At 69.1% G+C, this 189049-nt stretch carries 166 protein-coding genes, 1 tRNA gene and 4 pseudogenes (1 of these 171 running past the window's edge); 97 read left to right on the top strand and 74 right to left on the bottom strand.

From position 1 onward, the window contains the following. Positions 1-148: 148 nt before the first annotated feature. The gene (locus tag V6U86_RS14890) at positions 149-481 is read right to left on the bottom strand and encodes a hypothetical protein (protein ID WP_334503380.1); all 333 of its coding nucleotides are present in this window, start codon (positions 479-481) and stop codon (positions 149-151) included. Next, positions 481-912, bottom strand: coding sequence for a YbaB/EbfC family nucleoid-associated protein (locus tag V6U86_RS14885; protein WP_334503378.1), 432 nt, complete (start codon positions 910-912; stop codon positions 481-483). The genes V6U86_RS14890 and V6U86_RS14885 overlap by 1 nt, the downstream gene beginning before the upstream one ends. Before the next feature lie 730 nt (positions 913-1642). Between V6U86_RS14885 and V6U86_RS33390 the strand changes: the two genes are divergently transcribed. Continuing rightward, positions 1643-2509 carry a DUF6470 family protein gene (locus V6U86_RS33390; RefSeq protein ID WP_442934943.1) on the top strand — a complete coding sequence of 289 codons (867 nt, stop codon included), beginning with the start codon at positions 1643-1645 and terminating at the stop codon, positions 2507-2509. 664 nt (positions 2510-3173) lie between these two features. Here V6U86_RS33390 and V6U86_RS14875 read toward each other — a convergent pair. From V6U86_RS14875 to eccD, 5 genes are all read right to left on the bottom strand, one after another. Continuing rightward, positions 3174-3602: a hypothetical protein gene (locus V6U86_RS14875; RefSeq protein ID WP_334503373.1), complete on the bottom strand. Its 429-nt coding sequence runs from the start codon at positions 3600-3602 to the stop codon at positions 3174-3176. Positions 3603-3715: 113 nt separating this feature from the next. Then, entirely contained in the window at positions 3716-3997 is a 282-nt protein-coding gene (locus tag V6U86_RS14870; RefSeq protein WP_334503371.1) for a WXG100 family type VII secretion target, read from the bottom strand. Between the two features lie 62 nt (positions 3998-4059). Then, positions 4060-4392 (bottom strand): hypothetical protein, encoded by a 333-nt coding sequence (locus tag V6U86_RS14865; protein WP_334503369.1) that lies wholly within the window; start codon positions 4390-4392, stop codon positions 4060-4062. A 143-nt stretch (positions 4393-4535) separates the two neighbouring features. Next, positions 4536-5936 (bottom strand): type VII secretion protein EccB, encoded by a 1401-nt coding sequence (eccB, locus tag V6U86_RS14860; RefSeq protein WP_334503367.1) that lies wholly within the window; start codon positions 5934-5936, stop codon positions 4536-4538. Positions 5937-5939: 3 nt separating this feature from the next. Further along, positions 5940-7334 carry a type VII secretion integral membrane protein EccD gene (gene eccD, locus V6U86_RS14855; RefSeq protein ID WP_334503365.1) on the bottom strand — a complete coding sequence of 465 codons (1395 nt, stop codon included), beginning with the start codon at positions 7332-7334 and terminating at the stop codon, positions 5940-5942. 234 nt (positions 7335-7568) lie between these two features. Here eccD and eccCa point away from each other — a divergent pair, with 234 nt between their 5' ends. Beyond that, a complete protein-coding gene (eccCa, locus tag V6U86_RS14850; RefSeq protein WP_334503392.1) occupies positions 7569-11519 on the top strand; it encodes a type VII secretion protein EccCa in 3951 nt (1316 codons plus the stop codon). A 61-nt stretch (positions 11520-11580) separates the two neighbouring features. On the opposite strand, the gene V6U86_RS14845 is transcribed toward eccCa, so the two are convergent. The 3 genes from V6U86_RS14845 to V6U86_RS14835 all read right to left on the bottom strand — a co-directional run bounded on the left by V6U86_RS14845 (position 11581) and on the right by V6U86_RS14835 (position 16145). Continuing rightward, entirely contained in the window at positions 11581-12777 is a 1197-nt protein-coding gene (locus V6U86_RS14845; RefSeq protein ID WP_334503362.1) for a S8 family serine peptidase, read from the bottom strand. Positions 12778-12815: 38 nt separating this feature from the next. Next, positions 12816-14600: a S8 family serine peptidase gene (locus V6U86_RS14840; protein ID WP_334503360.1), complete on the bottom strand. Its 1785-nt coding sequence runs from the start codon at positions 14598-14600 to the stop codon at positions 12816-12818. Positions 14601-14762: 162 nt separating this feature from the next. Beyond that, the gene (locus V6U86_RS14835) at positions 14763-16145 is read right to left on the bottom strand and encodes a hypothetical protein (RefSeq protein ID WP_334503358.1); all 1383 of its coding nucleotides are present in this window, start codon (positions 16143-16145) and stop codon (positions 14763-14765) included. A 257-nt stretch (positions 16146-16402) separates the two neighbouring features. Here V6U86_RS14835 and V6U86_RS14830 point away from each other — a divergent pair, with 257 nt between their 5' ends. Continuing rightward, positions 16403-18292: a ricin-type beta-trefoil lectin domain protein gene (locus V6U86_RS14830; protein WP_334503356.1), complete on the top strand. Its 1890-nt coding sequence runs from the start codon at positions 16403-16405 to the stop codon at positions 18290-18292. A gap of 62 nt (positions 18293-18354) precedes the next feature. On the opposite strand, the gene V6U86_RS14825 is transcribed toward V6U86_RS14830, so the two are convergent. The 6 genes from V6U86_RS14825 to V6U86_RS14800 form a co-directional block, all read right to left on the bottom strand. Continuing rightward, complete coding sequence (locus V6U86_RS14825) at positions 18355-18687, bottom strand: zf-HC2 domain-containing protein (protein WP_334503354.1); 333 nt, start codon at positions 18685-18687, stop codon at positions 18355-18357. A 135-nt stretch (positions 18688-18822) separates the two neighbouring features. After that, positions 18823-19311: a sigma-70 family RNA polymerase sigma factor gene (locus V6U86_RS14820; protein ID WP_334503352.1), complete on the bottom strand. Its 489-nt coding sequence runs from the start codon at positions 19309-19311 to the stop codon at positions 18823-18825. A 459-nt stretch (positions 19312-19770) separates the two neighbouring features. Continuing rightward, positions 19771-20538, bottom strand: a complete 768-nt coding sequence (locus V6U86_RS14815; RefSeq protein ID WP_334503350.1) for an oxygenase MpaB family protein — start codon at positions 20536-20538, stop codon at positions 19771-19773. A 230-nt stretch (positions 20539-20768) separates the two neighbouring features. After that, positions 20769-25148: a S8 family serine peptidase gene (locus V6U86_RS14810; protein ID WP_442934942.1), complete on the bottom strand. Its 4380-nt coding sequence runs from the start codon at positions 25146-25148 to the stop codon at positions 20769-20771. A gap of 237 nt (positions 25149-25385) precedes the next feature. Continuing rightward, complete coding sequence (locus tag V6U86_RS14805) at positions 25386-28760, bottom strand: S8 family serine peptidase (protein ID WP_334503346.1); 3375 nt, start codon at positions 28758-28760, stop codon at positions 25386-25388. A gap of 244 nt (positions 28761-29004) precedes the next feature. Next, positions 29005-29262 carry a hypothetical protein gene (locus V6U86_RS14800; protein WP_334503343.1) on the bottom strand — a complete coding sequence of 86 codons (258 nt, stop codon included), beginning with the start codon at positions 29260-29262 and terminating at the stop codon, positions 29005-29007. A gap of 132 nt (positions 29263-29394) precedes the next feature. Between V6U86_RS14800 and V6U86_RS14795 the strand changes: the two genes are divergently transcribed. The 3 genes from V6U86_RS14795 (at position 29395) to V6U86_RS14785 (ending at position 35369) form a co-directional block, all read left to right on the top strand. Further along, complete coding sequence (locus V6U86_RS14795; protein WP_334503341.1) at positions 29395-30849, top strand: hypothetical protein; 1455 nt, start codon at positions 29395-29397, stop codon at positions 30847-30849. Beyond that, positions 30846-31790 (top strand): RICIN domain-containing protein, encoded by a 945-nt coding sequence (locus V6U86_RS14790; protein ID WP_334503339.1) that lies wholly within the window; start codon positions 30846-30848, stop codon positions 31788-31790. Before V6U86_RS14795 ends, V6U86_RS14790 begins: the two co-directional genes overlap by 4 nt. 96 nt (positions 31791-31886) lie before the next feature. Beyond that, entirely contained in the window at positions 31887-35369 is a 3483-nt protein-coding gene (locus tag V6U86_RS14785) for a right-handed parallel beta-helix repeat-containing protein (RefSeq protein WP_334503337.1), read from the top strand. Between the two features lie 42 nt (positions 35370-35411). Here V6U86_RS14785 and V6U86_RS14780 read toward each other — a convergent pair whose 3' ends face one another. Further along, positions 35412-38201 (bottom strand): AAA family ATPase, encoded by a 2790-nt coding sequence (locus V6U86_RS14780; protein WP_334503335.1) that lies wholly within the window; start codon positions 38199-38201, stop codon positions 35412-35414. A 233-nt stretch (positions 38202-38434) separates the two neighbouring features. On the opposite strand from V6U86_RS14780, the gene V6U86_RS14775 reads away from it, so the two are divergent. Further along, positions 38435-38578, top strand: coding sequence for a hypothetical protein (locus V6U86_RS14775; protein ID WP_334503333.1), 144 nt, complete (start codon positions 38435-38437; stop codon positions 38576-38578). Between the two features lie 226 nt (positions 38579-38804). On the opposite strand, the gene V6U86_RS14770 is transcribed toward V6U86_RS14775, so the two are convergent. Both V6U86_RS14770 and V6U86_RS14765 read right to left on the bottom strand, forming a co-directional pair. After that, a complete protein-coding gene (locus V6U86_RS14770; RefSeq protein ID WP_334503331.1) occupies positions 38805-39023 on the bottom strand; it encodes a hypothetical protein in 219 nt (72 codons plus the stop codon). A 471-nt stretch (positions 39024-39494) separates the two neighbouring features. Beyond that, positions 39495-40409 carry an SDR family NAD(P)-dependent oxidoreductase gene (locus V6U86_RS14765; protein ID WP_334503329.1) on the bottom strand — a complete coding sequence of 305 codons (915 nt, stop codon included), beginning with the start codon at positions 40407-40409 and terminating at the stop codon, positions 39495-39497. Between the two features lie 373 nt (positions 40410-40782). On the opposite strand from V6U86_RS14765, the gene V6U86_RS14760 reads away from it, so the two are divergent. From V6U86_RS14760 to V6U86_RS14725, 8 genes are all read left to right on the top strand, one after another. Continuing rightward, the gene (locus V6U86_RS14760; RefSeq protein ID WP_334503325.1) at positions 40783-41580 is read left to right on the top strand and encodes an acetoacetate decarboxylase family protein; all 798 of its coding nucleotides are present in this window, start codon (positions 40783-40785) and stop codon (positions 41578-41580) included. Between the two features lie 78 nt (positions 41581-41658). Further along, positions 41659-42741, top strand: a complete 1083-nt coding sequence (locus V6U86_RS14755; protein ID WP_334503323.1) for a hypothetical protein — start codon at positions 41659-41661, stop codon at positions 42739-42741. Between the two features lie 75 nt (positions 42742-42816). Further along, positions 42817-44553 carry a ubiquinone-dependent pyruvate dehydrogenase gene (gene poxB, locus V6U86_RS14750; RefSeq protein WP_334503320.1) on the top strand — a complete coding sequence of 579 codons (1737 nt, stop codon included), beginning with the start codon at positions 42817-42819 and terminating at the stop codon, positions 44551-44553. A 134-nt stretch (positions 44554-44687) separates the two neighbouring features. Continuing rightward, positions 44688-46835 (top strand): DUF5010 domain-containing protein, encoded by a 2148-nt coding sequence (locus V6U86_RS14745; RefSeq protein WP_334503317.1) that lies wholly within the window; start codon positions 44688-44690, stop codon positions 46833-46835. A gap of 79 nt (positions 46836-46914) precedes the next feature. Next, on the top strand, positions 46915-50115 hold the full coding sequence (locus V6U86_RS14740; RefSeq protein ID WP_334503315.1) for a glycosyl hydrolase family 95 catalytic domain-containing protein: 3201 nt from the start codon (positions 46915-46917) through the stop codon (positions 50113-50115). Positions 50116-50278: 163 nt separating this feature from the next. Next, a complete protein-coding gene (locus tag V6U86_RS14735) occupies positions 50279-51571 on the top strand; it encodes a serpin family protein (protein ID WP_334503313.1) in 1293 nt (430 codons plus the stop codon). A 140-nt stretch (positions 51572-51711) separates the two neighbouring features. Next, positions 51712-52551 carry an AraC family transcriptional regulator gene (locus V6U86_RS14730; RefSeq protein ID WP_334503311.1) on the top strand — a complete coding sequence of 280 codons (840 nt, stop codon included), beginning with the start codon at positions 51712-51714 and terminating at the stop codon, positions 52549-52551. Between the two features lie 67 nt (positions 52552-52618). Next, positions 52619-53200 carry a dihydrofolate reductase family protein gene (locus V6U86_RS14725; RefSeq protein WP_334503309.1) on the top strand — a complete coding sequence of 194 codons (582 nt, stop codon included), beginning with the start codon at positions 52619-52621 and terminating at the stop codon, positions 53198-53200. A gap of 16 nt (positions 53201-53216) precedes the next feature. Here the strand turns inward: V6U86_RS14725 and V6U86_RS14720 are convergent, their stop codons facing one another. The 4 genes from V6U86_RS14720 to V6U86_RS14705 all read right to left on the bottom strand — a co-directional run bounded on the left by V6U86_RS14720 (position 53217) and on the right by V6U86_RS14705 (position 57850). Next, positions 53217-53990, bottom strand: coding sequence for a hypothetical protein (locus V6U86_RS14720; protein WP_334503306.1), 774 nt, complete (start codon positions 53988-53990; stop codon positions 53217-53219). Between the two features lie 530 nt (positions 53991-54520). After that, positions 54521-56680 carry a hypothetical protein gene (locus V6U86_RS14715; protein WP_334503304.1) on the bottom strand — a complete coding sequence of 720 codons (2160 nt, stop codon included), beginning with the start codon at positions 56678-56680 and terminating at the stop codon, positions 54521-54523. Between the two features lie 52 nt (positions 56681-56732). Further along, positions 56733-56864 (bottom strand) — tRNA-OTHER (locus tag V6U86_RS14710). A gap of 44 nt (positions 56865-56908) precedes the next feature. Continuing rightward, complete coding sequence (locus V6U86_RS14705) at positions 56909-57850, bottom strand: helix-turn-helix domain-containing protein (RefSeq protein WP_334503301.1); 942 nt, start codon at positions 57848-57850, stop codon at positions 56909-56911. A 159-nt stretch (positions 57851-58009) separates the two neighbouring features. Between V6U86_RS14705 and V6U86_RS14700 the strand changes: the two genes are divergently transcribed. From V6U86_RS14700 to V6U86_RS14690, 3 genes are all read left to right on the top strand, one after another. Next, entirely contained in the window at positions 58010-58774 is a 765-nt protein-coding gene (locus V6U86_RS14700) for an alpha/beta fold hydrolase (RefSeq protein ID WP_334503298.1), read from the top strand. Positions 58775-58891: 117 nt separating this feature from the next. Beyond that, positions 58892-59338 carry a hypothetical protein gene (locus tag V6U86_RS14695; RefSeq protein WP_334503296.1) on the top strand — a complete coding sequence of 149 codons (447 nt, stop codon included), beginning with the start codon at positions 58892-58894 and terminating at the stop codon, positions 59336-59338. A gap of 12 nt (positions 59339-59350) precedes the next feature. Then, a complete protein-coding gene (locus tag V6U86_RS14690; RefSeq protein ID WP_334503293.1) occupies positions 59351-60130 on the top strand; it encodes an SDR family NAD(P)-dependent oxidoreductase in 780 nt (259 codons plus the stop codon). Positions 60131-60244: 114 nt separating this feature from the next. Here V6U86_RS14690 and V6U86_RS14685 read toward each other — a convergent pair whose 3' ends face one another. From V6U86_RS14685 to V6U86_RS14675, 3 genes are all read right to left on the bottom strand, one after another. After that, positions 60245-60370 carry a hypothetical protein gene (locus V6U86_RS14685; RefSeq protein WP_334503291.1) on the bottom strand — a complete coding sequence of 42 codons (126 nt, stop codon included), beginning with the start codon at positions 60368-60370 and terminating at the stop codon, positions 60245-60247. A gap of 77 nt (positions 60371-60447) precedes the next feature. After that, positions 60448-61023 carry a dienelactone hydrolase family protein gene (locus V6U86_RS14680; RefSeq protein ID WP_442934939.1) on the bottom strand — a complete coding sequence of 192 codons (576 nt, stop codon included), beginning with the start codon at positions 61021-61023 and terminating at the stop codon, positions 60448-60450. 40 nt (positions 61024-61063) lie between these two features. Beyond that, positions 61064-61948, bottom strand: coding sequence for a helix-turn-helix transcriptional regulator (locus V6U86_RS14675; RefSeq protein WP_334503286.1), 885 nt, complete (start codon positions 61946-61948; stop codon positions 61064-61066). A 131-nt stretch (positions 61949-62079) separates the two neighbouring features. Between V6U86_RS14675 and V6U86_RS14670 the strand changes: the two genes are divergently transcribed. Further along, positions 62080-62985, top strand: coding sequence for an oxidoreductase (locus tag V6U86_RS14670; RefSeq protein ID WP_334503284.1), 906 nt, complete (start codon positions 62080-62082; stop codon positions 62983-62985). A gap of 39 nt (positions 62986-63024) precedes the next feature. On the opposite strand, the gene V6U86_RS14665 is transcribed toward V6U86_RS14670, so the two are convergent. The 3 genes from V6U86_RS14665 to V6U86_RS14655 all read right to left on the bottom strand — a co-directional run bounded on the left by V6U86_RS14665 (position 63025) and on the right by V6U86_RS14655 (position 65277). After that, positions 63025-63768 (bottom strand): alpha/beta fold hydrolase, encoded by a 744-nt coding sequence (locus tag V6U86_RS14665; RefSeq protein ID WP_334503390.1) that lies wholly within the window; start codon positions 63766-63768, stop codon positions 63025-63027. A gap of 97 nt (positions 63769-63865) precedes the next feature. Next, complete coding sequence (locus V6U86_RS14660; RefSeq protein WP_334503281.1) at positions 63866-64435, bottom strand: DJ-1/PfpI family protein; 570 nt, start codon at positions 64433-64435, stop codon at positions 63866-63868. 98 nt (positions 64436-64533) lie between these two features. Further along, the gene (locus tag V6U86_RS14655; protein WP_334503279.1) at positions 64534-65277 is read right to left on the bottom strand and encodes a GntR family transcriptional regulator; all 744 of its coding nucleotides are present in this window, start codon (positions 65275-65277) and stop codon (positions 64534-64536) included. Positions 65278-65599: 322 nt separating this feature from the next. On the opposite strand from V6U86_RS14655, the gene V6U86_RS14650 reads away from it, so the two are divergent. The 10 genes from V6U86_RS14650 to V6U86_RS14605 all read left to right on the top strand — a co-directional run bounded on the left by V6U86_RS14650 (position 65600) and on the right by V6U86_RS14605 (position 76348). Then, positions 65600-66985, top strand: a complete 1386-nt coding sequence (locus V6U86_RS14650; RefSeq protein ID WP_334503277.1) for an extracellular solute-binding protein — start codon at positions 65600-65602, stop codon at positions 66983-66985. Positions 66986-67065: 80 nt separating this feature from the next. Further along, a complete protein-coding gene (locus tag V6U86_RS14645) occupies positions 67066-67932 on the top strand; it encodes a carbohydrate ABC transporter permease (protein ID WP_334503275.1) in 867 nt (288 codons plus the stop codon). Then, positions 67932-68843: a carbohydrate ABC transporter permease gene (locus V6U86_RS14640; RefSeq protein ID WP_334503272.1), complete on the top strand. Its 912-nt coding sequence runs from the start codon at positions 67932-67934 to the stop codon at positions 68841-68843. The genes V6U86_RS14645 and V6U86_RS14640 overlap by 1 nt, the downstream gene beginning before the upstream one ends. Next, the gene (locus tag V6U86_RS14635) at positions 68843-69910 is read left to right on the top strand and encodes an ABC transporter ATP-binding protein (RefSeq protein WP_334503270.1); all 1068 of its coding nucleotides are present in this window, start codon (positions 68843-68845) and stop codon (positions 69908-69910) included. Before V6U86_RS14640 ends, V6U86_RS14635 begins: the two co-directional genes overlap by 1 nt. Further along, positions 69910-70986 carry an ABC transporter ATP-binding protein gene (locus tag V6U86_RS14630; protein WP_334503267.1) on the top strand — a complete coding sequence of 359 codons (1077 nt, stop codon included), beginning with the start codon at positions 69910-69912 and terminating at the stop codon, positions 70984-70986. Before V6U86_RS14635 ends, V6U86_RS14630 begins: the two co-directional genes overlap by 1 nt. Positions 70987-71020: 34 nt before the next feature. Beyond that, a complete protein-coding gene (locus V6U86_RS14625; RefSeq protein WP_334503265.1) occupies positions 71021-71185 on the top strand; it encodes a hypothetical protein in 165 nt (54 codons plus the stop codon). A 77-nt stretch (positions 71186-71262) separates the two neighbouring features. Next, the gene (locus V6U86_RS14620; RefSeq protein ID WP_334503262.1) at positions 71263-72723 is read left to right on the top strand and encodes an NAD-dependent succinate-semialdehyde dehydrogenase; all 1461 of its coding nucleotides are present in this window, start codon (positions 71263-71265) and stop codon (positions 72721-72723) included. 177 nt (positions 72724-72900) lie between these two features. Continuing rightward, on the top strand, positions 72901-74154 hold the full coding sequence (locus V6U86_RS14615) for an iron-containing alcohol dehydrogenase (RefSeq protein WP_334503260.1): 1254 nt from the start codon (positions 72901-72903) through the stop codon (positions 74152-74154). 209 nt (positions 74155-74363) lie between these two features. Then, on the top strand, positions 74364-75227 hold the full coding sequence (locus V6U86_RS14610; protein WP_334503257.1) for an alpha/beta fold hydrolase: 864 nt from the start codon (positions 74364-74366) through the stop codon (positions 75225-75227). A gap of 305 nt (positions 75228-75532) precedes the next feature. Continuing rightward, positions 75533-76348, top strand: a complete 816-nt coding sequence (locus V6U86_RS14605) for an Ig domain-containing protein (protein ID WP_334503255.1) — start codon at positions 75533-75535, stop codon at positions 76346-76348. A 377-nt stretch (positions 76349-76725) separates the two neighbouring features. On the opposite strand, the gene V6U86_RS14600 is transcribed toward V6U86_RS14605, so the two are convergent. Beyond that, on the bottom strand, positions 76726-77109 hold the full coding sequence (locus V6U86_RS14600) for a VOC family protein (RefSeq protein ID WP_334503253.1): 384 nt from the start codon (positions 77107-77109) through the stop codon (positions 76726-76728). 1051 nt (positions 77110-78160) lie between these two features. Here V6U86_RS14600 and V6U86_RS14595 point away from each other — a divergent pair. From V6U86_RS14595 to V6U86_RS14565, 7 genes are read left to right on the top strand one after another with little or no spacing between them, the layout of a single operon-like run. Further along, positions 78161-79306, top strand: coding sequence for an aminotransferase class I/II-fold pyridoxal phosphate-dependent enzyme (locus V6U86_RS14595; RefSeq protein WP_334503251.1), 1146 nt, complete (start codon positions 78161-78163; stop codon positions 79304-79306). Next, complete coding sequence (locus tag V6U86_RS14590) at positions 79303-80289, top strand: UbiA prenyltransferase family protein (protein ID WP_334503249.1); 987 nt, start codon at positions 79303-79305, stop codon at positions 80287-80289. The genes V6U86_RS14595 and V6U86_RS14590 overlap by 4 nt, the downstream gene beginning before the upstream one ends. 1 nt (position 80290) lies before the next feature. Continuing rightward, entirely contained in the window at positions 80291-81340 is a 1050-nt protein-coding gene (locus V6U86_RS14585) for a thiamine-phosphate kinase (RefSeq protein ID WP_334503247.1), read from the top strand. Then, the gene (locus tag V6U86_RS14580) at positions 81340-82335 is read left to right on the top strand and encodes an NAD-dependent epimerase/dehydratase family protein (protein WP_334503244.1); all 996 of its coding nucleotides are present in this window, start codon (positions 81340-81342) and stop codon (positions 82333-82335) included. The genes V6U86_RS14585 and V6U86_RS14580 overlap by 1 nt, the downstream gene beginning before the upstream one ends. Then, positions 82322-83242 (top strand): diacylglycerol/lipid kinase family protein, encoded by a 921-nt coding sequence (locus V6U86_RS14575; RefSeq protein WP_334503242.1) that lies wholly within the window; start codon positions 82322-82324, stop codon positions 83240-83242. The genes V6U86_RS14580 and V6U86_RS14575 overlap by 14 nt, the downstream gene beginning before the upstream one ends. Positions 83243-83262: 20 nt before the next feature. Continuing rightward, complete coding sequence (locus V6U86_RS14570; protein ID WP_334503240.1) at positions 83263-84579, top strand: glycosyltransferase; 1317 nt, start codon at positions 83263-83265, stop codon at positions 84577-84579. Beyond that, positions 84576-85766 (top strand): acyltransferase family protein, encoded by a 1191-nt coding sequence (locus V6U86_RS14565; protein WP_334503238.1) that lies wholly within the window; start codon positions 84576-84578, stop codon positions 85764-85766. The genes V6U86_RS14570 and V6U86_RS14565 overlap by 4 nt, the downstream gene beginning before the upstream one ends. A 55-nt stretch (positions 85767-85821) precedes the next feature. On the opposite strand, the gene V6U86_RS14560 is transcribed toward V6U86_RS14565, so the two are convergent. Then, the gene (locus tag V6U86_RS14560) at positions 85822-87159 is read right to left on the bottom strand and encodes a cytochrome P450 (RefSeq protein WP_334503236.1); all 1338 of its coding nucleotides are present in this window, start codon (positions 87157-87159) and stop codon (positions 85822-85824) included. Positions 87160-87410: 251 nt separating this feature from the next. Beyond that, positions 87411-89066, bottom strand: coding sequence for a glycoside hydrolase family 43 protein (locus V6U86_RS14555; protein ID WP_334503234.1), 1656 nt, complete (start codon positions 89064-89066; stop codon positions 87411-87413). Positions 89067-89932: 866 nt separating this feature from the next. On the opposite strand from V6U86_RS14555, the gene V6U86_RS14550 reads away from it, so the two are divergent. Both V6U86_RS14550 and V6U86_RS14545 read left to right on the top strand, forming a co-directional pair. After that, a complete protein-coding gene (locus V6U86_RS14550; RefSeq protein WP_334503231.1) occupies positions 89933-90409 on the top strand; it encodes a hypothetical protein in 477 nt (158 codons plus the stop codon). Between the two features lie 110 nt (positions 90410-90519). After that, entirely contained in the window at positions 90520-91776 is a 1257-nt protein-coding gene (locus V6U86_RS14545; protein ID WP_334503229.1) for a PP2C family protein-serine/threonine phosphatase, read from the top strand. Here V6U86_RS14545 and V6U86_RS14540 read toward each other — a convergent pair whose 3' ends face one another. Next, positions 91777-92139, bottom strand: a complete 363-nt coding sequence (locus tag V6U86_RS14540; protein ID WP_334503226.1) for an STAS domain-containing protein — start codon at positions 92137-92139, stop codon at positions 91777-91779. Positions 92140-92357: 218 nt separating this feature from the next. Here V6U86_RS14540 and V6U86_RS14535 point away from each other — a divergent pair, with 218 nt between their 5' ends. Continuing rightward, entirely contained in the window at positions 92358-92777 is a 420-nt protein-coding gene (locus tag V6U86_RS14535) for an ATP-binding protein (RefSeq protein ID WP_334503224.1), read from the top strand. A 93-nt stretch (positions 92778-92870) separates the two neighbouring features. Next, positions 92871-93347, top strand: a complete 477-nt coding sequence (locus V6U86_RS14530) for a response regulator (protein ID WP_334503222.1) — start codon at positions 92871-92873, stop codon at positions 93345-93347. Between the two features lie 213 nt (positions 93348-93560). Here the strand turns inward: V6U86_RS14530 and V6U86_RS14525 are convergent, their stop codons facing one another. Both V6U86_RS14525 and V6U86_RS14520 read right to left on the bottom strand, forming a co-directional pair. Next, on the bottom strand, positions 93561-94295 hold the full coding sequence (locus tag V6U86_RS14525) for a class I SAM-dependent methyltransferase (RefSeq protein WP_334503219.1): 735 nt from the start codon (positions 94293-94295) through the stop codon (positions 93561-93563). Between the two features lie 95 nt (positions 94296-94390). Then, positions 94391-95356, bottom strand: a complete 966-nt coding sequence (locus tag V6U86_RS14520) for an aldo/keto reductase (protein WP_442934941.1) — start codon at positions 95354-95356, stop codon at positions 94391-94393. A 4-nt stretch (positions 95357-95360) separates the two neighbouring features. Here V6U86_RS14520 and V6U86_RS14515 point away from each other — a divergent pair, with 4 nt between their 5' ends. From V6U86_RS14515 to V6U86_RS14505, 3 genes are all read left to right on the top strand, one after another. Then, on the top strand, positions 95361-96197 hold the full coding sequence (locus V6U86_RS14515; protein WP_334503212.1) for a helix-turn-helix domain-containing protein: 837 nt from the start codon (positions 95361-95363) through the stop codon (positions 96195-96197). 312 nt (positions 96198-96509) lie between these two features. Next, the gene (locus V6U86_RS14510; protein WP_334503210.1) at positions 96510-98399 is read left to right on the top strand and encodes a carboxylesterase/lipase family protein; all 1890 of its coding nucleotides are present in this window, start codon (positions 96510-96512) and stop codon (positions 98397-98399) included. A 73-nt stretch (positions 98400-98472) separates the two neighbouring features. After that, entirely contained in the window at positions 98473-98781 is a 309-nt protein-coding gene (locus tag V6U86_RS14505; RefSeq protein ID WP_334503208.1) for a GNAT family N-acetyltransferase, read from the top strand. Positions 98782-98985: 204 nt separating this feature from the next. Here V6U86_RS14505 and V6U86_RS14500 read toward each other — a convergent pair whose 3' ends face one another. Next, the gene (locus V6U86_RS14500; RefSeq protein ID WP_334503206.1) at positions 98986-99588 is read right to left on the bottom strand and encodes a response regulator transcription factor; all 603 of its coding nucleotides are present in this window, start codon (positions 99586-99588) and stop codon (positions 98986-98988) included. After that, complete coding sequence (locus V6U86_RS14495) at positions 99585-100727, bottom strand: sensor histidine kinase (RefSeq protein ID WP_334503203.1); 1143 nt, start codon at positions 100725-100727, stop codon at positions 99585-99587. The genes V6U86_RS14500 and V6U86_RS14495 overlap by 4 nt, the downstream gene beginning before the upstream one ends. A 107-nt stretch (positions 100728-100834) precedes the next feature. Between V6U86_RS14495 and V6U86_RS14490 the strand changes: the two genes are divergently transcribed. The 7 genes from V6U86_RS14490 (at position 100835) to V6U86_RS14460 (ending at position 106451) form a co-directional block, all read left to right on the top strand. After that, a complete protein-coding gene (locus V6U86_RS14490) occupies positions 100835-101716 on the top strand; it encodes an ABC transporter ATP-binding protein (RefSeq protein ID WP_334503201.1) in 882 nt (293 codons plus the stop codon). Positions 101717-101742: 26 nt separating this feature from the next. Continuing rightward, a complete protein-coding gene (locus V6U86_RS14485) occupies positions 101743-102462 on the top strand; it encodes an ABC transporter permease (RefSeq protein ID WP_334503199.1) in 720 nt (239 codons plus the stop codon). After that, complete coding sequence (locus V6U86_RS14480) at positions 102459-103139, top strand: GOLPH3/VPS74 family protein (protein WP_334503197.1); 681 nt, start codon at positions 102459-102461, stop codon at positions 103137-103139. Before V6U86_RS14485 ends, V6U86_RS14480 begins: the two co-directional genes overlap by 4 nt. A 282-nt stretch (positions 103140-103421) precedes the next feature. Next, complete coding sequence (locus V6U86_RS14475) at positions 103422-103967, top strand: GNAT family N-acetyltransferase (protein ID WP_334503195.1); 546 nt, start codon at positions 103422-103424, stop codon at positions 103965-103967. 505 nt (positions 103968-104472) lie between these two features. After that, positions 104473-104634 carry a hypothetical protein gene (locus V6U86_RS14470; protein WP_334503193.1) on the top strand — a complete coding sequence of 54 codons (162 nt, stop codon included), beginning with the start codon at positions 104473-104475 and terminating at the stop codon, positions 104632-104634. Between the two features lie 7 nt (positions 104635-104641). Continuing rightward, positions 104642-105565, top strand: a complete 924-nt coding sequence (locus V6U86_RS14465; protein WP_334503191.1) for an AEC family transporter — start codon at positions 104642-104644, stop codon at positions 105563-105565. 295 nt (positions 105566-105860) lie between these two features. Continuing rightward, positions 105861-106451, top strand: a complete 591-nt coding sequence (locus tag V6U86_RS14460) for an RNA polymerase sigma factor (protein WP_334503189.1) — start codon at positions 105861-105863, stop codon at positions 106449-106451. Between the two features lie 668 nt (positions 106452-107119). Here the strand turns inward: V6U86_RS14460 and V6U86_RS14455 are convergent. The 4 genes from V6U86_RS14455 to V6U86_RS14440 all read right to left on the bottom strand — a co-directional run bounded on the left by V6U86_RS14455 (position 107120) and on the right by V6U86_RS14440 (position 110901). Next, a complete protein-coding gene (locus V6U86_RS14455; RefSeq protein WP_334503187.1) occupies positions 107120-107779 on the bottom strand; it encodes a response regulator transcription factor in 660 nt (219 codons plus the stop codon). Next, positions 107776-108945: a sensor histidine kinase gene (locus V6U86_RS14450; protein ID WP_334503185.1), complete on the bottom strand. Its 1170-nt coding sequence runs from the start codon at positions 108943-108945 to the stop codon at positions 107776-107778. Before V6U86_RS14450 ends, V6U86_RS14455 begins: the two co-directional genes overlap by 4 nt. Next, a complete protein-coding gene (locus tag V6U86_RS14445; protein ID WP_334503183.1) occupies positions 108942-109775 on the bottom strand; it encodes a CPBP family intramembrane glutamic endopeptidase in 834 nt (277 codons plus the stop codon). Before V6U86_RS14445 ends, V6U86_RS14450 begins: the two co-directional genes overlap by 4 nt. Before the next feature lie 214 nt (positions 109776-109989). Next, positions 109990-110901 (bottom strand): LysR family transcriptional regulator, encoded by a 912-nt coding sequence (locus V6U86_RS14440; RefSeq protein ID WP_334503181.1) that lies wholly within the window; start codon positions 110899-110901, stop codon positions 109990-109992. Positions 110902-111191: 290 nt separating this feature from the next. Here V6U86_RS14440 and V6U86_RS14435 point away from each other — a divergent pair, with 290 nt between their 5' ends. The 3 genes from V6U86_RS14435 to V6U86_RS14425 are packed head-to-tail and all read left to right on the top strand — an operon-like array spanning position 111192 to position 113037. Then, on the top strand, positions 111192-111815 hold the full coding sequence (locus V6U86_RS14435; RefSeq protein ID WP_334503179.1) for an NADPH-dependent F420 reductase: 624 nt from the start codon (positions 111192-111194) through the stop codon (positions 111813-111815). A 54-nt stretch (positions 111816-111869) separates the two neighbouring features. Then, entirely contained in the window at positions 111870-112811 is a 942-nt protein-coding gene (locus V6U86_RS14430) for an SDR family oxidoreductase (RefSeq protein WP_334503177.1), read from the top strand. Positions 112812-112866: 55 nt separating this feature from the next. Continuing rightward, positions 112867-113037, top strand: coding sequence for an NAD(P)-binding domain-containing protein (locus tag V6U86_RS14425; protein ID WP_334503175.1), 171 nt, complete (start codon positions 112867-112869; stop codon positions 113035-113037). Between the two features lie 101 nt (positions 113038-113138). On the opposite strand, the gene V6U86_RS14420 is transcribed toward V6U86_RS14425, so the two are convergent. Further along, the gene (locus tag V6U86_RS14420; protein ID WP_334503172.1) at positions 113139-113780 is read right to left on the bottom strand and encodes a TetR/AcrR family transcriptional regulator; all 642 of its coding nucleotides are present in this window, start codon (positions 113778-113780) and stop codon (positions 113139-113141) included. A 144-nt stretch (positions 113781-113924) separates the two neighbouring features. On the opposite strand from V6U86_RS14420, the gene V6U86_RS14415 reads away from it, so the two are divergent. Both V6U86_RS14415 and V6U86_RS14410 read left to right on the top strand, forming a co-directional pair. Next, positions 113925-114659, top strand: a complete 735-nt coding sequence (locus tag V6U86_RS14415) for an SDR family NAD(P)-dependent oxidoreductase (protein ID WP_334503169.1) — start codon at positions 113925-113927, stop codon at positions 114657-114659. Between the two features lie 45 nt (positions 114660-114704). Beyond that, on the top strand, positions 114705-115328 hold the full coding sequence (locus tag V6U86_RS14410; protein ID WP_334503167.1) for an NADPH-dependent F420 reductase: 624 nt from the start codon (positions 114705-114707) through the stop codon (positions 115326-115328). A gap of 205 nt (positions 115329-115533) precedes the next feature. Here the strand turns inward: V6U86_RS14410 and V6U86_RS14405 are convergent, their stop codons facing one another. Continuing rightward, a complete protein-coding gene (locus V6U86_RS14405) occupies positions 115534-116493 on the bottom strand; it encodes a helix-turn-helix transcriptional regulator (RefSeq protein WP_334503164.1) in 960 nt (319 codons plus the stop codon). 62 nt (positions 116494-116555) lie between these two features. Here V6U86_RS14405 and V6U86_RS14400 point away from each other — a divergent pair, with 62 nt between their 5' ends. Together V6U86_RS14400 and V6U86_RS14395 are read left to right on the top strand one after the other, a co-directional pair. Further along, positions 116556-116945 carry a hypothetical protein gene (locus V6U86_RS14400; RefSeq protein WP_334503162.1) on the top strand — a complete coding sequence of 130 codons (390 nt, stop codon included), beginning with the start codon at positions 116556-116558 and terminating at the stop codon, positions 116943-116945. Beyond that, positions 116837-118378: a winged helix DNA-binding domain-containing protein gene (locus V6U86_RS14395; protein ID WP_334503160.1), complete on the top strand. Its 1542-nt coding sequence runs from the start codon at positions 116837-116839 to the stop codon at positions 118376-118378. Before V6U86_RS14400 ends, V6U86_RS14395 begins: the two co-directional genes overlap by 109 nt. A 75-nt stretch (positions 118379-118453) precedes the next feature. Here V6U86_RS14395 and V6U86_RS33385 read toward each other — a convergent pair whose 3' ends face one another. Both V6U86_RS33385 and V6U86_RS14390 read right to left on the bottom strand, forming a co-directional pair. Beyond that, complete coding sequence (locus V6U86_RS33385; RefSeq protein ID WP_442934940.1) at positions 118454-118675, bottom strand: nSTAND1 domain-containing NTPase; 222 nt, start codon at positions 118673-118675, stop codon at positions 118454-118456. 49 nt (positions 118676-118724) lie between these two features. Next, entirely contained in the window at positions 118725-121832 is a 3108-nt protein-coding gene (locus tag V6U86_RS14390; RefSeq protein WP_334503158.1) for an AfsR/SARP family transcriptional regulator, read from the bottom strand. 240 nt (positions 121833-122072) lie between these two features. Here V6U86_RS14390 and V6U86_RS14385 point away from each other — a divergent pair, with 240 nt between their 5' ends. Together V6U86_RS14385 and V6U86_RS14380 are read left to right on the top strand one after the other, a co-directional pair. Further along, complete coding sequence (locus tag V6U86_RS14385; RefSeq protein ID WP_334503155.1) at positions 122073-122675, top strand: hypothetical protein; 603 nt, start codon at positions 122073-122075, stop codon at positions 122673-122675. Between the two features lie 16 nt (positions 122676-122691). After that, entirely contained in the window at positions 122692-123264 is a 573-nt protein-coding gene (locus V6U86_RS14380) for an OmpA family protein (RefSeq protein ID WP_334503153.1), read from the top strand. A 381-nt stretch (positions 123265-123645) separates the two neighbouring features. Here V6U86_RS14380 and V6U86_RS14375 read toward each other — a convergent pair whose 3' ends face one another. Further along, complete coding sequence (locus V6U86_RS14375) at positions 123646-124257, bottom strand: hypothetical protein (protein WP_334503151.1); 612 nt, start codon at positions 124255-124257, stop codon at positions 123646-123648. Positions 124258-124691: 434 nt separating this feature from the next. On the opposite strand from V6U86_RS14375, the gene V6U86_RS14370 reads away from it, so the two are divergent. Beyond that, complete coding sequence (locus V6U86_RS14370; RefSeq protein ID WP_334503149.1) at positions 124692-125825, top strand: DUF1996 domain-containing protein; 1134 nt, start codon at positions 124692-124694, stop codon at positions 125823-125825. 177 nt (positions 125826-126002) lie between these two features. Here the strand turns inward: V6U86_RS14370 and V6U86_RS14365 are convergent, their stop codons facing one another. The 6 genes from V6U86_RS14365 to V6U86_RS14340 form a co-directional block, all read right to left on the bottom strand. Further along, positions 126003-126398, bottom strand: a complete 396-nt coding sequence (locus V6U86_RS14365; protein ID WP_334503146.1) for an AtzH-like domain-containing protein — start codon at positions 126396-126398, stop codon at positions 126003-126005. Positions 126399-126480: 82 nt separating this feature from the next. Beyond that, complete coding sequence (locus V6U86_RS14360) at positions 126481-128109, bottom strand: regulator (protein WP_334503144.1); 1629 nt, start codon at positions 128107-128109, stop codon at positions 126481-126483. Positions 128110-128121: 12 nt separating this feature from the next. Next, positions 128122-128814 carry a cysteine hydrolase family protein gene (locus V6U86_RS14355; RefSeq protein ID WP_334503141.1) on the bottom strand — a complete coding sequence of 231 codons (693 nt, stop codon included), beginning with the start codon at positions 128812-128814 and terminating at the stop codon, positions 128122-128124. 9 nt (positions 128815-128823) lie between these two features. Beyond that, a complete protein-coding gene (biuH, locus tag V6U86_RS14350; RefSeq protein WP_334503138.1) occupies positions 128824-129513 on the bottom strand; it encodes a biuret amidohydrolase in 690 nt (229 codons plus the stop codon). A 39-nt stretch (positions 129514-129552) separates the two neighbouring features. After that, positions 129553-131343 carry an allophanate hydrolase gene (gene atzF, locus V6U86_RS14345; RefSeq protein ID WP_334503136.1) on the bottom strand — a complete coding sequence of 597 codons (1791 nt, stop codon included), beginning with the start codon at positions 131341-131343 and terminating at the stop codon, positions 129553-129555. 104 nt (positions 131344-131447) lie between these two features. Then, positions 131448-132113: a GntR family transcriptional regulator gene (locus tag V6U86_RS14340; protein WP_334503134.1), complete on the bottom strand. Its 666-nt coding sequence runs from the start codon at positions 132111-132113 to the stop codon at positions 131448-131450. 1214 nt (positions 132114-133327) lie between these two features. On the opposite strand from V6U86_RS14340, the gene V6U86_RS14335 reads away from it, so the two are divergent. Further along, positions 133328-134260 carry a hypothetical protein gene (locus V6U86_RS14335; RefSeq protein ID WP_334503132.1) on the top strand — a complete coding sequence of 311 codons (933 nt, stop codon included), beginning with the start codon at positions 133328-133330 and terminating at the stop codon, positions 134258-134260. Between the two features lie 104 nt (positions 134261-134364). On the opposite strand, the gene V6U86_RS14330 is transcribed toward V6U86_RS14335, so the two are convergent. The 3 genes and pseudogenes from V6U86_RS14330 to V6U86_RS14320 all read right to left on the bottom strand — a co-directional run. Then, positions 134365-134967 (bottom strand): hypothetical protein, encoded by a 603-nt coding sequence (locus V6U86_RS14330; protein WP_334503130.1) that lies wholly within the window; start codon positions 134965-134967, stop codon positions 134365-134367. A gap of 334 nt (positions 134968-135301) precedes the next feature. Next, on the bottom strand, positions 135302-136339 hold the full coding sequence (locus V6U86_RS14325; protein WP_334503128.1) for a DUF808 domain-containing protein: 1038 nt from the start codon (positions 136337-136339) through the stop codon (positions 135302-135304). 193 nt (positions 136340-136532) lie between these two features. Next, positions 136533-136701: pseudogene (locus V6U86_RS14320) on the bottom strand (transposase); the annotation flags it as partial. Between the two features lie 239 nt (positions 136702-136940). Between V6U86_RS14320 and V6U86_RS14315 the strand changes: the two are divergent. From V6U86_RS14315 to V6U86_RS14295, 5 genes are all read left to right on the top strand, one after another. Continuing rightward, positions 136941-137735 (top strand): MBL fold metallo-hydrolase, encoded by a 795-nt coding sequence (locus V6U86_RS14315; RefSeq protein ID WP_334503126.1) that lies wholly within the window; start codon positions 136941-136943, stop codon positions 137733-137735. A 2-nt stretch (positions 137736-137737) separates the two neighbouring features. After that, a complete protein-coding gene (locus V6U86_RS14310; protein WP_334503388.1) occupies positions 137738-138250 on the top strand; it encodes a MarR family winged helix-turn-helix transcriptional regulator in 513 nt (170 codons plus the stop codon). A gap of 374 nt (positions 138251-138624) precedes the next feature. Beyond that, positions 138625-140184 carry a carboxypeptidase-like regulatory domain-containing protein gene (locus V6U86_RS14305; RefSeq protein ID WP_334503124.1) on the top strand — a complete coding sequence of 520 codons (1560 nt, stop codon included), beginning with the start codon at positions 138625-138627 and terminating at the stop codon, positions 140182-140184. A 572-nt stretch (positions 140185-140756) separates the two neighbouring features. Next, the gene (locus tag V6U86_RS14300) at positions 140757-141782 is read left to right on the top strand and encodes a restriction endonuclease (RefSeq protein WP_334503121.1); all 1026 of its coding nucleotides are present in this window, start codon (positions 140757-140759) and stop codon (positions 141780-141782) included. Positions 141783-141987: 205 nt separating this feature from the next. Next, positions 141988-143307, top strand: coding sequence for a hypothetical protein (locus V6U86_RS14295; RefSeq protein ID WP_334503118.1), 1320 nt, complete (start codon positions 141988-141990; stop codon positions 143305-143307). 899 nt (positions 143308-144206) lie between these two features. On the opposite strand, the gene V6U86_RS14290 is transcribed toward V6U86_RS14295, so the two are convergent. Beyond that, complete coding sequence (locus V6U86_RS14290) at positions 144207-145178, bottom strand: aldo/keto reductase (protein WP_334503114.1); 972 nt, start codon at positions 145176-145178, stop codon at positions 144207-144209. 166 nt (positions 145179-145344) lie between these two features. Between V6U86_RS14290 and V6U86_RS14285 the strand changes: the two genes are divergently transcribed. From V6U86_RS14285 to V6U86_RS14270, 5 genes and pseudogenes are all read left to right on the top strand, one after another. Then, positions 145345-145950, top strand: coding sequence for a TetR/AcrR family transcriptional regulator (locus V6U86_RS14285; RefSeq protein WP_334503112.1), 606 nt, complete (start codon positions 145345-145347; stop codon positions 145948-145950). A gap of 80 nt (positions 145951-146030) precedes the next feature. Then, positions 146031-146471, top strand: a pseudogene (locus V6U86_RS33380) (Gfo/Idh/MocA family oxidoreductase); the annotation flags it as partial. Then, positions 146423-147220 carry a Gfo/Idh/MocA family oxidoreductase gene (locus V6U86_RS14280; RefSeq protein ID WP_442934938.1) on the top strand — a complete coding sequence of 266 codons (798 nt, stop codon included), beginning with the start codon at positions 146423-146425 and terminating at the stop codon, positions 147218-147220. The pseudogene V6U86_RS33380 and the gene V6U86_RS14280, both read left to right, overlap by 49 nt. 108 nt (positions 147221-147328) lie before the next feature. Next, positions 147329-147721, top strand: a complete 393-nt coding sequence (locus V6U86_RS14275) for an ester cyclase (protein ID WP_334503107.1) — start codon at positions 147329-147331, stop codon at positions 147719-147721. Between the two features lie 184 nt (positions 147722-147905). After that, positions 147906-148148, top strand: coding sequence for a hypothetical protein (locus tag V6U86_RS14270; RefSeq protein ID WP_334503105.1), 243 nt, complete (start codon positions 147906-147908; stop codon positions 148146-148148). Between the two features lie 18 nt (positions 148149-148166). Here the strand turns inward: V6U86_RS14270 and V6U86_RS14265 are convergent. From V6U86_RS14265 to V6U86_RS14255, 3 genes and pseudogenes are all read right to left on the bottom strand, one after another. Beyond that, positions 148167-148340 (bottom strand): annotated as a pseudogene (locus tag V6U86_RS14265) (IS5/IS1182 family transposase); the annotation flags it as partial. Positions 148341-149201: 861 nt separating this feature from the next. Next, positions 149202-150347, bottom strand: a complete 1146-nt coding sequence (locus V6U86_RS14260) for a hypothetical protein (protein ID WP_334503103.1) — start codon at positions 150345-150347, stop codon at positions 149202-149204. After that, on the bottom strand, positions 150344-150916 hold the full coding sequence (locus V6U86_RS14255) for an RNA polymerase sigma factor (protein ID WP_145780037.1): 573 nt from the start codon (positions 150914-150916) through the stop codon (positions 150344-150346). Before V6U86_RS14255 ends, V6U86_RS14260 begins: the two co-directional genes overlap by 4 nt. A gap of 243 nt (positions 150917-151159) precedes the next feature. Here V6U86_RS14255 and V6U86_RS14250 point away from each other — a divergent pair, with 243 nt between their 5' ends. The 7 genes from V6U86_RS14250 to V6U86_RS14220 all read left to right on the top strand — a co-directional run bounded on the left by V6U86_RS14250 (position 151160) and on the right by V6U86_RS14220 (position 157881). Further along, positions 151160-151351, top strand: coding sequence for a hypothetical protein (locus V6U86_RS14250; protein WP_334503098.1), 192 nt, complete (start codon positions 151160-151162; stop codon positions 151349-151351). Between the two features lie 162 nt (positions 151352-151513). Continuing rightward, on the top strand, positions 151514-154432 hold the full coding sequence (locus tag V6U86_RS14245; RefSeq protein ID WP_334503096.1) for an AfsR/SARP family transcriptional regulator: 2919 nt from the start codon (positions 151514-151516) through the stop codon (positions 154430-154432). A gap of 65 nt (positions 154433-154497) precedes the next feature. Beyond that, positions 154498-154734 carry a hypothetical protein gene (locus V6U86_RS14240; protein ID WP_130402191.1) on the top strand — a complete coding sequence of 79 codons (237 nt, stop codon included), beginning with the start codon at positions 154498-154500 and terminating at the stop codon, positions 154732-154734. Positions 154735-154804: 70 nt separating this feature from the next. After that, positions 154805-155287: a hypothetical protein gene (locus V6U86_RS14235; RefSeq protein ID WP_130402193.1), complete on the top strand. Its 483-nt coding sequence runs from the start codon at positions 154805-154807 to the stop codon at positions 155285-155287. Positions 155288-155290: 3 nt separating this feature from the next. After that, positions 155291-157069: an ABC transporter ATP-binding protein gene (locus V6U86_RS14230; RefSeq protein WP_334503092.1), complete on the top strand. Its 1779-nt coding sequence runs from the start codon at positions 155291-155293 to the stop codon at positions 157067-157069. After that, on the top strand, positions 157066-157377 hold the full coding sequence (locus V6U86_RS14225) for a S24/S26 family peptidase (RefSeq protein WP_334503089.1): 312 nt from the start codon (positions 157066-157068) through the stop codon (positions 157375-157377). The genes V6U86_RS14230 and V6U86_RS14225 overlap by 4 nt, the downstream gene beginning before the upstream one ends. 3 nt (positions 157378-157380) lie before the next feature. After that, positions 157381-157881: a MauE/DoxX family redox-associated membrane protein gene (locus V6U86_RS14220; RefSeq protein ID WP_130402200.1), complete on the top strand. Its 501-nt coding sequence runs from the start codon at positions 157381-157383 to the stop codon at positions 157879-157881. Between the two features lie 112 nt (positions 157882-157993). Here the strand turns inward: V6U86_RS14220 and V6U86_RS14215 are convergent, their stop codons facing one another. Further along, positions 157994-158125 carry a hypothetical protein gene (locus V6U86_RS14215; RefSeq protein ID WP_279636471.1) on the bottom strand — a complete coding sequence of 44 codons (132 nt, stop codon included), beginning with the start codon at positions 158123-158125 and terminating at the stop codon, positions 157994-157996. Positions 158126-158313: 188 nt separating this feature from the next. On the opposite strand from V6U86_RS14215, the gene V6U86_RS14210 reads away from it, so the two are divergent. Then, positions 158314-160275, top strand: a complete 1962-nt coding sequence (locus tag V6U86_RS14210; protein WP_334503081.1) for a hypothetical protein — start codon at positions 158314-158316, stop codon at positions 160273-160275. A 19-nt stretch (positions 160276-160294) separates the two neighbouring features. On the opposite strand, the pseudogene V6U86_RS33375 reads toward V6U86_RS14210, so the two are convergent. Both V6U86_RS33375 and V6U86_RS14205 read right to left on the bottom strand, forming a co-directional pair. Continuing rightward, positions 160295-160399 (bottom strand): annotated as a pseudogene (locus V6U86_RS33375) (hypothetical protein); the annotation flags it as partial. Positions 160400-161340: 941 nt separating this feature from the next. After that, positions 161341-162102, bottom strand: a complete 762-nt coding sequence (locus tag V6U86_RS14205; protein ID WP_334503386.1) for a tyrosine-type recombinase/integrase — start codon at positions 162100-162102, stop codon at positions 161341-161343. A 1236-nt stretch (positions 162103-163338) separates the two neighbouring features. Here V6U86_RS14205 and V6U86_RS14200 point away from each other — a divergent pair. The 5 genes from V6U86_RS14200 (at position 163339) to V6U86_RS14180 (ending at position 168092) form a co-directional block, all read left to right on the top strand. Beyond that, entirely contained in the window at positions 163339-163836 is a 498-nt protein-coding gene (locus tag V6U86_RS14200) for a hypothetical protein (RefSeq protein ID WP_334503079.1), read from the top strand. Between the two features lie 11 nt (positions 163837-163847). Next, positions 163848-165194, top strand: coding sequence for a hypothetical protein (locus V6U86_RS14195; RefSeq protein WP_334503077.1), 1347 nt, complete (start codon positions 163848-163850; stop codon positions 165192-165194). A 201-nt stretch (positions 165195-165395) separates the two neighbouring features. Then, on the top strand, positions 165396-166331 hold the full coding sequence (locus tag V6U86_RS14190) for a Shedu anti-phage system protein SduA domain-containing protein (protein ID WP_334503075.1): 936 nt from the start codon (positions 165396-165398) through the stop codon (positions 166329-166331). A 20-nt stretch (positions 166332-166351) separates the two neighbouring features. Continuing rightward, positions 166352-167455 carry a hypothetical protein gene (locus tag V6U86_RS14185; protein ID WP_334503073.1) on the top strand — a complete coding sequence of 368 codons (1104 nt, stop codon included), beginning with the start codon at positions 166352-166354 and terminating at the stop codon, positions 167453-167455. 40 nt (positions 167456-167495) lie between these two features. Further along, entirely contained in the window at positions 167496-168092 is a 597-nt protein-coding gene (locus V6U86_RS14180; protein ID WP_334503071.1) for a hypothetical protein, read from the top strand. A 122-nt stretch (positions 168093-168214) separates the two neighbouring features. Here V6U86_RS14180 and V6U86_RS14175 read toward each other — a convergent pair whose 3' ends face one another. The 4 genes from V6U86_RS14175 to V6U86_RS14160 are packed head-to-tail and all read right to left on the bottom strand — an operon-like array spanning position 168215 to position 173007. Then, positions 168215-168967: a TatD family hydrolase gene (locus tag V6U86_RS14175; protein WP_334503069.1), complete on the bottom strand. Its 753-nt coding sequence runs from the start codon at positions 168965-168967 to the stop codon at positions 168215-168217. Then, positions 168964-170304: a Qat anti-phage system QueC-like protein QatC gene (gene qatC, locus V6U86_RS14170; protein ID WP_334503067.1), complete on the bottom strand. Its 1341-nt coding sequence runs from the start codon at positions 170302-170304 to the stop codon at positions 168964-168966. Before qatC ends, V6U86_RS14175 begins: the two co-directional genes overlap by 4 nt. 1 nt (position 170305) lies before the next feature. Next, positions 170306-171022, bottom strand: coding sequence for a hypothetical protein (locus tag V6U86_RS14165; protein ID WP_334503065.1), 717 nt, complete (start codon positions 171020-171022; stop codon positions 170306-170308). Further along, complete coding sequence (locus V6U86_RS14160) at positions 171022-173007, bottom strand: KAP family P-loop NTPase fold protein (RefSeq protein WP_334503062.1); 1986 nt, start codon at positions 173005-173007, stop codon at positions 171022-171024. The genes V6U86_RS14165 and V6U86_RS14160 overlap by 1 nt, the downstream gene beginning before the upstream one ends. A gap of 687 nt (positions 173008-173694) precedes the next feature. Here V6U86_RS14160 and V6U86_RS14155 point away from each other — a divergent pair. Next, a complete protein-coding gene (locus V6U86_RS14155; protein ID WP_334503060.1) occupies positions 173695-174738 on the top strand; it encodes an ArsO family NAD(P)H-dependent flavin-containing monooxygenase in 1044 nt (347 codons plus the stop codon). Positions 174739-174790: 52 nt separating this feature from the next. On the opposite strand, the gene trxB is transcribed toward V6U86_RS14155, so the two are convergent. From trxB to V6U86_RS14125, 6 genes are all read right to left on the bottom strand, one after another. Beyond that, complete coding sequence (gene trxB, locus V6U86_RS14150; RefSeq protein ID WP_334503058.1) at positions 174791-175720, bottom strand: thioredoxin-disulfide reductase; 930 nt, start codon at positions 175718-175720, stop codon at positions 174791-174793. 69 nt (positions 175721-175789) lie between these two features. Next, positions 175790-176197 carry an arsenate reductase ArsC gene (locus tag V6U86_RS14145; protein WP_282258197.1) on the bottom strand — a complete coding sequence of 136 codons (408 nt, stop codon included), beginning with the start codon at positions 176195-176197 and terminating at the stop codon, positions 175790-175792. Continuing rightward, positions 176197-176382 carry a hypothetical protein gene (locus tag V6U86_RS14140; protein WP_334503050.1) on the bottom strand — a complete coding sequence of 62 codons (186 nt, stop codon included), beginning with the start codon at positions 176380-176382 and terminating at the stop codon, positions 176197-176199. The genes V6U86_RS14145 and V6U86_RS14140 overlap by 1 nt, the downstream gene beginning before the upstream one ends. Continuing rightward, positions 176379-177125, bottom strand: coding sequence for an MIP/aquaporin family protein (locus V6U86_RS14135; RefSeq protein ID WP_334503047.1), 747 nt, complete (start codon positions 177123-177125; stop codon positions 176379-176381). The genes V6U86_RS14140 and V6U86_RS14135 overlap by 4 nt, the downstream gene beginning before the upstream one ends. A gap of 55 nt (positions 177126-177180) precedes the next feature. Beyond that, entirely contained in the window at positions 177181-177843 is a 663-nt protein-coding gene (locus tag V6U86_RS14130; protein ID WP_334503045.1) for an arsenate reductase ArsC, read from the bottom strand. Continuing rightward, a complete protein-coding gene (locus tag V6U86_RS14125) occupies positions 177836-178537 on the bottom strand; it encodes an arsenate reductase/protein-tyrosine-phosphatase family protein (protein ID WP_334503043.1) in 702 nt (233 codons plus the stop codon). The genes V6U86_RS14130 and V6U86_RS14125 overlap by 8 nt, the downstream gene beginning before the upstream one ends. 263 nt (positions 178538-178800) lie before the next feature. Here V6U86_RS14125 and V6U86_RS14120 point away from each other — a divergent pair, with 263 nt between their 5' ends. After that, complete coding sequence (locus V6U86_RS14120) at positions 178801-179583, top strand: sulfite exporter TauE/SafE family protein (protein WP_334503041.1); 783 nt, start codon at positions 178801-178803, stop codon at positions 179581-179583. Between the two features lie 102 nt (positions 179584-179685). Here V6U86_RS14120 and V6U86_RS14115 read toward each other — a convergent pair whose 3' ends face one another. Beyond that, a complete protein-coding gene (locus tag V6U86_RS14115; RefSeq protein ID WP_334503039.1) occupies positions 179686-180030 on the bottom strand; it encodes an ArsR/SmtB family transcription factor in 345 nt (114 codons plus the stop codon). A gap of 63 nt (positions 180031-180093) precedes the next feature. Between V6U86_RS14115 and V6U86_RS14110 the strand changes: the two genes are divergently transcribed. Beyond that, complete coding sequence (locus V6U86_RS14110; protein ID WP_334503037.1) at positions 180094-181203, top strand: flavin-containing monooxygenase; 1110 nt, start codon at positions 180094-180096, stop codon at positions 181201-181203. On the opposite strand, the gene V6U86_RS14105 is transcribed toward V6U86_RS14110, so the two are convergent. Then, positions 181175-181552: an ArsR/SmtB family transcription factor gene (locus tag V6U86_RS14105; protein ID WP_334503035.1), complete on the bottom strand. Its 378-nt coding sequence runs from the start codon at positions 181550-181552 to the stop codon at positions 181175-181177. The two genes, V6U86_RS14110 and V6U86_RS14105, sit on opposite strands and share 29 nt — an antisense overlap. An 84-nt stretch (positions 181553-181636) precedes the next feature. On the opposite strand from V6U86_RS14105, the gene V6U86_RS14100 reads away from it, so the two are divergent. From V6U86_RS14100 to V6U86_RS14055, 10 genes are all read left to right on the top strand, one after another. Beyond that, positions 181637-181786: a hypothetical protein gene (locus tag V6U86_RS14100; protein ID WP_334503033.1), complete on the top strand. Its 150-nt coding sequence runs from the start codon at positions 181637-181639 to the stop codon at positions 181784-181786. A gap of 22 nt (positions 181787-181808) precedes the next feature. Next, positions 181809-182069, top strand: coding sequence for a hypothetical protein (locus tag V6U86_RS14095; protein WP_334503031.1), 261 nt, complete (start codon positions 181809-181811; stop codon positions 182067-182069). After that, positions 182066-183322, top strand: coding sequence for a M28 family metallopeptidase (locus V6U86_RS14090; protein WP_334503028.1), 1257 nt, complete (start codon positions 182066-182068; stop codon positions 183320-183322). The genes V6U86_RS14095 and V6U86_RS14090 overlap by 4 nt, the downstream gene beginning before the upstream one ends. A gap of 12 nt (positions 183323-183334) precedes the next feature. Beyond that, positions 183335-183661, top strand: a complete 327-nt coding sequence (locus V6U86_RS14085; RefSeq protein WP_334503026.1) for an ArsR/SmtB family transcription factor — start codon at positions 183335-183337, stop codon at positions 183659-183661. Then, positions 183661-184158, top strand: a complete 498-nt coding sequence (locus V6U86_RS14080) for a GNAT family N-acetyltransferase (protein WP_334503023.1) — start codon at positions 183661-183663, stop codon at positions 184156-184158. The genes V6U86_RS14085 and V6U86_RS14080 overlap by 1 nt, the downstream gene beginning before the upstream one ends. 77 nt (positions 184159-184235) lie before the next feature. Beyond that, positions 184236-185654: an FAD-dependent oxidoreductase gene (locus V6U86_RS14075; protein ID WP_334503020.1), complete on the top strand. Its 1419-nt coding sequence runs from the start codon at positions 184236-184238 to the stop codon at positions 185652-185654. Beyond that, the gene (locus V6U86_RS14070; RefSeq protein ID WP_334503017.1) at positions 185654-186901 is read left to right on the top strand and encodes an MFS transporter; all 1248 of its coding nucleotides are present in this window, start codon (positions 185654-185656) and stop codon (positions 186899-186901) included. The genes V6U86_RS14075 and V6U86_RS14070 overlap by 1 nt, the downstream gene beginning before the upstream one ends. A 147-nt stretch (positions 186902-187048) precedes the next feature. Beyond that, positions 187049-187231 carry a hypothetical protein gene (locus tag V6U86_RS14065; protein ID WP_334503014.1) on the top strand — a complete coding sequence of 61 codons (183 nt, stop codon included), beginning with the start codon at positions 187049-187051 and terminating at the stop codon, positions 187229-187231. A 145-nt stretch (positions 187232-187376) separates the two neighbouring features. Further along, positions 187377-187823 carry a MerR family transcriptional regulator gene (locus tag V6U86_RS14060; protein ID WP_334503011.1) on the top strand — a complete coding sequence of 149 codons (447 nt, stop codon included), beginning with the start codon at positions 187377-187379 and terminating at the stop codon, positions 187821-187823. Positions 187824-187843: 20 nt separating this feature from the next. Then, on the top strand, positions 187844-189049 hold the 5' portion of the coding sequence (locus V6U86_RS14055) for a pentapeptide repeat-containing protein (protein ID WP_334503008.1). 36 nt of this gene lie beyond the right edge of the window; 1206 of the gene's 1242 nt are visible here — the first part of the coding sequence; the start codon lies at positions 187844-187846; its stop codon lies off the right edge, out of view.

Below are 189049 nucleotides of genomic sequence, written 5' to 3'. Positions count from 1 at the left end.
CGGAAGCTCCTCACCATAAAACCACTTGAAGAACTCCGCCAGATCCTCAGAACTCTGAAAAGCAGGCACCGCGTCAATCCTCACCCTGCGGCGATGGGGCTACGCCACCTGGCGGCGCAGCCCCATCGCTCATTGAATAGTTAGTCGTTTATGTCCGATGCGGGACGTTTTTGAGGTCGACACTCCTAGCAAGCTTCTCGGTCATGTCATCTGCGTCCCGAAGAACCTTCTGCAGGTTGTCGACGCTTTTGCGGTCTTCAACCGACAGCGAACCGAAGGCGTTCACGAGGATGCGCAGCAACGCGATAGGCCTCTCCATTTCTTTGACAACCTCGCGGTCCATGCTGCAGTGCTGTTCACCGGGAGGCCAGTTCGTCCGGAGGGCATTTTCCAATTTCGTGTTAGCCTGCTCGACTCTGGACCTGGAGGCGTGCAGCTCCGCGCTCCTGACCAAATCGGCGTCCGCGCCGACCTTGGGCATTACGACTCCTCTCGTCGCGTGCTACTCGACGGCATGTTCGAGAACATGCGGTCGGCGGTGCGCAGCGCCTCGGACATGATCTCGTCGAATTCGACGGAGCTGTTCAACAGGTCGAAGGCGGGCATACCACCGGGCAGAAACGTCTGCAGCAGCTCCGTCGTACCTGCGCGTGCCTGCGTCCGTGCCGCATCGATGGTCTCCACCAGGAGAGCGCCCAGTTCGGCGGGGGCCATCTTCCGGTAGGCCACGGTCGGGAAGTTGATCTCAACGACGTCGCCCTGACCGTCGACAGTGACGCTGACCGCCCGGTTCTTGGCGGTCAACGTCGATGCCTTCTCCGCCAGCCGCCGCTCGAATTCGGCGATGGCGGTCTTCTGCTCCTCGAACTCGGCGTACGCCTGCTCGAACCGGTTGTTCAACGGACTGGACACAAGAGCTCCCTTCAGTTCAATAACCACGGCTTTGCCGGCCTGTGCCGCGCGCTGGTGCGTACGGCGTCCCGGGCGTCTGCGGGACGACGGGTCGAGTGGAATCCACGCCGGGTCCGTCGAAGTCGTCGTCTCGGCCGATCACACCGACGAGCACATCTGGTTCGGTGCCCCAGACCTCTTCCTCCTCGGCCAACCAGGTCTTCCGCTCGCGGTCCTTCTCCTCACCGCCGCCGCCCATCCCGCCGCCGCCCATGGGACCCATCGGGCCCATGGGACCCATCGGCGACCCGACGCCGTACGGACTTCCGCTAGCCAGGCTCGCGGCGCTACCAGCACCAGGCCCCGGCGTCGCCAGCGGTGCGGGCCCGAGTGGACCGACCTGCATCCCACCCGTCGCCGCACCCGCGGTCGCGTGCTCGCCTGGCAGCCCACCGAAACGGTCACCGCCGATCTCACCGCCCGTGCCGCCGAACATCCCCGGCAGCGGCTTCCCACCCGGCAGGTCATCCGTGTCGATCGTGGTGGGCCCCTCCTCGAAATCGCCGGCAGGGCCGCCAATCACACCAGAGCCAGGCTTGTCGTCACTCGTCGACGGACGTCCGCTGCCACCCGTCGGTGACCCAACGGAACCCAACCCGCCACCGGCGAACCCTCCAGGCGGCAGTGCACCCAGTCCACCAGTGGATCCGCCCACCGCGCCGAGACCGGAGCCGGGAGTCGCACCGGGCAGATCACCCAACCCCAGATCACCACCAGTGAGACCACCCGGCGAACCCAACCCAGGCGTTCCCGTACCCGAACCAGTCCCGGGCTTACCGAGATCCGGGATATTGGACTCGAGTCCTCTCGGCGGCGGCAGATCACCGAGGTCCGGGCCTCCGCCAGTACCGGGACCGCCGGTGCCACCCTTGATATCGGGGCCATCGGCGCCACCCTTGATATCAGGGCCATCGGCGCCACCCTTGATATCAGGACCACCAGCGCCACCCTTGATATCCGGACCACCAGCGCCACCCTTGATATCCGGACCACCAGCGCCACCCTTGATATCCGGACCACCAGCGCCACCCTTGATATCCGGACCACCAGCGCCACCCTTGATATCCGGACCACCAGCGCCACCCTTGATATCCGGACCACCAGCGCCGGAGCCGGTGTTCGGCAACTGAGCCGGGGTCAACATGTTCGCGACAGTCTCGTCGAGGCTGTCGCGAAGCGCTGCGTAGATTTCACGCATCTGTTGATCCAGATAATCGAGACCCTGCTTAAAGATCGCATGCAGATCATCATTGAGCCGGGTGAACTCACTAGCGAAGGCAAAGTTGTACGGTCTGGCAACCCCGTCCCCAAGGTCCAGGTTAAATATCGCGTTCTCGGCACCATTGCCCGCCTGAGCCCGGAGCTGATCCAGCATCCGAGAGATCATCTCGTTCGGCTGATGACTCCAGAAGCCCGACCATGCCGTCCAGAGGTTCCGGGTACCAGTCCAGAACGCCTCCGCCGCATGTCCGTTGCCATGCAGCATCTCCGTCCAGTTCCTGCTCGACTGAAGATCATCGCGGAGAACCTGCATCTCGTTCCGCAAATTCTCCAATGACTGACGGTACGCAGTTGCCGCCGCCCCCGACAACCCCGACTGACCACCCGCCAGATCGTTTACTTCCTTCTGCAGCTCCGCAACTGCATGATTCAGCCAAACCTCCGCGTTGTACATGCTTTCCGCCGCGGTATGAAACGACTGCGGATCCAACGGCAACGGGGAAGTGGGCGTAAACAGGGTATCCCGAGAACGATTCCAAAACTCTTTGTAGAAGTGGTCGTGCGGAGATTCGCCCTCCCCACCGGTGAACCAGTCGACCCGCGCCCTGATGGTCAGGTACCAGTAGTCCAGGATAGGCCCACCCGAAGTCCCCAACCTTCGAAACAGGTAGAGCTCGTTACTCTTCAGCGAGTGATCGTTGTCCCCCAGATCGGGTGCACCTTCCCGGATTTTGATCTCATGGCTGATCAAGCTGATCCAGGGGGGGTTGAAGAATTTGGTGCGGTCAGTCGCCGGCATTCCCAAGACCTGCAGCAGCCCGTCTTCCCACTTGAGACTGTCCAGGCCCACGGCCGGCGTCGGCTGCGTCATCGATACTCCTAAATCACCACAAGATCGAAGATGGGCGGACCCGTTCGGTGCGGCTCGCGCCACGGGACGGTGCGTACGGCGTGCCGGGCTTCTGCGGAACCGCAGGTTCAGCAGAATGCCAAAGATCGAGTCAGCTCGCCTTGCTGGTGTTCGTACTGGCGTTCGTGGTATTGGTGTTGGTCGTTGTGTTCGTGTTCGTGGTTGTGTTGGGAAGGCCTACCGTGTTCGCAGTGTTGAGGTTATTGAACTCGGTCTCCTCACCAATCCGCAGGTTGACGGTCAGGGCCCGACTGACGCCCGCCAGACGAACCTCGTGAGTCGAGAGAACCTTGTCGACGGCGTTGCCGTTTTCCCGCAGCTTTGCCTTGAAATTCACGCCGCTCGGAAATGCCTCTCCACCGGCAGCGACGGTCAGGTTGTTAAACGGAAACCCGTGCGGATGACCGACGTCGGCCGGGTTGTAGCCTGATCGAACAGAATTAATCTGGCTGCGCAGGAGGTTGATCCTGCTTCGTGCCGTCTCGAGCCTCTGCTCATCGTGGCGGATAGTGGGAGGCATGTGAAACTCCTTCTATGAACTAAGCAACGAAACACGCCAGAGAAGACATGCTCCGACCCAAGGCCCGGAGGGGCGGCACCGAACAATGCCCGGACCACCCCTCCGGAGACACTTCAGAACTGGCTTGCGCCCTGCCGGTCGGCGGTCCGCATGGTTTCCGCGATCTGTCGGAGGGCGTTGCTCGCCTGGACGCCGGCTTCACGGATCCGGCCGTGATTGTTGCCCCACTGGAGCTGCGCGGCTTCGTAGGCCTCGACCGTCGCACCGTTGTTTGCCGACTGATAGATCGACACCGCGCGCTGCAAGGAAGCGTAGGCCTCCTCGAGGTTCTGCGGGACCCGTGCAATCTGGTCCGCAGTAGCCTCCATCCGTTCGGGAGTACCGGTGTAACTCATCCTTGTGCCCTTCTCGTCAACACTGTTGGGATTTGCCAGCGGTGGCCGACATTGCGCTCACATCAGGTCCAGCTGGCGCCGCCCGCCAGACCGGCAGCCACCACCTGAGCGGCGCTGAAGTTCGATTCCTCAGCAGAGCTGGAGATCTTTCCGGTGAAAGCAACCTTCTGTTCGATCTCGCTCCGCGCGTTCTCCAGGGAAGTGGTCGCGTCGTTCAACGTGGTCAGCCCGTTGTTGTACACGATGGCGGACTGACCGGTGTAGTCACCCGCGAGATCGGACTTTGCGTTCTCGATGGCGTTCCTCGCGGTCATCAGGGCACTACCCATTTCGGCCAGGGCGTTACCCAAGGCCTCCCGGGTGGAGTCATCTACACTAATTCCAGGCTGCGTCACTCTGGTTCCTTCCTTTCCTGTTTGTGTAAGGAACGGCTCCGTCGGAACCGCCCAACCTTTGGGTTACCGACCCGCACCCAATCGGGGAGAAGACGATGAAAGGCATCTTCGGCCGGCCACCAATAGCATTTCCGGAGTGCAACTCACCGCCCCTGGTGAACCGACTCGAGCAGCGGTCCGGTCGGCAACAGCTCCAGCAGCCGGCGTGGCACCGGTCGCGCTCCGGTCGCGGGGTATCCGAGCTGCGCAGCCACCTGGGCGGAGGCCAGCGGATACTTCACTCCGACATCGGTAACCAGGTAGAAGCCGGAGCCAACCGCCTGGTCCTGCCGGCCGGCCAGCACCAGCCCGCCGACCCCCGACTGGACGCTGATCCGGGCGGCGGTCAGCGACGTACGGGTCACGCCGGCGCTGTCGGAGACCGCGGCCGAGACGGGGGCCGGCTGACCGGCGGTCACCTCGACCCCGCCGTCGGCCATCGTGTGCCGGACACACCAGGTGCCGTCCGTCGGCAGCGGCGGCAACCGTGGCGGAGACTCGGGCACTCCGGCCGGCAGCACCGCGCGGTGGGAGACCGACAGCCGGGCCAACGCCGCGGGGCTCAGCTCCGACGGGGTCACCGCCCGACCCCCGTACAGCTTCGTCGTCTCCTCATCGGCGGCGACGATCGTGTACGCGACCTCGTTCAGCTCCGCCAGGCCGTCGCTCAACAGCAGGTAGCGGCGCTCCTGTGAGCCGGAGCCGCGGGCTACGAAGAGCTCACCGATCCGCGACTGCCGCCCATCGATCATCGGCCCCGGCGAGCCTCGCCCGGCGACCGGCACCGGTGTCAGGTCCGGTCCGACCGGCACCAGGTCCAGCCAGCTCGGCTCGACCTGTACCGCACGCTTGTCGTAGCCGAACAGCCGCGCCAGCCACGGCTGCGTGACCCGCAGCCGGCGGCCCTGCCAGATCAGAAACGTATCCCCACCCGCGGTGGCCACGGCCGCCTCACCGGGGCCGAGCGGGGCATCCCCGGCCCCCGCCGGCCCGTCCACGGTGAGTGTGGTTCCGGTGGACAGGGCACCGGCCTGGTCCCGTAGGGCGAGCGCGCAGACCGTCCAGACCTGATCCCCTACTTTACCGGGGGCCGGCAGGGCGTCCGGAGCGCCGACGATGCCCAACGGCTGGCCATGCGGCACCCCCTTCAACGAGTTGCGGGAGACCGAGACGACCCCAGGCTCCCCGCCGAAGAGCAACCGGGTCGACGCGTGGTTGAGCACCGGATGCAATGCCCCGCCGGCGTAGACGTAACGGGTGCCGGTCTCCTTCTCCAGGACCAGGACACCGGGGGTCCGCCACCTCGTGGCCCCACCGGGAACGAAGTAGCCGTAGACGGCGAACCCGACGATGACCAGGGCCGAGACCAGCAGGCCGCAGATCGTTCCGACTGTTGTCCGCCGGTGTGGGCTCTCCAATCCGTCCGGCTCAGCCGCCACCAGCGCACCAGACAACCGTCCGAGCACATAGGACTGCGCCTGGACCTGATCACGACGGGCCTGCACGGCTCAGCCCGCCAGCGCGCGGGCTGCGCCGTACGCACCCAGCAAGGCGAGCAGGATGGGCAGCGTGGCAACGGTGCTGAGCAGCTGCGCGATATCGCCGATCCGGCCCCAGTACGGCATGATCCGGCGGTTCGGTAGCTTGCTGCCGAGGGCGAACAGTGCCAGCCCGGCGATCGGTAGGAAGCCGGCCGCTACCGCGAGCCTCGACAGTGGTGCTGCGTCGGCGAGCGTGCACAGCGCCAGCAACGCCAGGCCGAGCACGGCGGGCACGGCTGACGCCAGCCGGTGCCAAGCGCTGGTCATCGGGCGCAACGCCAGCAGCCGGACCAGTGCGACCAGCCCGGCGAGCGTCCACGCCGCCCACCCGTCGCTGAGTACCAACAGGAGCATCGCGATTGCGGTGGCGAACCCGTTTCCCAGGTGCAGGCCGGTCATGAACCGGTCGGCGTGGGCTGTCTGCACGAGCAGCACGTCGCTCGGTTCCGGGTCGATCTCCTCCTGCAGATGTTCCGGCTCGGTGGGCAGCGGGGCGAGCCGGATCTTGGCGAGCCGGAACGCGATCAGCGGAATCGGCACGGTGAGCACGGTCGCAAGCACCACGACGACCGCGGCCGCGCTGCCCGTGGGCAGGTTGAGGAACGCGGCCAGTCCGGCGCCGACGGCCCCGTACAGAGCAGCGCTGAATACTCCGACGACGAGCGGGCCGGCCCAGCCGAGGAGGAGCCCGGCGAGCAGCGCGACCACGCCACCGGCGACCGTGCCGGCGAAGAGGTGCGCTGAGCCGAATCTGAGCGCCGCGTCATCCTGTACGGCGTCCGGTGCGATCAGGCCCGCCAGGAACGCGTACGCGATCCCACCCAGCGCGGCGACCAGCCCGAAGCCGCGGTCGCCTGCGGCCCGGGTGCAGCTGAACGCACCGCCCAGGCAGATCAGCGCGATCAGGCTGGCGGCGAACGCCCGGGCAAGCGGCGGGCCGGGTAGCGCCACGACAACGAGTCCGAGCAGGAGGAGCAGCACCAGCACGCTCAGCGCGGACCAGCGGATCATCTCCGGGCGCCAGAGGCCGGAGCGGTTGCGCACTCCGGTAGCGAGACCGTCGGCAAGGTCGTCGAAGTGCACCGGTGGAATCTGGTCGGAGCGGGGGCGTAGGTAGACCTGCTCGCCATCGTTCAGGCCGAGGGACGCGACGCTGCTCTCCTCGGCCAGGGGCGGTTCGCCCAGCCGTTGCAGCACCCAGCCCCCGTGGGCCAGCCCCGCGTCTGCCAACCCGTCTCCGAGATGGCTCAGCAGGACGGGCAGCAGGTCGGCAACCGGCACATCAGCTGGTACGGCGACCTCCAGTTGCCGCTGTGGTCCGTGGACCACAAGGCGGCACATCTCGGAGGCGGCATTAGTCATGACCACCACGACGTGGTCGTCGGCCGGCGGGTTCAAAAGGAGCTGAACGAAATTTGCCTCGCATCACTCCGGCGCGACGTTGACCCGATAGTGGGCGGCGTCCGTCGTAGTGGTCGGACTCGGCACGGCCACCTCGGCACCGGTCCAGGAGGCGGGTGTTCTCCCGCGGAGCGGAAGGCTGTCCCTTTGAGTACGTTGCTGTTCCGACGTCCAGCACGCCGTGTCGGGCCGGAGATGCCGTCCGGTGACATCACGCTGCAAGAGCCGCCGGAGCTGCCCCAGACCCAGAGCAACGGCATGCGTCACGCGCTGATGGTGCTGCCGATGGCGTTGATGTCCGGCGTGATGATGCTCATGTACATCACCATGTCGCGCGGGCCGCTCACCTTCGTGATGTTGGGTCTGATGGCGGTGGCCATGGTCGGCATGCTGCTCGGCCAGGTTCTGGCCGGCGGCATCGAGCGCAAGAGACGCCTGGGTGGTGACCGCCGGGAGTACCTGCGCTACCTGGCCCAGAACCGTAAACGGGTCCGCAAGGAAGTGGCCCGCCAGCGCGAGGCCAGCGACTGGCAGCACCCCGACCCGCATTCGCTGTGGTCGCTGGTGATGACCACCCGACGGTGGGAGCGCCGCCCCACCCACCCGGATTTCCTGGAGCTGCGGGTCGGCACCGGTGAGCAGCGGCTGGCGATGCGGATCACACCGATGCAGACCAAGCCGATCGAAGACCTGGAACCGCTGTCGGCGAAGTCGCTGCGCCGCTTCATCCGCGCCTACACCACCCTGGCGGACCAGCCCATCGCGCTGTTCCTGCGGGGATTCGGCCAGGTGCGGATCGCCGGGGAGCAGCAGGAGCGACGGGCGTTCGTCCGCGCGCTGCTGGGCCAGGTGGTCACGTTCCACGCTCCGGAGGAGGTCTGGTTGGGGCTCTGTGTGGCCGACGACGGGGTGGCCGCCTGGGAGTGGGCCAAGTGGTTGCCGCACCTGCAGCACCAGAGCGAGCATGACGCCGCCGGGGCGCTCCGCGTGGTCGGCGACAGCATTGAGGCGGTGGAACGGCTCTTCGGCGAGTCGTTCGCCGCGCGGCCCCGGTGGGAGTCGGGAGCCGCCCCGAGCCGCGACGAGCCGTTCGTGGTGGTGATCCGCGACGGTGGCCGACTCGCGAGCAACACCAGGTTCGCGACCGCCGGCTACCGCAACGCGGTCCTGATCGACCTCGACGACCCGACCCCGTCCAGTGGCAAGGGCGCGATCTGCCTGGCGGTGGATGGCGACGACCTGCTGATGGTCCGGCGGGACCGGGTTGGGAACGAGGTACGCACCCGGCTGGCCCGGCCGGACCGGCTGAGCGTGGCCCGCGCGACGGCGATCGCCCGGCTGCTGTCGCCGTACCGGATCGGTGTCGTGACCGAAACCGCGGCGGACACCCTCGCCTCCGACTTCGACCTCGGCACGATGCTGAACATCCCGGACGTCAAGCGGTTGGACCTGGCGAAGCTGTGGGCACCTCGGTCGATCTCGGAGCGGCTCCGGGTGCCGATCGGCATCGACGCCGCCGGCCACTCCGTCGAGCTGGACATCAAGGAGTCGGCGCTGGGTGGCATGGGCCCGCACGGGATGCTGATCGGTGCGACCGGTTCGGGCAAGAGTGAGCTGCTGCGCACCCTGGTGCTGGCGCTCGCGGCGACCCACTCCTCCGAGACGTTGAACTTCGTCCTGGTCGACTTCAAGGGTGGTGCCACCTTCCTCGGTCTGGATCGACTCCCGCACACCTCGGCGGTCATCACCAACCTCGCCGACGAAGCCGCGCTGGTCGGCCGGATGCAGGACGCGATCCATGGTGAGCTGGTCCGTCGACAGGAGCTGCTGCGCCAGGCGGGCGGGTTCAGCTCGGTGCTCGACTACGAACGCGCACGGGCCCAGGGCGCACCTCTCGACCCGCTGCCCACGCTCTTCGTCGTGGTCGACGAGTTCAGTGAGCTGCTCGCCACGCACCGGGACTTCATGGACCTGTTCGTGATGATCGGGCGGCTCGGCCGGTCGCTCGGGGTGCACCTCCTGCTGGCCAGCCAACGCGTCGACGACGGTCGGATCGGGCAGCTCGAATCACACCTGTCGTACCGGATCGGCCTGCGGACGTTCTCGGCCATGGAATCCCGCTCGGTGATCGGTGTGCCGGACGCGTACGAGTTGCCCCCGGTGCCGGGCAGCGGCTACCTCCGCACCGATGTGTCGACGCTGATCCGCTTCAAGGCCGGGTATGTCTCCGGCGCCTACAAGGAGGCCGTCACCCGGGTGCGGCAGGAGGTTCTGCAGCAACAGGTCGTGCCGTACCGGTTGGAGCCGGTGACGGCGACGGAGGTCGACGCCGTTGAGGAGGCGACCGAGGAGCACAACCCCACCGACGCCCTGGCCGGGCTCTCCGCAATGGAGACGGCGCAGGAGCGCAGCGTGCTCTCCATGGTGGTGGCCCAGCTGGTCGACAACGGGCCACCGGCGCACCAGGTGTGGCTGCCACCGCTGAGCGACTCACCGACGCTCGACCAGCTGCTGCCGACGCTGGCACCGGATCCGGACCTCGGTCTCACCGCACTCGACTGGCCCGGTAACGGCCGTCTGGTCGCACCGGTGGGCTTCATCGACAAACCATTCGAGCAGCTACGCGATCTGCTGGTGGTGAACCTGGCCGGCATCGGCGGGCACGTCGGCATCGCGGGCGGGCCGCGCAGCGGCAAAAGCACCCTGCTGCGGACGCTGATCAGCGCCTTGGCGCTCACCCACAGCCCCCGCGAGGTGCAGTTCTACTGTCTCGACTTCGGCGGCGGCACGCTCAGCGCGCTGGCCGAGCTGCCCCACGTCGGCAGTGTCGCCGGCCGGCTCGACACCGAACGGGTGAACCGCACCATCGCCGAGATCACCGGCCTGGTCAGTGAACGGGAACGGCGCTTCGCCGAGCTGGGTGTCGACAGCATGGAGACCTATCGGCAGTGGCGTGCGGAGGGCCGGATCACCGACGACCCGCTGGGTGACGTCTTCCTCGTCGTGGACGGCTGGTTCACTCTGCGCCAGGATTTCGAGCAACTGGAGATGTCGGTCCGGCAGATCGCCGCGCAGGGGCTGAACTTCGGCTTCCATCTGCTGTTGACCGCGTCGCGCTGGTCCGAGGTGCACCACGCGATGCGCGACCAGATCGGCACCCGGCTGGAGCTGCGCCTCGGCGACCCGGTCGACTCGACTGTCGACCTACGTATGGCGGCCACCGTGCCGCAACTCCCCGGACGCGGCCTCACCGCGGACAAGCTGCACTTCCTCGCCGCGCTTCCCCGGATCGACGGCAAAGCCGACCCGGACAACCTCGCCGAGGGCGTACGGACGCTGGTATCCATGGTCAGCGAGTTCTGGACGGGCGATTCGGCCCCGCCGGTGCGTACCCTGCCGGCGGTGCTGCCGGTCGAGTCGTTGCCCGCGCCACACGGTGATCTGCAGGTGACGTTGGGCCTGGACGAGGCCACGATGCAGCCGATCTGGCACGACTTCGCCGAACTGCCGCACCTGACCTCACTCGGCGACAGCCAGAGCGGCAAGACCAACCTGCTACGCCACCTCGCCCGTGCGGTGACGACCCGGTACACCCCGGAAGAGGCCCGGATCCTGATCGTCGACTACCGTCGGCAGCTCTTCGAGTCGGTGCCCGAGGAGTACCGGTTGGGTTACTCCGTCTCCACCGATTCGACCAAGGCGACGGTGGCGGACGCGGTAGCTGGTCTGGCACCCCGAATGCCGGGCAGTGACATCACACCGGAGCAGCTGCGCCGCCGGGACTGGTGGACCGGACCACGTCTGTTCATCCTGGTCGACGACTACGACCTGCTCGCCGGACACGAGAGCCCGCTGCTGCCCTTGGTGCCGTTCCTGTCCCAGGGAGCGGACATCGGTTTCCACCTGGTGTTGACCCGGGGCGCGTCGAACGTGATCCGCATGTCGATGGACCCGCTGATCCGGCGGTTGCAGGAGACGAACAGCCCGGACCTGGCGCTCTCCTGCCCTCCGAACGAGGGTCCACTGCTCGGCAACACCAAGGCCCGGCACCTTCCGCCCGGCCGAGCGTTGCTCTGCACGCGGCGCGGCGCACGCCTGATCCAGACCCCGTGGATTCCGCCGCAGGAGCAACCGGCGACCGCCTGAGCCCAGCCCGCGGTGCCCGCCGAACCCGGCGGGCACCGCGCTGGCGTGAGCCCACCCGCCGTCACGCTCGCCAGCGGCGGCGGCGACCCCAGCGGACGGTGACCATCGACAGGTACGCGATTCCGGCCAGCCCGATCGCACCGACGGCCACCACAGCGGCGATCACGTTCCGCGAATCGATCGGGGGGACGGCCGGCAGCACCGGGGCAACCGGCGCCCGGGTGGGCAGGGTTGCCTCCCGCAGTTCCACAGCGGTGATGGCCTTGTACAGATCGAGGGTGCCGTACCCGACCGGCGAGACGGGCCAGGCGCCGATCGGGTGCTCGGCTGCCAACTCCAGCCGGTGCCGAACCTCAGCCTGGGACAGGTTCGGATAGTAGGCGCGCACCAGAGCCGCCGCCCCGGCCGCGTGCGCCGCCGCGACCGCCGGCCCCGTCACCGAGTAGTGGCCCGGGCCCTTTGGTGCGAGGCTGACCGCTCCGGCTCCCGGGGCAAGCAGATCGACACCGGCGCCCGGTGAAGCCTGCTCGGTCGGTACGCCGCTGATGTCGAACCCACCCACCGCGAGGACATCGGGGTCGGAGGCCGGATACCAGGGTGCGGGGCTCTGGGTGTCGGTCGCCTTCTCGGCGGAGATCGAGGCGACCAGGACGATGTCGCGGCTGATCGCCTCCCGTACCGCACGGCGCAGCTCCGCGGTCGGGGTTTCGGTACCGAACCCGATCAGGATGACGTCGACCTTGGCCGCCGTCGCCGCCCGGATGCCGGCGGCCAGCGCCCCGTCGGGCACCTCGCCCTTGCCGTTCACCACCCGGATCGGCACGATCGTCGCGCCGGGGGCGACCCCGACGAAGCCGCTGCCGGTGATCGGTCGCGCCGCCACGATCCCCGCCAGTGCGGTTCCCCGACCGACGCAGTCGCGGTCGGCGGGACCGGAGCGCGTGACGTCGGTGCCGCTGCGCAACGCGCCGCTCAGCCCGGTGGCCCCGGCGCTCACCCCGCTGTCGACCACCGCCACCACCACGCCGTCGCCTTTGGTCAACGGCCAGACCGCCGACGGAACCATCCGACGTACCGCCCACGGCGCGGTTTCGGCCACCGTCGGTGATGGGCCGACGCAGCCTTTGGTCACCTTGGGTAACGGCGGCGGTTCGGCGGTCACCCGGGCCGACAGCACCTGTTCCTCGACCGCCCCGGCGGTGGCAGCGTGTGCCGGGACCGGCAGCACGGTGGCGGTGACGCCGGGCAGCAGCAGCACCGCCAGGAGCGCACGCGCAAGCGCGCGGCCAGGCCGGATCACCTGCGGGCGGCGGAGCCGGTCGGGCGTGACCCGGGCGTACCGGTGGCAGCCGCCCGGGCCTGCGCATCATGCCCGGCCGAGGCTCCGCCGGCGATGACGCCGTCGTCGACAGGGCCCGGCTGAGCGAGGTCGGGTAGCGCATCCACGTGGTACACACCGCGCACCCGATCGGCAGTGCGGCCCAGGTCCGCATCGATTCCGCCCGGTTTCGTGGCCGAAACCACCGGCCCGGCGGGTGGGGTGGTGGCCTCCGTGTCGCCGGTCGCTTCCTGCCGGGATGGACGCCGGAACAGCAGCGCCGCCCCGGCGAGCCCGGACACCACCAGCAGGGCGACGCTGAGGATCCGCCCCGTCGGCGCGGCACCGCCGTCGCGCGGTGCGGGCTTCGCCTCCGCGGCGAGCGCCGTGGTGACCGCCGCGTTCGCGTTGACCATCCCCCAGCCGGTGACCGGATCGGGGTCGGTACGTCCGGCGTGGTCGGCGGTCGCCTTGATGCGGTTGACGACCTGCGCGGCCTTCAGATCGGGGTAGGCGGAGCGGACCAGAGCCGCCGCGCCGGCGACGAACGCGACCGCGTACTGGGAGCCGCTGCCGGAGCGCATCCCCGAGCCGTTGGCCCCGACGGCAGCCACGTCGATCCCCGGTGCGGCCACATCCACCCCGCCGGGCTGATAGCTCGCCGCGGGCTGGCCCTCGGGGCCGAACCCACCGACGCGCAACACCGCGTCCGGTCCGGCGGGGGCGCTCGACGCGTCGGAGGCCGCCGGGGCTGGAGCCACCAGAACGACGTCGTGTTCAGACGCTTGCCGGATCGCCGCCACCACCGCGGCGTCGGAGAGGTCCACGAAGGAGCCGAGCGCGATCACCCGGGCGCCCGCGGACACCGCGACCTGAATCGCGGTGGCGGCGTCGGTCGGGCTCGACTGGGGCGTCTCCCCCACCACCCGCAGCGGCAGGATCATCGCCTCCGGCGCGATGCCGACCACCGGGGTGCCCCGGGCCGCACCCGGTGCATCGGTTGCGGGCGCACGGGCGCCGATGATGCTCGCCATCGCGGTGCCCGAGCCGAGACAGTCGATGTCACCGCGACCGCTGCCCGCCGGGATGTCCGCCCCCACCGCGACGCGCCCGCCAAGTGCCTTGGTGGTCCCGTCCACGCCCGAGTCGACCACCGCGACCAGCACACCGTCGCCCCGGGTACGGCCCCATGCCTGATCGGGCGTCATTCGATCCTGGGCCCACCCCGCGTCCGTCCGCGTCGGCAGGGAGTTGGCGCACGGCCCCGACTTCGGCCCGCTGCGCCCAGGGGCCGGGGGCGGCGGGGGCGGCGACGGGGGCGTGCCACCGGCGGGCGCTCCGGTGGGAACCTGACCGATGCGTACGCCGTCCCCGACCGCGTCCCACGGCAGGATCAGCGACCAGCCGGCACTCAGCTGCCTCGACTCGGTGAGCGCCTGACCGTCCGGTTGTGCTCGGCCGACGTTGAGCTGGTAGATCTCCTCGGCCCGGCTGGCGGTGCCGAGGAGCCGTTTGGCGATCGCGACCAGGGTCTCCGGCCCGTCCTGACCGGAGGCCACCGCGTAGTACTTGACGAACACGTCGTTCTGCGCCGGAGCGCCGGTCGTGGGCGGTGTGGGGGTCAGCAACACCACAACGGGCATCGAGCCGGATGCCGACACTGTCACACCCGGCAGCTCGTCCGCTCCGCCTGCCTGTGTCAGGGCAGCTACCAGGGCGACACAGCCCAGCACGCTGGACAAGGCCCGTACCTTCGCCGTCACAGACGGTCTCCTTCGCCTCGCGGTGTGCTCGCAAGGCGACGCTGTGGGTCACGCCGCAGAGTCGCCCTCCCCGACGACGCTGCGGTACGCCCATTGGTTCAATTCTCACCTCAACCGACCCTCACCCCGACGATCGGCCCGACGCCGTCCGGGTGGCTGGTGTCAGGGTTGCGGCTCAGTGACCCGCACTGACCAGCGGGTCCGCACCACCTCGCCGACCAGCACCGGTACCACCCGGTGGCCGGTGCGTGCCGCCAGGGCCCGCGCGGTGGTCAACTCCACGCCGCTCAGGCCTGCGCTGACGATGACGCCCGGCCCGGCCAGTCGCGCGATGTCGGGCTCAGCGGTCGGAAAGGCGGCAACCCGCCGGCAGCCCTGCGGAAGGTCCGCACCGAAGACGTCGCCGACGACAGTCACCATCAACCCGGCCGCGCGAAGCTGCTCGGCCATCGCGCGTGCCTGCCGGTGCGCGGCCGACGGCGTGCCGGTGATGGTGAGGATGTCGGGTGTGGCGGCGAGATCGGCCACGAACCGCCGCCCGCCGTGGCGGCCGAGGACGAACGGCAGCGTCGCTGCCGGAAGCGGTTCGTCGCGAAGCCACGCGCAGGGTACGCCGGCGGCGAAGCCGGTGGCGACGCCGATCAGGCGTACGTCGAGCCGGTCCGGTGGGGCACCCGTCAACGACTCGAGGTTGACGATGGCGCGCCTCGACTCCCCCATCGCCGACACCGGTTGGGCGGGCACAACGGCTGGGGTGTCAACCCGCCTCACCACGACATCGAGCTGGTTCGGCACCGTGTCGGCCTGGCTCGTCGCGGCATCGCCCCGGTTCGGCACCGTGTCGGCCTGGCTCGTCGCGGCATTGCCCCGGTTCGGCACCGTGTCGGCCTGGCTCGTCGCGGCGTCGGCCGGAGCGGTGTCAGCCGTCGGGGACGTGACCGGAGCCGGGGCGGTGGTCGGTCGGGGCGTACGGGCCCGGCGGCGGCTGTGGAGCAGCCACAGCCCCCCGGCGAACAGGACCGCCACCACCAGCACCGCGGCGCCGACGAGATACGGCGTTGCGCTCGTTCCGGCGCTGCCGGCGGTCGGCTCGGCCGACCGGGTCACCGACGGTGTCGGGAGCGGGCCGACCTGCACCGAGGCGCCGTCAGCGTCGGCCGGCAACTCGAGGATCCAGCCGGGTTGCAGCGCCGCCAGCGGGTCCGTGAGGCGGGCGCCGTCCGGCTGCGGGCGGCCCTGATTGAGCTCGAAGATCTCCCGGTAGCGGTTACCGTCGCCGAGCGTCTGCACCGCGATCTGGTACAGATACTCGCGCTGGCCGCCCTGGGGCGCTCCGACCACGTAGTACCGGGAGGTCCCCGGGCTCGCCTCGGCGCTGGCGGTGGCAGCGACACTGGCGACCTGCCCGGACACCCCGGGGCTGGGCGGCGCAGCGGCCGACACCGTCGTCGCCGCGGGCAGTGGCCCCAGCAGCGCGACGACGCCGAGCAGCGGCAGCAGCAGGCCAGCGCGTAGCCGACTGACGGCGGCGCCGACCGGGAGCAACCGCGCGGCTCCGTGTCGACCACGTCGGTTCCCGACTCGCCTGCCCATCCGCGCACCATCCCTCGCCGAACGTCCACCCGCCGGAACGGCCAAGACCGTACGCGATCCGCCCTGGCCCGACGAACCGCGTCACCGCCCGGTCCCACGGCGACGAATGCCGGGAAGCAATTCGTCAGGCCGATGAACCGTCCGGCTCTGCGGGCCGTCGTGCATGCGGAGACTGCACGCCCGCAGGGAGGAACACCAGGATGCGATCGATGCCCGGCGCTGGTAGCGGGTCGAAGCTGCGCAGGCTGTTCGTCGACGTGCCCCTGCGCGTTCGACGCCGCTCGGCCCTGCTGTCGTCGGGCGGGCGCGGGTTGGCGTGGCTCGACGCCCCCGGGCGGCGGATCGCCACGGCCACCGTGCTGCTGTCGCTTGCCGCCGCGTCCGGGGTGGCGGCGATCTCCGGCTTCAGTTTCGGTTTCGGTGACGACGGGATCCGCACCGGCCGGACGGTCCCGGCGAGCCAGGTGCAAGCGATCTCCGCAGCCGCGCTCGCCTGCCCGACGCTCTCCCCGGCCCGACTCGCCGGGCAGTTGATGGCCGAGTCCGGGTTCGATCCGACCGCGCGTTCCGAGCGCGGGGGCAAGGGTGTCGCCGGTTTGAGCGACGCCGTGTGGACCGATTGGAAGCCCGGTGCCGAGGCGCGACGGGAGGACCCGACGGCGAACATCGTGGCGCTCGCCCACTACATGTGTGACCTCTCCGGCCAGGTCCGTCAGACGGCGAAGGGTGAGCAGTGGCGGGTGACGCTGGCCGCGTACCACTCGGGGGTGCCGGCCGTACGCAATGCCGACGGGGTACCGGATCACGCTGAGAAGTACGTCAGCACCGTGGCCGGCTACGCCGCCTGGTACGCCCGTCAGCCGGAGTTCCGTCGAAGCGGCACCAACCGGTCGCCGGGGCCGGTGGGCGGTGTCGCGCCGACCGCTGACACGCCGGCGGTCCCGGTGCCGGACGCGTACCTGCCGGCGATTCTGGCTGCTGGCAAGACCTGCGCGGCGGTGCCCCCGACGCGGATCGCCGCCCAGTTGATGGCTTCCTCGGCGTTCAACCCGAATTTGTTCGGCGCCGACGGGACGCAGGGCATCGCGCAGTTCAACCCCGCCGTGTGGGCTGAGTACGCTCCGAATGCCGCGATCACCTCCCCGTGGTACCCCCAGCAGGCCATCGCCGCGCTCGGCTCGGTGATGTGCCGCCTGGTTGAGGAGTTGGGTCAGGTGGGCGAGGGCGACCCGTACCGCAAGGCGCTCGCGGCGTTCCAGTGGGGACCCGAGGCGGTGCAGCGTGCCGGCGGCGTGCCGGACTCCCCCGCGGTACGCGATTTCATCGCCATGACCGAGGCCTACCTCGCCGACTATCAGCGTGACTCCCGGCTGCCGGGCCCCCGACCCACCACTCCCGCGGGCGATCCGTCACGTACGCCGGGCGGGGCTGGTTCCCCGTCGCACCGGTCGCCCGTGGATGGGTTGGCTCAGGGTGGGACGACCTCCGGCGGCGGCACGACCTCCGGCGGTGGAACGACCTCCGGTGGCGGGACGACATCGGGTGGCGGCACCACCTCAGGCGGCGGAACGACCTCCGGGGGCGGCACCACCTCCGGGGGCGGAACGACCTCGGGTGGCGGCACCACCTCCGGCGGCGGCAGCACCTCCGGCGGAACCCAGCAGCCGGCAAAGCCGCCGGTCACCAGCACGACGCCGGCGGGTCCGACGCCGCTGACCGGGGCCGTTCAGATCTACAGCCATGACAGCGGCAAGTGCATCGACGTGACCGACGGCGCGTACACGAGCAACCCCCAGTTGCAGATCTGGACCTGCAACGGCGGTCCGAACCAGGCGTGGACGGCCTACAGCGACGGAACGCTGCGGGCGTTCGGCCGGTGTATGACCGTGTCGGGGGGCTCGACCGCGAGCGGCGCCAAAATCATCTTGAGCACCTGCAACGGGAGCGGCTCTCAGTTGATCGCCTTGAACAAGGCGCACGACATCGTCAACAAGAAGGCCGACAAATGCGTGGACGTGAAGGACAAGAACACCGGTGACGGGACCCGGCTGCAGTTGTGGACGTGCATGGGTACCGACAACCAGAAGTGGAGCCGGTGAGGACCACAGGCACGGCGACGCGACCGCCTGGACCAGGCCACTTCACCCAGCCGGTGCCCCGATCACGTATCTGGATGACCCAACCAGCGAGACTGCGGGCCGTTGCCGGGCCCGGGGCAGAACCGACCCAGACGGCGGAACACGCCGGGCTTCGGCGATTTGCCCGGGTAACGACGGCGGTCGACGGGCGGCGGGACGACCGTCGCCTCGGTGACGTCGTCGGGCCCCAGCCCGAGCATGACGCTGATCAGCGGGCCGAGATCCTCGCACTCCCGCTGGCAGCGGAGGCAGCCCAACAGGTGCGCCTCGAAGGCCACGACGACGTCCGGGGGCAGCTCACCCAGCAGGTATGGCCCGCAGCTGTCACACGTGACCTCAAGGCCGTCGTCCGTCATTGGCGTGCCTGATCTGCTTCGTTGACCCAGCCGGTGTAGGCGGCGCAGGTCCGGGCGAGTTGCTGAATAGCGACACTCTACGTGTTGGGGGTGGGTCAGGTAAGCAGCGGTGTGGGGAAAGTCAGTTACAGACGGTCAATCGGCGGCGGTCCGGCCGATTGCGGCACGCAGTGCCCGCAAGGCGTAGTACGCCCGTGATTTCACCGTTCCCTCCGGTATGCCAAGCCGCCGTGCCGCCTCGCCGGTGGTGCGCCCGCGGTGATACAGCTCGATCAGCACCGCGCGGTGTGCCGGGGTCAACTTCGGCATCGCCCGACGGATCGTCTGTGCGGCCACCACCGCCTCGGTGATGTCGTCCTTGGCGGGCAGGTCCCCGATATCCTGCAAGCCGACCTCGATCGGGCGTGCCTGACGGGCGCGGGCGGCGTCGATGGCGATCCGGCGGGCAACGATGAACAGCCAACGGCGGGTCGACTCCCAGGAAGCGGGCAGGCGATCCAGGTGCCGCCAGGCCTGCAGCATCGTCTCCTGTAGGAGGTCTTCCGCCAACTGCTGCTCGCCCCAGCTCAGGCGAAGCAGGAAACGGAAGAGCGCTTCGGAGTGCTCCGCGTAGACCTTGCGCATCCGGGCCGCCGCCAGCACTGACTCGTCTGGCTGACCGTCGCCACGAACGTCGCTGTACGAAGCCCGGTCGGCGTCGCTGAGTTCCAGCAACAACGAACCGCCTCCCCAATTGCCATCATCCGTCGCTCCCGCGACCGACCCTGACGGGGTCGCCGGAAGCTTCGATGCAGCATACGGTCGGGGCACGGCCGGGAGAAGAAAAGTTTACACAACCAACACAAACTCGGGCGGACGCGGAGGAACTTCGAACGACATCCACCCAGGGGTCACGCCCTCATCGGGGAGTGTTCGCGACATGTTCAGAATGGAATCCGGAGCAGATCCTGGCCCGACCGGCCTGGCGCAGGAGCAGACGGTGGCGCGCACCTTTCCCCTCTGGACACCAGAGGCGGCCTGATCGCCACACGATCGGACCGCCTATCTGGCCGGGATGCGGGCGCTGAAGCCCGTCACCCGTCGTCAGAACCTCGCGTCGGACCGTCCGGCGGCCGCCGTCGTCCGCATCGGGTCGCCCGGGATATCGGCCAGGTCGAGCACATTCACAAAGCCCGGCGGAAGCGCCCGGGCGGCCAAAGGGGAAAGATCCCGGATCGGCGTGCCAGCGAGGTCCCGGTCGCGGGACTTCTCGTACAGTTCGGTGAACCGGCGGTCGAAGTTCAGTTGCCGTTCAACGATCAGACTGTAGTGGAATCGCAGTTCGTCATAGCTTTGCGGGACCCGCCCGCGAGGAGCCAGCACCGCGCCGATGCCCTGCGCAGCATCGCGGCAATAGTCCTCCCGCTCACGGTCGGTGAGCCGTCGACAGAACAGCCCTTGCACTCGCAGAAGGCTGTACACGGTGATGGTGTACACGGCCGTCGAATGCAGCGGATCCTGCTGTTGGAATGTTGAGGCGGTGCGCCGTTTCCCCCACCCGAGCTTTCGTTGGGACTCGTGGTTCCGGGTAAGCCGCTGCCACTGATCGTCATCACCGAACACGCCGGCCACGGCCAGTCCGAGCAACTCTTCGACAGGGTTGGCATGGCGATCGCCACGGGCCACGCGCGCGATCGACGCGGCAACGGGCTCGTACGCGAAAAGCGTTATGGCGGCCGTCCAGATTCCACCCAGAACCGGCAGTCGCAAGGAGTTCAGTTCCTTGATCGCCGATGACCCGGCCCGGTGGGCACCGACAGGTGATTCATCCGGATACGGCAACACGGGCTGCGACTGGCTGCGCAATTTCATCCTCCGGTAGGGGAGACACGACTCCCTCTCGACGCGACGGACCTGCGGATAGTTCACAACGGCCGCGTGTCGGGAACATCACAAGGCAGGTCAACAGCCTGCGCGACGACGAAGACGCGCCGCAGGAAGCGGCTGCCGTCGATGCGCTACCGGTCCAACGACAAGAAGGGCGATGGCCGCCGACCCGTGGGGCCGGCGGCCATCGCCGTCAGATCACCGGGGGCGTGGCGTCAGATCCCACCCAACCGGCTGCCGCACGCCGTGGCGGGCTCCACGGCGACGTCGTAGGTCAGAGTGATCCCGGCCTCGACCGTCCGCCGCTTGGCGACGGACGTCCAGCCGTCCCTGCTGACCACCACCTGGTACGTCCCGGCCGGCAGCCAGTAGACGTAGCGTCCCTGGCTGTCCGCCAGCACCGTGTAACCGGTTTTGCCGCCCGTTCCGGCGAGGTTGAGGCGGACGCTGGCCGCCAGCGGTAGCCGTTGCCCGGCACAGCTCTGACCGGTGACGGTGCCCTGGATCTTCCCCCAGTCGGCCGGAGCGGTGACACCGACGGTGACGTCGACGTTGGGCACCGGGTACGGCGTGTCCGTCAGGAGACCGAACTCGGCCCGGTAGGTGCCGGGTTGGCTGACGCCGGCCTCGGGGGCGGCCGTCACGGTGACCGTGATCTTCTTCGACTCCCCCGCCGCCAGGGTGAAGGCCGCCGGCGTCGTCGCGAGCCACGGGGCGTCCGCCGTGTCGCAGCCGCCGAATCCGCTCAGGTGCTCGGCCTCGCTGAGCCTCCCGGCGGGCCGGACACCACCAATCTTGTACAGCCCGCACGCCATGGCTCCCCGGAACGCGGCGACCTGCGCGTTTGCTAGCTGCCGCCAGGTGCGGGTGCCCGGGTCGTAGGCCACGGTCCGGTTGGTGACGCTGGTCGAGTCGCTGGTGAGCCCACCGGACAGGATCAGTGACCCGCCGGCCACGGCGGTCTGCGAGCCCCACAGCTCGACAGGCAGGTCCGGCAGCTGCGTCCAGGCCGCCGCGGTCGGGTCGTACCCGTAGGTGCTGCGCAGGACCTGCCCGTTGGTGCCACCGGCGCAGTAGACGCCGTTGCCGATGCCACCACACGCGACGAACGACACGTCCACCGGGTAATCGGCCCAGGTGTTGAACGTGCGGCTGGTCGGGTCGAAGACGACCACGTTGTCCGACTCGGCGCAGTCACTGTCGACGCAGCCGCCGACCAGGACGATCCTGCCGGCGACGACAGCCGTTCCGGCTGCCGCTCGGGGTGCCGGGTTCATCACGCCGACCAGGGTGCTCCACGTGCCCGCCTTCGGGTCGTAGACGTCAACGGCCGGGGTCGGGGCCCCCGTCGTGGACCAGCCACCGAGCACGTAGATCTTGCCGTTCACCACCGCCGCGGAGGGCTGGATCCGCCCCCTGGGCATCTCCGCCAACGCACTCCAGACGTTCGTGTCGGGGTCGTAGCGCCAGAGCGAACGCTCGGCGCCTTGTCCGCCCAGGGAGTAGACCTTGCCGCCGATGGTGACGGCGGCGTTGTCATAGATCGGGGCCGGCGTGTTGGCGATCCTGCTCCACGCCGAGTCACCGCCCGAGGCCTGGCTGACCGGAGTCGAGGCCTTCGCCCCGGCAGCGGAGACGCCGTTGCGGGCGTTGGTCACGCCGGCGACCCGCTGCTCGATCAGCGGCGCCCCCTTCTGTGCGGCGAGCGCGTCGAGTTGACCGGCCCGCTTCAGCACCTCGACAGTGGCCGGGGCGCTGCCCGTGTTCTTCACCGTCACGGTGGTGGACCGCGTGCCGCCGTACGGCTGGTTCATCTCGATGCTGCTCTGGTTGACGGTGACGCGTCCCGCCGTCAGGGCGATGTTCGCCTTGGTCGTCTTGTCGGCAACGACCTCGACGTCCCTGCCCACCGCCTGGTAGGGACGCTTGGTGGCCTCGAACGAGTGGGTTCCGGTGAGGCTGGAGGTGAGCCGGTAGAACCCGTCACCGATGTTCGGATCCTCCGGCGTCGCCTCGGTGACGGCCCGCTGCCCCGGGGCGTCCGAGCTGGCCACGGTCACGCCGGTGAGTCCGCCACCGGTGTTCTTGTCCGTGACGAAACCCGCGACCAGCCCGGCCGGTGTCGGCACGCAGACCCGGTCGACGAGCTCGACGTTGTCCACCCCCCACCACCAGCCGTAGTAGCCCTGGTAGCGGAACCGCAGCGTGACGTTCGCCGCGCCCGCCGCCGCCTCCAGCGGGACCACCTCCTGCCTCGGACCCGCCAGGTAGTCGTCGCCGTGCCAGACGTTCTGCCAGCTGGTGCCGCCGTCGAGGGAGAGGTCGACATCGCCCATGTCTTCCGGGCTGGTGGCCAGCAGGTCGCTGTTGAATCGCAGGTAGGGCGCGCGGGTGCCACGGAGGTCGTACGTCCGGGAGACGAGATCGGAGTCCTGCGGCTCGCTGCCCTGCCGGGCGCTGTCGGCGACGGCGAAGTTGCCGCTGCCGCCGGTGTTGTTGCCCCGGTGGCCAGGGTCGTCGAAGGACCAGGCCGGGGACGTGGTGCGGTCGTGCACCGACCAGCCCGCCGGGACGGTGTCCGCGTCGAACGTCTCGGTGCCCGCCAACGGCGCGGAGAAGCTGCCGGAGTAGCCCCCGGCGGTGCAGCCGTGGTCGACGGGGACCTTGATGTTGAGCGTCCTGGCCGCATCGGTCACCCGCAGGGTGCTGACGACCTTCTGGTAACCGGAGTAGCGCACGGTCGCGCCGACCGCGTACGTGGTGTCGGCCGGCACGGTGAACGAGTACTTGCCGGTGATCGGGTCGGTGAAGACCGGCCCGCCGGGACGACCACCGACCTCGATGGTGGCGTAGAGCGGCCAGCCGTGGCCGGAGCCGTCGGTGACCTTTCCGGAGACCGTGACCATCGGCCGGGGCGCCAACGCGAAGTTCTCGGTGTACGAGCGGCCGGCGACGGCCGACACCGTCGCGGTCCGGCTCCCGTAGCCGTACCTGGTGGCGGTCACCGGGTACGTGCCCGGCGGCAGCGCGAGCGCGTAGCCGCCGTCGGCGCCGGTCGTCGCGTGCAGTTCGCCGGCCGTGACGGCGACGCCGGCCAGGGGCTCACCGGTGGCGGCGTCGGTGACGGTGCCGCTGACTCGCCCGACGGCGCCCCGGGGCGCCTTCAGCACCGCCTGGTACGCGTTCAGCCGCCCCTCGCCGAAGACGTTGTTGTTGGCGGCCGTGCCGCCACACTCGGTCGCGTCGACGTCCGTCGCGGTCTCGTTGAGCAGCTTCTCGGTCGCGGCGACGTCACGGCGCAGGCTTGGCGCCGCCGACCAGATCAGCGCCACCGTTCCGGAGACGTGCGGCGTGGCCATCGAGGTGCCGCTGATCGTCTCGTATCCGCTACCGGGCCAGGTGGACCGGACGTTCTCTCCAGGCGCGGAGATGTTCGGCTTGATGCCACCGTCGGCCCCGGAGGTGCCCCGGCTGGAATACTCGTACACCTCGTTGGCCGCGTTGAACCCGCCGACGGCGTACGAGGACGGGTAGTCACCCGGTGAACTGGCCGTGTCGCAGTCCGGGCCCTCGTTGCCCGCGGCGAACGCCGCGAAGATGCCGGCCGCGCGCCAGGCGTCGACGACCTGCTGATACCAGAGGTCGCCCTGGCCGCCGCCCCACGAGTTGTTCACGATGTCCGGCCGCAGGTCGGGCCGCGGGTTCTGACCGTTGCGGTCGGTCGGTGCGAGCATCCACTGACCGGCGAGCATCAGGGAACTGTTCGAGCAGAAGGAACGTTCGCAGGCCTTCGCCGCGATCCACGTCGCGCCCGGCGCGACGCCGACCTGGTTGCCCGCACCGCCGTCGCCGACCATCGTTCCCATGGTGTGGGTGCCGTGGCCGGCGGTGTCGCAGGGCGCGTCGCCGCCGCAGACCCCGGACGGGTCGAACCAGTTGTAGTCGTGGGTGAACGTGCCGTCGCCGTTGTTGCCCCGGTACGTGTCGACCAGCGCCGGGTGGTCGTACTGGACCCCGCCGTCGATGTTGGCGACGACGACGCCCTCGCCCCGGTCACCGAACTCGTCCCAGACCCGGTCCGCCCCGATGGTGGTGACGCCCCATTCGGCAACGGCCGAGGCGACCCGTGCGGCATCCGTACCGGGCTTCGGCTTGACCACCGGGTACTGGCGTACCGGCTCGATCCTCGCCACCTCGGAACGGGCCGCGATCGCGTCGAGCAGCGCACGGTCGCCGGTCACCTGGATGGCGTTCGCGATCCAGTACGCGGTGTACGCGGCCCGCTTCGTGCGCAGCAGGTCGCGCAGGCCCGCCTGGCTGCGGTCGGCGGTGTCGGTGAGCTGGTGGTGCACCTCGCTCGCCCGGGCGTCGGCACCGCGTACCTTCGCCGCCTGGTCCAGGTGCGCCCGTTCCTTGAGGTAGACCAGGAAGGTGGTGCTGCCCTTGGTCGCCGCCTCCGTGGTCACCTGGGGGTCCACAGTGGCTGTCGATGACGCGGCGTGCGTGGCCACCGGCTGCGCGACCAGGCCGAGCATGGCGACAGTCGCGAGAACGAGCGCGCGCCGTGTCCTTCGTCTACCGGCCGTCCACCGCATGTGTCGTGCTGACAAGCGTTCCTCCAGTTCGACCGACGTCCCATCTTGTGGGGTGCCGGTATCCGCGCCATGGCGCTCCCGGTGGTGCGGGAGCGCCATGGAGCACGCGAGTTGCCATCTCCACGTCGAGCGCCGGACGTTCTCGGTTCATCCGGCGTCCAAATCGTGATCTTCTGGCGGGAGGAGCGCTCGGCCCGGTGCGGCCGGCTGTCGGGTCGGCCGCACCGGGCGCGACGGTCAGCCGGCCTGGTACGCCCGGATGATCGTCTGATCGATGCCGCTACCGGCGTTGCCCTCGGCCTTGACCCGCAGCGACACGGCCTTGCCGGTCTTCACCTTGGGCAGCTCGATCCGGTAGGTATCCGCGCTGCGGGTGACCTGGGCCGTCCGCCACGTGCCACCGTCGTCGGTGGAGGTCCACACCTGGAAGGTGGTCACCTTCTGCACGGGCAGGACGCGGGACTGCCGGACGGTGAACTCCGCCGTGCCGCCCGAGGGGTGGTTGGCGAGGTCCAACGGCAGCGCGTAGTCGAGCGCGAGCAGCGGCAGTGGCACGCTTCCGGTTCCCTCCGGGCCGGCGGACCGGAACGTCCAGGTGGTGCTGGTCCGGGAGGAGACGGGCAGCAGCAGGCTCGCGTCGACGTCATAGGTCAGCCGGTAGTCGGCCGCCTGCTGCGGCACACCGAGGTCGGCGTACGGGCCGCTGCCCTTGGCGACCAGCTTGCCGTCGCGGTAGAGGGCCAGGTCGCGAGTCACCCCGATCTGCTTGCCCCGGAGGCAGTCGACGCGGTCGTGCTGGTCGATGAACGTGACGAGGTCGACGTGCAGGTTGCCGCGGGTCCGCGACGGTGCGGTCGGGTTGCTCGCGCATCCGTAGCCGGCGCCGGCCGGGTTGTCGGACCAGCCGGGGTGCAGTGGCTGACGCGCCCAGATCTTGGTCTGCTGGCTGCCCGGCAGGTAGGTGCGCGGCGGCTCGTGGGCCGGCGTGCCGCCGTACGTGCCGTAGTCGCGCCAGACGAGGTCAGGCGACAGGTAGTCGGTGCGGTTCCCCGTCAGGCCGCTCTCGGAGGTCTGCGCCACCGGGATCCCGTCCTTGGTGTACCCGCCGCGCATGAGCTGGGTCTCCATCGACTCCAGGTCGACCTGGTGGAACCGCTCGTCGATCCGGGCCAGCTTGGCCCGCTCGGTCGCGGTGACCCGGAACGCCGGGTCGGCCGGCACGCCCTTCGGGTACTCGTGCACGAGGTAGTAGTGGTACGGGGTGGTGACCGCGGCCGGTGACTCCAGGCTGACAGCGGACCAGGCACGCTGGGAGCCGATGCCGGGCTGCGGCAGCTCCCCCACCGACACCTTCGCCATGGGGCCGACGCCGTTGACCTGACTCAGCCACGAGGAACCGTTGGCGGCGGTCCGGAGCATGGTGTAGTCGACCTGGAAGGGGTTGGCGGAGACGCCGTCGACCTTCGCGATCACGGGCCGGGCCCGTGCCGGGTCGAGGGTCAGGCTACGGGCGCCCGTCACCGTGACGTCGGTGCTGCCGACGACCGTCGCCTGCTGCTCGGTGGTCCAGCCGCCGTAGAACGAGATGTACGCGCCGATGAACGCGTACCGCCCGGCCGGCACCCGCACCGTGAGGGTCTCGCCCGGCGTGCCGCCAACCATGCCGGCGTAGATCAGCGGGTCCTTCAGGTTGGTCACCTCGACGAAGACCGCGTTCTCCGCGTCCTCCCGCACCGCGGGTATGGGCTTGGTGTGGATCGTCACGTCGTAGCTGGGGGGCTCGACGTAGAAGCTCACCGGCGTGGTCGAGACCAGCTTGTGGCCGGGGCCGCGAGCGGTGACGGTGGCCACGTAGTAGCCGGGGTGGTCGGCCAGGGCCGGGCGGTTGAGCCGGAGCGTCACGCCGGCCGGGCCGCCGCGCTTGAGCGCCAGCCGTGCCGACGACAGCGACGCCGCGCCGCGCTGCACCGGTGCGCCGTCGTGGGCGGTGACCGTCACGTCGAGATCGAGGTTGACGGTCGCCGGCGTCTTGTCGCCCGTCCAGGTCAGCGTCGTCTCGCTGACGCCGGACTGCGGGTAGGCGAAGGTGCCGAGGTTGACCACCGGCTGGTTGCTGACCGGGCCGTCGAGGGCCCGGACGGCGTTGAGCCGTCCCGCGCCGACCGCGTACGGGTCGTTGCCGGCCAGCGGGTCGGCGGCGCCGACGAGGGCTGCCTTGAGCTGCTCACCCGTCCAGTCCGGGTGCCGCTGCGCGAGCAGGGCGGCGGCGCCGGCCACGTGCGGGGCTGCCATCGAGGTGCCGGTCGAGCCCTCGTAGTACTGGTCGATCGGGTCCTGCAGGTTCGTGCCGGCGGCGCGGGCGGCGACGATGTCGACGCCCGGTGCGACGAGCTCGGGCTTCGCCACGCTGCCGCCGACCAGCGGCCCACGGCTGGAGAAGTACCCGAGCTTGTCGTCACCGTCGACCGCGCCGACGGTGAGGGCGCTCGCGGCGGAGCCGGGCGAGGAAATGGCCGCGCCGCTGTTGCCGGCGGAGATGACGAACAGCGCGCCGGTGGACTTGCTCACCGCGTCGACGGCGAGCGACAGCGGGTCGTTGCCGTCGTCGGCGTCCTCACCGCCGAGGCTCATGTTGATGACGTCGGCCCGGGTGGCGGCCCACTCCACGGCCGCGATGATGCCGGAGTCGTCGCCGAAACCGTGGTCGTCGAGCACCTTGCCGATCACCAGCTTGGCGTCCGGCGCCACCCCGCGGCGGTCACCGTTCGCGGCGGCGCCGGTGCCGGCGATCGTCGACGCGACGTGCGTACCGTGTCCCATGTGGTCGACGGCGTCACCGCCCTCGACCGTGAAGTCGGCCCGCTCGACGACCCGGCCGACCAGGTCGGGGTGGGTGAAGTCGGCGCCGGAGTCGAGGACCGCGACCCGGACGCCCTTGCCGGTGAAGCCCGCCTTCCACGCCTCCGGCGCGGCGATCTGGCCCAGGTTGCGGTCGAGGCCACGACCGGGAGCCGCGCCGTGGCCACCGCCGGTGAGCGCGGTCGCACGGACCTTGCGGTCGAGCCACACCTTTGCCGCACCGGCGAGCAGCGCGTCGCCGGCCCGCTTCGCGGTGGTGCTCGTCTTCTTGGGTACGTGGCCGGCCACCGCGTTGATGCTCGGCAACGCCAGCACGTCGTCGAGGCCGGTGACGCGCGCGTTCTGCGTGGCCGACCGCACGATGACGGGCAGCGTGTCGCTGCTCTCGTCGTCGTAGCCGTCGGCGATGAGCGCGCTGACGTCGAACAGGTCGGGGTCCAGGAGACCGCCGACCTTCGCCGCGACCTTGGCGGGGATCACGTGCAGGTGCCCGTCCGGCCCGCAGGTCTGCCGGATCACGGCGTCCGGGTCGGCGGGTCGCACCGTGGCCCGCGGGCATCCCGAACCGGTGTTCTGGACCGTCACCACGTCCCCGGTCAGGAGGGTGACGGTGTGGGTTGTCCCGCCGACGAGGGCCTCGGACGTACCCACCTTTGAAGTGCCGGGGTCGGCTGTGGCCGGTCCGCCCGGCACGGCGCCGAGCGCCGTCGCCGTGACGACGATGGCCAGCAGCCATCGCGTTTTCCTGAGCATCTTGCTCCCTTGATGATGGTGAAAGCGCGCGTTCAGTGCGCCGCCGGGCGGGGATCATAGGGCTGCCTGAGCTGGATGAGGGCTCCCGGGGGAAGCCCGCTCCAATCCGCCGGAGCCGCATCGCGCCGCTTGCGCACCATTGCGGTGCCGCGTTTCCAGGTCATTTCCCGAGTGCCACAGCTTTGTGACGGCGCGTGCGGGGACGATCGTCTCCGCGCGGCCTGGTAATCGACAGATCCCCAGCTCAGGGTGTGCTGCGCACAGACACGCCCGCCCCCATCACGAGCGCCGGCGCCGTTTGTGATGTCCGGCGTGGACCGCCGCGCTGTTGCGCGATGCGAACCGCGACGTTCACCTGACCGACGCTTTCCCGCCACCGGCAGTTCACCATCTGTTCAGATAAGGCCCCGACGCTCTCCACCGGAAGATCATCGCGTTGCTCGGGCGGTGTCGTGGCGGCGTGGCCACCAGCAGGCCAGCGGCGGACGAGAGCGAAAGTCACCCGCTGCTCCTGCCTGATCGCGGCGCGGGTCGAACGGCCATCGAGGACCGAACCCGCGCATGTGGCGCCCGCCGGGATCTTCCCCGTCCGGGCCGGCCGTGCCGGGGACCCCTTTACCAGGAGACCTTTGACGTGGGTGACGTGCGAGCACGGTGGTATGGGAACACCCTGGTGATCGGGGCGGACGATCGACTTCCCGGCCATCTGGTGACGGCGCTGCCCCGCGAACGAGGTCGGCACACGGTGCTGCTGGCCGGCGACGAGCCGATCGCACCCGAACTCGTCGACGAGGTGATCCGCACCGAGTTGCAGGACCCGACATCGATCCGTCTCGCGTCGGCCGGAGGTCGTACCGGCGCCGTCGCGCAGCGGCTCGCCGACCGGGCCGGAATCGAGGTCGTCGCCCCGGCCGGGCCGACCATGCTGGTCGCGCCGGGCGCGCTGTTCGTCGCCGCCAGATCCGGCCCGGGAGCCTGGCGCATTCACCGGCCGGGAGTCCGGGCCACCAAAGTCCTCGACATGCCCCGCCACCCCGCCCCACCGTGGCGAACCCCGCTGCCCGGCCGACCGGGCCGGCGACCGGGTGGGCTGTCGGCTCGGCTCCTGCCGGCGGGATACTGGGTGACGAGGGCTCGCTGGGCGTCCGTCGCCCGCGACGACCCCGCGTTCGCGATCGAAATCGACGACGAGAAGGCTGTGGTCCTCGTCGGCCAGCCGGACCGCCGGCCGCCGTCCGCGCGACGGCTGTACCGGTGGCTGTCCCAACTGCCCGAGAGCACCCTGAGTCAGCTGACTCTCATGCCGTACGGTCCCTGGGACGCCTTGCTCGACGAGGTCGCCGCCCACGTCAGCACGGAACTGCACGTCACCGTACGACGCACCGCCGGGCTTCCGGTACGGGTGCGGGACGCGACGTGCTATGTCCCGGTGAACCGTGACGGCGGGATCGGAGCGAGGTCCGCCGCGCAGACGATGTCGTACGTCGCCAACGACCCGGCACCCCGCGTCGAGTCGTGGATCAGCCCGCTGACGCAGCACGTCGAGACCGGCTCACCGGTCGTGGAGGTCGACGGCCGGTGGATCCTCGAGGTGGTGCGCAGCGGTTACTGGCTGCGCGAGGCCGGCGCCGCCGCCCCGGATGAGGTGCGTCTGCGCCCAACTGTCGTGGGCGGCAACGAGTTCGTCGTCTCCACGTCCGGTGCCGAATCGCTCGACCTGGCTCACCGGCTCGCCGAACGCCTCCCCGCCGACGTCCGCAGCAGCCTGCGCTTCGCGCAGATCACGACGGCCGCGTCGCCCAGTTCGTCGTCACAGGGCGCGGGCCGGCAAGTCCCGGTCGTCCCGCCCGCTCCCCCCACGCGAACAGCCCCGGCAACACCGGCCGTTCCGGCTGCGGCGGTTCGCCCGTCCCTGCCGGTCGTCGAGCCCCTTCTCGCACCGCACCCACCGGTGGCCCCCACGGAGCAGCCGGTTCTCTCGGCGCCGGCGCCAATCGGACGGACGGAACACGTCAGCGCCCCGTCGACCACCGCCGAGGCGACCACGTCTTCCGCTACCGACCATGACCGGACCAAGGATCACCTGTGAGCGCCGTGCCCACCGACAGCGACAGCCAACCCGACGACCTGCCGGACGCCGTCCCCCGTCCCTATCTGCTGGCCGGGCTGCGAGGCGACTCCGGGGTGGCCGTCGTCAGCACCAGCCAGTGGCAGGGGAAAGTCCTCGTCGCCGTCGGCCTGGCCCTCGTCCCCATCGTCGCCCTGGCGATCCTGCTGCCCCGTGGTGGCTCGGCCGATGGCGACCCGGCGGCGAAGCCGGGAACGTCCGGGGCAGCCGCCCACGGCGGCAACCTGCCGTCGGGTGGGCCCAACCCGTCGGCGATCCAGGTGGATCTGTCGGGCAACTCAACCTCGAGTCCTTCGCCGGGCTCACCGCCGGGCACGTCGCCGGCGGGCAGTGGAGCTCCGCAGACGCCGCGCACCGGCACGCCCGACGTGCCAGCCGGCACCACCGAGCAACCCCCGCGACCGGGCGGTACCGCGCAGGCCCCGCCACCGGGCACCCCGGCCCCGCCGCCGGGCACCCCGGCCGCACCGCCGAGCAGCCCGGCGCAGGCGCCGTCCCCAGGCAAGACGACCAGCCCGCCGGGGTCATCCGGCCGCGCGATCGTCAGCCACGACTCGGGCAAGTGCCTCCAGGCGGCGGCCAAGGACGGCTCGCCGGTGCGGATCTGGGCCTGCGACGGCTCCGCGAAGCAGCAGTGGACCGTCGGCTCCGACAGCTCGATCAGGACCGGCGGCTTCTGCCTGGACGCGCCGTGGGGTGCCACCGCCGACGGCACGACCCTTCAGGTCGCGAAGTGCAACGGCGGCGCGGCGCAGAAGTTCGGCCTGAACTCCGCCCACGACATCGTCGGCCGACAGTCGGGCAGCTGCGTCGACGTCCAGGACTTCAGCACCGCCAACGGCACCGCCGTTCAGCTGTGGAGTTGCTCGGGAACCGACAACCAGAAATGGAGCTGGCGGTAGCCCGAGTCGGAACCCACCGCCTCGGGCTGATCCCGCTGCTTCCGCCCGGCCGACCCATGATCGAACGGCAGTCAAGTGAACCAGCCCCGTCTCACCGTGTCCGCTACGGCCGCGGACTCGCACCGCACGATCGCGGCAGCACTGCAAGCGGCAGAGCCGGACTCCATCATCGACGTGGAGCCCGGCACCTACCCCGAGTCGCTGACCATCCGCTCGCCCTGCACCATCCGAGCCGCCGAGGGGTCGGGGACGGTCGTCGTCTCGGCACCCGCCGGCAGCGCCGTGGTGTCGCAGGCTGAGGACGTGGTGCTCGAGGGTCTGACGCTCACCGGCGTCGACCCGGACCTCGCGGTGCTGGACGTGCCGAGCGGACGGCTGCGCCTCGCGAAGTGCGAGATTCAGGCGGAGGCGGGTGCCGCGGTCTACGCTCGCGCCTCGTCGAACCTGTCATTGACCGGCTGCCAGATCCGCAACACGGGCGGCACGGGCATCATCGCGGTCGACGAGGCCGCCGTCCTCGTGCGGGACAGCAGTGTCACCCAGATCCGTACCTCCGCGGTGGTCGTCCGGGCGTCGGCGACGATGGTGCTGCGCAACAGCGTGGTCGCCGACGCCGGAGGCAACGGCGTCTGCGGCACCGAGCAGTCCTGGCTGACCGTGGAGCGCTGCAACGTCACCCGCGTGACGGGCCCGGCGATCGCCATCGAGGGCGCCTGCAACGCGGTGTTGCGGTCGACTGTCGTGATGGGGACGTACGACGTCGGGCTCCTGGTCACCGGTGGCGCACGCCCCGTCGTGGAGGAGTGCCGGATCAGCGGCACGGCCGGGGCCGGCATCATCGTCGACGGCGGCGCCGACCCGCACGTGGTCAACGGCTCGGTCGCCGAAGCGGCCACCCACGGCCTCGTGGTCACGGGGAACGCCACCGGCACGTACGTGGGTCTCGCCGTCGCCGACAGCGGAGCGGGACTGGCCGTGCTCAAGGGAGCCGACCCGGTCTTTCAACGGCTGTCGGTGACCGGCAGCCGTGGCCACGGGGTCACCGTCGACTCCAACGGCCATGGGCGGTGGGAGGACTCGGCGGTCGACGGTTCGCGCGGCGCGAACCTGCATGTCTCCGACGGCGGTGCGCCGGAGCTGGTCCGCACCCGATTGACCAACTCCGGCGACTCGGGGGTGGTCGCCGACGACGGCGCGGTGGCCGTCCTGCGCGGCTGCGACATCGGCGAGTCCGGCCGCGACGGCGTGTCCGTCATGAGCGGCGGCGAGGTGATGCTGGAGGAGTGCACGGTCCGGCGCAACGGCGACCTGGGTGTCCGCGTCGACGACGCCGCCACCGCCTGGATCCTCCGCTGCGAGGTGTTCGGGAACACGTCGGACGGCATCCGGGTCGACGGTCTCCCGGCCGGATCGATCGAGGGAGGCTCGGCGCATCACAACGGCGGCCGAGGTCTGCGTCGCGCGGTTGCCGACAGCGGGCTGACGGTTACCGACCTCGCGAGTCACGACAACGCCGAGGTCGACAACGACCCGGAGGCGGGCGAGCGCCCAGCCGGCCCGTCGGGCAAGGACGAGCGGCCGATCGCGATCGGGCGTGCGGAGGTGACCCCACGCCCGCTCCAAATCGAGTACGCCGAGGCGAGTGACGAGCGGGACGACGCTCCCGCCCCGGCCGAGCAGCCACCGGCGCTCGCCGATCAGGTGCCCGACGAGCACCCCGAGCCGACCGTGTCCCCGGCGGTCGAGGTGGATGAGCTTCCGGAGGACTCCGACGTCGACGTGTCCCCGGCGGCACCCGATGCCTCGGCCGGGACAGCCCCGCAGTCGGTCTCGGACGACAAGTCGCCGGCCGCCGGTGTCGTCGAGGTCGAGGTCGAGGTCGGTGCGCCGTCGATCCGGCAGTCCGGGCGGGCCGCGGCGGCGCCGGCGTTGGCGCGGGTGTTGACCGAGCTCGACGGGCTGGTCGGCCTGACCGGGGTCAAGCAGGAGGTCACCATGCTGGTCGACCTGCACCTGCTGGCCGCCCGCCGTGCCGCGGCCGGGCTGCCACCGCCCCCGATGAGTCGGCATCTCGTCTTCGCCGGCCCACCCGGCACCGGTAAGACCTCGGTGGCTCGCCTCTACGGGCAGATCCTGCGGGCCCTGGGCACCCTACGCAAGGGGCATGTGGTCGAGGTGGCCCGCGCGGACCTCGTCGCCCAGATCGTCGGCGGCACCGCGATCAAGACGACCGAGAAGTTCCGGGAAGCCCTGGGTGGGCTGCTCTTCATCGACGAGGCCTACGCGCTGACCGACGACAGCCTCGGCAACGGCCCGTCATTCGGTCAGGAGGCCATCGAGACCCTGGTCAAGCTCATGGAGGACCACCGCGACGACATCGTCGTCGTGGTCGCCGGGTACTCGCCGCAGATGCGGGCGTTCCTGTCGTCCAACCCGGGCCTCGCCTCCCGGTTCACCAAGACCATCGAATTCGAGAGCTACTCCGACGATGAGCTGGTAACGATCGTCGAAGGCCTCTGCCGGCGCCATCGCTACACCCTCGACGACAACGCGACAGGTGCGCTGCGGGACCTCTTCGCCCGTATGCCACGCGACGCCACCTTCGGCAACGGCCGCACGGCACGGAAGGTGTTCGAGGATGCCATCGGCCGGCAGGCCCAACGACTGTCCCAGCTCGACGTGATCCCCGCCGGCGAGTTGACCGCCCTGCGTGCCCAGGACGTCCGGCCGCCGACTGCCGGCCGCCTGCGCGTCGACCCCACCCGGGACGCCACGCTCGCACAGCTGCGCGCCAAGCTCGCAAGCATGGTCGGCTTGGAGGAGGCCAAACGGGAGATCGACAACACCGTCAACCTGCTGACAATCGCGCACCGACGGGCCGAGGCGGGCCTGCCGATGCCGGCGCTCGCCCGCAACCTGGTCTTCTGCGGCGCCCCGGGCACTGGCAAGACCAGCATCGCCCGTCTCTACGGCCAGGTGCTGGCCGCGCTGAACGTGCTCGCCACCGGGCAACTCGTCGAGGTCAGCCGGGCCGACCTCGTCCCCGAGTACCTGGGCCGTACGGCGCAGCGCATGCGAGAGGTCTTCGAGCGGGCGCGCGGCGGGGTGCTCTTCATCGACGAGGCATACGCCCTCGCGTCCCCCGATCAGGGCCGTGCTGATGTCGCGCGGGAGGCCCGGGAGCTGCTCGTCCGGATGATCGACGACAGCCGCGACGACGTGGTGGTGATAGCCGCCGGCCAGCATCCGGAGATGACGGCTTTCCTTGAGACGAGCCCGGCCCTGAGCGCGCGGTTCGCTCGCACGGTCCACTTCGCGGACTACGACCCACAGCAGCTGCTCACGATCGTGGAGCAGCACGCCCGCACGGCCGGGTACGAGGTCGACCCGCAGACCCGGACGACGCTGCTCGACTACTTCGCCACCCCGAGCGGGGAGCCGGGCCTGCGCAACGGCCGTCTCGCCGAGCGGGTGTTGGAGAACATGGTCCTGCACCAGTCGGGGCGAATCTGCGGGATCAGCGAACCCAGCCGGGAAGACCTCGTCCTCCTGCTGCCGCAGGACCTGACCAGATCCTGATCGGGGCGCGGACGCACATCGCCGCGCGGCAACTGCCCGCCGTCACCCACCGCCGCGGCTGTCCAGGTCGACCAGGGTGTCCCGGAGCGCGACCCGCGAGGAGATCCCCAGCTTGGGAAAGATCTGGTAGAGGTGGGCGCCCACGGTGCGGTGGGAGATGAACAGTCGCTCACCGATCTGACGGTTCGTCAATCCCGAGGCGGCCAGCAGTGCGATCTCCCGCTCCTGTGGCGTCAGCACCGCGTCAGGGTTCACGTCGTCCTGGTCACCGACCCAGCGGGCGGCCCGCAGCTCGACTCGGGCCCGTTCCGCCCACGGCACGGCGCCCAACTCCTCGAACACCTTCAGGGCCTGGATCAACGGACCCCGTGCCTCGCTCGTGGCGCGGGCACGGCGCAGCCGCTCCCCGTACGCCAGTCGCACCCGGGCCAGGTCGAAGGGCCACCGGTGGGCACCGTCCTCGCTCACGGCACGCTGGTACGACGTCAGCGCCCGCTCGTCGTCCGGCTCGACCATCGCGGTGACCGCCGCCGTGACAAACGCGTGCAGCGGAGAGATCCGCGCCACGCCGGCCTGTTGCAGGGTCGCCACGTGCGCGACGGCTTCGGCATGGCGTCCGGTCCGCAGCGCGGCCTCCACCAGGTCGATCGCCGCCCACAGGGCGACCTGTACGTGTGCGGCCAGTTCCCCGGGCGGGCTGATCTGCGCGGCGGCGAGGAACGCCTGTTCGTAGTCTCCGCCGCCGAGTTCGGCCAGCGTACGGGCGTAGTGGCCCCAGCGGACGGCGGTGTGGACACCACGACTGGCGCCCATGCTGATCATCTGGTCGCTGAGCTCGATCGCTGTGGCGGTGTCGCCACGGACCGCGGCGAGCAGCGCCTGGATGTACTCGAAATACCAGGTGAAGAAGGGACACTGCGACTGCTCGCACACCTGCAGCCCTTCGGCGGCGAGCTCGTCGGCCTCGGCCCACAGGCCCGTTTTGAAGTCGTCCCGACAGAGCTGCAGCAGGGCGCTGAGGTGTAGGCGGGCGGGGCCGCCGTCGCGGCCCTGACGAATGACGTACCACAGGGCGTCGCGCATGTCGCCGTGGTGGTCCGCGTGCTGCGCGGCAAGACCCAGGCGGACGATGCGGGAAGGGTCGGTCTCCTGGTGGACGCCAGCGATCAAGGTGTCCAGGTGCTTGAGCATCTCCGGCGAGACGCGTGCCGGGTCGGGGACCGTGGCTCCGGCCACCATCAGCAGGTGCTCGGGTTGCGGCCGGACCATGGCCAGCAGTCGGTCGAAGTCCGCCCACCGTTCGGGTCGCCCGCTGAAGAAGCACAGCAGCAACAGCAGGTGGAGCGCCTCGTTCAGGGCCGGCTCACGCGCGTCGAAGCCGTGGTCGCCGGATTCGATCGAGTGCACCAGCAGGCGGTGGGCGGTGTCCAGGTGGCCGCCGTTGTTGATGACCACGAGGGCCGTCGCCGCGGCCGCGTGCAGCGACGGGGCCGCCTGCGGATGGGCGTGCCGCGCCGACACCAGCAGCTGTGAGGCGCTGTGGAAGTCCCCCGAGGCGTGCGCGTCGAGGTACGCGGCCTCCGCGAGACGGCGGGCTCGGCCGGCGGCGGCGGGACTCAGCTCCGCAGCGCGGACCAGCCCAGCCACGGCACCGCGGATGTCGCCCCGGGTCGCCCTCTGCCGCGCGGCGTCCTCCAGCAGGGCGGCGACCGGCTCGTCAGTGCCCACCGTCGCCTGCCCCAGATGCCAGGCCCGACGCTCCGAGTGATCGGTCGCGGAAGCCAGTGCGGTGTGGGCGCGTCGACGGTCGAGGCTCGTCGACGCCCGGATCACTCCGGACCGCGTCAGCGGGTGGCGGAACGTCAGCAGGCCATTCGACTCGTCCACCGAGACGAGGAGGTCCGCCTCCGCTGACGCCAGGTCGGCGAGCCCCGGCGGGTCGGCCAACTGCTGTGCCGCCGCCTGCAACACACCCAGGTCTCCGGTGCCCTCCAGCGTCGCCAGCAGCAGCAGCTCGCGGGTCGGGCGCGGCAGGTTCGCCACCCGGCAGCCGAACAGCGACGCCAGCCGCTCACCGAGTGGGAGCACCACGGGCAGGTCGGCGTGCCCTTCGCGTTGCCCCCGGCTCAGGGCCGAGGGCAGCTCCAGCAACGCCAGCGGATTGCCCTTCGCCCCGGCGAGGACACGGTCGGCCACCTCACGGGTCAGCCCGGGGTGGCGGGCGTCGAGCAGTTGCCGGGCAGCCGTATCCCGCAACGGCGTCACCACGTGCCGGCGGAGGCCGCTGTTCTCGAACACCCCGCCGCTTCCCGTCCGCATCGCGCCGAGGAAGCGTACGCGGGTGCCGGACAGCCGCCGGGCGACGAACGCGACGGCGTCGGCGCTGGCCCGGTCCATCCACTGCAGGTCATCCATGAGCAGTAGGAGGGGCTGCTCGGTGGCCCCGCGCTGCAGCAGCATCAGCGCCGCGTGCGACGCCAGCAGCCGATCCGGTGCCGGACCCGCTCCGAAACCGAGGGCGACCCGCAGCGCGACGCGGTGTTCGGGGTCGAGGTCGTCCATCTCCCCGGCCAGCGGAAACAGGAGTTGGTGCAGCGCCGCGTAGGCGACGTCGGCCTCGAACTCGACACCGGAGGCCCGCATCACCCGCATCCCGGTGTCGGTCGCGGTGACGGCCGCCGCTGCCATCAACGCGGTCTTGCCGACCCCTGGCTCACCGAGAAGCACCAGGGAGTTCGTCGCGTCGTCCAGGAGGAAGCCGCGGATCAGAGCGAGATCGTCGTCGCGCCCCAGCAGATCTGCGTCGACGTCGCGTCGCCCCGCCTCACTCAACCCTCGGCCTCTCCCCCGCGCCAACCGTCCTGCGCGCGCCGCGACCACGGGTTAGCTTCCTGCACGACGCTCAGACGTCACCCGGGCCCGACGACACGAGGCGGGATCATAGCGTCCGCAGGTGAACGCAGTGCGTCACGTCGGTGTCGGGGGGCGGCACGACCCGACCGGCGCGGTCAGGGGCTGGGCGGCAGTCCAGCCTCAACCTGCTCGCCTGCGGCAGCCTCACCGGAGTGTTCTGGTATTTCGAGGCCAATGACCCCTACGTCGAGGACGAGCTGCTCGGCACCGGGCCGGGCGTCGGCACTCTGCTGGCCCTGCTGGGCTGTCTGTTGATCCCGCTCGCCGGCACCCTCCCCGACGATCGCCGTGGTTGACCCTTCGCCGGGGCGGTTGGCCGTTGGACAACGAGCCCGGCCCGCATGACGTACAGCTCACGCTTCGCCGTGGCCAAACCCTTCGAGTCGAGCACATACCCGGTAATCCAGATCCAGCCGTCGTACGGATCGGGGTCGCCGACCGTGACCACCCGCAGCATCAGCGCCCGGTCCCCCGAGAACTGCACTGAGCACGCCGCTCCGATCAGCACGATGTCTCCCGGCTTCACGCCAACCAACCGAGGAACCTGCGGTCCAGGGTGTCGGCGGAAGCCCAACTCATGTCCTGCGCAGCCGCTGTCAGCCGCGACGCCAGGTAGATCCGGAGGGCCACCGGCGACGTGGCGTACTCCCCCAGCAGCTGAACGCGGCGGGTGGCACAGGGCCAAGGCCGGTCGCACGCCTCGCACAACCACAGTGGGAGGACCGGCCCGTGTGCGGTCATCAGTGCTCACCCGGCCAGTGACCCCGGCTGATCGGGATCTTGTGTTTGGTCTGGCAGGGAAGCTCGTTCCCACACTTGCAGACGTTCCGCCACTTGATCCACGACCACACCGGCCTGTGCCTGCGGGCCAAGGCCATGGCTACTGCGGTCAGGTACTCCGCGTAAGAGACGCGTCGGGTCACGCGTTAATCGCACCACAAGGAGTTGCACGAGGGCAACCCCTTGAGGAGTTGCCTCACCCGATAGAGCCTGAGGCAAGTCCCAGGGCTTCTACCTTCGGACTGTGGAGTTGCTTGGGCTGGATGAGATCCGCGACTTGCTTGGCGGGATAAGCAAGCAGCGCGCCACGATCATCGTTGGTCGCAAGGGATTCCCCGACCCTCTCGCCATCTTGAGCATGGGTCGCGTCTGGGATGGCAAAGCCGTTCGAGCGTGGATCGCCAAGAACCGGCCCGGCCCAGCTGACGGGGATTAATCACCGTCGCCATCGGAACAGTCCAGCCACCGCCTTGACGATGTTGGACCTGCCTTTCGGGTCAGTGTCCCGGAGCGCCAGCGCCGCGATGATGATCTTCCGGCGACCGGCATGGCTGGCCGTCCCTCGCGGTCGAGCAGTACGTGGCACGGCAGTGGGTCGGCGTGGCCGAGCAGACCGACGACGGCCTGGGCGATCGCGGCGGCTACCACCTCGTCCTGACCGGCGAGCAGGGCCGCCGGTGTGGTCCAGCCCGCCGCAGCCGGGGCACCGCTTTCCGGCCAGGCCGCATAGGCCTCGGCGACTCCCCGGTCGGCGGGCAGTTCGGGGTGCAGGAGGGTGCGGTCGACCTCCACCGTGACGGCGCACACCTCGACTCCCAGGGGCGTCAGCTCATCGGCGTAGCCGGCCACGATCCGATCGCTCAGCGCACTTAACCCGGAGACCAGCCCGATGTCCGGGCGGCCCTCGGCGGCGGGCCGCAGGTTGACCCAGAGGATCCGGCCGGACCCCTGATCGCGCAGGAGCGGAAGGACGGCCCGGTTGACCCGCTGGCCGCGCAGGACGGCCCGGTCGAACATCTGGGTGAGCTGGTAGGCGGTGAAGGACTCGACCGGACCTGTGACAGCGCACTCGGTCACGTGCACCACCGTGTCGATACGCCCGGCCTGCCGCACCACCGCGGCCACACCTCCCTCGACCGCGCGCTGATCCCCCAGCGGCAGGTCGACGCCGGTAAGGGGCTTTCCGTACCGCCGCGCATACTCGGCGTGCTCGGCCAGCGCCGCCCGGTGCCCCTCGCGCTGCGGGTCGACCCCGGCGAACACGCGGTGGTCGCCGTCGGCCAGCGTCCGCGCCAGCGTCGCCCCCAGCACACCGCCGGCGTCGGTCACCAGAACAACGTTCGACATAGGTACCCCACCACCATTCACACCGATGACAGCCGAACCGCGAGTATCTGCGGGATCTGCGCGGGCGGCATGAGTCAGATGACTGTCTCCCTGGTGGTGGTGCCCGCCGGGCGGGGGCGGGCTGCTCCTCGCGCTCGCGTCCCGCCGGATCGTCTGGTGAGACGCCTCCATCGGCAACGGGCAGCCGGGGGTGTGTCGACGACGGCGCTGCTCGATCACCGTCGCAACGGCAGTCACTCGCCTGATGATCCGGCCCACCCCACGGTCACACACTGTCGGCGTCGGTGCCACCGGGTCACCCGGCCGTGGCCCACGGTCCGCACCGACGACCAAACGGTTCGCCGTGAACGTCCGCTACCACAAGGAGTGACCCATGCAGGGCTACACCGTTCCCCTGTCGCCGCGCGGCATCGCCAACCTCGCACCGGCCCCACCGTGGCACTACGCAGGCACCGTGGTCGCCGTCGAGTTCTTCGCCGACCCGGCCGCCGCCGCGGCGACGCTGCCCGAGGGGCTCGTCCTCGACCCGGACACGCCGGGTCACGGCGTGGCCCTGTTCATCGACTGGCAGTACTCCTCGACCGGCAAGGAGTACCTGGACCCGGCCCGCGCCCAGTACCACGAGTTCTTCGTCACGCTGGACGCCCGGTGGAACGACACCCCGGTGGCGTGGTGCCCGTACATCTACGTCGACAACGACGCCGCGATGGCCCGCGGCTGGGTCCAGGGTTTCCCGAAGAAGCTCGGCAGCGTCCACCAGACGCGCGCCTACCCCATCGGCGAGCCCGCCACGCCGGCCGTCGCGGCCGGTGGGCAGTTCGGCGCCACCGCCTCGGCGTCCGGCCGGCGTATCGCGGAGGCCCGGGTGACGCTGCAGCAGCCGGTGGCCGACCCGAGGGCCCTCGCGTTGCGACCGGTGGTCAACCTCCGCCACTTCCCCCGCCTCGCCAAGGAGCGGCAGGACCAGCCGGCCGTGCACGAACTGGTTCTGGCCGTCCTCGACGACCTCGCCGTCGCCGAGGCCTGGGCCGGTACCGGCGAGTTGTCCTTCCCCGACGCGCCCGGTGAGGAGCTCGCCGACCTCAACATCCAGCGCACGGGTGCCGGCTACCGCTTCCACCTCGCCTACACGGTGACCGACCTGAAGACCCTCATCGACTACACCGCCTGACCCACACGACCCACCCCCGTGCCTACCCCGGCACCACTTCCGTACCTGCCTCCCTGGCGCTGAGCGACGAAGGACGACATGGCGACCACGACAACATCCACCGACACCAGCGACGGCCCGGCGTCGACCACACCCCGGTCTCGATTCGGCGCCGAGCTACGCGACGCGGTCAGCGCGCGCACCATCCTGCTCGTCGTCGCCGTCCTCGCGGTGCAGATGGGGTTCGTCCTCTCCTACATCGGCGCGTTCCACGCGCCGAAACCGCACCACATTCCCGTCGCGGTGGTGGCACCCGCCCCGGTGTCCGACGCGTTCGTCGCGCAGCTCAACCGCCTGCCCGATGAGCCGGTCCTCGCGCGCGGCACCCCCGGCGAGCAGCAGGCACGCGCCCTCATCCTCGACCGGAGCGTCGAGGCGGCCATCGTCGTGGACGCCGGCGGCACCACCGACACCCTGCTGGTCGCGTCCGCCGGTGGCGTGGCGGTCTCCACCGCCGCGCAGCAGATCGCGCAGGCGGTGGAGGCTCAGCAGCATCGGCAACTACGGGTGGTGGACATCCGGCCACCCGATGCCGGCGACGGCCGGGGGATGTCCTCGTTCTATCTGGCCCTCGGTTGGATCGTCGGGGGCTATCTCGCCGCGGCCATCCTCGGCATGGCCGCGGGAGCGCGCCCCGCGAACGTCCACCGCACCGTCATCCGGCTCGGGGTCCTCGCGCTCTACGCGGTCGGCTCGGGGCTCGGAGGAGCCGTCATCGTCGGCCCGGTCATGAACGCCCTGCCGGGGCACTTCGGTGCGTTGTGGCTGCTCGGATCACTTGTCGTCTTCGCGGCCGCGGCCACCACCGTCGCACTGCAGAACCTGATGGGCATCATCGGCGTCGGCGTCGCCGTCACCCTCTTCGTCGTCCTGGGCAATCCGAGCGCCGGCGGGGCCTACCCGTACAGCCTGCTGCCGCCGTTCTGGAGCAGCATCGGTCCGTGGCTGCCGCCGGGAGCCGCGACGACCGCGGTACGCAACACCGTCTACTTCGCCGGTCACGCCGTCGCCCACTCGGTCTGGGTGCTCGCCGGATATGCGGTGGTGGGCACCGTCGCCGCGCTCGTGGCCAGCCGCGGGAAGGCACTCGTCAGCTCGGCGGCGCCGCAGAGCCAGGCGTAGCCGTACCGATCACGATTCCGCACCCGGTCGGCGGGCCTACCCGCGACGAGTGCTACCGATATCAGGGGAGAAACCATGGCCAGGACAGTGGCCGACGCCATCGTCGCCACGTTGTCAGCATCCGGTGTGCAGCGCGTGTACGGTCTGCCCGGTGATTCGCTGAACGGGTTCACTGACGCCCTGCGTCGCAGCGACGTGCAGTGGGCTCACGTGCGTCACGAGGAAGCCGCCGCCTTCGCCGCTGCCGGCGAGGCCGCGGTCACCGGAGAGCTGGCCGTGACGGCCGGCAGTTGCGGGCCGGGAAACCTGCACCTGATCAACGGGCTGTTCGACGCGCAGCGCAGCCGGGTGCCGGTGCTGGCGATCGCGGCGCATATCCCGCGCGAGGAGATCGGCAGCGAGTACTTCCAGGAGACGCATCCGCAGGAACTCTTCCGCGAGTGCAGTGTCTACTGCGAGATGGCGAGCACCGCCGAGCAGGTGCCGCGGCTGCTGCGCATCGCCATGCGCAACGCCCTGGAGCGTCGCGGCGTCGCCGTCGTGGTGATCCCGGGCGAGCTGTTCTTCGCCGATGCCGCGCCCGCCCCGCGTCCCCGCGCGGTGACCGGCACCTCATCGCACGTGGTCCCGGACGATGCCGCCCTCGCCCGCGCCGCCGACGTGCTCAACACCGCGCGGCGGGTGGCCATCCTGGCCGGCGCGGGGTGCCACGACGCGCACGACGAAACGGTCGAGGTCGCGCGGCTGTTGAAGGCCCCGATCGTGCACGCGTTGCGCGGCAAGGAGTACCTGGAGTACGACAACCCGTTCACCGTCGGGCTCACGGGCCTGATCGGCTACAGCTCGGGCTATCGGGCCATGGAGCACTGCGACGCGCTGCTCATGCTCGGCACCGACTTCCCCTACCGTCAGTTCTACCCGCAACCGCAGGTCCCGGTGGTGCAGGTGGATGTGCGGGGTGAGCACATCGGGCGACGCACGGAGGTCGACGTGCCGCTGGTGGGCACGGTCAAGGACACCGCCCGGGCGCTGCTGCCCCTGCTGCGCCCCAAGGTCGACAGCGGTTTCCTGGACACCATGACCGGCCACTACCGGCGCGTACGCACGCATCTCGATCGACTGGCCGAAGCGACTCCGCCGGACCGGCCCATGCACCCGCAGTACGTCGCCGCACGGGTCGACGAGATCGCCGACGCCGACACGGTGTTCACCGCCGACGTCGGCACGCCGACGGTGTGGGCGGCCCGCTACCTGAGCATGAACGGTCGTCGGCGACTCATCGGCTCGTTCAGCCACGGCAGCATGGCGAACGCCCTGCCCCAGGCCATCGGCGTCCAGGCCGCCCAGCCGGATCGGCAGGTCGTCGCCCTGTGCGGCGACGGCGGCCTGACCATGCTCCTCGGCGAGCTCGTCACGCTGCGTCAGCTGAACCTGCCGGTGAAGGTCGTCGTGTTCAACAACAGCGCGCTGTCGTTCGTGGAGCTGGAGATGAAGGCCGCCGGCATCGTGAACTACGGCACGGAGCTCGACCACGTCGACCTGGCGGCGGTGGCTCGTGGCGCCGGGCTGTTCGGGGCGCGGGTGGACCGCGCGGACCAGTTGGACGAGACCCTGCGCGCCGCGTTCGCGCACGACGGGCCGGCCGTTGTGGACGCCCGCACCGCCCGGCAGGAGCTCTCAGTTCCGCCGAAGATCACGTATGAGCAGCTCAAGGGCTTCACGCTGTTCGCGACGCGCACGGTGCTGTCCGGCCGGGCCGACGAGATCGTCGAGCTGGTCAAGACCAACCTGCACGAGCTTCCGCTCGTCTAGCGCGCGGGACTTCCCTCGTCGAGGCCGGCCGGGCGAAACCCGGCCGGCCTCGACGCACATTGCGGTGAACCGTACCCATTCGTAACCCGTCGTGGTACCCGGACAACACGCAACGCTGAAAGGACGACCCGCCGATGCGATCCGGCAGATCACCGAGCTCCACCCCCGACGGCAGCCCACCTCCCGCGATGGGCGACCGGCCCCGGCGGCGGTGGAAGCTCTCGCGACCGCTTGTCGCGCTGGGCCTGGCGCTGCTCCTCCCCGCCGGCGCGCTGTGCGTGAGCACGGCGACCGCCGCCGCCGCACCGGTCAGCGTCACCGGCGGCACCAGCCTGCCCGGTCGGAGCGCCACCGCGACCGGTCCGGTCGGCGTGACGTTCGGACTCAGTGACGGCACCCGCAACGGTGGCCCGTACAACGGGTACGGCAACGCCATCTTCAATCTGCCCATGTACCTGGGTGGCGCCGACCGCGCCAAGTTCTGGGACAACTACGTCGAGGAGTTGGTGTCCGCGGGGGTGGACTTCGTCGCCCCCGTTCTGCGCGGGTACGACCCGGGCAGCGCGGTGCCGAACGGTGGCGGTGACCCGCGGCTGCTGGCCGAGCTGGTCCAGGCGATCAACCGGCGGGGTGTCGCGGGCCAGCTCAAGATCGCCGCGTTCGACGACACCCCGGCGTCGATGACGGACCGGAAGAACCTGGCCGTACACAAGCGCGGCGGCTACGACCCGCCGTTCGACCTGGCCGACACCGCCGGCACCGGCGAGGGCGGCTACGCGTACATCTGGGACAACAACCTGCGTGCCTTCTTCACCGCAGTCCCGGACAACCTGCGCTTCAAGATCGACGGCCGTCCGGTGGTCTACGAGTGGTCGCTGAGCAACACCTTCTTCGTCAACCAGGGCAACGGCAACGCGGCCAGGATGCTGCAGTACGTCCGTGACCGGGCGAAGGCGGAGTTCGGCGCCGACCCGTTCTTCAACCTCGACCACACCTGGATGCAGCTCGACCCGGCGGTCGACGCCGTGGCGGGCGGCAAGAACGCCTGGTTCGACATGCCCAGCGGCGGGCGCTCGCTGGTGAGCTTCAACGGTCGCAGCTACGGCGTGGCGGTGCCCGCGTTCCGCATGGTCCGCGACACCACGAACATGGTCATCGATCCCAACCACGGCCAGACGTTCGCCACCAACCTCAACGCCACAGTGAACGCGGGCGCGGCGGCGACGCTCGTCGAGGGTTTCACCGACTGGGAGGAGAACGCGGCGGTCTGGCGGATGGCGGCCGGCACGTACACCGAACGGCGCGTCGACTACCCCAACCAGATGCTCAACGTTCTGCGTCGGTACTCCCGCAACCCGTTCCCGACCGACCTGCGGGTGGAGGCCGAAGCGGCCGACACCTACCAGGACAGCACGCCCGGCAACCTGTGGAGCGAGTACCGGACGGGCGACCTGGACATCCAGACGACGCCGGACGCGGGTGGGGGTTGGAACGTCGGCTCCGTCACCGACGGTGAGTGGTTGCAGTGGCAGGAGGTGCCGCTGCAGAACACGGTCACGTTGAGGGCTCGCGTCGCCACCCCGGATGCGGGCACCCGGTTCCGGTTCGTCGTCGACGGCGTCGCCGGACCGACGATCACCGTCCCGACCACCGGTGACTGGCAGACCTACCAGAGCATCGACGCGGGCACGTTCTCCCTGCCCACCGGCAAGTACCACACCGTCCGCCTGGAGTTCCTCGGCGGAGCCCTCAACGTCAACTTCTGGCAGGCCGTCACGACGGCGCCGGCCACACCGAGCACCACGCCGAGCACCACGCCGAAGCCGACGTCCACGCCGAAGCCGACGTCCACGCCGAAGCCGACGTCCACCCCGACCCCGACGGCTTCAACGTCGCGCACGGGCAAGATTTCCGGGTACGGGGGCAAGTGCGTCGACATCGCCGGCGCCAGTACGGCCAACGGTACGGCCATCCAGCTCTACGACTGCAACGGCACCGACGCCCAGAAGTGGACCATCGCCACCGACGGCACCATCCGGGGCCTCGGCAAGTGCATGGATCTCACCAGCGCCGGCACCGCCGACGGCACCAAGGTCCAGCTCTACGACTGCAACGGCACCACGGCTCAGAAGTGGCAGGCGGGTGCGAACAACCGCCTGGTCAACCCGAAGTCAGGTCGGTGCCTCGACGCCACCGGCCCGAGTTCCGCCAACGGCACCCGCCTACAGATCTGGGAGTGCGCGGGCAGCGCCAACCAGCAGTGGCTGCTGCCGACGGCCTAGCAGCCGCGGATTCACCTCAGCCGGACCGGCCGCCGGGAGACATCCCGGCGGCCTCAGCACCATCATTGGAAGGATCTTCGTGAAGTTCACCAAGCCGCTGCGTGTGGCGGCGGCCGTCCTGCTCGCGGGAGCGCTGGTCGCCATTGCCCCGCCCCAGGCGGCCCCGGCCGCAGCGACGGACACCGCGTTCAACGCGGCCACCGGCGCCCTGAACGTCGGCTACGCGAGCTACCTCGCCAAGCACGACGTCGTCTACAACCGGCCGAACACCAACCCGTTGCACGGGCTCACGGTCGGCAACGGGCGGACCGGCGCGATGGTCTGGAACGAGAATGGCCTGTCGATGCAGGTCTCCGGGGTGGACCTGGCCGAGCAGTCCACCTACGCGGCCGGCAACGTCAACCTTTCCACCAGCCCTGGATTCGACACCGGGTACACCACCTTCCAACAGCGGCTGTCGCTGTACGACGGAACGTTGACCACGAAGTACGACAACAACCGCACCGTCACCGTCATGGGTTCGCCGAACTCCGAGGTGATGGGCATCCACGTCGAGGACACCCGGTCCGGCGTCGGTGGTATCAGTCTGGACCTGAGCCTCTGGGACCCGAACACGGTCCAGAACAGCGCTGACGTGCCGGACCTCAACACCTGGCGCACGTACTCGACGTTCGCCGACTCCACGGGCGTCGGGATCAGCCGTGGTCAGACCGACGCGAACCACTTCGGCTACACGCTCGCCGCGACGGTGGAGGGGGCGAACTTCACCCCGCAGGTGGTCGACGGGCGTCGCGTACGGCTGAACATCACCCCGACGACCAGCTACACCATCTGGTTCACGGCGGCCAGCCGCATCAACGCGCCGGGATTCGACTCGGTGGGTCAGGCGCGCAACCAGCTCGCCACGGTCAAGGGCACCGGATACACCAACACCCTGAGCAGCTACCGCAGCTGGTGGCACGACTTCTGGGCGAAGTCGTTCGTGCAGTACTCCAACGCCGGCGGTGACGCCGACTACCTGGAGAACGTCTACTACCTGGCGACCTACATGATCGCTGCGGGCGGCTACGGAAACTACCCGTTCCACTTCATCAACGGCGTGTTCCGGGCGACGCAGGACCAGACCAAGTGGACCAACGCGTACTGGCACTGGAACCAACGCGCCATCTACAACTCGTTCTTCGCCTCGAACCACGCCGACCTGGCCGCGACCTCCAACCGGCTCTGGAGCCGCAACTACGACGCCTTGAAGGCGTACACCACCACGCGGTACGGCAGCGACGGCCTCTGGGTGCCGGAGACGATGGGTTGGGACGGCAACGCCCGGGGCACGATCAACAGCGACTTCGTCAACGACCTCTACTCGACCGGTCCCGAGGTCGCCTATCAGATGTACCTGCAGTACCGGTACACCAACGACGAGTCGTACCTGCGGAACACCGCGTACCCGTTCATGCGGGAGGTGGTGAAGTTCTACGAGGACAAGCTCTCCTACGACGCCGCCAAGGATCAGTACTACATGGCGTCGTCGAACGCCCGTGAGACCTACTGGGACGTCCGCAACGCCATCAGCGACCTCGCCGCGGTCCGGATGCTCTTCCCGCTCACCGTCGCGGCCAGCCAGCAACTCGGCCTCGACTCGGCGCTGCGGGCCAACTGGCAGACGATCGTCGGCAAGCTCGCGCCGTACCAGGTGCAGAACGGCATCTACCTGCCGCACGACCCGCCGACCTCGCAGATCCGCAACGGTGAGAACGTCGCTCTGGAGTTGGTCTGGCCCAACGACCAGACCGGCATCGGCTACCCCGACCAGCAGACCGCGATCAACACCTGGAACGCGCGGCCGCACCCGTACGACAACATCTGGGCCAACGACCAGGTGCACGCCGCCCGGCTGGGCCTGGGCAACGAGGCGTTCCAGGGCATGAAGTACCTGACGCAGCGCTACCAGAACTACCCGAACGGTCTGACCGCCAACGACAACGGCGTCTTCGAGTACCTCGGCAACCACCTGATGGCGGTCAACGAGTCGCTGCTGCAGTCGTACAACGACAAGATCCGGGTCTTCCCGGCCGTGCCCACCGACTCCAGCTTCGTCGGGAAGTTCACCCTGCTGGCGAAGGACGGCTTCCAGGTCAGCTCCGAGCGTGAGGCCGGCGACGTCAAGTACATCGGCATCAAGAGCCTCTACGGCAAGCAGGCCAAGGTCGTCAACCCGTGGACCGGCCAGCAGGTCCGGGTGCGTCGCGCCTCGGACAACGCGATCGTGACCACCAGCTCCGCCGCGGAGATCAGCTTCGCCACCGCGGCGAACACGGTGTACGTCGTCGAGCGCACCGCCAAGCCGCTCTCCGGCTACAGCGCCACCACCCTGCGCGGCACCGCCAACCAGGTGGAGAAGCACCTCGCCGGCACGGCCTCCACGCTCGGTCTCGACGCCAAGAGCTCCATGGTCAACAACAACCTGCTGACGTACGACAACAACTGGCTCCTCAGCCACAAGCGGGGCGTGGGCGACTACAGCGACGACGTCCACTACAGCTCCGTGGTCGGCGCGACCGCGTCGTACACCTTCCAGGGTACGGGCGTGGAGTACGTCACCGAGCGCAACGGCGACGAGGGCACCGTCGACGTCTACATCGACGACGTCTTCCAGAAGAACGTCAACCTGTACGTCAACACCGGTCGGCAGGTCCAGCAGGTGGTCTTCAGCCGCACCGGCATGACGAACGGCACGCACACCATCCGCATCGTCAACAAGGGTCCGTCGGGCATCGGCATGGTGGACGCGCTGCGGATCCTCGTGGGCACGACTACCACCGCGACGCCCACGGCCTCTCCGACTCCGACGCCCACGGCCTCTCCCACGCCGACGCCGAGCCAGCAGGGCCCGGTCGTGCTGCGCGCGGTCGTCAACAACAAGTACGTCAGCGCTTCGGACGCCGGAGCGGGCCCACTGGTCGCCGCCGCTGGCGCGATCGGTGTCTGGGAGCGGCTCGACCTGATCGACCTGGGCAACGGCAACGTCGCCCTCCGGGCCCGGATCAACAACCAGTACGTGTCGGCCGCCGAGAAGGGCGCGAAGCCGTTGATCGCCAACAAGGCGGCCATCGGCACGTGGGAGACGTTCGCGTTGATCCGGAACGCGGACGGCACGGTCAGCCTGCGGGCCGCGGTGAACGGCAAGTACGTCACCGCCGCGAACTACGGAGCCGATCCACTCATCGCCAACCGCGACGCGATCGACGCCTGGGAGAAGTTCAACCTCGTGAACGGCTGATCCGGCAGTGGGCCAGGTGTGGCACGGCGGACCCGTGCCACACCTGGCCGAGGTTGTACCAGCCGCCGTTCCAGGCGAAAACCAAGCGACAAACATTGTCGAGCTTCGATTAATTCCGCCCTGTGTCTGGCGAGTTTCCGTGGGCCTGCCCTACCGTCGAGACATGGTCTCGCGTCGATCTGTCTTGCGGGCGGTGCCGATCGCGGCCGCTGCCCTCACCGCCGCCCCAGGTCATCCCCGTTGGCTCGGCCCATCGCCGACCTCGACGGATACGGCCCGCGTACCACCGGACCCGGCCACGATGCAGGCCGCCGCCACCGCTGTTCGCGGCTTCACGGCCGACCTCTACCGCACACTGGCCTCCACCCAGGCAGGCGGAAATGTCGTGTGCGCGCCGTACTCGGTCGGGCTCGCGCTCGCGATGACCCGGGCGGGCGCCGGCTCGACCACCGCGGACGAGATGGACGCCGTGCTCCACGCCCCGCATCCGCGTCCCAGCGCGCTCGACAACGGGCTCAACACCGTCGATCAGGCGATCGCCGAGCGCTACCAGAACGGTGACGGGACCAAACAGCCTCGGCTGACCACTGCCAACGCGCTGTGGACACGACTCGATTTGTGCCTGCGGCCCGGGTTCCGGGACACCCTGGCCGGCTACTACGGCGCCGCGCCGCACCCCGTCGACTTCGGCGGCAACCCGGAGGGTGCCCGCCAGGAGATCAACACCTGGGTGTCCGATCGGACCAACGCCAAGATCCCGGAGCTGTTGCAGCCCGACGGCGTCAGCCCCGACACCCGTCTGATCCTCACCAACGCGATCTACCTCATGGCAGCCTGGAAGTACCCGTTCACCGCGACCGCCACGGCGGTGGGGCCGTTCACCCGGGATGACGGCAGCGTCGTCGACGTCCCGATCATGCGCGGGCCGTTCGACAGGATGGGCTACCTCGAAGGGGACGGTTGGCGCGCGGTCGACGTGCCGTACGCGGGCGACGGACTTGCCATGGCCATCGTCATGCCGACCCGGGACGATCTCGCCGCGGTCGAGGCGAACCTCGACGCGACCTGGCTGGGCGCGTTGCTGACCGGATTCCAGATCACCGACGTCCAACTGCGCCTGCCGCGATGGAGGTTCCGCCTGCCGGCCGAGCTGGGAGCCGCGCTGGGCAGCCTCGGCATGCCCACGGCATTCACCTCGCAGGCCGACTTCACCGGCATGAGCACCGAACCGGCCCTGTGCATCGACGACGTGGTGCACGAGACGTTCATCGCGGTGGACGAGAAGGGCACCGAAGCCGCAGCCGCGACGGCCGTCATCGTCCGGCCGCCGTCGATCCCGCAAGGGCCACAGTTCTTCGTCAACCGGCCGTTCCTGTACGTCATCCACGACCGGCTCACCGGCGTACCGCTGTTCCTCGGCCGGGTCCACGACCCCCTGGTCACCGGCCCAGCCTGACCGGACCAGTCGACATCGTCGGTCCACTCGTACCAGCGGCGCTGATCGTCTGCGTCCGGAAAGCCGCCTGGCCGCTGTTGCGCTGACACGCGACGATTCGCCTACGTGCCACAGCGGTGCTCGTCGGCGATGCTGTGCGCATGCAGTACGTGTCCAGAGTGCCGCGACCGCCGCTGGACGGGCTGATCGACGACATCTACTACCTGGAGGGTTCGTCGCCGTACGCCCGGCTGACGCTGCCCCCGATGCCGGCGGCGTTGCTCATCATCAACCTCGGCGCACCGTTCCACATCCGCGGCGGCACCGACATCGAGACGGCCGCGTACGCCGACGGCTGCGTGGTCACCGCTCCCACCCACGCGTTCGAATTCGGCTACCCACGCCAAACCCGGTCCGTCGGCGTGCACTTCAAGCCGTGGGGGCTAGCGCCGTTCCTGCCGATGCCTGCGGCCGAGCTGTGTGACCGGCCGGTGACGGTGGAGCAGGTGTGGGGCCGCCCCGCCATCGCTGAACTGCGAGACCGGCTGGCCACGGCGGACGGCCCGCACGACATGCTGACGCTGTTCGAGGAGGAGCTGAGGCGACGCCTGTGCGAGACCACAGGCCTGGGGCTGGTCCGCCACACGAGCAGCGTCATCGCGGCGACCAATGGTGCGGTGGCGATCGGCGACCTGAGCGTGGCAGCCGGTGTCAGCAGCACCCATCTGGCACGGCGGTTCAGGGAGCTCATCGGCGTCACGCCGAAGCGGTTGGCCCGCACCTACCGCTTCGCCGCCACCGTGCTCACGATCAACCCCGCCGAACCGATCGACTGGGGCGAACTCGCCACTGGCGCGGGCTACTTCGACCAGGCCCACTTCGGCCACGAGTTTCGAGCGTTCACCGGGCTCACGCCGACCCGGTACATCGAAGTCCGGCGGCGGTTCCTGCGCGAACATCCCGGCCACGTGCTGGACGGCTGGCCGCTGCCGACGGATTGATTTCCTACAAGAGGCACAGCTCACGACACGCTAATTTGGGGGCATTCCCAAGGCAGAGGAGAGCCCCGTGGGCACGGTGGTCATGTACAGCTCGGTGTCGGTGGACGGCTTCGTCGCGGACGAGAATGACCAACCCGGGCCGCTGTTCGACTGGTTGTCCAGCGGTGACGTCCCGTTGGACGAAAGCGGCATGCTGAAGGTGTCGCAGACCTCCTACGACTACACCCGGCCGTACTGGGATCAGATCGGGGTGACAATCGTCGGCCGCCACGTCTTCGACATGACGGACGGCTGGGACGGGAAGCCTCCGGGCGGGATCGACCACGTCGTCGTCGTGACCCGCCGGGGCAGGCCCGAGGGTTGGCACCCCGAGGCGCCGTTTCACTTCGTCGACGGCGTCGAGGCGGCCGTGGCCAAGGCGCAGGAGCTCGCGGGTGAGCGCATGGTCGAGGTCGCCGCCGGCGACGTCGGTGGCCAGGTGCTCGCCGCGGGCCTGATCGACGAGGTGCGCATGGACGTCGTACCCGTCGTGTTGGGGTCCGGCAAGCGTTACTTCGGGTCGGTCCACGCGCAGCACCTGCTGGAGGGTCCTGACGTGGTGATTCAGGGCAACCAGGTGCTTCACCTGCGCTATCGGGTGCGCCGATGACCGTGGAGCCCTCAGGTCAGCAGCCGAGCCGCTTGCTCGAAAGGGCGATGTCGTCGATCCAGAGGTCAAACGCGCCCGGTGTCGTGCCGCCCTGGTAAAGCTGCCAGCCGATCTTGACTGTGTCGACCGTCGGCAGGACGAAGGGAACATCGTTGCCACCGTGGTCACTCGTGGAGGCGGTCAGCTCCGGGTTCGCCACGCCGTCGATCCACACCGCGACGCGATTGTCCGCCGCGTCGATCTTCCACTCGAAGCACTGCCAGGTGTCCTCGACGACCGGGGCGGACTCCCGCCAGTTGGTCCAGTCTCCGGTCGGACCGCCGTCGGCGCCGACCCCCCAGAACGTTCCGGGGACCGTGGGCGCGTACTGGCCACCGATTGGACGGACGACCTCGGTGCTGCCGGTGCCGGTGGCTTCCACCAGCGTGAAGTGCGCCCAGTCCGGTGCGGTGGGGAAGGCATCGACGCGCAGACGCATCCGGCCGTAGAAGCGGTTACCCGGCGCGGCGAAGTCGTCGACGCGCAGGAAGGCCCGGCCGTTGTCGACTGTGTGGATGTGCAGCACCTGCTTGCCACGGCGGGCACGTTCGACGGTGAGGGTGCCGTTGCGGGTGTCGACGCCCCAACTCAACGTGCTGGGTCCTCCGAGAGGCAGTCGCTCGAAGTCTTCACAGAAGAGCAGGCCACGTGTGCACGAACCGTGGGAGGCACCCGACGCGCCGGCCGGGACGCTACCGACTGTGGTGCCGAGGATCAGGGCGGCGGTGATCACCGCGAGGGAACGGCGCATGGTCATCCTTCATGGCGTTGGGCCTCTACCGTGCGGGCAGGGGCCGGATCAGTGCTTTCGGACATCGCGATCGCTGCTCACCTCGTCGCCAGCGCAGGTGCGCCGACGTGCGCATCGGACGCCTCCGGTGTGTCGGAGGTCGACCGTCTCGGTGTCGTGGGAACGCGTGGCCGGGACACGTACGGCGGCACCTGCCCGTCGTACGCGCAGATGGTTCAGCGGTGCGGCGCGCGTCCGCCGAGGCGGCGCTCAGCCGGCACTGCGAGGCTCCCGCGCTGACCGTTCCCAGCGCGGTTGCCCCCGCGCTGCAGCGATGCTCGCCATTCCAGCACACCTGCGACCGCCAGGACAACATCGAAAGTCATCACTGACGTGGTTCCTCGCGATGAGGCCACCGGAACCCGGTGGCCTCATCGCGAGAGCCGAGGGAAGCGCAGGGGCTGGAATAACCACATCCTCCGCTGGCGCGGAGGCTCCCGAGTTGAACGGAAATAGAAGGAAGCGCCTGCATGGCCTCGGCTGTCGCGAACCTACCCAGGGATCAGCTCACTGAGCCGATCCAATGTATATGCCTCCGACCCGTCCGGCAGACCCTCGGGCGCCTGGATGCCGATGAACGTGACCGGCTCATCCGGGAGCCGACCGTCCCACATCATCACCTCGGCTTCTGCGCGCCACCGATGCACAAGGTAGGCGACGGTGAGGTAGCGCCGCTGCATCAGTGCTCGTACGCGGTCGGCCGTGGTGAACGTGTTGTCCTCCACCCGGTTGAATGACGGCGTTCCCCGCAGGTACAGGTGCAGCCACACGGCCTGCCAGCCGCTCTCGCTCCTGGCAAACACCATCGGCAGCGCGATCCGCCCCTGACCGCGCAGGTGCGACCGCGCCCGGACCGTCCGCGCGTCGAAGGGGGCACCGAGCTGGTCCTGTGTGCGGGTCTGGTAGCCGAACATCGACTCGGCGACCTCGTCGAACGACTCACCCGCGTAGATGTGGACCTGCGGAACGACATAGTGCCCACCGGTCGTCATGGGCATGTCGATGAACTCGGTCGCGCCGTTCGCCGCGTCGGTGATGTCGCCGGAGTGCACCACGCCGTTGTGGTGGAAGTTCGTCCACGACACCTGGCCCGCACCGTGGAACTCCTCATCGAGCAGCAGTACCGACAGGTCGTAATCGGTACGGCGACTGGTTTGGCGCCAGTACATGAAGAACCGCACCAGGTCACCCGACAGTGGTGCGCGCGAGCCCCGTGGCAGGACCGCGAAGCCGCCCTCTGCCGCCTTGCCGGACAGCGGCAGGGCGACGTCGAGCACCTCCGGGTCCACCAGCAGCGGCCGATCCTGCTTCGGCAGCCGAACGCTGATCTCGGCGTCGAGCAGTGACGACAGCTCGGCCACCAGCTCCGCCGGCAGCGGTGGCCGCCGGTCGGGGCCGATCCAAGCGTTGCGTGAGCGGCTCGCGTACATCCGGGCCGACGCGGGCGTCAGCCGGTTGTCGACATGCTCCCGCAGCGAGAGCAGCACTCGACCTGAGGCCGAGCCGAGCGCACCGGTGACTGCGTCGACGACAGCGGTCCGCTCAGATGCCGACGCCAGCCGCAGCAACCGGTCCGCCGATCGCAGGAGCAGGCCCGGCGCCGCCGACAGTACCGATGCGGCCGGGCCGATGGCGCCGGCACGGATCGCCGCCTCAGCCCGGCCGGCGAGGTTGTGTACCCGCCGCTCGCCACGCGCGACCGCGAAGACCTCCTGCGCGTGCGGCCACTGGTCGTACTCGTGCGGGTGCAACCGCTCCCCCAGCCGCTTCCACCGCTCCGCGTAGCGCACGACGTCACCGAGCTTGTCCGGACTCGCACCGACGACGTTGTTCAGGGCGGCAAGCAGCACCCGCCGCTCCGGGCGCCGGAAGGCGCGGAATCGCGTGGGCGTCACGAGTGCGGCATCCCCGCCGGATGCCTGGCAGGCGACGCGCAGCACGTCGGTCGTCGTGTCCACGCCGACCAGGGCCCGACCGAGGACGAGCCGGATCCCGTTGAGCACGGCACGGTTCTCCCGTACCGGGATCTCGGCCGGCTGCACCCCGTCGACGCAGGCGACCGCGAGCTCGCTGAGGATGGCGAGGTCTGCCTCACCGAGTGGCGTCGAGCTACTCGCCAGGGCCACATAGAGCCGCGCCGCCTCCACGTCGGCGGTGTCGCCGAGACGCAGCAGGGTCACCCGGTCGCCGGCAGCGGTGACGAGCTCGTCATGCGCGGCCAACAGTTCTGCGTAGGTGTGCTGGTAGGTCCCGTAACCCGGCAGGTCGAGCAGGTTCACCCCACCCGAGGTGACGGCGTGTCGCAGCTGCTCGTCAGTGCCCGTGCCCCCACCGGTGAGTACGGCCGCCCGAAGCCGGTCCGTCCAGAACTCGACGGTGTCCGGCACATCGTGCGGGAACCCGATGAAGTAGGCGTTGTGCTGGACGTGATCGCCCACCAGCTCGCGTACCGCCGAAACGACCGTGGCGGCCAGGTCCATCGCCGGCGCGGGGGCCAGGGTGCCGATGTGTTCGAGCAGAGCCTGTGACGCCGAGAACCCGACATCGAGCAGGGCCGCATCCAGTTGCCGGGCCACCGACGTGCCGTCGCCGGCGGCGCCTGTGCTGGCCGGCACGCGCAGGCTCTTCTGGATGATCAGCTTCTCGAGCACGTCGTTCCTCGTTCCGGTCAACTCCGGCTGTTGCCGCCACGCAGCCGCGGCATGGTGGGCCGCCGGGGACTCGAACCCCGAACCCTTCGATCCAACTAGGAGAAGGAAGCGCACCCATCACCGCGCAAGCGGACAGCGGACGCGCTACTCAGTCGAATGCTCTAGCCAGTTGAGCTAGCGACCCAGGAGTCGATCATCGCACCGACCGGGCCGACGTCGCCATCCCGTTTAGTTGGCGAGGCTCGCCCGCTGCTCCCGACGCCAGCGCGCCGGCGTCGTCCCGAACTGCCGCTGGAATGCTCGCTCGAACGTCCTCAACTCGCCCAGCCCAACGGCCGCCCCGATGTCCGACACCGACCGCACAGGATGCCGCGGATCGGACAACAACGTCCGTGCCGCCAGCAGCCGCTGCTCCCTGATGTACGCCGCCGGTGTGACCCCGATGCGGCCGAACAACACGTGGGTGTGGCGGACCGAAACATGATGCCTGCGTGCCAGTTCGCTGACGGTGAGCCGCGGATCAGAGAGGTGCTCGCGGATGTGGGTACGCATCACGCCCAGGAGCACCGCACCGGCACTCTGGTCCCCCGGCACCGTGGGTGTCCTGCCGCGCAGGGCCATCGTCAGCATGTCGATGCCGGCCAGACCAGCGTCGTGTCGCTGCTCATCGGTAAGACCGTCGGCGAGGTGGAACAGCTGAGTGACGTACCCCGACAACAGCCGCATGGCCGGTGAGCCCGGATCCATGCGTCGTGCCAGGCCGTCGTTCAGCTCGACCGCACGCAGGGGCAGCACATCACGCGGAAACTGCAGCAGAAGGCTGTGCACGTTCGTCGCGACGGTCAAATCCCACGCACCGCGCGCTTCGTAGAGCACCCCGGATCCCGCACCCAGCTCGGCGATCCGCCCGCGTTGGTTGAGGTGGCCAGCACCGGCCAGGTGTACGCAGAAGAGCAGCAGGTCGTCCCGACCCGTTCTCCTGGCCATGCGCTCAGTCCGAAACGTGCGCAACGGTGTCATGCGGGCCTCGGAGAGCGACACGGCCCCGCCGAGCGCCTGCAGGGAAAGGTGCCCCTGGAAGTCGGGCCTGCGCTCGGCGACCACCGGCATCCAACTCTGACCGGCCGCCTGCTCCAGGTCGTCTGCGGAGCGCAACTCATGCGTGAACACCGACCCCAGGCTACCCAGTGGCTGTTCACCACCCCGGTCAGCGCCGCAGCCCTGCCTCCTTCGACCCGTACGACCCGTTCCTGACTCGTGCAGAAAGGGACGTCATGGCAGCACGAATCGTCGTACTCCTGGCCGTGACCACGTCCGTACGGTGCTCGGGTGACCGAAAAGCTCTCCTATGACGTCCGCGGGACAGGCCCTGGCCTGGTACTTGTCCACGGCACCAGCAGCACCGGGCTCGGCAGTTGGGGAACCGTACTCGACGATCTCGCGGCCCGATACACGGTGATTCTTCCGAATCTGCCGGGTTCCGGGGACAGCCCCTTACCCGCCGGGCCGCTGGACGTGGACACCGTCGCGGACCAGATCGTCGCGGTCGCGCAGGACGCCGGGCTGGGGACGTTCGCACTGGCCGGCGCATCCCTCGGCGCACCCGTCGCGATCAAGGTAGCCGCCCGGCACCCCGAGCGGGTCTCCCGACTGGCCACGATCGTCGGATTTGCCCAGCCGCGTCCCACCTTGCGAATGAGCCTGGAACTGTGGGCCGGGATGGTCGATCGGCAGGACGAGAACCTCGGCAAACTGCTCGTCCTGCTGTCGTTCTCCGACGAATTCCTCGCCGCGCTACCCGAGGAACAGCTGCAACAGGTAACCGCGACAATGACAGCCAGCCCCGGGCCGGGCAGCGCCGCGCAGATCGACTTCGGGCTACGGATGGACGTCCGCGCCGACCTCGCCAAGATTCGGATGCCCACCCTCGTGGTATCGGCGGCTGGAGATCGGTTCGTTCCGCCGGCCCACTCTCAGGAAATCGCCAACGGAATCCCCCAGGCGCGTCTTGTCGAGATCGCAGGCGGGCACGCGTCGATCTTCGAAGACCCCCGACAAACGGTGGTTGTCCTGTTGGATTTCCTCGGCCGTTGAGGCCGATCGCGGCCACGTCCCGCCCGGAGCACCGGGCCAGGGCTTTCATGCGGGTGGACCGGCAAGCCAACAAAGGTCGCTGCCAGCAGCTGACCAACGAGCCACAAGGAGCACATCATGGCAACTATTCGCCTCCACCAGACCACCACCGCAACGCCCGAGGAGTTCCTCGCCGCATTGACAGATTTCGGTCCAGGCCGATCGCTGGTGTTCGGTGCCACCTCAGATGAGTTCCTGACGGTGCATGAGCAAGGTCCGACGTTCGCTGATGTCACCGAGGGCACCAGCAGCGCCTGGGAGCGGCTGCGGTACGACTGGTCCGACCCCCATCGGGTGATCATGAAGACGGTCGCGTCGAACCTCTGGGGCGGTGCCTCGGGACACACGTACACCATCAGGCGCAACGCCGACGGAACGACGGATGTGGACGCCCTCGTCGTGCGGGAGGGCAAGAATGGCAAGGGTCGGGTAGTCGGGTTCCTGCTCGGCACCGTCGCCAAGGGTGTCCTGGCGAAGGCGCTTGCCGACACGGTCAGGGCCGTCGAGGCCCGCAACATTCGCTGAACAGGAGAGCACATGGACCTGCGGTTGACCGGACGGCGTGCGGTGGTCACCGGCGGAAGCCGAGGCATCGGACTCGCCGTGGCCCGTGCCCTCGCGGCCGAAGGCGCTGCTGTCGCCCTCGTCGCCAGAGACGCCCAGCAGGTCAGGGATCGCGCGGCCCAGCTGAGCGCCGAAACCGGGGCCCGTGTCATCGGGATCGCCGCGGACACCGGTGACGACGCGTCGGTGGCCGCCATGGCCGCAGATGCGGTTCACGCTCTCGGTGGGGTGGACATCCTGGTGAACAATGCGGCCACGACCAACCCCGGAGCGATCCCGGACGACAACCTGGAAGCCGAGATCAACATCAAGGTCCGCGGCTACCTGCGTTGCGCCCGTGCGTTCGCCCCGGCGATGGCACAACGTGGCTGGGGACGCATCATCAACATCGGTGGCGTGGCGGCGCGTCAGAGCGGCTCGGTCACCGGCTCGATCCGCAACGTCGCTGTTGCCGCGATGACCAAGAACCTGGCCGACGAACTCGGCGCCAGCGGGATCAACGTCACGGTGGTTCACCCCGGCGGCACCCGTACGGAGACGATGCTGGGCGTGGCCGACCGGCTGGCGGCAGCACGGGGAATCACCAGAAAAGACGCCGAGGAGCAGATGGCCGCGTCGGTCTCGATTGGCCGACTGGTGGAGCCCGAGGAGGTCGCGGCGGTGGTCGCCTTTCTCGCAAGCCCGCTGAGCGTCGCGATCAACGGCGACGCGGTGATCGCCAGCGGTGGCGTGAAGGGGCCGATCCACTACTGACGCGTGCCAGCCGGTCGTACGCTGGCTGCCCGCCAGGGCCGTCGCCGGCGGCACTGCTATCAACCGATCATTCCCTGGCGGTGCCGGGCGTCCCTCTTCGCCGTGCGTTCCGGTTCAGGTGTATCGCGGTGCGTCCCGTTGGCGCTCATAGTCGGTGACCGTCGGGACGACGGGGAGCACGAGCAGCAGGACCAGGTACACCACGGCGAGTAGTCCACCGGTAAGCAGGGTCAGCAGCACGACGGTTCGTATTCAGTCGGCTGCGGAGCCCGACAACCGAAGCGGGACATCAAGAAATCCCGCCAGGCAACGGAAATTTAGCGACTGGCGACGAAGTCGAGCACCCTCTTGTTGAGCAGGGCCGTGGCTTGGGGGTCGTAGGAGGGCAAGCTGGAATCGGCGAAGTAGTGCTGGTCTCCCGGATACAGGAACAGTTCCGCCTGCGGGGCGGACGCGACGATTTCGCGGGCGGCGTCCACGTCGCCCTCGTCCATGAAGATCGGGTCGGCGTCCATGCCATGGATCTGCACTGGGACGTCGGCCGGCCATGACGAGCCGAACTCCGACACCGGCACGCAGGAGTAGAACAGCAATGCCCCCCGTGCTCCGGGACGGGTCTGCGCCAGCTTCTGCGCCGGAAGCACGCCCAGAGAGAAGCCGGCGTAGATCAGATCGCTGGGCAGATCGTCGGCCACCCGCGTGCCGCGTTCGATGATGTTGCCAAAGCCGAGTTCCTCGGCGTAGGCGATGCCCTCGTCCAGGGTGTGGAAAGTGCGGCCGTCGTACAGGTCCGGGGTGTGCACGGTGTGCCCAGCACGGCGCAGGTCGTCGGCGAACGCGAGGAATCCTGAAGTCTGGCCCAGCGCGTGGTGGAACAACAGCACCTCAGCCATGCGATCCCCTGATCTTGGGCTGCCCTCGTGTACGGGCATGCTACGACACTGCGGGTGGGCTGGCGAGTGCCGAGCGGGTCGCGTGCAGTGACGCCAGGAGCTGCAGCCGGTCCGCGTGGGCGCTACCCGGCTCGGCGGTGAAGACGAGCATGACGGGGCCGGGATTTCCCGGCAGGGGGTAGGTGTCCCAGTCCAGGACGATGTCGCCTACCTCGGGAACCCGGAAGGTCTTGGTGCCGCTGACCGAGTCGCGTACGTCGTGTTGGGCCCATAGCCGCCGGAACTGGGCACTGCGGATGGTCAGCTCGCCGACGATCGCGGTGGCGCGTGGGTGGGTGGGGTCGGTGGCGACGGCGGCGCGCATCATGCCGATGTAGTCCAGCGCCTGCCGCTCCCAGTCCGGGCAGCTCCGCTCGCCGGTCAGCGTGTCGTCGAACAGCAGCAGGAGCATGTTGAGCCGGTCGGTCGGGTAGGCGTCCGGGTCACCGAGCAGCGCCTGCGCCATCGGGTTCCAGTCGAGCAGATCGAGATGTCGGCCGAGTACGACCGCAGGGGTGTCCATCACCCGCAGCAGGCGCTGCGTGCCCTCCGGCACCCGCTCCGGATCGCGGTTCACCCGGGCGGGCGTTGACCGGCGGGCGGCGTGGGCCAGTGTGAACAGGTGCTGGCGTTCCTTGTCGTCGAGGCCGAGCGCGCCGGCGAGCGCGTCCAAGACGTCGTCGGACGGGCGTACCTCCCGGCCCTGCTCGATCCGCTGGTAGTAGTCAGTGCTCAGCCCGGCCAGCAGGGCCAGTTCCTCGCGCCGCAGCCCGGTGACCTTGCGTCGGCCGCCCGGCTCCAGGCCGACGTCGTGTGGACGCCGCCGGCTGCGCCGAGCGCGGAGGAAGTCGCCGAGCTCACGAGCGTACGGATGGAGGCTGTTCATGCCGCAAGTGTGCAGCGGCCCGGACCGCCGAAGGTAGGTCCCGCAGACCTAGGCAACCGGGAACGACCGAACCGGGCCGGAGCGCTCCTACCGTCAGTGCGCCAGCGCACCGACACCGTCAGGAGCAGCAGATGACCGGATGGACCGCCGACCGCATCCCCGACCAGCGCGGTCGGGTCGCCGTCGTGACCGGCGCGAACTCAGGCCTCGGCCTGGTCACGGCCGCGCAACTGGCCAACCGCGGCGCCCACGTCGTGCTCGCCGTTCGCGACACCCCCGCCGGTGAAAAGGCAGCCCGCCGGATTGGCGGCGACGTCGAGGTGCGCGAGCTGGACCTGGCCTCCCTCGCCTCCGTGCGGGCCTTCGCGGCGAAGCTGGCCGGCGACCACCCGGCGATCGACCTGCTGGTGAACAACGCCGGCGTGGTGCTGCTTGGCCCGCGCCGCACCTCCGCCGACGGATTCGAGCTGCAGCTCGCCACGAACATGCTGGGCCACTTCGTGCTGACCGGGCTGCTGCTCGACAACCTGACCGCGGCGCGGGAAGCCCGCGTGGTCAGTCTCAGCTCGATCACCCACAAGAACGCGCACCTGGACTTTGATGACCTGATGTTCGAACGTGACTACCGGGCGTCCGCCGCCTACGGCCGGTCCAAACTCGCCACCACGATATTCGGCGTTGAACTGGACCGCCGCCTGCGCGCCGCCGGATCGCCGATCGTCAGCGCGCTGGCCCACCCCGGTCTCACTCGCACCAACCTGACTCCGCGTGCCTGGGAGCACCGTGGCCGGTTCGGGCGGCTGATCGCGTGGGTCGGGCTGTTGGCAACCCAGCCGGTGGAGCAGGGCGCGCTGCCGCAGTTGCGTGCCGCGACCGAGCCCGGTGTGCGGGGCGGCCAGTTCTTCGGCCCGTCCGTGCTCTGGGAGACGCGGGGCAGGGTCACCGAGGCCCGCCTCAGCCGGGAGGCCGCCGATCCGGCCGTCGGCAAGCGGCTGTGGGCGGTGGCGGAGGAGCTGACCGGCGTCAGCTACCTCTGACCTACCGCAACGGGGTCAGCTGACGTGCGGTGCGGGCGATCAGTGACCTCGGCCCTGGCTGAGGAAGCACGACAGCAGTTGCCGGAACTCGTGCGGGTGCTCGATCGCCGGCACGTGCCCGCATCGGCCGAACACGTGCAGACGGACATCGGCCAGATGTTCGAGGAGGGGTTGGGCTGCCGTCCCGAGCGGGGTGACGCGGTCCTGGGCGCCGTGCACGAGCAGCACGGGCGCGCGGATCGCTGCCAGCGTCTGCGCCGAGAGGGTGAGGTCCTCGACCCATCGCGCCCTGGGGGGAGGGAACAACGACGCGAATGCAGCCGCCCCCGCTCGCATCGCGACCGCACGGGCTTCGACAGCCTGATCGGTCACGAGCGCCTGGTCGAGGACGAGGCGGCTCAGCATGTCTCGTGCCCCGAGCGGACCGGCGGGGGCGGCCCAGAGCGCGTCGAGGTCGGCGGACAGCGGCGCCCCGGGGGCGCCCATCGTGGAGACCGCCACGACATGGGTGACCTGCTGGGGGCGCGCGGCCGCCAACGAAAGCGCCACGGCACCGCCCATGGAGTGACCCACCACGGCGTAGTGCTCGAAACCGAGAGCATCCATCAGGCTGGCGGCCTGCTCCGTCCACAGCCGGAGCCCACTCCGGAAGCCCGCCGGGACGGGTGTGCGGCCGAACCCCGCCTGGTCAGGGGCCACCAGGTGCCAGGACGCGCCCAGCGCCTGCGCCGTCGATGCCCAGGCGCCGGACCCGGTCGTGCCGGGTCCGGAGCCGTGCAGCATCAACACCGCGGGCCCGCTCCCGCTTTCCAGGACGTGGACCGGGGAGCCATCGACTGTGATGGTCCGAAGTGTCGTCACCGGGGCGGGCCAGGTGTGCTCACGCCGATGCGGAGTCGACGGACTTCGAGAAGAGCTCCATCATCGCCCTGCCGAACTGCGGCATGTCGGGCCACCCCCGGCAGGAGACGAGGTTGCCGTCCACGACGTCGGGAGCGTCGATGACGGTCGCGCCCGCGTTTTCCATGTCACCGGTGATGGGGGGGAAACACGCCGTCTTCCGACCCTTCAGCAGCCCGTAGACCGCTGGCACCTGCGCGCCGTGGCACACCAGCGCGATGGGGAGGTTGCGGGCGAAGAAGTGCTCGGTGATGCGCCGAACGTCAGCGTCGACGCGGATCCACTCGGGGGCACGGCCCCCGGGGATGATGAGGGCGTCGTAGCGCTCCACGTCGACCTCGGCCCAGGGAACGTCGACCGGCAGCTTCCGGCCGTTCTTCTCCACATAGGCGTCGGAGTTGGGGTCGAATTCGTGGATGACCAGTTGGACGTCACGCATCGTCCGTGACGAGACGTCAACGTCCCAGCCGCCCTCCTGCACGCGGTAGTAGGGATACATGGTGTCGAGTTCCTCGGCGGCGTCGCCGGTCAGCAGCAGCGCTCTGGGCACCTGCTTCTCCTCGCATCTGGGGGTGGTGAGGTGGTGAGGTGGTGAGGTAGATCCAATCCGATCCGATTGCGCTAGCATTCCTCGGCCCAGCCCACCCGTCAAGCCTCTACCGCCATTCCGTCCGCATCCTTGACCTCGTCGAACAATCGGCGGAAACGCTCGCCCGACCGCAGGATGTGTCGACGCATCGCGTAGGCGGCAGCGTCGGGGTCACGCGCGGCGATCGCGGCCACAACGTCCTCGTGCTCGGCCATGGCCAAGTGAGTGACCTGGGTGTCGTGGTGCAGCCGGAAGAGGTGCACGTGGCTGTGCAGGCGAGCGAGCGCCTCACGGATGACCTGGTTCTCCGCGCTCAGGGCGACGAGATCGTGAAAAGCGGCGTCGCGTAGCCCGAAGGCGCCGTAGGCGGTGGGCCCGCTGCCCCCCTCCAGCTCCGCCATCTCCTCCAGCATTCGTCGCAGGCCCGCCACCTGCTCTGTGGATGCGCGCTCGGCGGATCTGCGGGCTGCCGCCGGCTCGAGGAGCAGGCGGACCTCGAGCATGTCCTCGAATCGGTGCCGGTTGATCTGCGGGGGAATGCGGTAGCCAGCATGGGGCACACGCACGACCAGGCCCTCGGCCTCCATGCGGTTCAGAGCGTCTCGGATCGGCGTCTGCGAGACCCCCAGCTCTCGCGCCAGGACGTCGATCGTGACGCGGGAGCCAGGCTCAATCCGTAGCGACATCAGCTGTCCGAGCAGCGTGTCGTACACCTCGTCGGCAAGCCGGCCGCCAGATCTTGCCGGCGACATTCCACCCGCCAGGGTCCTACGGCTCCGCGCGTTCATCTCTTCGTCGTCCATTGTGACGCGAGGTCCTTTCTTGCGTGTTCGGGAACCTGTTGACATCAGTCACAACGCTGCGGCATGCTGACGCCCCCACCAGATCGTATAGGAAAAGTGCCGGACGCCCGTCATCCTGCACCATCGCGGAGCCGCCCGCCATCGCACGTCGTGACGCCGGTCCGCGGTTCGGCCCCCGCGACAGAGCGGCGACACGCCGGAACAACCCAGCAACTGCTCGGCGAAGCACATAGCGAGGCGCTAGAAGTCCCCACCACCAGAAGGCAGGCAAAAGATGCGATATCAGAGGCGAACAGAACGAAAGTCCGTTACCGGTCGGAAGGTGCAGCTGGCGACGGCGGCCATGCTGCTGGTGGCCACGACCGCGGTGGCGTGCGGCGATGGCAAGAAGGACGACGCGAAAGCGGGCGCCCCCAAGGCACCGGCGGCCGTCCCGGAGCTCACCAAGGACCCGCTGACCCTCAGCTTCATCTGGTTCGACTGGCCCCCCGCCCAAGCACTGGAAGCCTTCGCGAACGCGGAGTACAAGAAGGAACGGCCGAACGCCACCATCAAGGTCAACACCGTGCCGAACGCCAACTGGCACGACGCGATGTTCACCCAGTTCGCCGCGCGCAAGACCGACTTCGACATCGCGATCCTGGACTCGCAACACATCGGCGAGGCCGTGACGAACGGCAACATCCTCGACCTCACCGACTTCGTCAAAGAGAACATCGACGTCAACGCCTACAACCCGTACCTCCTGGCGGCGTACGGCCAGTTCCCCCAGGCGGAGACCGGCAAGCGCGACGAGAACGCCAGCCTGTACGGACTGCCGCTGCTCGGCGACACCTGGACGATGATCTACCGCAAGGATCTCATCGGCGAGAAGCCACCGCAGACCTGGGACGAGATGATCTCAACCGCCGAGAAGTGCCAGGCGGACAACCCCGGTGTCAGCGGGCTGGCCTTCCACCAGGCCAACGGCTCCGACGCCGCGGCCGTCACCTACAACACGGTCAACGGCGTCTACGGCGGCAACCTCTGGGACCCCAAGACGCGCAAGATCGACGGCGTCCTCAACGACGCTGCGGGCCAGGAGGCGATGGACGTCCTGGTCAACAAGATGAAGCCGCTGACCGCCAAGGGCTCCGGCAACTGGTTCATCGACGAGGTGAACGCGGCGGTCGCTCAGGGCAAGGCCTGCATCGCGTTCAACTGGATCGCCGCGAGCGGCGGCCTGCTCGATCCGAAGCAGTCGACGCTCGGCACCAGCCGGGAGCAGATTCTCGACAAGCTGGGCTTCGCCACCCTGCCGAGCCAGAAGACGAACCTGGTCCCGCTCGGCGGTATGGGGATGCACATCTCGGCCTACTCCTCGAAGGCGAACCAGGCTGAGGCCCTGAACTTCATGAAGTGGTTCGAGCAGGCTGACGTCCAGAAGAAGTGGGCCGCGGCCGGTGGCGTGCCGGCGCGTACGGACGCCCTGGCGTCACCCGAGTTCCTCAATGCCGGGCCGTTCAACAAGGTGTACGCCGACTCGGTGCCACGGATGCGGGACATGTGGAACGTGCCCGAGTACGCGCGCCTCGTCGACATCGAGAACACCAACGTGAACGCGGCGCTCAACGGCGCGAAGAAGCCGAAGGACGCGCTCGACGACATCGCCAAGGAGCAGCAGAACGTACTCGACTCCAGCAACCGCAAGGGCGGCGGCGGACTGTGAGTGACGCCGTCCCTCTGACGACCGAACACCCCGGGCAGGTGGCGTCCGCGACGCCACCTGCGCGGGGCCGGTCCCGCCGGTTGAGCGACCGCTGGCTCGCCGTCACCTTCATCTCCCCCGCGATGCTGCTGTTGCTCGGCATGTCGGTGTTCCCGCTGCTGTGGGCGTTGTACCTGTCCTTCACCGACTACTCGGCCACCCGCGGGGGGCCTGCCAACTTCGTCGGGTTCGGCAACTACACCGCCATCCTGACGTCGGCGCAGGTGCACACGAGGGCCCTGACGACGTTGGTCTACGTGGTCGGCGCGGTCGGCCTGCAGACAGTGCTCGGTTTCGGCATCGCCTACCTGATCTCCCGGCGCACGCGCGGGCGAGGAATGCTGACCACTCTGTTCCTGGTCCCGATGATGCTGTCGCCGGTCGTGGTCGGCTTGTTCTGGCGATTCATGCTCGACGCGCAGTTCGGCGTGGTCAACAGCATGCTCGGCTCGGTCGGCCTGGGGCAGGTGGAGTGGCTCACCCGGCAGCGGACGGCACTGGTCTCCCTGATCGTCGTCGACACCTGGCAGTGGACGCCGTTCATCATGCTCATCGCGCTCGCGGGCCTCACCGCGGTGCCCAAATACCTCTACGAGGCCGCCTCGATCGACCGGGCCTCCGAGTGGTTCCGGTTCCGCACCATCACGCTTCCGCTGGTGTGGCCGCTGCTCCTCATCGCCGTGATGTTCCGGGCCATCGAGGCGTTCCGGCTGTTCGACCTCGTCTACATCCTGACCAGCGGAGGTCCGGGTGTCTCCACCGAGACGTTGTCGTTCCACATCTACAAGGTCGCGTTCCTGGGCTTCAACTCCGGAACCGCTTCGGCGTACGGGATTCTCATGGTCCTCGTCGTCATCGTCCTCACGCAGTTCTACCTGCGCTACCTGAACAAGCTCAAGGAGGACTGATGGCCGTCTCGGTTGACGAGGCCGTGTCCACCGGTCAGGCCCCGGACCACGGGCCCCCCGCGCGCCGCCTCGGCGGTCGGGGCCGCTCCGTGGTGGAGATCGCGCTGCTGACCGTACTGGCCGTGGTGATGCTCTTTCCGGTGCTGTGGATGCTCGAGACGTCGATCAAGGAGAACCGGGACGTCTACGCCATCCCAGCCAAGTTCTTCGACTTCGCCGTCACTCTGCAGCATTACAAGGACGTGTTCGTCGCTCAGGGCGACGGCCGCACGCCCGTGTCCGTCAACTTCCTCAACTCGGTGGTGGTCGCCGGAGCTTCGACGGTGCTGGCCACCGTGCTGGGGGTCCCGGCGGCCTGGGCCTACTCACGCTTCGCCGTGAAGGCCAAGAAGGACCAACTGTTCTTCATCCTGTCCACCCGCTTCATGCCGCCCGTGGTGGTCGTGATCCCGATCTTCCTCATGTACCGCCAGATCGGCCTCTACGACAACAAGCTCGGCCTGATCCTCATCTACACCGCGTTCAACGTCCCGTTCACGATCTGGATGATGAAGGGGTTCGTCGACGAGGTGCCCGCCGAGTACGAGGACGCCGCCATGCTCGACGGGTACACCCGTCTGCAGGCGTTCTGGCGATACACCCTGCCGCTGCTTGTGCCCGGCATCGCCGCGACAGCGGTCTTCGCCCTCATCTTCTCGTGGAACGAGTTCGTGTTCGCCACCTTCCTCACCTCAAGCGACAGCGTGCGGACGGCTCCCCCGGCCATCGCCGGCCTGATCGGCGGTACCACCACCGACTGGGGCCTCGTGGCCGCCTCCTCCGTGGTGTTCGCCCTACCGGTGCTCGTCTTCGCCTACCTGGTGCGCAAGCACCTCATCGCCGGTGTGACGCTCGGGGCGGTGCGACGCTGATGGCGGGCATCGAGGTGACCGCGCTGCACAAGCGCTACCCCGACGGAACGGTCGCGGTCGAACACGTCGACCTGTCCATCGGCCACGGCGAGCTGTTCGTGATGCTCGGCCCTTCGGGTTGCGGCAAGACGACGACGCTGCGCGCCATCGCCGGCCTGGAGAGGCAGACGTCGGGCGACATCCGCATCGGCGACACGCTGGTCAACGACCTGCGGCCCGCTGAGCGCGACATCGCCATGGTGTTCCAGTTCTACGCTCTCTACCCGCATCTGCGAACCCGCGACAACCTGGCGTTCCCTCTGCGGGCCGAGGGACTGCCCAAACAGGAGGTGAGCGCGCGGGTCGAGGAGGCCGCGCGGCTGATGCGGCTCGGACCGCTCCTGAACCGGCGACCGCGCCAGCTGTCCGGCGGGGAGCAGCAACGGGTCGCGCTGGCTCGCGCCCTGGTGCGGCGACCGCGCGCGTTCCTCATGGACGAACCGCTCACCAATCTGGACGCGGAGCTGCGGGCGGACATGCGCACGGAGATCAAGCACCTGCAGGGAGAGCTGGGGGCGACGATGGTCTACGTCACCCATGACCAGGTCGAGGCGATGTCGCTCGGTCACCGGATCGCCATCCTCAACAAGGGCCGCGTCGAGCAGATCGGCACACCGCTGGAGGTCTACGACCGTCCGGCGAGTCTCTTCTGCGCCGCGTTCATCGGCTCCCCGCCGATGAACCTGATCGAGGTGGAGATCGCCGACGGGCAACTGCACGGTCAGGGCGGACTGGTTCTCACGCCACCGCCGGGCCTGCCGCGCGATCGTCGCCTGGTCGCCGGCGTCCGGCCGGAGGCGCTGGAGGTCACCGCACCGGGGGCGGAAGGCACGATCCCGGCCCGGGTGGTCTCGGTGGAGTGGTTGGGCGACGAAATCATCTACGTGGTCGACCACGGCGGCCAACGTGACGTCCGGGTCCGGATGCCACCGACTGTTCGTTTCGCCGCTGACGCGAAGGTCGGGCTGCGGCACACCGGCGGGACCCCGGCGGTCTACGACGTGAGCACGGAAGAGCTGGTGGCCTGATGGGAACCGTGGCAGTGCACGGGCTGTGCAAGTCCTTCGGAAAAGTCCAGGCCCTGGACGGGGTGACGCTGGACGTGCCGGACGGCTCGTTCTTCGTCGTACTCGGGCCCTCCGGGGCAGGCAAGACGACGACCCTGCGAGCGATAGCCGGCCTTGAGAAGCTCGACGGCGGGTCGGTGCATCTGGACGGGAGGGACGCGACCCGCGACGCCCCGGCCGAACGCGACCTGGCCATGGTCTTCCAGAGCTACGCCCTCTACCCGCGACACACGGCGTACGAGAACATCGCGTCGCCGCTGCGGGCACGCCGCTGTTCTTCGAGCGAGATCGCCGCTGCCGTCGAGAAGATGTCGGAACTGCTACACATCGAACGTCTGCTGCAGCGTCGTCCCACGCAGTTGTCGGGCGGTGAGATGCAGCGTGTCGCCCTGGCCCGGGCGCTGGTCCGTAGTCCACGCGCGTTCCTCATGGACGAGCCGCTGACGAACCTCGACCTCAAGCTCCGCGTCGAGATGCGCACCGAGCTCACCCGCATCCACCGGAGCCTCGGAGCAACCTTCGTCTACGTGACCAACGACCAGGTCGAGGCCCTCTCCATGGCCGATCAGGTCGCGGTTCTCAAGGAGGGGAAGGTGCAACAGGTCGGAACGCCGACCGAGGTGTACGAGCGGCCAGCCAACCAGTGGGTCGCCGGGTTCGTCGGGAGCCCGCCGATCAGCCTGCTCGCCTGCCGCGCCGAGGGAGATCGTCTGGTCGGTGCGGAAGGCTGGACGCTGCCGCGGCCCCGCTGGACCACGGCTGAGGACGGTCGTGCGCTGCTGCTGGGCCTACGCGCGGAGGACCTGTCCGTCGAGCAGCGTGGGGACGCGTCGTTGTCCGGGGAGCTCTACGGGCTTGAGCCACTCGGTGACCGAACGGTGGTCGACGTCCGAGTGGGGACGGAGATCCTCAAGGTCAAGGCACGACCCACCGTCACCGGTACGCCGGGCGAGCGGCTGCGTGTCGCTGTCGACCTGGACCGCGCGCACCTGTTCGATGCGGGCACCGGGCTGTCGCTGTCCGAGGCTGGGCGGTAACCGGGCCGGGCGGCGACGCGCCATGCGCCCCCAGGTGGCAATCGAGCCTCGGCGGACCGTCACCGGTGAGCACGGCCGGACGACGCTGCGACGGCCGTGGCCCGAGGGGGCGATCGGTGGCCCGGCGCGTCGCCCTCCGGACCGGCCAGGGTCACACTTCGACCCGCTCGGCAACCTCGCCCCCGACGAGGGCGTGTGACCCGGCCGTCCACGCGCACAGCGCGATCGCTGAGGCCACGGCGGACATCACCAGAGAAGATCACAGGAGGCGACGCAATGAGCGACCCGATGAACGTCCTTGCCGCCGAGCACCGGCGGCTCCGGATCGGCGACGCCTGGCGCGACGCCGCGAGCGGAGCAACCTTTGCCGTCGAGGACCCGGCCACCGGCAAGACCATCGCCGAGGTGGCGGACGCCGGCGTCGTTGACGGGCTCGCCGCTCTGGACTCGGCGAGCAAGGCAATGGCGGAGTGGGCGGCGACCCCGCCACGGAAACGGTCAGAGTTGCTGACCGCGACGTACCGGGCGCTGACCGAGCGGTCTGAGGATGTCGCCCGGTTGATCACGCTTGAGATGGGCAAGCCGCTCGCCGAGGCTCGGGCAGAGGTGGCCTACGGCGCCGAGTTCTTCCGTTGGTTCGCCGAGGAGGCGGTGCGCGTCGAGGGGCGGTACAACACCGCTCCCGCAGGTGGATATCGCATCCTCACCGTGCCGAAGCCGGTCGGGCCGTGCGTCTTCGTGACGCCCTGGAACTTCCCGTTGGCCATGGGCGCCCGCAAGATCGCCCCCGCCCTGGCGGCGGGCTGCACGACGATCACCAAGCCAGCCGGCCAGACGCCACTCACCATGCTGTTGCTGGCTCGCATCATGGAGGAGGTCGGCGTACCCCCGGGGGTCGTCAACGTGGTGACCACCAAGCGTTCCGGCGCGGTGGTCTCCGCGCTGCTGGCCGACGCTCGGACCCGCAAACTCTCGTTCACCGGCTCGACCGAGGTCGGGCGCGTGCTGCTGCGACAGGCCGCGGACAACGTGCTGCGTACCTCGATGGAACTGGGCGGCAACGCGGCCCTGATCGTGTGTGCGGACGCCGATCTGGACGTCGCCGTCGACGGCGCCATGGTGGCCAAGATGCGCAACATCGGGGAGTCCTGCATCGCGGCCAACCGGATCTACGTCGAGGAGCCGGTGCGCGAGGAGTTCACGGCGCGTTTCGCCGAGCGGATGGGCGCGCTGTCGATGGGCCACGGTCTCGACGACGGCGTGACCGTCGGGGCGTTGATCGACGAGGCCTCGGTCGCCAAGATCGACGAGCTCGTCGCCGACGCGGTCGATCGCGGCGCCCGGGTCCTGGTGGGCGGCGAACGTCCGGATGGGCCGGGCCACTTCTACCCGCCCACCGTCCTGGTCGACGTGCCCGACGATGCGCGGATGCTGAAGGAGGAGATCTTCGGCCCGGTCGCGCCGATCATCTCGTTCACGTCCGACGACGAGGTGATGACGAAGGCCAACGACACCGAGTACGGCCTGGTCGGGTACGTCTTCACCCGTGACCTCCAGCGGGCGCTCCGGTTCGCCGAAGGGCTGGACACCGGGATGCTCGGCATCAACCGTGGCCTGATATCGGACCCGTCAGCTCCGTTCGGAGGCGTGAAGCAGTCCGGGATCGGCAAGGAGGGGTCGCACGAGGGCATCCTCGAGTACCTCGACCTCACCTACGCGGCGATCGACCTACCGTGACCGGCCTGCTGCTCCGGGCGCCCGTCGAGGATCACCGAGCCCCGTGCACACACGACCTGACCGGCGCGCGCGCCCGCGCCACCCGGATGGCCAACCTTGCCGAAGCCGTCCCGGTCCCGCAGGTGACCTGGACGTCCGCCCAGCACATCGCCGCCGACGTTCCGGAGAGGCACCGACATGCTTGAGACCGTCCGCGGACCACGCCAGCTGATAGTGGGCGAGGGGGTCGCGCAGAACATCCCACGAGTGGTGGCCGAGAGTGGCTCGCGGGTCCTCATCGTCACCGACCGGGTTCTTCTGGGGCAGCCGGGCGTGGCCGAGATCGTGGCCGCCGTGCGCGAGAAGGTCGAGGTCGTCGAGGTGTTCTCCGACGCGACCCCAGACGTGCCACTCGCCGATGTCGCAGTGGCCGTCGCGGCCGCCGCCAAGGTGGACGCCGACGTGATCCTCGCCATCGGGGGCGGCACGGTGATCGACCTCGCCAAAATCGTCGGCGTCATCCGGCGCCACGGTGGCACGCCGCGCGACTTCTACGGCGAGTCGAAGGTGCCGGGGCCGACGATTCCTCTCGTCGCGGTCCCGACGACGTCAGGCACCGGCTCCGAGCTCACACCCGTCTCGGTGTTGACCGATCCGGACCGCGAGCTGAAGGTGGGGGTTTCCAGCGTCCACATCGTGCCCGACTTCGCCATCGTCGACCCCGAACTCACCTACACCTGCCCCGCGACCGTCACCGCCCACTCCGGCATCGACGCGTTCTGCCACGCGGTGGAGAGCTACACCGCGCGACCCCGGGCCCACGGACCCCGCGACCCGGTGGAGCAGGTCTTCCTCGGCCGCAACCCGATCACCGACCACTACGCGCTCCTGGCCGCGGAGCGGATCGCCCGTAGCTTGCGTCGTGCCGTCCGGGACGGAGGCGACACGGAAGCGCGGGCGGACATGTCCTATGGGTCCATGCTCGCCGGGCTCGCCTTCTCCCACGCGGGCAACGCGGCCCCGCACGCCCTCCAGTACCCCATTGGCGCGGCCACGCACACGCCGCACGGCCTGGGCGTCGGGCTGCTACTGCCCTACGCGTTGGACGCGGCCAGGGATGCCATCGGCGACCGGTTGGCCATCCTCGCCCGGGTGTGCGGGCTCGACGTGACCGACGCCTCGGATGCCGAGGCCGCAGACACGTTCCTCACCTGGCTCGACGAGCTCCTCGCCGACATCGGCATCCCTCCCACCCTGGCGGACATCGGGGTGGCACGCGCCGACCTCCCGCGCTTCGCGGAGATGGCCAGTGGCGTCACCCGCCTGATCCAGAACCATCCAGGCCCGACCGACACCGCCAGCCTGACCGCGATCCTCGAAGCGGCCTGGGCCGGGGACCGAACCCGACACGTCCTGACTCCGAGCAGAGATGGTGACCGGCCTTTCACATGACAACGGGTTCCCGGTGTCGGAATGCTCGGCTACACCGTCGCGGCCGACGTCGCAGCCCTCCTCGGCAGCCTCAGCACCCGCGTGGCTTGTCGGCGGCTCCCCACAGCGCGATCCCGGGTTCACGCGGCGCGGAAACCTCGTCGACGCGGGCGTCCACACACGCGGAGCAGTGATTGTTTCCCTTGCCGGGGCCTGGATAGTTTCTGCGCATGTTTGACGGTTTCGAGGACGAGCGGGTCGATGTCGGGGAGGTGGAGCTCCGGGTCCGGTATGCGGGGCACGGGCCTCCGGTCCTCCTCATCCACGGGCATCCGCGTACGGGGTCGACGTGGCATCGCGTCGCGCCGCAGCTGGTTGATCGTGGGTTCACCGTCGTCTGTCCCGACATGCGCGGCTATGGGCAGTCCGGCAAGGCGCAGATCCTTGCGGATCACTCGCAGCAGTCCAAGCGGGTGGTTGCCGCGGACATGGTCCGGCTGATGGAGACACTGGGCCACCCGACGTTCGCGGCGGTCGGGCACGACCGTGGGTCGTACGTGGCGTTGCGCCTGGCACTGGACCATCCCGACGCGGTCGATCGCTTGGTGGTCATCGATGGTGTTCCCATCAGTGAGGCTCTCGCCCGGTGCGATGCGACGTTCGCCCATGACTGGTACCACTGGTTCTTCTTCGCCCAGCCGGACAAGCCGGAGCGGGCCATCGCCGCCGACCCCGATTTTTGGTACGCCAGCAAGGCGCGGCCCGAGAGTATGGGAGCCGAGAACTACCAGGAGTTCCGGCAGGCCATCCACGATGCGGCCACGGTGCGGGCCATGTTGGAGGACTACCGGGCGGGCCTCGGCGTCGACCGGGCGCACGAGGAAGCCGACCGGCGTGACGGTCGTACTGTCCGCTGCCCAACACTCTTTCTGTGGTCGACCCGGGACGACATGGAAGACCTGTACGGTGACCCGCTCGCCGTCTGGCGCCCGTGGGCCCCCGATCTCCGCGGCCACCCGATCGAGTCCGGCCATCACGTCGCCGAGGAGAACCCCGACGACCTGACCGCGGCGCTGCACAACTTTCTGTCCTGAGCCTGCCCACGACACCTGGCAAAGGCCTCGGTTCGGCGAGGTCGTCACCACGGACGAGGTGCTCGAACGGCTCAGGTGATGTCGCCTGCCGCGCCTACTCACGGCCGCTGCCACGCGCGGTTCCCAAACGGCGCACGGGCCAGGGCGGTGCCGGCCTTTGTGCGGCGTGACAATGGCAGGCATCGATCAAGGCGCAGGTTTGCGATCGTTCACGAAGACGCCGTCACCGCGTTCGCTGGATAGTTCCCTCACCGGGTTTTCCGATTCCCCGGCCGCTTCCGGGGGAACGACTTGTAGGAGGGAAGATGCTCAGACGTCGCGTGCTCGGTAACGGGCTCGCCGCACTGCTGGCGGTCTCCGGGTTGCAGCGCACCAGAACCCTGCTGCTGGCCGCGACAGCGGCGGCCGTGTCCATCGCATCGCTGGGCTTCGCCACACCGGCGTCCGCCGCGGCTTCCGACGGTCACTACTGTGGGTGGATCTCGCCGGACAGCCCACCGGGCTTGGTTGACGCCAGGACCGTCAACTACACCGCAAGTGTCCAGTGCGACGGCATAGTGCGTCGCGTCGACCTCACCGTTGAGCTGATCTACCACGGACTGGTCAGCGGCCCAGGCCAGACCATCAACGGCCGGACAGAGTTTTGGCAGGACACCCACTACACCGCATTCGGTCTCGGCGTCACCAACCCGGGCACGCTCTGCGAGTCCGGCTACTACTCGGGCCGAGCGACCGCCACCGTCCAATTCCGGTCGGGGTCTCCGGAATACATCACCAGATCGACGGGGTCTCAGCCGGTATCGCTGTCCTGCCCGCCACCGGACATTCCCATACCCCCGCCGACCGGGGGCGTGACGGTCACCAACCCGGGCACCCAGAGCACGCTCAAGCCGGCCACCGTGGCGCTGCAGATGCAGGCCACCGGCGGAAGCGGGTCGTACACCTGGTCGGCGACCGGGCTGCCTCCTGGGCTGTCCATCAACCCCTCGACCGGCCGGATCAGCGGCCCAGTCACCACCATTGGCAGCTACAACGTCACGGTCACGGCCGTCGGAGGCGGAGAGGGAAGTACCACCTTCACCTGGAGCGTCAGAAAAGAAGCCCCCTGCCAGCGCTGCTGACCGACAAGGGCATCGACATCACGGCGTGCGCCCCGATCGGGGCGCACGCCGTCCTGCGAGGGTACGTACAGCGTTCGGAACAGCAAACCGCTGGTCTCCCCACAGTGGATGGCATTTGAGGTCGTGGCCGGGATCGAGCCGGCACCCGCTACTTCCGCCTCGCCCAACAGGCGTGGGCCGACACCAGCCCGGATGATCAATTGTTACTAAAGAAGCGGTTTCCCGAAATCATCATCTCGTCAGCGGGGCGGCAGCCTTTCGAGCGGTTTCCGATCGCGAACAAAATTGTCGAGCTACGCCTGATCGCTCGACATAACTGCGCCCACCACTGAGCCCAGCTGACCATCGAGTCCCTGCTGCCGCTAACGTCCGCGCGTCTATTCCCAAGCCTGAGAGAGAGACTCAAAGGTCTCCGGATCGAGATGGCACGGAATGACGCACAGGAGGTGGCCACCCGGGGCCCGTAAGGTGACGCACTCCAGCCAGCGGCCGATCTCGACGGCGCCGAGCGCGACCAGTCGGCGGGCTTCGGCCTCAACGTCGTCGGTTTCGATGTCGACGTGGTATCGAGCTTGGTCATCCACGGCTTGTACCGCCAGAATCAGCCCGGGCAGTGCGCCGTGCAGAGAGGTGAACTGCTGCTCATCGGGAACTGTGCGTGCAGGCACGCCGAGGGCTTTCGACCAGAAGGCGGCGGCTGAGGGCGCCTCACCGCGTGGTACGTCAATCAGGATCGTCGAGAGTCTGCTGCGATGCGCCATGATCGACCATTATCCACATCCGCCCGGAGGTTCGCCGGCCGCTCCCATCACTACTAAATGGGACAAAGGTGGGCGCTTAGTCCATCCCGGTCAGGTCGCGTGGCAGTGAGATGCCTCGATGCGGCAGCGCGAGACCACTTTCACCGACGACTATTCGTTGATCTTGTCGAACGGATTGAGATGGCGTCTGATCTCGCCCTCTCGCTTGTCACCTGGCGCAAGCTGCCTGGAAGGCGCCATGGGCGCAGTCGCCGGGCGGATCCGACGACCAAAGTGGGCTGGACTCGCGCTGCGGATCCGGCGTAACATCCTGCTCCAGAGAGATCGTCAAGCGATTCGCCGCTGGTGAATGTCGACAGCGGAACGGGGGGGGTAATGGTCTGTGCGCTGCCACCGCAACGACAATTTTCTCGCGCTGCCATAGCGCCGCATTCCTGGGTTCTTACCGTGGTTCCCGAGGACTGCTGCGAAACAAGACGACAAGAATAGCGCAAACCTTCACGAGCCTATTGGCCTGACGTCGGCTGCTATGCGTCAGCCTCGGGTCGAACCGCAGGGCGCATTGCCCAGCTCGCACCCGAACTCCAGAATGGTCGGACGCCGATGCCGGCAAAACCGCTGGCATCGCACCCGGCGGCGTGCCCATGGCCGGGATCCGCGTCGGTGCCGTCGCTCGCGGGGCGCGACAGCCGGGCCAGGCGCATCAACCGCACCTCCGGCCGTCTTCTGCGGCCAAGCAGCCACGACTTTGCGGGGGACGAGGATCGCCCTCGCGCTACCGACCACCGAGTCGAGCCCTGGCGTCCGGTGCTGGCTCAGCCTGCGAGCGGGCGGCGTCAGTGGGTCGGACAGACGACCGCCCACCTCCCTCCGTACAGCGGCTACGTGCTGGCCGATCTCGATCGCCGGTGCGCCACCGTCCAGAGCGATCTTGCCGGCTACTGGAGCAGCAGGTCGGCAGAACGGCCCGATGCACACGGGGCACCAGATGAGAGGGGTTTCGCGAACCGTGGTGACAGTGGATATCTTCGGTCGCTGCCAGTCATACACCGTGAGCCAGGAGGCTCGCGCAGCCAAGCTCTACCCGTACTTCATACCCTTCGAGGGGCACGACGCGACCGTCGCGCAGACAGTCGACGGCGACATCCTCATGTGCGGTTCGAACAACTACCTCGGGTTGACCTCAGACCCGCGCGTGAAAGCGGCGGCGCAGGCGGCAATCGAGGAGTACGGCACGTCGCGCACGGGCTCTCGGCTGCTCAACGGCAATACGCCACTACACGACGAGCTGGAGCGGGAACTGGCCGACTTCCTCGGCATGCCGGCGGCACTGGTGTTTCCGACCGGCTACCAGGCGAACGTCGGCGTGATCGCATCGCTGCTGTCGCGTCACGACGTGGTCATCCTCGACCGTGAGGCGCACGCCTCGGTCTACGACGGCTGCGGCATGAGCCGGGCCAAGACCCGACGGTTCGCCCACAACGACATGGACGACCTGGAGCGGCAGTTGGCAGCCAGCCCTCCGGACGCCGGCCGTCTGGTCGTCGTGGACGGGGTGTACTCGATGGCCGGCGATCTGTGCCCGCTGACCGAGGTGGTACGGCTGTGCCGGCAGTACGGTGCCCGCCTGCTCGTCGACGACGCACACGGCGTCGGCGTGCTGGCCGATGGCCGGGGCACCAGCGCGCACTTCGGCGTCACCGATCAGGTCGACCTCGTCACTGTCACGTTCAGCAAGTCGCTGGCGTCGATCGGCGGTGCCGTGCTCGGCCCAGAGAGTGTCATCGAGTACCTGCGCCACCATGCGCGCAGCCTCATCTTCAGCGCATCCGCCCCACCGGCCAGCCTGGCCGCCGCGTACGCCGCACTGCGCATCCTGAAAGCGGAGCCGGGGCTGTGCCGGCAGGCGGTGGAGAACGCGTCGTACGTGCGTCGCGAGCTCACGGCCCTGGGCTACGACCCGATCCCGAGCGAGACGCCGATCGTGTCCGTGCGGCTCGACGACATGCAGCAGACCCTGCTCGCGTGGCGCAACCTGCTCGACCGCGGCGTGTATGTCAATGCGGTCATCCCCCCGGCGGCGTCGCCCCGGCTGCGAGCGAGCTTCTCCACCACGCACACACCGGAGCAGCTCAAGCGCGTCGTCGCCGCGTTCGCCGAGGTCGGCGACCTGATGCCCCTGGAGGAGCAACAATGACCGTCAACCAGCTCGAACCCTCAGTCAGGACCCGGGATCTGGTGGTGGCGTGGGCGCGGATGTGGCGGTTGCACTTCGTGCCGTTCTCGTTGTCGGCAGGTCTGGTCGGCATGACAGCGCCGCCGGCCGGGGCCAACGCCGCGACTGTCGTGATCGGGCTGCTGTTCTGCACGCTGGGATACGGCGTCGGCGTGGTCATCAACGACTGGTTCGACCGCGAGGCCGACGCGGTCAATGCTCCGGATCGCCCGTTCGTTACCGGGCTGATCAACCCCCACATCGGCTTGGCGCTGACTCTCACGATGTCCGCAGCCCTGATGGTGGTAGCCATCGTGGTCGCACCGACGCTGGCGCTGTGGAGTGTCATCGCGATCGGGGGGCACCTGGTCTACTCCTGGACCAAGCGCATCCCCATGCTGGGCAACCTCGTCAACGGCGTCGACATGGCGCTGTTCACGGTCCTCGGCGCCGTGGCCGTCCGACCCGACGCAGGCTGGCTCGACATCCCGGCGGTGACCTGGTTCCAGACGGCGCTCGTCGCTGTCACGTTCAGCGGCTTCTGCCTCGTCGGGTACTTCAAGGACATCGAGGGCGACCGGGTCGCGGGTTACCGCACGCTGCCGGTGGCCATCGGCACCAGGGCCTCCAGCCGGATCGCCGTGGTGTTTCCGGTTGTGGCGGTGATAGCGGCGGGCACAGCCGCCGTGGCGGAGGCCGACAGCGCGGGTGCCTACGCCGAGATCGTCTGCTGGGTGCTGCTCGGCGCGTCCGCGCTCGGGTTCGCGCAGAGCCTCGTGACACTCAACCGGGCGCCAGAGACCCGGGCGTACGAGGCGCTGGTCTGGTTCATCCGGGCGACCACGCTGTTCTTCCTGTCGCTCGGCGCGCTGCACCGACCGACGCTCTTCCTCGTCGTCGCCGTTCCGATGATGGTCTACCTGGAGCTGACGTTGCGTGCGACCCAGTCCTCCCGGCAGGCGTGACATGACCTCTCTCGCCGGGAACCGGCTGACGCTGAACGGGGCCGAGGGCAGCTTGATCCTCGCGATGCGCGAGCGCATGGCCCGGTCGCCACGGCAACTCAACGACGCCTTCGAGGCCGATGCCGAACTACTCGATCTGGGTGCCGCCGGGCTCCTGGCAATCACCGTCGACACGTTGAACGACGGAGCCGAACTGGCTACCGCCGCCACGCCGTACGCGAAGGGATGGTTGACCACCACCGTCAGCGTGAGTGACCTCGCCGCGGTGGCCGCCGACCCGGTCGCCGTGCTGGTCTCCTGCTCGCTGCGCCCGGACAGTTGGACCGTTGAGGATGCCCGCGAATTCGGGCGCGGCGCATCCGAGGCCGCCGAGCGGTACGGCTGCCACATCGTGGGCGGCGACACCAACTGGGCCAACGAGGAGAGCTTCACCTCGTGCGCCCTGGGAACCGTCCCCCGCGGATCCGTAGTGAACCGGATGGGCGCTCGGCCCGGCGACGCGCTGTATGTGACCGGCCCGATCGGGGCCGGCAACGCGGTCGGTTTCCGCGCCCTGGCACTGGGCGGTACGGGGGCAGGCGAGCCGTGGCTGCCTGAGGCGCGGGTGGCCGCGGCCGAGCCACTGCGCCGCTACGCCCGGGCGTGCATCGACACCAGCGACGGTCTGTTGAGCGCGGCGGTCAGCCTCGCCGAGCTCAACGGCCTGGGGGCCGAGGTGGTGCTGCGCGACGAGGTGTACGCGCCGATCGTCTCCGCCGTCGCCGACTCGGCACGCCTGCCTCGGTGGTGTTCGGCCGCCGCCGAGTGGGGCGAGTTCGAGCTGCTGTACGCGATCGACCCAGCCGACGTGGAGCCGTGCTCCCGGGCGCTGTCGCAACGCGGCCTTTACCCCATCCACGTGGGGCAGCTGGCCGCCAGTCCGGAGCTGCTGTTGGTCGACGAGTCAGGCAAGCGCCAGGAACTGCGGAGCCTGCTGACGCGCATGCGGGCACTCGACCCGGCCGGGTCGTTGCTCGCCGACCTGCGTGCCCTGCTGTCGGGGGGTTCGTGATGGGATCTCGTCTGGCGCTGGTGACCGGTGTCACCGGCTGCGTCGGCCGCGCGGTCGCCGCCGCCCTGCGGGAAGAGGGCTGGTCGGTACGCGGGCTGGTGCGGGCACCCGCGCCGGACGATGCGACGTACGCGGCGCACATCGGTGACCTGACCGACCCGGAGTCGCTGCGCGGCTCCTGCGCCGACGTCGACCTCGTGGTGCACGCGGCCGCCGATCTGACCGACTGGCGACCCGGCCCTCGCATCTGGCAGGTGAACCGGGACGGCACCAGGGCGGTGCTGGACGAGGCGCGGCGCTGCGGCGTTTCCCGGTTCGTCTACGTCAGCACCGTCGACGTCTTCGGTTTCAACGCGACGAAAATCATCGACGAGGCGTCGCCGCGGCGGGTGCCCCGATACCCGTACCCACTGTCGAAAGCCGCAGGCGAAGACCTGGCGTGGTCGTACCACGGGAACGGTCTCGATGTCACTGTGGTGTATCCCGCCTGGGTCTTCGGCCCCGGCGACCGCAACTTCCTGCCCGAGCTGGTGCGCGGGCTGCGCGCCAACAAGCTGGTCCAGTTCGACCGCGGCGTACCCCCGATCGAGTTGACGTACAGCGCGAACCTGGCCGACGCGATCGTGCTGGCCGGCACCACTCCCAGCTGCGCCGGTGGCCGGTTCATCGTCGGTGACTCGTACGGCCTGACCCTGGGGCAGCTGTTCGCCTCCGTTGCCGAACGGATCGGGGCACGTCCGCCGACCTCCTCGGTCCCCTTCAGCGCGGCCCTGGCCGCGGGAGCCCTGTCCGAACTCGCCGGGATGGCCGGCATCGGCGTCAGATCCGGCCGACCGCTGCTCACCCGCTACGCGGTTCGGTCCGTCGCCGGGGGAATGCGGTACGACGTCGGCCGGATCCGGTCGATCGGCCATTCACCCCGGTACGGGTTCGCGGAGGCGCTGAGCCACACCATGGCGGGACTGGAGATGGAGCAGGCGCATGGCAGCCGATGAGAACGGCCCGGTCGTCTGCATCATCAACCCCGCGTCCGGGGTCCAGCGCAGGCGCACGATCGTGCAGCGGATCGCCGCGGAACTACCCGACGCGGAGTGCTGGTCCACCCGCTATCCCGGGCACGGCATCGCCCTCGGGCGGCAGGCGGTCGAGGACGGGTACGGCACCGTCGTGGCCATCGGCGGCGACGGCACGCTGTCCGAGGTGGCCAACGGGGTGCTGGAGGGGGGCGGGGAGAAGGTACGACTGGCGTACGTGCCGGCCGGTACCTGCAACGACTTCGCTCGCGGCCTGCGGCCGGTCACCGACCTCGGTGACCTGCTCGACCGCACCCGCGACCGGGAGACCGACGTCGGTACGGTGACCTTCACCCGGCCCGACGGCACCCGTGACCACCGGTACTTTCTCGTCAGCTGCACGGTCGGGCTGATCAGCGTGATCGGCCAGCGGTTCACCGAGAAGACACCGGTCAACCGGGTGCTCAAGCGGGTCAACCTCCAACTCGCCGAGACGGCGTCGAGCATCCGGACGCTGGCCCGCTGGCAACCCGTCGCGGTGCGGTTGGAACTCGACGGCGAACCGTCCAACCAGAGCATCAGCAATCTCGCCGTGCTCAAAGTGCCGTACTTCGCCGGTGGGCTGACCTTCGGCCGCACAGAGCCCCCACGGGCGGGATACCTGGACGCGGTGCGGGTGGCGGGTGTCGGCCGAATCGGCGTCGCCAGGTTGATGTGGCAGGTGTTCCGCGGTGCCGCAGCGGGGCATCCGGCGATCCACCGGCAGGAGGTCCGCACCGTGGGCATCGACGCGGACAGCCCGTTGCCGGTAGAGGTCGACGGCGAGATCGTCGGATACACCCCGGCCGAGTTTTCGATACATCCGTCGTCCCTGACGACGGTGGTATGAACCCAGCGAGGGAGCGACACGTGCCTGCCCCGAACACGTTCCACATCGGACTCGTGGTGCCCGACTACACCGGCCAGCTCAGCCCGATGGCGACGCTCGGCAGAGAACTACTTCGGCGGGGCCACCGGGTCACCCTGGTTTCCCTGCCGGACGCCGGAACGAAGTCCTTCACGGCCAGGTTCGCCTTCGCACCGATCGGCGAGCGCGAGTTTCCGGTTGGCTCGCTGGCGCGCTTCTCCGAGGAGCAGGGCCGGCTGACCGGCCTGGCCGCGATACGTTTCATCGTCCGCGGGTACGTGCGCGAGGTCGAGGTTCTCCTGCGGGATCTGCCGGTCCTGGTGAAGAGGCACGGCATGGACGCGCTGCTGGTGGACCAGGTCTACGGCGCTGGCAACTCCGTCGCGGAACACCTCGACATTCCGGTCGTGAACGTGTGCAACGCGCTGGCGCTGAACACCGAGCCCGGTGTGCCGCCGTTCATGACGGCGTGGCCGTACCATCCTTCGCCGCTCGCGCGGGTGCGCAACGTGCTGGGCGACCAGGTGGTCGCCCGGGTCATCCGGCCGGTGCTGCAACGGATCAACGAACGTCGCGCCGCGTGGGGCCTGCCGCCCATCAACAGCGTGAACGACGGCTCGGATCTGGCCCAGATCACCCAGCAGCCGCCGTTCTTCGACTTTCCCCGCACCCGCCTGCCGGACTCGTTCCACTACACCGGGCCGTTCCACGACGAGGACAGCACCGAGCCGGTGTCATTCCCCTGGGAGCAACTCGACGACCGTCCCTTGATCTACGCGTCGATGGGCACCCTCCAGAACCGCCTCCCGCACATATTCGAGGCGATCGCCACTGCCTGTGCCGGGCTCGACGCGCAACTGGTCATCTCCCTCGGCAGCGCGGACGTCGAGCCGCCGACGGGCCTGGCCGGAAACCCGATCGTGGTCCGGTACGCGCCGCAGCTCGAACTGCTGGCGCGGGCGTCTCTCGTCATCACGCACGCCGGAATCAACACCGCGCTGGAAGCGCTCGCCCATGGCGTGCCGATGGTCGCGCTGCCCGTGGGCAACGACCAGCCGGGCGTGGCCGCCCGGCTCAAGTACCTCGGCGCCGGCGAGTTCATCCCGGTGCACAAGGTGACTCCGGCACGGCTGCGGGCGGCCATCGAGAAGGTGAGCGGCGACCCTGCCTACCGCGCGAAGGCGCAGCACTACAAACGCCGGATCGCGGAGTTGGACGGCGTGCGGCGCGCGGCCGACATCGTGGAGGAGGCGTTCCGGACACGCCGGCCGGTACGCAGACAGCAGATGTCCGAGATAACGGAGGGTGGCCGCCGATGACACAGCAGACGGGGCGGATGGCCCGGCAGCTGCCGACACTCAACGGTCTGCGGGGGATCGCCGCTGTCACTGTCTTCTTCTCCCACACGACGTTGTTCGGTTTCTTCGCCGACGAGCGGATCGACGACTGGTGGTACCTCGTTCTCAGCCGTACCGGATCGGCTGCCCTCGGCTTCTTCTTCATCCTCAGCGGTTTCGTCCTGACCTGGTCGGCTCCCGACCACGAGCCGAATCGCCGGTTCTGGCGCCGTCGGGCCGCCCGGATCCTGCCGAACCACCTGGTCGTTTGTGCCGTGTTCATCGTTCTTCTGATCCTGGTACGAGGGGGCGCGCCGCTGTGGCCGACGGTGGCGAACCTCGCGCTGGTGCAGAGCTGGATCCCGGATGAGTTCATCTTCAACGGGGTCAATCCGCCCAGCTGGTCGCTGAGCTGCGAGATCTTCTTCTACGCGTCGTTCCCGTGGGTGCTCGCCGGCATCCGAAGGCTCAACGCTGCCTGGCTCTGGTCGCTCGGGGGTGGCATCGTCGCCGCGATGCTCGTCGCGCCCGCCTTCTCCCTGGCGTTCCTTCCGGCCGAGCCGACGTACACCTACGCCGACGCGGCGTTTCCGCAGTTCTGGTTCGTGCAACAGTTTCCGTTGATCCGGATGCTGGACTTCGTCCTCGGGATCGTCATCGCCCAGCTCGTCATGCGGGGGCTGTGGATCAGGCTGAGCCTGCCCGGCGCCGCACTTGTGACGCTGGCCTTCTACGGCGTCTCCGAGGTCGTGCCGCTGCTCTACTCGGTCGTCGCGGCGATGGTCATCCCGCTCGCGTTGCTGGTGGCCGCCGCAGCGCGGGCGGACGTCGAGGGGCACCGCTCGCCGCTGCGCGGGCGGGTCACCGGCTGGCTGGGCGACACGTCCTTCGCCTTCTACCTCATCCACATCCTGGTGTTGTACGGCGCCGGCAACATGTCTCCGAACGGCTTCGGCGTCCCCGCCGCGCTCGCCGTGATGGTCGGCGCCTACCTGTTGACCCTCGGCCTGGCGTCGTTGCTTCACATCGGCGTGGAACGGCCGATGATGCGCCGGTTCGCCAAGCCCCGCAAACCTGCCGCTGCCCCTCAGGCCGCCGCAGCGGCTGCCGCTACGCCGGCCACTGAGCCGACGCCCGTCGCGACGGGTGACGCAACACGAACCACGTAGCGACGAACCGAACGGTGCCCTGGCTGATCCCGTCCGGATCAGCCAGGGCAGCAGTTCACCTGATGGTCAGCGTGGCCCGGACCGCGCCAGCCGGACGCAGAGTGACCATCGGTACGACCTCCAGCCGCTCGTCACGCGTGTCGACACGGTAACGGGAGAGCAACGCGCTCAGCAGTACGGTCATCTCCAGCAGCGCGAAGTGTTCCCCGATGCAACTGCGCGGCCCGCCGCCGAATGGGAAATAGGCGTAGCGCGGTCGATCCTGCTGCCCGAGGAACCGGTCGGGCTCGAAGCGCTCCGGGTCGGGCCAGAACTCCGGGTGCCGGTGCGTGACCCAGGGAGCAACCACCACCTTGGTATTGGCCCGAATTCGGTAACCGGAGACGACGACGTCGGATTCGGCCATCCGCTCCATGCTGTACACGGGCGGGTACAGCCTCATGCCCTCCATGACCGCAGCCCGCACCAGGTCCTGGTCGCCCTCGGCGGCCCCGGCCGCGACCCGTTCCTGCACCTCGGGATGTTGACCCAGCAGGTGCATGGTGAAGGCCAATCCGGCCGAGGTCGTCTCGTGCCCGGCGAGCAGGAAGACGAGCATCTGGTCCCGGATCTCCTCCATGGACAGCGTCTGCCCGGTCTCCGGGTCCTTCGCCGCGAACAACCGGCTGAGCATGTCCTCGGTCTCCTCGCCACCGGTGCGCTGGCGGGCGGCGATGATGCGGTCGATGATGTCGTACTGGGTCGTGCGGACCTGCGTGATCCGGCGCGACCGCGGAGTCGGCCAGCTCAACGGCAGCTTGACGACCTGTAGGGCGCGGGCCAGCGCGAGGTCGCCCAGAATGGGCATGAGCTCCTGCAGACGGGGGACGACCTCGTCGATGTCGTCGCCGAACAGCGCCCGGCCGACCACCCGCATCGTGTAGCGCTGCATCACCTGGTACAGGTCAACGACGGACCCTGCGGTGACCGCCATGTCGTCGACGACGCGGGCCGCCTCCTCGGCCATCAGCTCGGTGTAGCGGGCCACCCGGCGCGGCGTGAACAGCGGTTGCAGCGTCCGCCGCTGATGCAGCCAACGGTCTCCGTCGCTGGTCAGCAGGCCCTCACCGATGAACTCCCGAAGGATCTCGTACGCGCTCGCGCGGCGGCTGAAGACCTGGGGTGTGGTGAGGACCTGATGGATGCCGTCGGGGTGGTGCACGTTCACCACGTCGACGCTGACGGCACGTGGCCCCCGAGGCAGCCCGACGTGGTAAGCCACCACGTCGCCGTACGTGTGGAAACCGTTCAGGATCGATCCCAGCAGGTCGTGACGGAGTTCCGGCAGCATGCCGAGGAGCGGATGCCCGGCCGGGCCCGGTACGGCGATGGCCTTGGACAACTGTGTCGTCACGGTGATCCCCCGTTCAGTTGATCGACGTACGTCGACTATGTTTCCACGCGCCGCACCTCTTTTTTAGTCCCTGGCCCCCGTATTTCGCAGCGATCGTCATCGTTGTGGCTGTCGCCATCAGTCAAGAAGTCAGCACCAGCCGACGCCCCGCCGGCCGGCCGAGGAACGACAGCCGGGCGTGGCGCCGCTGGACGGCGCGCACGCCCGGCGGTGCGGGCAGGCGCGGCTGCTGCGCTCGCGCCGGCGGCTGCTCACCAGTGGCGGTACGACGCCCAGTCGAAGTCCGCGTGGACGCCCTCGGCGCCCAGGTCCTGAACCCACAGGCCGACGAACGCGCCGGTGAAGCCCCAGCCCTCAGGCTCACCATCCACCAGAGTCGCCGCGTACTCGTCGGACAGAATGGTGGCGTCGAGCTCTGCCGGCAGGTCAACCCAGCGCGCCTCACCGGCCAGTTGGTAGGCGAAGGTCAGACGCGGACCGTCGAAGGTGACCCGCAGCGTGATGTCGCCCGCGCTCGGCAGATCGACGTGGCACGCGTCGTGCATGACACGCCGACCGTTGTCGCACGACATCACCTCAAGGACCGGCTGGCCGTCGTCGTCGGCGGTCACGTAGGCGTAGTGCCAGTTGCGGGTGTTGTAGTAGGCGGTGACGCCGGCGAGCTGGCGGTAGTTGGCCGGCTCGAAGTGCATGGAGGTGGTCAGCTCGCACTGCTTCGAGCTCACGCGACGCGCGACCAGGCTCGGACGCAGCCGGCCGACCGGCGACTGGCCGCCGTGAATCCGCAGGATCGAGGGCCGCGACGTGAGATCCACCCAGTCCGCGGTGGCGGGACGGCGCAGCGTCGACCACTCGGGGCCGAGCACCGGCTCGGTGAAGTCGTCGTGCTCCTCCGCCAGATCCTCTGCCGGCTCGGCTTCGCCCGGCACGGGTACGAGCACCGCCGGTATCCCGTCCTCAATGCGCGGCCACTCCCCCTCCGGCCACTGCACCGCCTGGATTGCGGTCTCCCGGCCGAGGACGCACCGGCCGAGGGGTGTGTACGGCCGGGCCGTCAGGTGCGCCAGGTACCAATGCCCGTCCGGCGTGGAGACGAGGCTGCCGTGACCGGACTTCTGCAGCTCCAGCTCGGGACGGCCGTGCGAGGTGAGCAGCGGGCCGGCCGGATGGGCCTCGTACGGCCCGAACAGGCTACGGGAGCGGGCCATCGTCGCCTGGTGCGTCCAGGAGGTGCCGCCCTCCGCGGTCAGCAGGTAGTACCAGCCGTCCTTCTGGTACACGTGCGGAGCCTCGGTGACGCCGGCGGCGGTTCCCTGGAAAATTGTCCGCTCGGTGCCGACGAGGCGACGGGCCTCGCGGTCGTACTGCTGGATCTGAATGCCCGCGAACCGATCACGGCCCGGCCGCCAGTCGGCGACCATCGACAGCATCCAGGTTGAGCCGTCCTCGTCGTGGAACAGCGACGGGTCGAACCCGCGCCCATGCAGTACGACCGGGTCCGACCAGGGCCCGGCGAGGTCGCGCGCGGTCACCAGGTAGTTCTGCGGATCCCAGTATCCGCTGGCGAAGCTCGCCACGTCGGCGTACAGGAGATAGAACTCACCGTCCACATAGGACAGATCAGGCGCCCACACGCCATTGGAGTCGCCCGCTCCGCTGAGGTCGAGAAGCCGCCGCTCGGTGATGACGCCACCGAGCGGGCGCCAGTGCACCAGGTCGGTCGAGTGGTGCAGCCGGACGCCCGGGTACCACTCGAAGGTCGACGTGGCGATGTAGTAATCGGTGCCGACGCGCAAGATCGACGGGTCGGGGTTGAAGCCGGGAAGGACCGGGTTTCGGATCAGCCGGCCGGGCACTTCGCCGTCGTGGGGCCCGGCGGCTGCCGGACTCTTTGTTGCGGTCGTCATTTCGGTTCTCCGTAACGGTAGCCTCGTCGAAAGTTTCGGCGAAGTTCGATCGCCGGATCGGCACAGACTAGCCGTTGGAACGCCCTAGTGACAATGTCGACGGCCAGTACAGCTGTGTCTTTTCAACTCTCCTTGTCTCCGGAAGTTGCTCCGATATTTCGCTCCCACAACCCTCTTGGCGACCCGGTAATGAGGGCCTGACCTCCGGTCCGGCACGGCGCTCCCGAGCCCCCGCGCGTGGTGCAGATCCGCGAGGCAAACCTGCCGGTTAGTGGCGCAGGCGGCCAGCACGGCACCGGTCCGAGTGGCCAGCACGGCCAACGTGGAACCGCCACCGGCGCTGGCCCGTCCGGTCCACGGCAGCTCGGCGCACCGGCCTCGGCTGCCGTGGCGGTGCTCGCGAGCACGTCGTGGACCTCGCGGCGCTCAGCGGCTGGTTTCTCGGCGCGGCGGGATCGATCGAGGGCGCGATCGTGACGGTCCGTTAGCCGGTCGCGTGTGGCAGGACGGTCTCCGGCACGCCGAACACGAGCACCCTCTCGGGACGCCAGAGATGAATCGGCGCTGCCGCATGTCGACGGTTTCACCATGCTTGAGCCCCACCACGACCTCGCCGCCGCCGCCACGCGTCGCGCTAATCAGATGCCAGATTCCCATTGACGCTTACCTTTTCCGAACGGTCTCCCCGAAGGGTGCGACATAACCGGTGGTGAATGTTGGCCTTCGCAATGCCTTCACGTTCCGACGGGCCGGCAGGTCAGGTACGCCTGCCGCCACGTCCCAGCTACCGTCCGTAACCGGTGATCAGATGGCGCGGTTCAGTAGGTAACAGCCAAACGATCACGGGGTCGTCGGGGAGACAGACAGTGGACAACGAGGAAGCCGGTTGGCGCCCATACCCTGGCGCGTACCGTGCTCCAGAAAACCTTCGCCCCGTCGAGCCCGGCCGCATCGTCGGCCTGGGTGCCAGCTGCGACCTCCGAGAGGCGTACCCCGAGGATGCCGGGACCCGCAGCTTCACAGTCAGCGAGTTCGCGATACTGGAGGACGGTCGGCGTGTGCTCCTGCACGCAGATCGTGGATTCACTGTCACTGCTCGATCAACCGGCGTCCCGGGCGGTGTCGTCCCGCTCATCGAGACTCGGGACAGCATCACCCAGCACGTCTTGAACGCCGTACTTCCCGACGACGAAGAATGCGCAAAGGGGCAGGACCATCCTTGGTCCTGGCTAGCCCAGCTGGCTCGGGCTCGCGGCCTGGACGCGACCGCAGAAGACCTACGAGACCTTCCCTACGAAGTGGTCTTCACCGACAGAACGATCCGTTGGCTCGCGCCCGCCTGAGCTCAGATCCTGGACCATCACCTACGAGGCTGGAGAACCTGCCGAAGTCAAACGAAAGCCCGCCGAACCGAAAGAAGCCGCATCAGCTGGCTCCGTCGTAGGCTCCGGCAGTGGGAAGCAATCGAGAACGGATCATGGCTCAGATGTTGGATGCGGCGGAGAACGCCTCCCCGGTCGAGGCGGTCGAGGCGGTCACCCGGGAACTCGGCATGGCGCTGGGGGCTCGTAGCGTCGCGTTCTTGATCGCGGACCTGAGCGGCCGGGCGTTGGTCCGGTTGGCGCACGTGCCACTGCACGTTGCCGAGGAGGGACGGCGGGACGGCGACGAGCTTGCCACAGTCATGCCGTTTGACGGTGGTCCCGCGGAGCAGGCGTTGCGCACGCAGACGGTGCGGGTCGTCGGGCAGCCTGACGGGTGGATGGTGTGGGCGCCGGTGACCGACCGCGGTGAGGCGATCGGCCTGCTGCAGATGGTTCTGCCGGCCGAGCCGGATGCCCGTGATCTGGAGGAGGTCGGTCGCACGGCACACGTGTTGGCGTTCGTGGTGATCGCCAACCGGCGACACACCGACCTCTTCGAGTGGGGGCAACGCACGACCCCGTTCACCCTGTCCGGGGAGATCCAGCGCCGCCTGCTGCCCAGCTCGTTCACCTGTGAGGCCAGCGCGTTCACCCTGTCCGGCTGGCTGGAACCCGCCGCGAGCGTCGGCGGGGACACCTTCGACTACAGCCTCGCCCGCGACGTGCTGCACTTCAGCGTCACCGACGCGATGGGCCACGGGGTGGCCAGCGCACTGACAGCCACCCTGGGGGTGGGCAGCCTGCGCAACAGCCGCCGCCGCGGAGTGGGCCTGGTGGAACAAGCCGAAGCCGCGAACGCCGACGTGGCCGACCACACTGCCGTGCCCGGCAGCTTCGTGACCGCGCTACTGGGCCGCCTGGACCTGCGCAGCGGAGTGTGCGCGCTGCTCAACGCCGGACACATTCCGCCGATGCTGGTACGCGACGGAAACACCCAGATGCAGTCGCTGCCGGGCAACTTCCCCCTGGGCATGTTCGCCGAGACCACATACCGGGCCGGCGAGGTCACGCTACGCCCCGGCGACCGTCTGGTGGTGGTCACCGACGGCGTGCGGGAGCGCAACGCCGCCAGCCTGGATCTGCCGGCCATGTTGCGGTCGATCGCCGGTCTGCACCCGCGCGAGGCGGTCCGGGCATTGGCCGACGCCGTGCTCGAGGTCAGCGGACCGACGCTGGTCGATGACGCCACCCTGTTCATCATCGACTGGCACGGCGGACATGCTGAGGAGCGGCAGAGCAGTGCCGGAGCGGACCAGACACGCGCGAGCACCGCGCTGCCCGACTGACTAACCGGCTGGCGTTTCGGTGGGACGCAGATCGGCTTCAGCAGCCGACACACTGTCGTAGACATCGATGGCTTGATCCACCGACGTGACCGACAGGACGCTACGCACGGGAGGCTGCGCCGCGGCCAGACACAACCGGCCCCCGACATCCCGCCACGCCTTGAACATCACCACCAACGCGCCCAGCCCGCTGGAGTCCATGAAACCGACCTCGGCCAGGTCCACCACCACCTGACGGTCACCGGCGTCGACCAACCGTTGCAGACCCTCGCGCAGCTGCGGGGAGGTGGCCATGTCCAGCTCGCCGCGCACCTCCAGCACGGTGCAACCCCGGCCAGCCCGGACCGACAGCAGCAAATCCACCACAACCTCCCACGCCGATGACCCCCGCTTACCCTATTGCGCCGGCGGGTGAACCGCCGCCGGCCGGCGCACGTCGAGCGGACACCCCGGCCGTTTCACCTCGGCTCGGGCCGGGTAGCGGTGAGACATCGGTAGCGCTGATCAAAGCCGGCGCATCCCGCTCTAGGATGTCGGCAGTTGTCCGGCGGGTCATGTACGGGCCGGAGGGAGTAACGCAGATGCGGGTGAGAATGACGCTGTCACTCCCCCGCCAACCATCCTCCACGACCCGCGCCCGCCATGTCCTCACCACTCTGCTGAGCCTCACCGACGTCAGCGAGGACACCCGCACCAACCTCGCCGTGCTGATCAGCGAGGCATGCGCCAACGCGGTGATCCATGCCGACCCCGGGGGCGACGTCGACATCACCATCAGCATCGACGACCAGGTCTGCCTGATCGAGGTCGGCAACCGCGGCCGCAGCCCCGACAATGCCAAACTCGACGCCGACCTGCCCGCCCCGCTCACCATCGGCGGCCGTGGACTGCCCCTGATCGGTGCCCTCGCCGACACGGCCGCCTTCGTCGCCGGTGCGCCGGGCCAGGTGCTGCTCCGCATCACGAAACACCTCAGGCAAGCCGCAGCACCCACTTGCTGACCGGGCGGGTAGGGGCGATGGTCGAGACCACGAGCCAGCAGGGCGGACGGTCGGCCATGGTGGCTGATGCAAATCGGTCGTAGGCTCGTGCGGGTGAACGTTGCCGCCGATGCCAACGGCACCCCGGTTTCCGCACTGCGCATCCTGCTGGTCGAGGACGACCCGGCCGACGTCGCACTCATCGAAAGCGCTATCGCGGCGTGCGGTCTGCCCACGGAGCTGCACCCGGTCGGCGACGGCGAGGAAGCGATGGCGTTTTTGAACCGTACCGGCGCCCACACCGAGGCGCCCCGCCCCGATCTGATCATCCTCGACTTGAACATGCCCCGGATGAACGGTGCCGAGGTCCTGTCGGCGGTCAAAGTCGACGACCGTCTGAAGGTGATTCCTATCGTGGTCTTCACGACCTCCTGCACCGATGCGGATGTGCTCAACAGCTACGCCGCCCACGCCAACGCCTACGTCACCAAACCCGTCGACCTTCCCACCTTTGAGCGCGTCGTTGGCGACATCCACCGCTTCTACAGCACGGTCGCCTCGCTTCCTCTTGCACCATCGGACCTCGGATAGGGCACGCGGCTGCCATTGCCGCAGCGAGACGGTGGTCCGGCTGATGGCGGACGCACGGGCCGAACGCCTTTCGACGATGACCGAGGCGGCCCTCGCCGACCTCTACCTGTTCGGCGCGTTGCTGGTCTGCGCCGCGGCTACGCCGAAGGCGGGCGGCTCTCCCCGCACATGCCCGGCTGGCAGGTCATCGCGTGGGGCGTGGACAGCATGAATTCACTCAAGCAGACAGTGCGGGTCTGTCGGCTTACGCGCGAGGATGAGCCGGCACCGTGGGCTGCCGTCGCGTCGCTGTCCCAGAACGGTCAAGGCGGGTGTCGTCACGGTGAAGCCGGCCGCTGTCAGGTCGTCGCGGACGGCGGGCAGCGGGCTGGTGCGGTAGTACATGACGAACGGGGGTCGCCACACGGCGTTGCGGACCCGCATCGCCAGGTCGAATCCGAGCGTGGCCCAGTGCGCGGTCGAGGTCAGCGGCGGCGGTGCACCGATCGGGAAGGCGAACAGCCCGCCGGGCCGCAGCGCGCGGTAGACCCCCTCGAAGAGCGCCGGGCGCTCGCTGGGCAGGAAATGCCCGAGCGCCCCGAAGCTGACGGCGAGGTTGAAGTGCTCGCTGAATGGCAGGGCTCGAGCATCGGCCTGGACCCACGTGGCGTCCGGGTGGGCGCTGCGCGCCTGCGTGAGCATGCCAGCGCTGAAGTCCACGCCCGTAATGCCTGCTCGGCACGCAGACTTCAGAACCGTCATGCCCGCGCCGGTGCCGCAGCAGACGTCCAGCCCTCGGTCGAACGGCCCGAGCTCGGACAGCGCGTCGGCGATCGCATCGAGGTAGCTGTCCGGCGTACGGAAGGGCGTGTGGTCGAACTTCGGAGCCAGCAGGTCATAGCCGCGCTCGACCGAAGACAACGCCTGGACGCAGAGTTCCCGCAGAGACGGACCCTGAGGCGAAAACACGAGCCGAGGGTACCTGCCGGAGCCCGCCATACCCTTCGAGACTCGCTGCTGCGCTCCGCCGCCACTGGGACCCATACGAAACATGGATCCCGCACTCAGCGTTCCGATGCCGCCGACCAGAGCCCGGCGGGGCGACGCCGGAGAGCGGTCTCGAGCAAGGCCGGGGGCCGGTATTCCTGGTCGAGCGCGGTGACGTCGGTGCCCGGCGGAACGATCTCGTCGATCCGGTCGAGGATGTCGTCGGACAACTCGACGTCGGCCCCGGCCAGAAGGTCGTCGAGGTGTTCCATGGTGCGCGGGCCGAGGAGCGCGGCGCTGACGCCCGGGTGGGCGATGGCGAAGGCCATGGCCAGGTGGGTCATGGGCAGGCCGGCCTCCTTCGCGAGCGGGACGAGCTGTTCGACGACGTCGATGCGGCGCTCGTCGGACAGGTGACGGGAGAACTGGGCGCGCTTGAGGTCGTTGTCACCGCCCTTGCGCACCCGGCCGGTCAGCAGGCCCTGGCCGAACGGGCCCCACACCATGACGCCTATTCCGTACTCCTGCGCGAGCGGCAGGACCTCCCGTTCGATGCCACGGTTCAGGATCGAATACGGCGGCTGCTCAGTGCGCAACCGCTGCAGCCCGGCGCGCTCGGCTACCCACTGGGCCTGGACGATCATCGAGGCGGGCGTGGTCGACGAGCCGATGGCGCGCACCTTGCCGGCCCTGACGAGGTCGGTCAGGACGGACAGGGTCTCCTCCAGGTCGGTGTCCGGGTCGGGCCGTTGGAGCTGATAGACGTCGATGTGGTCGGTGCCGAGCCGGCGCAGGGAGTTCTCGACGGCGGTGGTGATCCAGCGGCGGGAGGCGCCCTTCTGGTTGGGGCCCTCGCCCATGGGCAGGCCGACCTTGGTGGCGAGGACCACCTCGTCGCGGCGGCCCTTCAGGGCTTTTCCGACGATGTCCTCCGAGTCGGCGTAGCGATCGGCGGTGTCGATGAGGTTGATCCCGGCGTCGATCGCCCGGTGGATGATCCGGACCGACTCATCCGGGTCGTTGCCCATCTGGCTGGCGAACATCAGCGTGCCGAGGCCGTACGCCTGGCGGGATCGCACGAGACCGGCCGAGGTCGGCCTGCCAAACGGCGGAGGTCGGCGCGCGCCGGGCCTGCGGCGTGAGGAGCTCGCGCTGCTCGCCGGCTTGTCCGTCGACTACATCGTGCGGCTCGAACAGGGCAGGTCGACGAACCCGTCCCCGCAGGTACTGTCCGCGTTGGCTCGGGCGTTGCGGCTGGCGGCGGCGGAGCGTGAGCACCTTTTCGTGCTCGCCGGTCAGGCGGTGCCGAGCGCCGGGCAGGTGTCCGATCATGTGCCGGCGGGCGTCCAGCGCCTGCTCGATCGACTGACCGGCACACCGCTGAGCGTGTACGACGCCGCCTGGAACCTCATCACCTGGAACCCGTTGTGGGCGGCCCTGTTCGGTGACCCGCCACCGTCACGCGGCTTCGGCAGGAATGCGGTGTGGTGGTCCTTCGTCGCACCGCCCGCCGGATACCCTCAGGCGGTGAGCCGGGACACGGGTCACCGCGCGGCCTTCGTGTCCGACCTGCGAGCGGGCTCAGCCCGCTATCCGAAGGACGCTGGACTGGCCGCACTGATCGATGAGCTCCGTACCCGCAGCGCTGACTTCGCGGCCCTGTGGGATTCCGGCGCGGTGGGTGTGCACGAGTCCCTGACCAAGACGGTCCGGCACGCGAGCATCGGTGAGCTCACCCTCGACTGCGACATCCTCGCCGCGCTCGGCACCGACCTGCGGATCCTGGTCTTCAGCGCGGCGGAGGGCAGCGAGACCGCCGAGCGGCTGCGGCTGCTGGACGTCGTCGGCGTCCAGGCGCTGACGGGCGCCGGAACGGACAGATAACGCAAGGCGCAGTACAGCGGGCATGCGCGACGTTCGCCGGGGCCGAGGTCGGGTATCCGGCAGCTACGGCCACAACCAGTGACACCACGTCACACGCGGTCGTGACATGGCGCCACTGACGGGTCAGCGGCGCCCGCGCTGTCATGGGTACATGTCCACTACACCTGTCATCGAAGTCGACCGGCTGAACCTCCCCTACGGCGACTGGGAACCCCAGCCGATACCACCGCACACCGTCGGACGAGCGCTGCGCCGTTCGTGAAGCGCTTCGCGCGACATGTGTCGGTTCTCAGTCAGCAACAGGAGTGAAGAGTGGGAAGCGAGCAGCAACAGCGCCCAATCGGTGTCGTCCAGGAGGGTGCCAGGTTTGGTGGGCGCCGACGGTTCGCGAGGTCCCTCCGCCAGTGGGTCGCCCTGTTCCCGCTGACGGCCATCGCGTTCGTGCTCGCGTGGCTCAACCGGAGTCCCTGGTGGGGTTGGGCACTTGTCGTGGGGCTGCTCATGGTGCTCGGTGCGACAGTGCGCTCGTGGGCCCGAGGGCACGCACTGCTCCAGACAGGTGCGTGGCTGCTCGCCGGGACGCTCGTATTCGGGGCGGCGGTGGTCGCCTATCCACCGCCGCAGACCCGCATCGCGGGCGGCGAGGACCGCTCGCCGTCCGGGCCGGTGCAGACGCAGCAGGGCCCGATCGCCGGCGTCTACAACGACGAGCGCACAGTCGAGGTCTTCGCGGGTATCCCGTATGCGCAGGCTCCGGTGGGGGATCTGCGTTGGCGTGCGCCTGAGCCGCCGAAGCCGCGCGAGGGCGTGTTCACCGCAGACCGGTTCTCCGCCGTTCCGGTTCAGAGCACCTCCACGTTCTTCACTCGGGCGCTCTCGCAGATCGTGCAGGTGCCCCTGGAAGGCACGCTCCTCAATCCGTATCCCGTGAGCGAGGACAGTCTCTCCCTCAACATCTGGCGGAGCACCACACCCGCCTCGGAGAACCTTCCCGTGCTCGTCTACATCCCCGGCGGCGGCTTCGCGACCGGCTCCGGCGCCCTCCCCCTCTACGATGGCGAGGCGCTCGCCTCCCGGGGCCAGGTGATCACCGTGACCGTCAACTACCGGCTGGGGGTACTCGGATTCCTGTCCCATCCCGAACTGTCCGCCGAGTCCGCGCACGACGCGTCGGGCAACTACGGGATCCTCGACCAGATCGCCGCCCTGGCCTGGGTGCGCGACAACATCGCGGCATTCGGCGGCGACCCCGACCAGGTCACGATCGCGGGCGAATCCGCCGGGGGTGAGAGCGTCTGCATCCTCGGTGCGACACCGCTCGCCGAAGACCTCGTGGACGGCATCATCGCCGGCAGCGGAGCGTGCATGGGCACCACGGGGAACACCGAGCGCGGCGACCAGACTGACACGCGCGAGTCGGCAGAGGATGCCGGCCGCCGCCTGAGCGAGCAACTGGGAGGGGCGACCATCGAGGAGATGCGCGGAATGCCCGTCGAGCGCGTCCTGGACGCGGCGGGTGCGCTCGATGCCCACTGGCAGCCCTCCGTCGACGGCCACGTACTCGAGCGATCGCCGGCGGAGACCTACGCGTCCGCGGAGCAACTGGACGTGCCGACCCTGGTCGGCAGCAACGCGGACGAGGCCTCGCTCGCGCTGGCCAGCCCGCCGGACACGGACGTCGACGAGTACCGGTCGTCCGCACGCGAGACATACGGTGAGGATGCGGATCGGTTCCTCGATCTGTATCCAGGGGAGACAACGGAACAGGTTCTCGAGTCGCTCCTGCGGGCCGAAACCGACAAGATCATGACCCGAGCCATGCGGCGCTGGGCTCAGTTGCAGACGCAGACGGGTGAGTCGGACGCCTATCTTTACTTCTTCTCACACATCCCTCCCGAGAAGGGGCTTGAAAAGTACGGCGCCTACCACGGTGCCGAGGTCGCGTACGCATACGACAACCTGGGCGCCGACAGCGCCGCCGACTACACGGAGGCCGACTACCGGCTCCGCGACCAGATGAGCGCGTACTGGGTCAACTTTGTCCGCACCGGCGACCCCAACGGACCAGGCCTGCCGCCCTGGCCGACGGTCGAGCAAGCGCCCGACCACGTCATGGAGTTCGCTGGCGGCAGCGGGATGGCACCCCGTCCACGCCCCGACGCCGTCAACTTCTGGATGGACTACGACGGGCCGATCCCCTAGACGAGTAAGTGACCATCAACCAGACCGAACCGCGCGTGGCTTGAAATCCACGCTGAAGACACCTGGATGACACATGGCAGTAAGAGTGAGTGATGCCCCCGAGGCCAAGCGATACGAGGCTCGCGTCGACGGAGAGTCCAAGGTCGCGGGCGTTGCGCAGTACATCCGTACCACGGAACTCGTCGCTTTCGTACACACCGAGGTCTTGCCGGAGTACGAGGGCAAGGGGGTCGGGGCAGCACTGGCCCGCACCGCCCTCGACGAGGCGCGCGCCGCGAACCTGCTGGTCCTGGCCACCTGCCCATTTATCGCGGGGTGGATCGCCAGGCACCCCGAGTATCAGGACCTGGTGTACCAGGCCCACAGCAGGGTCAGTGACTGAACGGCCGTGCATGGCGACGATGCGACGACGGAGGCGCTATGAGCAGCGGAAACAACAAGAAGGCGTACGAGGGTCAGAAGATCACTGTCACGGGCATCCAGGATCAGGAGCCTGATGGGTTCCGGGAGGCTGTCGTCGGCGCCGCCTGAGAAATTCAGCCGGCGTGGACAGATTCCATGCTGATCTGGCGTGATCGCCCGTTGGTCACAGCCAGTCGTGTTCGCGGGCGTAGCGGGCCGCTTCGTGGCGGGTCCGGGTCTGGGTCTTGCGCATCGCGTTGGAGACGTAGTTGCGGACGGTGCCCGGCGCCAGGTGCAGGCGCGCGGCGATGTCGGCGACCGAGTAGCCCTCGCCGGTGACCCGCAGGACGTCGGCCTCACGGTCGGTGAGGGGGTTGTCCTCGGTGACGGCGAGCGCGGACACGTCCGGGTCGATCCAACGTTTGCCCGCGTGCAGGGTGGCGATGACGGACGAGATGTGCGCCGGCTCGGCGGACTTGCTGACGAAGCCCTGAACACCGAGCTTCAACGCCTTGCGCAACACGCCGGGGCGGGCGTGCCGGGTCAGCATGAGAACCACCTGCTCCGGGCGCGTACGCCGGATCTCGGCGACCGCGCCCAGGCCGTCCACGCCCGGCATCTCCAGGTCGATGACCAGCACGTCGGGTCCGTGCCGCAGGGTGGCTTCGACGGCCGTCCGGCCGTCCTGCGCCTCGGCGAGAACGGTGATGTCGCCCTCCATCGGCAGCAGCGCGGCCAGGGCCGTACGCAGCAGCGCCTCGTCGTCGGCGAGCACGATGGTGGTCATCGGCCGTTACTCCGTTCCCCGCCGGCACGTACGGCGGGGAACGTCGCCGCCGTCCGAAAGCGTCCCTGCTGCTGTTCCACGGTCAACTCCCCTCCGTCACCCGCCACCCGTTGCCGGAGTGCGGCCAGTCCCCTGAGCTCGGGCGGCGTGGTGGTGGTGACGCCGTCGTTGACGATGGTGATGCTCGACTCGGAGATCGTGATGTGCACCTGGGTGGCCTGCGCGTGCCGCAGGATGTTGGTGGTCGTCTCGCGAAGCACCTGACCGAGCAGTTCGTTGGCGCGCGCATCGACCTCGGCCTCCCGGGTCACCCGGACCCGGATGCCGGCGGCCTCGAACAGGTTCTTCGCGTTCTCGATCTCCGCGGTGAGGTTGAGCCGCCGTTGCGCGTAGGCCAACTCCTTGGTCTGCGCGATGGTGTCGCTGACCAGCGCGTACGTCTCCCGCAGTTCCTTCTCCGCCCGAGCGGTGTCGCGGAGCAGCAGTCGCTGCGCCAGGGCGATCTTCAGCTTCACCACGTGCAGGGTGTGGCCCTGGATGTCATGCAGGTCGCTGGCGAAGCGGACGCGTTCGCGGATCACCGCGAGTTCCGCTTCCCGCTCCCGGGTCTGTTCGAGCTCCCGGATGAGGTCGTAGAAACGCTCGCCCACGATGGTGAAGACCGTCACGGCGATGGTGAGGACGGTCGGGATGAGGACGTAGGTGACCAGGACGTGACCGATGTCGTCCCGCTGCACCAGCAGCCGCGCCGTGCCGACGACGGCGACGTAGGCGACGAGCCCGGCCACCGCCAGCTTCCGGTGCCGCCGAACCTCGCGCATGGCGAGCGAGCCCACCGCGCAGAACCCCCAGTAGGCGTTGGGGCTGCCGGTCACCAGGACCCCCAGTGGCCACACCGCTCCCGCCACGACCAGGCACGGCACCGCCACCCGCGCCAGGTCGTTGGCCGTCCACCGCTCGAAGGCCACCACGCCCGCCACGGCCCCCGGCGCCAGGACGACAAGGTGCCACCAGGTATCCGCGTCGGTGTAGACCAGGATCACCGCGGCGACCACGACCGGCGGTAGGGACGTGGCGAGGTTGAGCCGTCGCAGCCTTCCCTGCGTCGACTCGGTGAAGCGCGGCGATCTCGCGGTCACCACACCAGTATCGGGCAGCCAGGTGCCATGACCAGTGACACCACGTCACATGCGGTGATGACATGACGCCACTGACGGGTCGGTCGCGTCCGCGCTGTCATTGGTGCATGTCCACTACACCCGTCATCGAAGTCGAACGGCTGAACCTCACCTACGGCGACTTCCACGCCGTGAAGGATCTCTCCTTCGAGGTACGGCCCGGAGAGCTCTACGCACTGCTCGGCACCAACGGAGCCGGGAAGACCTCGACCCTGGAGGTCGTCGAGGGCCACCGGAAGCCGACCTCTGGCTCGGTACGCGTCTTCGGGCACAGGCCCGACGACCGCCGGGCGGTACGTCCCCGGATGGGCGTGATGCTCCAGGAGAGCGGATTCTCCCCGGACCTCACCGTCCGTGAGTCCGTCGGCCTGATTGGCCGGCTCACCCGGCGCGCCGACGATGTCGGTCGGGTGCTCGACGTGGTCGACCTCACCGGTCGCGCCGGACGCAAGGTGTCCCAGTTGTCCGGCGGGGAGAAGCGGCGGTTGGACTTCGCCACCGCGGTCTACGGCACCCCGGAGCTGATCTTCCTGGACGAGCCGACCACCGGCCTCGACATCCAGTCCCGCGACGCCGTCTGGGCGACCGTGGACCGGCTGCGGGAGAACGGTTCCACCATCGTGCTCACCACGCACTATTTGGAGGAGGCCCAGCAGCGTGCCGACCGGATCGGGCTCATGCACGAGGGCACCCTCCACCGCGAGGGCACTGTGTCCGAGCTGACCCGCACCCTCCCCGGCGTGATCCGCTTCTCTCTTGCCGCGCCGGTTCCGCCGCTACCGCTGCACGCGGCCGTCGACGCCGACGGGAAGGTCACTGTCGAATCCTTCGAACTGCAGAAGGACCTGCACCTCCTGCTCGGCTGGGCGCAGGACCACGCCGTGGAACTGCGCGACCTGGCGGCCGGACCGACCCGGCTCGACGACGTTTTCCGCGCCATCAACAGTTGATTTCGTTCTCCGAGAGGCCCATCACCGTGTTGTCCATCGCGTCCAGCGAACTGATCCAGATCTTCCGCAACAGGCTGGTGCTGATCACCAGCCTCATCATCCCGGCGGCGGTGTCCGCGTTTTTCGTCCGTCAGCACGAGACCTACGTCGCCATCGGGAGCCTCGGCTACATCGCCGCGATCGTGATGTTCACCGTGGCCGCGTTCGGGCTCTACGCCACGGCCGTCACCACCCTGGCCTCCCGGCGTCAGAATCTCTTCCTCAAGCGGCTGCGCTCCACCGCCGAAGGCGACGCCGGCATCCTCGCCGGCCTGCTGCTGCCCGTACTCCTGCTCACCGTGGTGCAGGTGACCGCGATGCTGACCGCCCTGGCCGTGGTCGCCGGTGGGCCGGACAACGTCGCCCTGCTGGTGGTGGCGGTTCTCGCGACCGTGGCCATGATGATCGGGTTGGCGCTGGCCACGGCCGGTCTGACGAACTCCCCCGAACACGCCCAGGTCACCACCCTGCCCGTTACCCTCGGTGTGATCGCCGTGGCCAGCTGGGTCGGCATCTCCGGCACCGAGAACCTCGCCTGGCTCAAGCGGCTGCTGCCCGGCGGAGCGGCCACCGAGTTGACGATGAACGCCTGGAACGGCGGCGTCGCCGTGATCGACTCCCTGCTCCTGCTCGCGCCCACGCTGGGCTGGGTCGTCATCGCCGTAGCCCTCGCCACCCGCCTCTTCCGCTGGGAGCCCCGCCGATGACCACCGAACCCCGGTCGGACGCCCCGACCCTCGTGGAAGACCTCCTACTGCTGCTGTTCCAGCCCAGGTCGGGGACCATCGCGGGTGAGAACACCCTCTTCTACGTCCTCGGCGGAGCCGTCCTCGCGGACCTCGCCCTCGGCGGTCACCTGACCACGTCGGGCCGGGGGCGGGTCAGCAGCGTGGCGGGTCACCCGCCGTCGGACGGCCTCCTGCGCCCGGCGTGGGACTACCTCGCCGAGAAACCCCGAGGGGTGCAGACGGCACTGGCCGCGATCGGTCCCCCGCTGCGGGGGCCGGTTCTGGAGCGGCTCATCGCGCGGGGCGACATCGACCAGAAGCCGCGTAAGGTGCTCGGCCTGTTCCGGACGACGGCCCTGCGCGACGGCCGGACCGAACGTCGGTCCCGCCTGCTCGCCGACGTTCGGCGGGTCCTCGTGGACGGCGCGGAGCCGCAAGCCCGGGTCGCCGCGCTCGCGGCGCTGCTCTCGGCGAGCGGAACACTCCCGCAGTTCCACCGCGAGATCCCGTGGACGTCACCGGTGATCAGCCGAGCCAAGGAACTCGAGCAGGGCAACTGGGGCGCCGACGCCGCGGGGGCAGCCGTGACCCGCACCGTGACGGCCACCGTCGTCAACAGCGCCATCGCGGCCATCACCGTGCTTCCTCGGGGCTAGAGTCTCGCCCGTCCGCAAAAGCCTGCACCTACGTGGGGGTCGGGCTGGAGCTACCGGGTCCAACGCTCATGCACCACCTGCCGGGCCTTGTTGCCACTTCCTTGCAATAAGGTGGTGGCACTCAAGGAAGCCAAGCAAGGGTGGACGACCGTGTTGGTTGAAGAAATCGGGAGCGGGCCCCATGGCGACCTGGCCAGGCTAGTGAGCGCATGGGTACGTGGTTGGGTCATCTCCCGGGCCGCGCCACCACCCGCTGAGGTACCCGGTGGATGGCGTGTCGACGTGGGACTCCACGCTCACCGCCTGCGGTACGTGCTACACGATCCCGATGAGCAGACCCTGACTTGGCTCGGCCGGCACCAGAACGCACCTGGAACCTGGATCAAGATCGCAGGAGATCCGACTTACTTGCGTGCTGCTCTCCCGCCCAAGTGGAAGCTTGCGGACACCGGCTACCTCATGACGACGACGTACCGGGGGGACTCCGACACAACTCCTGGATCGCCGTACACCGCACGGCTTCAGACCTCCGGCGATGTTGTCACCTCTATCGTTCTCGACCCCGAGGGGCAGGTCGCCGCGTCCGGCAGGCTCACGACTGCCGACGCGTTCGGGATCGTCGACCAGGTCGAAACCGCACCTGCGCACCGGCGCCGCGGACTGGGCAGCGTCGTCATGCGCTCGCTCGAGCCGCACGCCCTCCGACTTGGAGCGGACACCGGTGTCCTGGTCGCTACTGACGACGGTCGCCGCCTTTATCAAGCTCTCGGATGGACAGTTCGCACACCCGTCGCGGCCGCGTACATACCAGAGCCCAGAAGTGCCTGATCCCGTGCGCTCATCGGCTACTTGTTTCATTGGTCCGCGGCCGTGGCCCGGCCAGGCTTCGGACGAGGCCTGTTGTACAGTGCTGGCTCCCGCGCACACTGACGACCAGGCAAGACAAGGCCGCGCGTAAGACCATGAGCTCGTGGATCTACGTCGATGAGGGTGGGGCCGAATGACAAACAGCTGGTGGAGCGGCTTCCCTGTCGCAAGCGGTTCATCACTGGGCGAGCCCGTTCGGCCAGCCAGAGTTCAAGGTGCTGCTGCTGTGCGACCACGACAACGAGGCGGCGCTGTTGCGGCAGGAAATCGCCCCCGCAGTCCGTACACCCGGTAATACCGCCGCTGCTCGCGACACCGCCCGCCGTCCTGTTCAGGCGGATGAGCGGGATGTTTGCTCGGTCCGGACGGAGTGCGAGGCTGAACGCGTGGCTTCCCGATCGACGTACACGTTGATAGCCTCCGGCTGTCCGGCGGCTTGGTATGCACCTTGCGCGCATCGGTGTATGTGACGAACGGCGAAAGCGCGGTGCAGTGTCACCGAAGCGGGCTCTCCCTGCGGCAGGTCGACGAGATGCTCGCCCAGGTGCAGATTGTCGCCGGGCTTCTCGACTCGTACGCCCCGGACGCCTGCCAGGCCCTGAGCCGGCGCGACGCCCGCCGCCGGTGACGCCCGTATGAGCTTGGTGTCGGCGTTCGTACCGATCTGGATCCTTACCGCTGTCGGCTACACGGCCTGTCGTTGGGGCCTGCTGGGCGAGGCGGCGGCGTCGGTGCTCGGCCGGTTCGTGTTCCATCTTGCGATGCCGTCCGCCCTGTTCCTCGCCCTGTCCCGGATGCCGCTCTCCGGGTTCGCCGGCCGCTCGCTGCTCGCCTTTGGAGTGAGCACTGCCGCGGTCGTCGGGTTCGGGTGGGTCGGCGCGAGCTGGCTGTTCGGTCGCACGCCTGGCGAACGGCCGATCTGGGGCATGGCCGCCGGGTACGTAAACTCGGCGAACCTCGGCATCCCGATCGCAACGCAGGTCCTCGGCAACGTGTCATTCCTGGCGGAGGTGGTGCTGCTGCAACTGCTGGTGGTGACGCCCGTGATCCTGGTCGCCCTGGACCGGCACAGCGACCCGGCCGGACGGGTACGGGTCCGCCGTATCGCCTCCCTGCCGGTACGCAACCCTGTGATCCTGGCGTCGCTGCTCGGTGTCGCATGCTCGGCCGCCGGCCTGCGACTGCCGTCGACGGCCGACGCGTCGCTCACCCTGCTGTCGGGCGCCGCGGTGCCAGCCGCCCTCGTCGCGCTCGGCGCGTCACTGCACCGCACCGCGCCGTCGCGGGCAGAGCCAGCCGAGCTCGCCGAACTGGCCGTGATCACCGCGCTGAAGCTCGTCGCCCAACCGGTCATCGCGTACGCGGCCGGGCTTGCCTTGCACCTGTCCGCGCCGCAGTTGCTCGCCGTGGTGGTGTGCGCGGGCCTGCCGACAGCACAGAACACGTTCATCTACGCCCAGCAGTACGGCGTCGGCGAGGCGGTCGCCAACCGGGCGGTGGTGGTGACCACGACGCTGTCGCTGACCACCCTGGCCGCGGCGGCGACACTGCTCGGGTAGGTCCAACAGCTGACCCGGCCCTCTCGCTCACCGACCGGGAGCACTGGCTGGGGGAAAGGGAAGAGGGAACCGCCGACACCGCTGACTCGCGCCATGAGTACGAGAGCAAAGCCGAGCACCTCTGGTCCGGAACATCAGTGTGATCGAGACGCCCTCACGTCCCTGGCCCCTGGCCCTTTGACCAGGGCACCCTTCATGCGCCTCCGCCTACGCCGACACAGACGGCCCAGGGGAAGAAGGAATCTGAGCCAGAATCTTCCGTATGGGGTAAGGAACCGTGGTTGGAGCGACAAGTATGGGTGTGAGAACACCACCTGGACGATCGGCCCTGGATGCGCAGGGGTCGGCCGCAGACCGGCAGCGCCTAACTGAGTTGTTCTGCCGACATGGCGATGCGGTCTTCTCGTACGCCAGTGACCGACTGGGCAGCGAGGATGCGCGGGACCTCGTCAGCGAGGTGTACGCCGTGGCGTGGCGGCGCTTGTCGACCATCAAGGAAGGCCAGGAACGACCCTGGTTGTTCGGAGTCGCCCGACGCCTGGTGCTACAGCATCGGCGAAGCCGCGCGGGTCACGCAGCGTTGCAGGTGCGCCTGCAGTCCCAGGCCGACGAAATTGAGCACGGACCGTCCACTTGCCAGCGAGTCGACGTGATGGCGGCATTGGCGCAACTGCCAGAAACTGACCGCGAGGTGTTGCTGCTGCGGTACTGGTACGACCTCAACGGCAGAGAGTCGGCAAAGGTGCTGGGATGCACGACGACGACGTTCGCCGTGCGGCTACACCGGGCCCGTCGCCGTTTTGAGGACGCCTACGGACATCGGCAAGCAGAGCCGAGTTCGTCTCCGATCGGCGGTCTGACCGCGTACACGAAGGGGCTGGAGTGAAGCATTACGACGCAGCGACCGGGGACCTTGTCCGTCGCGCCCGACCCGACTCCCCGAACACGTTCACCACGAGCCCTCAGGGAGAGGCAGTGCTCGCTCGCGTCCTCGAATTGCCGCGGCAGCCTGAGAGGTCGTTGCGGAAGAAGCGGTTGCAATTCGTCGGAGCGGTCGCGGCTGGGGTTCTGGTTGCTGGTGGTGCGACCGCCGCGATCGGTGGATATCACGCGCCGGTGGCGCCGCCTGAGGCAATTCCTGCAAATGACCAGGCTTTCGTCTGCGCCACGGCTGGGATGCACCGGATGGGGGAAACAGGAGCTAACGCTGGCGAGGGTCCGGTCGATGCATGCAAGAGGTCGTGGAAGCGGATCTTCAGTGTCCCGGCCCCGGACCACATGTATGCCTGCGTGCAACGTATCGAGCCGATCTCTTCCCCACCAGGCACCGACTCCCCCTCACTCTCCCCCTCCCCCTCTCCTGAGGCGAGGTGGGGAAAGCTTATCTACGTTATCGATGGCGACCAGTTCAAGAACGCAGCCGAGACGTGCGGGTCGGTCAAGATGTTCGTTGCGCCGGAACGGGAATGAGCGGACGTGCCGGGTGACCGCACGTGCGGTCCTCGGCATCGTGCTCGGACTGATCTTCGGCTGGGCCGCCGCCGTGCGCCATCCTCAGGTCACCAGGCCGCTGCGGTAGGCGTGGACGACTGCCTGCACGCGGTCGCGCAGGCCGAGCTTGGCCAGGATGCGTGACACGTACGTCTTGACGGTCTCCTGGCTGATCACCAGCGTCGCCGCGATCTCGCCGTTCGACAGGCCGTTGGCGATGAGGCGCAGCACCTCGAGCTCGCGCGGCGTCAGCGCGGACTCAGGGTTCGCGCTCTCTGGGGGCCGGATCCGGGCCGCGTACCGGCCGACGAGCTGCCTGGTCACCTCGGGTGCCAGCAGTGCGGACCCGGCCGCGACGGTGCGGATGCCGTTCAGCAGCTGCGCGGTCGGGGCATCCTTGAGCAGGAATCCGCTGGCCCCGGCGCGCAGCGCCTCGTAGACGTACTCGTCGAGGTTGAACGTCGTCACCACGAGCACCTTGACGGGACGCGCCACCCCGGCGCCGGCGATCAGGCGGGTCGCCTGGATGCCGTCGAGCACCGGCATCCGGACGTCCATCACCACGACGTCCGGGTTCAGTCGGCCCGAAAGGTCGACGGCGGCCTGCCCGTCCGCGCACTCGCCGACCACCTCGAGGTCGGGCTGGGCGTCGATGATTGTCGCGAAACCGGTGCGGATCAGCGGCTGGTCGTCGCACACCAGGACCCGGAGCGGCGCACTCACGCCCGGCTCCCGGTAGGGATGCGCGCACGGACGACGAACCCGCCGTCCGCCCGCCGGTCCGCGCTGAACTCGCCCCCGAGGGCGTCCACCCGTTCACGGAGCCCGACGAGCCCCCGGCCGCTCCCCCCGGCAGGGCGCTGTCGGGCGCCAGCGGGTTCAGGGCTCACGCCCGCCGTACTGACCTCCACGGTGATCTCCCTGTCGTCGTAGCGCACGCGCACCGCAGTCGGGCTGCCGTGTGCGTGCTTGAGGGCGTTCGTCAGAGCCTCCTGCACCACCCGGTGGGCGACCAGCTCGGCGCTCCCGGCCGATTCCGACGGCGTGCCCTCCTCGGTGAGCTCCACCGGCTGCCCGGCCTGGCGGGTCTGCTCGACGAGCGTGCGCAGTTCCCGGAGCGATGGTGTCCGGGCAGCGGTGTCGTGGCCCGGGTCGAGCAAGTCCAGGAGATGACGTAGGTCGCCGATCGCCCGGCGGCCCGTGTCGGTGACCGCGTTCAGGGTCTTGTCGAGACGGTCGGGCGCGCCCGTCAGGTACCTGGCAGCCTCTGCCTGCACGACCATCGCCGTCACATGGTGGGTCACCACGTCGTGCAGCTCGCGGGCGATCCGCGTGCGTTCCGCGGTGCGGGTCTCTTCGGCGACCCGGAGGCGCCGTTCGGCCTCGGCTGCCCGGATGGCGCGCAGCCAGGAGCCCACGGCCCACACGAGGACCAGCGCCACGTAGAACGTCAGGTACCCGTCCGCCCGCTCGGCCCCGCCGACCAGGTCGAGCGCGACCGCCAGCACCACGTAGGCACCCGAGAGGAGGATCGCGACGGTGCGGCGACGGCGTTCCAGGTAGGCACCCGCGCTCAGCAACGCGATAGTGAGCCCGGCGCCCGCCAACGTGTGGTAACCCCGGAGCTGATCGAGGGCGAAGCCGAGGAACACCAGGACAAGGCAGGCGGCCGGCCACCGCCGACGAACGGCGAGCGGGAAGCACTGGAGGACGATCGCGACGACGGCCAGCGCGTCGAAGGGATGGGTCGGCAGCGCGCCGATCTCTGTCCCAAGCCCGTGGAACGCCGGCACGAACGATGCGATCGCCAGCACCAACGCGAGCGGCAGGTCCCGGACCGTGACGTCGAGCTGACGCCACCGGTCCAGGACCCGCCGGAGATCGGTCACCGAGTGAGCCTAGCGGCCACGTCCGCCCGGGCCGGGCGACGGACGGGGACCACGTGACCACGCCGGTAGGCCAGCCACATGAACGTGCCGGTGGCCAGCACGCCGAGCACCACCGCGTAGACACTGGCCTCCGGTCCGAAGTCGCCGCCCGTGACCAGCGCGGGACCCGAGATCGTCGCGTCCAGCAGGCCCTGCGCGGTGTTGCTGCCGGACACCTCGGTGCTGAAGATGGCGCTCGCGGCGATGTTCCAGCCGAAGTGCAGACCGATCGGCACCCACAGCTTGCGGGTGGCGATGTACGCGGCGGTCAGCATCCCGCCTGCCTCGATGGCGATAGCGATGGCACCCAACAGGGTGGCGTTCGCGTTGGCCAGGTGGATCAGGCCGAACAGCGAGCCGGTCAGCGCGAGCGCGACCCAGGTTCCGGTCCAGCGCTCGATGTTCCGGAACAGGACACCGCGGAAGACCAGCTCCTCGGCCACAGCGGCACCCGCCATGATCCCGAGCAGGCTGACGGCGCTCGCCGGCGCGCCCAGGCCGTTGATCGTGTAGTCACCGAAGAAGGCGATGTTCGTGAGCACTGCCCCGAACAGCGCGATGCCGAGCAGCGCGCCCCAGCCGATTCCGGCACCTGCTCCCTTCAGCGAGACCTCGACGGGGGCGCGGTGCTCGGTTCGCCGCACCACCCAGCCGTAGACCAGGACCCCGACGACGGCCGTCAGCAGGCCGGCGACGAGCGCCAGCCAGGGGGTGTCCTTCACCGCTGCCGTGCCCAGATTGCCGAGGATCCAGACCGCCGCAACCGCCAAGAGTTGCCATACCAGACGCACGATGATGACTCCTTGAGAAGCCGCGGCGGGAGCGTCGCGGGCTACCCCGAACGCTATGGATTTGCCCGCCCGAAGTAATCACCGCACGGTGGACATTCGCAGGTAGCTCGCACGGGGGACAGACTGTGCTGCACCGGGCAGCCCCGCCCGAACGTCAGCAGACGTCCTGGCTCGGCCTCGACGACGAGCAGTTCGCTGTTGTCGGTCGAACTGATCAACCGTGCCCTGCGGCGGCACCGCTTGCCAGTTGCCACATTTCATCGTTCCCGCACTCTGCGGTGATCTCGGCCGTCGCGTGAGCCGCGGCGAGGAAGTCGTTGACCAGCGGCGAGGTGCGCGATGCCGCCACCGCGAGGCACACCTGGTCGGGCGCCAGATCCGTGACGGGTACGTAGCTGACTACCGGGTGCGAGTAGAACACGGCTGCCGAACGGGCCAGGAACGAGATGCCCCGGCCGGCCGCGACATGTTCGAGCGTCTCGTCCACCCCGCGCACCAGGTATCCGGCGTTGGGGTGCGGGCGCTTGGTGGGCTGTGTGCTTGGGTCGGGATGCCAGAGCAGCGGCTCGCCGGCCAGGTCGGCCTCGGTGATCTGTGCCTTGCCGGCGAATCGGTGGCCGGCGGGCAGCACCGCCACCCGCGGCTCGGTGTACAGCAGGGTGACGCGCAGGCCGGTCTCGTCGATGGGCAGCCGCACATAGCCGACGTCGATGCGGCCGTCAAGCAGCATCGCGGCCTGGTCGTCGGACTCGATCCGCTGCACGTCCACGATCACGTCCGGGTGCCGGATGGCGAACTCCCGCACCGCCGCGGTGGCCGTGATGCCCGCGCGGAAGCCGACCATCAGTCGCTGGCTGCCAAGCGCGGCTTCGGTCACCCGGCGGCGGACCGCATCCGCGGAGGCCAGCAGCGGGCCGGCGTCGGTCAGCAACTGCCTGCCGGAGTCGGTCAGTTCCACGCCGTGGCTGTCCCTGATCAGCAGCGCGGTGCCGAGATCGTGTTCCAGCGCGCGGATCTGCCGGCTGAGCACCGGCTGCGCGATGTGTAGGTCATCGGCGGCGCGGCCGAAGTGCAGCCGGTCGGCGACGGCGACGAAGTAGCGCAACTTGCGCAGGTCCAGATCCATGGAGCCTCCCGGTCCGGCGATGCCTCCAGGGTATCGCAATCGCTGAAATAGGTCTTGGACACCTCGCTCAGGCCAGTGGCATGCTCAATAGGCACCTGATGGACCGGAGCGAATTAGGCACAAGAATTCGACATCGATATTTCGTAACAGGTCCCCAGAATTGGAATTAGCACGTACTGAGTTGGTCCAGGCCCGTCTCGTCATTTGATGGCATCGACGACACATCCGCTAACAACAGCGGGGTGGGCGGCGCTCTGTCCAGACATTCGATTCCAGAAAGCAGGCACTCCATGAGCAGCATCAGCATTATCGGCCTGGGGGGTATGGGCCGCGCCATTGCCGCCCGCGCGGTCGAGGGCGGCCACGCCGTCGAGGTCATCGGTCGCGACGCGGCCAAGGCCAGGGACCTGGCCGCCGCGCTCGGCGGCGGCGCCACGGCCGGGACGTTCGGCGCCGTCCCCGCCGGCGACATCGTCATCCTTGCCGTGCCGAACACCAGCGCCGTGCCGGTCGTTGCCCAGTACGGGGACATGCTGGCCGGCAAGGTCATCATCGACATCACCAACCCCATGAAGGCCGACGCCACCGGGCTGACCACCTCAGACGGCACCTCCGCCGCGCAGGAGATCGCCAAGGCCGCGCCGGCCAGCGCGCACGTCGTGAAGGCGTTCAACACCGTCTTCGGCCACGTCCTGGCCCAAGGCCGCCCACTGGACGTGCTCTTCGCCGGCGACGATGCGCGGGCCAAGGCGAGCGTGTCGGCGTTCATCGAGAGCCTCGGGTTGCGCCCCCTGGATGCCGGCGGCCTGGAGATGGCGCACTGGCTGGAAGGGACGGGCCTGCTAATGGTCAACCTGGCCCGCCACGGCGTGGGGGACTTCAACTTCTCCCTCGGCGTCAGCAATCTCGGCTGATCAACACCCGCACCACCACTTCTCGCGTCACATCACTCACAACGGAGCAGCAGGATGCGCGTTTTCGTCACTGGCGGGACCGGCCATTCCGGTTCGTACATCGTCCCCGAGCTCATCGCCGCTGGGCACGAGGTAACCGGCCTGGCCCGGTCGGACAATGCCGCGGCGGCGCTGTCCGCGCTCGGCGCGAAGGTGCGTCGCGGCGACCTCGGGGATCTCGACGGGCTCAAGGAGGCGGTTGGGGACTCCGACGGCGTGATCCACGTTGCGCACCGGCAGGACCTGCTCTTCTCCGGCGGAATCCACGCCGTGGCCGCCGCGGAGGTCCCGATCATGCTCGCCTATGGTGAGGCACTGGCGGGAACCGGGAAGCCGCTGGTCGCGGCGGGGAGCATCGGCTCGCCCGGGCAGGGATTCCTGGGCCGGACGGCTACCGAGGAGGACCCGGCCCTTCCCAGTGGCGATGAGCACAAGGGCACTCTGCGGGCTCGTAACGTGGTGGAATCCACCGTAATCGGCCTCGCCGAGCGGGGCGTACGGTCTTCGGTCGTGCGGATCGCCAACATCGCGCACGGCACCACCGATCGTGCCGGCTTCCTCCCGACGCTGATCGCGCTCGCGAAGGAGAAGGGCTTCATCGGTTACCCCGGGGACGGCGCGAACCTGTGGAATGCCGTGCACATCCGCGATGTCGCCTCCTTGTTCCGCCTGGCGCTGGAGAAGGGCCCGGCCGGCAGATACTGGCACGCGGTCGACGACGGGGGCATCCCGTTCCGCGAGATCGCTGAGGCCATCGGCGACCGTCTGGGCCTGCCCGCCGTGAGCGTTCCCGTGGACGAACTGGTGCTGCCGGGATACTTCGGGTTCCTCGCGAACATCGTCACGCAGAGCTACCCGGCGTCCAACCTCGTCACCCGCCGGACCCTCGGCTGGGAACCCGCTCAGCCCCGCCTGCTCGCCGATCTGGACAACGGCCACTACTTCCCCGCCAGCTGACGGCAAGGACCCGGGTCTCAACGAGTAGGTACATGACGAGGAGGCGGCTCAGAATATGACGACTGTGGGATTCATCGGCAGCGGCGCCATCGGCAGCACCATCGCCCGACTCGCCGTCGAGGCCGGGCATCAGGTCGTGCTCAGCAACTCACGCGGTCCCGAAACGCTCGCGGACACGGTCGCGGGCGTCCGCGGCGACCAGCGGGGAAGCCGCGGCAGCTGGTGACATCGTCGTGATCACGGTGCCGGTCAAGGCCTTCGCCCACCTGCCCGCCGCGCCACTGGCCAGGAAGACGGGGGTACAGCGTGCTGGACGTGATCGGGCCGTCATTGGCCTTCCATCGGAACGGGAGCAGACCTGGTAGTTCCGCGGTCATCGCTGGGCTGCCGAGGAGATGACGCGGGGATGGCGTTGTCGATGAGGACGGCGGCGATGGCGGCGGCGGTGGGGAAGGCGTCGGCGTTGAGAACCCGGGTCCGGGCCGCGGCGCCGTCGATGAGCAGCGCGAGCTGCTCGCCGAGCTGTTCAGGGTTGGCGGCGCCGGCTTCCCGGGCGGTGTCGGCGAGCCGCGCGGCGACGGCTTCCTTGTAGGCGCGCGCGTACTGGGATGCGGCGTGCTGAGGGTCGTGGAGTTCGACGGCGGCGCCGATGTAGGGGCACAGGGGGGTGGTGGGAGGGACGTCGAAGGCGGCGAGGAGCCGCTCGCGGGGCGTGAGGTCGGTGCGGTCGAACACGCCGGACAGGACGGAGGGGTCGAACCGGCGCAGGTACTCGGCGACGAGTTCGTCCTTGCCGGTGAAGTGCTGGTAGGCCGTGCGCTTGGACACCTGGGCCGCCGCGCAGAGCTGGTCCATGCCGGTGCGGTTGATGCCCTGCTCGCGGAACAGCTGCTGGGACGCGCTGAGGATGCGCTCGCGGGCACCCCGGCCGCGGCGGCGACCCTGGGGGCCCTTCTCCAGTTCCGTCATGGGTCCATCGTACCCCAGCTGGGTAACGACCGGTGTACATAGGTTGCGCCCCGGCCGCCCACCCGATACCGTAAGCACACAGAGCGGTGTACATAACGTCGTCGCCTCAGGTGCGCACGGCATCACCAACCCAAAGGAGCGATCATGGGAAAGCTTGACGGCAAGGTAGCGGTCATCACTGGCGGCACCACCGGCATGGCGCTGGCCGGCGCGAAACTGTTCGTCGACGAGGGAGCGCACGTCTTCATCACCGGCCGCCGCCAGGACGCCCTGGACGAGGCCGTGAGGCAGATCGGCCGCAACGTCACCGGCGTCCAGGGCGACGCCGCCAACCTGGACGACCTGGACCGCCTGTACGACACCGTCAAGCGGGAGAAGGGCAGCCTCGACGTCCTGTGGGCCAGCGCCGGCGGCGGCGAGCCCGCCCCGCTCGGCGAGATCACCGAGGCCCAGTTCGACACCTGGTTCGGGCTCAACGCCCGGGGCACCCTGTTCACCGTCCAGAAGGCCCTCCCGCTCTTCAACGACGGCGGCTCCATCCTCATGACCGGCTCCAACGCCTCCCTCGGCGCCTTTCCCGGCTGGAGCCTCTACGCCGGCAGCAAAGCCGTCCAGCAGGCCTGGGCCCGCGTCTGGCTCAACGAACTGCGCGACCGCAAGATCCGGGTCAACGTCCTGACCCCCGGCCAGGTCGCCACCGCCAAGCAGGAAGAACTGTTCGACGAGGCAACCAAGGCCGCATTCGAGTCCCTCATCCCCCGCGGCCACATGGGCCGCCCCGAAGAAATCGCCACCGTCGCCCTGTTCCTCGCCTCCGACGACTCCAGCTACATCAACGGCCTGGAACTGGTCGCCGACGGCGGCACCACCGCCATCTGAACCACGACAGAGCGATACCTCGAGAACAGGAAGAGAGCAGACCTCATGAGCAGCATCACCCTCATCGGTACGGGGAACATGGCCCGCACCATCGGCACGCTCGCGGTGGCGGGCGGCAACACCGTCGAGGTCATGGGACGCGATCAGTCCAAGGTCGATGACCTGGCCAAGGCTCTGGGCGGCGGCGCCACGACGGGAAAGTGGGGCGCTGTCCCGGCCGGGGACATCGTCATCACGGCCCTGTTGTACGACGGTGTCGTTCCGGTCGTCGCCGAGTACGGAGACGCCCTCGCGGGCAAGGTCATCGTCGACATCAGCAACCCCTTCAACGCCACGTTCGACGGACTGGCCCACAGCGAGCAGACCTCGATCGCGCAGGAAGTTGCCAAGGTGGCCCCGACCAGCGCCAGCGTGGTGAAGGCATTCAACACCATCTTCCGTAATGTCCTGGAGAAGGGCCGACCCAACGTCTTCATCGCTGGTGACAACGCGCAGGCAAAGGCGGGCGTGGCGGCGTTCATCGAGAGCCTCGGGCTGCGCCCGCTGGACGTCGGCGGCCTGAAAATGGCGCACTGGCTGGAAGGAATGGGCGTGGTCACGGTGGGCCTCGCCGGCAACGGGGTCGGCCACTGGGACTTCGCCCTCGGCGTCAACGAATTCACCGGCTGAGCCCCGGGGCCGAGCAGTCGGTGAACAGGAAGCCGTACGCCCTGACAATGGTTGCTGGAGCACCGACTCGCTGATGTCGGATACCAAGGGATGCTTCTATAACTGTCAAGTGGTGCTGGTAGCTGGTTGGGCGCTGTTGCTCGATTGACCCGCGTTGTATTCGATCAGTGATCGCCGAACATCGACCGGCTCGTGGGACAGGTTGTCAGGCGGTCGCTCGTGCGTAGCGCTCGGCGAGCCGGCGCAGGTGCGTGCGGAGTTCGGGCGGCCCGGTGACGTCGAAGTCTTCGCTGAGCAGGCCCAGGTAGACGCCGAGGGTCTCGACCGTGTCCGCACCGGTGTGCAGGACACAAGTGTGATCGTCGATCCGTTCGACCGTGCCGACCGCCGGGCTGATCCGGTCGGCGACGACCTCGGCGGGCGCGTGCACGGTGACCTGTGCCCGGTATCGCCAGGCGGCGGCGGACACCCGGCGCGACACGTACGCAGCGACGTCCTCGTCGGGCAGGTCGCGCGGTACGAAGCGAGGTCCCGTCGGGGTCCGCGGTTGCATCCGGTCGACGCGAAAGGTCCGCCAGTCGCGCCGGTCGACGTCCCACGCCAGTAGGTACCAGCGGCGAGCCCAGTTGACTAACCGGTACGGCTCGACGGTGCGCAGCATCGCCGTACCGGCGTGATCGTGGTAGTCGAAGCGGAGCCGTTCCGAGTCGCGGCAGACCGCGGCCAGGGTGGTCAGGACCGACGGGTCGACGGTTGGGCCGGGGTCGTTGCGGGGGACCGAAACGGTATAGGTCTGCAGGGTCTTGACCCGGCGCCGCAGTCGGGACGGCAACACCTGCTCCAGCTTCGTCAGCGCCCGCAGGGACGCTTCCTCGATTCCGGCGATGGCGCCGCCGGTCGCCGTGCGCAGGCCGACCGTCACGGCGACCGCTTCCTCGTCGTCGAGCAGCAACGGCGGCAGGGCCGCGCCGGCGCCGAGGCGGTAGCCGCCAACGGCGCCGCGCGTGGCCAGGACCGGGTAGCCGAGGCTGCGCAGCCGTTCCACGTCGGTCCGCACGGTCCGCCCGCTCACCCCGAGGCGTTCGGCGAGTTCGGCGCCGGTCCAGTCACGTGGGGTCTGCAGGAGGGAGAGCAGCCGCAGCAGGCGGGCGGAGGTTTCCAACATTCCTCAAGGATCGCAGATAATTAGGAGCAATCTCTTCCTAATAACCTGGCAGAGTCGATGACATGACCGAGATCCGCGAATTCCGCATCGCATCCGGCAGGCCGACCTGGACGACCTCACCGAGCGGCTCGCCCGGGTCCGCTGGACCAACGAGCTGCCCGACGCGGTACGGCGCGCACGGCAACGACGCCGGCTCGCTCATCTCGCCCGAAGTGGGCCGCCGCGATCCCGAGCACGTCATCGGCGTACACGTCACCCAGCTCTTCGCATTCCCGTCCGGCGACCCGGCCGAGCTGGCCGGACTCTCGGAGGCGGACCAGCAGAAGGTCCAGTTCCGGCAGCGGTGGCTGGACCATGGCGGCACGTACGACAAACTGCGGTCCACCGCGCCGCAGGCCCTCGCCGACTCCCGGTCGGCCAACTCGGCTGGCATGCGCAACTGCTCGGCCTGAACCTCGACCCGGACTACGTGCTGACCAACTACGAGGACTTCCATGCGGCTGACGAGCCGACCGAGCCGACGACCGTGCCGCTCGGGTTGGCCAACTTCGCCTGGGACTTCCCGTCGATCCGCCCGTTCGCCGATAGGGACCACAAGAACATCGTGTCCTGGCACGTGTACGACAAGGGCAACCACTTCGCCGCGCACGACGCCCCCGACCTGCTGGTGCGCGACATCCGTGGCTTCTTCCGCCAACTCCACCGACCCACACCCAGCAGGTACGCGCGGCGGGCGCCCGCCGCGCGTACCCCTGATCTCAACCCTTCGGGAAGGCCACCCGTGCAGACCCTGACCCGCCGCGCCCTCAACCGCGCCACCCTCGAGCGGCAGCTGCTCCTGCGCCGCGCCGACCTCACCCCGCTGCAGGCCATCGAACACCTCGTCGGCCTGCAAGCCCAGACCCCGCACACCTGGTACGTGGGGCTGTGGACCCGGCTCACCGAGTGCCGACCCGAGGACATCGGCGCGCTGCTCACCCAGAGACGGGTGGTGCGGATCGCGCTCATGCGCTCGACGATCCATCTCGTCAGCGCGTCCGACGCGCTGGCGCTACGCCCGCTCGTGCAGCCGGCGCTGGACCGCGACCTGTTCACCAACCAAACACACGGCCGGTCCATGCGCGGACTGGACACCGCAGACCTCGTCGAGGCAGGCCGGGAACTCCTCGACGAGCAGCCGCGCACCCCGGGCGAACTGGGCCGGTTGCTGGCCCAGCGGTGGCCAGACCGGAACCCAGCGAGCCTCGCCTACGCGGTGCGCAACCTGCTGCCGGTCGTGCAAACCCCGCCGCGCGGCGTATGGGGCGCCAGTGGCCAGACCGTCCACGCGCCGCTCGAATCGTGGGTCGGCGCGCCGCTGCGCACCGACCAGCCGATCGATCAGATGCTCCTGCGATACCTGGCCGCGTTCGGCCCGGCGACCGTACGCGACGCGCAGACCTGGTGCGGTCTCACCCGGCTGGCGGAGGTACTCGACCGGCTCCGGCCCCGCCTGGCCACGTTCCGCGACGAGAACGGCCGCGAACTGTTCGACCTACCCGACGCACCCCGACCCGACCCCCAGGTCAGCGCGCCTGCCCGGTACCTGTACGACTTCGACAACCTGCTGCTGTCCCACCACGACCGTACGAGGGTGGTCACCGACGGCCTCCGCCGGCAGAACTTCGTCCCGCATGGTTCCGTTCCCCGCCTGGTACTCCTCGACGGTTTCACCGCAGCAACCTGGACGTTCGCCACGGTACGAGGCGCGGCGACCCTGACCGTGCACCCGTTCGAACCACTGTCCGCGGCCGACAGCGAGGCATTGACCACCGAGGGCAGCAAGCTGCTGGAACTGCTCGCCCCCAAAGCGTCACACGAAATCCGTCTCACCGCATCGACCTGAGGACCTTCCCGCCCTCGATGTCGGCGAATCAAGCTTTCCCGAACTCCGGCCAAAGGGTTGCAAGTGGGACCGACGTCAGCTGCTCCGAAGCAGATCCCACCGGCTGCCCGCGATGTCGAGGAAGAGTCGAGCGATGACGCCCGCGCGGATCAGCGATGATTTCCCCACTCCCGACGGACCGACGATAGCGACGATCCGCGTCGCTGCCGCCGACCCCGGGCGCTCCAGCCGGTGCAGCACGTCTCTTGCCTCGCGGTCGTGTTGGCGATTGGGCCTGGCCCGATCGTCGTCGCGCAGAGGTCATAGCGTCCGCAGCCATCCGACACCATCGAGGCTGAAGATCAAGTTAGTGGTGCGGCAACGGCAGCGCGTACCCGGTCTCCTCCGCCAGCCGTGCCGCGCGGTCGTCGAGCCGCAGCGCCTCGGCCGCGTCCCCGGCCTCCTCTGCGGCACGGGCGAGGATGCGGGAAACCCGGATCTCGATCGGCTGGTAGCCCGAGCGGGCCGCTAGGGCCAATGCCGCCCGGCCGTGCCGGCCTGCGGCAACCGGATCATCCGCAGCCAACGCTGCTGCGGCGAGGCCGGTCAGGGCCGTCGCCTCGCCCCAGCAGAAGCGGGTACGCCGCGCCAGATCGAGCGCCCGGCCGTGCTGCTCGGCCGCCTCGCTCAGGTGTCCCAGCGCCAGCAGCACCCGTCCCAGCGCGTCCACCGCCCACGCCTCGGTGCCTTCGTCGCCGATCTCCCGGGTCAGCGTCACCGCCCGCTCGGCGTCGGCGAGAGCCTTCTCTGCCCGACCGGTGTCACACCAGAGCAGCGCCCGACCGGCGAGAGCGGTCGCCTCGCCGTAGCGGTAGCCGAGATCCTGGTTGGCGACGAGTGCACGGGCATAGAGGTCATCGGCGCCGGTGTGGTCGCCCCGGTCCCGGCGCACGTTCGCCAGGTCCACCAGGAGCACGGCCACGTTGTAATGCGCTCCAGCGCGCTCACCCCGTTCGAGGGCCGCCGAGAAGTGCGCGTCGGACTCCACGAAGGCGCCGAGCTGCCAGTACGAGAACCCGAGGTTGGCCAGTGACATCGCTTCGCCGCCGTCGTTGCCTGACTGACGGCTGAGCGCCAGTGAGAGGCGGGCGCAGTGGATCGCCGCTCGCGGGTCACCCAGGCGCTGGTGGACCGCGCTGAGGTTGTTGAGGATGCCGTTACGACCCTCCTCCCAGTCGTCCACATCTGTGCAGAGCAGTCCGTCGAGCAGATGCTGGCGTGCCTCCTCGTACCGGCCGCTGTTGACCTGTGCGAGCGCGATGCTCTGGTGCATCGCGGCCTGGGCCTGGGCGTCGTTCTCGGCCTGGGCCGCGGCGAGCGCCGCCATCGCCGTGGTCAGCCACTCCTCACGGCGACCCCGCTGGTGGAAGTAGGCGCGCATCGCGTCGGTGAGGTTCCAGGCGAACCGTCGGGGTCCGTGCAAGGCGGTCTGCTCCACCGCTGCGGTGAGGTTTGCCGACTCGGCGTCGAGCCAGGCTAGGGCCGCATCGGTGTGGGTGAACGGGTCCGTGCCCGGCGGGCGTGGCAACCGCACGAAGTGCGGAATGACCCGGCGGCCCGCAGCGTCCGCCATGCCCAGGTAGTGGTCGAACAACCGCTGCCGGGTCGCCTCCCGGGTCGCCTCGGCCTCCTCCTCGGTGACCCGGTCCACGGCATAGCGACGCAGCAGGTCGTGGAAGCGGTAGCGATCTCCAGGGTCCCGTTCCAACAGGTGCGCCGCGGCCAGCGCGCGCAGCCGTTGGGTGGCGGTGGCCGCCGGCACGCCCGCGAGCGCACCCGCCGGACCGGCGGTGATGCTGGGCCCAGGCACCAGGCTGAGCCGACGGAACATCTCCCGCAGCGAGGCCGGTAACGCTCGGTACGACAGGGAGAAGGCCTTCGTCACGGCGCCCTCCTCGACGCCGTCGACGGTGAGCCCGCCCAGCAGATCCCCGTCGGTCAGCTCCCGGACCAGCCCGGCGATGTCCGGTCCGCCCGGCGTCTGGACGTTCGCCGCGGCAATGCGCAGTGCCAGGGGCAGGTAACCGCAGAGCCGGGCCAGCTCGGCCGCCGCGGTCGCCTCGCTCTGTACGACCGAATCGCCGAGCAGCGTTGCCAGCAGGCGTACGGACGCCACTGGCGTAAGCACCTCCAGCGGGAGCGACCGCGCCCCGGCTCGCACCACCAACTCGCCGAGGCGGTGCCGACTGGTGACCAGGACCGTGCCTGAGGACGGGAGTAGCGGCAGCAACTGGCCGACGTCGCGGGCGTTGTCCAGGACCAGCAGCACGTCTCGGTCGGCCAACAGCGAGCGGAACAGTGCCGCACGGGCGTCCACGTCGTGCGGCACCGCTCTCGGGTCGACCCCGAGCGCCGTCAGCAGTTTGGTAAGCGCCGCTTGCGGCGGCACCGGCTCCCGGTCGGCGTCGAAGCCCCGCAGGTCCAGGTACAGCTGCCCGTCGGGAAACGCCGCGCTGACCTGGTGCGCCCAGTACAGCGCGAGAGCTGTCTTGCCCACCCCGGCGGTGCCGCTGACCACCCAAATCCGGGTGCCGTCGGCTGGTTCGGTCAGCCCGGCGTTGAGCCGGGCCAACTCCAGATCCCGGCCGGCGAGGTGCGGGATGTGGTGGGGCAGCCCGTCAGGGCGAACCGGCGCGGAGCCCGCTCCCCCGCCTGGTCGGGCGGCTTCAGCGGACAACTCCAGGGTCGGGTCAGCACGGAGGATCAGTGCCTCAAGCGTGCGCAGGGCCGGCGCCGGGTCGAGGCCCTGCCTGTCAGCGAGTTGATCGCGGACCTGCCGATAGGTGGCCAGCGCGTGCCCTGCGCGGCCCTCCCGATAGAGGGCGAGCATGAGCTGCCCCACCAACCGCTGCCGGCCGGGATGCCCGGCCACCGGGTCGATCAACTCGTCGACGACCTGGCGGGAACGGCCCTGCCGCAGCAGCACATCGGCCCGATCCTCCACTGCCGCCCAGCGGGCCTCGCACAGGCGCGCGCAGAGCCGATGGCGCACCTGCTCGTCGGCCACGTCGGCGAGCGGTTCGCCGCGCCACAGAGCCAACGCCTGGTCGAACAGGTCCACCGCGGTGTCGTCGTCGGCGGTACGGGCCTGCGCGACCAGTGCGGCGAACTGGTGCGCGTCGACCGCGAGTGGATCGATCCGTAGCAGGTAGCCGGGCTCGCGGCCGATCAACTCCACCGGCGCCCCGGCCTGCCGTAGCGCGGCGCGCAGTCGCGAGATCAACGCCTGGACGGTGCCTCGGGCGCTGCGTGGCGGTTCCTGACCCCACACCAGGTCGATCAGCCGGTCCACCGACACCAGTCGATCGGGCTCGAGCAGCAGCACCGCGAGGACCAGTCGGGGCTGACGCCCGCCGAGGTCGATCCGAGCGCCCTGCGCCCACGCCTCGACCGCGCCCAACACCCGGAACTCCATCGACCTGCCCCCTCTCCGCGAGTATGCCGGCCCCCCTGTGGTGGTCTGCAAGCCGTTTGCAAAGCTCCTGCATCCGCGGTTGCGGATCATTACGCCTACCCCAACCGACGGTCAAACGAGCCGTCCGGTTTAGACGTGCGGTCGATACCAGCCGCGCTCACCTCGAACGGGGACGGCGAATACCTGAACTCACGCGGTCGCCAACCCGCGGCGACCAACCGGTCCACGGGAAGGAATTTCGTGCTCTTGCGTCATCACACGATCCGCGCCGGCTCGCTCGCGTTGGCGATGACTTTGGCTCTCACCGGCTGTGGTTTCGACAGGACCGACCAAACAGAGGGTGCCACCAAGGATTCGAAGGACACGATCGGCGCCGCGCCGGGTCAGCCAGAGCCGATCGGCGCCGCCATCGCGAGTCGTGACATTCAGATCAGCGAAGGTGGCAACCTCTTTTCGGTCAAGGTGGACTTGTACCAGCTGCGGCGAGACAACGGGTTCGTCAATCTCAGCATCCGATTGACCTGCACGGATGCCGTGGGCAGCCCGAACCGCTGGCAGATCGGGAGCGCCTTTCAAGGTGACACCATCTCGTTGGCCTTCTCGGGTGCGACGCTTATCGACCGAAAGAACCGCAAGCGGCACCTGGTGGCCCGGACGGGCGAACCGGACGCGAAACCCGGTCAGGTGAAGTACCTCGCTTCGTCCGACCTCCAGTCGGTATTCGTTCAGGCCGGTCAGTCGGTGGACCTGTACGCCATGTTCGGCGCCCCGCCGGATGATGTCACCGCCGTCGATGTTGTCGTTCCCCGCGTTCCGGTCTTCGAGAATGTCCCGCTCGGTTAGCCGGCAGGTGGCGCCGGTGGCGATCGTACTGGCCCTCCTGCTGGTCAGTGATCCGGCAGCCGCCTGGTCCGCGCCGACGTCCCCGGACGCGGTCCTGCCCGGACCATCGCGTGAAATCGGCGATCCGGTGAGCAGCCCGATCCTCGACATTCAGGCGCCGATCGAGGACGTCTTTCTACGTACCGAGGACCTCGACGGCACCACCCGAGAGGCGGAATCCGGTGGGCGCATCGAGCTGACCCTGGCGGCGGACGTGCTTTTCGCATTCGGCAAAGCCGATATTTCGCCGGCGGCTCGTACCCGGCTGGCCGAGATCGCGACGCGACTGCGCGAGCAGGCCACCGGCACGGTCCAGATCTTTGGACACACCGACTCGGTGGGTGGCGACGGGGCCAACCTGGCGTTGTCCCGCCGGCGAGCCGAGGCGGTTCGAGACGCTCTGGCCCCGGCACTCGTCGACAGCCAACTCACCTACGCGGTTGCGGGCTTCGGGGAGACGCGACCCGTCGCGGCGAACACCGTAGCGGGCAAGGACAACCCGAGGGGCCGGGCCAGCAACCGACGGGTCGAGATCCGATTCGACAAATGATCCATTCGTGTACGGGCACGGCGGGACCAGGTCGGGCTGACCCATTGGTCGGGCTGCTGCGGGGATGCGGGAACTGACGGACTCGGCCCCGCTCGGCGCCACAGTAGGTCCCGCCGAGCCCACTTCTGGGAGTGGTTGTGTCGAGTATCAGCGCCCGCCTGCCCGAGCTGCTCCGTAAGGCGCTGTCACCAGCTGGTGAAGTCTGGCAGCCGCCCCGTCGGGGCAGTCGTCCGACATGTCGGTCTGATGGCTGCTTCGGCCGCCGCATGCCCCGGTGGTGGTGATCCCGGTCACCTCCGCCATCCGGCCATTGGCGGTGGCCGAGGTCGGGCGGCAGGGTCGGGGTCGGCGTCATCTCGCCGACCTCGTCGTTCGAGCAGGTCAGGAGCGTTCGTTGCCCGCCCACCGGCGTCCCCGCCAACCCCGTTCGGCCGCGCTGCCCGTCGCGACCGGAGCCCTCGCCGCCCTGCTGCTCGGTGGAGCGGGCGTCGGTTTCGCGGTGATCGGCGACGCCGGGACCGATTCCGGCGGGGCACTGCCGGCGCGGGCCGCCGACAGGCAGGAACGGTGGTTGGCACCGACCACGTCCACACCGGGACTTCCGGCGACATCCAGCGCGGACGTCGTCTCCGGCCGGTCTCCCGCCGACATCGCCCCACCGACCGTTCCGGTGGCCCAGACCGAGTCGCTGCCCCGGTCGAGCGCCGACCCTACGACCGCGCACCCCGCGACCGGCGCACCGAAGCCGACAGCCACCCGGCCGGCCACCAGGCCACCGACCGCGACGCCGACGGTGCGCCCGACACCCGGAGCCACCGGCACCCCCTCGTCGCCGCCGCCGACCACCACTCCCAGCCCGTCCGGCAGCCCCACCTCGCCCCCGCCCACACCTGATCCGACCCCGTCGGGAGGCACGCCGGAGCCGAGCAGTCCGGCGCCCAGCGGCTCCCCCTCGACCAGGCCGGCGTCGCCACCGGCAAGCCCCACGGGCACGCCGACGCCGGACGCCTCCTGACGGTCGCCGCTGGCGGAGCGGGGCCTACGCGGAGGATGCGTTCGGTGTGGTGGCGCGGTGCGGGAGGTCGCCGGGGCGACAGGCTTCGAGGTCGGTCCCGGCCGACGGAAAATTGTGCGGCGAAAATGGTAATCCGATCGCGGAGAAAACGTCGCGGAGATGGCGGAGCGGGGTTTCGGCGACATTCAGCCGACCCGTTCGGCACGCTCTCTTAAGGAACGATTAAAGGCCTGTCAGGCGCGAGGAAAAAGCGCCTAACATACCTGGGCCGTTGCCGTCTGGCCGGCTTTGTCGTGCCTTCCGCTTCCCCTGGGAGAGTTCAGTGTCGTACCCCTCGTTCGGTCAACCCGCCGCGAGCCCGCCGCCGTCACGCCCGGGTCTTCTGGCACGGGCCGTCCGAAGCTGGTGGGGCATGGCCGCCGGCGCGGTGCTCGCCGTGACGGTCGTCGCGGGCACGGCCGTGTACCTGGCCGACGCTCCCACCGCTCAGCGGACGACGGACGCCGCGAACGCGCTCGACGAAGGCGCGCTGCCGACGGCGCTGGCGGGGCCGGTCGGCTCGTCGGCGGCCACGTCCGCGACGCCGCCCCCCGCCGCCTCCCCGTCCGGGAAGCCGTCGACCTCGGCGGGCCCGACCGGCGCCGCGAAGCCGGTCGCCAAGGGCGGCTGGATTTCGGTCGACCCAGCGGCCTGGAAGGCGCAGGCCGACGCGTACAAGGCCATGAAGACCGACCCCGTTCCGGCCGGCGTGGGCAATCTTCCGGAGTTCCGAGCGGACTGCCAGTACAGCCACCGACGGCCGGACGACCCGATCGTTGCCCCCGGCCTGCCGGGGGCGTCGCACATGCACTCCTTCGTCGGCAACAAGGGTGTCGACGCGGACACCGTGGCCGAGGATCTGATGATGTTCACGGCCAGCACCTGCAAGCCGGCGCAGGACCACTCCGCCTACTGGGTGCCGACGCTCTACGACAACGCCACCGGCAAGCCGGTGGAGACCACCGGATTCCGGGTCTACTACCGCTCCCTGCGAAACAACTCGAGCGGCCAGATGCCGATGCCCAACGGCATGCGGATGATCAGCGGTGACGCCAAGAAGAAGGTGCCGACGCCGCGGGGCGCGAGCGGTCAGTTCTACTGCGCCCACTACGGGCCCGGTGACCTCGACGGCATCGCCCGCAGCACCAACGGCAACTGGCCGATCTGCGGTGGGAACGCCACGCTGCACTTCATGATGCAGTTTCCGGACTGCTGGGACGGCAAGCACCTGGACAGCCCCAATCACAAGGCCCACGTGGCGTACGGCAGCAACGAGGGCTGCCCGTCCAGCCACCCGGTGCGGATCCCGGCGATCACCTTCGACATTCAGTACGGGGTGAAGGGCACCCCGGCGGGCTATTACCTCTCCTCGGACAAGGAGGGGAAGAGCGCGTCGTCGATGCACGGTGACGCCTTCGTGATGTGGGACGTCCGCACGATGAACAAGCAGACCAAGAACTGCATTCTGCAGCGCAAGACCTGCGACAACGACAGCTACGACGGGTAGCCGGAGCGGGGGCGGGCCCTGCCGTGTGCCGGCCCCCGTTCGCTGCGCTGGTTCGGGTGTCCCGCCCCGTCAGCGCTGCAGTGTGAACAGGCCCGGCCGGCCGCTCCAGTCGTCGTACTGCACGGTGTTGGCGCCGTCGGCGGTGGAGAAGGTGTACATCTACAGCGCCCACCGAAATCAACTAACTCCCCGCACCGGGCAGTGTGGAACGGAGACGTGGGCGGTGACGATCCGCCAGCCGACGGGCAGGCGTACCCAGGTCTGGGTCTGCCGCCCGGTGGGCGCGCCGCCGGCGTACCCGAAGCGGGTCGTCACCACCGCGAGGTCCCTGCCGAACGTGGTGACCGCCGGGTCCACCAGCCGGCGACCGGCCGGCAGTGGCGGCTGAGTGGCCCGCCACTCGCGTTGCTCGTCCAACCCGTACTGGTGGTCGGCGAGGCCGAACCGCACGGTCCGCTCGGAATCCCAGAAGTACGCGCAGATCCGGTCCGCGTCGCCGTCGACCAGCGCCCGCTCGTAGTCGGCGAAGGCCGCCGCCACCTCAGCCACGACGTCGGTCCGGTCGATCTCCATCCGGTACGTCCCTTCGATCCGTCGGGTCGGGCATCGGGCCGGCCCGGTCGGGAGCCGTGACCTTCCGACCGGGCTCGCCCACTCAGCCGGGCAGCGCGGACGTTCTCCGGTCGGTGTCCGTCCGCTCGCTGGCGAGGTCAGCTCGATCGGGCTGCTGGTCCGGTTCGCCCTCCTCCGCGTCGGGCTCGCGGGGCGTCGGGCGGCCGAGCGCGAAGACCGCACAGATCACCGCCACGAAGAGATAGCCCAGTGCCACCTGGCCGTTGGCGTTCCACTCGATCCGCTCGCTATGGATCAGCCCGATGAACGACAGCACCGCGCCGGAGCCGGCGAAGATCGCGGCTCGGACGAAGCCCCTGTCGATGATGAAGACCACCACCGCGCCGAGCACCAGCCCGGCGAGGATCGCGCCCTGACCGAGCACCAGCAGCCCGTCGTAGATCACCCCGGCACCGTTGAGCGCGTCGTCGCCGACCGCCGCGGCGGTGGTGCCGGCCGCGGCCAACGCGTTGTCGATCTGACCGGTCGCCCAGGCCGCGATGTTCGGGATCAGCGCGGCGACCACGGCGGCGGCGTGCGCCCGGGGGGTGGCCTGGAAGGCCTGCGCCCCGATCAGCAGCCCGATGTAGAGCAGGATCGGCACGATGGCCGCCGTCGGGAAGATCGCCCCGAGCAGCCCGAACATGCCGAGGAAGCAGAGCACCGCGATCACCACACCGGTCGCCATCGAGTACCCGCTGCGTCCACCCGCCGCCTTCCAGCCCGGGTGCCCGACGTAGACGGCCGGCGGGAACGGCGAGCCGAGCGCGGCGCCGATCACCGCGCCCGCACCGTCGGCGAGCAGCACACTGCGCAGGTTGTAGTTGTCCCCCGCGGTGGCCGCGCTCTCCACGTTGGTCATGCCCTCGGTGAAGTTGTAGACGCCGAGCGGGATCGCCGTCGCCAGCAGGGGTGCCATGTCGGCCAGCCCGGCGCCGAGCAGGTCCAGCTTGAACGAGGGTACGGCGACCGCGATGTCCCGGGCCGCGGCCGTGACGTCCGGTACCGACATCGCCCCGCCGGCCCAGCCGATCGCGGTGCCGAGCAGGAGCGCGGCGAGCCCGATCGGGAAGTTGAACGGCAGTTTCACGTCGGTGAGCAGGCCGATCAGCAGCAACGCGAAGACCGGTAGGGCGACCCAGGCCATCCGCCACATCTGACCGGCCGGGTTCATCGAGATGAAGGTGATGGAGATCCCGGCGAGGGTGCCGAGCAGCGCGGCCCGGGGCGCGTACCGGCGGATGTAGGGCCCCACGAACGCGCCGATCAGCACGATCACGCCGATGATGAAGGCCCACGCCAGCCCGGCCTCCCAGGCCCGCACCGGGTCCTGGGTACGCAGGTAGATCGGAAGCATGATGACGAAGATGACGATGAACATGTGCGGCACGCTCGGCCCGTACGGCAGGGCGGTCACGTCGGTGCGGTTCTCCCGTCGGGCCAGCCGGCGTGCCAGGTAGGTGTAGTAGATGTTCCCGGCGACCAGGGCGATGCCGAGCGCCGGCAGGATCGTGCCGAACACCTCCCCCTCGGGAAGGTTCACCACGGCGAGGCAGAGCCCGGTCAGGGTGAGCACGTTGACCAGGACGTTGACGCCGAAGCCGAAGAATGCGTTGGTGTCGCCGCGTACCCAGTACGGGAGCGGGGCGACTGTCGGTGTGGTCGAGGCCATGACTACTCCCGGTCAGGAGGAGGGCTGCAACACGGGGGTGGCGGGCAGCGCGGCGCGCACCTGCGCCGAGTCGGCGACCCAGCCGAAGATGCCGCCCTGGGCGGCGACCATGTCGAGGCCGACCCGCTGGAACTCGGGAAAGTAGGACCCGACGCAGTCGGCGAGCACGAGGCACTCGTACCCGCGGTCGTTGGCCTCCCGGACGGTCGTGTGCACGCACACCTCGGTGGTGACCCCGGCGACCAGGAGGCTGCGGATGCCCCGCTCGGCGAGCAGGGCGTCCAGGTCGGTGGCGTAGAAGGCACCTTTGCCGGGTTTGTCGATGACCGGCTCGCCGGGCAGCGGCCTCAGCTCGTCGACGATGTCGTGGCCGTACTCGCCGCGGATCAGGATTCGGCCGTTGGGCCCGGGGTCACCGATGCGCCTGCTCGGCGCACCTCGACGGAGTTTGGCCGGCGGGCAGTCGGACAGGTCGGGCAGGTGCCCCTCGCGGGTGTGGATGATGCTCAGGCCGATGGCGCGGGCGTCGGCCAGCAGCGCCGCGAGCGGGGCGATGGTGCAACGCAACTGGCCGACGTCGTTGCCGAGGCTCTCACCGAACCCGCCGGGTTCCAGGAAGTCGCGCTGCATGTCGATGACGAGCAGCGCCGTGGTGGCGATGTCGAAGGCGTACGGACCGGGCCGCGCGGTGGCGATGGTCAGCATGGGCGCACCTCACTTGGCCGTGGCGGCGATGACGTCGTCGGATGTGGTGACGCAGCCGAAGACGCCGCCCTGCATGGTGACCATGTGCAGTGCCGCGTCGTGGTTGGCCTTGTCGGTGGCGCCGGTGCAGTCGGCGAGGATGAGGCACTCGTACCCACGGTCGTTCGCCTCGCGCATGGTGGTGTGTACGCAGACGTCGGTGGTGATACCGGTGAGGATCAGGTGGGTAATGCCCCGGGTCCGGAGGACCAGGTCGAGGTTCGTGGCGTAGAAGGCGCCCTTGCCCGGCTTGTCGACGACCACCTCGCCGGGCAGTGGGGCGACCTCGGGCACGATCTCCCAGCCCGGCTCGCCCCGGACCAGGATCCGACCGGCCGGACCGGCCGAGCCGATCTCGGCGCCGATACGCGCCGAGCGCCACCGCTTGTTCGCCGGGAGGTCGGACAGCTCCGGCTCGTGCCCCTCCCTGGTGTGTACGACGAGCATGCCGAGCGCGCGGGCGTGCTCCAGCAGGCGGACGGTGGCCGGCAGACCGGCCCGGGTGAGCCCGATGTCGTAACCCATCGCGTCGACGTAGCCGCCCGGTCCGCAGAAGTCGGTCTGCCAGTCGATGCAGAGCAGTGCGGTACGCGCGGTGTCCGCCACGCCGTCGTACGGCCACGGATAGGGGTTGGCCGGTACCGGCCCGATGCTGCCCATTCTCTCGCCTCCTGTCGTGATCGCGGTTGTCTGTCCGCCCTATTGCCGGACGGCCGCGCCCCGGTACGCCCGCCATCCGCCGGCAGCGCTGATGTCCTCGGCCGGCGGGCCGGCCGCGTACGCCTCACAGAGGAAGCCGAGCACGTCCCGCCCGTCGTGCAGCCGGACCCAGCCGAGCGAGAGCGGAGCCGGCACCCCGGCCAGCAGCCCACCGACCGCGTGCCCGGGCAGTCGCCACAGTTCGACCTCGATGGAATGGCCGGCGGGCCCGCCCGGCGCTACCCGCACCAGACCGGGCAGCCCTTCGCCGTCCGGGGTGTCCATCCGGAACAGCCGGTAGAGCGGGGCGGTGCGGGCGGCGCCGACGAGGAATGCCCCGCGCCCGACCAGCTCGGCGTTACGCGACTCGCCCGTCAGGTGCCGGCCGACGACAGCCACCAGTAGCTCGGCCGCTGCTGGGACGACCTCGACCGCTGCGCCGGGCGCCTCGCCCTCGGTGAGGGTGGCGGCCAGGCGGGCCAGTGTGGTGTCGGTGAACGCCGGGCCGACCAGGGTCAGGCTCGCCGGTCGTCCGGCGCTGGTGAAGCCGTTGGGCACTGTCACCGCGGCCAGGTCGAGCAGGTTCGCGAACTGGGTGTAGCGGCCCAGCATGGCGTTACGCCCGATCGGGTCCTCGGCGATCTCGTCGAGCGTGAACGTGGTGCCGACGGTGGGCACCACCAGCACGTCGATGTCCTGCCAGAGCTGGTCGACCTGCGCGCGCAGCTCACGCAGGCGGTGCTGGCCCCGGAAGGCGTCGACCGCGTCGTGGCGCCGCCCGGTCTCCAGCACGGCCCGGGTGACCGGGTGCACGGAGTCCGGGTGCGATCGCAGGAAGTCGTCCAGGGCGACGAGTCGCTCGGCCACCCAGGGCCCGCGGTAGAGCAGGTCGCCCGCGTCGAAGAAGGCGCCGAGCGGCACCGACCGGGGCGACCCGACGAAGGTCCGCAATCGTTCCACCCCCGCGGCGAACCGGGCCTCCTGCCCGGTGTCGCCGAAGAACTCCAGGTCTCCTGAGTGGGGCACCCCGAGGCGTAGCGTTCCCGGCATGCGGGCAACCACCTGCTCCGTCGGCAGCGGACGCCCCCAGGGGTCTGCCGTGGTGACCGCACGGGCCGCGTGCAGCACTTCGACGGCCCCGGCGACGTCGGCGGCGAAGACCGACACGCAGTCCAGCGAGCGGCAGGCCGGGACCACGCCGGCGGTGCTGAGCAGTCCCCGGGTGGGCTTGAGGCCGACGATCCCGTTGAGCGCCGCCGGCACCCGACCGGAGCCGGCGGTGTCCGTACCCAGAGCGAAGCTGACCTGGCCCGACGCCACCGCCACCGCGGAGCCGGAGCTGGAACCCCCGGAGATCAGGCCGCCGCCGAAGACGCTCTGGCAACTGCCGTACGGCGAGCGGGCCCCGGTCAGGCCGGTGGCGAACTGGTCGAGATTCGTCTTGCCGACGAGCAGCGCGCCGGCGTCGAGCAGCCGGCGCACCACCGGAGCGTCCTCGGCCGCCAGGTACCCGAAGTCGGGGCAGCCCGCAGTGGTGGCCATGCCGGCCACGTCGATGTTGTCCTTGACCGCGAAGGGGATGCCGTACAGCGGCAGTGCCGGGTCACCGTGACGGGTCAGCGACCGGGCGCGCTCACGCAGCCGGTCGGCCGGGACCGTGCTGATCCAGACCGGCCCCCTGTCGCGCCCGGCGAGCCCGTCCAGCACGCGTTCGGCAAGGTCCGCCGGGGTCAGGCTGCCATCGCGGTACGCCGACCGAAGGTCCGAGATCGATCCTACTGGATCTGGCATACAGTCGATTGTCGACTGTTCTGTTACGGCAAACCGCGCGCTACGTAACGACGATATGACGGCGCGTGGCGCGAGCCATCCGGCCGACCTTCGCGCTCCACACCTCAGCCGAGGTACAAGCGGGCTCCGTGCCCGGTGAGCACCGTGAGCACCTCCTCCGGGTCTCCCCCGACGACAGCCTCGTACAGCCGCTCGTGCCGGTGAACCCCGTCCAGCGGCTGCGCCATCTCCGCTTCGCGGCGCAGGTTGACTGCCATGTAGAGCTGCAACTTCACCAGGACCGAGCCGTACACGGCGGAAAGTTGCCGGTTGCCGGCGAGCGCCACCAGCTCAACGTGGAACTGCCGGTGCGACTCGGCGACCGCCAACCGGTTGCCGGCCCGGGTCGCCTCCCTCATCCCATCCAGCGTCGCCCGCAAACCGGCCAGATCGCTCTCCCGGCCGACGGGGATCCCTGCCCGCACCGAGAAACGCTCCAGCACGTCACGCAGCTCATACAGCTCCCGCACGTCGCGGTCCGACAATGTGGCTACCCGCACCCCACGCCGGGGCACGTGCTCGACCAGACCCTGCTGGGCGAGCAATCGCAGCGCCTCCCGCAACGGCGCCCGACTGATCCCCAGCCGGCGGGTCAGCTGCTCCTCCACCAGGCGTTCACCCGGGTTGCTCTTGCCGCTGAGGATCTCCCGGGTCAGCCGGGAGACGGCGAGGTCCACCAGACTGACGCTCTCCAGCTCACCGTCCACAGTCGATGCGACCCCGTCGTTCACTCCGATGAGTCTGCCACCTGCTCCCCGGCGGCGGCGGGCTGCCAGACATCGGCGGGGCGTCGTCCTCCGCATTGCCATCGACAGTTCAGGATGCCGGCTGCCACGGAACGCCGAACACCGAGCGTGACGACTCGTCGTGTGCCTGCGCGCACTGTCTGCGGCCACTTGAGTTAATCCTTTGCCCGTTGTCACCTCGATGCGGATGATCTGGTCCGCGGGCCTCTCGCGTACCGGACATGTGGACTCAGCAGCACCTCGGGGGCTGGCCCCGAGAATGCCCGAGCGGTCGCCGACCTTCTTATCCGGTCCCGTCGGGCCGCAGTCGGCGCCATCCCTGCTGCGGTATGGCCGATGGAGGACGCTGGCAGCCGACCACTGGCGGTGCTGGCTCTGGATGATGACTGGGTCGACCAGCTCTATGTCGACCCGGCCTTCACCGGCCGGGGGGTTGGGCACCCAGCTCATCGAGTTCGCAAAGTCCCACCGCCCTGCGGGACTTCAGCTGTGGACGTTCGCGACCAACACCGGGGCGCAGAGGTTCTACCTTCGCCAGGGTTTCACTGTGGCTGAAACGACCGACGCGTCCGGCAACGAGGAGAATGCGCGCGACATCCGCTTTGTTTGGACGGCGCCACCGTAGCCGCCGAGGCAATCGCTCAACGACATGTGCGGACACCGCCCTACCGCCTCCCCGGGCGCCAACGCTGACCCCTTCGCAATCGGCGAAGAGGTCGCCATCCTGAACTGCCCGGTCAGGGCGTTGCCCCTGGGATCGGTGTCTCAGCTAACGGAACCAGCTACTGGTCCGGCACGGCGGGCGTGGAGGGATCCGGGTAACCCATGACGGGCCAGCAGGTCCACCAGTTCTGTGCCACCAATGAGCATCAGCGGCTTGCCCTGGGCGAATTCGTAAGAGCCTGGGCCGAAGCCCGAGGTAATGACGAGAATGCCCGCTCCTTCGCGGCCCGGACCAGCTCGGCGGCTTTCGCCTCCGCCGACGCCTCCGCCGACTGCTCCGCCCGCTTCTTGCCTCCAGTCTGGTCGTTCAGTGTCGCAGTCATCACGGCACCCTCCTCACCAGGCACAACGCCGGGCAGGTCAGGCCGGAAACACGTTTAGATCCAAGACCCACCCCATCAGCCCGGAAGGGCCTTCGGCGGACCTCGTTAGCTGTGGCACGATCCCGGACGTGGATCAAATTGGGATAGGGTGACATGGCACTCGACGTCACTTACGGCCGACCTGAGTTGCTGGCGGTACGTTCTGCGGCCCGCGAGGGTGACTGGCCCGGCCTGATGGATGCGATCACGGTCGGCGTATCCGATGACGAAGACCGGTCGGACCGTGTCGAAGTGGCCGTGCAGACCTTGATCGGGCGATGGAAGGTCATTGTCCCGGCCCAGTTCGAGCAGTACATCGCCTCGCTCGGAGCAGACGCTACCGGGTATCTACTGCGGGGCGCGCTAGAAGTCGAACGGGCTTGGCTGTTACGCGGCGGGGCTCTTGCCCGCTACACCCGCACCGAGCAGATGTCGGGCTTCCACCACGGTCTGCACCGTGCCGAGGAGATGCTGCAGGCGTCGGCCGCGCTGGCGCCGGCGGACGCATCGCCCTGGGTGTGGCTACTGCAGCTGGCGCGAGGGCTGGAAATCGGCCCGGACCGTACCGCTGAACGCCGCGAGGAACTGACCAAGCGCAGCCCCTACCACTTTCGTGGGCACTATCAAGCAATTATGTCCGTCAATCCTCACTGGGGATATTCGGCCGCTTTCACGGCGCAGTGCGCGCGGGAGTGGACCGACGGGCACCCAATCGGGTCCCCGACTCACGCGTTGATCCACATCGCGAATTTCGAACGCTGGCGTCGCGACAACACCGGCACCCCGCTGCGGAAGGACCTCGACGCTCTCGAACGCGCCCGACAGGCGTCGACTCGGATGAACCTGGCAAGCTGCGAGCGGCCCGGCGAAATACTCGCTCACAACTACGCCGCCGCCTGGTTCAGCGTCATCGGCGACCGAAAATCGGCCAACCCGCACTTTGCCTTGATCCGGGGCCGGGTGACCCGATGGCCGTGGAACGACGTGAGCGCCAGCCCCATGGCCGTCTACCGCGTTCACCGGCTGCGGGCAGCGCTCGGCATCTGACCCAGAGTGCCGTTAGAGTGCCGCCAATAGACGCGGTGTGAGCCACTCGACCAACGCGCTGACCATCCGAATCTGCCGCCTACCGTGCGCAATGCTCTGCAGGATCAGCCAGATGGTCGCGGAGCCGATGACGCCGAAGGCCGCGGCGGTGAGCTCGGAGCCGAAGGATGCCCGCCGGAGATGATTCCGAGCATCTCCGATGGGCCGAACACTGCGGATCCCTCATGGAGCGGTTTAGCGCCGACCCCACGGAGCGCGCCGGCATGAGGGCCCGGCGCCCACACCCACCAGGACGGGGCGAAACCATCCCCTCGGCTCAACGCCAGCGACACACCAAGCTGGTAGTTGTGACGCTCGACGGCGACGGCAGCCATGTCGACGTCCTCGCTGTCGAGGGAGGGCCCGCGGAAGCGCTTGACCTCGAGGAAGAGGAGGTTGTTGGTGCGGCCGCCCCGCCCCCTACGATGGATCACTAGATCGGGGCGCATGTGGGTGCCGTCCGCCGGGTTCCGGGTCTTGCGGCGCGCGGCCGTACCCTCGCGGTCATACTCCGCATCGACGTCCCAGAGGCCGTCCGCACGGTTGGCAAGGTGGTGGCCCAGGCGGAAGCACAGCGCGGTCTCACCCACGCCGAGGTCGAACAGCTGCCGGTCCTGTTCGTAGAGATCCTGCAGGGCCTCCTTGAGCCACCTGAGCGCCGCCGTCACGCGTTGACTCAACGCGAGCGTGCAGGCGCGCGGCCTCCCCCGACCCACGTTGCTCGACTATCAGCGGCCGAGAATACCGGCCCCTCGCGCTCGACCACTGCGCAACGTTGACAAAGGTTGACAACCTACACTTACCGAAAGTCACGCTCTTGGCCTTGTCACACGTCGGCTCCCCCGGGGAGTCCACTCGGGTCGCCTCGAACCGAACCGGTGGCGACCCAGGTGAGTAACCAGCCGACCAGTCATCCGACTCCACCGGGTGCGGCTGGAGTACCAAGCGCGGTTCAGCACCAGAACGCCTGACCCCCGTGGTCGAGTTGCGATGATTTTGCGGTCAACCGCGCGGCGCTCGGTCCGCAGGAGTGTCGAGACGCCGAGCTGCACGGCTCGGCGGCGCGGGGATGGTGCCGTCAGTACGAGTCGTGGCCGCCGCAGTCGCAGTCGCAGCCTTGGATGTGCGGCGGTGGAGCGTGAGAGTCATGACCAGCACGACCAGCGCTCCGACGATCAGCCCGAGGATCGCGCTGGCCACCGTGTTGACGAGCCAGCCGATGAGCCCGCCGAGAACACCCGTGGCGTCGTGGGCGGCGACCTCCACGTGGTGCACGGCCTCGTACAGGAAGTGCAGGTTCAGCTCGTTCGTGCCTAGCAGCAGGATGTGCCCGCCCACCCACAGCATCGCCGCGGTGCCGACCACCGTCAGCACGGTGAGGACCACCGGCATCGCCCTCACCAGACCGCGGCCGAACGTGGCGACGGCGCCGGAACGTTGCGACAGGCGCAGCCCGGCGTCGTCCATCTTTACGATCAGGGCCACCACGCCGTACACCAGGACGGTTATGACGACGGCGACGACAGCCAGGATCACCAGGCGGGACCAGAACGCCTCATCGATCACCTCGTTAAGGCTGATGACCATGATCTCCGCCGAGAGGATCAGGTCGGTTCGTACCGCCCCGGACACCAGTGTCGTCTCGTCCTGCACCTTCTCCTCGCCCGCGCCGGAGGCACCGTGATGGGCGATCTTGGCCCACACCTTCTCCGCGCCTTCATAACAGAGGTAGGCGCCGCCGAGCATGAGGATCGGAGTGAGCAGCCAAGGCACGAACTGACTGAGCAGCAGCACCGCCGGCAGGATGATGAAGAACTTGTTGCGCAGCGACCCCACGGCAATGCGCTTGATAATCGGCAACTCGCGCTCGGCCGCCAGGCTCCGCACGTACTGCGGCGTGACGGCAGCATCGTCGACGACGACACCCGCAGCCTTGGCGCCGGCCTTCGCGGCGGCCGCCCCGACGTCATCGATCGACGCGGCAGCGGCCCGGGCCAGCACCGCCACGTCATCCAGCAGGGCTACGAGTCCACCGGCCAAGGGAGGGTCCTTCCAGGGGTGCACAGAGTTCGAACTGGCATATTCTCGCTCAGGTCTCTGCGCGCGGCACGCCACCGCCCGGCCGTATATCGGGCGAGAGCTCGAGGTGCTCGGCCGACGACCCGCCACCACCGCGCCCGGGTCATCACCTGGTGCCAGCTCAGGCCGAACCCGTCCGCCGCAGTCACCGTCAGCCAGAGTCGGCGTAGATGCGTCTCGGTCGCTGTCCCGGTCGGCCGCGGATGCCCCTGATCGGCGGGATCTTGTCGACCAGGGGCAGTAGTTGGGTGACGTCGTGACGGTTGCCGCCGTCAGGGACGCGGCGACGGGAATGCCGCCCCGTCGGTGCTGACGTGGTGTTTCTGCTCCGCCTCGGCCAAGCCCAAACTGCGCGGCTGCCCACGCCGCCACCGCAATCGTGCAGGCCAACCTCTCGTCCTGCATCACATCCAAGCCAACCGGTACGCAGGACGAAGGCTGAATGCTCTTGGCTCGGATCGTATTGACTCGGATGTTCTTAGGTCGTACGGTCCTGAGCATGGTCATATCACCTTCCCCAGATTGGACAGGCCCGCTGCCCGAGGCGACTCCGCCGACGGACATGGCGCTGTACCGTCTGCCCACCGGCACATATACGACGCGAGCCGTGTTCGCCGTGACCGGAGGGTCCGTACGGGACAAGCGGGATTTCGCGGCCACCGCCGTGCTCATCTCCCACCCGAAGGGGGACCTGCTCATCGACGCGGGGTTCGGCGAGCACGTGGCGGAGCACATCAAGATGCTGGCGCGCATGGAGCGTGCTCCCCACCGGCCCAGCCGGACCGCGGCGCAGCAACTCGATGCGGCCGGCTATGACCGGTCCCGGCTTCTGGGCGTGCTCGTCACGCACGTGCACTGGGATCACGTCAGCGGCCTGGACTCCCTGCGGGTGCCGGTGTGGATCAACGGGTCCGAGATCCGCTACGGCGCCGACGACTCGCACGGCAGGGTGTTCCGCGCGGTGTCGCAAGGCCTGGAGATCCGGGAGTACGCCTTCGACGGCCCGGAGTATCTCGGCTTTCCGGCGAGCTTCGACTTCTACGGGGACGGCTCAGTGATCGTGGCCCTCGCCGCAGGGCACACTCCGGGTTCTGTCGTCGTGTTCGTCACGCTGCCCTCCGGTGAGCGGTATGCGTTCATCGGCGACCTCACCTGGCAGATGGACGGCATCTCCCGTGGTGCGGAACGCCCGTGGTTGATGCGCCGCGTCGCCGATGTCGACGCCAACACCGTCCGGGTCGGCCTGCAGCGCAGCATCGCCCTCAGCCGCGTGCTGCAGGTCGTTCCGGCCCACGATGTCGCCGCGTACGACGGCATCCCGCTCCTGCCGTCCCGGTTCCCGAGCGTGAGACTGTGACCATGCCTGCCTCACCCGCCTCGAGCCGCCCCGATCCGACGAGCGACGACGAGGCACCGCAGCGCCCCACTCTGGGACCGGGGCCCGACTCCGAACTCACGTGGCTGCTCCACCGAGCGGCCCAGCGGATGCACGCACTCGTCGGCGCGGAAGCAGAACGCCACGGCCTGTCGCTGCGCGACCACATCGTCCTCAGCGCTCTGCACAAGACCGCCGATCTCACCCAGGTCGAACTCGGGCAAGCCCTCGGCATGGACAAGACGACTCTTACTGCGGAGATCGATCGGCTCGAGCGCATGGAACTCGTCTCACGGCGCGTCAACCCGCGAGACCGGCGGGTCCGCATCGTCGCCATCACGCCGAAGGGCGATGCGGCGCGGGCGGCTATCGCTGCCGGCGCCGAAGCTCGTGAGGCCGACGCGGTCCGGCCCATCCCGGCGGCCGAGGTCGCACAGCTGCGACGGGCCCTCTACCTCATCATCGGCTCGGCCGAAGATCCGGGATCGTGCATATGAACGCTTCCGAAGACGTGGCCGACCGCATCACCGCCGGCCGCGCCGTGTATGCCCGCCACCTCAGCGAGCCAGAGGACGAAGCCGAGAGCATGGTGGCGGCGCGAGCCGGCGCACCGTACGCCCGGGAGGCTTTCTCGCGGCCGGCGGACCCGGATGGTCCGAAACGGAACTGACCGACCGCGACCGCAGCGTCGCCGTCATCGCCGCCCTCGTCGGCCAACACGTCGTCGATGCCCGGCTGATCACCTAGTTGCAGATGCCTCGAAAACCGACGCTGTCCGTGTTTGTCACATGACTTGAAGTGATGATGACCAAAGTTAAGCTGCCCTGACGTGCGCGAGCCGGTCTTTGCCGATTCCGGAGGTGTCACCACGATGGACAGCCGACTAGCACGTCCCGCAACTCTCCTGTTGGCGGCGCTGTGCGCACTGCTGCTGCTCGGCGTCGACGCGGTGCTGGGTACGGTCGCGCCGGTCCGGGCAGGTAGCGCCACCGCGACAGTCAGCGGCACTCTGACCGAACGGTCCGGCCGACCGGCCGGCCAGGTCAGGGTCACCCTCGCGCCGGACTCCGGCGCCGAGCATCCGACCTACTCGACCACCACGGACCGGGCCGGCCGGTGGCGGGTGTCCGGGGTGTCGGCCGGGCGCTACCGGATCACCAACCAACTGCCCGGCGTGTTCCGGCCCCGCTACTACCCGAGCCGGCTCGGGTTCCCCTGGGGAGCCGTCACCGTGCCGACCCGTGGCCGGCTCGTCGTTGACGACGTCCTTCCTCCGGCCGGCCGGATCCGGTTCGTCGCAGCCGACGCGGCCACCGGCGCCGAGGTGCGAAACTTCTGTGTGCAGGACCCGCTGGAGCTCGGCCTCATCTGCACCAACCCCGCCGGGACCTTCCCGAACGGGTACGTCGACCTGGAGGTGCCGCCCGGCCACTACCGGTTCACCGGCTTCGCGAACGACGGCGTACACGAAGGCGGGATGGTCGAGGCGACCGCGGTCGCCGGGCGGGTGACCCACGCGACGCTGCCGGTCCAGCCGCCCGGTAACGAACTGCGCGTGACACTGCGAGACCGGGCGACCGGCGCACCGGTGCCCAACGCGGGACTCATCGCCATCTCGGTGGACAAGCGGTTCCCCGACATCTATGACGCCAACGAGATCTCCGACGAGAACGGGGTGGTGCGGTTCCGGAGCCTCCACCCGGACCGGTACAACATCTGGGCCGGCGGCTCGGCCGAGGGGCACGGCGCGCAGTGGGTCGGCCCGAGCGGTGGCACCGGCGACCGGACCAAGGCATTGTCGGTCGCGCCAGGGCCCGGGATCACCACGCTGCCCGACATCCTGTTGGACCGGGCTGGGTCGATCACCGGGTCGATCACCGACGCGGTCACCGGCCAGCCGGTGTCGGTGACCGTCGCGCTGACAACCTACGATCCATTCTGGTACGAGACCACCTGGAAGGTTCCCGGCGACGGCTCGTACACCTTCAGCGGGCTCGGCCCGTACGAGTGGTCACTGGCGTTCATCCCACCGGGCAACGGCGGCGCCAACAGCGTCTACGCCACCCAGTGGTCCGGTGGGGCGCCCAACAGCGTCAAGGCGACCCGGATCAAGGTCGTCGCAGGCGGTATCACCGTGGCAAACGAGCGAATGAGCGCCGGCACCGCCGTCTCCGGCCAAGCCAACGGCCTCCCGGTGTACGGCTACAGCTACCCCGTCCACGTCTACAACGCCGACACCGGCGACATCGTCGCGGTCGACGAGAACGTCGAGGACGGCCGGTACGACGCCCGACTCCTGCCCGGCCAGCGGGTCCGGCTATGCCTGCACCCCGACCGCTGCTACCCGGACTACGTCCGGCAGGTCGACGCGTCCGCCATCCGGGTGGGCACCTCGCCGTTCACCGTCAACTTTCCCGGCCAGCGGGGCTGAGCCGGGACGGGCACCGGCGCCGCCCGCGCACCCCGGTCCGGGCCGCGTCAGCGTTCATTGCCGACTTCCGCCAGGCGAGTGCGCAGGTCGGCAGGCTAGGTGAACGTGTAGCCGCAGGCAGGGGTGGGCGAAGTTGAGCGCCGTTCGTTGCCGTTGGACACAGTTCAAGGCCGCTCGGGGCACCTCGCTGCTCCCAACCTGCTCGGCCTAACCGGCTCGCACCGGACCGCCGACCGCCGACCGATCGTGAGCTGCCGGCCCAGTGCTGTCGTTGGCGCCAGCACTGACTACCGCAGCTGCATGGGTCGATCGGTGATCACGCTCATGATCGCCGCACCCGTCGGCGGCATGTACGTACGGGAACCAAAGGCGTAGAGCCGTACCAGCGTGGAGCTGGGTGGGCCCGGGTCCTGGGAGAGCGCCGACCCGCGTCATCCTCACCAACCCCCGCTACACGTGCCGGCAGGTCTGGGAACAAACAGCGCAGGAACGAGGACCTCCTGGACGTCGACGACGTCGTTTTCACGGAGCTGACCCGCGACGGTACTGCGCCGTTCGTCGCTGCCCGGACGATGCGTCGGTGGATTCTCGTCGAACGCGCCACAAGCGCCGTCGCGGTCTGCACCGGGCCGGCCTTTCCGGGCTCGATCGCGGGCACCAGCAGGGCAACGACTTGGCCGAACGTCGGCTGGACCCTGGGTGTCACCACTGACGAAGGCCGGAAACTTGCTTTCAAGGTCTTCTCCGACGACGACCATCTCGACCGGCTAGAAAAGCTCATTGAGCAAGGCGCGGCCGAGGAGATCAAGTTGCTTCCCGAGCAGGCCGAGGTGCCAGCCCTTCCCGACCTGGGCGCTGCCGAGTCCGCACGCGGGGCTGCGGCGGCTCAGCGCTTCCTGCCGTCGGACTGGCGCACCAGTGAGGAGATAGCCGCCGCTCACATACGGGCGCTCGGCTTCGCCGATGCGGAGCTGACCGGTGGCAGCCGCGATGGTGGCCTCGACGTTGTCGCCAGGGCCGGTGTCGCCCAGGTAAAGATGCAGGCGCAGCCGGTAGGTGCCCCGCAGGTGCAGCAGCTTCGCGGTACTCGACCGCACTCACCACATCACCTGTTCTACTCGACATCCGGGTACACGACCGCAGCGCGCGAGACAGCCGCGGAGATCGGCGTGTACCTGTTCACGATCGGCCGGGACGGGACGGTGTCACCGGTCGGTGACGCAGCCGCCGACCTCGCCGAGACAGGCGTACACGACCCAGACGCGGTCCGGGCAGTCACCGCGCGGCAAATCGTGCACCAGTACTGCCAAACTGTCGGCGACCGGATCACCGCCGCAATCAACGCCATCGATTCCTCCTCGCCACGCCACACCGGCCGGTACCCGGGACATCCCGACCGGGCGAGGCGGTACCTGCTCCAAGCGGTGAACAACCTGCTCGAGGCCCCCGGCTCATTCGAGTCGCTTCGGTCCGCAGCCGTGTACTACCACCACACCGAGCTGCTAGCCCACGTCTGGTTCCGGGAGATGGGAGTGCCGTACCCGGATGGCGAGCACCTGCGCCGCGAACCCGACACCCTAGACTCGTTCTACAACTGATCAGCGGCTCGTCGGGGCCGGATGCCGGCGATGTCGGGTCTCTGGACAAGCGCTGAAGTCGCGATGATCTTTACGGGGCTGGAGGCATCTCTCGCCGGCGGCGGGTGTGCTGACGTGGTCCACACGGTGGGAGCTGTGCTGCGCACCCTGCTATCGCAACAAATTCGCTGGAGCGGGGGACCCAGCGGGTTCATTCTGTCTCGCGATGGGCTGTGAAAACGACGGCTGCTCGCACGAGTGGCATTATGCGCCGTACCGCACCGGGCTGGGCGCGCTCCAGCGCGGCCAGGGTTCCGCAGTGGCCTGGCTGCAGGGTCAGCCGGATCACGGGCACATGGTTTACACCTGTACCACTCGCGACACCCGGTGGGACTGGCAGGTCGACGACCGCTACACGTACCTGGCTCGGCTGCTGCACGACCTGCGCCTCGACACAGCCCCACTGGTCGCGCAGCTTTACGCCTGCGGCCCGTACCGCCCCTGGCCCCAAACGGACCCGACCGATGATGACAACCAGTTCAACCTTGCTGTCGGTATCTTGGAGGCGCTCGCCCGCAAAGGGAACACGCAGGCACACGAGACGCTGTGCGGATACGTTCGTGACGGCATCCGCTGGATCGATGGCCTGACAACGCTGGCCTCCAGCTGGCCCACGGAGTGGTGGGACGGCCTGTGGGAGACCGCAGCCACGCGTATCAGGCGCGAAGATGTGGCCGAGGTACTGCCAGCCGCTGAGCCATGGCTGCGCTGGCGGGGTCGGGATCCGAGGATCGACACCGTGCTAAACGCCGCGCAGCGCAGCCGAAAGGATGCTCAAGGTCGCCGGTTCGACCTCTCGACCGCCAGTGACGCCGAACTGATCGCGCTCCTACAGGCACCGGACATCGGCCGGGCCATGAAGGTGACCGCACTGCACCAGATCCGCCGCAGAGCACGGCCCGTACCGGAATTGCTCGACGTGGTCGAGCAGTTGGCCGCCGAACGGCATGCCGGACTGTTTGGTGCGCTCCGTGTCCTCGGCCGGCAGGTCCTCCCGGCTGCACGGGGCTGGGCTGTCGACACCGAGCACCCGCTGTTTGACGCCGCCGCACACCTCCTCGCCGAGCACGGCGAGGAGCAGGACATCCCGCCAATCCTCGCCGCACTCGACCGGCTCACCGACGAGTGGTGCGGCCACGACCGACTCACCGAGGGCCTGGCCCGGATCCTCACCGGTTCCCCATCAGCCTCCCAGGCCGACCTGCAAGCAAACCTGATCCGCCGGCTGCGCCGATTGACCATGGCATCGCCACACAGTTACGAGCGAGGCAGCTATCTGCGCAGCCTGCTGCTTCTTGATCCGGACAAGACATCTGCCGTGCTGCCGTCTTGTCTCCTCGACTGTGAGCCGGACGTCCGGCTGTTGGCCGCTCAACACGCCCCGCTCACGGACCAGACGCAACGCTGGCTGCTCACGCTACGCGACGACCCTATTGAGGAAGCATCCGTTCGTCAGGCCGCAGCCGCGCGCCTCAGCGGGAACTGAAGCCGCGCACACCCCTTAAATGCGCTTCACGACCCGACGATTCCTACGAAGAATGCCGGAGCTAACATCCGCCCAACGGCATGTGCAGACGCCGCCCTACCCCTTCCCTGCTCCCCCAATCGGGCTCGCACCGGGTCGCCGACCGCCGACCGATAGTGAGCTGCCGGCCCAATGCCTTGGCCTGGGTGCGCCGCTAGACTGGGTCGCGTGCGCACCATCGCAAGTGGCCCATTTCCTGTTGCGCCCCTGGCGACGAGGACGACCTCGAACCTCAGGCACAGCCACTGATCGCCGAGATGTAGCGACGGCGCGGCGCCGCCCGGGATCCGGACGCCCCGAGGCGCCGGATCCCAGGCACGGCCGAACCGCTGGCCCACAAAGGTGTCAGCAGCAGCGAAGGCAGCTGTCGGCGTACAGATCGGAGTGCAGGGGTAGGTACGCCGTTACGTACAAGGATCCACATGGCGACGGAGCTCAGGATGGTCGGGCCGAGTTTTCCTCGTCACTCAGGCGGAATTACTCCGTCCGGCTATGCTCGGTTACCCCATCGCAGACGCATGCGCGCCGCAACGCGGCAAATCCGGATGCCGTGCGTCTTGACCGCCTTCGGATCCAATAGGCGCTGATCGCCGCCAGCAACTCCGAGAGCTTTTTGCCGTTCGCGGCGCTCTCGTACGCGGCGACCATCGCGCCGGACCGAACGCCGACGTGACGGTTTCGGCGCTGGATCGACCCCGTCGCCGGCCGACGCCAGCGGCTTGTCAGATGAAGTGGACACGCTCACAAGGATTTCCGATCCCCACCCTCAGGTCGTCACCCCCGCAGTCACACGGCGTATCTCACACGATCTTGACCGAGAGGCGCCGCCTCTTCGGGGACGACTCGGGGTGGCGATCGGCTCAGTGGTCGAGGGCGGCCATGTTGGTTTCGTCGTAGCGGTCGCCAGTGGCCGGCGTCAGGTTGTCCAGTCGGGCGATCTGGCCGTCGGTGAGGCTGATGCGGTCGGCGGCGGCGTTCTCCTCCAGCCGGTCGATGCGCGTGGTGCCGGGGATGGGGGCGATGTCGTCGCCCTGGGCGAGCAGCCAGGCGAGGGCGACCTGCGCGGGCGTGGCCCCGGCCTCGGCGGCGACGGCGCGGACGTCGTCGACGATGCGCATGTTGCGTTCGAGGTTGCCGCCGGCGAAGCGTGGGTTGGTACGGCGCCAGTCGGCGGCGTCGAGGTCGTCCAGCGTGCGGATGCCGCCGGTGAGGAACCCGCGGCCCAGCGGGGAGTACGGGACGAGGCCCACGCCCAGCTCGCGCAGGACCGGCAGCACCTCGGCCTCGGGGTCGCGGACCCACAGCGAGTACTCGGACTGCACCGCGGCGATCGGATGAACCGCATGCGCCCGCCGGATCGTCGCGGGCCCCGCCTCCGACAGTCCGATGTGGCGGATCTTGCCCTCGGCCACCAGCTCCTTCAGCGCCCCGACGGTCTCCTCGATCGGCGTGTCCGGGTCGCCCCGATGCTGGTAGAAGAGGTCCAGGTGGTCGGTGCCGAGGCGGCGCAGCGATCCCTCCACCGCGAGCCGGACGTTGGCCGCGGTGCTGTCCGCGCCGGGGCGGCCGGTGTGCGAGACGAGGCCGAACTTGGTCGCGAGAACGACCTCGTCCCGGCGGCCCTTGATGGCGCGGCCCACCAGTTCCTCGTTGACGTAGGGGCCGTACGCCTCGGCGGTGTCGATGTGAGTGACGCCGACGTCCAGGGCCCGCTGGATGGTGCGGATCGACTGGTCGTCGCGCTGACCGGCGCCGGTGTAGAAAACCGACATGCCCATGGCACCCAGACCGATGCGGGAGGTCTCCAGCCCGCCGAGCGAGGTGATTCTCATCGTGGTGGTCCTCTTCCTGTGGTAGGCGCGACCGCATTAAGTTCCGGTCGGTCCAGAACGCTAGCACATCTGGACCGATTGGTAGTAAAGTCGCCACCAAGGAGGGAACCAGCTGGTCGTAGCGGCCCGCCGACCCTGCCGGCCCCAAATCGAGGAGGATGCCGTCATGAGTGGACCCCAGAGCACAGTGTTCGGCCGCCCCCGAGCGTTCGACATCGACGAGGCCCTGGAGCGCGCCATGCAGGTGTTCTGGGCACGGGGGTACGACGGCACCAGCCTCACGGACCTGACCGGCGCGATGGGGATCACCAAGTCGAGCATGTACGCCGCCTTCGGCAACAAGGAGCAGCTTTTCCGCAAGGCCGTGCAGCGCTACGCCGAGGGGCCGGCCTCCTACGTAACGCGCGCCCTGCGGGAGCCCACCGCGCGGGCGGTAGCCGAGGCGTTCCTCCGGGGAGCCGTCCGGACGACGACGTCGCCCGGCCGCCCCACGGGATGCCTGTCCGTTCAGGGTGCGCTGGCGCTGAGTGAGCAGGGCCGGCCGGCCCACGATGTGCTGGTCGGCTGGCGCATCGATGCGGGTGACCAGCTCGAGGCGCGCTTCCGGCGCGCCGTCGAGGAGGGCGACCTCTCACGTGACGCCGACCCGGGACGCCTAGCCCGATATGTCATGACGACGGGATTCGGCATCGCCGTCCAGGCCGCGAATGGCCTCGGGCCCGACACGCTCGACGAGATCGTCGACACGGCACTGCTCGCCTGGCCGACGTGACCACCCCGCTACTCGCTTGACGGCTGCGCTCGGGAGCGTTCATCAAGCCGCGCCAAATTTCTGTACCGATCAGATCACAAATGCTCGTAGGGCTCTCTACCGGCGCACGGCACAAACACGCGAAAGGCGATAGACACGTGATGGGAAAACCCGGGAGCTCGACCGAGCGATCACTCGTGAGACGCCCGCTCGGCGTCGGAATCGTGGGGCTGAGCGCGTCGGGTGGGTGGGCGGCCGGGGCCCACCTGCCCGCGTTGTCGGCAGTCGACGGCATCGAGCTCACCGCCCTGGCGGCGAGTTCCCGCGCGTCGGCCGCCGCGGCTGGCGCCGCGTTCGGGGTGCCGGGCTACGCCTCGGTCGAACAACTCGTGAAGGACGAGAACGTCGACCTCGTGGTCGTCGCGGTCAAGGTGCCCCGGCACCGCGAGCTGGTGTTGCCCGCGCTACGGGCGGGAGTGCCGGTGCTCAGCGAATGGCCCTTCGCCGTCGACCTGGCCGAGGCCATGGAGATGGAAGGCGCCGCTCGCGACACGCGTACCTTCATCGGCTTCATGGGCGCTCCTCGCCCACCATCCGCTGGCTGGCCCGCCTTGTCGCCGACGGGTACGTCGGGGACGTGCTGTCCGCGACGGTGCTGGCGTCATCGATCGAGTGGGGCAGCCCGGTCTCCGAGCGGATGCGATACACCCTCGATCGCACGCTCGGCGCCACGATGCTCACCATTGCTTTCGGAAACGCCATCGACCTGGTGTCGATGGTCGTCGGTGAGCTGCAGGACGTGGTCGCCTCGACGGCGACCCGGCGCCCCATCGTTCCGCTCGGCCGCACCGGACAGACAGTCCCGATGACCGCCGAGGACCAGATCGCCGTCTCCGGCGCACTGCCCGACGGAGCGATCCTCTCCGTCCATCACCGTGGAGCAACGGTGTCCGGGCCTGGGTTCTCCCTGCTCATCGACGGTACCGAGGGAACTCTCGAAATCACCTCCGCGAGCGGGTATCCACACCTCGGGCCCGTCACAGTGCTCGGCGCACGAGGTCGCGCCCCTCTGTCGCGGCTGACACTGCCGGATGGTCACGACGACTACCCCCACCTGGCCGGAACACCGATTCACAACCTGGCGCACACATATGCAGCGATCCGGAACGATCTCGTCGACGGCACCGCGACCGCCCCGGATTTCGCCCACGCCGTCAGACGTCATCGGCTCCTGGACGCGATCGTCCGATCGGCCGCCGAGGGACGACGCGTGCCTCTCGCGGAACTCTGACAAGGAATTTCCCGGAATGCGCTGGACGGCTTCACCTCCGGCGATCACCGCACTGGCGCCTCACGATCACCCCAAACAAGCCAATTTCGTACGGAAGGGTCAGTGTTGATGACCGACAACGGCCTGCGCGACTGGTATCTGCGATACATCGCGGCACTCAACGCCCACGAGTTCGGCGGCATGGACGAGTTCATCTCCGAGGAAGTCCTGCTCGCCGGCGAGCCCGGCACCCGGGACACCGTCGTCGAAGTCCTCGAGGGGATCGTCGACGCCGTGCCGGACATCCACTGGGAGATCGAGGAGATGTTGTTCGACCGCGACGGCATCGCCGTTCGCCTGACCAATACCGGCAGGCCGGCCAAGGAATGGCTCGGCGTTCAGCCGTCCGGGGCCTCATTCAAAATCGTCGAGTACGCGATCTACAAGGTCCGTGACGGCAGGTTCATCCACATGACCAACCTGCACGACTCTGGCGAGATGCTCCGTCAGCTGACCGCTTGACATCTCCGGAAGGCTTGGGCCGGCCCGCGGATCGTCGGCAGCCACCTCGGACCTGCTCTACCTCGGGGCGAGACGCGGGTCTGGAATGTTGAAACTGACCGCTCCCTGGGTACGGCAGGACCGCTAGGGCCTGTCCTGCCGATCATGGAACGGTGAGGCACGAGGTCTTGGCTAGAGTCTCGCCGTGGTTGTGGTCAACATGGTTGAGAAGTTCGGCGTGGACGATTTCCTCGAGCGCTCATGGGACCTGCCGTCAGAGGTCATCGAACCGCTGCGCGCGCATGTCGAGGTGACGCCCGACGGGTGGGTCATGGACGTGTGGCCCATGACAGCGCAGCTCGCCGTCATCGTGCAGCCGTGGGTTGACGAGCCTATCGATGTCGGGTCGGGTTCCTGGTTCGTCCGCTCTGCCCAAATCGCTGCTTGAGTCGAGTCATCGGTGTCATTAGAGCCAGATGATGGCGGCGATGAGGACAAGGCTGGCCCGGTAGGGGGATGCGCGTTTGGCGTATCGGGTGGCCAGATCACGCCACTGCTTGAGGCGGTTGAAGCAGCGTTCCACGACGTTGCGCTTGCGGTAGGTCGCCTTGTCGAAGGCTGGTGGTCGCCCGCCGGCTGTCCGTCTTCGGCTGCATGAGCAAGGGCGAACGCAACCGCATCAAGCTGCGCGTCCGGACCGCCATGGCCGCCCAGACCCTCCTCGAAGGCCGGTACCTCGGGGGGCGTCTCCCATACGGCTAGACCCTGCAGGACCTCGGCCCTCACCCCAACCCGGCGAAGGCAGCCGACGGCAAACACCTCGCTACCGGGCGGCTCTGGACGCCGGGGCCGACCCCTCGATCGTCAGCAAGTGGATAGCCCAGACACAAGCTGAACGGACCCGAGCCGCAACCGAGCTGCACACGGGGACGTCCGCCGCACCACGCCGAATGACCCAGGCAGAGATCACCGCGCTGGTTCACGCTCTCGGGAACATCGTCACCGTGCTCCGCGACGCGGACCCCGCCGACAAAGCCGAGGTCTACCGCCAGCTGGGCCTGCGGCTGACATACCACCCTGAAGCGCAAAGGGTGCACGCTGAAACCGATCTCAGCGCGCACCGTGGGCCTATGGGTCGTGTCCGAGGGCCTAGCTGCGGTGGTGACCTCCGAAGAGGTCACCACCAAGGACGCGCTGGTCACGGCACCTACAGTGGGATCGGTGTCTCAGCTAATGGTCCCAGCTACTACTTCGGCGCAGCGGGAGCGCGCGACCAGACATCGATGTACAGCGGAGCCGTCACTGTGACGATCAGCGACCCGCGACCGGGGGACACAAGCATGCTGGAAGCAGCAAGCCCTGACCACTGCGGTATCGAGGCGACAATCGGTCGGACTGCCTCCTTCAGCTTGTGCGGCGAACTCGGAAAGGGCTCTGGATAGCGGAGTGAGGCCACCGCGGCATCGGCATCTACATCGCCGACTACCCCTCAACAGCCGGCCTACAGGTCGGCCTTCGTCACCCGGGAGGATTCGTACGTCGTGGAGGCCGGGGGGAGGCCCGACACGGTGGAGACGTCCTTGACGAGCATGCCGGTCGTGGCGTCGATGGTCAGCACCTCGCTGCCCTCGCCGCCGAACACCTCGGGGCCGGCGGTGATCGTCAGCGTGGCGTTGCCGTGGGTGGTCGAGTTCTTGACGCTGACCGCGGAGATGGTGGACAGCAGACGCAGCACACCGGACCGGACCTGCGTGTTGCCGTCGCCAGCGGACAGCGCTTGGGTGCTGTACGTCCACAGGGCGTTGTCGAAGTGCCGCTGAACGGCCTGAGGGCTGTACGGCTTCGGCTCGGCGTTGCCGCCCTTCTGCTTGATGATGACCTGGACGTCCGCCTGCTGCTTGTCCCACACCGCCTTCTGCGCTGCGGGGTCGAGGCCCACCAGCGGATCCTTGGCTGCCTTGAGCATCTGGGTCCGGCCGTCGGCCGGGCTGCTGTCGGCCGCGGCGATGGCGGCCTTGAGGAGCGGAGCGTAGCCGCCGTCCGTCATCTGGTCCTGGTGACGGGCGATCGCACGCTTGATGTCCTTCACGCTGTTGCCCGTATAGATCGCGTGACCGTCGGTGTACAGCGTGTAGACGACCTGCATGGTCTTGGTGCCGTGGACCTGCGTCGCCTTCACCAGCCACGCGTCACCCGCCGCCGGGGTGACCGTCCTGATGGACCCGGCCAGGCTCATCAGCGGCGCGCGCTCGGCCGACCCGTCGACTGTGGTCGAGCTCGAAATGGCGGCTGACGAATCCTTGCTGGCCTCCACGCCCCCGGTCGCCGACGAGTTGAGCACCACAGCGACAACTGCCGCCGCGGCGGCAACCCCCACCCCGGCGCCGATGCCCAATCGGCCCGCGATACCGATCCGGCGGCGGCGCTGAAGCGCCGGGCTGGATTCGTGGTCCCGCGTGGTTGTCGTCGTCTCCATGGTTGACGTCGCCTCCATAGTCGTGTCCTCCGCTGATATCGCGCCCAGCAGCCGCACCGTTCCGGGGTCGGCCATAGCCGCCCGCAGCACCGCCCGCGCCCGCTGATACGCCTCCGGGCGTAGTGGTTCTGCGCTGCCCAACGCACCGACCAGATCGAGCTCGTCGGTCATCGGTGTCTCTCCTTCGCGCTGTTGCGGTCCTTCAGAAGCGCGGACACCCCCGGGGCGTCGCGCAATGCCGTCCTGGCCTGGCTCAGCAGCCGCCGCGCGGTGCCGGCCGGTATGCCGAGTGCCCGCGCGGCGTCGGCTGCGGTCAGGTCCTCCCAGGCGACGAGCCTCAGGACCTCCCGCTCTTCGGGTTTGAGCCGCGTCAGGGCCGACCGGAGCACCGCCCGGGCATCCACGCCGAGGTCCACCGCCGACCACGGATCCCATCCAGTAGCCACGTCCGGCACGTCCGCGACCAGGTCCTCGGCCGGCCGGGACCGCCAGTAACGCCGCAAGCGATTCAATGCCACCCCGTACAGCCACGGCCGCGCATCGTTGTACGACCGGTCGTACGATCGCCGCGACTCGAACGCCGCAACCCACACCTCGCCCAGCAGGTCCTCAGCTGCATCCCGCCCAGCCCGGCGAACGAGGTACGAACCGACGGCGGCCTCATGACGCTCGACCACCTCTACGAAGGCGTCGACATCGCCATCCAGCGACCGGCCTATCAAATCCGCATCCGAAGCCATGGCCCTCCTCGGCAAAGTCCGCGCTTCACCCTGACATTGCCGATCAGACGGGAAAGTGTTCAGGCGCCGAGACCGACGGCAAGCGATCGCCCCATAGCGACCTCGCGGCGGCATGAGCGGCTGCGGCGCAGTCAGCGGTGGGCCCAAGTGTGGCGTCCAGGACAGGGCCGGAGGGCGAAGTCGGGAGGTAGAGGCAGCGTCGCGGCAGCGAGGCTTCCGACGAGCGGCCCGCCGGGCTACGTGGTGGTCGAGAACATCGACGACGCCGTGGTGCTGGGTAGCAACACCCGGCTGGAGACCTGGGACGGGCCGGCCGACTTCGATCCGGCCGGCTGGGACCGCAGCCACGTCCTCGAGGTGCTCTTCGAGTCGGGCATCCTCGGGTTCTCCACGGGACGCCGGCCCGGCATGAAACCCGATCGGCACGGTGCGTGAGGGTCCCGTCGCGGTGACCGCGCCGGACCGGCCACCCGCGACCGGGCCGACAGTGGCTCTAGTCACGATCTTCGGGCCGGAACGTCGTGACAAGCGCTTTCCGCGCCGGGAGGGCTCCGGACGTCCGGTCACGAAGGACGCAGACCGCGCTAGCTTTGCGCCGTGCGCGCGTATCGGATCGGCATCCTCGGGCGGATCGACGTGAGCGTCGACGGGGTGGCCGTGTCGCTCGCCCCGCTGGAGCGGGCACTCGTCGCGAGCCTGGCGGCCCACCACGGACGCATCGTCTCCGTCGACCGCCTGATCGACGGGCTCTGGCCGTACGATCCGCCCACGGGGGCGCGCAACCGGGTCCAGGCGGTCGTCGCCTCGGTCCGCCGCGGCGCGAAGCCGGAGCTGATCCTCACCCGCTCGCCCGGCTACCAGCTGAACCCCGTGGCGGTCGTCGACTCGGCGGAGTTCGCCGCCGAGGTAGGGGCCGCCGCGGCCACCGCCGATGCCCGTCGCGCCGTAGAGCTGCTCGACCGGGCGCTGGCGCGCTGGCGCGACGACGCGTTCGTCGACGTCGGGTCGCGGCTCGTCGAGTACGAGCGCGATCGGCTTCGTGAGCTGCGCGAGCACGCGACAGAGCTGCGCGCCGAGGCACTGCTCTCGCTCGGCCTGCACCGGGAACTCGTGCCGGAGCTGACCACGCTGGTCCGCGACCGACCCCTGCGGGAGCGGCTGCGCGGCCAGCTGATGGTGGCCCTGCACCGCAGCGGCCGACAGGCGGAGGCGCTCGCCGTGTACCGGGCCGGGGTCCGGGTGCTGGCGGAAGAGCACGGCATCGACCCGGGGCCGGAGCTGCGGCAACTGCACCGGGAGATCCTCGGCAGCGAGCAGGAGACGCCCCCGCGGGGGTGGGTGCGCCCCAACCAGCTTCCCGGAGTCACCGGTGACTTCGTCGGGCGGGACAAGGAGCTTGGGCTGCTGCTGTCGTTGCTGGGGCGCACCCCGACGGTCGCCGGGGTCGCCCAGGTGATCGTCGTGACCGGGCTGGCGGGAACGGGCAAGACCACGCTGGCGCTGCGCGCGGCCCATGAGAGCCGGCACCGCTTCCCCGGGGGGTGCCTCTACGCGGACCTGCGCGGCAACACCCCGGAACCGGCGCAGCCCGGCACGGTGCTCGGCGCGTTCCTGCGCGCCCTCGGCGTGGCCGGCGAGGCCATCCCGGCGGCGGCCGAGGAGCGCGCGGCGCTGTACCGCTCCGTGCTCGCCGACCAGACCTTGCTGGTGATGTTGGACAGCGCGGCGGACGCGGCGCAGGTGCGTCCGCTGCTGCCGCCCGGCGGCAGCGCTGTCGTCACGAGCACGGGGGCGCTGCCGGGGCTGGCGGGCGCCGAGGTCGTCCCGCTCGACGTGCTGCCGATCGACGACGGCCTGGACCTGCTGGCCGGGCTCGCCGGCGGCGAGCGAATCGACCGGGAGGCCGGGGCCGCCGCCGACGTCGTGGAGTTGTGCGGTCGCCTGCCGCTGGCGTTGCGAATCGCCGGCGTGCGGCTGGCCGAGCGGGAGGCGATGACCGTGGCGCGGTTGCGCGAGCGGCTGCGCGACGAGCGACGCCGCCTCGACGAACTCTCCCTCGACGGGCTCGACGTGCGCAGCAGCTTCACCGTCGGGTTCGAGCGGTTGCCGCAGCCCGCCGCGCGGCTGCTCGCGGTGCTCAGCCGCACGTCGCTGCGCAGCTTCGGCATGTGGGACGAGACCACGGAGCCGCTGCTGGAGCAGCTGTGCCGGGCCCACCTGCTGACCGACGACGTCAGCGGCCGGGTACGCATGCACGACCTGGTCAGGCTCGTCGCCCGGGAACGCACCGAGGTCCCCGTCGACGAGGTCGTCGCCTGGTACGCACGGCTGCACGCGTACGCCGAGCGGGCCGACGCGTCGCTGCCCTGCGGGGCTCTGCCGGTGGCCGACGCGGGGCCGGCGCTCGACGCCTGGGAGGCCGTCGACTGGTTCGAGGCGGAGCGGGAGAACCTGGTCGCGGCGGTGCAGGACCTGCTGCGGCTGGACGCCGTCGACCTAGCGGGGCGGTTGGCCTGCACGATGGGCAACTTCGCGACGATGCGCAGCCAACACCTGCCCGAACTGGTCGACTGTCTGCGCGCCGTGCTCGACCACCATGCCGAGCTGCCGTCGGCGACCCGGATGTCGCTGCGGCTGCACCTGGGCACGGCGTACCGGTCGCTGAACCGGCACGCCGAAGCCGTGCCGCTGCTGCGCGCGGCGCAGCGGGCCGGCCGCGGGCGGTGGGTGGCGCACCGCCTCGTCGCCCTGCAGGGCTACTCGCTGTGCTGCCGCCACCTCGGTAGGTTGCGGGAGGCGGACGCCGCACTGCTGGTGATGGTGCGGCTGTGCGCCGCGCACTGGCCGGTCGGCCGCGTCGGCGGGCACGTGCTGTTGGCCCTCGGCATGCAGCAGGGGCAGTACCGGCTCACCTCCCCGTTCGCCTTGGAGGCCTGCGCCGCGGCCCTGCGGGTCTTCGTCGACGACGGCGACCTGTGGGGCGAGGCGCTCGCGCGGGAGACCATCGGGCTGCTGCACCGGCACGCCGAGCAGTGGCCGCCAGCCGTGGAGCAGCTTCGGCAGGCGGTGGCCGCCGCGCGCCGGCTCGGCGACCGGATGAGCATGACCACGGCCGAGCAGGCGCTGGCCGCGACGCACCTCGCGGCCGGCGACGGCGAGGCGGCACGGCGGCTGCTGCGGCGTACGGTGCTGGCGTTCCACGAGCTGCGTCACGAGTGGGGCGAGGCGATCTCCCGGCGGCTGCTCGGCAAGGCGCACCTCGAGGAGGGCGACGCGGACCGGGCGGTGGTGGAGTTGGAGAGCTCGGTGGCGATGCTGCGCGGCGTCGGGCAGCCGTTCCCGCTGGCGAACTCGCTGCACCTGCTCGCGCGAGCGCAGGCCACCCTCGGCAGGCACGACCGGGCCGTCGCGCTGGGCGAGGAGGCGCTGCACATCTTCGAGCACTTCGACTCCGCGTACGCCGACGACCTGCGCGAATCGCTGACGCGTTGGCGGAGCGCAGCCGGCGCGCAGTAGGAGCACAGGGCGCGCGCAGCGGCACCCAGCACAGTGATGGCAGTCACCCACCAAGGAGGTCTGCCATGACCAAGCTCATCAACCGCGTCGGCGACGCAATGCTCAGCAAGGTGCTCGGCCGCGAGGTGGCCGGCGCCTGCGTGCCGGAGCACGGCCAGTCGTGCTGCGCGGTGTCCAACGGCTACTGCTCGGGCGGTTCGTACTTCCGCTACTACCGGCGGAGCACCCTGTCCTGCACCGGCGTGTGCTCGGTCACGACGTCGTCGCCGATCTGCTACACCAAGAAGGTCGGCGCCTGCTGACCTGGCTCATCCTCGGGGGCCGCGCCGTCGGCGCGCCCCCCACCCCCCGCTGACTCGCTGAGGAGTTTCCATGCCGGGTTTCGCCTACGCCGCCATCGCCGTGATCGGCGCTGTCGCCGTACTCAACCTCGTCCTGACCCTGGCCCTGGCCCGGCGGCTCCGGGAGACGCAGACCGCCACCGCCCACGACGGCGGGGCCGCCCCCGAGGTGCTGCCCGCCCCGGGCCTGGAGGTCACCGGCTTCCCGCACGTCGACCTGACCGCCGGTCGGCGCACGGTGGTCATGCTGACCCCCACCTGTCCACCGTGCCAGACCATCCTGGACACCCTCACCGCAGACGCCCGGCGCTACCGCCACGACACCTTCGTGTTCATGATCGGAATGCCGGAGGACACGGTGGAGATGGCGCCCCGCCTGGCCGACTTCGACACGGCGACCATCAACGAGGACCAGGCCGAGAAGGAGTTCGGGGTCAAGGGCTTCCCCGCCGTGCTGTCGGTCGTCGACGGCGTCGTCGTCACCTCCAGCCACCAGCTTCCGGTCCTGGCCTGAGACGTGGCCACGCTGCGAGCCGCCCTGCGGCTGGGCTGCGCGGACCGCAGGGCGCTCGCCGCCACGGTCGCCCTCGTCGTCATCGGCGCGGCGCCCCCGATCGGCGTCGCGTGGTTCACCAAGCTGCTGTTTGACGAGGTCGGCAGGGGCCGCTCGGCCGACCCGTCGACCGCCACCTGGTACGCCGTGGCGATCGCCGTCCTGGGCGCGCTGGCGGCGATCGCCAGCCGGGTGTCCGGATACTTCACCACGGCCCTGCAGAACGCGATCACGATCGCCGCCGACGTGCGGCTGTACCGGAAACTGAACACCTTCGTCGGGCTGGGCCCGTTCGAGCAGCCGGCCCTGCGCGACCGGCTGGCGCTGGCCCAGCAGGCCGCCACCCAGGCGCCGTACGTGGTCGTCATGTTCGCGGTCGACGCGGCCCAGAACGTCGTCACCATCGGCGGCTTCGCCGTGATCCTGACGTCCCTCTGGCCGCCGGCCGGTCTGCTCCTGCTCGCCGTGGCGGTGCCCGACTTCCTCATCCAACTGCGACTGTCCCGGCGGACCGCACGGGCCGTGGAGGAAAGCGCCAGCCTGTTCCGGGCCCGGTTCCTGTTCCAGACCATGCTGACCGACCTGCGCGCCGCCCGGGAGGTGCGCCTCTACCACCTCGGCCGGTTCTTCCACGACCGGCTCATCCGCGCGGTGCGCTCGGCCGCCGGGATCGAGCTGGCCGCCGCCCGGCACACCACGACGGTGCAGGCGTGCTGGGCGTTGGCCGGCGCCGCGGTGACCCTCACCGCAACGGTGTTCGCGGTGAACGCCACGGTCCGTGGCCGGCTCAGCCTCGGCGACCTCACCCTCCTGCTGGCCGCGTTCGCCGCGGCGCACAGCGGCCTGGCCGGCATCGCCGCCCAACTCGGCGAGGCCGGCGCCGCCATGCGGCTGTTCCGGCACTACGTCGCCGTCCTCGACAGCCCCACCGACCTGGTCGACGGGACCCTGCCGGCGCCGCCGCTGCGCACCGCGATCAGGTTCGAGGACGTGTGGTTCCGCTACGACGAGGACGGCCCCTGGGTCCTGCGGGGCGTCGACCTCACGATCACCGCCGGGCAGGCCGTCGGGCTCGTCGGACTCAACGGGGCCGGCAAGAGCACCCTGGTCAAGCTGCTCTGCCGGTTCTACGACCCGGACCGCGGCCGGATCACGTGGGACGGGGTGGACCTGCGCGAGCTGCGGATCGAGACGGTGCGCCGGCGGATGGGCGCGGTGTTCCAGGACTTCATGTGCTACGACCTCACCGCCGAGGAGAACGTCGGCATCGGCCGGCTGCCGCACACGACCGAGCAGGTCGCCGAGGCCGCCGCGCACGCCGAGATCCACGACCGCCTCCGCGCCCTCCCCCACGGGTACGCCACGCTGCTCAGCCGCACCTTCGCCGGCCAGGACGGCGAGCCCGGCGTGACGCTCTCCGGCGGGCAGTGGCAGCGGGTCGCGCTCGCCCGGTCCCTGATGCGCGCCGACGCCGACCTGCTCATCCTGGACGAGCCCAGCTCCGGGCTCGACGCGGACGCCGAGACCCGCGTGCACGCCTCGCTGACCCGGATCCGCCACGGCCGCACCGGGCTGCTGATCTCCCACCGGCTCAGCACCCTGCGCGACGCGCGGCGCATCGTCGTGCTGGACGCCGGGCGCGTCGTCGAGTCGGGCACGCACGACGAGCTGATGGCGGCCGACGGTGAGTACGCCCGGCTCTTCCGCCTGCAGGCGGACGGCTATCAGCTGGCGACGACATGACCGGCTGGCTGCGCCGCCGCTGGCGCCTGGTGGTGGTGAGCGGGCAGAGCATGACGCCGACGCTGCGGGACGGCGACCGGCTCATCGTCCGCGTCGGCCGGGCGCCCGCCGTCGGTGACCTCGTCGTCTTCCGTGCCCGCGACGTCGTCCCCGCCGCGGACCTGACGTGGATGGTCAAACGAGTGCACCGGATCGAACCGGACGGCGCCGTGACGGTACGGGGCGACAACACCCACAGCCAGGACTCGCGGCATTTCGGCGCGGTGCCACCCGAGGCGGTCCTCGGCGTGGTCAGAGGGAGGCGATGACAGATGTACGTCGAGATCGGGTGCCGGGTGCTGCTCGGCACGGTCCTGCTGGCGGCGGCGGTCGGGAAGGTCTCCGGCCGCGACGCCTACCGCGAGTTCACGCGCTCCGTGCGCGACATGGGCTACCGGCCCGCCGGCCCGCTCGCCGCGGCCGTGGTCGCCACCGAGTTCACCGCCGTGGTCCTGCTGGCGGTGTTCCCGCTGGCCGGGTTCCTCGCCTCGGGCGCCCTGCTGCTCACCTTCACCGCCGCCATCGTCGCCAACCTGCGGCGCGGCGGCGGCACCTGCCGCTGCTTCGGCCGCACCACCGCGCCCCTGGGCCGGCACCACGTGTGGCGCAACGCGTTCCTCGTCGCCTGTGCCGTCGCCGGCGCGCTCGCGCCGGCCGGTGCGGTACGCCCCGGCGAGGCGGTCCTGGCCGGCGCCGCCGCGCTGGCCGTCGGCGTGCTGGTCGTCATGCTGGACGAGCTGCGCTACCTGTTCGGCGCTGCCAGCCGCACGTGACCTCGCCGGGGCCACGGGCGTGGCCGCGGCGCGAGGTGCAGACTGGCCCAACGGCCTGCTTGCCGAGTTGAAGGCGCGCGGCGCCGCCGGAGTGGGCGGCGCCGCGCACGACTCAGTGCCCGCCGAGGATCTGCTCGATGACCCAGCCCGCGATCGCGCGGGCCGTTCCAGCCGCAAGGCCGCGGACTGCGGCGAGCAGCAGCTGACACCTGGTGCTCGGGGTGTTGCCGGTATTGCTGGGCATGGGTGTCTCCCGTAGTCGGAGGAACAGGGAGCAAGCCGGCCGGCTGGCGTCTTCTGTTCTCCTCTTCGGGAGGTTTTCCGGTTGGGTTCTCTCCGCTACGGTTCACGTATGCGCAGGCCAGGCATGGCGATATTCGATCCAGTCCGGATCCGATCCGGAGCTGGCGCTGATGTTCAGGAACCGGCCGCGTGAAGATCGTCAGGGAGGCGCCGGCCGAGGTCGTCCGGTTCGCCGCGGAACTGCAAGCCCTGTACGACGGTGCCCGGCTACCGGGACGCCAGGTGCTGATCAGAGCGGCGGACGAGCAAGGGATCACGCTCAACGAGAAAACGCTGAGCGACTGGTTCCGCGGCAGGTCGGTGCCCCGCAGTGAGCCTGCCATCAAGTTTCTGATCGAGTACCTGCAGCCGATCGCTGAGCGCAGGGCTCAGCGCCCGCAACGCCTGTGGCCCTGGTGGCGGGAATTGCTTCAGGCCGCCCGGGCGGCGAATCGGCCGCAGGAGGCGGGACGGCCGCGGAGCCAGGTACTGGACACGCCCGTCCGACCGGCTGGCGCTGCGCCCTGGCCGCTGGTGCGTGACCGCACAGCCGTGGAAATGGGCGTCCACCCGGCCGCGTTCCTGCCGCCATCGACGTCGCCGCTGACGCTGTGGATGCAGGGCCGGCGCGAGCCGCAGCTGCCTCCGACCTATGTCACGCGGGAGCACGACGACGCATTGCTGGGCACCTTGCGCGCGGCGGTGCAGCGGGAATCGGGTGCGGTCCTCGTGGTGGGGCGGTCGTGCACCGGCAAGTCACGCTCGGCGTGGGAGGCGGTGTCGCGAGAACTAGGCGACTGGTTTCTTGTGGATCTGCGCGACCGACGCCAGATCCAACGACTGAGCGACGGGGACGAGCCGACTGGAGACTGCGTCCTATGGCTGGATAATCTGGATCTCACGGACAACCCTCCTCAGCTCGCGGAGATCGCCCTCGCGGTGCTCGACCAGCGCGGAGCGGTCGGACGGCGGGTCGTTGTTGTCACCATGTGGCATCAGCCGGAGACCGAGTCGCCCCGGCAACTCCGGGAACTCGCCAGAAGGACTGGCGCTGTGGTGCACGTCAGTGAGGACTGGACCGGGGCGGAACTAGATGAAGCTGCCCGTCTCGCCGCCGCGGACCGGGTGCTGGCCGCCGCGCTCCAGCAGACCGGCTTCAGCCCGTCGCAGATACTCGCGGGTGCCAAGTGGGCGCTCGGGCTGTGGCGTAACGCGCATGAGCGGCAGACGAGTGCCGTGCTGACCGCCGCGATCGATCTGGCTCGGCTCGGCATTGGCGTGCCGGGCGGCGCGCCGCTGACCCGTGACCTGCTAAAGAGTTGTTCGGCGTGTTACCTCACACGGCCGCCGAGCACCGACGACTGGTTCGAGCCAGCGTTACGGAAGGCGACAACTCCGCTGGAAGACGCCGTGTGGGCGCTGGCGCCGCCGCTGCCCGGCGCTACCGGGTACCGGCTGTTCGATCCACTGCTGGATTACGCCCGCCTCCAGCGGCACTACGAGCCGCTCCCCGCAGGGGTGTGGACCGCGCTGGCAGAGGCCGACTTCGGCCGGGAAGAATTCAGCCGACTGGCGCAAGAGGCCCGCGATCGGCTCCTTTTCCCGCAGGCGTCGGCTTTCGCGCAGCGGGCGAAACAGGCTGAGTCCCGGCTGTCTGTGCCGCCACGCCAACCGCCCCGGGTTCTGCCGCCGCCTCCTCGAACACCTCCGTCGCCGCCAACTCCGACGCTGAAGTTCGACTTCACCAGCCCGTCCCGGAACCGCGCGGACGCCCTACTCGAAGCCGACGACCTTGAGGGACTGCTGCACCACGCGATCAACTCGAACGACACCTACGTCCGGCGGCGGCTGGCCATGCTCTACGAACGGCGGGGCGATCGACGGGCCCTGCGAGAGTTGGCGACGTTCAGCCGGCGGGGTGCCCGGCACTGGGCGGCAATGCTGGCCCGCGAAGAAGACCCTGCTGAGCTGCTACGAGCGGTGGTGTGCGGCGACGGCTTCGCCCTCCGGGCGTTGCGAGACTGGCCGGTCGCCGGCCTCGACGATACGCAACGCGAAACCATCCTGCGCTTCGGCTTGACCCCGGAAGGCCGCCCGATACAGCGTAGGTAGAACTTTTCTCCCCGGCCAACTCTCGACAGGCGCCCTCAAACGGCGTCTCGTGGTCCTCGATCCGCCCGCTCGGGATGTTCCAGTAGGGGCCGCCCCACCGTGGGTACTCCTCGTACACGAGAACGACTTTGTCGTCGTGATGTGCGAGAACGCGGGAGTACCGGGACCGACACGGGGGCCATTCAACCTCACCTAAGCACCGTGCGCGGGCACGTCACAGCTTTCACTATCTGCGACAGATCCGTGCATCGGAATGCTGCGGTGGCGGACGACGCACCCGCACTGCGATCGCGTAGGTTCGCAGGGATGGGAGGCGAGAAAATCACGGTGCGACCGGCAGTTCTGGCCGACGTCGGGTCGCTCGTACGGATGCCTGCCTGCGACGCTTGCCGAGCAGGATCTGACCATCGTGGCCACCACCCAGTCCACGCAGCCCGTCACCGACGGTTGACCGGGCCATCAAACTCATCCACTGAGTGCCGATCGGACTTCGGTCGGGTCTGTGGATCTAACGGAGACCTCTCTGCTGCCGGCAGGTTGACAAGAGAGGTGCCGTTAGCGAGGCGGCCCTCGACGCCAACCCGGCCGACAAGGCCGAGGTCTACCGGCAACTCGGACTCCGGCTGAACTACCGGCCAGAAACGCAAACGGTGCGCGCTGAAGTGGATCTCAGCGCACACCGTGGGCAAATCGTTTGTGTCCGAGGGGGGATTCGAACCCCCACACGTATCTCCTGTGCACCAATCGGGTGCACATGCCCATAGGTTACTAAAGGACTGACTCAAGTTCAACTGAGACCCGCACACGCGGGCCCGTAACATTCCGTAGCAATCCTGGGCACCTCTCGCAGCGCGGTCCAGGCACGACGGAGCCGGGAAGGAAACACGTCGGCCTCGACAGCAATCGACAGGATCTTGCTCTCGCGAAATGAGGCACCCGCCCAGAAACCACGGGATCGCCTTGAATCCCCGCTGCCCGGACCGATCCTAGCGGGCAACATCTGCAGCCCTTAGCGCTACACACCGCGTGGGCAGTCTGGCTGGTGCCCGCACCGCCATTAGCCCGCTACCCAACGGAACTCGGTGGCATGGCTGGCAGCATATTCGCACCTAAGGTAACGCCTCGGCGGACAGCTTCATCCGCCAAATGAGCAACCAGCGGATGCGTCTCGCCACTCAGAGCACTGAGCGCACGTGCCACTTCATATATATCCGCTTTGACGTAGGTTGTCGTTGTTCCTGCTGCCGATCTGCCATCATGCCCTGCATAAGCTCGAGCAATGCCGTACCCAAAATTCCGCTCCACCCAGGTGAGCGTAGTATGGCGCAGCCAATGCATACTGACCTGCTGCGTAGCGACCCAAGGGAGGCGTTTTCCCAAGCGACTCCAGAGATAATCGTAGCGACGGCGTGTGATCGGCGCGCCGTTCCGATATCTGAATAGTCGCCCATCGTGCTCGCCTACGGCTCGATCGTCGTTGTGTTGAGCCAGCGCGACGGCCAACGTAGGCGAGATCGGTTGCCACCGCACTGTCTCGCCCTTCTCACGCAACTGGACGAGGCACTGCTCCGCGTCGAGGTCGATCCGGCGGAGCGCCAGTGCGCCCCCTCGCCGACACGCGGTTTCTTCATGGAGCCTGAGTAGAAGCGTGTCGAGCTCTGGATCATTTCCGCTGCCACTCGCCGCCTCGTTAATCAGGGCCAATTGGATGTCCGAGAGGGCTCGGCGAGTGCTTGGGAGGCGCCGGGGCTTAGGGACACGGGCGGCAGGGTTCTCTGCCTCAGAGATCAGTCCGTCGGCCACAGCATATGAGTACAGGCATCGCATAGCGGAGATGAAGTGCTCTATAGCGGTTCGGCCGCCACGCGAGTTCCGCCGAACAGTCACACTCTTTCTCATAGCCTCAGCGAACTGTCTGATCTCCATGGGCGTTGGCTCATCGATTCGTCGATCACCCCATGCTTGACCGACTCGATTCCAATAAGTGCCGTAGACACGAAGCGTACCTGCGGCAACGGCGAGGGAAACCCGCGCAATATATTCGTGGAATGTTGGCAGACTCTTCGCCCGCATTGGCGCGCCATCGAGTAGTTGCTCAGCCGTCAGTCCCAGCCGGCCCAATAGCAGCCGCACCGCCTCCAACTCATTGCTGCCTGCACCCACAGGTGCGTCGTCGGTCATAGTTCGGCTTCCCTACGCATACTCGTTCAGACTGCCGAATACCCGATCGAGCCTACTCATCGTGCTAATCTGGAGCACTCCGGAACGTTGATCAGCCGCGATCAACAAACGATCTCCCGCGATAATGCCTAGTTCGCGCTGAACGATCAGCGGGAGGCGTATATGACCTTGCCCGGTAATTGACCAACCGCCCGCCTTGTCGGCGGTGACAGTAACGGTCTCAGCTCCTGTCGCAAAATTTACAGATTGAGCGGGAGTCCATCGTAATACGCGAAGTGCGGATCGATCAGCCAGACGGCCGCGTCTATCGCAAACAGTGACGCAGTAGTAGTTTGGCGATCTCTCCAGACGCTTGAAGGGTTTGGAGAGCGGGAGCCCGGGCGGGTCTGACCGAGTGAGGATATCAACGTCGCCAGATGACTGCGTATTGTTTATCCAACCGGATGAAGGTTGGGCTGAGTCTCGAGCTAGCCAGGATGCCATGCCTCGCTCCTTCTATCACAAAAGCCGCCTCCGATGACTCTCCGGCCTTCTTATCGCGATCATGTCGTTAGATCATCGCTTTGCCCAGTGATAACGGCCGACCCGTTCTGCTTGGCTGCCCAATGTGCTTTCTTCGATCCGCCACAGTCTGACTTTGCCGGCGTTCGGATTGCTCTGTAGGTTAGCTCTCAGAGTAACTGCGCCCTTTGAAAACCACCAGAAATCTGGCCAACGATGGCTGATTTGGGAGACTTGGTTCATGTGCTTCGGCGGTGACGCGGGCGCTCGGTATAGCACTAGATGTTGGATGACTTCGTATCGGTCGTTCCTTGCCCCGGACCTGATGGCCCGCCGGGGCGCGGTAGTGCCGACCTGTCGCGGCATGGCTAGGGTGCGGCCGTGGGGTTCGACGTACCGAGGGTCATCAAGCAGGTTGAGAAGTCTGATCTTGTTGCGTTGACCGAGAAGGCACGCACGCGGCATCTAGGCGTTGGCCGGCGCATCGAGTGGCATTCCGCCAATGTTGCGGATTCCTCCAACGGTGCGCTCTGGGCGGTCCTTCGCGAGAGCCATCCTCAACCGTGTTACCGGTGCCAGGTCGTGATCAAGTGTAGCGGCGGCATCGAGAACTTCCTGCTGGACGTGCTGCCCGACGACTTCGAGCGGCTGCCGGATCTGCCCGAGGAACGTCTCGTGCAACTCGCCCGATGGGCCTTGAGTCACGTTCCAGTCAGCCCACTGCCGGCCGAGTACATGGCGGAGTGGAACAGGGCCCGCGGTCACGGGGGAATCTCATCGCACACCCCACCGCCGCCAGGTGCTGAGAACCCAATCCGGCGGGTGGGACCTCATGATCCTTCGTTGGCTGACGGGCGAACACGGGACCGGGAACGTTGACCGCGGCTGGTATGACGGTCGATGTGACCGTGATCGCGGCTGTTCTGCTCGTCTGCGGCGTTGCCCTGATGGTCTGCTGGATCGTGGTCGCGTCCGCGTTCGGTGGCACGTTGCTGTGGGCGGTGCAGTGGAAATGTGTCTCATCCAGCTCGTTCCGGCCAATCCGCCTCTACGGGCTGAGTAAGGGCGGGCGGAAGCTGCTCCGGTCAGCCGCTGGGCCTGGGGCTATTCGACGGCTGGTCGCCCGCGAGTCATGGCGGCGCGTGCTTCTGTTGTTGATGGTGCCGCTGGTGGGCTTCATGGTGCCGGTGAGTCTCCCCTACGCCGTCCGGCTCCTGGTGCCTGGCTCCATGGCGAGCGGCGCCCTCGCGGATACAGCCGCAAGAGTCAGCCTCCTCACGGGCACCCTCGGCGCAATGGTGGCGGTACGCGTCTTCCTCAACGGGTTGCGCTACATCGCTCAGCCTGACAAGCCACGCGGCAAGCTCCCGGCCTTGCGATTCCCCAATGATCTCTCCGTTCGGGGCAGAGACCGTGTCGCGGCTAACGCCTTCTGGTTCACGATGGCGCATACCGTCGAGGTGCTAGCCGTCATGTATCCCGTCGTGGTCCTGGCCGCTGCGGCGCCCGGCGTGGTGGGTTCCCCCGGTGAGGCGCCGGTTGACGACGCCGCGTGGCCGCCTCTGCTCGGCATCATCGTGGTATTCCTGGCGCTGATGCCACTGGTGGTGCCGGCGCACTTCGCCGCATCGCGGCTGCGCCGTCGCCTCGCTGGCTGGGAGTTGTCGATTGACATCTGCCAGTCATTGGGCCCGCCCGACGAGGAAGATCGTGGCGACTCGCTGGAGATGCCCGAGACCCTTCGCCCGCTTGCCGACGCCCACCGGAACAGGCTTGTCGGCATCGTCGTGCTACTCGATCAGACTGCCGTGCTGTGGGACCGTCGACAACCACGAGGGTTCGTCCCGCACCCCGCAGCGACCATGCTCCGCGCTGTCAGTGCGTCGATCCGCCGCCACCTGCAAAGCCCTCACTCTTGCCAACCGACCATTCCCGGCGACCTGCGAGAGACGCTGCGCAGGGTCCTGGACCTACTCGTCGAACCGGACCAGACATCGGCGATGCGTGAGCTCGCCGGCAGGGTCCAAGCGTTCGACGAGGACGGACGGCCCACGATCGAGACGTTCGTCAGGCCACCCAGCCGCCTGGCAGTGACGATCACGAAGCTGACCGACGGCGCGCAGCGAACCGCCGCCGTCCTGGCCGCTCTTGCGGGGATAGCCGCGACGTTCATCGCTGTGGCGCTGGCCATCGTCGGAGAGATCGATTCCGATGCCTTACTGGGCCACATGAAGTAGCCATCACGATTCTGACCAGGGGCGCCCTCGGGAGTTGCTTCGGGCAGTGGGCGCAGTGGACATCGCTGGCTGACAGGCACCGGTTTTGCGGTTAGTGCGAGGAGGCCGACGACGGGGTTCGCGAGGTCACTGCGGCTCGGCCTTGCCTTGCCCGCCGGTGCGGCACTGACAGTTAGTGGTGTTTCCGCCTACGCTCTGCGCATGTCGACCACTCATCAGGACGCTGCAGGTGACCGGCAGGGGCTTGTGCCTGACAGCGATCCGAACCGGCCGTTGCCCATGGACTGGCAGCGTTACGCCGACGAGGTCATGTCGCAGTGGTACGACCTGTTGGGGACAGATCCCGAGGAGTCGATGGTCCAGGAGTTTCTCGAACTTCACCCGGCGATGGTGCCCGGCGGGAGTGGCGATGTCGGGCCTGGTGGGCATCACGGGTCAGAGATGTCGGCTGTTTTTCGGCGACCCATGCTGGTTGGCAACGGCCCGAGTTTCGAACCTGATTTCATGTGGGTGACGCGATCCTCCGCGCTCATCACGCCCATTTTGGTTGAGATTGAGCGGCCGGGGAAGCGTTGGTTCCAGCAGAATGGGCGCCCTACCGCCCACTTTCGGGATGCGCATGATCAGCTCAATGACTGGCGTTCTTGGTTCGCCCGCGACGGCAATAGGGCGACCTTCCGTGAGAATTTCTTGTTCGGCGACAGCTTCTCCGATCGTCCGATCGAGCCGCAGTTTGTGCTGGTGTATGGCCGGGCCCTTGAGTTCGAGGCGGGCGGAGGCCATACAAACCCTCGCGCTATTCGGCACAAGCGCGAGAGTCAGCGAGCCGAGAGTGAGACTTTTCTGACGTTCGATTCCCTGCGTCCCAGGTATGATCATGGGAGATCGATAACACTTACCATGACGACCACTGGACCTCGGCTATTTTGTTTTTCGCCCTGTTACGGAACGAGAACTGACACTGGCCCCACCAGCGTACTGCTTGGAGATCCTACGGAGGCTTTGGCGAGATCCGTGATGATGAGCAGCGCACGAAAAGACTATATTGCCCGCCGGTGGGCCTATTGGGGTGATGTCGAGCTGAGCAGTCGGGCGGGTACAACGCGGGTTCGTTGGCGAAGAACTGGAGTCGAGTAGACCTTGTCACCCTCCCCCGATTGGCTGACAAAATGGCACGACGCTCTGTAGACTTTGACCCAGATCCGGATGATTATTACTCCGCGACGCGGTTTGATGTCCTGGTGTCGCAGATGCGGGAAGTTAAACGCATGCTGCGCGAGGGCTCATCGGCGCAGCTGCGGGTCGCTTACATACTCCTAGATAATGCGGCCGAGGTGATCATGTACCGGTCAATCTACCCGGAACTGATTAACAATGACTTTCACGCAACTATTTTAAGGAGATGGGAAGAAGTCGTCGCGGGAACCGACGATCCGACGGCTTTGGAACACTACGAAGAAGCGAAGCGCCGGGTCATCCCGCCCAAAAAGCTGCACAAAATCGAGAATGACTTCGCGGAGAAGGCCAATTTTCTGCTAGGAAGGGGCAAGGTCATTCCGGATCTTGCTGCCTCGTTGAAGGAGCTTCATCGCTACCGCAACGAAATGTACCACCGGGATCATGTGCGGTATGACGTACTTAAGGCCGTGACCGCTATTTACTTCGATGTCGCCTGCTTGCTGCTGGAACGCTACGACGAGACCACCCAGCATCCGGTTTGGCTTGGCCCTCCGATAACCGTCGGTGGAAACGTCACGGGAGAGGAGTTCAAACCACCAGCTAGCGTGCTGGTTGACGAGCTTAAGTCGGGAATGAAGTGGGACTGGCCCGCGATAGCACGTGAGTTGAAAGAGAATCTTGAGGGGCGGTTTCAAAAGTTGACTTCAACGGTCAAGGTTTTGGATCTCCTCCTCGGTAACATTGGGGATGATGTAGTTCTGAAGCTTGCGCAGACGTATCGGTCACATGCCACTTCAGGGCCAGACGACCTGAAGAACTTAGCTGTCGAGCATCTGTCCACGAAGGATTTGGGGCAGTGGGTTCGCCGGACTGAGCGTCTCGACCCAAATGGAGACCACATCCGGTTCTTCAATCATCTTGCAGAAATCGAGCGGTCGTTCGAGGCCTTGGAGGAGCCCGTCCAGGCGCTCTTCGAAGATCTGGAGCGGACGCACACCCTGGCCGTCGAGGAGCAGATAGAGGCTCGGCGGATTGAACGATTCAACAATCGGCTTGGCGACCGAGAACCTGACCAAGGCTAGGCCACGTGCCTAAGACGCAGGCAGGGGATGGAGTGGCGGCATGGAGAACTTCACTGCTGATTCCGAGCAATTGCGGGAACGGCTGGAAGCGAAGCTTCAACCTTGGCGCATACGAGCGACCTTGAGTTTTGCGGGCCTCTATCAATTAACACATGAGCTGATCAAAACGGCTGTGGTTGACGGAGTACGTCAGTTCTACCTGACCGGGTTCGACGAGTCCGGCAGCATCTACGACGAGGTCGCCTATGCCGAGAAAGTGTTAGCACTGGACCCCAGGAGGCGCCTTTTCCCAGCGTCACTTAGGTGGCTCGTCGAACTGGAGGCGATTTCTGCGGGACAGGCAGACCGCCTAGATCGCATCTACGCGCACAGACACGAACTGACGCACGAGTTGGGCAAGTACATCGTCGACCTAGACTTCGAACCCGATATGCAGCTCTTTGTCGACGCGCTCGAAATATTACGCGATATTCACCGGTTCTGGACTCAGGTTGAATTCGATGTCGGCACTTTCGAGGAATACGGCAACGTTTCCCTTGATGACGTAACGCCCGGCCCGATCCTCCTGCTTCAGATGTGCGTTGACGCATACGTCGAGGGCCTTGAAGATGACGGTTCGGATCAAGCTCGCGCCTGAGCGTTCACGGCAGTCTCTCCTCCCGCGCGGAGGTCAGTTACTGCATCGGACCTGAAGGACGCTTCGGGTCAGACGGTGCGGGTACGCGAGCGTCATCGCGTCCCTGCGGCTCTGGAGCGTTTCTATTTCGAAGCTGCGGTTGTCTCGCCGATGATCCGGCGTTGGTTGGCGCAGATCTGGGTGTGTACCTGTGTCGCGTTGACTCCCCACAGCTGGGCTAGATTCTCGACCATGTCGGGCAGGTTGGCCGGCTGGCACGGTTGGCCGGCACGGCGGGTGTGCGGGCCGTCGGTTTCGAAGAGCACTCGGTCGTGAGGCAGTTTCGCCAGCAGGGTGCGCCCCTTGGCGCTGGCGAGCATGGCCGGATTGATCGAGAAGTGCAGGCCGGCTGCGAGTGCGTCGTCGGCGACGTCGAGGGGCCCGGTGTACCAGTGCAGCACCGCTCGGATGCCGGCATCGGCTAGGCGTTGCACGGCGATGCGGTCGGCGCCGCGGGTGTGCACGGATACCGGCCGGTCTTGTAGCTGCGGCAACGCCAACAGCGCGTCGAAGGTCCTCAGCTGTGTGGTTCGGGTGTCGCGGCCGGCCGGGGAGAAGTCCAAGCCGATTTCCCCGATCCAGGCCGCGTCGGCGGCGTGCCGGCTGAAGCGCAGCACGCCGCCCATCCCCAGCCGCTCGGCGTTGAGTGGGTGCAGGCCGAGAGCCGCGCGGGCCGGGCCGCTTCGAGGAAGCAGCGTCGCCATCCGACGGTAGTCATCGGGGCCGTTGGTCACCGCTACCAGCTCGACGCCGGCGGTTGTCGCGCCCGCCAGGATGTAGCTGGGGTCGGGGTAGGCGTCGAGGTGGCAGTGGGTGTCGAGGAGGACGTCGGTCACCGGTTCCTCCACACGGTCGTGGTCAACTGGGCTAGCTTTCCGGTGCTGCCGCCAAGCCATTCGCGGATCTCGGCGGCGCCACGGAGCCACAGCTGTAGGTGGTCCTGGTGCTCGCCGACGGGTAATGGTGCGTTGCGCATGATGGCCAGTTCGTCGCGGTGTGGGCTGACGCCGTGGACGATAGCTCGCAGATCGGCACCGGTGCGCTCGGCCGGGTCGAGCAACCCGGCATCGCTGAGCGCGTCCCAGGCGTACTGGTCGGGCAGGTCGCGTCGGATGCGCCTCAGCGCGGCGCGGCGTACCAGGCAGGGTAGGCAGTAGCCGCAGTTGCCCTGCTTCCGGTCCCGCCATCGTGGGGTTTCCGGGTGCGCGCAGGAGACGCTGCTGGGGGCGAGCTTGGCGAGGAGCCGCGGGTTGCGGCACGCTGCCAGCATCTCTCCCTTGGTCTGCAACCGGTACGGATTGATGATCGGGTTGCTGAGGCCGAGGGCGCGGCATGAGCCGGTGAGCAGGGCAACGAAGTGTGGATGGGTGGTGCGGGTGCTAGCCGATCCGGTGCGTGCCCGGGTTAGCGGCACGTTCAGGCCGATCCAGCCGTTCTCCGGGACGTAGACCGGTACGTCGGGGCCGGCCGCGGAGGCGGCGGCCAGCGCGGCGGTGATGAACAGGAGCGACCGGGATCGGGTGGTGCGTTCGCGTTCGGTGGGCAGCGGCTGGGTTTGGGTCTCGTCCGGGGGCGCGGGGCGGCAGAAGAGGCGTCGTAGCTGGACCCGTTGGCCGTAGACGTCGACGAGGGCGGCGTGCAGGTCACGCTGGGCGGTGGACGCTTGGCCTCCCTCGTGGTGCCCGACCAGCAGCAGCCGCCGCTCGGGGTCTTCTTCGAGCAGGTCGATGACGCCACACAGTGAGTCCAGACCGCCGGAGAACAACGACACCGCGTCGACGTCCAGCCCGGCTGGCTCGCTGATGATCCGGCGGGTGCGGCGGGGCCGGATGTGCCACCGGTCGCCGGTGAGGAACCCGAGCGTGCCAGCCCACTCGGCCTGCTCCCACGCCCCGGGGTCGCTGGCGGGCACGTCGACGTGCAAGGTGCGGGTCCACCCGTCGATTTGAGGTTCGCGTGGCACGGTCCGGTCGCCGCAGTAGACTCCCGCGGCGAAGCGCAGCAGTTCGATGCCGATGGTGGTGGGTGTCCAGTCGGTGAAGAAGCCGGTGGTGAATTCGATGGTGGCTTCCCGGCGGCCGGGTGCCCAGTCCAGGAGCCGGTCGATGCCAGCAGGTGCGGCGGCGGCGGACGGGGCGGACCGGATCCGCAGCCGTACGGTGTCGGCGTCCACGTCAATCCTCCAGCACGCTCAGCGCGTCGTAGACCGCGCGCAGTGAATCATCGATGATGGTGCGGCCGGGCGGGCCGGACCAGTCGACCTCCAACGCGTCGTCGGGCAGGCGCAGGTGCACGAAGCTGCGCACCATCCGTTGCAGATCCTCTTCGGCGCGTTGGGCCTTCACCGGGTCGTCGAGGCGGGCCAGGCGCTCGGCGATCACCGGGATGCGGTTGTAGACGTATCGGGCTAGGAACAGCTCCAACATGTCCCGCACGCCGTCTGCGTCCAGCCGCACGGCGTCGAGGTCGGCCCAGCTGTCGGCGTCCGGGAACAGGTCGGCGAGGACGTCGAACATGGCGTCGCGTGCGGCCTGTCCGTCGATGTCGGCGCCGTCTCCTGCGACGTATCCGGCCAGTGCGTCGAGTACAGCGAGCCGGTCGGCGCCCACGAGGTCGCCGAGGCCCTGCCCTGCGAGGGCGGTCCCGAGTCCGTCGGTGGCGATTCCGGCGAGGACGGCGCCGAGCCGTTGGGCACCGACCCGGCCGGCACGGGCGCCGGCGACCGCACCGGCCGCCCCGCCGAGCACGGGCACGTGCCGGGATAGCAACCGTCGCAACGTGGTGGGGCTGCGCTGCCCAGTATCGGCGGCGCGCATGAGCGATGTCGCGGCGTGCTTGAGCGGCGTCCACGCGCCGCCGGTGCCGCCGGTACGGTCGGTCGAGGTTCCCATCAGCGCCCCGTACGGCTACTGGTGCGCCGGACCAGGGCGACCATCCCGGTCAGCTCCGCCCGGCCACTGGCGGCCCACTTGTCCAACAAGGCGACGGTACGCGGGTCGGCGATCGGTAGGCGCGCCCCGGCGGTGGGGACGTGCACGGCGGGCACCGCGGCCACGGGCAGCCGGTCGAGCGCGGTGAACAACACCTCGCGCGAGTCCTCGATTCGGGCCACTGTCTCGCAGACCGCGACGAACGCGTCCTCGGGGGTGGTCAGCAGCGCTCGGGCGAGAGCCTCGATGACCGCGTCCCTGTCGGTCGGCTCCGCCGTGGCCAAGGTGCCGATGGCCGCACGGCGTACCGGGTCAATGGTGCCCAGGAGTTGGCCGAGCAACCGCTGCTGACTGCTGGACAGTCGAGCGATTGACACCGCAGCCAAGCTCAACCGGTCCCGCGAGTAGGTGAAGTAGGGTCGCAGGTCAACCGATGCCAGCTGCGGTGACAACGCCAGCCAATCTCGCACCGGCGGTCTGTTCGCCCACTGCTGCACCGCCTCATCGACCGGCGGGGCGGCCGCCTGCCGAGGCACGCGGGATCGGGATCTGGTTGCGCGGGTACCGCCCTCGGCGTCGGCGGACGGGCCTGGGTCCTGATCGGGCAGCGGGGCGGTATCGGAGCGCCGCAGGTGTTCGGCGGCCGTCAACTGCGGACAGGAGGGCCCGCCGCTGTCGATCTGCCAGTCGAACAGCTGTTGGAACTCGGCGAAGTGCTGCTGTTCGAGCAACATCAGCTTGGCCAGAACCGCCGGGTCCAGGCTCACCTTGCGTCGGGCCGCGCTGCGACGCCGCAGCTGCAAGGTGTTGAGGAACTGCTTGATCTGGCGGGGGTTACCCCGGGAGCCCGACGCTAGGACCGGTGCGATTGCGGCCGCCCATTGCAGGTCGGCTACCAGCTCGGTCGGGACGTCGACGTCGAGTTCACCAAGAGTGCCGAGGGTGAAGACCACCTCGAGTGTGTGGGCTGCTCGTTGAGCGGCGACGTGGTCACGAACCCGTTGGAAGGATGGTCGGTCCAAGTGCAGCTCGGCCAGCAGCAGGTTGACGTAGGTGACCGCTTCCGGGACGGCCAGTGCGGGGACGGTAATCTTCTGCTGGAACATCTTTTCGAGGTACTGCGCGCCGATCCCCGAGCCGTTGTCGTCGCGCAGCGCCGGGTACCGGGCGTCGACCGCAGACTCCACGACCTTCTGGTGAGCGGCGAGCACGAATGCGGTCCGGGGCGCGCCCAACAGCAGTCGGATCGCTTCGAAGGTGTCCACAACCGTCTCGGGAAGGCAACGGTCGAGGTCGTCGATGAACACCACAACAGCGGCGACTTCATCGAGTGAGTTCACCAACGTGGCGAAACGGCTACGGAACTCGTCGACCGTGGTGATGGTCTCGCCATCGTCGACCGGTCCGGCTAAATCTCCGGCGGTTCGCTGTCCCGCCGTCGTGACGGCTATTTGGGCTGTCTGCTGTGCCATCTTGACCAATTCAGGGTCGAGGCTGGGGTCCACGAAGCCAGCTATGGCCGGCACCGCTGTGGGAATGAGTTCGATCCCCCCGCTTACCACCCGGCGGCTCTGCCGGCGCAGCCGCCGGCCCAGCGCCTTGAGTCGGCCGATCTCTTCCTTGCGCTGCGGGACCTCGGTCGCCAGCTCGCCCAGCACGGCCGACATCAGCGAAACCTTCACATCCTCGTAGTCCTCGTAGCGCCACGGGCTGAACTGCACACACACATATCGGCTGCGGAAGTCGTCTCCAGCCTCATCGGTGGCCGACAAGGCCTTCAGTTCGGTGCAGGCCAGGCTCATCAGGCTGCTTTTGCCCGACCCCCAGTCCCCGAGCACTCCCACCGTCAACGGCAACAGCCGCGGTTCGGACAGGACAATGACCAGGCTATCGACGAGGAACTCGAAGCCCAGCAAATCGATGTCGGTCTCGTTGTCTGGCCACATGTCGCATCCCCCACGGTCGTCATCGACCCTGAGCTGCCGAGTCCTTGCGGCAGCGGGATCGGCCGAGAACGCTACCCCCGCCTTTCCTCAGTGGGTACAGCGTGGTGGTCACGGACAGTGGCTGGGCGGTGGCGCGATCCGTCCTCTTGGCTGGACGTTTCACACGATGTAAAGGCTCAGTTGACCGAGTGGCTGGGCGGGCCGGCGCCGGGCTGCATCGAATGTCGAGCTAGCACCGAATTCGGCGGGCTGATCGGTGGATGCAAGCACTGGGGCGGTTCGGCGGTGCGGTTAGGCCTTGCTGGGGTTGTGCGATTTTGGGCGACGACGCGGTGTGCCCGGGACGCGGCTGAGGCGACGGCCGCTTTCGTCCTCGATGCTGCCCGTAGCCGGCCCAGCCTCGGGAGCGCGTCCCAAGCCTGACGTTCTTCCCGAAGGTTGTCGTGGGGTAAGCAGGCCGGCGGTGGCGAGCATGCTCGTGATCGCTACCGCGGACGTGGGCAGTCTTAGGCTGCCGTGCTGGGCGAGAGGGGCGGCGTCGGCGAGATAGCGTGACGTGCTGCGGATTGCGCCTCGCCGAGATTCGCCGCCGCCCAATCCCCGACCCGTCGTTGCTCGGTTGTGGGGCTTCCGGCGCCCGTCGGGGTGGTGCCGGCATCATGCTCATGGAGCCAGGAGGTGTCGGGGGTGCCCGGGTCGTGTGATGTGGTGGTCGTCGGGGGCGGGCAGGCGGGCCTGGCGGCGGGCTACTACCTGCGCCGTGCTGGCCTGGAGTACGTCATCCTCGATGCTCAGTCGCAGCCGGGTGGCGCGTGGCGGCATGGCTGGGACTCGTTGCGGTTGTTCTCCCCGGCGCCGTACAGCCCGCTGCCGGGGTGGGGTATGCCAGGCCAGGACGGTGAGGAGTTCCCGAGCGCCGGGCACGTCGTGGACTATCTGCGGGCCTACGAGCAGCGCTACGACCTCGCGGTGCGTCGCCCGGTCCGGGTTCAGGAGGTGCGGCCGGCGGGCGAGCGCTTGGCGGTGCAGACTGACGCCGGAACGTGGTCTGCCCGGTACGTCATCTCGGCGACCGGGACGTGGCAGTGCCCGTACGTGCCGGACGTCCCGGGCCGGGAGGAGTTCCTTGGCCGGCAGGTGCACACCGTGCAGTACGCCTCGCCTCAGGAGTTCCGCGGGCAGCGGGTCGTCATCGTCGGTGGGGGCAACTCCGGGGCGCAGATCCTGGCCGATGTGTCGCGGGTCGCCGAGGTCACCTGGGTCACTCGGCGTCGGCCGCGGTTCATGCCGGACGACGTGGACGGGCGGGTGCTGTTTGATGTGGCCGCCAGGAAGGCCTCCGGTGCGGCCGGTGGCGGGGTGAGCGACCTTGGGGACATCGTGATGGTGCCCAGCGTCGTCGACGCGCGTGAGCGCGGTGTGCTGCATGCCCGCGAGATGTTCACCCGGCTGAGCGCGCACGGCGTGTGTTGGGCCGACGGCACCGAACAGCCGTGTGACGCGGTCATCTGGTGCACCGGGTTCCGCCCGGACCTCGCCCACCTCGCGCCGCTGCTGCCCGGGTGGCGGCAGGGCACGGCGCCCACCGACGGTACGAGGTCGGTGGACGAGCCCCGCCTCTACCTGCTGGGCTACGGGGACTGGACCGGGTCGGCGTCGGCAACGTTGGTGGGCGCGGGGCGCACGGCCAAGGCCACGGTCGCGGACATCAGTGCCCAACTGGCCGGCTAGCCCCGCAACGAAATCGCCACCAGCGTCCTGGCCCGGTTGCTGCTGGCGCCGGTTAGGGCAGGGCGGCGAGGTAGCGCTCGGCGTCGAGGGCGGCGGCACAGCCGGTGCCGGCGGCGGTGATGGCTTGCCGGTAGGTGTGGTCGACGAGGTCACCGGCGGCGAACACGCCGGGCAGGTTGGTGCGGGTGCCCGGGGAGTCGACGATGACGTAGCCGTCGTCGTCGAGGGCGACCTGGCCGCGGAACAGGTCGCTGCGGGGGTCGTGGCCGATGGCGACGAACACGCCGGTGACGTCCAAGACCCGCATCTGGCCGGTGTGCACGTCGCGCAAGCGCGCTGCGGTGACGGCACCGTCGTGGCCGATGATGTCCTCGACGACGCTGTTCCACGCCACTTGGATCTTGTTATTGCTCAGCGCCCGCTCGGCCATGATCTGGCTGGCGCGGAAGTTGTCGCGGCGGTGGATGATGGTGACGCTGCGGGCGAAGCGGGTGAGGAAGGTGGCTTCTTCCATGGCGGTGTCGCCGCCGCCGACCACGGCGATGTCCTGGTCGCGGAAGAAGTACCCGTCGCAGGTGGCGCAGGCGGACACGCCGTGGCCGAGGAGTTCGGCCTCGCCGGGGACGCCGAGGGGCCGCCAGGCGGAGCCGCTGGCGAGGATGACCGCGAGGGCCTGGTGGGTTTGCTCGCCGATCCACACGGTCTTGACGTCGCCGGTGAGGTCGACGCGGGTGACGTCGTCGGTGATGAACTGGGCGCCGAAGCGGTCGGCCTGCTTTCGCAGGTTGTCCATCAGGTCGGGGCCGGTGATGCCGCCGGGGAAGCCGGGGAAATTCTCCACCTCGGTGGTGGTCATCAGCGCCCCGCCGGACTGGCTGCCCTCGATGAGCAGGGGTGCGAGGTTGGCGCGGGCGGCGTAGAGGGCGGCGGTGTATCCGGCGGGTCCGGAACCGATGATGATCAGGCGGTGCGGATCGGACACGAAGGGCTCCTGCTCAGGGACAGCCGCCCGCCGACGGCGGGGTCGGCGGGCGGGGGGTGGTTGACAGGGTCAGGCGGCGGTGCGCAGCTCGCCGAGGAGTTTTTCCACCCGGGTTCGGATCTCGTCGCGGATGGGGCGGACGGATTCGACGCCCTTGCCGGCGGGGTCTTCGAGCTTCCAGTCCTCGTAGCGCTTACCGGGGAAGACCGGGCAGGCGTCACCGCATCCCATGGTGACGATGACGTCCGAGGATTCCGCGGTGGCGTACTCGAGGAGCTTCGGGGTTTGGTCGGTGATGTCGATGCCGACCTCGCGCATGGCCTCGACGGCGGCGGGGTTGACGGTGTCGGCGGGGGCGGAGCCGGCGGAGCGGACCTCGACGGTGTCACCGGCGAGGTGGCGCAGCCAACCGGCGGCCATCTGGGAGCGACCGGCGTTGTGGACGCAGACGAACAGGACGCTGGGCTTGTCGGACATCAGAAGCCTTTCTGGCAGTGCGGTTCGCGGAGCCGGTTGACCGGCGCCTCGTCAGATATGGAGGGCCGGGAGCTCTCGGGGTCGCTGTTGCGGTCGAGCAGCCGGTACCGGCCGATGTGACGGGCCGGGTTGAGGAGCTCCCGGCCGGGTCTGTCCCCGTCACGGTGCTCGCTGGTGACGGTCATGGGCGGTGATCGAGTGCAGGGTCGCGGTCGTCAGCGGGAACGACCACGTGGTCGGCGGCCCTCCCGGCGTCCGGGTAGAGCGCGGCCAGCAGACCGAGGCCCACGACGAGGCCAACCAGTTGGGCGATGACGAAGCCGGGAACGGAGGTGGGGGCGATGCCGGCGAAGGTGTCGGTGAACGCGCGGCCGATCGTCACCGCCGGGTTGGCGAACGACGTGGACGAGGTGAACCAGTAGGCGGCGCCGATGTACGCGCCGACGGCGGCCGGGGCGACGGGGGCGCGGCCGGAGCGGGCCAGGGCGAAGACCAGCAGGATCAGGCCGGTGGTGGCGACGACCTCACCGAGCCACAGGTGGCCGGCGGCCCGGTCCTTGGCGGAGAAGTCGACCGCGATGAGGTCGAACATCAGGTTCGCCAGCACCGACCCGGCGATCGCCCCAGCGACCTGAGCGGCCACGTACCCGCCCAGGTCCCGACCGGACAGGCCGGTGCCGGCGCGGCGGCCGAGGAACCAGTCGGCGGCGGAGACCACCGGGTTGAAATGGGCGCCGGAGACCGGGCCGAAGATCAGGATCAGCGCGCCGAGGGCGAACGCGGTGGCGATCGAGTTCTCCAGCAACTGCAACCCGACGTCGTCCGGAGACAGAGTGGTGGCCATGATGCCGGAGCCCACCACGGCGGTGACCAGCAGGGCGGTCCCGAGAAACTCGGCCAGCAGGCGCCGCCAAAGTGCGATGGTCATCAGTCTGTTCTCTCCTAGTGCGCTAACGGTGCGACCCGACATCGGGCCGGCGGGTCTATCGGGTGGCGGTGACGTTCAGGTCATCGAGCAGGCGGCGGACGCGGCGTTCGATCTCGTCGCGGATCGGCCGGACGTCGGCCAGGCTCTGGTCGGCGGGGTCGTCGAGGTCCCAGTTCTCGTAGCGGGTGCCGGGAAAGACCGGGCACGCGTCGCCGCAGCCCATGGTGACCACGACGTCGGCGGCGCGGATCACCTCGTCGGTCCAGGGCTTGGGGAACTCGTCGGTGATGTCGATGCCACGTTCGGTCATCGCCGCGATCGCGGCGGGGTTGACCTCGATGCCGGGCTCACTCCCTCCGGACCACGCCACCGCCTGCTCGCCGGCGAGGTGGGTGAAGAAACCCAACGCCATCTGGGAGCGGCCGGCGTTGTGCGTGCAGAGGAACAGCACCACTGGGCGGCCGTCGCGGTGGTGACCCTCGACCCGTGCGAGGGCGCGCAGGCGCTGACGGGCGAAGCGCTCGGCGAGCAGGGGCAGGTAGTTGGGGATGCTGCCGGCGGTGGCGAACTGGTCGTAGCTGGAATGCAGGAACGCCTCGATGGTCTCGGCGCCGTAGATGCCGGCGAATTCGGCGGCGAGGCGGGTGGCCGCGGTGCGCAGGGCGACCTGCTGGTCGACGGAGATTTCCTGAAGCGGGTGGGGGCTGGTGTCAGTCACGGTGCTCTCCCGGATTCATGGTGGGGGTGATGACGGGGGCGACGCGCTCGACGCGGGCGGCGAGGTCGGCGAACGCGGCTTCGAACGCGTCGTCGGTGTCGGCCCGGACCGGGTCGGGCACCGACCAGTGCAGCCGGGGCCGCGCCGGCCCGGTGAGTTCCTCGTGGGCGTTGTCGCAGACCGCGATGACTAGGTCGTCGTCGCGCACGATGTCGGCGACGTGAGAGGTGCCGGTCGGGTTCAGTACCAGCCCGTGGCGGCGGGCGACGGCGACGGCACGCGGGTGGACCCGCTGGGCGGGTTTCGTTCCCGCTGACGCCGCCGCGGTGTGGGTGCGATCGGACCAGAGGGCGGCGGCCAGTTGCGAGCGGGCGGAGTTGTGGGTGCAGACGAACACGACCCGTCGCACCCCGCTCAGTGGCGTCGGGTTCAGCGCGGTGAGAGCCTCGGGCCGCAGCCGCAGGTAGGTGCGGCGCCGGTCGCCCTCAGACCGGTCCCGAACGACCAAGCCGGCCTCGGTGAGGACCTTGACGTGGTGGGCGACGAGGTTCGTCGGCATGTCCAGGTCGTGGGCGATCTCCCCCGGGGAGGCGTCGCCGAGGGTGAGCGCGTCCACGATCGCCAGGCGCGCCGGGTCGCCGAGCGCGGCGTGGATCCGGGCGCGCCCCTGCACGGAGACAAGCTCAATGTTCATTGACTCAATAATTACTGAGTCGATGCGGGATGTCAAACGGGGTGAGGGAGAGCTATCTGGTTGCGGTTTCGTGCCAGCGCCCTGGATGGTGGTTGGTGGTTGCCGATGACCGGAGGCGGCACACCGGCCTGTCCCGTGGGCGTGGTCGCCGCCTCGGCGACTCACACCGACGGCACTGCCCGTCGTTATAGTGCCCGCGTGACTGGACCCGTCATCGGCTACCACGGTGCGGTCCCGGGCGGCGCGGTCTGGGTCCTGACAAGGTGACCTGGCAGACCGGCCTGCTCGGTTTCGCCGCGGGTGTGCTGATCTCGGTGGTGACCGCTCCGGTCGGGGTGTCAGGGGCGGTGTTCCTGCTGCCGGTGCAGCTCAGCGTCCTGGCCGTGCCCAGCCCAGCGGTGACCCCGACCAACCTGTTGTTCAACGTGGTGGCCGGGCCCGGTGCGCTGGTGCGCTATCGCCGGCACGGACAGTTGGCGGGCCGGCTGACCCGCCAACTGCTGCTCGGGACGCTGCCAGGCGTCGTCATCGGGGCGGTGATTCGAGTCTTCGCCGTCCCCGGGCCCCAGGTGTTCCGACTGATCGTCGCTGCGCTGCTGCTGCCGTTGGGCCTCTGGCTGTGTGTCCGGACGCTGCGACCGGGCCGACGCCGAACAGCCGGCCGACCGTCCGGGCGCGCCATCACCGTTCTTGCGTTGAGCACTGGTGTGGTCGGTGGGATCTACGGCATCGGCGGTGGCTCCATCCTCGGGCCGTTCCTCGTCGGTCGGGGCATGCCGGTGAGTCAGGTCGCGCCGGCCGCCCTCGCGTCGACCTTCGTGACCTCGATTGCCGGCGCCGGGACCTACGCGCTGCTGGCGTTGACGACCGTCGGCGACATCGCACCGCTCTGGCGGCTGGGTCTGCTCTGCGGGCTGGGTGGCCTGATCGGCGGTTATCTCGGAGCCCGCCTGCAGCCCCGCCTGCCCGAGACCGGGCTGAAGTTCCTGCTCGGAGTTCTCGCCATCGGCGTCGCCGTCCTCTATACGGTGCAGGCTGCCCACTGAACCCTTCAGCCAGCAGCCGGCAGGATTAGCCGCAGCGTGTTCGGCGAACAACCGCGGGCTGGCCAGTCAGCGGCTGACCGCCTCGTCGGGACAGGGGTCGGTTCAGCAGCAGGTCTTGAGGTAGGACTGCAAGTCGGCCAACGCCGCCTGTGCACCGTCGCGGTCCGCCCGGTAGTAGACCGTCTTGCCGTCACGCCGCGAGGTTACGATCCGCCCCCGCCGCAGCAGGGTCAACTGTTGCGACGCGGTCGCCTGGCTGATCCCGACGCGCTCGGCGACGTGCCCGACGGACAGCTCGGCGCCTTGGGCGAACAGCATCATGATCCGCTGGCGGGTCGGGCTGCCCAGCGCCTTGAGGAACTCCTGTGTGTCCGGCGCCAGTCCGCTCAGGCCTGCGGGAGTCGCCGTCGCGGGCGGGGTCACCTGCGAGGGCGTGGGCTCATCCATGCCTGCCACCTTTCCCCACCACGGTCATATTGTCATTCAACGAGATGACGATATGATGAGGAGGTGACCACCTCTGGAGAATCTGTGATCATCGTCGGCGGCGGCCAGTCCGGCCTCGCCGCCGCTCACGCCGTCCTGGCTGCCGGCCTGCGGCCCGTCGTCCTGGAGGCAGGCGCCGAGCCGGTGGGCTCGTGGCCGGACTACTACGACAGCCTCACCCTGTTCTCCCCGGCCCGCTTCAGCGCGCTGCCTGGCCTGGCGTTCGGCGGGGGTGATCCCGAGCGTTACCCGAGGCGCGACGAGGTCGTCGCCTACCTGCGTCGCTACGCCAGCGGCATCGACGCCGACATCCGCACCGGCGTACGTGTCGCCGCCGTGCGTCAACGCCCCGGCGGCGGCTATCTGGTGCACACCGACAGCGGCGACGAGATCGCGGCGGCGGGGGTCATCGCGGCCAGCGGCTCATTCGGGAACCCGCACCTGCCGGCGTTACCTGGTCTCGGCGACTACACCGGCGAGGTGCGCCACGTCGCGCAGTACCGGCGGCCCGAGACGTACGCCGGCAAGCGGGTCATCGTGGTCGGCGCCGGGAACTCCGCCATCCAGGTCGCCCACGAACTGGCGCCGATCGCCCGGGTCACCCTGGCCACCCGGGCGCCGATCCAGTTCGTGCCGCAACGCATCCGCGGCCGGGACCTACACCACTGGCTGCATGCCACGAGGGCGGACCGTCTCCCGCGCGCGGTGCTCACCCGCCTGATCCGCCATGCCGCAGTGCTCGACACCGGCGTCTACCGCGACGCCATCATGGGCGGCCTGCTAACCCGCCGGGACATGGTCACCGCCTTCACCCCCGACGGCGTCAGGTGGCCCGATGGTGCGTCCGAGCCGATCGACGCGGTGATCTTCGCGACCGGCTACCGCCCGAACCTCGGATATCTCGCCGCGCTCGGCGCCCTCACACCTGCCGGTATGCCCGAACACGTCGGCGGGGTCTCCACCACTCACCCCGCGCTTGCCTACCTGGGGCTGGAATTCCAGCGGTCGTTCTCGTCGAACACCCTACGCGGCGTTGGTCGTGACGCCACCCACATCGTCAGGGCCCTGGCCGAGCACCTGCGCAGCGGCGGGCGCTGGGCGCAGCTCACGCGACGGCGGCCGGTTCGACGCTGAGCAGTCCGGCGAGCTGGCGCAGGATGGCCGGCCGGGCCCGGTAGTACACCCAGGTGCCGCGGCGTTCGGCGTCGACGAGGCCGGCCTCGCGCAGCGTCTTGAGGTGGTGCGAGATCGTCGGCCCGGTCAGGTCGAACGCCGGGGTCAGGTCGCAGACGCACGCCTCCCCACTTTTCGCGGAGGCGATCATCGACATCAGCTGCAGCCGCACCGGGTCGCCGAGCGCCTTGAACGCCGGCGCGAGCACCGCGGCGGTCTGCGCCGGCACCGGGCTCTGCGCCAGCGGCGGGCAGCACGGCGTGTCGGCGGTGAGGTCGATGACGGGAAGCGACGCAGCTTGCTTTGACATGCCTCTAGGTTGACAGGTGTCTAAGCAGCGTGCAACTCTCTGATTCGACAGACGTCAAGACAGGCGTCGTGGAGGGGAGTCGTCATGTTCGGCACAGCACGACGCACGGCGAAAGCCCAGGCGGGGGCGCGGTTCTGTGACTCCTGTGCGCGGGTGTCCACTGCGGCGCAGCGGGCGCAGCGGCGCTTCGACCAGGTCCGTGACAACGCCTACGCCCTGATGGGCACCCGGTAACCCCTGATCGAAAGGTTGTGTGATGAGCGAGAACACGCAGATCAGCCCCGCGACGGCGGGCGGGTTCGCCGGTGATCCGGGCGCCGCCCTGGCCGTGACCGGCTCCGGTTCCTGCTGTGGCAGCCCTGCGCAGGCGGTCGGCTCGATCCTTCCGCCCGCCGGGCAGTCGCCAGCGGCGGGGCCGTGCTGTGGCAGCCAGCAGGCCGCCGAAGCGGCCGGCTCCTGCTGCGGCACCGAGGCGAAGACCGAAGCTGTCACGACGGGTCAGGGGTGCTGCGGATGACCGCGCCATCGGGATCGGCCGCCCACCTGCAGGCGATCCTGCCCCTGGTGTCAGCCGAGCGGATGGCCGCCACGGTCACTGCTCTCGCTGCGGATGACTTCACCGGCCGGCGGGTCGGCACGGCCGGCGGGGCCGCCGCCCGCGCCTGGCTCGCCGCGCAGCTCTCCGACCTCGGTGCGACGGTCAACACCGACGACTTCCCGGTCCGCGCCGTGCCCGAGGTCTACGCGGCGCCGATGGTCGTCTGGGGCGAGGGTGAGACCTCGACGCGGCTGGTCTTCGGCCGTGAGGTGGCGGTCCACTCGGCCTCCGCCGACACCCTCAAGGTCAGGCGCGGCCCGCTGGGCGTGGCCGGCAGCGGCGACCCGAGCGGTCGGTGGCTGGTGGTGCCCACGGGCATGAACCTCTCGGACGCCGCCCGCGCCGCCCGGGGTGCCGCGGGTCTGCTGGTGAGTCGCGCCGCCGACGCCGACGGCTGGCAGTACACGGTCCTCGCCGGCCCGGACCCGGGATCGCTGCCCATCCTGACCCTCAACGCGGACACCCACCACGCCGTGCTCACCGCCGCCACCACCGGCGGGGGCTGGTGGAGCGCGAACACCCCGCTGCGCCGCCGCGACGTGACCGGCACCAACATCCACGCGAGGTTTCCGGCGGCGGCGCCGGGTGGGATCAAGGTGTTGCTGACCGCCCACTATGACGGCGTCGGTGACCATCCCGGCCTGCGTCAGCCCGGCGCGTCGGACAACGCCAGCGGCGTCGCGGTGGTCCTGGAAGCCGCCCAAATCCTTGCCGCCGCCCGCCCAGCGGGAGTTGGGGTGGCGGTCGCGCTGCTCGACGCCGAGGAGGTCGGCGCGCTGGGCTCGGCCCACCACAGCCGCCAGTTGCACGCCGGTGACGTTCGGCCGCTGGTCATCAACGTCGACGGCGCCGGGCTGCTCGACCAGGCCGCCGCGGTCGAGGCTTGTGGGCCGGCCCACGGGCTGCTCGCCCTGCTCGATCAGGCCGGGCGGCACACCGGCCTTGCGCTCGCCGCCGGGCCGGTCGCCTCCGACAACCGCCGCTACGCCGCCGCCGGTCTCGCGGCGGTGGGCATCGGCGCCGGCATGGCCGGCTACCACAGCCCCGCCGACACCCCGGACCGCGTCGACTCGCACACCCTCGAAGCGATCGCCCGCCTCGTTGTCGCCACCGCCTGTCTCGCGGCTCCCGCACCCGCTACAGTTTCATCGTCGATCGGCGATAAACGATAGAAGGGGTGGGGTGTGGACGAGTTGCTCGACCGGAGCACCGCGCAGCAGTACGCGTCGTGGTTCCGGGCCCTCGCGGACCCGACCCGGGTTCAGATCGTCGAGTACCTCGCCCGTCACGCCCGACCGATGAGCGTCGGCGAGATCGTCGCCGCCGTCGGCCTGGCCCAGTCCACCGTCTCCCAACATTTGAAGATCCTCACCGACGTGCGGTTCGTCCTCGTCGAGGCGGTCGGCACCGCCCGGCACTACCGGATCAACGACGCCTGCGTCGACTGCTTCCCCTCCGCCGCCGACGTCGTCATGGGCCGACCCGCCCCCCACCCGAACGGAGCGTGCTGATGGCCGACATCACCGTTCGCCCCATGACGGCCGGCGACGCCGCGCGGGTGCTCGCGATTTACCAGGCTGGTCTCGACGGCGGCGACGCCAGCTTCGAGACCACGGCGCCGACGTGGACGCAGTTTGGCGCCGGCAAACTGCCCGCGCACCGCCTCGTCGCCGTCGACGGCGACGCCACGGTGATCGGGTGGGTTGCCGTCTCGCCCACCTCTGCCCGTGCGGTCTACGCCGGCGTGGTCGAGCACTCCATCTACGTCGACCCCACCGCCCGAGGCCGCGGCATCGCCCGCCTCCTGCTGGACGCCCTGATCGCCTCCACCGAAGCAGCCGGCGTCTGGACGATCCAGTCGGGTGTCTTCGGCGAGAACACCGCCAGCCTCCGCCTGCACGAGCGCGCCGGTTTCCGGGTCATCGGCGTGCGCGAGCGCATCGCCCGCCACCACGGCCGGTGGCGCGACGTGATCCTGCTGGAGCGCCGCAGCCCCGTCGTCACCTGACCAACCCCTCGCCCCAAGGCGCACGGCCGCCGTGCACCTGTTTGATTCGACAACTCTCGACACAGAGGAGATACCTGATGAGCACCCTGAACGATCTGCCCGTCGTGGTGATCGGCGCCGGACCGGTCGGCCTGGCCGCCGCCGCGCACCTGCACGAGCGCGGCCTGCCCTTCACCGTCCTCGAAGCCGGCGACACCCCCGCCGCCGCGGTGCGGCAGTGGGGCCACGTCAGGGTCTTCTCCCCCTGGCGCTACAACATCGACCCCGCCGCCCGCCGCCTGCTCGATGACGCCGGGTGGGTCGCCCCCGACCTGGAGGCCCTTCCTACCGGCGCGGAGTTGGCCGACGGCTACCTTCAGCCTCTGGCGGAGGTGCCGCAGCTCAAGCCGCACCTGCGCTACGGCGCCCGCGTCGAGGCGATCAGCCGCCTCGGCCTGGACCGCCTGCGTACCGCCGGCCGTGAGTCCACGCCGTTCCTGATCCGCCTCGCCGATGGCCAGGAGGTGCTCGCCCGCGCGGTCATCGACGCCTCCGGTACCTGGGGCACCCCGAACGTCCTCGGCTCCTCCGGGCTGCCCGCCCGCGGTGAGCGCGACGTCGCCGGGTATCTGGAGCACGCGCTGCCCGACGTCCTCGGGACCGGCCGGGACCGGTTCGCCGGCCGGCACACCCTCGTCGTCGGCGCCGGCCACTCCGCCGCCAACACCCTGCTCTCCCTCGCCGACCTCGCCGCCGAACATCCAGGCACCGCCGTGACTTGGGCGATCCGCACCACCTCACCGGCGCGCACCTACGGCGGCGGTGACGCCGATGCCCTGCCCGCCCGCGGCGCGCTCGGCTCCCGGCTACGCGCGCACGTCGACGCCGGCCGCATCCGCCTGCTCACCGGCTTCTCCGTGCACGCCCTCACCCCCGCCGACGGCCGGGTCAGCGTCCTGGTGCGCCATGCCGACGGCAGTGAAGAGCAGACCACCGTGGACCGGATCGTCGCGGCCACCGGGTTCCGCCCCGACCACTCGATCGCCGCCGAGCTGCGCCTGGACCTCGACCCGGTCATGGGCGCCACCCGCGCCCTGGCCCCTCTGATCGACCCCAACGAGCACTCCTGCGGCACCGTGCCCCCGCACGGAGTAGACGCGCTGACCCATCCTGAGCCTGGTTACTACGCCGTCGGCATGAAGTCCTACGGGCGGGCGCCGACGTTCCTGATGGCCACCGGCTACGAGCAGGTCCGCTCCGTCGTCGCCGCCCTCGCCGGCGACTGGAGCGCTGCCCGTGACGTCCAACTTGACCTGCCCGAGACCGGGGTGTGCAACAGCAACCCGGACGAGTCCGCCACCGCCGACAGCTGCTGCGGGCCGGCACCGGCCGCCCAGAGCACCGGACGAGGCCTGGCCACCGGCATCTCCGGCGGACTGCTCGCCGCGCCGCTGACCCTGGTCAGCCTCAATGCCGCGCCCGCCGACGCGCAGGCCGGCGGCTGCTGCGGCAGCTGATGCCCACCACCATCACGGTGCCCGCCGACGCAGCCGTCGGCGGGCACCACGGGTGGCGGATCGTCGCCGCCCCCGCCGTCACCTCCACCATCGGCTACGGCACCCTCTACTACGCCTACGCCGTCCTACTCACCCCAATGGCCGCCACCCTCGGCACCTCCACCACCGCCGTCACCGGCGCGCTCACCGCCTCGGTCCTCGCCGGCGCACTCGCGGCGATCCCCGTCGGCCGGTGGCTCGACCACCACGGCGGACGGGCCCTCATGACCACCGGATCGATCACCGCCACCGCCCTGCTGATCGCCTGGTCCCAGGTCCACACCATCGAACAGCTCTACCCGGTCATGATCGGCATCGGGGTCACCGGCGCGATGGTCCTCTACGAACCCGCGTTCGCCGTCATCGTCGCCTGGTTCACCGCCGACCGGCGTGCCACAGCCCTGCTCGCCGTCACCATCGTCGCCGGGTTCGCCAGCACCATCTTCATGCCCCTGACCGGCCTCCTGACCGCCCACCTCGGCTGGCGCGGCGCGTTACTCGTCCTCGCCACCATCCACGGCGCGGTCACCGTGCCCCTGCACGCGTTCACCATCCGCCGGCCTCCACTGGCAGCGATGACCGCGCCCGCCGCCCCGAGCCTGGCCGGGCACACCCGTCGGCGCGCGGTCGCAAGGGCGGCGATGCGCGACACCCGGTTCTGGATCCTCGCCGCGACCCTGATCGCCCATGGCGCGGCCACCAGCACCATGACCGTGCACCTCATCGGCTACCTCACCAGCCGCGGCCACACCGCCACCGTCGCCGCCACCATGACCGGACTGCTCGGCGTCCTGTCCGTCACCGGACGACTCGTCCTCACCGCCGCCCGCCGACACCTACGCGTCACCACCATCGTCGCCGCCGTCTTCACCACCCAGGCCGCCGCTGTGCTCGCCATGCCCCTGTTCGCTGGCACCCGCACCGGCGCGGTCATCACCGTCATCGGCTTCGGACTCGGCTTCGGCATCACCAGCCTCGCCACCCCCGCCCTCCTCACCGACCGGTACGGCACCACCGCCTACGCCACCATCGCCGGACGCCTCGCCGCCCCCGTCACCATCGCCAAAGCCGGAGCACCCCTCGCCGCCGCCGCACTCCTGCACACCACCGCCGGATACACGCCACTGCTCACCGCTGTCGCCGGATGCTGCGCCCTCGCCGCCACCGGCATACTCATCGGCGCACCGCCGCCAACCGCAACCGGTTAAGCCGGATACGGCCCGGGTGAGCAACTATCGCCGGCGTGCAGGTCGTTCTGGCGTTCAACGGATTGGCCGGGTTCCACAAGCTGTCGACGAGATCGCCGCACGTGGGGCTTGCATCCGGTACCCGGGTACAGGCTTACCGTCATCGGTATGACCAGCGATGACCGCACGTGGGTGCCCGACGCAGGCACCCTGCCGAGCGTGCAACGTCCGCTCCGGCTCGCCGAGTTCGACGACCTGTTCACCACCGCCCTGCGAGAGCAGCAACGGCTGTCCCCCACCTCCTGCGGTGGCACCTCGACCCGGCCGCCGAGACGACCGCCCGGGACCTGACCGGCCGGGAAAGCTCCTGCTGCTCTTTCTTCTCCTTCACCATCGCCGGCGACGCTGGCGGACTGCGCCTCGACGTGCAGGTGCCAGCCGCGCACGTCGAGGTCCTCGACGCGCTCGCCCAGCAGGCCGCCGCCAGGATGACGGCGTGAGCGGGTTGCGCAGCGCCCAGGTCGCCGCCGCGGCCGGGGTGAACCCGCAGACGCTGCGCTACTACGAACGCCGTGGCCTGCTCGCCGAACCACAGCGCAGCCTGGGCGGGCACCGCCTCTACCCCGCCGAAACGGTCACCGTGCTGAAAGTGATCAAATCGGCGCAGCGGCTCGGGTTCACCCTCGACGACGTTGCCGACCTGCTCGACGCAGGCCAACACCGCCACGGCCGCCGCCCCGACGCCGGCTTGCAAGCCCGCGCCCACGCGAAGCTCGCCGAGGTCGAGGCGAAGATCGCCGATTTACGGATCATCGCTGGCACACTGCGCGCCGCGGTGGACGCCGGCTGCGACGACCTCGTCGCGTGCGCCGGCCAACCGTGCTGCCCCATCCCTTTCGCCACCATCGCCGTGACAGGAGCCCTCGATGCCGAAGACCGATGACCAGGCCGACGGTACCCTTCATGCGTGCGACCGAGTACCTGGTACGGCGGTTTTGCCAGTTGGCCCAGGTGGGCTCCAATGGAACCATGCCGTCGACGCCCCGTGATCAGCGAATCACTGAAACTCGTCACCGTGGTGGTGTGTCCGCTCCTAACCGGCACTGGAAATTCGTAGGGCAGGCCCCGGCGGCACCGCGGGTGCTACGTCCTTCCGGACCGGTGTCGACTCGGATGGAACTCGTCCTGGCGGGGCCGATCGACGTCAAGCCCGACCCATGGCAACGGTTCGTAGCCATCGGTGGCCTCGTAACCGCCGTCGGCAGCATCCTGTCGGTGTTCTTCGTAGCCGTTGGCCTATACGTCACGAACGAGGCCAACCGGAAGCAACAGCAACTCACCGCACAAGGGCAGATCACCGACCGGTTCACCAAAGCGGTCGAGCATCTCGGCCAGCCCGGCGCAGAGAAGGTAGACGTACGCCTCGGCGCCATCTACGCCTTGGAGCGCATCATGCGTGACTCGGCCGAGGACCAGCGCGCCGTCGTCGACATCCTCGCCGCGTTCGTCCGAGTCCACGCACCCAAAGCCGGACGGCACGCGCCAACCCCCATGGCCACAGCCCCGGCGCCGAACTCCGTGGCTTCATTTCCTCGGCCGCCGGTCGATATCCAGGCCGCGCTGACTGTTCTGGGACGGCGCAATGCCACCCATGCCAGCAGCAGCCCGGCCGGGCTCACGCCCCGTCCCGCCCCGCTCGACCTCACTAACACCAACCTGTCCGGCGCGGACCTGGCCCACGCGGACTTGGCCGGCGCAGATTTGGCTGGCGCGGACTTGACCGGCGCGTACCTGGCCGGCGCGTACCTGGCCCGCGCGCACCTGGCTGACGCGAGCCTGGCCGACGCGAGCCTGACCGACGCGAGCCTGACCGACGCAAACCTGGCCGACGCGGACCTGACCGACGCGTACCTGGTCTACGCGGACTTGACCGGCGCGTACCTGGCCAACGCGGACCTGACCGACGCGGAGTTGACCGACGCGAACCTGACCCGCGTGACCCTGACCAACGCGGAGCTGACCCTCGCGGACCTGACCGACGCGAATCTGGCCGGCGCGAACCTAACTGGTGCGAACCTCAACCGCGCGTACCTGACCCGCGCGGACCTGGCCCTCGCGGACCTGACCGACGCGGAACTGACCTGCGCCAAGACCGACGACGACACCCGG

Source organism: Micromonospora sp. CPCC 205558, from assembly GCF_036902955.1.
Taxonomy (GTDB): Bacteria; Actinomycetota; Actinomycetes; order Mycobacteriales; family Micromonosporaceae; genus Micromonospora.
Note: the sequence above shows the minus strand (reverse complement) of the source record. Positions and strands in the feature narration are given on the sequence as shown.

Coding starts and splice junctions, on each gene's coding strand:
- V6U86_RS14520 (WP_442934941.1), bottom strand. CDS start 95,356: ATGTTCGCCAGCCAGATGGGCAACGACCCGGATGAGTCGGTCCGGATC.
- V6U86_RS14890 (WP_334503380.1), bottom strand. CDS start 481: ATGCCCAAGGTCGGCGCGGACGCCGATTTGGTCAGGAGCGCGGAGCTG.
- V6U86_RS14215 (WP_279636471.1), bottom strand. CDS start 158,125: ATGCCCAGCAATACCGGCAACACCCCGAGCACCAGGTGTCAGCTGCTG.
- V6U86_RS14370 (WP_334503149.1), top strand. CDS start 124,692: ATGGCCGCCGGCGCGGTGCTCGCCGTGACGGTCGTCGCGGGCACGGCC.
- V6U86_RS14820 (WP_334503352.1), bottom strand. CDS start 19,311: ATGCGCAAGGTCTACGCGGAGCACTCCGAAGCGCTCTTCCGTTTCCTG.
- V6U86_RS14165 (WP_334503065.1), bottom strand. CDS start 171,022: ATGGGAACCTCGACCGACCGTACCGGCGGCACCGGCGGCGCGTGGACG.
- V6U86_RS14555 (WP_334503234.1), bottom strand. CDS start 89,066: ATGACGACCGCAACAAAGAGTCCGGCAGCCGCCGGGCCCCACGACGGC.
- V6U86_RS14295 (WP_334503118.1), top strand. CDS start 141,988: ATGGGCTGTGAAAACGACGGCTGCTCGCACGAGTGGCATTATGCGCCG.
- V6U86_RS14480 (WP_334503197.1), top strand. CDS start 102,459: ATGACCACCGAACCCCGGTCGGACGCCCCGACCCTCGTGGAAGACCTC.
- V6U86_RS14335 (WP_334503132.1), top strand. CDS start 133,328: ATGGCACTCGACGTCACTTACGGCCGACCTGAGTTGCTGGCGGTACGT.
- poxB (WP_334503320.1), top strand. CDS start 42,817: ATGGCCAGGACAGTGGCCGACGCCATCGTCGCCACGTTGTCAGCATCC.
- V6U86_RS14765 (WP_334503329.1), bottom strand. CDS start 40,409: ATGTCGAACGTTGTTCTGGTGACCGACGCCGGCGGTGTGCTGGGGGCG.
- V6U86_RS14465 (WP_334503191.1), top strand. CDS start 104,642: ATGAGCTTGGTGTCGGCGTTCGTACCGATCTGGATCCTTACCGCTGTC.
- V6U86_RS14070 (WP_334503017.1), top strand. CDS start 185,654: ATGCCCACCACCATCACGGTGCCCGCCGACGCAGCCGTCGGCGGGCAC.
- V6U86_RS14115 (WP_334503039.1), bottom strand. CDS start 180,030: ATGGATGAGCCCACGCCCTCGCAGGTGACCCCGCCCGCGACGGCGACT.
- V6U86_RS14100 (WP_334503033.1), top strand. CDS start 181,637: ATGTTCGGCACAGCACGACGCACGGCGAAAGCCCAGGCGGGGGCGCGG.
- V6U86_RS14160 (WP_334503062.1), bottom strand. CDS start 173,007: ATGTGGCCAGACAACGAGACCGACATCGATTTGCTGGGCTTCGAGTTC.
- V6U86_RS14730 (WP_334503311.1), top strand. CDS start 51,712: ATGCAGTACGTGTCCAGAGTGCCGCGACCGCCGCTGGACGGGCTGATC.
- V6U86_RS14275 (WP_334503107.1), top strand. CDS start 147,329: ATGACCGACAACGGCCTGCGCGACTGGTATCTGCGATACATCGCGGCA.
- eccCa (WP_334503392.1), top strand. CDS start 7,569: ATGCCGTCCGGTGACATCACGCTGCAAGAGCCGCCGGAGCTGCCCCAG.
- V6U86_RS14300 (WP_334503121.1), top strand. CDS start 140,757: ATGCGTCGGTGGATTCTCGTCGAACGCGCCACAAGCGCCGTCGCGGTC.
- V6U86_RS14505 (WP_334503208.1), top strand. CDS start 98,473: ATGGCAGTAAGAGTGAGTGATGCCCCCGAGGCCAAGCGATACGAGGCT.
- V6U86_RS14615 (WP_334503260.1), top strand. CDS start 72,901: ATGCTTGAGACCGTCCGCGGACCACGCCAGCTGATAGTGGGCGAGGGG.
- biuH (WP_334503138.1), bottom strand. CDS start 129,513: ATGGGCAGCATCGGGCCGGTACCGGCCAACCCCTATCCGTGGCCGTAC.
- V6U86_RS14415 (WP_334503169.1), top strand. CDS start 113,925: ATGGGAAAGCTTGACGGCAAGGTAGCGGTCATCACTGGCGGCACCACC.
- V6U86_RS14670 (WP_334503284.1), top strand. CDS start 62,080: ATGACCGGATGGACCGCCGACCGCATCCCCGACCAGCGCGGTCGGGTC.
- V6U86_RS14620 (WP_334503262.1), top strand. CDS start 71,263: ATGAGCGACCCGATGAACGTCCTTGCCGCCGAGCACCGGCGGCTCCGG.
- V6U86_RS14490 (WP_334503201.1), top strand. CDS start 100,835: ATGTCCACTACACCCGTCATCGAAGTCGAACGGCTGAACCTCACCTAC.
- V6U86_RS14875 (WP_334503373.1), bottom strand. CDS start 3,602: ATGCCTCCCACTATCCGCCACGATGAGCAGAGGCTCGAGACGGCACGA.
- V6U86_RS14355 (WP_334503141.1), bottom strand. CDS start 128,814: ATGCTGACCATCGCCACCGCGCGGCCCGGTCCGTACGCCTTCGACATC.
- V6U86_RS14635 (WP_334503270.1), top strand. CDS start 68,843: ATGGCGGGCATCGAGGTGACCGCGCTGCACAAGCGCTACCCCGACGGA.
- V6U86_RS14770 (WP_334503331.1), bottom strand. CDS start 39,023: ATGACCGCACACGGGCCGGTCCTCCCACTGTGGTTGTGCGAGGCGTGC.
- V6U86_RS14585 (WP_334503247.1), top strand. CDS start 80,291: ATGACCTCTCTCGCCGGGAACCGGCTGACGCTGAACGGGGCCGAGGGC.
- V6U86_RS14420 (WP_334503172.1), bottom strand. CDS start 113,780: ATGACGGAACTGGAGAAGGGCCCCCAGGGTCGCCGCCGCGGCCGGGGT.
- V6U86_RS14680 (WP_442934939.1), bottom strand. CDS start 61,023: ATGGCTGAGGTGCTGTTGTTCCACCACGCGCTGGGCCAGACTTCAGGA.
- V6U86_RS14075 (WP_334503020.1), top strand. CDS start 184,236: ATGAGCACCCTGAACGATCTGCCCGTCGTGGTGATCGGCGCCGGACCG.
- V6U86_RS14805 (WP_334503346.1), bottom strand. CDS start 28,760: ATGCTCAGGAAAACGCGATGGCTGCTGGCCATCGTCGTCACGGCGACG.
- V6U86_RS14240 (WP_130402191.1), top strand. CDS start 154,498: ATGACCAAGCTCATCAACCGCGTCGGCGACGCAATGCTCAGCAAGGTG.
- V6U86_RS14280 (WP_442934938.1), top strand. CDS start 146,423: ATGGCCCTTCGCCGTCGACCTGGCCGAGGCCATGGAGATGGAAGGCGC.
- V6U86_RS14720 (WP_334503306.1), bottom strand. CDS start 53,990: ATGCGCCGTTCCCTCGCGGTGATCACCGCCGCCCTGATCCTCGGCACC.
- V6U86_RS14315 (WP_334503126.1), top strand. CDS start 136,941: ATGGCGCTGTACCGTCTGCCCACCGGCACATATACGACGCGAGCCGTG.
- V6U86_RS14640 (WP_334503272.1), top strand. CDS start 67,932: ATGGCCGTCTCGGTTGACGAGGCCGTGTCCACCGGTCAGGCCCCGGAC.
- V6U86_RS14425 (WP_334503175.1), top strand. CDS start 112,867: ATGACGACTGTGGGATTCATCGGCAGCGGCGCCATCGGCAGCACCATC.
- V6U86_RS14590 (WP_334503249.1), top strand. CDS start 79,303: ATGACCGTCAACCAGCTCGAACCCTCAGTCAGGACCCGGGATCTGGTG.
- V6U86_RS14760 (WP_334503325.1), top strand. CDS start 40,783: ATGCAGGGCTACACCGTTCCCCTGTCGCCGCGCGGCATCGCCAACCTC.
- V6U86_RS14440 (WP_334503181.1), bottom strand. CDS start 110,901: ATGGATCTGGACCTGCGCAAGTTGCGCTACTTCGTCGCCGTCGCCGAC.
- V6U86_RS14580 (WP_334503244.1), top strand. CDS start 81,340: ATGGGATCTCGTCTGGCGCTGGTGACCGGTGTCACCGGCTGCGTCGGC.
- V6U86_RS14105 (WP_334503035.1), bottom strand. CDS start 181,552: ATGTCAAAGCAAGCTGCGTCGCTTCCCGTCATCGACCTCACCGCCGAC.
- V6U86_RS14135 (WP_334503047.1), bottom strand. CDS start 177,125: ATGACCATCGCACTTTGGCGGCGCCTGCTGGCCGAGTTTCTCGGGACC.
- V6U86_RS14460 (WP_334503189.1), top strand. CDS start 105,861: ATGGGTGTGAGAACACCACCTGGACGATCGGCCCTGGATGCGCAGGGG.
- V6U86_RS14360 (WP_334503144.1), bottom strand. CDS start 128,109: ATGGCCTCGACCACACCGACAGTCGCCCCGCTCCCGTACTGGGTACGC.
- V6U86_RS14535 (WP_334503224.1), top strand. CDS start 92,358: ATGCGGGTGAGAATGACGCTGTCACTCCCCCGCCAACCATCCTCCACG.
- V6U86_RS14410 (WP_334503167.1), top strand. CDS start 114,705: ATGAGCAGCATCACCCTCATCGGTACGGGGAACATGGCCCGCACCATC.
- V6U86_RS14745 (WP_334503317.1), top strand. CDS start 44,688: ATGCGATCCGGCAGATCACCGAGCTCCACCCCCGACGGCAGCCCACCT.
- V6U86_RS14500 (WP_334503206.1), bottom strand. CDS start 99,588: ATGACCACCATCGTGCTCGCCGACGACGAGGCGCTGCTGCGTACGGCC.
- V6U86_RS14830 (WP_334503356.1), top strand. CDS start 16,403: ATGCCCGGCGCTGGTAGCGGGTCGAAGCTGCGCAGGCTGTTCGTCGAC.
- V6U86_RS14310 (WP_334503388.1), top strand. CDS start 137,738: ATGCCTGCCTCACCCGCCTCGAGCCGCCCCGATCCGACGAGCGACGAC.
- V6U86_RS14600 (WP_334503253.1), bottom strand. CDS start 77,109: ATGGCGCATCGCAGCAGACTCTCGACGATCCTGATTGACGTACCACGC.
- V6U86_RS14095 (WP_334503031.1), top strand. CDS start 181,809: ATGAGCGAGAACACGCAGATCAGCCCCGCGACGGCGGGCGGGTTCGCC.
- V6U86_RS14565 (WP_334503238.1), top strand. CDS start 84,576: ATGACACAGCAGACGGGGCGGATGGCCCGGCAGCTGCCGACACTCAAC.
- V6U86_RS14735 (WP_334503313.1), top strand. CDS start 50,279: ATGGTCTCGCGTCGATCTGTCTTGCGGGCGGTGCCGATCGCGGCCGCT.
- V6U86_RS14755 (WP_334503323.1), top strand. CDS start 41,659: ATGGCGACCACGACAACATCCACCGACACCAGCGACGGCCCGGCGTCG.
- V6U86_RS14870 (WP_334503371.1), bottom strand. CDS start 3,997: ATGAGTTACACCGGTACTCCCGAACGGATGGAGGCTACTGCGGACCAG.
- V6U86_RS14125 (WP_334503043.1), bottom strand. CDS start 178,537: ATGAACATTGAGCTTGTCTCCGTGCAGGGGCGCGCCCGGATCCACGCC.
- V6U86_RS14815 (WP_334503350.1), bottom strand. CDS start 20,538: ATGAAATTGCGCAGCCAGTCGCAGCCCGTGTTGCCGTATCCGGATGAA.
- V6U86_RS14435 (WP_334503179.1), top strand. CDS start 111,192: ATGAGCAGCATCAGCATTATCGGCCTGGGGGGTATGGGCCGCGCCATT.
- V6U86_RS14400 (WP_334503162.1), top strand. CDS start 116,556: ATGACCGAGATCCGCGAATTCCGCATCGCATCCGGCAGGCCGACCTGG.
- V6U86_RS14305 (WP_334503124.1), top strand. CDS start 138,625: ATGGACAGCCGACTAGCACGTCCCGCAACTCTCCTGTTGGCGGCGCTG.
- V6U86_RS14630 (WP_334503267.1), top strand. CDS start 69,910: ATGGGAACCGTGGCAGTGCACGGGCTGTGCAAGTCCTTCGGAAAAGTC.
- V6U86_RS14290 (WP_334503114.1), bottom strand. CDS start 145,178: ATGAGAATCACCTCGCTCGGCGGGCTGGAGACCTCCCGCATCGGTCTG.
- atzF (WP_334503136.1), bottom strand. CDS start 131,343: ATGCCAGATCCAGTAGGATCGATCTCGGACCTTCGGTCGGCGTACCGC.
- V6U86_RS14065 (WP_334503014.1), top strand. CDS start 187,049: ATGACCAGCGATGACCGCACGTGGGTGCCCGACGCAGGCACCCTGCCG.
- V6U86_RS14190 (WP_334503075.1), top strand. CDS start 165,396: ATGTCGACCACTCATCAGGACGCTGCAGGTGACCGGCAGGGGCTTGTG.
- V6U86_RS14405 (WP_334503164.1), bottom strand. CDS start 116,493: ATGTTGGAAACCTCCGCCCGCCTGCTGCGGCTGCTCTCCCTCCTGCAG.
- V6U86_RS14195 (WP_334503077.1), top strand. CDS start 163,848: ATGACGGTCGATGTGACCGTGATCGCGGCTGTTCTGCTCGTCTGCGGC.
- V6U86_RS14260 (WP_334503103.1), bottom strand. CDS start 150,347: ATGACCGACGAGCTCGATCTGGTCGGTGCGTTGGGCAGCGCAGAACCA.
- V6U86_RS14695 (WP_334503296.1), top strand. CDS start 58,892: ATGGCAACTATTCGCCTCCACCAGACCACCACCGCAACGCCCGAGGAG.
- V6U86_RS14810 (WP_442934942.1), bottom strand. CDS start 25,148: ATGCGGTGGACGGCCGGTAGACGAAGGACACGGCGCGCGCTCGTTCTC.
- V6U86_RS14390 (WP_334503158.1), bottom strand. CDS start 121,832: ATGGAGTTCCGGGTGTTGGGCGCGGTCGAGGCGTGGGCGCAGGGCGCT.
- V6U86_RS14145 (WP_282258197.1), bottom strand. CDS start 176,197: ATGTCCGACAAGCCCAGCGTCCTGTTCGTCTGCGTCCACAACGCCGGT.
- V6U86_RS14080 (WP_334503023.1), top strand. CDS start 183,661: ATGGCCGACATCACCGTTCGCCCCATGACGGCCGGCGACGCCGCGCGG.
- V6U86_RS14610 (WP_334503257.1), top strand. CDS start 74,364: ATGTTTGACGGTTTCGAGGACGAGCGGGTCGATGTCGGGGAGGTGGAG.
- V6U86_RS14285 (WP_334503112.1), top strand. CDS start 145,345: ATGAGTGGACCCCAGAGCACAGTGTTCGGCCGCCCCCGAGCGTTCGAC.
- V6U86_RS14665 (WP_334503390.1), bottom strand. CDS start 63,768: ATGCTGCACGGCTCCGGACCCGGCACGACCGGGTCCGGCGCCTGGGCA.
- V6U86_RS14575 (WP_334503242.1), top strand. CDS start 82,322: ATGGCAGCCGATGAGAACGGCCCGGTCGTCTGCATCATCAACCCCGCG.
- V6U86_RS14655 (WP_334503279.1), bottom strand. CDS start 65,277: ATGGACGACGAAGAGATGAACGCGCGGAGCCGTAGGACCCTGGCGGGT.
- V6U86_RS14205 (WP_334503386.1), bottom strand. CDS start 162,102: ATGCGATGCCTGTACTCATATGCTGTGGCCGACGGACTGATCTCTGAG.
- V6U86_RS14140 (WP_334503050.1), bottom strand. CDS start 176,382: ATGACCGTCACCAGCGAGCACCGTGACGGGGACAGACCCGGCCGGGAG.
- V6U86_RS14690 (WP_334503293.1), top strand. CDS start 59,351: ATGGACCTGCGGTTGACCGGACGGCGTGCGGTGGTCACCGGCGGAAGC.
- eccD (WP_334503365.1), bottom strand. CDS start 7,334: ATGACTAATGCCGCCTCCGAGATGTGCCGCCTTGTGGTCCACGGACCA.
- V6U86_RS14605 (WP_334503255.1), top strand. CDS start 75,533: ATGCTCAGACGTCGCGTGCTCGGTAACGGGCTCGCCGCACTGCTGGCG.
- V6U86_RS14430 (WP_334503177.1), top strand. CDS start 111,870: ATGCGCGTTTTCGTCACTGGCGGGACCGGCCATTCCGGTTCGTACATC.
- V6U86_RS14365 (WP_334503146.1), bottom strand. CDS start 126,398: ATGGAGATCGACCGGACCGACGTCGTGGCTGAGGTGGCGGCGGCCTTC.
- V6U86_RS14825 (WP_334503354.1), bottom strand. CDS start 18,687: ATGACGGACGACGGCCTTGAGGTCACGTGTGACAGCTGCGGGCCATAC.
- V6U86_RS14225 (WP_334503089.1), top strand. CDS start 157,066: ATGACCGGCTGGCTGCGCCGCCGCTGGCGCCTGGTGGTGGTGAGCGGG.
- V6U86_RS14180 (WP_334503071.1), top strand. CDS start 167,496: ATGGAGAACTTCACTGCTGATTCCGAGCAATTGCGGGAACGGCTGGAA.
- V6U86_RS14255 (WP_145780037.1), bottom strand. CDS start 150,916: ATGGCTTCGGATGCGGATTTGATAGGCCGGTCGCTGGATGGCGATGTC.
- V6U86_RS14675 (WP_334503286.1), bottom strand. CDS start 61,948: ATGAACAGCCTCCATCCGTACGCTCGTGAGCTCGGCGACTTCCTCCGC.
- V6U86_RS14235 (WP_130402193.1), top strand. CDS start 154,805: ATGCCGGGTTTCGCCTACGCCGCCATCGCCGTGATCGGCGCTGTCGCC.
- V6U86_RS14090 (WP_334503028.1), top strand. CDS start 182,066: ATGACCGCGCCATCGGGATCGGCCGCCCACCTGCAGGCGATCCTGCCC.
- V6U86_RS14220 (WP_130402200.1), top strand. CDS start 157,381: ATGTACGTCGAGATCGGGTGCCGGGTGCTGCTCGGCACGGTCCTGCTG.